The sequence below is a fragment of the Streptococcus sp. 151470009-6 genome (genome assembly GCF_053628175.1).
The window spans coordinates 115,344-344,630 of record NZ_JBSEZF010000001.1 but is presented as its reverse complement, the minus strand read 5'-3'; the positions used below and the strand labels follow the sequence as shown (position 1 = coordinate 344,630).

The window sequence follows — 229,287 nt, the reverse complement described above, 5'->3', positions numbered from 1 at the left end:
ACTGACCATTGGTGCTTTCAACAATGGTATCAACCGCTTCTACTACTGTGTCAACCGCATCATGATTTTGGGCGAGTTTGATATTGTCCTGAATCATGCGAAGTGTGATGAAGGGACGAACTGAGTCGTGGGTAATCACAATATCTTCTGGAGTAATTGGACGATAGGCATCAATGGCTTCTATAATCTTCTCGATACTAGTATTGCGATCAGCACCACCCTTGGTAATGATGATGCGGTCCTTGTGGAGAGAAAGATACTTGTCAACCAAGTCCTCAGCGTGTGACACCCAGTCTCCATGAACTCCAACCACAATTTTTTCAATACTTGGTTCTAAGACGAATTTTTCAATTGTGTGGATCAAAATAGGTCGATCACCCAACTCCAAGAATTGTTTTGGTAAATTACTGATTCCCATGCGCGTGCCAGTTCCTCCGGCTAAAATTCCTGCATAGATCATATATTTTCTCCTTTGTTTATTCTAAAAAACTCATTACCATCTATTATATCACAATCTATCTTTATCATGAAGAAAAGATAGAGCACCATTTAGTTGAACTAAGACACTATTTATCGTAAAAAGTGAACAATTTGTAACTAAATCTGAAAAGTTCATAACAAACTAAGAAATAAAAATAGATTATCCTCTATATTCTCCGTTTAACGTTCGGTTAACATAGAGTTCTTTAGAATATAATATAAACCTTAAAGAAAACTTAAACACATTTTTTTAAATACAAAAATAAGCTAGGAAACTGTTCAAATTTGTCTACACAGCTACAGTTCCTAACTTTCTTGTTTTTATCTATGATTATGGAATAGATTACTTTTCCTGATCTTGTTCACCAGATCCTTTAACTGCCTTTTTAAACTCAGACAGCATTTTACCAATTGATTCACCCAGTTCCGGTAAACGTTTTGGTCCAAAGATTAAGAGTGCACCTAGAACGATGATAATCAATCCTGGAGCACCGATATCACGTAAGATTCCCATTCTTTTCTCCTTTCATTTTTTTCTTTATTATCCTCTTGCTAATTACAATACTAAGCTCATAGAGCGAGATTAAAGGAATTGTCATGGCTAGATCACTAATAAAATCAGCTGGTGTCAAAATAACAGCGAGTACCAATAAAATAAAGTAGGCATAACGTCTATAGGTAACTAAGAGCCCTGGTCCAATCAAGCCAATCGTCGTTAAAAAAGCGATGATGACTGGCAATTCAAAGATGAAGGCCAAAGGGATAGTTGTTTGAAAAACAAAGTCTAAGTAGTTCTGCGCTGTTAATTGAGTTTCAAATAATCCTTCCCCGAGCCCTAAAAGCACTTGAAGTAAGGCAGGCGTTACAAAGTAGAAACCAAAGGCTAGGCCAAGTAGAAAGCAAATAAAACTAGCTGGAATATAGGCAAAGATTGCTCTTGCTTCTTCGATTTTCAACCCTGGTTTGACAAAACTCCATATCTGATAAACTGTAAAAGGAAGCGTAATAGTAAAGGACATTAGGCTCGCTAAGCGAAAATAAATCCACAAAATATCATTTGGACCTAATACAATCAACTTTTGATTAAAGGACTGAGTTAGATAGTAGTAAAGCTGATCTGCAAACAATAAAGCTCCACAGAAGACTATAAAAAAGCAGGCTATAACAACAATAAATCTCTTTCTAAATTCTACCAGATGTTCAATAATTGTCAATTCTTTTGTATCCATCTACTTTTCACCCTGTCTCAATGTGACCGCCAAAACAATTATCAAAAAGACTAGCTGACTTCCTAAACCTTCCCAACTTGGATAGATGCCCAATAGGTCGATAGTAGGGAAACCTGGTACTAAGTGGTTAGGTGCCATATTGGTCAGCTGGAGAGCATGTAGGCTAACACCTAGCATCTTGAAGGCAAGAGCATAAATCATCCACGTCAGTAGGAAGAAGACCTTATGAGGTAGGAAGAATTGACTCGCCTTGTTCATCAGAAATGCAATAATCAGCAAGACTAACAAAGCTAGAGAAATTCCTAGGATAAACTCAAAACGAGATATTCTCGGTAGAATTCCTACGTAAAAAAGAATGGTCTCTGCCCCTTCACGAAAAACAGCTAGAAAACTTAGAGCAAACATGGAAATGAATGAACCTGTCTTGGTCACCGTTTTCATCTGGGAATCCATAAAGTCATTCCATTTTTTGACCGAGGATTTACTGTGAAGCCAGATACCGATCAAAATCATCATCACTACCGCAAAAATCCCAACTGCCCCTTCGATGATTTCACGATTGGAGCCTGATGTCACTGCTGGAAAGGCAATTTGCAGGATAAAAGCAATAAGGAGACTAGCCATGATTCCAGTGATAGCACCACCATAAACCCACTTGAGCCCTTTACGCATCTTGGCTGCTTTCAAGGTCGTCACCAAGGCCATGACGATTAAGAGAGCCTCTACCCCTTCTCTCAGGAGAATGAGCATAGCATCAAAGGCATTGTAACGTGCGCTGGTATCAATTTGTGATAAATCTGCAATCAGTTTTTCTAATTTTTCTTGATATTCCTTCTCACTTCCCTTGACCATGATTACAGGAGTTTCACTTTCAACTCGTGTATAGAGGGAAGGATTGGTCGTGCTAACAGAACCCTCAATCGTTGGCCAGATAGTGATGAATTCCTTCATATTAGCTGCTCCTGATGCTTGGTCACCAGCTTGGAATTGTTCCAAAGCCTTCTTCAAAAGGGCAATACCGTCTTTGAGACTTAAATCAGAGGATGCTTCTGCGACTTCTTTTCCAGTTACAAAATCATTAATAGCCTTTTTTAAGTCCTCAAAGGAAGTCTGGATGGAGTTAAAATCAGTAGGCTCAGTTTCTATGCTACTACGCAAGAAGGAGATAGCTGTTTCAACACGTCCATAATGGGCCGTACTATTGTCACGAACCACACTTTCATTGATGGTCCAAGTGGAATTCATCTTTTTATAGGCTTCTCGAATTTGCTCTATGTCTTTGGAAGAAATTGCCTTATCCAAAGTCTCAAAACGTGGTTTTAGTCGACTAACAAGCTTTTCTTTTTCAGCAACAAGATCTACCGGATTTTGCTCTTTCTCAAATGCAAGAAGAGCAGATGAAATCTGTGTCAGATTTTCTTCACTGATCTCTCCTGACAGAGCAAGTTTCTCCTTGACAAGCTTTCCAGCTTCTGAATCAGCATGTTCTACTGTTTCAAAATCCGTCGCCATTTCTCTAACTAGAACCTTAGCTTGTGTCTGGTTTCCATTTTTTATAGCCTGAGAGGCATCCGTAATTTTTACAAAATAAGAACTCAGACTTTCCTTCGCACTAACAGGAAAGATAGCTAGCAAGAGAAAAGACAAAGCCAAAAAACAAATACTAGTCTTCCAATAATTTCTGACCAATATAGCCTCCTTTCTCTACTCCACCAAAGCAGGCAAAAAGACCACTACCGATGTGGGTTACATACTCATTCATCTTGTCTGTAGCTCCGAGGTTGGTTTGAACCTTAACAAAATGATCTGGATCCTTTTGGAAAGAGATAAAGAGTAAACCTGTGTCAAATTGTCCAGTCTTTTCATCAATGCCATCCGAGTATGAATAAGATCGTCGTAAGAGGGGTTTCTCTACCTCTTTGGCTAATCGAACATGCGAATCATCTGGTAAAAGACTCAAATCCACTTCATCAAACTCATTCTTCTTACCAAAGGGAGCCCCACTTTCCTTGTAGCGACCAAAGGTATTTTCTTGCTCTTCAAGATTGGTTCGATCCCAAGTATCGAGAAACATTTGGATGCGGCGAACGGCCATATAGGATCCATTTTCCATCCAGTCCTTGCTATCAGCCCAGACAACTCGGTCAAAATCCTTCTCTTTGGTCACATTAGCTGTTCCATCCTTGAAACCAAAAAGGTTACGTGGTGTCTCCAGACGATCTCCAATAGCAGCAAAACCAGATTGGCTCCAACGGAGGGTCACCGCATTTCTCCCTTTACGGATAAGGTTGCGAATAGCATGAAAAGCAACTTGCTCGTCATCTGCACAGGCTTGGATAACAATATCTCCCCCAGTATATTTTTCACGTAGTTGCTCTTTTGGGAAGGGAGGTAAATCCTTAAAAAGTTGAGGACGTTTTTGCTCTAATTTCATCTTTTTCAGGAAACTAGCAGATACACCAAAAGTCAGCGTTAAACGATGAGGATTTAGCCCCACGGTTTCTCCAGTGTCACTAGGTGGCAAGAGGGCATTCTGACCATCTTTTTTAACCAATTCCCCCTCGACCAACTTGGAACTATAATCCGTCCAATCCTTGAACAACTGGATAATCTTATCCTTATCCGTCGTATGCAAGTCCAAAACGACAAAATAGATATTTTTTTGCATGGGCGTACTAATCCCAGCTTGATGCTTGCCATAAAAGTCAATCTTTTCATTACCGTACGAGATTTTTTCCTGACTTCCTAGCTTAGGAGCGAAAAAAGCAGAAGCCCCAGAGAGTCCTAGCGCTAAACCAGCCCCTCCAATTCCTGCTTTTTTTAGAAATTCTCGACGGTCCATTTTCTTTTCAAAAAACTTTTCGTCTTTCTTTGTCATACTACTTATTCTCCATCAAGAAACTTGCCCATTTGTGATAGAGGTTCACCAAGTTTTGTCACGGCTTCAGCCAATTCCTTGGTGTCTTCTTTTGTCAAATCAGTATAGAGTTTGTAGTGTTCCTTGTCTGTCATGTGTTTATCCAGCAAACTATTAACAGACTTGAAATCTGCTTCCAATTCTTTAACTAAATCAGCATCTGATTTTTCTAGTAAAGGTTTAAAGAGTTGGAAAATCTTCTCAGCACCTTCAATATTGGCACGGAAGTCATACAAGTCTGTGTGAGAATAAATTTCTTCCTCACCTGTAATCTTGCTTGTCGCTACTTCATTGAGCAAGTCAACTGCTCCAGTCAACATAACCTTGTAGTCCACATCCACAGTTGCAATCTTAGCCTTCAATTCTTTGATATCATTGACTAATTGATCGCCATAACTTTCAGTTCCTTTAGTTGTATTTTCTTCCCAAAGGATACGCTCGATACGGTGGAAACCTGACCAACCTTCCTCTGTCTTGTTTTCGTCCATATAGTCTGCTAAACGGAAATCAATCTTGACATCTGACTCACCAAAACTTTCGGCAATCGGTTCTGAACGCTCATAAGACATACGAATCAGTGGATAAACCTTCTTAGCCTCTTCTAATTTGCCTTCTTTCAACAGTTTGACAAAGCCTTCCGTATCTGTCAACAGTTTATCAATTTGCTCTTGTACAAAAGTCTTATAGTCAGCAGTAGTCTTATCAAGCATTTTTTGCTTGTCTTCAGACAAGGCTGTTACCTTAGAGGAATCACTTGTGTTGCTTGGCTTAGATTGATTATTAGCACAAGCAGTCAATAGCAAGGCTGAAGATAAAAGAACGAAACCTAGTTTTTTCATTATTTACTCCTATCATTTCAGGGATCCTGAATTTATTTTACGTTTCATTATATCATGTCTTCTCTCATTTTTCAATAAATTGTCAGAAAATTTAATAATTCAAAAATTAACTATTATTAGACTTTTAATCCTAAAATTGTTAAAATAAAAAGGAAAATAATAGAAAAAGGAAACTGTAAACCGCTATGATGAATATGCAAAACATGATGCGTCAAGCACAAAAACTTCAAAAACAAATGGAACAAAGTCAAGCAGAACTTGCTGCTATGGAGTTTATTGGAAAATCTGCTCAAGACCTTGTCCAAGCAACCTTAACTGGTGATAAGAAAGTTGTAAGCATCAACTTTAACCCAGCCGTCGTTGACCCTGAAGACCTCGAAACTCTATCTGACATGACTGTTCAAGCTATCAATGCTGCGATAGACCAAATCGACGAAACGACTAAGAAGAAACTTGGTGCTTTCGCTGGAAAATTGCCTTTCTAATCCATAAAAAAAGAGAAACGAATGTTTCTCTTTTTTCTTAGAAGTCAAAAAATCCCATGGCTTTCTTTAGAATCAAATCAGTATATTCAGGGTCATCCTGAGCCATCAATACCTGTGACTGTACCATTTCTAGGTCATCTGTTATCATACCGTTGGCTCCTAGACGAATAGCTTTATCGAAAGCGTCAGAACCATTTACGGTCCAAACGTAGAGTCTCTGATCAGTTGTCCAGAGTTTATTGACAAAGTATTCATCCAAAGTTGAGTACTCCATAGTGTAACCAGTTGCCTTGGTTCTTGGGAAGATACTGTTATAAGGCATAATAAAGTAGGACGGAATCTCAGAATCATAATTCAAAACCTTATCAATCACTTGGTAATCAAGGGATTGAATCTGGTGCCCATATTTTTTGATGGTCGTCCCATATTTTTCAAGGAAATGTTCCATCATTTGAGGGCTATCTTTTCTACTGGTTTTAATCTCAATCAGTAATTTTTGGTTTAATGCATTGGCACGTTCCAGATAAGCGTCGAAACTTGAAATCTTTGTCTGATATCCATTTTCCGAGATTTGAATATTGGTTAATTCTTCGAGTGTTAAATCTTGAGGGGCAGCATTAATACCTGTTAAATTTTTGAGATTGGCATCGTGCATCATTACAAACTGACCATCCTTGGTTTCCTGGATATCCATTTCAATAAAATCTGGTTTTAGTTGAGCTGTTTTCTCTAACGACTCGACTGTATTCTGAACTCCATTTTTATTGGAAACTCCTCTGTGAGAAATAACCAAAGGGGTACTCGTGTCAGGAGACTCAAGATAGATATAACCCTCTAAAGCAAAAACGATACTAGCGCAGCCCATTACTCCCCATCTCATCAAATGGTCTTTCTTTCTTCTTGGCATGATTTCAAGTTCTTCACCAGTTAAAAATGAAACAAATTTAACGAGAAAATAAGTCAAGGTCATATAATGGAAGTTCTTAATCAAAACATAATTGATTACCCCTAGGACTAGGGATTCTTTATGAGTTAATTCATCCATTACAACTTGAGCAAACAATATGGGAATCAAGAGTAGAAAGAAAAAGAGGTAGGTTTTAATGATAATGAGGAGCAAGTTCCAAGCATAAAAGATAACGTGTTTTTTTGTCTTTTGCAGACTATATTTCACTCCCTCTCTCACTGTTTTCTTTTCAAAGAGAATCTTGGGAAGAGCAAACATGAGACGAACTGAAATATAGAGTAAAATCCAAGCAGAGGACAGAATCAGCAGACCAACTAGCCAATACTTATCTTCAAGGTAGGTAACGATAAAATCTGGAATAATAATCTTATTAAGGTAATAGATTTTTAAAATTTTCCTGATGAAAGGAAAAAGCATAGCGACGTAAAAGAAGACAAAGGCCATTTTACAGAAACTGAATCGTTTCATAAATAGAAAACTCTGTTGAAAGACTTTTCGACTATACTCAATCAAGGTTCTCTTTTCATGGTAGAGAAGGTGACGCGCCCCAATGAATAAAAGACAAATCTGAAAATAAGCAACCAAGAGATTGATTGCAATTAAGATGAGAAAGGCTAAACTGACAAAAGGTGAGCCTTGAATAATAGCAAGAAAGTTATTGTAAGAAATAAACAAATAGCCTGTTTGTCTGAGCAACATCCCTGCAATCCAAGAATTCAATGGCAACCAGACAAACTCTACCATCATAAATATCAAGAAAAATAGAAATAAAATCTTATCTAGGTTATAGTATATCTTCCTAAAACCTAGCTTCTTAGGTTTTTCAGGTTTCATAGGCACTCCTAGTCTAAAAATTGGGATAAATCTAAGCTACCGAAAGGATTATTCATAGAAAAACTACTCTGGTCTTCTATTAATAGCTTTCCTTTATCCGATTCCAAAAAGGCTTCGTAGACACGCGCTGTCATACGCGCATCTTCTAAACTATTATGCGATTGTCCTTTAAACCCTAAAAAATTCGCCACAGTTTGCAATTTGAGATTGGCTATGCCGTGTAGGTCAGAACTACGGCGTTCAAAAGCCTCATCATATAGGTCGACCTTATACTGGTCACGATAGTCCAAACCGTGCTCCAAGAGAATTGGTAAATCACTCTTAGCTGCATTGTAGCCAACGATAGGTGATTTGCCAACAAAGGCCTGAAAATCTTTTAAAACTTGCTCTACTTTCGGCGCATCTTTCAATGTTTCAGCTGTGATCCCAGTCAAACCATTGATAAAACTCTTCAATGGGGCTGTAGTATAAACATAAGAATCAAAAGCAGCACTTTCTTGTCCATCTTGAAAGCGGACTGCTGATACTTGAATTAAATAAGTAACTCCATCGTGTTGATTAAACTCTAAATCAAAGGCAATATAATCTCGTAATTTCTCCATTTTTCCCTCAATTTCGACTCGATTTTAACTATAAATAATAAAAGAAGCCATTAGGTTAGTGAATAACCCAAACAGCTTCTTTATTTTCCTCCAAACAGGCGAGCAAAAAAGCCTTTTTTAGTTGCTTGGACTTCTTCTTTTGCTTGGTCCAACTCTAATTTCAAGGTTTCTTGATCCTTCATGGCTTGAAGAGTTAACTGTTGCTGTTGATCCAACTGTTTGTCCTTCTCTGCAATCTGACGGTCTTTGATGCGCATCTGCTCATCTTTTTCTGCCAACTGCTGGTCCTTGGCCTTGAGTTGCTCGTACAATCGAAGAATTTCAGCATTCTTCTCATCGACCAAGATTTCCATCAGTTCGCGTTGCTTGACATCATCACTTACTGGTTCATCTTCAAAAATCGTTTTTTTGTAGATTTCTTCTAGCTTGATTAAGCCACTTCGAGTAACTACAGTTACACCTTTGTCATTTTTTTTCGTGTCCTCTTCTGGAAGTTCTTTGACACGATTGTTGATTGCTTGACGAGATAGACCTAAGACCTCTGCAATCTCACTGACGGTCATTTCAATACTCATAATATCCTCTAAAACGTTTTCTAGCTTTTCTTTATTTAAATCTTATCATAAGCTAGATAAACTGTCAAATTTCCGCTTAATCCAAAGCCTTTAAAAAGGCTAGTAAGACTTGGGCAGAACGACGTCCAGCTTCAATGATGAACTCATCAAATGAGATAGAGGCCTCGTGATTGGCATTGTCACTCATAGCTCGAATGACTAGGAAAGGTAGGTCAAGAGCCTGAGCTGCCTGAGCAATGGCTGCACCCTCCATCTCAACAGCTAGAACATCTGGGAAGTGGGATTTGATACTAGCAATCTTATCATCTCCAGCTATAAAACTGTCTCCTGTAGCAATCAAGCCTAGGTGCCAAGACTGCTCTAATTGAGATAAAATTGTTTGAATCCTAGTGATAAAGTTCTTATCGGATTCAAAGTAAAGAGGTTGACCAGCCATTTGGCCATAAGCATAGCCAAAAGCAGTCACATCCACATCATGATAGACAAGTTTATCCGCAATCACTACATCTCCAACAGCAATCCCTTCAGCAAGAGCACCTGCTGATCCAGTATTGATGATGGCTTCTACTTGAAAATGGTCAGCAAGAACAGCTACACTCATAGCCGACATGACCTTCCCAATCCCACTCTGAACTAGGACAACTTCTGTCTTGCCAATAGTGCCAGTATAGTAGGTATTTCCTAAGACTTGGACTTCTTGAGTTTTGTCCAAATTCTGAGTTAGATATACAAGCTCTTCTGGCATGGCAGCAATGATTCCAATTTTCATTTCATGTCCTTTCAATTACAAGAGTTTCATCGCCAAAATTAATAAAATCAAGAGTAGGATGACTGCAAATAAGATGCGATTGAGTTTCGAATTAAAAACATTTCTCTTCGTGTTCTCAATACGACGGCTCTTATGAATCGTCGGTTCTACTTCGATTGTAAGTGTATCTTGACTAAAACCGTGGTCTCTAGAACGTGAATAATCAAAATGTTGTGATGCAGTAGGCAGGATTTTGGTTTCCTCATCATCTTGAAGAGGTGGTCCTGAGATTTTCTCACCACGATTGGCACGTTCAATCATTTCATCTGTTAATAAAGGTTTTCCCATAGGTTGCTCCTCTATTTCTTTTGTAGTTCCCAGTACTGGATTGCCATGATAGTCTTAGCATCACAGATATGACCTGACTGGATCAGGTTCTTGGCCTCCTCTAGACTCACTTCTAGAACCTCCAAGGTTTCATCATCGTCTTGCGGACGAGGATTATCTACCTTAGTCAAATCACTTGCTAGGTAGAGTTTCAATTTTTCATTACAAAAACCAATCGCAGAATAGAAATCGTACAACAGTTCTAACTTTGCTGTGTAGGCAACTTCTTCTTCCAATTCACGAAGGGCCGCTGCCATTGGATCAGCATTTTCACCAGTTTCCAGTTTTCCTGCGGGAATCTCATAAGAAACAGCCTCGATGGCCTTTCGATATTGCTTAACGAGTACAATTTTATCCTCAGCTGTCACAGCTAGAACACAAACAGCTCCATTGTGAAAAATTAAATCACGTTGGGCAGTACCTTTGCCTTCTGGCAGTTCTACCTGATCTTGCACCAGTTTAAAGATAGGGCCTTGATAGATTTCTTTTCGACTAAGCGTTTTTTCTTCAAATTCCATAATCGACTCCTACTGGTTCTTAGGATGATGAGGCAAGCGCCTTGCGTACTCATCCTTGTTAACTTGTCGTCCACGTCCAACTGCGATAGCATCCGCAGGTACATTCTTGGTAATGGTTGAACCCGCTCCAACCAGAGAATTATCTCCAAGTTCTACAGGGGCGATGATGGTTGAATTTGATCCAACAAAGACATTGTTGCCAATCACGGTCTTATATTTGTTTTTACCGTCATAGTTTACTGTAATCGTACCAGCACCAAAGTTAACATGGCTGCCTACTTCACTGTTTCCGATATAGGTTAAATGACCTGCCTTGGTATTTTTACCGATTGAAGAACCTTTAACTTCTACGAAGTTTCCAATATGAACCTGAGAAGCTAGGCTTGAACCTGGTCGGATATGGGCATAAGGACCAACAGTCACGCCGTCTGCAACCGTACTTTCCTCAATCATGGAATTCGTTATCACAGCCCCAGCTCCAATATTACTATCCACAATATAAGTTCCATTTGTTAAAATAGTCTCCGCACCAATCTTCGTTTGACCTTTCAAGGTAACGTTGGCTTCGATTTGGACCTCAGGAGCAATCTCAACATCAATGTCGATGTAGGTTGCTTCTGGATTGACAAAGCTGACTCCGTTAACCATGTGAGTTTGATTGATACGGCGTCGCATCACTGCTTCTGCAGTCGCAAGAGCTACACGGTCATTTACCCCGAGACTTTCATCAAAGTCTTTCAGAGTATAGGCACCAACCTTCTCACCACCCTCACGGAAAATACCAATCACATCAGTAATATAGTATTCTCCTTGGGCATTGTTGGTGTTGATGTTTTTAAGGGCTTCAAAAAGACGTTGGTTATCAAAAACGTAAGTTCCTGTATTGATTTCTTTGATCTGTTTTTCAAAATCAGTCGCATCCTTCTGCTCAACAATACGAAGAACTTCTGCATTATCGTTTCGAACAATTCGACCGTATCCAAAAGGATTTGCCGCTTCAGCTGTCAAGATCGTCGCAACATTTTTGTGATTGATATGGAAATCCAAGAGATTTTTCAAGCTTTCACCCGTAATCAGAGGCGTATCCCCAGCGATAACCAAAGTATGACCAGAGCAATTTTTCAAAATTGGCTCTGCCATCATGACAGCATGCCCAGTTCCTAACTGTTCTGACTGAGTTACAAAGTCTGTCTGTCCAGTCAAGACTTGTTCAACTAACTCAGCCTTGTGACCCACTACAGTAACTGTTTTTTCAGGTTGAATAGCACCAACACTACGAAAAACGTGTTCTAACATTGAAATTCCTGCTACTTTATGAAGTACCTTTGGAAGATCTGATTTCATGCGAGTACCTTTACCCGCTGCTAAAATAATGGCATAATTTGACATAATCTTCTCTTTTCTCTAGAAATTCCCTTTTATTATACCATAATTTATTTTCTAAGGAGTAAACAAACAAGGAAATAGAGATAAGAGACTGTTATATTCATTTTTTACGATGTTTTCTTTGATTTTTTTATTTATTTACGTTAAACTAATTAAATATGAGAAAAAAGATTAATCCAGCTATTATTTTTACTTTATTTACTATATTTATAGCTATTTTGATCCTCAATAAACCAACTTATGAAGACCATCCCGTCAAGTCAAAACCAAATGCTGTCCAGGTTGAAAATCAGGCCTTGCATAATCTTGACAAACCTATTATTGATGTTTCTGGTTGGCAAAGACCTGAGGAAATCAACTACGATACCTTGTCTCAAAATATTTCAGGTGTTATTGTTCGCGTCCATAATGGTGCACAACATACTGAAAAAAATGATGCGGCTTATGCCAATGGTATCGATAAAGCCTATAAAAGTCATATTACAGAATTTCAAAAGCGTAATGTCCCAGTTGGAGTCTATGCCTATCTAGCTAGCCCCAGCAAGGAAGAAATGGAAAAAGCCGCTGAAGTTTTCTATAATGCTGCCTCTCCTTACAACCCTAGTTACTATTGGTTGGACGTGGAAGAAAAAACAATGTCTGATATGAACGAAGGGGTTGAAGTCTTTCGTGCTAAACTGGAATCTTTAGGTGCTAAAAACATCGGCATCTATATTGGAGTTTATTTCATGCAAGAGCATAGTATCAATACAGACAAGTTCTCTGCTGTCTGGATTCCATCCTATGGAACGGATTCAGGTTACTTTGAAACCACGCCTAATACTGATTTAGACTATGACCTCCATCAGTATACTTCAAAAGGAAGAATTGCTGGATTTGAACATCATTTAGATATTAACCTGATTTCTACTTTGAAGGAAAAAGAAGAAACCTTCAGAAAGCTATTTTTAAGACCATAAAACAAGTGAAAATCGTAACTTTTTCACTTGTTTTTTCATTTTTTTGCCGTCTGTGTTATAATTGTTAGAATAGAGAAGAATTTTATGAAATTGAGGATTTTATTATGTTTTCATGGATTACACGAGTTATTAAAGGAATTGTCATTGCCCTTGGATTTATCTTGCCCGGAATTTCTGGAGGAGTTCTGGCCGCAATTTTGGGTATCTACGAGCGAATGATTTCTTTTCTGGCTCATCCCTTTAAGGATTTTAAAGAGAATGTCCTATACTTTATCCCAGTAGCAATCGGGATGTTGCTAGGCATTGGTTTGTTTTCTTATCCAATAGAGTATTTGTTAGAAAATTACCAAGTCTATGTTTTGTGGAGTTTTGCAGGAGCTATTATTGGTACAGTACCTAGCCTCCTTAGAGAATCTACTCGAGAATCTAATCGCGATAAGATTGACCTAGTCTGGTTCTGGATCACCTTTATCCTTTCAGGAGTCGGGCTCTACGCGCTAAACTTTGTTGTTGGCTCACTCAATGCCAGTTTCGCTAGCTTCATCTTAGCGGGGGCTCTGTTGGCACTTGGTATCTTGGTACCTGGTTTAAGTCCGTCAAATCTACTCTTGATTTTGGGACTGTATGCTCCTATGCTAACTGGTTTTAAAACCTTTGATTTATTTGGAACCTTCCTTCCTATCGGAATTGGTGCAGGTGCAACCCTCATCATTTTTTCAAAATTAATGGATCACGCCTTGAACAACTACCACTCCCGTGTTTATCACTTTATCATCGGCATTGTTCTTTCAAGCACTCTTTTAATTTTGATTCCAAATGCTGGAAATGCTGAAAGTATCCAATACACTGGACTTTCCATTGTGAGCTATGTTCTCGTTGCCTTCTTCTTTGCGCTTGGTATCTGGCTTGGTATCTGGATGAGTCAATTGGAGGATAAGTATAAATAATGGCAAAAAAAGTCAAGATTAAAAAAACCTTGGTCGAACAAATCTTGACCAAGGCAGGTATTGACCATACTGGTATTCAAATCAATGCGCTTGAAGGAGAACTTCCTCCTGAATACGACCGAAACCAAATCTTTAAAACCTTGGCTCTTTTGGGAGATAAAACAGGACCGATTATTGGAATTGTTCCCATAACAGAACATCTCGCCGAGAAAAAACTAGCAAAAGTTTCTGGCAATAAAAAAGTGAGCATGATTCCGCAGAAAGACTTAGAAAAAACGACAGGCTACATTCATGGGGCAAATAATCCCGTCGGCATTCGCCAAAAACACAATTATCCAATTTTTATTGATCAGACTGCTTTGGATTTGGACCAAATGATCGTCTCTGCTGGGGAAGTCGGGCATAGTATCATCATACGCCCTCGAGACTTGGCCAGCTTTGTGAAAGCGGATTTTGCTGACATCTTGGAGGAAAACAACTGATGAAACTCTATTTTGTTCGTCATGGTCGCACCCTCTGGAATCTTGAAGGACGTTTTCAAGGCGCTAGTGGCGACTCGCCCCTTCTTCCGGAATCCATTGACGTCCTAAAACAACTGGGCCACTATCTCAAGGAAATACCTTTTGATACGATTTATTCAAGTGATTTACCCAGAGCAGTCAAATCTGCTGAAATTATCCAAAGTCAACTCCAGACCCCTTGTCCTTTAAAGAGCATTCCTGACCTACGTGAATGGCAACTTGGAAAACTAGAGGGATTAAAAATCGCTACGCTCAATGCCATCTACCCACAACAAATCAAGGCCTTTCGCTCCAATCTGGCTCAGTTTGATACGAAGATGTTTGAAGCAGAGTCCCTTTACAGTACTACCAAGCGGACTATTCAGTTTATCAAATCTCTGAAAGAGAGCAAGGCTGAAAGAATCATGATCGTGGGTCATGGCGCAAATCTCACTGCTAGCCTACGGACACTTCTAGGTTATAAAGAGGCTCACCTTCGCAAAGATGGGGGCTTGGCCAATGCTAGTTTGACAATTTTGGACACTGAGGATTTTGAATCCTTCACTCTCGAAAGATGGAATGATACTTCCTATCAAAGAAAATAATGAAACTTGATCCCAGCGGTCAAGTTCTTTTTAGTTTTCAAAGAATATCCGTGAATTTCTCTGCTATTTATGATAAAATGGGAGTATCGCAAAAAATGACTCATCGTATCAAATTTTGAGTAAAATTAGGAGGAACCCATGTCTACAGAACATATGGAAGAACTAAATGACCAGCAGATCGTTCGCCGTGAAAAAATGGCTGCGCTCCGTGAACAAGGAATCGATCCCTTCGGAAAACGTTTTGAACGTACTGCTAACTCTCAAGAACTAAAAGACAAATTCGCAGAACTCGATAAAGAACAATTACATGAATTAAACGAAACTGCTACAATCGCAGGTCGCTTGGTAACCAAACGTGGAAAAGGAAAAGTTGGCTTTGCCCATCTCCAAGACCGTGAAGGACAAATTCAGATTTACGTCCGTAAAGACGAAGTTGGTGAAGAAAACTACGAAATCTTTAAAAAGGCAGACCTTGGTGACTTCCTCGGTGTTGAAGGCGAAGTCATGCGTACGGATATGGGTGAACTCTCTATCAAGGCAACTCACATCACACACTTGTCTAAAGCACTTCGCCCGCTTCCAGAGAAATTCCACGGTTTGACTGACGTTGAAACAATTTACCGTAAACGTTACCTGGACTTGATTTCTAATCGTGAAAGCTTTGAACGCTTTGTCACTCGTTCAAAAATCATCTCTGAAATCCGTCGTTACCTTGACCAAAAAGGCTTCCTTGAAGTAGAAACACCTGTCCTCCATAACGAAGCTGGTGGTGCTGCTGCTCGTCCATTTATCACTCACCACAATGCACAGAACATTGACATGGTGCTTCGTATCGCGACGGAACTTCACTTGAAACGTCTTATCGTTGGTGGTATGGAACGTGTCTATGAAATTGGCCGTATCTTCCGTAACGAAGGAATGGATGCTACTCATAACCCTGAGTTTACTTCTATCGAGGTTTACCAAGCTTATGCAGATTTCCAAGATATCATGGACTTGACTGAAGGAATTATCCAACACACTGCAAAAGCTGTTAAAGGTGATGGCCCAGTCAACTACCAAGGTACTGAAATTAAAATCAACGAACCATTCAAACGTGTTCACATGGTGGATGCTATCAAGGAAATTACTGGTGTAGATTTCTGGCAAGACATGACTTTCGAAGAAGCTAAAGCTATCGCTGCTGACAAGAAAGTTCCAGTTGAGAAACACTATACTGAAGTCGGTCACATCATCAATGCCTTCTTTGAAGAATTTGTTGAAGAAACCTTGATCCAGCCAACCTTTGTCTACGGACATCCAGTAGCTGTATCTCCACTTGCTAAGAAAAATCCTGAAGACGAACGCTTTACTGACCGTTTCGAGCTCTTCATTATGACCAAGGAATACGGTAATGCCTTTACCGAGTTGAACGATCCAATCGACCAGCTTAGCCGTTTTGAAGCACAAGCAAAAGCTAAAGAACTTGGGGACGATGAAGCTACAGGTATCGACTACGACTACATTGAGGCTCTTGAATACGGTATGCCACCAACAGGTGGTTTGGGTATCGGTATCGACCGTCTCTGCATGCTCCTCACTGATACAACCACTATCCGTGATGTCTTGCTTTTCCCAACAATGAAATAGACTCTTATCCTCTGGTACTTGCCAGAGGATTTTTCGATACAAAAAGAGACTGAGGTAAACTCAATCTCTTTTCTTATTCTTGATTTTTAACTTGACTGGTTGCTACATCTTCTCCAAACCATTTTTTACTAATTTCCTGGAATTTTCCTTCTTGGTATAGCGAGATAAAGGCTTTGTTCAATGCAGCTAGCAAGGTTTTATCAGCAGGTCTCACACCAACTGCAAAAGACTCACTTTCAAATCCAGCTGAAAAGACATTGTAGTCATTTAATATTCCTTCAGACTGAAGGTAGTAATTGGCATAAACACGGTCAATCAACAAGGCATCAATCCGATCATTTTTCAAATCAATTAAGGCTTCATTGAAACTTTGGTATTGATTTGCCTTCTGGTCTTTTACTTGACTTTTTAACAAGTCTGGCTGCGCTTCAAAGTCTAAATAACCAGAAGAACCTGCCTGGGCCCCTAAAACTTTGTCAGTCATATCCTGAACTGAGTGAATATTTTGAGACTTTTTAGAGACCAAAACTTGTTGATTTTCCATGTAAGGAATGGTAAAGGCAACCTTCTCTTTCCGTTCATCTGTAGCTGTATAGCCATTCCAGATGGCATCAATGGTACCATTTTGTAGTTCGGTTTCTTTCATATCCCAGTCGATGGGTTGAAATTTAATCTGAATTCCTAGTTTTTCAGAGACAGCTTGGACTAGGTCAATATCAAAACCTGCATACTGGCCATTCTTTTCCTCAAATCCCATGGGAACAAAGGTATTATCAAAGCCAATAGTAATGCTACCCTGCTTTTGATATTTGGCCCAATTATCCTGCTTCGGATCACTGACCTTTTGCGTACAAGCAGTCATAAAGAAGCTAAAGAACAAGGTAATTACAAAGGCAATTTTCTTTTTCTTCATAGGCACCTCCTACTTCGGCTCAACCTTAAGGATCTGATCAGCAATGTTTTCCGCAAACTGAAGATCGTGGGTCACAACAATCTGGGTCATCCCACGCTCTTTATTTTGAAGGATAAGTTTTTCTACTTCTAAACGCAATTCTGGGTCTAAGGCTGATGTAGGCTCATCATATCCGATAATTTCAGGATCAATCATCATGGCACGCGCTAAGGCGACACGCTGTTTTTGCCCACCTGAGAGTGAGAATGGAAAGGCATCTGCGTGCCCAGCTAACCCAAGTTGTTCTAACAAGCCACGCGCCTTCTTCTCAGCAGCTTCCTTCTCCATACTCATCGTTTTTATGGGCGACAAGGTTAAGTTATCTAGAACTGACAAATGCGGAAAGAGTTGAAAATCTTGGAAAACAAATCCCAGAAGATTGCGCTTTTCTAGTTCATCTATAGCTAGCGATTCGCCGTTATAGTAGATTTCCCCAGAATCGATGGTTTCCAATCCAGCTAGCATACGTAACAAGGTGGTCTTTCCGCCTCCTGATGGACCTACGATTGCAAGGATTTGCTTTTCAGGAATTGATAGGCTGAAATTGGTTAAGATTTGTTTGCCACCAAAGGCCTTGTTAATGTTTCGTAATTCTAACATAGCAATCCTCCTATCTGTAATAACTGTACTTCTTCTCAAGTTTTTTCGCTACAATGGTTACAAGACCAATCATAATTAAATAAATCGCTCCAGCTAAAAACATAGGAACAAGACTGGCGTCCCGATTGGCTGCTGTCCGACTAGCCAAAATCAAATCTGAAATCCCCAAAGCATAGACCAAAGAAGTATCCTTGACCAAACTCATGATTTCATTAAAAACACTCGGTAAGACGATCTTTGTCACCTGAGGAAGTATGATATAGCGAACTGTCGCAACTGGACTAAACTTCAACACTTTTGCAGCCTCGTACTGTCCTTTCGGAATAGTCTCAATACCTCCACGAAAGATTTCTGCAAAGTAGGCAGCATAGTTGAGCACAAAGGCGATAACAGCTTCAGGAAGACGATCCAAACGAATGCCAATACTAGGCAACACATAGTAGATAAAGATTAATTGCAAGAGCAAGGGAGTGCCTCGCATCACCCATATATAGATATTAATCAGATAATGGAGGGGTTTACAATGGATTTGCAAGGCAAAAGCGATGATAATCCCTAAAGGAATTGAAAAGATTAAGACCAGAGCAAAGACTTGAAGAGTCATACTTGCACCGTTCAATAAACTTGGTAAAATCTCGAATATATAAGACATACTACACCTCCTAAAAAATAATTATTCTTATTATAGCATAAATAAACAATTTAGCAAGAGAAAATATGTGAAAAATTCTATTGTTTTCAGAAAATATAAAACTGTATCTATCCAAAGTGATGAGATACAGTTTTATATTATAGGGAATTTTTAAAGCGTTTCTATGAGTTCTTGCATCTGAACATCATCTGGAATCAGTTTTAAATATGCTTCTGCTTGCATCTTAGCTTCTTCGAAATAACCCAATTCACGCAAAAGATAAGTATATTGCTCCAGAAACTCTGGATTGTCCTTGAGGTCAGATGACAATTCTTGATAGAACTCATAAGCCTTATCTAAATCCTCGATTTCCTGGTAAGAACGAGCAATCATCCATTTGGTCAGAAGGTTTTCAGGTTCTTGGCTTTGAAGAGCGATAATATCCTCAAACCGCTCTTGTTCCATATAAATGGTTGCGAGTCGAAGGAAAATCTCCTCAAGATCTTCTGCATCTTCTTTTGCAGTAAGGAGAAAGTCCTCCGCTGCCTTAGCATCATGCAATTCATAAGAAAATTGAGAGACCGCTAGCAAGAGCCGAGTTTCAAATGGATTTTTCTCCAAACCCTGTTTAGCGATACGAAGGGCTTCTTCCACCTGATGTTCCTTGTGCAAGGCTTGACTATAACCATACTCATATCCTTCAAAATCAGGTGAAATGGTATCAATCTGCTTAAAGTAAAGAACAGATTTTTGATACTCTTCTTGATCAAAGTATAGACTGGCCAGTTCAAAAGCGGTTTGGTCATCGTATTCTAACTCTAGAGCCTTTTCTAAAAATTCTGTAGCTGCTTCAAACTTGCCTAACTGAGCATATGCGTAGCCGATTCGTTGATAGGTTGAGACACCCGTTTGTTCATAAATATAGCGGTTGTCCAACTGAGCGTAGCCTTGAATGGCTTCCTGATAATTTCCTAACTCGCTATCCAACTCAGCCAAACCAAAAACTAATAAGGGATCGTCTGAGTAGTTTAGGGCTTCCAGTAACTTTTCACGCGCTACATCTGTCAATCCTTCCAACTGATAGAGGTCAGCCTTCAAGGCCAAAGCCGATACATACCAGTCACTTTCGGGTGTGATTTCCTCAAGGTAAGCAAAGGCTTCTTCAACATTGCCATCCTCGCTAGCAATGCTTGCTAGGTTCAAATTCACTTCTGGAAATTCTGTCACAATTTTTAGATAGATTTCCTTGGCTTGTGGATAAAAGCCAATTCCCTCAAGATAATTTGCTAATTCATAGAGAACTTCGGTCGAATCAGTTTCAAGTGCTTTACGAAAATACTGATCTGTTTTACTTAAATCCTGTTCATCCAAAGCCTGGAGCATGCGTTGACTATTGTTCACTCTTGATTTCCTCCCCTTCTTCTTCATACAAACCGCTGACCTTTTTGTACCAGTTAAAGACAGCAGAAATAACTACCTTAGCGGAGGCATAGACAGGGATTCCCAGCAAGACTCCCCAAATACCAAACATAGAACCTGAAGTTAGGAGAACAAAGAGAACATTGATAGGATGAATATTGAGTTGACTTCCTAAAATAAGAGGTGAAACGAAGCGCCCTTCAATCGTTTGTTCTACGATAAAGACTATCACAACTTTCAATAGCATGACAGGTCCTGCAATCAAGCCCAAAACCAAAGCAGGCAACATCGCTAGAAAACTACCTAGATAAGGGACTAGATTTAGAATACCAGCCGTTACACCTAGAGTGACAGCGTAGCGTAGACCGATAATCTTAAAGAAGATAATAAACATGATGGCTACAATAATAGCTACTGTAACCTGTCCTCTAACATAATTTGACAGTTGTTTATTGACATCTGATAGGACTTCACCCACAGGTTCTTTTAACTTGTTTGGGATGAATTTAGTTAGGTAATCTCGCAAGCCTTTCCCATCTCTCAAAAGATAAAAGAGCATGAAGGGTACGATAATAATCGCTACAATAACCTGAGAAGCTCCGCTGATAAAAGAACTGACCCAGTTAACAGCTTGAGAAGAGATTTTGCTGGCCCACATGGTTGCTTCACTAGAAACATTTGCAAGTACTTGCTCTAACTGAGGTCTAAAATCATCTGGCAAGCGTTTGGTTATAAGATCATTGATAACACGGTCAGCATCTTCGAGATAGCTAGGCACATTCTTTGCAAAGTTTAAGACCTGGCGTTGGAGATTTGGAATAGCGACTGCCAGCCCCCAAATGATAAAAATTCCAATAATGACAAAAACAATACTGATTGCAAGCACACGATTGATTTTGTGGTTCTCCATCCAGTCCACAATCGGATTGAGGAGGTAATAAAGTAAACCAGATAAAATAACTGGCAACATGACAACCCCTAAAACGTCTAAAACGGGTAAAAAAATAAAACTAATCTTACTTAGAATGAAAATGTTTAACCCCAGTAACAAGGTTACTAAAAATACAGTGATAGCTTTGTTATCTAAAAACCACTTGAAGAACCAGGATAGGCTAAAATGTTTCTCTTTATGTTCCATAAATACATCCTTTCTGTCATTCTCTCATTATACCATTTTTAATCTAAAATAACTCTTTTTTAAAGTGCTTACATAAATAAGACTGATGCATCATGGCAGTTATTTTGTGGTATAATGAACTTATCATTATTAAGAGGTATGGACATGAAAGAAACTGTTTATTTTGGAACTTACACTCGTCGCTTATCTAAAGGGATTTACAAGGCAGATTTTGATACAGAAACAGGCCAGCTTGCAAACCTTGAACTTTTTGCTGCTGAACCCAGTCCGACCTACCTTGCCTTTGACCAGAAACAACACTTATACACCGTAGGAAGTCAGGATGGCTTAGGTGGAATCGCTGCTTACAAGACCGATGGCGCTTTGTTAAACCATGTAGTTGAAGATGGCGCTCCTCATTGTTATGTGGCAGTGGATGAAAAGCGTAGTCTCGTGTACGGTGCCAACTATCATAAAGGTCAAGTTCTAGTTTATAAACGTCAAGCGGATGGTAGCCTCATCCAAACGGATCTAGATCAGCATAGTGGACAAGGTCCTCATGAAAACCAAACTTCCCCACATGTACACTTTACGGATCTAACACCTGACCAGTATCTCGTCACCTGTGATCTAGGTACAGATGAAGTAACGACCTATGATGTTAGTCCAGAAGGCAAACTAAGTAAACTCAATACTTATCAAAGCCAGCCTGGAGCAGGTGCTCGTCACATCGTTTTTCATAACCACTATAAGATTGCCTATCTCATCTGCGAACTGAATAGCACCATAGAGGTCTTGATTTATGATGGTGTTGGTGAATTTGAACGCATGCAAGTTATTTCAACCTTGCCGGACGGGTATACGGGCTTTAACGGCACTGCTGCTATACGTCTTTCAAAAGATGGTAAATACCTCTATGCTTCCAACCGAGGCCATGATTCCATTGCAGTCTATACAATCCTCGCTGATGGTAGTTTGGAATTATTAGAGATTGTTCCAAGTCACGGTAAAACACCACGTGATTTTGATATCACACCTGATCAGGAATTTTTGATTGCTGTTCACCAAGATTCTGATAATGCAACGGTCTTTAAGCGCAATCCTGAAACTGGTCGTCTTGCAGAGCTTTCTAACGACTTCCATGTCCCAGAAGCAGTTTGCATCAGTTTTTCTAACTAAGATAAAAAAATGAACTTGAGTTTCAAGTTCATTTTTTATAGTTTATTTCTAACATTAATACGGTTAATGGCACGTTGAAGAGCAATCTTAGCACGTCGTTCTTGGTCTATTAAATGCTTTTCATGGGCTTCTTCGATTTCTCGTTCGGCGCGAAGTTTGGCACGTTCCGCACGACTGATATCGATATCACGAGCACGCTCTGCTGAGTCGGCTACAATGGTAATGATGTCATTGGCAATCTCGATAATCCCTCCGTTCACTGCAATCCAGTTTACATGAGTATCATCATCGATTCGCTTTACCTTTACTTCATCAACCGCTAAAACCGCAATCATATTTTCATGTCGTGGCAAGATCCCCATCTCACCATCCAGAGTTCGCACTGATACAAAGCTGGCATGGTGATCATAGACAAGGCCATCTGGTGTCACGATCTGGACAGTTAACTGAGCCATAGGTCACCTCTTAAAATCCCATTTTCTCTGCCTTAGCAATGACGTCTTCGATTGAACCGACACCACGGAAGGCATCTTCTGGTAGCTGGTCATATTTCCCTTCAAGGATTTCCTTAAAGCCACGAACCGTTTCCGCTACTGGTACATACGAACCAGGTTGGCCAGTAAATTGCTCCGCAACGTTGAAGTTTTGTGACAAGAAGAACTGGATGCGGCGGGCACGCGCAACCAAGGTTTTTTCTTCATCAGAGAGTTCATCCATACCAAGGATAGCAATGATGTCTTGCAATTCATGGTAACGTTGAAGAACACGTTTAACTTCCGCAGCTACAGCATAGTGCTCCTCACCAACAATCTCAGGTGCCAAGGCACGAGAGCTTGAAGCAAGTGGGTCAACGGCTGGGTAAATCCCCAACTGTACCAACTTACGTTCCAAGTTAGTCGTTGAATCCAAGTGAGCGAAGGCTGTTGCTGGCGCAGGGTCAGTATAGTCATCCGCAGGCACGTAGATAGCCTGGATTGAGGTTACAGAACCCTTCTTAGTTGACGTGATACGCTCTTGCAATTGACCCATCTCCGTTGCAAGTGTTGGTTGGTAACCAACGGCTGAAGGCATCCGACCCAAAAGGGCAGATACTTCTGAACCAGCCTGAGTGAAACGGAAAATATTGTCGATAAAGAGAAGCACATCTTGGCCTTCTACATCACGGAAGTATTCGGCGATGGTCAAACCAGTAAGGGCAACACGCATACGTGCTCCTGGTGGTTCATTCATCTGACCAAATACCATGGCTGTTTTCTCGATAACGCCTGATTCTTTCATTTCCCAGTAGAGGTCGTTCCCCTCACGGGTACGTTCCCCAACACCAGTAAATACGGATATACCACCATGTTCTTGGGCAATGTTGTGAATCAATTCTTGGATCAAGACGGTTTTACCAACTCCGGCACCACCGAAGAGTCCGACTTTCCCCCCTTTAAGGTATGGGGCAAGAAGGTCGATAACCTTAATACCAGTTTCAAGAATTTCAGAAGAGGTAGACAATTCATCAAAAGTTGGAGCTTTTTTATGAATTGGCTGACGCTCAGCGTCTTCAGCAAAAGGAGCATCCAAGTCAATGGTATCTCCCAAAACATTGAAGACACGTCCCAAAGTTTCTTTACCTACTGGAACCGAGATTGGACGGCCTGTGTCCAAAACTTCCATTCCACGAGTCAAACCATCTGTTGATTCCATGGCGATCGTACGGACCATACCATCACCCAACTCCAAGGCTACTTCAAGGACGATTTTTGTTTTTCTTTCGTCATTCTTGTAGACGACAAGTGCATTATTAATCTCAGGAAGTGGTTCCCCTGCTGCAAACAAGACGTCTACAACGGGTCCGATAACCTGAGCAATTTTACCTGAACTCATCTCCTTCTCCTATTCTATATAAGATACTGTCGGTTCCTAGCTCAACTAGGTCCTAATACTCTTCGAAAATCAAATTCAAACCACGTCAGCGTCGCCTTACCGTACTCAAGTACAGCCTACAGCTAGCTTCCTAGTTTGCTCTTTGATTTTCATTGAGTATAAGTTCATTTTCATACGAGCTGGACTAAAGCCTTATTCTAAGGCGCTAGCACCTGCTACAATTTCTGTAATTTCTTGTGTAATCGCCGCCTGTCTGGCACGGTTATACTGGATTGTCAAATCATTGATGACTTTCTTGGCATTATCAGTCGCTGTCTGCATAGCTGTCATACCTGCGGCATTTTCAGCTGTCTTGGCATCGATAATAGCCCCGTAAATCATACTTTCAGCATACTGTGGCAACAATTGCTCCAAAATTTCTTCTCGGCTTGTTTCCAACTCAAATGTCAAGCTATACTCCTCGTCTGCCTCGTTCGGATCGAGGTCTACAATCGGAAGCATTTGCTCCACACGCATTTGGCTGGTGAGCGTATTAACGTGGTGATTGTAGCAGACATAGAGTTCGTCAAAAAGTTCATTTTGATACATTTCAATCGTTTTTGAAATAATTTTACGAACTTCATCAAAACTAGGTTGGTCAGCTAAGCCTCGTAATTCATAGATTGGTTGAATGCCACGAGTCTTGAAAAAGTCAGCTCCCATACCACCAATACAAATGACTTCAAAGTCATCTCCATTTGGATGATATTCTTCTTTCAACTCCATAACAGTTTTAAGGATGGAAGCATTGTAGCCCCCAACCAAACCACGATCTGAAGTGATGACAATATAGCCTGTCTTTTTAACTGGACGACTAATCAACATAGGATTGTTTGAACCACCAGCTCCATTTCCGTGAAGGATATCTGTCAAGAGTTTACGAACCTTTTGAGAGTATATTTGAAAGTTTCGAGCTGCTTCTTCAGAGCGACCTAACTTAGCAGCTGATACCATTTGCATGGCATTGGTGATTTGACTAGTATTCTTGGTTGAGGCGATTTTTGTTTTAATATCATTTAGAGATACTGCCATCTGACACCTCTATTCTTATTGGAAGCTGGATTGATTGAGGAACTCGGTAATCGCAGCATCCAAGACTGCTTCTTCTGGCAAGTCTTTTGTTTTACGAATGGTTTCCAAAATCTCTGGATGTTGTGCATCAAAGAAGATATGGAACTCTTCCTCAAAGCGAACAATGTCATTTACAGGAACTGTATCCAAGAATCCGTGTGTCAAAGCATACAGGATTGTCACTTGTTTCTCAACAGGCAAAGGCTTGTGAACAGGTTGTTTCAATACTTCTACCGTACGACGACCACGATTCAACTTAGCTTGAGTAGCCGCATCCAAGTCAGAACCAAACTTAGTGAAGGCTTCCAACTCACGGTATGAAGCAAGGTCGATACGAAGAGTACCAGCAACCTTCTTCATGGCTTTAATCTGAGCGGAACCACCTACACGGGATACAGATGAACCCGCATCAATAGCTGGGCGAATACCTGCGTTAAAGAGACCATCTCCAAGGAAGATTTGTCCATCTGTAATTGAAATCACGTTGGTTGCGATATAGGCAGAGATATCTCCTGCTTGCGTCTCAATAAATGGTAGGGCTGTGATTGATCCACCACCAAGCTCGTCAGAAACTTTAGCTGAGCGCTCAAGCAAACGGCTGTGGAGGTAGAAAACATCCCCTGGGAAGGCTTCACGACCTGGTGGACGACGAAGCAAGAGAGAAAGTTCACGATAAGCTACCGCTTGTTTTGAAAGATCATCATATACAATCAAAACATGCTTCCCTTGGTACATGAATTCTTCTGCCATAGCGACCCCTGCATATGGAGCAAGGAAGAGTAATGGAGAAGGTTGTGAAGCTGAGGCTGTCACAACGATTGTGTAATCCAAGGCACCGTACTGACGAAGTGTTTCTACTTGTGTACGAACTGTTGATTCTTTTTGTCCAATCGCTACATAGATACAGATCATATCTTGACCTTTTTGGTTCAAGATAGTATCAATCGCAATGGTGGTTTTCCCTGTCTGACGGTCACCGATGATCAGCTCACGTTGGCCACGACCGATTGGAACAAGGGCGTCAATAGCTTTCAAACCTGTTTGCAATGGTTCTGATACAGACTTACGCTCCATAACACCAGGAGCTGGTGCTTCTACTGGACGAGTCTTGTCAGTATGGATTTCTCCGAGACCATCAACGGGACGACCAAGTGGGTCCACAACACGTCCAATCAAGTTATCACCGACAGGAACTTCCATAATTTTACCCGTACGACGGATAGTGTCTCCTTCACGGATATCCGTGAAGTCACCGAGAATGATAATCCCAACGTCTGTTGATTCCAAGTTTTGCGCCATACCATAAGAGCCGTTTTCAAAAATCAAGAGCTCTCCGCTCATGGCATTTTCAAGGCCGTGGGCACGCGCAATACCGTCCCCGATATAGGTTACAACACCAGTTTCAGTCACATCAAAATTGGGTTTGAAATTTTCAATTTGTTGCTTAATTAAAGCGCTGATTTCTTGTGCGTTAATTGCCAAAAGAACACCACTTTCTATTTCAAATTTTCTTTAACAACACGAAGTTGCTGTTTAATACTCACATCAATTGTCTTGTGATTGGCAATAATAACAAAACCACCGATTAAACTATCGTCAATTTTTTCCTTAATACTGCGAACCTTTAAAGACATCTTCTTCTCGATTAGAGGAAGGAGGCGTTCTTTCTGTTCGTCAGTCAAAGGATGTGCAGACAAAATAGTCACTTCAAAACGATTGGTTTCTTTTTCAAGACGATTCAAGCAATCTACAATCACATCATAAAAAAGATTGGATCGATGATTGTAGAGTAGAACCTCGATAAAGTTTTGCATTAAAGGTGACACAGAACCTTGGAAAAAACGAACTGTTTTTTCTTTATCCGACTCATCTACCTCCACTTGAGATAAAAAAGTAGGTAAGCCAGTTTCTTCAGCAACTTGCTTGATTTGAGTCAAGTCTGAAAAAATAGAGTCTTCTTCTCCTTTTTCAATCACCAATTGGACAAAAGGCATGCTGTATTTTTCAATTACCTTTAGAGTCTTTTTGTCCATTAAGCTTCTCCTAGCTGATCGATATACTGATCAATGAGTTCTTTATGGGCCTGACCGTCAAGGTTTTGAGAGATAATTTTTCCAGCTAGACTGATTGTCAAGTCTGCCACATCTCCCTTAACACTTTGTAAAGCTTCAGCTTTATTTTGAGCAATTTCTTGGTTGGCTTTTTCTTTTAAGCGCCCTGCTTCAAGTTTAGCTTCAGCCAAAATATCAGCTTTACTTTTCTCAGCTGTTTCCTTTGCATTCTCGATAATCATTTTAGCTTCGGTACGGCTACCTGCTAACTCAGCTTCGCGTTTGCTAGCAAGCTCCTCTGCCTTTTTACGGGCTTCCTCGGCACCATCAATATCTGAAGAAATCTTTTCAGCGCGTTCATCTAAGACACTGGTAATATTTCCCCAAGCATATTTCTTCACTAAAAAGATCAATAAAAGGAAGGAACCAGCGATCAGAATAAAGTCACCAATAATGGTACTAATAGTTAAATCCATCTTCTAATCCTCCTCTACTTACTCTTCCCCTTCATTTATTTTTTTACCAATGTACATAGATGACAACATGGTAAATACATAAGCTTGAATACATGAAATGAAAATCGAAAATGCTGTCCATAACATGTTTGCAATAAAGGCCAAAGGATACCAATACAAGGCATGTTGTGACAAGGCCAATAGCAATCCTGCTAAAACCTCACCGGCAAAAATATTTCCGTATATCCGAATCGCCAAAGAGGCAAAATTGGTGAACTCTTCTAAAATGTTCATCGGAGTCATAAAGCCAGGTGTAACAAATGCTCTCAAATATTCTTTAATGCCTCTACGACGAACTCCTTCTACATGAGCGATCAAAGTGATCAATAATGAGAGGGATAAATCGTATCCAAGGTTGGCTGTTGGAGAAGTCCACAAGTTATAACCGTTTGTTGTTTGTACTTTTGCCATTAAACCAATATTATTGGCAACCAAGATAAACAGAAATAGAGAAAATAGGAACAAGGAATAGTCCTTGATGTATGAATCTCCAATGTTTGGTTTGGCAAAACTAATCACAAAATCATAAATCATCTCAAGAGCATTTTGTTTGCCCTTTGGACGGATGGTCATTTTACGACTTGCCCAGTAGACAAAGGCAAAAACCATCAAAACAGTTACAAGAGACATGGCAAGCAGGGTCAAATCAAAGGATATTGGTCCAATATTAACGGTTGGATTCAAACTTTCTTCCATGGTTTGACACCTCCATTTCTAAATAGAGTTGTCTATTTAATGACAAATGCCATCGCTAGGGTTACAAAGAAGGTACCTTCTACAAAGGCAACACCAAGAATTAAAAGGCTACGTAATTGGTTGATAATTTCAGGTTGACGAGCGGCAGACTTGAAGAGATTACTCATAATCATTCCTTCAGCAATAGATACACCCATACAGGCAAGACAAAGTCCGAAAAATGTTAAATTCATGACGAATTCTCCTTTTTTAAATTAAATTTACATCCCTAGTTTAGTCCTAAAATTTGCTTTTGTCAACTGTTTGCTTGTAATGGAAGCGTTTCGAATCATTTATTTCCAATTTTACGATTTTCAAGACAATTATATAGAAAATTTTATTCTCTTTTCATACCACTTTCACTGCCTTTCCTTGTTTTCTGAAAACAAAAAAACCGAGTTTTACAACTCGGTTTTGTCAGTTCTTATCTGAAATAGATTGAGTAATGATTTTGACAAGCTGGATTAAATGCAGCATTACAAAATGGACAAGTGCCCGTCTCTGTATACTCCTCATAGGTTAGCGTATTCCCACAGGAGCCACATAAGATAGGTCTATCCTCTTTCAGATTTAAAGGATAGGGAGAAAATATGTGCGACTCCAGTTCATTATGACACTGATAACAGGCATAGTATTTCTGACACTCATAGCACTGTAAGGCTACGATATCCTTATCACCATGGTAATGAACACATCTGCTTTCATGATCTACTAGTAAGCCCTGAGCTTGAACCATTCTTTTTCCTTATCTAGGCACGAACTGTGACGCTTGTTCCATCTTCTTTGTAAAGATTGATGAGACCTTCTTTCAGGGCACGTACCATGTCACCAGCTTCTACTGGTTGAGGAACCTTGATAGTCAAAAGTTCCATTGGATTTGGGGCACGATCGATTTTATTTCCTTTAGCATCGTGAAGGTCTTCGATAAAAGTTTCAAAATGACGGAAGCCTGGACCGTAGAACTCAACTTGGTCGCCTTCGTTGATAACATTACGTTGACGAATAGTTGCTGTTTGTGTAGCCTCATCATAGGCTACTACTTCTGCAACAAACTTGTATTCAGGAATCTTACGACGAGCTCCGAACAGTTGTTCATTTTCAGATGGTGTTCCGTAGTAGAAACCTGTAGCCAACTCACGTTGGGCAACCTTCCACATTTCATCAATCAAGTCTTGCTTAATAGCTTCAAACTTTTCAGGGCTCTCAAGATAGGCATCAACAGCAGCCTTGTAGCAGTTTGTTACTGTTGAAACATAGTGGATAGACTTCATACGGCCCTCAATCTTAAGACTGTCCACACCATTTTCAATCATATCTGGGATATGATCAATCATAGACATATCAACCGCAGACATAGAGAATTCTTCAGGAATTTCTCCCTTGAGACTCTTACGTTCCTTACCGAAGGGCATATCGTAAAGGTCGTATTTCCAACGGCAAGATTGTGAACATCCACCACGGTTGGCGTCACGCATACTCATGTGGTTAGAAAGAGTACAACGACCAGAGTATGAAATACACATAGCTCCGTGAACGAAGGCTTCAATCTCAACATCTGTACGTTTGCGAATCTCTGCCAATTCTTCCATAGAAACCTCACGCGCCAAAACAACACGAGTCAAACCAAGTTCTTTCCAGAATTCTAGGGTTTCGTAGTTAGTCGCACTAGCCTGGGTTGAAAGGTGGATTTCAAGTCCTGGTGCTTCTGTTGCTGCAATCATGATCAAGGCTGGATCAGACACGATAACCGCTGCAATCCCAATATCACGTAATTTACGGAACCATTCTCCGGCCCCTTCTTCGTTTCCTTCGTGCATGACCATATTAGCAGCTACATAAACCTTAGCACCATACTTAGCAGCGAACTGTACTCCTTCTTCCATTTGTTCGAAAGTGAAGTTACCCGCGCGGCTACGAAGACCATAGGCCTGGCCACCGATGAAGACTGCGTCCGCACCATATTGAACAGCTACTTTCAGTTTTTCTAAAGTCCCAGCAGGTGAAAGAACCTCAGGACGTTTTAATGTTTTTGTCATTTTTTCTCCTATTTGCAATATAAAAGTTTGACGTTTTTCCTTCTCATTTTATAGTAAATAATGAATAAAATCAAGCCTAGACAAATTGTTTTGACAATTCTAATCTTCTTAGAAACTAAAAACTAGCCTTTCTAGACTAGTTGTTTTCAAGATAAAATTCAAAACGTTCACCCACATACTGACTCTTGACATATTCAAAAGCTGTCCCATCATCGAGATAAGAAACCTGAGTCAAGGCTAAAATTGCATGCCCCTTTTCAACTTCTAGATAGTGAGCAATCTTTTCCTTAGCCAATCTCGCATAAATGGTCTGTTGGGATTTTCCAATTCGGTAACCATGTTCTTGCAAGGTCTGAAAGAAATGACTGGTTACTTCTTCTTTTTTAAAATTCTTAATAAATTTTTCAGGAATGGATGCGACTTCATAGACTAGTGGAACTTGATCGGCATACCGAACTCGCTCCATACGGATGATATTCTCAGTTGGTGAAATACCTAGCTTTGCCACTTCCTGCTCATTGGGAATGGTTCTCCTATAGGAAATCAGCTGACTAGAAGGAACTTTCCCTTGGGATTTGACAATCTCCGTAAAACTAGTGGTGCCCCGCATTTTTTCTTGGACACGAGTGCTAGAGACAAAGGTCCCACTTCCTACACGACGCTCCAAAACTCCTTCCTCAACTAAGAGAGAGATAGCCTGGCGTAATGTCATCCGGCTCACTTGAAACTGTTCAGCTAAATCTCGCTCACTTGGAAGTCTCTCTCCGATTTTCCAATGATGCTCATCTATATCCTTCTTGATCTGATCGTGGATTTTCATATAAGCTGGTAACATGATTCTCACTTCTTTTCTTTATTTTCTCCATTGTACCGTATTTGCTAAGAAAAAGTCAAACTTTGCCTTGTTTAGTTGGTAATTCGCCCCTATTTGTGATAGAATATTGAAAAAGATATTTCTTTTGAGAAAGGAAAATGATGAGCAAGATTTCAACTGATTTGCAAGATGTCGAAAAAATCATCGTACTGGACTATGGTAGCCAATACAACCAGCTGATTTCACGCCGTATTCGTGAAATTGGTGTTTTTTCAGAGCTAAAAAGCCATAAAATTTCAGCTGCAGAGGTTCGTGCCATTAACCCTGTAGGGATCATTCTCTCAGGTGGACCAAATTCTGTTTATGAAGAGGGATCATTTGATATTGACCCAGAAATTTTTGAACTTGGTATTCCGATTTTAGGAATCTGCTATGGTATGCAACTTTTAACTCATAAACTTGGGGGAAAAGTTGTTCCTGCAGGTGATGCTGGTAACCGCGAGTATGGTCAATCCCCACTTACTCACACTCCTTCTGCCCTTTTTGAAGGTACACCAGAAGAACAGATTGTTTTGATGAGCCATGGCGATGCTGTAACAGAAATTCCTGCTGATTTTGTTCGTACTGGAACTTCTGCTGACTGTCCTTATGCAGCTATTGAAAATCCTGACAAACATATCTACGGTATCCAATTCCATCCAGAGGTTCGCCATTCAGTTCACGGCTATGATATCCTTCGTAACTTTGCCTTGAATATCTGTGGTGCCAAAGGTGATTGGACTATGGACAACTTTATCGAGATGCAAATCAAACAAATCCGTGAAAAGGTTGGAGACAAACGTGTTCTCCTTGGTCTTTCAGGTGGTGTTGACTCTTCTGTTGTTGGAGTTCTTCTCCAAAAAGCCATCGGCGATCAACTGATCTGTATCTTTGTAGACCACGGTCTTCTCCGTAAAGGGGAGGCTGACCAAGTTATGGATATGCTTGGTGGTAAGTTTGGTTTGAACATTGTCAAAGCAGACGCTGCCAAACGTTTCTTGGATAAATTGGCAGGTGTTTCTGATCCTGAACAAAAACGGAAGATTATCGGTAACGAGTTTGTCTATGTATTTGATGATGAAGCAAGCAAACTGAAAGATGTGAAATTCCTAGCACAAGGAACTCTTTATACAGACGTGATCGAGTCAGGTACGGATACTGCGCAAACCATCAAGTCTCACCACAACGTGGGTGGACTTCCAGAGGACATGCAGTTTGAATTGATTGAACCATTGAACACTCTTTATAAAGACGAAGTTCGTGCCCTTGGTACAGAGCTTGGTATGCCAGACCACATCGTATGGCGTCAACCATTCCCAGGGCCAGGACTTGCTATCCGTGTCATGGGCGAAATCACTGAAGAAAAACTAGAAACTGTCCGTGAGTCTGATGCTATCCTTCGTGAAGAAATCGCTAAAGCTGGTCTTGGCCGCGATATCTGGCAATATTTCACTGTCAACACAGGCGTTCGTTCAGTAGGTGTTATGGGTGACGGTCGTACATATGACTACACCATTGCCATCCGCGCTATCACTTCTATTGATGGTATGACAGCTGACTTTGCCAAAATTCCTTGGGATGTCCTTCAAAAGATTTCTGTACGTATCGTAAACGAAGTTGACCACGTCAACCGTATCGTCTACGACATCACAAGTAAACCACCTGCAACCGTTGAGTGGGAATAGAGTTAATAAGTTAAAAAGTCCTAGAAATGTTGATTTCTAGGACTTTTTTTCAATTTTGAAATTCAATGGTTTCAAGATTGTAGGAATTCCTACAACCCCCTACTTCTCTTTTTAAATCCTTAAAATCATGCTATAATATAATAAGTATAAGTCCAATAAACTGACCATAGAGGTCAGCGATAAAGATTTCTTACATCATCCGTAAGTGTTATTCTACTCTGATTCATACTATAATGAAAGTAGCAAAAGATGGAGGTGTTTCACATGGAAACCATTTTACGAGTAGAATCATTAAAAAAGCATTATGGAAAAGAGCCGAATATCACCAAGGCCTTGAACGGCATATCTTTTCAAGTTGTCAAAGGCGAGTTCTTAGGAATTATGGGGAGTAGCGGTTCTGGGAAAACAACCCTTCTTAACTGTCTCGCCACAATCATAAAGCCAACTGACGGCTCTATTCAAATGCAAGAAAAAGATTTAGGTCAATTAAAAGGTAGTCAGTTATCTGATTATCGTGGCAAGGAAATTGGCTATCTCTTTCAAAATTTTGAGCTTTTGGACAATCTGACAGCTAAAGAAAATATTTTACTCCCCTTGTCTTTGCACAAGGTCGATGCCAACGAAAGCAAAGTTCGGTTAGAATTGCTTTCCCAATATCTAGATATTTCTGAACTTCTGGATAAGTTCCCATCTCAATTATCAGGTGGTCAACGGCAAAGGGTAGCTGCTGCGCGTGCCTTGATTTTAGACCCTAAGATTGTATTTGCGGATGAGCCCACTGGGGCTTTGGACTCTAAAAATGCGACCATTTTGATGCAAAAATTATCCGAAATGAATCAAGTGGAAGAAACCACCATTCTCATGGTGACTCACGATTCAGTTGCAGCCAGCTTTTGCAACCGCATCTTGTTTATCCAAGACGGAAAACTCTTCCATGAAATCCGACGCGATTATCCAAGAGAAAGTCAAGAGGATTTTTACCACAGAATACTAAAGGTTATGGCAGCCCTAGCTGGAGGTGATGGCAATGTTTTCTAAATTAGTCTCAAGAAATAGCAAGAGAGATAGAAAAAATAATGGCTTGTACTTCAGTTCCATGGTTCTTTCTATTATCTCCTTTTACATCATCCTTTCTTTGTCCCATCAAGATGTGATGATCTTTCTCAAACACATAGAGAGTGACGCTGTAAATAAACTCTTTAGCATGATTCCGATTCTTTATGTAGCAACACTCTTTATCCTCTTTTTTCTAGTCTACTTCGCAAGCAGTATGCAGATGGAAAGGAGAAAACATGAATTTGGTGTTTATCTCACACTAGGCATGCGGAGAGGTAAACTGTTCTTACTGCTCCTACTCGAGAATTTGAGAAACAGCATCCTTGCTCTTGGAATAGGCCTTCCTATTGCCATCTTAATTTCGGAACTAATTAGTCTAATAACAGCCAAAATTGTTGGGTTGGGGATTATTGAACATCAATTTTCTCTATCTACTACAGCTCTAGTCTATACAGTCATCGGCTTCCTAGCTGTTAAATTAGTCGTCTTTGTTCTTTTAAGTGCAAAAACAGCCAATAAGGAAATCGGAGATCTTCTTGCCTATTCTCCTTCTGGTATGAAGAAACTACTTCCCAAGGGGGTATACCTTCTTGCTTCCGTCCTCGGAATCTTGCTTCTCGGAACAGCCTATTACTTGGGGATGAGTGGACGAGCGTGGGAAAGTGTTATAACCATGGGCTTCACTGTTCTCTTGGGAACTTTTGGAACTATCCTACTTTTCTTTGGTATGCGTTTATTTATAGACATTCTGGTCAATCTTGGTAGCAATCGAAAACTCCATACCTATAATTTTAGACAGATTCAGGAATTAGTTATCCAGCGCTCAACTATACTGGCCATCTGCTCCCTCTTAATCTTCTCTGCCTTGTGCCTCTTTGGAGCAGGTGTTGCCATTGCAAGCGGCAATTCAGGCAATCAAACCCACGTATTGGATTATACATTTAGAGATAGCAAGCAAGAATCAGATGAAAATCTTGATGTGAATACAGTTAAAAAAGAGCTTGAAGCAGAAGGACTAGCATCACAGTTCTCAAAGATTCTACAAATCAAAGTCGGGAAACCAAAAGAAAACGAGTCCGTGTCCTTCGAAGAGATCATCAATGAGTTGAAAAAGCAAAAAGGCAGCAAGAACAAGGAAATTTTGCTCCAAAGATTTAAACAGTCTACTACTTCCCACCTCATACCAGTTTCCGAATACAATGAACTTAGAAAGGCTGCCAATCTCCCTCCTCTAGAATTAACTAGCAAGGAAGCCTACTTGTATATGGGGAAAGATTTTCTCCCTGATGAGAACTTGGTTAACTCTGTCCTAAAGACAAATCCTCAAATCAACGTCATGGGAAATGATATAAAATTGATTGGCGAAGTACAGTCTTTACCGATTGTAACGGATCGTGAAATCACCCTCTCTGTTGCCCTCATAGTCACAGATGAAGTCTTTATGAACTATACAGACGGTCACTATTCGAACTATGTCAGCGGTATCTTGGCTCCTGAGCTAGTCAAGGAAAAAGGCCTGATGAGAGCTATCTCAGATACCAATGAAAAGCTGAATCAAACCTCTCTTGGCTATGAAAGTTATATACAAAACATGGGAAGACAATTATTTTACATTATCTCTGCTAGCTATATCACTATCTATCTGGCTATCATCTTCCTTGTTGTCGCTAATACAATCATTGGCGTTCAGTTTTTGATGGGACAAAGACAATCCTACAGACGATACCAAACCTTGATCCATCTCGGAGCCAACTACGAAACTCTTTGTAAATCGTCAGAAAAGCAAATCAACTGGTATTTTGGTCTACCAATAGCCATTGCACTTCTCAGTAGTAGCTTCGGAGTGAGCTCCCTCCTCACAGGAATAGTGCCCGCTAGCGCAAGAATGGTTATGGGGCAGAAATTTATCACAGCCATGCTGATAGTACTGCTCTTAGCTGGATTTGAAGTCGTCTATATCAGAATTGTAAAGAAAAATAGCAACAAGTACTTGTTGTCCTTAATGGAACCCAAAAGAGATGAATAAGGTAGAATAAAATAGGAAAAGGAGGAACCGATATGAAGCATATTCTGGTAATTGAAGATGAAGCCTTGATTCGAGATGAAATTGTTATCTTGTTAGAGAAAGCGGGTTATCAAGTTAATAAGTTGACTGACTTCAAAGATACAACCCAGCAAGTGCTGCAATACGATACGGATCTAATCATACTGGATTTGAATTTGCCGGGAGAAACAGGTTTTCAAATTTGTAAAAATCTCAAGTCCAAACGCTCTGTGCCCATACTGGTTCTCACCTCTCGTGAACAATTAAAGGATGAAATCTACGCCCTGAAATTAGGGGCAGACGAGTACTTAACAAAGCCTTTCAAGAAAGAAAGATTTTTGGCACGTATAGAAAATATCTTGAAACGCTATGAAGGCAGACAAAATCTACTTGAAAAAGATAATTTTCTGCTGGATAGACAGACCTATACCCTTTATATCAATGGACACTCGATTTTACTCCCCCAAAATCAAGGGAAATTGTTAGAAACCTTATTGGTTACTAATGCTCCTGTCGTCACAAAAGAAGAACTAAGTATGAAACTATGGAACACAACTGAGTTCATCGATGAAAATGCTCTTCAAGTAAACATTGCAAGGCTCAAAAAGGTGATGAAACAGGCTGGCATTGCCCTTCAAGTCAAGTCCGTCAGAGGCATCGGTTACAAATTGGAAGAGGAAAGGCAAGATGAAACAGAATCTTAAATATTTGGCTGCCTATCTGCCCTGGTTACTTGTTCTTTTAGCATTTGATCTATTTACAGCTGTCCTGCTTTGGCTTTCAGACGTGAGAAAGTTTCAAGTCCTCATCCTCCTCTATCTCTTAGCTTCAGTCCTGCTCTTTTTCATCCTATCATTTCTACTTATAAAAAAAGAAAGAAAAAAATCAGCTGCTTATAAGGCTTTCATAGACAATCCTAAGATGGATACGGAGCTGGAATTATTGCGTTTATCAAGTGCCTCAGAGAAAGAAAGCATCGAAGAAATCGCAAATGCGCTTTACCAAAGGCAAACGGAAATAGGAAAACTCAACTCATTACTAGCCGAGTACGAGGACTATGTTGAAAAATGGGCTCATGAAATCAAACTCCCTCTATCGCTTCTTTCCCTCCTTTTGGACAACCAAAGTGACCAGCTGCCAAAGGATACAGCTTTTAAGTTGGATTATGTAAAAAATCAAATCCAAGGAAATGTATCACAGATACTATTCTATTATAGGGTTAAAAGTGAAAAAAATGATTTTCTATTTGAAGATGTCGACCTCCAAGAGTGTATTCAGGATCTTTTGGAAAACTTTGCTCCCTTGCTTAAAGAAAAGAATTTTACGATTCAGCTAGAAAATATACAGGGAAACTACTACACCGATCAACGCAGTTTTGAATTTATCCTGTCTCAAATACTAGCCAACTCCATTAAATATAGCTCCGATAAGCCAGAACTCAAGATTTCTATGTCAAAGGATAAGGGGCGCACAAATCTGATTATTAGGGATAATGGCTGCGGAGTTAAAGCTTGCGACCTCCCTCATATCTTTGAAAAAGGATTTACAGGTGATTCAGGAGAGACAAGGAAAAAATCAACAGGCATGGGTCTCTATCTGGTCAAACAATTAGCAGATGCTTTAAAAATCGATATCACGGTAAAATCTGAATGGATGCATGGATTTGAAATCACTCTTTCTATTTAGTCATTTTTCGAGTAAAAAAATTGCCTAATCATAGAAAGCACATATTTTATATAAAAAGGAAAGCACTTCTGCTTTCCTTTTTTATTTACGCTTCTTCTTCGCTTTTTTCATTTTGTTGGCCATGCGTTTCATAGACTGTTTCATGGCAAATTCACCGATTTTACCCTTGAGTCCCCCACCAAACATCTGGCTCATATCTGGCATTCCTGCTCCTCCGAGAGCTGACAAGTCAGGCATACCTCCTTGTCCCATCATTCCTTCAAGGGCAGACATATCCATGCCACCCATATTTGGCATATTTTTAGGGAGGTTATTTGGATTGATCCCCATCTGCTTCATCATCTTGTTCATATCCCCAGACATGACACCTTGCATGAGCTGTTTGGCCTGATTAAAGTCTTTGATGAATTTATTGACTTCGACAAAGGTATTCCCAGAACCTGCAGCGATACGACGGCGACGACTTGGATTTAACAAATCAGGATTTTCACGCTCTTCAGGAGTCATAGAAGACACGATGGCACGTTTACGCGCAATCTGGCGCTCATCCACCTTCATATTTTGAAGGGCTGGATTGTTAGCCATCCCTGGAATCATCTTGAGCAAATCTTCCATTGGCCCCATGTTTTGCACCTGATCTAATTGATCAATGAAATCATTGAAATCAAAGGTGTTTTCACGCATCTTCTCAGCCATTTCAAGGGCTTTTTGCTCATCGTATTCCTGAGAAGCTTTCTCAATCAAAGTGAGCATATCCCCCATGCCAAGGATACGGCTAGACATACGATCTGGGTGGAAGGTTTCGATATCTGTAATCTTTTCACCCGTACCAGTGAACTTGATTGGTTTTCCAGTAATATGGCGAACAGATAGAGCCGCACCACCACGAGTATCCCCATCAATCTTGGTAAGAATAACCCCAGTTACTTCTAACTGAACATTAAACTCACGGGCGACATTGGCCGCTTCCTGACCGATCATGGCATCAATGACGAGCAGGATTTCGTTTGGTTGAGCCAAGGCCTTAACATCACGAAGCTCATTCATCAAGAGTTCATCAATCTGCAAACGACCCGCTGTATCAATCAAGACATAGTCATTGTGGTTGGCCTGAGCTTGTTCCAAACCTTGACGAACAATCTCAACAGCTGGTACTTCTGTTCCAAGAGCGAAAACTGGTACATCAATCTGTTGTCCAAGTGTTTTCAGCTGATCGATGGCAGCTGGGCGATAAATATCTGCAGCAATCATCAAAGGACGAGCATTTTCTTCCTTCTTGAGTTTGTTAGCCAGCTTACCAGCAAAGGTTGTTTTACCAGCCCCCTGCAAACCAACCATCATGATAATCGTAGGAATCTTTGGTGACTTGATAATTTCAGCTGTATCAGATCCTAAAATGGCTGTCAATTCCTCATCAACGATTTTGATAATCTGTTGTGCTGGATTAAGGGTATCAATGACCTCGTGTCCGATTGCACGTTCACGAACCTTCTTGATAAAGTCCTTTACAACAGGCAAAGCAACGTCGGCTTCCAGCAAGGCCAAACGAATCTCTTTGGTTGCTTCTTGGACATCAGTCTCAGAAATTTTTCCTTTTTTACGTAGATTTTTAAAGACGTTCTGTAAACGTTCTGTTAAATTTTCAAATGCCATTTTTCTTCCTCTTATTCTCTATTATCAATGCTTGTTAAAATTTCTATCTGCTCCTGTAAAAAATTATCCTTTGGATAACGTCCCAAGATCTGATCAAAAATCTGACTGCGGACAATGTAGTCTGAATACATGTGCAATTTCATCTCATAGTCTTCCAGAATCTTTTCTGTCCGCTTGATATTGTCATAAACAGCTTGGCGACTAACACCGAACTCTTCAGCAATCTCCGCAAGACTGTAGTCATCTGCATAGTAGAGTTCAATATAATTCATCTGCTTATCTGTCAAAAGCGCAGCATAAAATTCAAAAAGCGCATTCATGCGATTGGTTTTTTCGATTTCCATAACCTTTATTATACCAAAAAATCTATCATATCGCTATACTAGAAGACCTTCTAAGATCATTTGAATGAAAAAAAGAACCTTGCAAAGCAAGATTCTTTTAGTGTCTGACTTAAATAATTGTTCTTCTGGGAACTAAATCGAATTAAGCTTCGATTTCTGTAACCATACCTGAACCAACAGTACGTCCACCCTCACGGATAGAGAATGTAGTACCTTGTTCTACGGCGATTGGGTGGATCAACTCAACGTCGATAGTCACGTTATCACCAGGCATTACCATTTCAGTACCTGCTGGAAGTTCGATTGAACCTGTAACGTCAGTAGTACGGAAGTAGAATTGTGGGCGGTAGTTGTTGAAGAATGGAGTGTGACGTCCACCTTCTTCTTTAGTAAGGATGTAGACTTCACCTTTGAATTTAGTGTGTGGGTTGATTGAACCTGGTTTAGCGATAACTTGTCCACGTTCGATTTCGTCACGTTGAACACCACGAAGAAGGACACCTACGTTATCTCCAGCAAGACCTTCGTCAAGTTGTTTACGGAACATTTCAACACCAGTAACAACTGCTTTTGAAGTTTCTTCTTTGATACCAACGATTTCGATTTCGTCGTTGACACGAACAGTACCACGGTCGATACGTCCTGAAGCAACTGTACCACGTCCAGTGATTGAGAATACGTCCTCGACTGGAAGAAGCAATGGTTTATCAGTGTCACGTTCTGGTTCTGGAATGTACTCGTCAACAGTGTTCATCAATTCCATGATGATGTCTTCGTATTTAGAGTCACCTTCAAGAGCTTTAAGAGCTGAACCTTGGATAACTGGAAGATCGTCACCTGGGAAGTCGTATTCTGACAAGAGGTCACGGATTTCCATTTCAACCAATTCAAGCAATTCTTCGTCGTCAACCAAGTCGATCTTGTTCATGAAGACGATAAGGTGTTTAACACCAACCTGACGTGAAAGAAGGATGTGCTCACGAGTTTGTGGCATTGGTCCGTCAGTTGAAGCTACTACAAGGATAGCTCCGTCCATTTGAGCGGCACCAGTGATCATGTTTTTAACGTAGTCCGCGTGTCCTGGAGCGTCGATGTGAGCATAGTGACGTTTTTCAGTTTCGTACTCAACGTGCGCAGTGTTGATGGTGATACCGCGTTCGCGTTCTTCTGGAGCAGCATCGATAGACGCATAGTCTTTAGGTTGGTTAACTGATGAAGGCAAGCGACGTGCCAAAACAGTTGTGATAGCTGCAGTTAGGGTAGTTTTACCGTGGTCAACGTGTCCAATAGTACCAATGTTAACGTGTGGTTTACTACGATCGTATTTTTCTTTTGCCATTTGAGTAAAAGCCTCCAATAAAATATATTTTATAGATAGACAGTAGGCAATACAGTCTAACTTTCCTTACTATTTTATCAAATTTCAGCTAAATTGCAAGTGTTTTACACATATTTTGTTAATTAATCTAAATCTTATGGGATCCCTTTCTTCCGCTTCTTATCAAGATCCTCTTTTCTATGATATTTTAGTTTTAAAGCTTATTTATATAAGTAAAAAACCAGGTTTCCCTGATTTTTAAACTGATTCTGTTTTTTCTTGTTCTTTGGCTTCCTTATGATTTTCATACAATTTCGCCAAGAACTTAGTAATTTCTTTTAAGATAGAATAGCTAGGTACTGCTACTACCATACCAATCACACCATAGATATTACTTGATAGTAAGAGAAGGACTAAAATGGTGATTGGATGAACTTTCATAACCCCTCCAACGATACGAGGGTAGAGAATATTGCCATCAACCTGTTGAATAATCAGCATATAGACAACTGCAATTAACATTCGTTGAGGATCGGTGAATACATTTGCAATAATCATCGGAATCAAACCAATACTTGGACCAACATATGGAATCAGATTGGCAATGCCAGAAAAAATGGCAAAGACTAAGGCATACTTCAAACCAATAACACTGTAACCCACATAGGCCAAACATCCGATTATGACAGCATCAATCGCAATTCCACTGATATATCTTGCTACAGTTGCGTTCAAATTTTTCAAGAGACTAGTTAGGTTCAGCTTGTCATGTTTGAGAACTGTTCGTTCCAACATCGGTAAAAATTTGTTGCCATCCAGTAGGAAATAGATCAAGAAGACTGGTGTCATAATAAGAATAAGGATTGTACTAAATAAAGCAGAAAGGACACTTCCTAAGCTATTGCTAACGCTATTAAGGATATTTTGGAGAATATCGACATAGGATAGATTTAACTGTTGAATGGTTTTCTGGATATCAATATTTTGGAAAATAGGATTCATTGATAAATCAATAACCAAATCCTGCAGTCTGCTGTAGATATTTTGGCTAGAGATAATCAAACTTGTCAGCTGGTTGATTAAAATAGGTAAGAGATAAACTACACCAACCACGATGGCTCCAATCAAGGCGCAAAGAGTGACCAAGACACCAATCAAACGATTGATCTTACATCTTTTCTCCAAGAAGGTTACGATTGGATTTGTCAGGTAGTAGAAAAATCCCCCCAATAAGAATGGAATCATAATCGTATTGATAACTGTGACAAAGGGAGTAATGATGGCCCCCATCTCTCTCCAAAGATAAAAAATAATGGTCAATAGTAAGATTTCGGCTGTCCAAAAAAATAATTTGTTTCTACGGAACATAACTATCCTCCTTCTATCTATTTTACCATATTTCTAAAAAAAGATACGAAGGCTTCAGCATAAAAGCAAGAATATTTTTTCCCTTTATGATAAAATAAAGCTAATATGAAAAAAATAATTATATCCTTACTAACACTTCTTACTTTTGGCACTATCTCTACTGTTTCAGCTCAAAGTTTTGATGTTGCTGCTAAGCACGCTATTGCTGTTGAAGCAACAACAGGAAAAATCCTTTATGAAAAAGATGCGAGTCAGCCTGTCGAGATTGCTTCTATTACAAAACTTGTTACTGTCTATTTGGTTTATGAGGCCTTGGAACAAGGAACCATCAGCCTATCAACCCCTGTTGATATTTCAGACTATCCATACCAGCTCACCACCAATTCAGAAGCAAGTAACGTCCCTATGGAAGCTCGAAATTATACTGTTGAACAACTATTAGAGGCTACAATGGTATCCAGTGCAAACAGTGCTGCAATTGCGCTAGCAGAAAAGATTGCCGGTTCTGAGAAAGACTTCGTTGACAAAATGAGGGCGAAACTTTTGGAATGGGGAATCCAGGATGCAACTATTGTAAACACAACTGGATTAAACAACGAGACTCTTGGAGATAACATCTATCCAGGTTCTAAGAAAGACGAAGAAAATAAACTTAGTGCTTACGATGTTGCCATCGTTGCTCGTAACCTCATCCGAGATTATCCGCAGGTTTTAGAAATTACCAAAAAAGCATCTTCTACTTTTGCTGGGCTTGAAATCCACTCAACTAACTCTATGTTGGAGGGGATGCCAGCCTACCGAGGAGGAATTGACGGTTTAAAGACAGGAACAACTGATAAGGCAGGAGCTTCTTTCGTTGGAACCACTGTCGAAAAAGGGATGCGTATCATTACAGTTGTTTTAAATGCCGATCAACAAGACGGCAATCCTTATGCACGATTTACAGCTACTTCTGCACTTTTAGATTATATTTCTGCAAACTTTAGCCTACAAACTGTTGTTAAAAAAGGTGAAACTTACAAAGATAGTAAGGTTACTGTCCTTGATGGAAAAGAAGACAGCGTGCCTGCAGTTGCTAAATCAGATATTGCTGTTGTCCAACGAGTTGGAAGCGGAACTACATCAGCTCTTCAATTCACACCAAAATCAACATCAGAAACTGCTCCTTTGGAAGAAGGAAAGGTTGTCGGTACTCTAACCTTTGATGACCAAGATTTGATCGGACAAGGCTACCTCACTTCTGAAAAACCATCTTTTGAAATGGTTTCTGAAAAGAAAGTTGAAAAAGCCTTCTTCTTAAAAGTTTGGTGGAACCAATTCATCCGCTTTATCAATGAAAAATTATAAAAAAATCGCGATTCTTCGCGATTTTTTCGTATTCTTTAATTTATTTCATCTCTTTAAAAGCTGCTTCAGCATCTGCATTGCTAATAGCACCAAATTGGATTTTTCCAATTTTACCCTGACTGTCAATCAAGTATTCTGTTGGAATGCTACGAATTTGGTAGGCTTGGAAGGTAGCTGCTTTGGTATCATATAGAACTGGTATATCCTTGTAGCCTTGTTCTTGGTACCATTTTGGAAACTCTTCAACTGTTTTTTCACCTTGTAGTCCTGGTGCAACGACACTTAGTATTTCAAAGTCCCGATCTTGTTTTGCAGCTAATTCCATCAACTCTGGCATACTCTTTCGACAAGGACCACACCAAGAAGCCCAGAATTTCAAATAGACCTTTTTGCCCTTATAGTCTGATAACTTGACTTCTTTGCCATCCATAGACTGCAAGGTGAAGTCTGGTGCATCCTTTCCTACTGCGATTTGTTGTACAGCAGGCTGTTTTGGACTTTCCGTTTGTTTGGTTTCTTTTTCGCCACAGGCAATCAACAAGAATAGAGACATGAGGCTCAATCCCGCAAAAATAACTTTTTTCATCTTTTTCTCCTTTTATCCAAGAATTCCTGACAAGGCATTTAACTGCCCTAGCATTAATAACAAGCCCATCAAAATAATCAAAGCTCCCCCGATTTTCTTTAGTAGGATCATATGGGGTTTTAATTTACTAAAGTAGGGCATGATCCAGCCCGAAGCCAAGGCCAAAACGATGAAAGGTAGAGCCATTCCCAATGTATACACTAAGGTTAGTATAGCTCCTTGCCAAGCACCATTCCCTCCTGAAGCCGCAAGAGCCAAGACCGAACTTAAAACAGGTCCGATACAAGGGGTCCAACCAAAACTAAAGGTTATTCCAAGCAAGAAGGCTGACAGATAGTGATTCGACTGTGATTTTTTGAAGGTGACTGTTTTTTGAACTTCCAGTTTATTGAAATGCAAAATTTCCATCTGGTGAAGGCCCAAGAGGATAATGACTGCTCCCATAAGATAACGAAACCAGTCAGCATAGAGCATATATCCTAGGAAACCAGCTCCAAATCCCAAAATAAAGAAAATGAGGGAGATCCCAGCAATAAAGCACAAGGTCCGAATTAAACCTGACCATGCAACGTCTCTTCCAAAAAATCGAAAGCTTTTCGAATTCCCCTGATCATCCAGTAAAATACCAGCATAGACAGGTAGCAAAGGAAAGATGCAGGGTGAAAAGAAGGACAGAATACCTGCTAAAAAAACGGATACTAGAAATATAATCGACTCCAACGAATTACCTACTTTCTCAAAATTCTAATCCTATTTTACTACAAAAGAATAAATTTGTAAGAAGTCTGCTACGCTTATTTATTTTGACTAAATTTGACACAAAAAAAGGAGCTAAGCTCCTTTCGTTTTAATACGTTCCTTCTTCACCTTGACTTGTCAAGATAACAGGACCGTCTTTTGTAATCACAAACTGGTGTTCATATTGACAAGATAGGCCGCCATCGATGGTTTTATGAGCCCAGCCAGTCTTCATATCTGTATCAATTTCCCAATCCCCAGTATTGATCATGGGTTCAATGGTCAGCACCATTCCTTCACGGAGACGGAGACCACGACCTGCAACACCATAGTTAGGGACCATTGGCTCCTCGTGCATAGTTGGGCCGACACCATGACCAACCAAATCACGCACTACGCCATAACCGCGACTTTCAGCGTATTCTTGAATGGCCGCACCGATATCACCGATACGATTGCCGACAACTGCTTGCTCAATCCCTTTGTACATAGCTTCCTTGGTTACGTCCATCAAGTTCTTCACTTTTTCAGACGGTGTACCGACCGCATAAGCCCAACATGAGTCTGCTAAACCACCAGTATAACTTTGGGTGTATTTTTTCATTTGCTCAACATTATTAAAGTTGAGTTTTGACACATTGAGGTCGGATTTGGAAATCGGACCACCCAGTACCATGTCTACCTTGAGCAAGTCGCCATCTTTCAAGATGTAATGACGTGGAAAAGCGTGAGCTACTTCGTCGTTGAGAGAGCAACAGGTGGCATAGGGGTAATCCATGACTGCCCCATCCACGCCAATCTGTAAAGGAAGGAAATTCTCTTCTTTACAACGTCGACGAACATACTCTTCTACTTCCCACATATCCACGCCTGGCTTAATCAAATCACGTAAGCCTATATGGATACTAGCTAGGAAATCACCAGCCTTGTCCATAGCTTCGATTTCACGTGCTGATTTTAAAGTTATCATTTTTTCTCCTAGATTCTAATTGATTTTCACTGTAACATTTGCTTTTGATACAATCTGATGACCATGATAAATATCGTAATCAATAATAGCAGAGCGTCTTGTGTGATGAATAATGCGAGCCTGAATTCGCAGAGTATCATCAATCTGAACAGCCTGCAAGAAATAAATCAACATCTGCTCTATGATGAGATTGCGCCCACTATTGACAACAAGGTCTTGGGTCATATGATTGAGGATTTCAGCCAAGACACCATTAGCAAGTACACCATTTTTCTCCAACATGAAAGGCTCAACAGTAATGACGACTTCATCGTGATGATAGGATAGTTTTTGCCCAATTTGCTCTGAAAAAGTTGGCAATGCTGATACCTGAGAACGGCTCATTTTTTCCATGACATCTCTTCGTGTTACGACCCCAAGTAGAGTCTGGTTACTTCGAACAACGGGAACCATCTCAAAGTCTTCAGCTATCATTCGTTGGCTGACATTGGCAATATTAGTTGCCAAACCCGTTACGAAGATACTTCGCGTCATCACCTTGTCAATCGTTGTGCTGGGTGACTTATCTCCCGCGTCACGCATGGTAACAACTCCAACAACCACTTGGTGTTGGTTAATGACTGGGAAACGGCTACTTCTATTCTTACGTACCAAATCTAGATAGTCTTTGACTGTATCCGTTTCTCTCAAAAAGCCATACTCATGACTCGGACGATAGAGTTTTTCGACTGTTAAAATGTCAGTTTTAATCTGAACATTTGAGAGAGCTTTGTTAATCATGGTTGCAACTGTAAAGGTATCATGCTTACTTCTCAGAACAGGGATACCTTTTTTATTGGCAAGAGTCAATACATCATCTTGGACATGGAAACCACCAGTTACAAGGACTGCATTTTCATTTTCAAGCGCTAAAAGTTGAATTCGAGTACGGTCACCTACAATCAAAAGGCCTCCATCATGGAGATAAGAGAGGATATTCCGCTCAGTCATGGCGCCAATAGAAAATTTACTAAATTCTCTCTCTAACCCTTCCTGACCTGCTAAAACCTCAGAGCTAGTCACTTCTGCGATTTCTGCATAGGTTAGCCGTTCGATAGCTACTTTTTTTGACTTGACACGTATGGTTCCACTGCGGGGGCGAGTCTCAACAATTCCCCGATTTTCAGCTTCTTTGATAGCCCGATAGGCTGTTCCATCACTAACACCTAGGTGATTTGAAATACTACGAACACTAACTCTCTTCCCAATTGGTAACTCTTCCAGATAAGACAAAATTTCCTGGTGTTTACTCATTGAATTCTCCTTTTATGTATCGAAATTCAAGATAGTCCCTCATTTTTCGTGTATAGCGATCGCTCCCCTTAAACTGTCGTACGAGGCTAAAGCCCGATTTTAAGGCTACTTTTTGACTAGCTTGATTCTCCAAATGAGTGATGATGGATAATTGTTTTAAACCAAATTCTTCAAAGGAAAGTTGACAGAGTTTGCTAACAGCCTCTGTCATAAAACCTTGTGACCAAGAATCTTTCTTTAAGAAGTAACCAATTTCTGCTTCTTTTTTGATTTCGTCGATTTTTTCAAATTTGATGGAACCAATCATTTCCTGATTGTCTTGATTACAAATTGCCCAGACACCTAGAGGAGCCTTCATAAAATAGTTGGCAAGAGCATATTGACTCTCCTCTAAACTTGCTTGGCTGGGAAAAATAAATTGCAGATTTTCTGGATCAGAAGCAATCTCATAAAAGGCTTTACTGTCACTAAAAAAGAAAGGACGCAAATACAAGCGCTCCGTTTCAAAGAAAGAAAACATTGCTAATTTGGTCCAAATATTCATAATCACCTCAATGGTTTTAGTCTTCGACGAGTGTAATATCTGCTCCAAGACTACGTAATTTTTCAATGATATCTGAGTAGCCACGAAGGATAAACTCAATATTTGTAATTTCGGTCTGGCCTTGAGCCATCAAGCCAGCGATAACAAGTGCTGCACCAGCTCGTAAGTCTGTAGCTTTTACACTCGCCCCGTGTAAGTTACGACCACCTTTATAGATAATGTGATCATTCGTAGTCGTAATATCCGCATCCATTTTTGCTAACTCAAAGACATGGTTGACACGTTTTTCGTAAATGGTATCAATAATCGTCCCACGGCCTTGAGCTGTTAATAAAAGTGGCGTGATAGGTTGTTGCAAATCAGTTGCAAAACCAGGATAAGGAGCAGTTTTAATATTGATTGCCTTCAAGTCTGACTGCTCTTCAACGAAGATACTATCCTCAGAGACCGTCATACGAACGCCCATTTCCTCTAGTTTAGCGATAAAGCCTTCTAAGTGTTCATATAGAACGTTGTTAATACGAATTCCTTTACCAACCGCAGCAGCAAGTGAAATATAAGTCCCAGCTTCAATACGGTCTGGAATGACTTGGTGACGAGTCCCGTGAAGTGTCTCAACACCATCAATAATGATAATATCTGTCCCTGCACCACGAATGTGGGCCCCCATGTTGTTCAAAAGGGTAGCTACATCAATGATTTCTGGTTCACGGGCCGCATTTTCAATGACAGTACGTCCCTTTGCTTTGACCGCGGCAATCATGGTGTTAATCGTTGCACCAACGCTGACGGTGTCCATGTAAATACTTGCTCCATGAAGACCCTTACCTTGGGCAGATAAATTCATATTATCTCCCTCGTAGCTCACCTTAGCCCCCATAGCTTCAAAGGCTTTTAAGTGAAGGTCAATCGGGCGAGGACCCAAATCACATCCACCAGGAAGTCCTACCGTAGCTTCACCAAAGCGCCCTAAAAGACTTCCGTAAAAATAATAAGAAGCACGCAAGCTATTAATCTTGCCATACGGCATTGGAATGTTTTGAACGCCTCTTGGATCAATCTCCAAGACATCGTCATAACGCTTAACTGATGCCCCCATGATCTCCATGATTTCGACAAGACTAGCAACGTCTGAAATATCTGGAACACAATCTAAAGTGACAATATCATCTGCTAAGATAATAGCTGGAATAAGCGCAACGACACTATTTTTAGCACCACTAATGGTGATCTCACCTTGCAATGGACGTCCACCATTGATGACAATTTTTCTCATGTTATACTCTTTCAAAATTTACTAAAAAGGTCTTTTCATTCTATTATACCATAATTTTCAGTTTTTTCCCATTACTCTTGATTATTTCCTGCCTCTTTTTTTGTTTTTGTTCACAAAAAAAGACCCATCACACAAGCTTTGGAGCTTGATATGATAGGCTTTAAAAGTTAGATTAACGTACTGTACGGATACGCATTGTGTTTGTACGAGCAGCTTCTCCAAGTGGCACACCAGCAACGATAACGATATCGTCGCCAGATTCAACCAAGCCTTGTTCAACTGCAATCTTTTCAGCAAGATCAAACATATCGTCAGTATTTGAAGGACGTTCAGTTGTTACTGGAATAACACCCCAGTTCAACATCAATCCACGTTCAGTCAATTCATCGAAAGTGATTGCCAAAATGTCAGCATTTGGACGGTATTTAGAAATCAAACGTGCTGTGTGACCAGTCTTAGTAAGGGTAACAACCAATTTGATGTTCATTGAGTTCGTAGCATCTTTAACTGCTGAAGCCATAACTTCGGTCTTAGAGTTACGCTCGAATGTATCTGAGTTCAAACGACCATATTCATTAAGAAGAGTTTGAGCGTTCTTGTCGATTGTAGCCATTGTTGTTACTGATTCAAGTGGGTATTTACCGTTTGCAGACTCTCCTGAAAGCATTGTTGCATCAGTTCCGTCGATAACAGCGTTGAATACGTCTGATACTTCTGAACGAGTTGCACGTGGTTTCTCAGTCATTGTTTCAAGCATGTTTGTTGCAGTGATAACAACTTTACCAGCAGCATTCACTTTAGTAATGATCATTTTTTGGTAAACTGGAACCATTTCGAATGGTACTTCGATACCCATGTCACCACGAGCGATCATGATACCATCAGCAGCTTCGATGATCTCATCCAAGTTATCGATACCTTGTTGGTTTTCGATTTTCGCGAACAATTGAACATGTCCATTTCCAGTTTCTTCACAGATTGCACGAACTTCATTCACGTCTTTAGCAGTACGTACGAATGAGATCGCGATGAAGTTGATACCTTGTTCAAGACCGAAGCGGATATCAGCGTTATCACGTTCAGCAAGAGCTGGGAAAGGAATTTTAGTGTTAGGGATGTTTACACCTTTTTGTTTAGCGATAATTCCGTCATTTTCAACTTCAACGATGAATTCACGACTTGCGTCGTCTTTTTCTACAACGCGAAGACCAAGTTTACCATCGTCAACCAATACTTGACGACCAACTTCAACGTCATCATAGATATCAAGAGCACCAGCAACGTTCAATGCAATCACTTCACGAGTTGATTTGATTCCTTGTTTAGTTGCAACACGGATTTTTTCACCAGTTTTGTATGAGTACTCTTTAGCTTCACCTTCGAACAATTCAGTACGGATTTCAGGACCTTTTGTATCAAGAAGGAAACCTACTTTTTTACCTGCAAGTTTTTCAGCAAGTTTAACAGTTGCCATACGGTCACCTTGTTCTTGGTGGTCACCGTGTGAGAAGTTGAAACGGAAAGTGTTTGCTCCAGCTTCAATCAATTTCGCAATATTTTTTGCTGATGATTCAACGTCAAGTTTTTCTCCCCAGTATCCGTCATCACCGAATTTTTTACCACCACGGATTTCTACCGCAGGACCCAAGGTTGCAACGATTTTTACACGTTTGTTCATGATTTTTTGTGACTCCTTTATATAATTCGACCTTTTTGGTCATTTTACTAGATTAATAAAAGTTGATTAGGACAAGCTCTTGTTCAAAGCAGAAAGTTCAAGATCAGCTTTATGTGGGTTGTTAACAACGATCTTACCATCAGCTGTTAGGCTAAACAAAGCTCCTTCTTCTGCTGTTCCAAGAATTGGGTTTTCAACCATTTTCTCGTTACGGATACCAACAGCGACACCACCGATTCCTTGTTTAAGAAGTTTAACAGCGTGTGCACCCATGCGTGATGCTAATACACGGTCACGAGCGGTTGGTGATCCACCACGTTGGATGTGTCCAAGTTCAGTTACACGAAGGTCACTAGTGTCTCCAGCTTCCTTGAGTTTTTTACCAAACTCATCGGCAGACATAACTCCCTCAGCCAAAACAATGATGTTGTGTTTCTTACCACATTCATAACCAGCTTTGATGCTTGCAACGATATCTTCCATCTTGAAGTCTTCTTCAGGGATGATGATTTCATCCGCACCTGTAGCAATACCTGCCCAAAGAGCGATATCACCAGCGTTACGTCCCATTACCTCAACAACGAAAGTACGACGGTGACTTGATGATGTATCACGAATCTTATCAATCGCATCCATTGCAGTAGTAACTGCAGTATCAAATCCGATTGTGAAGTCCGTACCAACGATATCATTATCAATTGTTCCTGGAAGACCGATAGCAGGGAATCCATGCTCAGTCAAGCGCATAGCTCCGTGATAAGAACCGTCACCACCGATAACTACGACACCTTCGATACCGTGTTTTTTCAATTGCTCAATCCCTTTAAGTTGACCTTCGAGTTGTGCAAACTCAGGGTAACGAGCTGAGTGAAGGAAAGTACCACCACGTGAAATGATGTCTCCTACTGAAGCAGCATCAAGTGGATAAATTTCACCAGCAACCATACCAGCGTATCCATCATAGATACCAAAAACTTCCATTCCTTCTGAGATTGCTTGACGAACTACCGCACGGATGGCAGCATTCATACCAGGGGCGTCTCCACCACTGGTTAAAACAGCAATACGTTTCATTTGGTTATGCTCCTTTTTCTTTTAACATTCTTACTGATTATACCACATTTAATTGGAAAATTCTTCTATTTTCCGTATTTTTAGCGATAAATCGTTTTCATAACAATTCCCTCTAATTTTTCCTGTAAAACTGGGTCTTTTTTTACAAAATGTTGGGAGGAAACAATTGTCTTTTCTTCCTCAACATACCTGATAATAACAGGAATAGAGCCTTTATGTTGTTCTAAGATAGTTGAAATTTCTTTATCGTTGTCGTGATTTTTAACTTGAATCCAGAATCGTTCCGCCACTGCTTCTTTCAAATCTTGTGCAATCATTTGCAGACGACCATCTCGGGATTGAACTTTGCCATTGATGTAGTAGAATTTTCCTTCAGATAAAATGGAAGCGAATTTTCGATACTGATCTGAAAATACAGTCACATCCAGTTTAGACTTACTGTCGTGAACCTGTAGAAAAGCCATATTCTCGCCTTTCTTAGTTCGAATGACTTTTATTTTTTGCACTTCTACTAGAAGTGTTGCTTGACACCCCTCAGTGAGAGTAGCAATGGGCGTTGTCGGATAAAGGGCCTGTTTGGCAAGTGTTTGCAAGGGATGAGCGCTGATACCAACCCCGATTAGTTCCTGCTCCTTGTAAAATTTCTCTGCTTCCGTAAAATCATCCGCCTCAGTCCAGCTATAGCTTGCATCTGCAAAGAGACCACCCAACTCCTCAACAAAAACAAATAGGTTTGGTAGGTTCACTAGGATTTTCTGGCGATTTTTATCAAAGTCATCAAAGAGCCCCAGTTCAACCAAAGGAGACAAAAGCGATAGTTTCTTGTAATTCTTGGGAAGACGTGAGACAAAATCTTCAATGCTTGAGAAAGGACGATTTTCAATAATCCAGTAAGACAAATCTCTCGGCATCCCCTTAATGGTTTTCAAACCAAGATAGATTGTCTTCTGGGTGATTTTATCATGATAGGGAATACTATTAATGGCTAAAGGCGCTACATCAAATCCCATCTGCAGAGCATCTACAATGTAATCGCTACTGGAATAATTCAACATAACTTGGAAGAAAATAGCAGGATAATGTGTCTTGAAATAAGCTAGTTGGAATGCCAGTGCTGAGTAGGCATAAGCGTGGGATCGGTTGAATCCATAGCCTGCAAACTTTTCCATCACTGCAAAAACTTGGTTGGCCTTTTCTTCTGTATGCCCAAGTTTCATAGCTCCTATGATAAAATCTTCCCTCATCAAATGCATCTCTTTAGCATTTTTCTTACCCATGGCTCGTCTGAGAATGTCGGCTTTACCAAGACTGAAACCTCCAAAACGCTGAGCAACCTGCATGACTTGCTCTTGGTAGAGCATAATACCGTAGGTTGATGACAGAATGTCCTCCAAGGCAGGGTCTAACACCGTCACCTTTTCTTTGCCATGCTTACGAGCCACAAAATTATCAATATAATCACTAGCACCTGGTCTATTGAGGGATGTCGTTGCTACTACCTCTTCAAAGACTTGCGGCTGAACTCGTTTCAAGAGTCGAATGGCGCCAGGTTGTTCAAATTGGAAAATCCCCTTGGTATTTCCAGTAGCAAAGAGGGCCAGAGTTGCCTTGTCTTCCAAGTCAATCTCTTCGATTTTTAGATGAATACCTTCTGACTCAGCCAATAATTCCTGCATTTTTTGTACGAAAGTAAGGTTACGTAAACCGAGGAAATCCATTTTTAGAAGTCCATTGGCTTCAACACCATGAGCATCATACTGGGTGATCAGCATATCCTCACCGTATTTGAGTGGGATATAGTCTGTCAGGTCTTGGTCACTCATAACGACTCCAGCTGCATGGATAGAAGTCTGACGAGGATACCCTTCAATCTTTCGAGCAATCTCAAAAGCTTTTTGATATTCAATCTTGCTATTGATGACCTGTCTAAATTGCAAATTCTTTTCATAGGCCGTCGTTAGCGTATCTCGGAAACTGATTTTTTTCGTAATATTTGTTAATTCGTACTCTGGAACACCATAGCGTTTGAAAACATCACGAATTGCTTGTTTTGCTCCAAAGGTCGAATAAGTGACAATCTGTGCAACGTGTTGACTGCCATAGCGATCACGAACATAACGAATGAACTCTGGTCTATAAAGGTCTGGAATGTCAATATCAATATCAGGCATGGTGTACCGCTCACGATTTAAAAAGCGCTCGAAAATCAGGTTCTTCTCAACCGGATCAATCCCTGTAATATCAAGTGAGTAGGCCACCAAACTACCTACAGCAGATCCACGTCCCATTCCCATATAGTAACCTTGGGAACGTCCAAAACGCAACAAATCCCAAACAACTAGGAAATAGTCATCAAAGCCCATATCATGAATAACAGCCAATTCTTCATTTAGTCGCTTTTGATAAAGAACTGAGGTTAACCCCTTGGCTATCAAGCCTTGCTCAGCCCTCTCTCTAAGTTCTTCTACTGCCGGCCTTTCAGGATTAAAGCGAGGGAGTTTTAAACTTGGATCAAGTTGGTAGCTAACATTCTCTATCAAATCTTGAAGATTGGCAAGTGCCTGTGGAAAGCGATTTTTAAATCTTGCTTCTAAGTCTGAGGCTGGTAGAAAGATCCCCTGCTGTGAATGCAGATCCACTTCTCTCAGACTGACATTATCCTTGACCGCCGATAAGATTTGCAAAACCTGTATGTCTTCTTTCTCAAAGGAGTTGACCCGATAGAGGGGAAGAATGGGTTGGGTAAAGACTTCTTGGTGAGTATCGGGACTAACCCCAATAAAATAATCATGACCTAAATCCAGCTGATCGATTCCATCAAAATAAGGAACAATAACAGCAACATCCTCAAGGTGACTTGTAAAGTCAGACCAATTTTTTTGTCCAGTCATTTTTAAAGTAGATAACTTCATCAACTCTTGGTAACCTTTAGTAGATAGAGCTAGAAAACGAAAAGAGATCGCCTTTTCGTCTATAATCAAGGTCATTTCAAGACCAATTAAAGGTTGGATTCCATATTTTCGAGTCACTTCTAAAAAGTGATAGGCTCCATAGAGATTATCCACATCCATGATAGCAAGGTGAGAATAGCCATAATCTTTAGCTGTATGTACATATTTTTCAATCGAAACCACACTTTCCATAAAACTGTAAACAGTCTTGGTATCGAGTTGTGCAATCATTCCATCTCCTCCTTGCTTTAAATATAGTACTATTATACCATTTTAAGTTCCATAATGAACTGGCTCAGACTCTTTCTTTCAAAACCTTGTTGAAATTTTTTCAACTGTTCATCCATTATGTTTCTTGAAAATAAAAATTAAGAAGAATAAAATATCTATATCTTATAATATTTTTAATAGTAATTTTGGACATTTTTATGCTAAGTGACGAATATTGAAATAAAATCCCTTATGCAAATTTACATATAAATATCTTTAAGGTGGCTTTTAATTAGAAGATTTATTCAATATTTTATAATAACTTGCTTAAAGTTCATTCCTATTTTTAAAATTTATTTCATTTGAGTTTATTTATTCCATTTTTCCTCTTTTTTTGATATAATAAATTTATCACTTCAAAGGAGAGCGCCATGCGTTTTAATCAATTCAGCTACTTGCCCACTCCTCGTTCTCAACTATTAGATGAATTAGAGAGTCTTGGCTTGAAGCTATCATCTAAACTGCCTATAAAAAGACAGTTTGAAGACTTCATTCGTTGGAGTTTCTTCACCTATACTAATACCGATTACGCTCTATCTACCCTAGCTGCAGATAGAGAAACGGATCTACTGACCTTCTTTCAGTCTGATAAAGAGCTGACAGCTGATATTTTCTATACCGTAGTTTTTCAACTTTTAGGCTTCAATTATCTTATTGACTTTGAGGATGCTGAGAAATTTCGTAAAGAAACTAGATTTCCTGTTATTTATGGAGATTTGATTGAAAATCTCTACCATTTGCTCAATACTCGAACCAAAAAGGGAAATACGCTCATCGACCAACTTGTTAGTGATGGACTTATTGCAGAAGACAATCACTACCACTACTTTAACGGCAAGAGCTTGGCAACCTTCTCTAGTCATGATGTCATTCGTGAAGTTGTCTATGTAGAGAGTCGTGTGGATACTGATAAAGACGGTCTCCCTGATTTAGTCAAGGTCAGCATTATTCGTCCTCGCTATGATGGACAAATCCCTGCAGTTATGACAGCAAGTCCTTATCACCAAGGGACCAACGACAAAGCCAGCGACAAGGCTCTCTACAAGATGGAAGGAGACTTGGAGGTCAAACCTGCCCATATTATTGAACTTGAGAAGCCTGAGGTTGATTTTGTCGAGCCTCTTGGTCAAGCCGAACTCGTCTCTGAGTCTGAAGAAAAGCTAACTCACATCAATAGTTCTTACACTCTCAACGATTACTTCCTCCCAAGAGGATTTGCCAATCTCTATGTTTCGGGTGTTGGTACCAAGGATTCCCAAGGGCTCATGACCAATGGAGACTATCAGCAGATTGAAGCCTATAAAAATGTCATTGATTGGCTTAACGGTCGTTGTCGTGCCTTTACGGACCACACGCGCAAGCGTGAGGTCAAGGCTGATTGGTCCAATGGCAAAGTTGCCACAACTGGCCTTTCTTATCTAGGTACCATGTCCAATGGTCTTGCGACCACTGGAGTTGATGGCTTGGAAGTGATTATCGCAGAAGCAGGTATTTCCTCTTGGTACAACTACTATCGGGAAAATGGCCTGGTAACCAGCCCTGGAGGTTATCCTGGTGAGGATTTTGACTCACTTGCTGAATTGACCTACTCCCGCAATCTCTTAGCTGGGGACTATATCCGTTCTAATAAAGCCCACAAAGCGGATTTAGAAAAGGTAAAAGAACAATTAGATCGCAAGACTGGTGACTACAATCAGTTTTGGCATGACCGCAACTATCTACTCAATGCTCATAAGGTTCAAGCTGAGGTCGTCTTTACACATGGTTCCCAGGATTGGAATGTCAAACCACTTCATGTTTATCAAATGTTTCATGCTCTTCCAGATCATATCAACAAGCACCTCTTTTTTCATCATGGTGCCCATGTTTATATGAATAACTGGCAGTCGATTGACTTCCGCGAGTCCATGAATGCCTTGTTAAGTAAGAAATTGTTAGGACTTGCAACAGACTATCAGCTTCCTACTGTTATCTGGCAAGACAATACCGAACCTCAAACATGGCAGAGTCTTGATGACTTTGGTAAGCAAGATGAATTGCATACTTTCTCACTTGGAACTGAAGAAAAAGTGATTCAGAACCACTATGAACAAGAAGATTTTGAGCGTTATGGCAAGACTTACCAGACCTTCAACACAGAACTTTACCAAGGAAAAGCCAATCAGATCACCATTGACCTTCCAGTAAGTCAAGACATTCATTTAAATGGTCGAGTCAAGCTGAAACTTCGTCTCAAATCAAGTACAAACAAGGGGCTCTTATCAGCCCAACTGCTCGAACTTGGGCAAAAGAAATATCTACAGCCTTATCCAGCTGTTTTAAGTGCTAGAACCATTGACAACGGTCGCTACCACATGCTTGAAAATCTCTGTGAACTACCATTCAATCCAAGTGCCCAACGTGTCCTCACCAAAGGCTACCTCAATCTTCAAAATAGGAAAGATTTACTCCTAGTAGAGGATATTACTGTAGATGAATGGATGGATGTGCAATTTGAACTACAACCAACTATTTACAGGTTAAAAGAAGGAGACACTCTCCGTTTAGTCCTCTATACGACTGACTTTGAAATCACTATACGCGACAATACCGCTTACCAGCTTACTGTCGATCTTGAACAGTCTACTCTTAGTATACCTTGTCAAAAGGTATAATGTACCAGACTTTCAATATGGAAGTATTCCAAGAAAAAGGCAATCAAATTGTCTATTGAACTTCCTGTAACCAAAGATTTCCACTTGAACAGTCCAACTAAACATAAACTTCGTATCAAATCCAGTTCAAATAAGAGATTTTAATAAGCCTCTAGATAAATCTTGGACAAAAGATACTCCCCCCAATCAACATGTGTCACCATTTATCATACACGCTACTAGACCACATGTTGGAAAATCTCTGTGAATTGACATTTAGAGGAAATTCACAACAAGCCGTGACAGAATGCGACCCTAATTAGATGATTCACTGTCATTAAAGAACATCAATGGTGATGGACGGATCGATATATCATTCATCTGCCCCCAACTAGTGACAAGTTAAAAGAAGGAGATTCTCTCCGTCTAGTTCTTTATACTACTGACTTGGACATCATCATACGTGACAATACCGCCTACCACCCGACTGACGTTTTCGTTCAGTCCACGCTTACTGTACCTTTTAAAAGGAGTACTTACTTTATGAACAAATCAGAACATCGACACCAACTTATCCGCGCCCTCGTTTCAAAAAATAAAATTCATACCCAAGCAGAATTACAAGCCTTGCTAGCAGAGAATGATATCCAAGTCACACAAGCAACCTTATCTCGTGATATCAAGACTATGAACCTTTCAAAAGTTCGGGAAGAAGACCAGTCCTACTATGTTCTAAATACTGGTTCTATTTCTAAATGGGAGAAACGTTTGGAAAACTATATGGAAGATGCTCTTGTCATGTTACGTCCTGTCCAACACCAAGTTATTCTAAAGACTCTTCCAGGTTTGGCTCAGTCATTTGGAGCTGTCATTGATGCCCTTGATTTCAAAGATGTTGTTGCTACACTATGCGGAGACGATGTCTGCATGATCATCTGTGAAGATGCTACAAAAGCACAAGCATGTTTTGAAAATCTTAAAAAATATGCCCCGCCATTTTTCTTTAGCGAATAGAACAAATCCCGTGATTTAAAATCACGGGATTCTTTTATTCATTTGAAAGTGTTTCTTCTTTCTTCATACGTGCCAATCTAAGAGCACGTTTGGGATTGAGACGATTAAACAATTCTTCTAGTTTCTTTTCATTCCATACGTCTGCTGCAGAAACAAAATTTCCATCTGCGTCTCGGAATGATATCGGTTTATCTCCCATATCAATCTCCTAGTCTACAAATTCAAACTCAAATTTGCCGATTCGTACCAAATCTCCATCCTTGGCTCCACGTGTACGAAGGGCTTCGTCAACCCCCATACCACGTAACTGACGAGCAAACTTCATGACCGATTCGTCACGGTCAAAGTTGGTCATGTTAAAGAGTTTCATGAGTTTTTCACCAGAAAGTACCCATGTAGCATCATCGTCGCGACTAATTTCAAAGGCTTTTTCTTCCTCGTCAAAGCCGTAGTAAACCTCTTCTTCCATATCGGATTCATCATAGATTGGGAATTCTGGAGTCTTGTCTAACAATTCAGCTGTCGCATCCAAAAGGGTAGCCAAGCCTTGCTTGGTCAGACCAGAAATCGGGAAGATGGCTGGTAGTTCTTCAAACTCGTCGTAGTTAGCTGCCAATTTCTTCTTGAAGGCTTCCAGATTTTCCTGACTTTCGGGCATGTCCATCTTGTTAGCCACGATGATCTGCGGACGTTCCATCAGACGAAGGTTGTAGGATTCCAATTCTTTATTGATAGCAAGGTAATCTTCGTAAGGATCACGTCCTTCACTAGCTGACATATCAATGACATGGAGGATAACTCGAGTGCGTTCGATATGACGGAGAAACTGGGTTCCAAGACCAACACCTTGACTAGCCCCTTCAATCAAACCTGGAAGATCTGCAACAGCAAAGGACTCACCTGACTGCGTACGAACCATACCCAAATTAGGAACAATTGTCGTAAAGTGGTAGGCACCGATTTTTGGCTTAGCTGAAGTGATGACACTAAGTAAAGTTGACTTTCCGACAGATGGGAAACCAACTAAGCCGACATCCGCCAAGATTTTTAATTCCAGTTGCAACTCACGTTCCTGACCCGGCTCTCCATTCTCAGAGATTTCAGGTGCAGGATTTTTTGGTGTTGCAAAGCGGATATTTCCACGACCACCACGACCGCCATGTGCCACGATAAACTCTTGACCGTGCTCAATCAAGTCTGTAATGACTTTCCCTGTCTCAGCATCACGTACAGTCGTTCCTTGGGGTACGCGAACACGAAGGTCTTCTGCACCACGCCCATGCATTCCTTTGGTCATCCCTTTTTCACCGGATTCGGCCTTGAAATGACGGTTATAACGGAAATCCATCAAGGTACGCAAGCCTTCGTCTACTACGAAAACGACGTTACCACCACGTCCACCATCACCACCCCAAGGACCACCATTCGGGACATATTTTTCACGGCGAAAGGCAACCATGCCATCACCACCATTACCAGCCTTGACTTTAATCTTGGCTGTATCTAAAAACATACTCATATTTTTTCTCGCTTTAAAAAGGCTGGGAAATCCCAGTCATTAGTTATTGTTTCTATCTAAACAACTTGCTTAGAATCTGCTAAAAGCTCCAAGCGCTGTTGCAAAGATACCAGCAAGGGTTACAAACAACATGATAAGCACAACAACAAGTGTCACCTTTTCAAACATTGTTTTTTTACGGTTACCGTTATCTCCAAAAGCCATAGTTTCTCCTTTTCACTCTATAATTTTAATTTAATATTCTGTAGAAACAGGTGCAATTGCCCACAAAATCAAGTAAGCAAGAACCCCTGCTCCATAACAAAAGGCTAGAACTCCCCAAATCACACGGACAATCGTCGGATCAATATCAAAATAGTGGGCCACTCCTGCGCAAACGCCTCCAATTTTTTGATCTTTACCGCTTCTCATAAATTTTTTCGCCATCTTTTATTTCTCCTTTTTTACTTTTTGTTAATCTTTCCAGTAGTCTCGCATACTGGACAACTGTTTTTTAGATGCCTTCAGAATGCGTTTGGATTCTTTTACCGGGGCGATAACTGCTTGTTGAGGCAGATATAAAATGGTTTTTAGAAAACGTTGACTCATAGGTTCTCCATCGAGCAATTCTTGTTCAAAATTATTAGAAATAATGGCATCAAGGTAAAACTCATGAACTCGTTTCCCAAAATTCTCAGCTGAAATCTCATACAACTTGTCAGCCAACTTTTGCTCATCCATATCTGGAGTGGCAATCAAAGCCTCCAAGATGGCACCTGCAAGGTCCTGTTCTCCATAGTAGAGGGTTCCAAAAATCCTGTCACTGATCAGATTATCCAGATAAGGATTGCCATGAGCGATGACAGGTGTTCCACTGGCTAGACTCTCTAGATAAGTCAACCCTTGGGTTTCACTAGTGGATGCAGAGATAAAGAAGTCTGCCGCCTTATAGTACAAGGCCGTTTCACTTGGGGCGATCATACCAGTAAAAATCACCTGATCTTGAATTTGCAACTGGACGGCTTGTTCTTTCAGACTGTCCAAATAAGGACCGTCACCAGCAACAACCAGTTTCACCTTGTCTTCTTCTTTCAAAACCTGCGCAAAAGCGGCTAGAACCGCTTGGATATTCTTCTCATAGGAGATACGAGAAAGACTCAGTAACATTTTCTCGTCTTCTTTTATTCCAAGTTTAGATCGAAGGGAAGCTAAATTCTCTTCCTTAATCTCAGGGCGTTCAAATTTAGCTAACTCAATACCAGTTGGAATAACCCGCTTTTCAACCTTGACCTTGTACTTAGAGAGAAGGTCCCGAACGATCTCACTAGGACAAATCACTCCATCAACATCGTGAAGAAAGCCCCGTACCAGATATTTTACCATACTTGGACGAATCAGCATACCCTTCGCAATATAATGCACGTAATCTTCGTACTGGGTATGATAGGTATGGATAACAGGAATTTTTAACTCTCTCGCAATCCAAATCCCTAACAAACCTAGTGAAAACTCTGTTTGAGTATGAATGATATCTAGCTGATACTGTTTAGCAATTTCAAGCGCCTTTGTAAAGCCACGATAAGCAAAACGTCGATCCTTAAATGCAAAGAAGGGAACACTCGGTATTCGGATAATTTGCCAATCCTCGTAGCGATTCACATCTTTATCTGTTGTTGTAAAGATAAAAACTGCATGTCCTTGCTTCTCAAGCTCTGTCTTTAAGGTTCGAATACTGGTCGCAACCCCAGAAACCTGAGGAAAATAAGTGTCTGTAAATAAACCAATTCGCATAAATTACCTCACTTTTTGCCCAAAGCCGCCTGCTCCCGATAGAACTTCAACCAGATTTCCAGTAAATGTTCCTCGGAGTACTCTTTAGAAATTTTTCTAGCTTTTTCTTTCAAGTCTTTCAACTTTTCAGGACGATCTTTGTATTCGAGAATAGCTTTTCTCATCTCTGAAACATCACTTGTAGCACGATAATTCCCTTCGAGAATGACCTTGTATAAATCTAAATCCCTTAGCATTATCGGTGCTTCACAACTAGCTGCCTCTAAGATGGTCATAGGGAATAGTTCATTGTAACTTGGTAGCAAGAAGAGATCCGCTAAAGCATAGAGCTCTCGCATTCGCTCTGGAGGAACAATACCTGGAAAAATTAGATTTTTAGGTGGATTGTCCATGATTTTTTTATAGCGTTCATAACCATCTGTCATCCCGCCAAATGAAAAACCCCCAGCCCAGATAAAAGTAATTTCTGGCAATTCCTCAGCAAGACGGATAAAGTCATCAATCCCTTTACGTTTCTGAACCTGACCCGCACCAACAACAACAAACTGATCCTCAGCTAAATCCATTCCCTGACGAAGTTTTGCTACTTGGTCAGCTGGCAGTGGATGCCATTTTCCCTTATTTACAAAGTTTGGAATATAAGTTACTTTTTCACGTGGAATACCAGCTGCCACCAAATCCTCGATAAACATGGGATTAACCACCACCAAGTGTTCCATCCGGTTGTAAAATGAAAAAACATAACGTTTGATAATTCCCTTTAAGAAAAATGGAATTTTCAAACTCCCCTCAAGCGTATCAGGCAAAAAATGCACATAGCCAATTTTTCTCCCAGATCGCTTCTTTTGAAATGTAGATAAATAATAAGGGAAATCAATGGTATGAAAGTGAGTTACATCTGCCTCAACAGGAAGATTCTCCGTAACAATCAACTGGTCTTTGGCATCACGGTGAAGGAGACTAACCAATTCTCGATAAGCTCCTGATACTCCTTGACCAGCTACTTTTTCACTTGAACTTAGCATATTAATACGCAATTTTTCGTTTTCCATACCTTTCATTATACCATTTTATTTCTAGAAAATCAGCAAAAGAAAGAGAGACCAGAGGAAAAAGGAGGAATTTATCCTATTTTCCAATCGTCTCTCATATTTTTCTGCTGTTTATTTAATTCCTAGGGCGATACGCGCATAGCGACTCATTTTCTCAACAGTCCAAGCTGGATACCAGACCAATTTAACTTCGGTATTGGTTACCTCAGGAACATCTGTCATCGCATCGTGAATCTGGTCTGTCAAGAGATCTGCCAATGGGCAGCCCATAGTTGTCAAGGTCATATCAATTTCAGTGTGACCAGTCTCACCATCAAAACGAATTTCATAAATCAAACCTAAGTTGACAATATCAATTCCCAACTCAGGGTCAATTACTTCTTCCAAAGCATTTAAAATGCGGGTTTTGATAACCTCAATTTGCTCTTCTGTATAAGCCATGTTCATCCTCACTCTTAATCTTCAATAAAATCACGAAGCGGTTTGCTGCGACTTGGTTGACGTAGTTTTCTCAAAGCCTTGGCCTCGATCTGACGGATACGTTCACGAGTTACGTTAAAGACTTTACCAACATCTTCAAGGGTACGCATTTTCCCATCGTCCAAACCGAAACGAAGGCGCAGAACGTTTTCTTCACGGTCTGTGAGAGTATCCAAGACTTCATCCAACTGCTCACGCAAAACGATACGAGTTGTGTAGTCTACTGGATTTTCAATCACTTCGTCTTCGATAAAGTCCCCAAGATGGCTATCGTCCTCTTCACCAATCGGTGTTTCAAGTGACACTGGCTCTTGGGCGATTTTCAAGATTTCACGCACCTTGTCAGGTGTCATATCCATACGTTCAGCGATTTGTTCAGGAGTTGGATCTTGACCCAATTCTTGAAGGAGATTACGCTGTTCTCGGACAAGCTTATTAATGGTTTCAACCATGTGGACAGGGATACGAATAGTACGAGCCTGGTCAGCGATGGCACGGGTAATCGCCTGACGAATCCACCAAGTTGCATAAGTAGAAAACTTAAAACCTTTTGAATAGTCAAACTTGTCAACGGCCTTCATCAAGCCCATGTTTCCTTCTTGAATCAAGTCAAGAAACTGCATGCCACGCCCTACGTAGCGCTTAGCGATCGAAACCACCAAACGAAGGTTGGCTTCGGCAAGACGTTGTTTGGCTTCGATATCACCAGCCTCAACTGCTAAGGCCAATTCTTTTTCTTCTTCGTTGGTCAAGAGAGGAACAACCCCGATTTCCTTCAAATACATACGGACTGGGTCATTAACCTTGGCAGAGGTTGAGCCAATCAAGTCCTCATCACTGAGTTCTGGTTCTTCTTCTGCACTAAGAACACGCGCACTTGGATTTCCTTCGTTATCTGTGATAGAAATTCCAGCATCCTGAATCCGTTGCAAAAGGTCTTCAATGCCGTCTGCATCTAAAGTAAAAGGAATCACCAGACTTGAGTTGATTTCATCGTCTGTTGCTGTTCCTGTTTTTTTGTGGTTACGGATAAAGTCTGCTACTTGCACATCAAATGTGGTTACTTCTTTTTGTTTTTTTGCCATTATTACTCCATTCTTCTCTTTTGGGAAATCAATCTTTGCAATTCTTCCAAGGCTGTGTCTGTATCTCCTACATGACTAGCTTCCTGCACTTTCTTTTTAATCCTTAAATTATCCTTGCTGAGGAGAGCACGATTACGAGTCGCTTCGACTTCAGAAAGTTCTTGAGGCGACATCTCAGCTGGCAAATCTAGACCAAGAACATGGTACCAGGCATTTTCAACCTCAGGAGTCTGATGAGACAGTTCCTCTGATCCGATTTCTCCCTCTACACTTAATAATTCGTAAAGAATCTGAAATTCTGGGGTATCAAAGAAAAAATCTTCTCTTAATCGGTAGTCATTTAAAACAACTGGATTCTCAGCCATCCTATAAAGGAGATGAGCCTCCGCTCTCATAACTGCTGTCAGTTGCCGCGTCACAGGCAAACTAATCGCTACTGGCGTAGGATGCTCCTTGACCCTCTCCTGTCTTTGAACAATCCGACTTTCATTTACAATCTGTTCCACCTGCTGGTAATCAAAGGAAGGTAGGTTATCCGCCAGAATGTGGATGTAAGAATTCTGGGCAGTGATAGACTTTTCTTTGGCGATTAAGGGCGCAATCTTTTCAATGAACTCGATTTGCGCTTGCAAGTTGTCACTATTTTCTGGCTTGAGTTGGTGAATATAGAACTCTATAGGACTAATCCGAGTCTTGGTTAAAAGGTAAGCCAGGTCTTCAGCAGAATTCTTTTGCAAATACTCATCTGGGTCCATGGTATCAGGTACTCGAACAACTTCCACTGAGAAATCTTTTAATTCTTCCAGAGCTTTGGCTGTCGCTGCCTGTCCTGCCTTGTCACCATCATAGCTGAGAACTATCTTTTTGGTGAAGCGTTTAAGGTGATCAACATGCTCCTTGCTCAGCGCTGTCCCCATGGAAGCCACAGCATTTTCTATACCAGCACGGTAGGCCGCGATAACATCCATGAAACCTTCCATCAAGTAGAGTTCTGCTACCTTTCCAGTTGCTTTTTTAGCCTTGTCCAAATGATACAATTCGTAACTCTTGTTAAAAATTGCAGTCGAGCGACTATTTTTATACTTGGCAGTCTGATTATCCGTTTCTTGCCAGATACGACCTGAAAATGCAATAACCTGCCCCTTGTCATTGGTCAAAGGAAAGATGATCCGACCAAAAAAAGTATCATAAAATTGATTACTATCTGACAGATAAAACAAGCCCGAATCCAATAAATCCTTTTCCTCAAACTTGCCAGATAAACGTTGGTAGAGATAGTTTCTCTCGGCTGGAGCTAGTCCAATTTGGAAGTGCTTCAGGACATCGTCCGTCAATCCACGTTTGTAGAGATAAGCCCTTGCTTCTTCTCCCATCTTAGTCGTCATGAGGATTGCATGGTAAAAGCGTGCTGCTTCTTCATGCATATCATATAGAGCTTGATGAGGAGAAAGCTGTTGAGGACGAGACTGGATAGGCATAGCTAGTTGAATACCGACACGCTCACCTAAGAGCTGAACGGCTTCCATAAAGGATACACCTTGGTATTCTTCGATGAACTTAAAAACATCTCCTGAGCGCCCACAACCGAAACAATGGTAAAATTGCTTGTCTTCAACAACGTTGAAAGAGGGGGTCTTTTCACCATGAAAAGGACAGAGCCCTAAATAGTTCCGTCCAGCCTTTTGTAAAGAAATCACGTCACCTATGATTTCCACAATGTTGGCATTGTTTTTGATTTCTTCAATGACTTGTTTGTCAACCATACACAATACCTCCATCTTATCATAGTTTCACGTTATCTAGTATAGCTTATTTCTGAAAAAAAGTAAACCATTTCATACACTTTCCGTAATTCTCTTTGCCTTATTTTTCTTGATAGAATGGGAAGATAAAAAACTCAGAAACACTGACGTGTTTCTAAGTTTTTCTTCTCTATTTTTTGACGAGAAATTCTCTACTTTACTCAAATAATTGATAGTAGTCTGAAATCTTCATTTTTGCTTTTTCTTCTTTGTTCAAATCTTGGATGATACGACCTTCTTTCATGACAATCAGACGATTTCCATACTTCAGTGCATCTTCCATATGGTGGGTAATCATGAGGGCAGTCAGCTTATCTTTTGTGACAAATTCATCCGTTAATGCCATTAAAGCCACGCTGGTCTTGGGGTCAAGTGCTGCTGTGTGTTCATCCAACAAGAGCAACTCTGGTCGTTTCAAGGTTGCCATCAAGAGACTCAAGGCCTGACGTTGACCACCTGATAGAAATTCAATCGGAGTGTCGAGATGTTTTTCAAGGCCATTTCCCACTTTTTCAATGGTAGCCTGAAACTCTTCTCTATGACTTGATAGTCTTCTAGGCAGGAGCCCTCTCTTCTCACCACGAAACTTGGCAATCAAAAGGTTTTCTGCAACGGTCATACGAGGAGCCGTACCCATTTTAGGATCCTGAAAGACACGAGACAAGTACTTAGCTCGCTTTTCTGGTGAAAAATGCGTCACATCCTCGCCCATGATACGGATACTTCCACTTGTTAAAGGTAGGGTACCTGCAATAGTGTTAAAAAGCGTTGACTTTCCTGCTCCGTTTCCACCTAGTATTGTAATGAAATCATGTTCAAAAATCTCAAGAGAAACATCATTTAGAATGATTTTTTCCTCGTCAAAGCCATTCGTAATGACTTTGGTAGCATTTTTTAATTCTACAATTGCTGTCATTTGCTAAACTTGACTCCTTTCAGGTATTTGCTTTTGAAGGTTGGAATCATAAGACAAACTGCCAAAATCAAGGCGCTGTACAAACGCAGATAACTTGTATTAAATCCAAGAGCAATCACTCCCCATACGAGGAACTGATAAGAGATAGAACCTACAACAATGGTCATGAGTCGCTCCGCTAGGGTCAAACTCTTGAACAAAACCTCACCAATAATCAAGCTAGCAAGCCCTACGACAATCACTCCAATTCCTCGAGAAACATCTGCATATCCTTCTTGTTGAGCAATCAAGGCCCCTGCAAGCGCGATAATTCCATTTGAAAGAACCAAGCCCATGAGTTCCATACGACCTGTATTGATACCAAAGCTACGAGCCATATCAGGATTGTCACCTGTAGCGATGTAGGCCTGACCTAGTTTGGTATCTAGGAAAAAGAGCATGAGACCAATAACAAGGGCAACAAAGATAAAGCCAGTCAGGAGTTGATTGAGGTCTGAATCGAAAGGCAAGACATCCTGAATTTGCTTGGTTCCAAGAAGACCCAGATTGGCGCGTCCCATAATCATGAGCATGATGGAATGGCAAGAAGTCATGACCAAAATCCCTGATAAGAGAGTTGGTATTTTACCTTTGGTGTATAAGAGACCTGTTGCCATACCAGCTAGGCAGCCCGCTCCTACTGCAGCCAAGGTCGCTAAAAATGGATTGACGCCTTGTGTTATCAAGGTTACAGCTACTGCTCCCCCTAGTGGGAAAGAGCCCTCAGTCGTCATATCCGGGAAATTCAAAATTCGAAAAGTCATAAAGATTCCCAAACCTAAAATCGCCCAGACCATCCCCTGAGAAATAATGGATACTATCATAATCTTTCACTCATTTCTTTCTTTAGTAAAAATGGGAGGAGATGTCCCCAACTCCTCCTTTATCTTTATTCAATCACTTGTCCTGCTTCTTTTAGAACAGACTCAGGGATTGTGATACCAAGTTCTTGCGCTAGTTTTTTATTGATAACCGACTTACCAGTTGAGAAGACATTAACTGGCGTATCAGCTGGTTTTTCACCTTTCAAAACTTTAGCAATCATCTTACCAGTAGCCACTCCAAGATCGTGTTGGTCAACTACTACAGATGCTAATCCACCTGCTTCTACCATGGCAGTAGCACTTGGGTAGATCGGTTTTTTAGCTGTTTGGTTGCTTGATACAACTGTTGGGAAGGCTGATGCAATGGTGTTGTCAATTGGAACCCAGATTGCGTCGACCTTGCTGGTCATAACATTAACAGTTGAAGCAATTTCGTTAGTGGAAGGAACGGCAAAGGTTTCGACTTTCAAACCTGCTTTTTCAGCATAAGCCTTGAATTCCTCAACTTGTGATTTTGAGTTATCTTCGCTACTTGAGTAGAGAGCTCCGATTGTTTTGACATTTGGTGTCAAAGTTTTAATCAATTCCACTTGCTGTTCAGCTGGGTTATGATCTGACACCCCTGTGATGTTGCCACCTGGTTTTTTCAAATCTTTGACCAAGTTAGCACCGATTGGGTCTGTAATAGCAGCCATAATAACAGGTAGGTCTTTTGTAGCACTAGCAAGTCCTTGAGCAGCTGGTGTTGCAATCCCAACAACAACGTCATTTCCATTTGCTACCAATTGTTTACTCATGGTCGCAACCTTGCTCTGATCTCCTTCAGAGTTCATAAAGTCGATTTTTACCTGATCGTCCTTATAGCCTTCTTCAGCTAGTCCATCTTGAATCCCTTGGTAAATCAAGTCCAAGGATGGGTGACTAACAAACTGAAGAACACCAACCTTAGCGACCTTTTGCTCTTCCTTAGCTGCTGGCTTGTTCATTGATGAATAAATCAAGCTAGCCACTACCAATACTGCTAATCCAGCGATAATTCCAATCAAACGTTTATTTTTCATTTTTCTTTCTCCTTAATTCTTTTATCTTAACTTTTTAAATCACATCATCAAGCGATGCCATCGTTTAAATTCCATCATCATCCTCCTAATAGAAAAAGTCCTCACACAAAAAACTTGTGTGAGGACGTCGATGCGCGGTGCCACCTCAATTATAGGGACTATCCCTATCGCTCTTTCTCGCATTCACGAGTTGCACTGTAAGGTGTGCTCACCGAATTCTTATGATTTCAAATTCTTTATAACATTCAGCCCAATTTTCATCACTTTCATCTATCTGTTTCCACCAACCACAGACTCTCTAAAAAACTTCAATGATTACTTTCTGAACGTTTAAATTATATCATTTTTCAAATACTTGTCAAGACTATTTTTAGAATTTTTTAAACAATTCAAAAACTTCCCCTTGAAAAAGAGGAAGTTTAGAAAATATCAGCCTGAATTACGCAAACCTGTTGCAATACCGTTAATGGTTGTATGAATCAATCTTTCTTCATCTGCTGACAATTCACCACGACGTTGACGTTTAATCAACTCCAACTGGATGTAGTTAAGGATATTAAAGTAAGGCATACGATAGTTTAGACTGTCTTTTAGGTAAGAGTTTTCTGCCAAGAGTTCGTCATAACCTTCGATAGCTAAAATTACGTCCTTGGTCAATTGCCATTCATCTAAAATAGTGTAAAAGATAGCTTGCACTTCTTCATCTTCACAGAGTTTGGCATATTCAAAGGCAATGTTCATGTTAGACTTGGACAAGACCATATCCACATTGGAAAGCAAAGATTGGAAGAAAGGCCAGTTTTGGTACATATCACGAAGAAACTCGATATTCTTTGGATCTTGATCTATAAACTCTTTAAAGCTTGATCCCACACCATACCATCCAGGGAACATGACACGACTTTGTGACCATGAGAAGACCCAAGGAATGGCACGCAAACCGCCAATTTCAGTGATGGTCTTACGAGCGGCTGGGCGAGAACCGATATTAATGCTTGAAATAGCCTTAATCGGACTGGACTCAAAGAAATAGTCATAGAAATGTTCATTTCCAAAGACCAAATCACGGTAGATATCGTAGCTGCGATCCACTACTTGATCCATAATAGCTTCGTAACGGTTTGATGTGTTGGTATCACTCTTCTTCTTGGTAATCATACGGTTAATGGCTGCAGAAACCAACATCTCAAGGTTGTAATAAGCAGCGTCTTTGTTTCCGTATTTATTCCCAATCACTTCTCCTTGCTCAGTCAGACGGATACGGTCCTTGATAGACTTGAGTGGTTGAGATGTGATGGCTTCATAAGTTGGACCGCCACCTCGACCAACAGTACCTCCACGGCCATGGAAGAAAGTGACCTTAACGCCAAATTCATCACCGATAGCAGTAAGTTGTTGTTGGGCTTTATAGAGAGTCCAACACGATGACAGGTAACCACCGTCCTTGTTACTATCAGAGTAACCGAGCATGATTTCCTGATAGTTATCTTTTGAAGCAATCCATTTTTTAGCCAAAGGAAGAGAGAAATATCTTCTCATGGTTTCTTCCGAATGGTCTAAGTCCTCAATAGTTTCAAAGAGGGGAACAATCTGAACTCGTGCTTTTTGGGCATCCACCAAGCCTACTTCCTTGAGCATGATGGCTAGTTCTAGCATATCGGATACACTAGTTGCATGTGAGATAATGGTTTGACGAATGACATTTTCACCCAGTTTATCCTTCAACTTGCGGGCAGCTTTAAAGATAGACAGTTCCTTCTCAAGAAGTTCTGACTTTTCAGCATGAGTGGCTGAGAGGATACGAGGGTCTTCTTCCAACTCTTTTAAGAGAAGGGCGCATTTTTCGTCTTCAGAAAGGTCGCTATAATGGTCGTTGATACCTGCTGATGCTAATAATTCAGCCACACAGGCTTCGTGAACACTAGAATCCTGGCGCATATCGATAGAAGCAAGGTAGAAGCCAAAGATTTCAACAGCTTGCATCAATTCGACAAATTCTCCAGAAATCAGGTATTCCCCTTTGTTTTCAAGGAGAGAATCGCGAATCGCCAACAAGTCTTGATAGAATTCATCTGCGGTAGCATATCTTGGATGAACATCCTTATCTTCGATAAGATAGGTCTTGGTTGCCTGCATCTTAGCTTGGATGTCAAAGAGGGCACGACGATAGAGTTCTTTTTCGCGATAAATCGAGTTATCCTGTGACTTAAGAGCCATCTCACGAACCTTGTCGCTGACATTCACAATACTGGTTGAGAGTGAGAATTCACGATAGAGGTTATAAATCTTCTCATCGTAGTAATTCATGATGACTTCACACTGGGTCAAGGCAGATTTATTGAGGGTTTCAGCAGTTACGAAAGGATTGCCATCACGGTCTCCTCCAATCCACATTCCCATGGTAATCGGTTTTGGATGTTGGAGTTCGATACCTTGTTCCTTAGCTAGTTTCTTATACTCAGCCGTCAAACGTGGAACAGCATTCAAGAAAGAACTTTGATAGTACTCCATCACGTTGGTGATTTCGTTGGTTACTTTCAATTTCTTCTCACGAATCATGTCCGTTTGCATGATAATCTCAATATAACGACGGAGATCCGTGTGCCATTTTTCTTTGTTAATCAAACCTAGTTTGACATCACGGTACTTACGTAAAAGATTATGGATATGGTTGGTCAAATCCAGCATACTCTTACGTTGGACCTGAGTCGGATGGGCAGTCAAAACAGGAACGACATTTAACTTTTCTAAAATTTCAGCTGCATTTTCTTTTTCAGCTACCATCTTAATCGTTGTAGATAGTTTCCCTAGATAGTCTTGGTCCACATTGTTTTGGTGATTGATTTCATAGGCCAAATCCACATCCTCAGAGATATTAATCAAAAGTGGAAGGATAGAGAAATAGCGTGAAATGTAAATCATTTCTTCATTCGAAAGACTAGTCACTAGGTCATTGAGCCCTTGATAATTCTCGCTAGTTGATAATTCCATCAACTGGATAATCTTTTCAAAGGTTTCTGGCGCCAGCATATTTTTTGTGATATCTTCTAATAGTTCAGTCAGAATCAAGACTTCTTCTTGGACGACTGCTTTATTACTATAGTTTTCTAATTTTTGAAGAGACATATACTTTCCTTTCCATACAATCCTTACAGACTTTCATCGGTTTGATTCTCGTATTCTCTGATAAGTTTGGCACGTTTTTCACTTGCATCAATGTTCAGTACAAGCGCGATGGCTACGGATAATACCAGTAGACTGTTCCCACCTTGTGAAAGGAAGGGGAAGGTTACCCCTGTAGAAGGAATCAACCCAGAAATCCCACCGATATTGACAAAGACCTGAACAAGGATCATCCCTCCGACACCAATAGCAACCATGGAGTTAAAGGGATTCTTTGCTCGAATACCAACCAAGATGATTCGCAAAATCAAGAAGAAGAGTAAAGCCAAAATCATACTGGCTCCTACGAATCCAAACTCTTCGATGACAATCGAAAAGACAAAATCCGTATGGGCTTCTGGCAGATAACCACGCTTCTCGATAGAATTCCCCAGTCCCAGTCCGAACCAGCCTCCATTTACCATGGCATAGTAGGAATTTGCGAGCTGGTGTCCTGCACCTGCTAGGTCGTTAAAGGGATTAAAGAAGGCACTAAAACGTTTAGCAACGTAACCAAATACAGGAATTTGAGAGAACTTTTCAACCCCAACAAAGCGAATGACAGACAAGACTAACATTGAACTTCCTGCCAAGAGAGCTAGAATGGTCGAGAACCAACGATAGGCAATCCCACTAACCGTATACATGATGAGCGCCACTAAGACCAAGATGGTCGCATTTCCCAAGTCTGGGAAAATTCCCAAACTACCAATCAGAACTAGCAGAACAAAACGCCAGTCGTTAAAAGCTCGAGGCAGCCACTGATTCTGTGTCAAAACCTGGAAGTCATAAACCGCAATCTCATCTTGTTGTTTTGAAAATCGATGTGCTAGGTACCAGATGATGATAATCTTAAGGTATTCAGCTGGCTGAATCGTTACAGGTCCTACAGAAATCCATCCGTAAGCTCCATTGACAGGTGTACCAACCAAACGCGCCAGAGCTAAAAGAACCATCTCCACAATCATTACGATAAAAATGAGACGTCCATTTCTCAGGAAACCTAATTTTAATTTGTAGATTAAGGCAATCAGAATCAAACTAGCTATCCAGAAGATTCCCTGGTTACGAACCAATTGAAAGGCACTTTTCCCTTCTTCAATCAGGGTTGGACTCGTTGTCGAATAAACCACAATCAGACCCAAAATCGACAAAAGGAAGTAAGGAATCAAAATGGAATAGTTTAGTAGGTGCCTTTTACTAATTTTCATATTTCACCACTCTAATAGGAACAGACACTTCTGTTCCCAATTCCGTTTTATTTTCTAGTTTTGATTGCTATTATACCACTTTTTCAGAAAGAAAAAAACTCTTATCCTTTAATCCTTCGAATTTTACTCATTTTCTAGTATCAGGTATAAAAAAACAAATCTCAAAAGAGATTTGTTTTTTACTTTCTTAGTTAGATGAAGAGCTGCTGCTTGAGCTTGAGTCACCACCACCGATGTATTGGGTGAAGATGTTTTGGAAGGCTTGATCTTTAACCTTGATGTTTGCTGCTTGCAATTCTTTACCAATTACTCCTTGAACAAAGGCTGAATCATTTTGTTTCTGAGTCAAGATGATGGTCTTCAATTTTTCTTTGTAATCCTCTATATTAGAAGATTTTTCTGTTTTCTTCGTTACTTTGATGATGTAGAACTGACTGCTGTAGGCTTGTGTTCCAGTAGCTGTAATCACATCAGAAATTCCGTTCACATCCAAGGCAAAGGCTGCTTTCTTGACTTGTTCTGGAAGTTCTGTAGAAGCAGAGTCAAAAGTGATTTCTCCACCATTTTCTTTTGTTTTATCGTCGTTAGAGTATTCTTTAGCAAGCTGGGCAAAATCCGCTCCTTCTGCTTTAGCTTTCTCAAGCACTTCTTTTGCCTTATCTTCATTGTCCATACGGATGATTTGAGCTGTTACATCTGGTGTATAAGACTCAAAAGCTTTTTGGTAGGCTTCGTCTGTCAATTCGCTCTCAGCGGCCTTCTTAACAGCCAATTCAACCAATTTGCTAGTACGGATTTGAGCTTTACGAGTCTCAGGTGTCATACCTGCACGTTGAAGCACGCTGTTGTAGCTATCGCCGTATTTCTTTTGTTCTTCAGCAACGGCGTCATCCACATCTTTATCCGTTACCTCTGATCCATATTGTTGTTCAAATACTTTTTGGATGGTCATATTTAGCAAGACTTGTTGAGCAGTTGGATTGTTCTTTACTTCGTCAAAGAATTGATGTTCCGTTATCACATCGCCCTTCATACTGATCAAATCTTTTCCTTCAGAACTGTTTGAACAAGCTGCGAGTGTTGCTACTGATAAAAGTGTGATGGCTCCTGCCATAAGTTTTTTCTTCATGTTTACTCCTTTTACGGTAAGTGTTACCTTATTTATTTTACTATAATTTCTTAAATTTTTCTGAAAATCATTCGCTTTCAGGAAGCTCTACTTCTGCTAGATTCTTTCGTAGCATGAGAATGCCGTCTCCAAGTGGGACTAAAGTTGCTGTTAAACCTGGATTGTCCAAAGTTGCTTCGAAAAGTCTTTGTAAACCACGGTAAATGGTTCGTTGACCACGGCGGACTTCCATGATGTCCTTGGCAACATCTCCTCCTTGGAAAATATCATCCAAGACTACTACTCCACCAACTTCCAAATGCTTGAGGATTTCTGGTAGAAAGACGATGTACTTGGACTTAGCCGAATCCATAAAGACAAAATCATAAGTTTCAGTCAAGGTTGACAAGACATCGACTGCATCTCCCTCTACAAGAGTGATTTGCTTGCGACTATCAAACTGGGCAAAGTTTTCCTTGGCGAAGCCTATCATTTCAGGATTACGGTCGATGGTTATAATCTTAGCATCTGGCGCATGCTCCGCCATCAGGAGGGCAGAAAAGCCAATTGCCGTTCCAATCTCCAAAATATTCTTAGGTTGCATGGTTTCCATGAGAAAACGGAAATAAGCAACCGTTTCATGAGGAATGATCGGAATATTTTCCTTTCGAGCGAAGGTCTCCAATTCTTTCAAGGAACCTGTCAGCTGCTTTTGACGCTGGCGCATGAGTTCTACGATTTCTTCCTTGACGACGGGACGTCGCATATTGTGATTGGCATTTTTACTATAAGACTCTACCATCTTAAGCTAGTCCCAATTTTTCAACAAGGGCTTCAAACTCGTTCAAGCGACGTTCAAAGACTGCAAAGGCATCGTTGAGATAGTCTTCCTTCTCCATGTCCACTCCCGCTTTTCTCATGACATTGAGTGGATAGTCTGACTTCCCTGCCTTGAGGTAGTCGATATAGCGATTACGATCTTCTTGACTACCATGGACAATCTTCTCAGCCAAGGCTGAAGCAGCTGCAAAACCTGTTGAATACTGGTATACATAGTAGTTATAGTAGAAGTGTGGAATGCGTGCCCACTCGTATTGGATTTGAGGATTATCTTCCTTGCTGAGTCCATAGTACTCTTGATTCAAGTCAGCGTAGAGTTTATTGAGGAAATCACTTGTCAAGACTTCTCCATTTTGATCTGCTTGGTGGATGGCATGTTCAAACTCAGCGAATTGAGTTTGACGGAAGACCGTTCCACGGAAACCGTCCAAGAAGTTATTGAGGATAGCAAAGCGAGTTGCATCGTCTTCTACTTCTTCCAATAATTTCTCCGTCAAGATATTTTCATTGGTCGTTGAGGCAATCTCAGCCAAGAAGATAGAATAATCTCCGTAAACATAAGGTTGAGTTTCACGAGTATAGCTGGAGTGCATACTGTGACCTGTCTCATGGACAAGGGTAAAGAGATTATCTAAATTGTCCTGCCAGTTGAGAAGCATAAAGGCATTGGTATCATAAGAACCACCAGAGTAGGCACCAGAACGCTTGCCTTGGTTTTCATAGACATCAATCCAACGCTCGCTGAAGGCACGTTTGACACGGCTCAAGTAGTCGTCACCCAAGACTGCCAAGGCCTCTTCTGCCTTTTTCAAGGCTTCTTCGTAGGTAAAGCTGTATTCTACTGAAGATAGCGGTGTGTAGACATCGTACATCTTGAGATCAGAAATCCCCAAGATTTTAGAACGAAGCTCGAGGTAACGATGCAAAAGTGGCAAATGCTTGCGAACTGCTGCTACCAAATTGTCATAGACACTTTCTGGAACAAAGTTTGCTGCGAGGGCTGCATGGCGAGCGCTCTTATAGTTTCGAACTTTGGCACGGTAGTTTTGCACCTTAACATTTGTCTGCAAAGTCTTAGCATAAGTGTGTTGGAATTGCTCGTAAGTCGCATAGAGGGCTTCATAGGCACCACGACGCACTTCGCGGTTTTTAGACTCCATCAAACGGATGTAAGTACCGTGTGAGAGTTGCACTTCATTGCCTTCATCATCAAGGACATATGGGAAGCTAATATCCGCATTGTCCAAAATAGCAAAGGTTTCACTAGCTGCGCCAAAGATCTCTCCTGCTCCAGCCAACAATTCTTCTTCACGTTGCGAAAGAACATGGTCTTTCTTTTGCAAGAGCTTGTCAAAAAAGTGCTTGTAAACTTGGAGTTTTGGTTGAGCTTCTAGGAAGGCCGCATACTGCTCCTCACTAATCTCCATAAACTCAGGTTCATAGAATGAAAAGGCTTGTTCTAACTGACTGTATAGGGTCATTGCCTTAGCATAGTACTCTTGATACTTGGCTTCACGTGTGTCCTGGTCATTTTTCATATGTGCATAGACATAAAGCTTTTCAACTTGGCGTTCCAAGTCAAGTGAGAATTCTGTAATCTCAAGCAAACTGTCTGCGCTATCCAAGAGATGCCCCTCATATCGAGATGCTGTTTGTACTTTTTCAGTTAAATCTTTCAAGGCTTCTTCCCAAGCCTGGTCTGTTGGGTAGATTGTTGAAAGATCCCATGTATCTTTTTCATTTATTTCATGTCGTTGTAATACCATAAGATTCCTCCATCCTTTCTATTTTACCACATTTTTTGAGAAATATAAGTGATAAAAGGCTGGTGGATAGAGCTTTTGGCAATTATTTTTCGGTTTTTTTTGATAGTAAGCCTGAAAATTTCTATAATAGCTAGTCAAATCCGTTTCAATCTGCATAAAATCACCTGATTCTATCGGTCTGACCTGAGGATACCAGTCGTCCAGTTGACGGTTTAATAGATTATCTCCTCGTTGATAAGCCTCCTCCTGCTTCTTCATCCAGTAAGGCGTTTGGTAGTACAACTGCTGGCGAATGTAGTGACAGATAGTGGAGTCTTGCACAACTGCAAAACGAGGCAGTTTTTGTTTTTGATAAGGAAATCGTAGAATTTCCAAGAGATTTCCTTGGCCATAGGGAAATTCCTTGATCTGAAAATGAAGTTTGCCACGTAGGTCCTGATGCAAAAGGTATTTGAGTCTCAAAACTTGCTTTTTGAAATCTAGTTCCCAAGCATAGAATCCCATATTTTGACTAAAATAGAGAAATCCCCTTTGAAGTTGTGTTAATCTCTCCTTTAACCAGAGTTTTTCTCCCAGTAGCCAGATAACCTGATAGCCCTGGCTACGGTAGCCTTGACTTCTATGACCTAAAAGCTTTTGAGACAAGGGGCTGCACTGGACCTCCAGAGCTAGTTTCCCATTGACGAGAACATCTGCTATCTGCTGAATCTCGGGCAGACTATATTCTAAGGCGACCTGATTGTTCTTCTTGGACCAGTGATAAAGGGCCTCTTTGTTGCCTAAGTGTTCTGGACTTTCATTCTCAAAAATAGCCATACAATCCCTTAACCTTTCATGGGCAAAGTGCGTTCGAATACTCTGTCCCTGACGTAATCGTAGTCCGCCCCCACAGGCTGGACAAGTGTAGGGCTGCTTTGTTACGTCTTTTTCGAGGGCATTCACCAATTTTCCCTTGACATCTCTGGCTACAAACATGGTCTACCTCCTTTTCTTTTCTATTCGAAAAAGAAGCAAAAAAGACTGGAATTCCAGCCTTTTCGGTTAAAGCTGCAAGCGACTTTCTAAAGCCTGCGTCAATACTTCAGAATAGTTCACTTTTTCACGATCTGCCAATCTGACCAACCACTTTGAAACCGTGACATTCTTTCGAATCGCCTTATTATTTTTCACAAAAGGCAATGGATTTACTTGAATCAAAGTTACAAATCCATCAGGGACTTTCAACTTAGCAATGTCACTAGGAGCAGGCAAAGCCAGTCCTTCGTCAATATAAGAAGCTAACACACTTTCAAGCATTTCATGAGCATTTTTCATGGCAAGTTCAATAGTTGCCCCCTCTGTCCCGCCTCCAAATTCAGGGAATTCATCCCAATATCCTTTGCCTTCCCTATGAAAAATAGTAGGATAAGATTTTAGCATAACACACCTCCACTGTTCCAAATCTACTACAAGCCCAAATCTTTTAATATTTTTCTCTCTAAACCTTTTCCTAGATCCTCATTACCATGAACTGAAATAGTGACAAGATAGGGGATCCCTTCTTTCTTAAAATGATGATGACTTTCTCTCTTACGTACTTCAATCCATCCATTTGCAAGAGCTAATTTTACCATTTCCTTACCTATAATGGGCATTTATAGTCACCTTTCTAATTTAAATTATACTTATAATGCTTATATATGTAAATCCTTCTACCTTATCTATTCGGAAAAGTATGAATTTTCTTCAACTCACTACAGTTGACAAAGAGCTATTTTTTATATTAAAACAAGTGTCAAAATAAGACAGTAACCTTGAATAGTTACTGTCTTATCTCATTATTTTTTAAAGCCTTGATAGATTTGACAAATGATAGAAAAGAGACTTATAATCTGGTAACCTTAGAAATATAGTATGGCGTTTTATTTATTCCACCATCATACTTCTTATTATTTTTCTTCAATAGGTATTTCTGATAAGGTGTAGCAACCCCATCATTAAGATAAGTTTTTACTTCAATGCCATTATCAGACACTACCCATTTGTTACTTGGTTCAATATGTAGCGGAGAAGCATATCCTCCTCGCCCACCTTTGGCAACTTCATAGAAAGCTTTGTCTGCCTGTGAATAAAACCATTCTATCGGAAATTTTTTATCATTAGCCAATTTACGCCATTGTTTCTCAGTATAATCCTTCAAAGGTACACTTACTTTTTTAGCAGGCGCGTGTAAAGCCTTAATAACATCTTCCAGTTGATAGGTTTTATCCCCTTTATATGTATTGTAATAATCTATTAATTCACCTGGGTTAAACTGGCGCACATACAAAGAGTCAGCGTTCATAACAGCTTTAGATTTTACCAGTTTAGAAAATTGATAAACATGACCATTGTAAATAATTTCTTTAATAGCAAGTTCATCATCAACAGGCACTTTACTTATCGTCTCATTACTTTCTACAAATGCCCAACCTTTATCTTTATTAAAAATTACCGCTCTTGTTAACTTCTCCGGCATTCGTTTTTTGAAATCATAAATCCAGTCACCAACTTCTTTTGGTAAATCTTTAACTGGACGACCTGGTAAATAAAGAATAAATTCTTTTCCAGGAGATTTCGCATTTGCTATTCCATAAGGTTCAGTTGTATCAATTTTCACACCATTAACAATCTTTGTTTCTCCCGCCTTAGGATAGTCCAAATCAGCTAAAGTCATCTTGTATTCATAGTCATTAACTTTAACTAGATTTTTAAATTTACCTGTAAATTTAGAAAGATACATTTGACCATTTGGATAATTTGAACCAGTAACTCCACGATTCATATCAAGGAAAGTTCCTTTGACACTACCATCTTTGGAAATGGACATTCCTGTGTACCATCCTCCGGCACCACTAGTAAAGATGAATGGTTTAGTTAGTTTTTCAAATAATTCTTCTGGATTGCGAACTAGTTCAACCTTATAATCATTTCCTAAATCAAGCTCATATTTTTTATATATTAATTTACCATCAAATAAGGTTAATTCATAATTTAATTCCTTGAATCCTTCGAGATTAAATCCAAGAGTTTTAGCTTGCTTCAAAATTTCTAATTCAGCCTTTAAGGTTAGATAACCAAACTCTTCGATGGAAATTTTTTTATCATTTATAGAAATAGTTGATGTAATAAGTTTATCATTTTTTCCAGTAATTAGATCTTTCTTATCCTCCACTGAAAGGCTTGTTCTCGAATACGAAGATTCTATTCCTAACCCTGCATTAGCAGAAATAGAAACTGTATCTATTCCTAATATTTTGGGTTTTACTTTTATTTCTGGACCACTTTGGACTGTAGCTTTAGCTTTTACTTCTCCCACTTTCATTGTATGATGGACAGCACGCTTAAATTCAGGAACCCAATTTTGTAACTTTATTGAATTTTGAATTGAATATGTACTTGATACCGAAACAGTTAAACTCCCTTCAACAGTTGTTTTAAGACTTATAGGGATATGTACTGTCACTCCCGTAACCGGTGTAGGTAAAATCAATTCTCCCAATGGAATCTCTATTTCTTCTGATGCACTAAATTCTAAAGAACCTTCTGTGGTAAAACTCAATTCATTATTGATATCAAAATTCATAAAATCTAGTTTAGGAGTCCAGAAATTTAAATCAACAGCCTCTGACCAAACCTTACCTTCAATATTAAATGATAGCGTTCCTTTGATGCTTTTATCATCATTTCTCTTACCAGACAATGAGACTGATGATGAAAAAGATCCTTCAAGAGAGACACTTCTAAATAGACTTGTATCTGTATTTGATTCTTTTTTTACAGTGACTCCTTTAGCTGGAATAAAAGTAGCACTACTAATATTAGATGACCAAGCTTTTGTGTTGATATTTTGTACAACCTCGTACAATGATGGAACACTATATTCAATAACTGATTGATTATTAATAGTGCTAATTGATTTGATTTTGATAGCTTTTGAAGTCTCATAAATCTTAGATGGTGGGACCACAAGAATATCACCTGCTCTGGCATTAATTTCTTTAGACAGTACTAATTTTTTCCCATCGTCACTTTCGCTCTGATATTGACCGTCATTAACGTAAATTACCTTGCCTTTTAGATGATAGTCCACCATATCATCTGAATATTTTCTTCCTAATTCAAAACGTCCCTTTATATTTTCAATTATCGGATCACCATAAGATAGAGCAGTGACTTTAGCTTCGAAGTCTTTAGATTTTAAAGTATAAGATTGATTAGAGATTAAATGAGCAAACATATAGCCATCAAAATCAGTATTAACTTCAGTAATTAATTTATTATCTTTATAAACTGATATAGATTTTTCTTCAAGTGCATTATTGTTACTATCGTATGCGTGTCCTGAAACAACTACATCTTTCCTAGACAACCCATTTTTGGGGGTACCTATATGATAAACTTTAGTAATTAATGGTATATCTTTGCTAATTACTAATTCCGTTTGTTGTTCTTTGTTACTTAGAACCCGTTTTTTCTTAACATTTACCGTCACATAACTAGCTTGAATATCTCGTAATTGTCGCTGACCTTCAAGCATTGTATTATTATAGACTTCTATCGTCTTGATCTGAAGCAACTTTCCTTCATCTGGTGAAGCAAGATTTAGAAACGGTGTTCTATTTTTTACTAACTCACGAACTTTTTCACGGTCAGTGACGACTGTTTTATTTTCAGATTCAGTAACCTCGACTGTATAGTAACTTGGGTTAGGAATTTTTTGTGTTGTAGCTTTGGAATCAGTAGCAAGATTCTCAGCTGAGTTCGCACTTGGTGCTACTTCACTAATGTTTGGTTGAGTTCCTATTTTCTTCGTTCCAATCAGAAGAACTTTATTTTGAGGTTCTTCTCTTGTTTCTGAGATTGTTTCCTGTACAGTTTCTACATTATCCACTAGGGTAATCTTTTTAGTAGAAACTTTCTTCCCAAGTTTCCCTTCTGTTTCTACCTTAGTCACACCTTCAGCTAAAGTGCTATCCTTCTTAACAACCACTTCAAACGGAATGTCTTCTGTAGAGCGTATAGTACGAATAACTTTTTTGGCTTTAACTATTGTGGACTCTGCAATAGTTTCCAAGCTAGAGCTTGAAGTCTCAACTGGAGCTGGAATTTCTTCTTTTTTATCCTCTCTTACTGATGATTCTGTTGAAGGTACTGTTCCTAGATTTTCAATTTCTGAATTTTTTTCAACTGTTTGTTTAGCAGGGGTTGGGGTAGTTTTAGCTGGCGTCTCATCTTCCACAACTTCCTCAGACAATATTTCCACTAATGTAGATGGGATGACAACATTTGTTCCCTTAAGAATGTCAGCAGTTGTTTTTTCTTCATATACAGTATCTTTCTTGTAAACTTCAGTTACAGTTCGAATTATAACTGGCTGACCATTCTGAACTTCTCGTGTTTCAACAGGTTGACTCGTGCTAACTTTTATATAACCAGTGACATCTTCTAAAGTTTTCCCAGAATCATCCACTTTAATAATTTTATCAATAACTTTAGGGTCTACAGGCTTAACTGGTTCATCTTCTTTTGGTGGCATTATTGGTTTAATAGGCTCCACTTTACCACTACTACCATCATCAATAGCATCTTTCCCAGGATTATCCGTTGGAACAATAGTATCCTGAATTTTATTTTCCTTTGCTGGAAGTGAAGTTGCAGGTGTAGTTGGATTCATATCTAGATCTTTTCCATCAATGTAACCTACAAACCGATATCCAGAAATATTCACTTTACCATCTGGGAGAGTTGTACCTACTGTTATCATTTCGGTATGGTTATAGTTAGATAAAGTAGCAACAGTCAAAGCAGATACAGTTGTTACCGTCAAAGCTCCTCCAACCAAAGAGATTGACAAAATACTCTTGACAATCTTCTTATCTGAGTTACCAGATTTTTTTATGATATAAGCAACCAACAGTAGACCTGTTCCAATAATAGAAGCCAAGGACAATGCATTACTTCCAGTATCTGGTAAAATATCATTTGTAGTATCTCTACGATAGATAACAAACAAATCTGAACCATCTACAAGATCCTTTGGTAACTCGTTTACAATAAGTTTTTTCTCTATTTCTGTTAGCTCATCCATAGTAGCATATTTATAGTTTACTGTAATATCTGTTTCAGTAGCTGAAGCTGTTTCAAGAGGAAGTGAAGAAAAGCCAATAATCCCAATAACTGCAGACACTACCCCAATGCCTGAAACTTTTCTGAGACTAAACCTTCTTCTGCGTTCATATACATTTAACTTATCTTTTTGTTTCATATTTATCTCCTTTTATATCGATATTCCAGTTCCGTATATTTAAAACAAAAATTCTCACATCATTCATATTTTACAACCAATACAACTATTTTGTCAAGCGCTTTCATTTTTCGTTAGCAAATTAGGAACAAATCAAATTGTTCAGTTCAAGTTAGACAGCAAGAAGAATTTCTCTGAGCGACTTGTAGTACAATCATTTTTTAGGATAGTTGTTATTCCAATTTTCAATGAAAGCGACTTCTTTGGGAGTCGTTTTCTTAGTTCATTTATGTAACCATCTATGAATGAGCCTGTTGTGATTGTCATTAGTTCTTCTTTCCAAAGAGGAACAGGGATATGCATAGTAGATATGTTTCTTAGAAAACACATCAGACAAGTGGTTGAATCCTGTTCAATTATCTGTCGTGATGGAAAGAATTTAATGCTGTTTTAAGATGAATTTTAGAGCCTGATTGACAGAATCAGCGCTTTTATTTGAAATCAATAAGACTGTCTCACGTTTGATTTCAGTATGGACAGTTTAAAGAGCTCTTTTCCAAGTAAAGAAGCAATTTTTCTATTTGATTCCCCTTCTTTTTTCCCGACCTTCGTGTATGTTTATTTTACTTTTTTGGCTAACATAGTCGCAAAGCGTAGTTGAATGCGATTACCATTTTCATCACGACGGTGCAAGTGTCCTGGATTTTCATTGTACTTAATGAATTCCCAATCCTTGTAGTAGTCCGCCAACTCCCCTTCTTTAAAGGTGAATGGGAAGTTGACTGAGCAAGGATAATCCTCTGTATCCATGGCACAGACGATAAGGTTATAGCCACCGACCGTAGTGTGCTCCTGCATATTTTTGATAATAGCTGGAATGCGGTCCGCTTGTAGGAACATCAGAACAACTGTCGATACGATGAAATCATAGTCTTGGCTAATGCTGGCTGAATTGATATCGTATAGTCCGACAGGCATGTCTAGATCCTCTTGCTCTACGATGCTTTGCAAGATTTCAAGGGACAATTCATTTTGATCCACAGCTGTCACATCAAAACCATTCTGTGCGAGAAAGAGAGAGTTACGCCCCTGACCACAACCCAAATCCAAGGCTCTTCCTGGTTTCACCGTCTGCATAGCCTCTAGGACCTCTGAATGGACTGGATTGGTCTGGTATTTCTTAGGGAAATAATCCTTAGGTTTACAATAAAATTCCAAGTACCACTCTACATCGTCTGTTGCAGCCTCTACTTGGTGCCAGGCTTGCGGTTGCGCCATGGGATTGTCAGCCCCTGCCTCAAAGAGGTGCTCAGCTAGAACCTCACCATCTTCAGTCAATTCAATAAACTTGAGAGCCCCTTTCAACACAGTAATTTTTCCCCAAGTGCCGACTTTAGTATTGTGCTTTTGCTGGACAGCTTCAGGCATGGTTTGTTTATTCCACAAGGGCATCCGTTTATAGGCAATTAATTTTTCCATTTTACTTCCTCTTCTTAACGCTGGTTGACAGCTTTCATCACACGCGCGATGTCGCGGTTTTGTTCACGACGTTTGATTGACTCCCGTTTGTCATAGTCATGTTTCCCTTTAGCAAGTCCTAAAAGGAGTTTAGCATAACCATCTTTGATATAGACTTTAAGGGGAACAAGGGTCATTCCTGTCCCTTTGGTCTCCTGTTCCAATTTTTGAATTTGCTTCTTATGGAGCAGGAGTTTACGACGGCGTTCTGGTTCCTGGTTCCAGATATTGCCCTCTTCGTAAGGGGCGATATGAACATTGCTCAGCCAGACTTCCCCATTTTTTACTTGAGCAAAGCCGTCCTTGAGATTGATTCGAGCAGCTCGAACGCTCTTGATTTCCGTTCCGGTCAGGACCATTCCTGCCTCTAGCGTATCTACGATTGTATAGTCGTGGTGCGCCTTTTTATTTTGTGCGACGACCTTTCCCTCGCCCTTTGCCATGCTTGGCTCCTTTCTTAGCTACTTCCTTGTAAAAAGGTTTCTTGCCTTTTTTCTTTTTATCTTTTTGTGAATGCTTGTGCTTATCATTTGAGCGCCCTGATTTTCTCTTGTCTTCCTTCTTGTCTGAACGACGACTTGAACCACGACCTCTTTCTTTGCGACCAGCTTGTTTCAAGCCTTTTTCAATGACATCAAACTCACTTGGGATATAAGAGAAGTCAATCTCACCTGTCATCTTATCGGCTCTTTCAACTCGAATGCGAATCTGCTGTCCTACACGGAAGGTTGTGCCCGATTTCTCCCCACGGAGAGTCAAATCCCGCTCATTGAAATGATAAAATTCAGGCAAATTGGTAATGTGAATCAAGCCTTCGACTGTATTTGGCAATTCGACAAAAAGACCAAACTTAACGATGCTGGATACAACCGCATCATATTCTTCACCCACGTATTCTTCCATGTACTCAGCCTTTTTCATGGCTTCTACTTCACGCTCAGCCTCGATGGCACGACGCTCACGGTTGGAAGACTGGGTTGCAATCTCTGGAATCACTTGTTCAAAATGCTCTGCTATTTCCTTAGAACGCCCATAGTCGCGAATCATCCGATGGACTAGAAGGTCAGGATAACGGCGAATGGGGCTGGTGAAGTGAGTGTAATAGTCTGCAGCAAGACCATAGTGACCGTGGTTATGCTCTGAATAACGAGCCTGTTGCATGGAACGGAGAAGCATCATGGATAATACATCCGCATAAGGTTCTCCCTCAACCGCACGCATGATATCTTGAAGTGCCTCCTGGCTAATCTCACTGGCAGTCCCATAAATTCGCAAACCAAAGCTCGAAGCGTAATCAATAAACTTCTGAACTTTTTCAGCCTTAGGCTCCTCGTGAATCCGATAGATAAAAGGTAGGTCCAGCTTGCTGAAGTGCTCGGCAACCGTTTCGTTGGCTATCAACATGAAGGACTCGATCATCCGCTCGGCAATACCACGCTGACGAAGAACGATATCAACAGGCTTACCTTTTTTATCCACTAAAATCTTAGCTTCACTGGTATCAAAATTGAGAGCTCCACGTTTCACACGCATGCTTTCTAAAGTTTCATGAAGCTTGGCCATGAGTTCGATACTAGGAACAATTTTCTTAAACTCTTGTCTCTGTTCCTCATCGCCAGCTAGGATGTCATTGACAGCGCTATAGGTCATACGAAAACTAGTCTTGATAACCGTTTGTGTGATGGTGTAGTTGACTACACGACCATGTTTATCAATTTCCATAATGGCAGACTGGGTCAAGCGATCGACTTGAGGATTGAGAGAGCAGATGCCATTTGATAAACGCTCTGGAAGCATTGGAACCACTCGGTCTGTTACATAGACAGAAGTCGCGCGGTTAAGGGCTTCCTTGTCAAGTGCAGAACCCTCTGTCACATAGTAGGAAACATCCGCGATGTGAACCCCGAGTTCCATATTGCCATTTTTCAAAGGCTTGATGTGAACGGCGTCGTCCAAGTCCTTGGCATCCGCTCCGTCAATGGTAAAAGTAAGCTCATCTCTTAAATCAAGACGACCTTCCATATCCTTCTCTGATGGAGCATTCGGCACACTTTCAGCCTCCTTGAGAGCAGCTTCCGGGAATTCTGAGACAATATCCATGGATTCCAAAACTTCAAGGACATCAATCCCAGCATCAGTCGAGTGTCCCACCACGTCCAACACACTAGCAACAAAGAAATCATGTTTCTTACTTGGGTATTTGTCAATAAAGACCTTGAGAACTTCAGTACCTTCCAACTTGATAGCCGGTTTCTTCACATAGATCGGTTGGCTAATTTTTTGATTTTTGGAACGAATATAGCCAGCATACTTGGGCTTTTCCTGATCTAGAACGATTTGCCCGACAACGGTTGTCAAACTGTGTTCTAGGATATCAATAATTTTGGCTTCTGCTGCCGTTCCCTTATTACGATCAGCAACTTTCTTAATGACGACCTCAACGGTATCGCCATCAATGGCATAGTTGACATCGTTTTTTCCTACAAAAAGGTCGTCCTCTTCACCTTCCAGACTGACAAAGCCAAAGCCATTTTTATGGGCATGAAAAACCCCTTTGAGAGTGATTTCATGTTTCTTCTTCTGGTCCAAGGTGAGGCTACCATCTTCTCCAAATCGAATCTGGTGCTTTCTTTCCATCAGAGACAGGGTCTTAATCAACTCACGGAAATCCTTGGATCCATCCTTTCCGAGAGCCTGAGCTAGGTCATTTACCGTCACTCGCCCCTTCTCTTGCAAATATTCTTTAATTTTATCTTTCATGTTTTCTTTCTAGATTTTTATAATTTTTTGAGTGATAACTTTAGTAAACATCATTCAAAATAAAAATAGGCTAAGACCTAGTCTCGCCCATTTCTTATCTACTTGATAATACCGTCAATGCTAAGGCAATGGCTAGCCAGAAAAAGACTAAAATACCTGTCAAACGTTGCATCACAGCTTCAAAACCACGCGCTTTACTACGTTCAAACAAATCACCTGAGCTGGCATCAAATACATTGCTGGATTGGTTCTTGGTTGGTTGCATGAAAATCGCAATCACAATCACAACAGATAATACTAATAAAATGGTTAATAATAGGTTATACATATCAAACTCCTTAAAATCCCTATTATTTTACCATAAATTCTACTTAGATTCAAGATGTAAAGTTACTTTTCTTTCCTTTGGACAATATTTTAACACTTCAATCTTGTCTGGATGGGTTTTTGAGTTCTTACTAGTTAGATAATTCATGCTACCACAAGAGGAGCATTTGAGATTAATTTTTACTCGCACGAGATTTCCTTTACTTTTAATAATGATCTAAATTGAACTAAGTTACATAAACAACTGAAAGCCACACAAGCAGCCGTCGCATAAAAAACAGAGTGGTAGCCGTATTGCCCCGCGACTGCTGAACCAGTCATAGGGCCAACAACACCTCCAAGGTAGAAAAAGACTTGGTTAAAGGCAAAAATCCTTGAAATGCCAGCTTTGGGAGTCATTTTGCTAAGCAAGGCATTGATACCTGGTATCAGAGCACCCGTTCCTAAACCAAAGAGAAAACGATACAAACCGAGTTCAAGAGGACTGGTCGCACTGGCACACAGAATGTAGATGATGACTGAATACATCTGAGCCAGAATAAGAAGTCGATGATTCCCTAGCTTATCACCAAGCTTTCCCATCACTCCAGCGCTCATCATACTAGAAAATCCCATACTAGATACAATCAAGCCTGAGATGAAGAGGAGATTTTCGTTCTGCCCTAAGTCCCGCACATAGAGAGCCAAAATGGGACCAATGGATTGAGCTGAAAATTGTATGACAAAGGTAGTCAAAAATAAACTAATCAAAAGATGAGAGTGCTTGATTGAAGCGAACAATTCCTTTGTTGGTATTGCTTTCTCCTTAGCTATTGGCTGAAAATCCTCCTTGATAAAGAAAATGGTTAAGAGTGCAGCTAAAAACAAGAAGGCACCAATCAACAGAAAAACATTTCGAATACCAAAAATTTCAGCAACCAGGCCCCCAACAAAGGGACCCGTTAGGGTTCCAGCTACTACTCCCGTTGATAAAGTCCCCAAAGCATAGCCAGACTTATCCTTAGGAACTTGACTGGCTATTAAAGCCGTCGCATTTGGTACGAAACCTGTAAATACACCATTTAGTAATCTAAGAAAGATTAGCCAATAGATATTCGGCACGAAGGCCAAACCTCCCATAGTAATGGTCATGGCAAGGCCTGCTCGAATCATCATGGGTTTTCGACCGTACTTGTCAGCAAGAATGCCCCAGATTGGAGAAACTAAAGCTGCGGAAACAGCTGAAACTGAGATGGCTAATCCAGCATAGAAAGCAACTTGATCCTGCTCGATTCCCAACTGCTCCACAAAGATAGGCATGAAAGGGACGACTAAGGATATACTGGCCCCAGTTAGAAAACTACCAAACCAGGCGACACGAAGATTCTCTTTCCAACTAATCTCTTGCACAGCTATCGCCTCCTTCAAGTAACTTGACTACTTGACTTACAAGCTGATCACGACTGCCATTATTATCTAATATACGACTCGCTAGTTTTTTCTTTTCTTCTAAAGACCACTGGGCGGAAAGACGAGACTCGGCAACTTCCTTAGAAAGATGATCCCGTTTCATGAAACGTTCTAATTGGATATCATAGTCAACATAGACCAGCCACGTTTCATCAAACCAGTTGGCATATCCCTGTTCAAAAAGCAGGGGAATATCCATGAAAAAAATTGCTTCTGTCTGAGCTAACTGATCTCGCAATGCTTCCAGTTCCTCACGAATGATCTCTCCTTGTGTTTGCTTAGACCATTCCCGCTCTTCAGGATTTGAAAAGATAAGACTAGCTAGGAGAGGGCGATTGAGTTCTCCATTTTCTAAGATAATTTCCTGACCAAAATGCTGGACTAAGACCTGATATAGGCGACCCCCAGGTTTTTGTAGATCATGGACGACTGCGTCGGCATCCACCACTTGAAAACCTTTCTGTCTCAAAAAATTTGTCACAGTTGACTTACCCGAGGCAATTCCTCCTGTGGTTCCAATGATTTTCCCCATCAGTCCCTCCTTTGACACTGAGGACAAAAATGAGTTCCCCTTCCACCGAGCTGGAATTTCTCAATGATGGTGCCACAGCGTGAACATGCTTGACCAGTCTTATCATAGACCTGATGAAAATCCTGCATGGTTCCATCTTCCCCAAAGGCATTGGTATAGGTCCGAATGGTGGAACCACCCTTTTCGACTGCCTGTCCCAAAACAGCAATGGTCTGGTCATGAATAGCTGACGCTTCCTCTGCTGTCAAAGTCTGGGAAGATCTAGCTGGATGAACCTGAGCTCGCCAGAGAACCTCATCCACATAGATATTTCCAAGACCAGCGACCAAGGTCTGGTCTAGGAGGTGGGATTTTACAGGCTTTTTAGACTTGGCTAAGGTAGCTTGAAAGACCTGCAAATCAAAGTCCTGTTCTCTTGGCTCAGGACCTAGTTTCTTAGAAATAAAGTAGGTATCCAATAGGTCGGGTGCCAGCAGTTCCATAGTACCAAACTTGCGTACGTCCTCATATACAAGAGTGCCACCATCCTCAAAATGAAAGAAAACATGGGCGTGCTTGCGTTCAGGAACCTGGTCTGGATAGTAAAAATACTTGCCCTCCATCCGTAGATGCGAAATCAAGACTTTGTCTGTTAGGTAAAAAAGTAGATATTTGCCACGGCGCCCCATGGACTCAATTACTTGACCAGGCACTTCCTTTCGAAACTCGTCCAAATCCGTCTTGATCATCTTAGGATAAGTAATCTCTACACTCGAAATCTTCTTTCCCAAAATCAATTTTTCTAAGCCACGACGAATCGTTTCAACCTCAGGTAATTCAGGCATAACTCCTCCTTCTGTAAAAACAAGAAGCAGGCATGAGCCCACCTCTACTTAGTATTCTTTTTCATTGTAGCCAAAGTCAGCCAAATCTAGCTTTTTATCACGCCAGTTTTTCTTGACCTTGACCCAAGTTTCTAGGAAAACCTTGTCCCCTAGCATGAGTTCGATATCACGACGGGCCATGGTCCCAATTTTCTTAAGCATGGCGCCACCTTTACCGATGATAATACCTTTTTGACTATCACGCTCGACCATGATGGTTGCCCGGATATGAACCTTGTCGGTCTCCTCATCACGCTTCATAGAGTCCACCACAACTGCAACTGAGTGGGGAATCTCTTCTCTAGTTAGGTGTAGGACTTTCTCACGGATCATTTCAGAAACCAAGAAACGCTCTGGATGGTCTGTGATTTGATCAGCTGGGAAATACTGGAAACCTTCCTCAAGATTTTCACTGAGGATGTCAATTAGACGAGAAACGTTATTTCCTTGAAGGGCTGAGATAGGGACAATTTCCTTAAAGTCCATCTGGTTACGGAAGTCATCAATCTGAGCCAAAAGCTGATCTGGGTGAACCTTGTCAATCTTATTGACTACCAAAATAACTGGAACCTTGGCAGCCTTCAGACGCTCGATAATCATATCGTCGCCCTTACCACGTGGCTCATCAGCTGGCACCATGAATAGAACAGTATCCACTTCACGCAGAGTACTGTAGGCAGATTCCACCATGAAATCTCCAAGAGCCGTCTTAGGCTTGTGAATCCCAGGTGTGTCGATAAAGACGATTTGCTCCTTATCCGTGGTGTAAATCCCCATGATTTTATTGCGCGTTGTTTGCGCCTTGTCACTCATGATAGCAATCTTTTGCCCCATGACGTGATTCAAAAAAGTTGACTTCCCAACATTGGGACGTCCTAAAATGGCTACAAATCCTGATTTAAATGTCATAATTTCCTCTTAATCTTTAAAATAATAAATCCCAAATGCGTGGGAGAAAGATAAGTGCACCAATCACCGCGGCAAGAAGAGAAACCACCAGCACGGCTCCTGCCGCCATGTCCTTGGCTTTCTTTGCCAACATAGAAAAGTGATAGTGACTGGCTAGATCCACCACATTTTCGATAGCGGAGTTAATAATCTCAAAGGCCACTACCAAGAAAATGCTCATTAGGAGAAAGAGCCATTCGATTCGTGACACCTGAAAAACAAAACCTGCAAGGATGACTACTAGAGCCGTCACTGCATGCTTTCGCATATTGCGTTCTTCCTTGATAGCAGTCAGAATGCCTGTCAGGGCAAATTCTAAACTAGAAATCAGGTCACGATTTTTCCATTTTCGTTTATTGTCTTGTGAGTCCATAGGCTGTCAAAATTTCTTCTTGTAAACCGAACATCTCCGCTTCTTCTTCCGGAGTGTAGTGATCGTAGCCGTTGATATGTAAAAAGCCGTGTACTGCCAAGAAGCCCATCTCACGCTCAAAGCTGTGACCGTAATCCTCAGCCTGCTCATGCGCTTTATCGATAGAGATGAACAGTTCCCCAATATAGGCATCGAACTCAGACATCATTTCTGCTAATTCAGGATTTTCAAGCAGATCTTCCTCATCAAAGGAAATGTCCAATTCTGGTTTATATTCAAGGCTAATGACATCTGTCGGGCGATCTGTATCACGGTACTCGAGGTTGAGTTCATGGCTACGCTCATTGGTCACAAAAGTAACTGCCATCTCCTTGTCTTCTTTTCCTATTTTTTGGGCTGCGAATTCCAAAATTTCTTGGGTTTGGTGCAAGATTTCTTGTGAAACTTGACCAGTTTCATCTACCATTTCAATATACATGTACTTCTCGATTCTCTTTACTTGGCTTTATTATACCATATTTCCATGATTTTATTCTACCTTTTTGATATAATACTATGGAATACAATCACAAGGAGAGAACGATGTCATTTGACGGATTTTTTTTACACCACATGATTGAGGAATTGCGAAGAGAGTTAGTCAATGGTCGCATCCAGAAAATCAATCAACCTTTTGAACAAGAATTGGTCTTGCAAATCCGCAGTAATCGCCAAAGCCATCGCTTGCTCCTCTCTGCTCATCCCGTTTTTGGACGCATTCAGCTGACCCAAACGACTTTTGAAAATCCTGCCCAGCCTTCTACCTTTATCATGGTGTTGAGGAAATATTTACAAGGCGCCGTAATTGAGTCGATCGAGCAAGTGGAAAATGACCGTATTGTGGAAATCACGGTTTCCAATAAAAACGAGATTGGAGATCATATTCAAGCGACTCTCATTATCGAGATTATGGGCAAACACAGTAATATTCTCCTCGTGGATAAAAGTAGCCATAAAATCCTCGAAGTCATCAAACACGTCGGCTTTTCACAAAATAGCTACCGCACCTTGCTCCCAGGGTCAAGCTATATCGCTCCACCAAGCACCGAATCCCGCAACCCTTTTACTATCAAGGATGAAAAACTCTTTGAAATCTTGCAAACCCAAGAACTAACTGCAAAAAATCTTCAAAGTCTCTTTCAAGGTCTGGGACGCGATACAGCAAATGAATTGGAAAGGCTTTTGGTTCGTGATAAACTTTCTACCTTCCGTAACTTTTTCGGACAAAAAACTAAGCCTTACCTGACGGAGACTTCCTTCAGTCCAATTCCTTTTGCCAATCGTATAGGAGAGCCTTTTGCCAGTCTTTCGGATCTCTTAGATACCTATTATAAGGATAAAGCCGAGCGCGACCGCGTCAAACAGCAAGCTAGCGAACTCATTCGCCGTGTTGAAAATGAACTTCAGAAAAATCGCCACAAACTCAAAAAACAAAAAAAAGAATTACTGGCGACAGATAATGCTGAGGAATTTCGCCAAAAGGGGGAATTGTTGACAACCTTCCTTCACCAAGTACCTAATGACCAAGATCAGGTTACCTTGGATAACTACTACACCAATCAACCTATCACCATTGCTCTTGATAAGGCCCTGACTCCCAGTCAGAATGCTCAACGCTATTTTAAACGTTACCAGAAACTCAAAGAAGCTGTCAAATACCTTACTGAGCTGATTGAGGAAACCAAGGCAACCATTCTCTATCTAGAAAGTGTTGAGACTGTTCTCAATCAAGCTGGGCTGGAGGAAATCGCTGAAATCCGTGAAGAATTGATCCAAACAGGCTTTATTAGAAGACGCCAACGCGAAAAAATCCAGAAACGCAAAAAACCAGAACAGTATCTAGCGAGCGATGGCAAAACCATTATCTATGTTGGACGAAACAACCTGCAAAATGAGGAATTGACCTTTAAAATGGCCCGCAAAGAAGAACTCTGGTTCCATGCCAAGGACATCCCTGGAAGCCATGTCGTTATCTCAGGAAATCTCAATCCTTCTGACGAAGTCAAGACAGATGCGGCGGAACTGGCTGCCTATTTCTCCAAAGGGCGCTTGTCAAATCTCGTGCAGGTGGATATGATTGAAGTCAAGAAACTCAACAAACCAACTGGTGGAAAACCTGGCTTTGTAACCTACACAGGACAAAAGACCCTCCGCGTTACACCAGACCCAGAAAAAATCGTATCCATGAAAAAATCCTGATCTCACTTGAAATCAGGATTTTCTTTTACATTTTACTCTGCAATCAAGGTTTCCAAACCAACCTTCATCATATCGGTGAAGGTGTTTTGATTTTCCCAGCCAGTTTTTAATAACTCTCAAAGAGCAAGATTTTGGTCAATAAATGAAATAGTTTTCTCTTTCAAGTAACAAGGTTTTGTTGCTATCTTCTAAAATTCTTTTATAGTCTCAATTTCGAAAAGACTTCCCCAATCTTGCCTTCAATGACCAATGTAGCTTGGCTGTCTTGTGGAATACTGGTTTTATTGATAAGGACCAGATTTGTCCCAGAAAAATAGTTTACTAGGCTAGCTGCAGGATAAACAACCAAGGAAGTCCCACCAATAATCAGCAAGTCTGCTTGCCGAATAGCTTGTGCAGCTTGGCTAAAGACATCCATGTCAAGTGATTCTTCATACAAGGTCACGTCAGGCTTGACCACCTTGCCACAGTCTAAGCAGTGGGGAACAAGTCCCTCAAGGGCCAGAAAAGCAGTTAAGTCATAGAAACGTTGACAACCTAGGCAGTAATTCAGGTCCGCGCTCCCATGCAATTTAAAGACTTTTTGGGAGCCAGCCATTTCATGAAGACTATCGATATTTTGTGTCACAACAGCCTTTAGCTTACCTGTCTTTTCCAAAGCAGCTAGATAAGTATGAGCAGCATTAGGTTTGGCTTCTGGATAAATCAGGTACTTCTTATAAAAGTCAAAAAAATCTTCTGGATAGCGCTCAAACATGGTCCGAGAAACGAGTTGCTCTGCCGTAAAATGACGACCTAACTGATGACTATAAACACCATCTGAACTACGAAAATCTGGGATATTAGACTCTGTTGACACTCCTGCCCCTCCAAAGAAAACAATCCGTTGGCTTTGATCTATCAAGTCTTGTAATTGTTCAATTTTATCCATCACATTTCTCCTTAAGCTGGGTTCTAAAAAAGTTGAAAACCAATAGCTCCAGCAATCTGATTTTCAACTCTTTCTTTATCATTTCTGATATATTTGAGATTAAAGCATTTGAATCAATCTTAGAAATAACCTTATCTCAAAGTAATACGATGTTTACTCTGCAATCAAAGTTTCCAAACCAACCTTCATCATATCAGTGAAGGTGTTTTGGCGTTCTTCTGCAGTGGTGTCTTCATCTGGATTGACCAAGCTATCAGAAATGGTCATGATTGCAAGAGCATCAACGTGGTGTTGGGCAGCGAGATAGTAAAGGGCTGCTGCTTCCATTTCCACAGCCTTAACTCCCCATTTACCAAGCTCGATGTTCTTTTCAAAGTAGTTTGAGTAAAAGACATCTGATGACAAGACGTTCCCAACGTGGGTGGTCATACCGTGTTCTTTTGCAATATGGTAGGCCTTGTCTAGCAAATCAAAGCTAGCGATTTGTGGAAAATCATACTGTGGCCAGTCGTTGCGGATGATGTTTGAGTTAGTCGCAGCTGCTTGCGCCAAGACCAATTCACGAATGTGAACATCTTCATTTAATGAACCCGCAGTTCCCACACGGATCAATTTTTTCACACCGTAGTCCACAATCAACTCACGCGCATAAATCGAAATGGACGGCATCCCCATCCCAGTTCCCATGACAGATACACGGTGACCCTTATAAGTACCAGTGTAACCAAACATGTTACGTACTTCGTTAAAACAAACAGCATCTTCAAGGAAATTCTCCGCAATAAACTTAGCACGAAGAGGATCCCCAGGAAGAAGAATTTTATCAGCAATTTCACCCTGCTGAGCAGCAATATGGATAGACATAATTTATGATACAAAGAGCGACAAGAAAACGACTGAAAATTAGGAATCTGACGAGAAATCCTGATTTCTCAGTCAGATTATCTATTTTCCGAGTTTTCCGCTCGTGTTCAAATTAGAACACCTTGCTCTACCTTTCTTTATTTATTTTTATATTTCATAGCTTGGAAAAATCGTATTCAATCATGACTCCGATAAGCCTACTACATTTTTATTTAAAACAGTTATTGATAAACTGACAATAGTTTTTAATCTTTTAAGATAAATCCTTGATTAGAAGAAACGGGTATTTGCTACCTAATTACTTTATCCTTTGACATCTTACACAGTATACTAGCCCAAGGAAAACGGTCTAACACTTGTGCAAAACCATAAGCTAGGAAAGCCGTTACTAAGAGATACGGAAGAGAATCTAAACCTAGCCCAGTGAAACCTATAACTAATCCAGTTGCAGAAATGGGCGCCCTCAAAGTCACAGATAAAAAGCAAACCGATCCCAAAAGTAAAACGGTTGGCTGGCTGTCCAAACCTAGAATCATGCCCAAGAGAGCGGCTCCAGCCATCCCCAAGGCAAAAGATGGCGTAAGTGTACCACCATAAGCCCCTGCCCACAGAATAATAAGAACGACCACTGCTTTTAGGATAAACATGAGAAGCACTGTTTTGCCATCGCTACCATTTAAAACTTCCTGAGCCATCATGCGTCCATTGCCAAGTAGATGTGGAAAATAACTTGCCAATCCAGCAAGAAAAAGAAAAGCTGTAGGCAATGTGAGAAGTATTCGTTTATCTTTTATTCTGTTTGAAGACACTTCTTTACTTAAGCGACCAAAAAGCCAAGCTAGTGGGGTTAAGAAAAGAATTAATAAGGGAATAACCCACACTTCCTTTAATGACCATGCAATAGCTGGAATCTGGTAGAGAGCATGATCTGAAATAACCAATCCTGCTATATAGGTTGACACATAGGTAGTCAAACCGACAAAGACAAATCGCTTGATAGATAATGTAATTCCTAGAGTCTCAAAAACGAAGAAAACACTTGTTAATGGAACCTGATAGACAGCCGCTAAACCAGCACCAGCACCACAAGCAAGGAGAAAGATGCGATCCTTCATAGACAGTATACATATTTTTCCAATTGGCCCTGCAAATAGGGTTCCAATCTCTCGTGGCGCAGCTTCTTTGCCAATAGGCGCTCCCCCTCCAACTGCAATAATCTGCCAAATTGAATGAAATAGCTGTCTTAAAAAATGAAGCTTGTATTGTGAAGTCTCATCCTTCATCTGAGCTTTGATGGAATAAATCTTCGACCCTTTTTGCAAGAAGTACCAGACTAAGGACGAGCTAAGACCCACGATTATTAAACTTAGTCCTATCCGTGAGGAGGAAACTCCATCGGTCAAAAATCCATTATGATGCTCTGACTGACCAAAAGCTAGCCCCTCCACCATCTCTAAAAGATAATGGAGAAATATACCAGATAAACCCGAAACTATTCCTTGCAGAATTACTGCTATGAATAATCTAAAATTATAAGGGATTTTTCGAAAAATACTCCTCAATTCTATTAACATGATTACAATTCAGCAAGAATCGCTTTAAGCAAGCCTTTGAAGTCACCTTTAACACGCTCTGTCACTTCCACAACTTCCTCGTGGTTGAGTTCTTCTTGGAAACCAGCAGCATGGTTAGTGATACATGAAATACCGAGAACTTTCAAGCCTGAGTGAGCGGCCACAATAACTTCAGGAACAGTGGACATACCAACTGCATCTGCTCCCAGTGTCTTATAGGCGCGAATTTCTGCTGGGGTTTCATAAGTCGGACCTGTTACACCAATATAGACACCTTCATCAAGCTTGATACCAAGTTTCTTAGCCACTTCATGGGCAGTAGCATGATATTCTGGTGTGTAGGCTTTAGACATATCAGGGAAACGTGGACCAAAATCATCCAAGTTTTCACCCATCAATGGGTTCTGCCCCGTCATATTGATATGGTCTGAGATAGCCATCAAAGTACCAGGACCAAATCCAATACCTCCAGCTGCATTGGTTACAATGACACCTTCACATCCAAGAACTTTCATCACACGTACTGGGAAAGTCACGACTTCAAGAGGATTTCCTTCATAGAAATGGAACCGACCTTGAAGAGCCAAGACCTTGCGACCTGCAAGTTCTCCATATACCAATTTACCAGCGTGACCGACTACTGTCGAACGGCCCCAGTTTGGAATATCTGCATAGTCTACTACAACAGGATTTTCGATTTCTTCTGCCAATTCTCCCAGACCTGATCCAAGGATTAAACCAAACTCAGGCGCTTGGATACCCTTTTCTTTCAGGAAAGCAGCTGTTTCTTTGATCTTATCTAAAAATGTCATTCTGTGTCTCCTTTATTATTTTTTAGCATTTGACCGATTTTGTCAAAAGTTTTAGCATTGCGAATGGTGATGTTGCGATAAAAAGGCATCTTGAGCAAGTACTTATGATAGGCAGTTGCATAGTAGGATTCCTCAGAGAATTTCCCCCAGAAAATCCCAAGTCTTCCAAAATGAACCACTTCATCTTTCAGTTCCAAACTGTCCACTTTCTCGAGCACTTGATCCACATCCAAGCTCTCCGTGTAGAAGAGCACATCTTTTCGAGCTAGGTCTTTGGTCCACCAATCTGGCAGATTTTCCAGCTCTGCTTCATAGTCTTTCTGACTCAGCAAGGAAAAGTTCTGAATAAATGGATAATGAACTTCAAAGAAAGCCTCTAACTTTTCAACCAATCGGGCTTTGGGGTCTGTCGAAGTAAAGAAAATGTTGCCACTGTTGATGTAGGTTTCAACCTTTCCCAGTCCCAACTCTGTCAATTCTTGACGAAGTTGCGCCATGACAACCTTATTTTTCCCACCGACATTAATTCCCCGAACAAGTAAAGCATAGCGCGTCATCTTATACCAATTTATCTAAGAAACTTTCCCCAATCATGGCTGTTTCAACACCAAAGTTATCCGCAACTGTTGCTGAGATATCTGCAAAATGTCCGACAGGAATGAGACCATTTCCTTTAAAGGAAGGACTATAGGCCAACAATGGAATATATTCACGAGTGTGGTCTGTTCCTGCATAAGTTGGGTCATTTCCGTGGTCCGCAGTAATCAAGAGAAGGTCATTCTCTCTCATGGCAGCAATAATTTCAGGCAAGCGTTCATCAAACTCATGCAAGCAATCACGGTAACCATGAGCATTGCGGCGGTGGCCGTAAAGAGCATCAAAGTCTACCAAGTTAGTAAATGAGAATCCTTTTTCAAATTCAGCAAGTCCAATGGTCTTCAATAATGTATCAATTCCGTGGCTGTTTGACTTGTTGTGCCCCATGTCATGATTGATACCAGCTCCGTTAAAGATATCGTTGATTTTACCAACAGCGTAAGTATCGATACCAGCTTCATTGAGTTTATCGAGAACAGTCGGTGCAAATGGAGAAACGGCCAAGTCACGACGATTTGCTGTACGAGTGAAGTTACCTGGTTCACCAACATATGGACGGGCAATGATACGACCTAGTAGGGCAGGACGCTCAAGGGTAATCGAACGAGCGTATTCACAAATACGATACAATTCATCTAAAGGAATGATGTCTTCGTGGGCAGCAATCTGCAAAACAGGGTCAGCTGAAGTATAGATAATCAACTCGCCAGTTTCCATTTGACGTGGTCCAAAGTCATCTATAACAGCTGTTCCTGAATACGGTTTGTTAGCTTCACGAATGACCTTGCGTCCTGAGAATTCTTCAATTTTTGTCAAAATTTCTTCTGGGAATCCGTTCCAGAAAGTATCGAAAGGCTCTGTAATGTTAAGTCCCATGATTTCCCAGTGACCAGTCATGGTATCCTTACCAAGGGAAACTTCTTCCAATTTTGTTGCATAACCTGTTGGATTGCTTTCAGCTGGTACAGTCTTTAGAGGAGTTTCACGTGGAATATTTCCTAGGCCGATTTTAGCCATGTTTGGCACATTCAAACCAACTGTTTTTGAAATGTGTCCCAGTGTGTCAGAAGCTCCGTCTGGAACCCCTGCATTAACAAAGTTATTGGCATCTGGCGCAGCACCGATTCCCACGGAATCCAGTACCACCAAGTGAATCCGATTAAATTTTGACATAGTGTATCTCCTTATTATGTTGATTAGTTTGCTTTTGTTGAAGTTAAAATCTGAACCCCGTCTCGTCCAGCAACGATGACCTTATCCACCATTTGGTTGAACAAGCCGTGCTCTACGACACCAACGACATGGTCCAATTCTTGTCCGAAGGCAATTGGATCTTCAATGACATCCAAGGCTAGGTCAATGATAAAATTCTGCATATCAGTCACAAAACGTTGGCCGTCTTTTTCACGGAAACTTGGTTTGTAGCCAGCTCGCTCAAACCAACGAAAGACCTGTTCTGCACCATACTGAACCACTTCTACTGGCAATTTAAAAGCACCTAGTTTCTCCACCAGTTTGCTTTCGTCAACCACCCAAATGTATTCTTTTGAGGGCGTTGCGACAACCTTCTCCATCAGAAGGGCACCACCACCACCTTTGATCCCGTTGAACTGGCTATCTACTTCATCCGCTCCATCGACTGTCACATCGACAAAGTCCACTTGATCAATCGACTTGAGCGGGATATTAAGACCTTCGGCCTGTTTACTAGTAACACTGGAAGTCGTTACAGCAGTAATCTGCAAACCTTCTTCCTTAATCCGACGACCGATTTCTTCTACGAAATAGTAGGCAGTTGATCCAGTACCGAGTCCGACTACCATGCCATCCTTAACAAACTCAGCAGCCTTTATACCTGCCATTTTCTTCAGATTTTCCACTCAAACACCTCCATTAAAGAGCTATTTTTATTATAACATGTATCCGTTTTTATTTCATGGATACACTGGAAAAACCCGAACATTTTTATTTCGGGTTTTGGTGTCCTATTTAACCATATCAGGATCGTAATCATAGAATCCAGTATCGAGAAAACGGTTTTTAGGGTGTAACTTGCGCACTTCCTCATCTAACAAGAAGGCTTGGTCATGGCTGAATTTGCCCTCTTGGATCAAGCTACGTGCTTGGATAAAGAGTTTAGCAATCTCAACAAAGTTTTGACCTGGTGTGTAGAGTCCTTCTAGCTTCCAATGGGTAAAACCATGCTCCACCAATTCTGTCAATTTAGTCATCAAATCAAGGTCGTTATTTGCAAAGATGTGGGTACCATGATTGTCTTCAAAGATGGAATAATGGCTCTCTGGGTCACTTGGTTCTGCCAAGAAGAGGTCACGCTTACGTGTCTTTTCATCATCAATATGCGTAAAGTTATAGTAGTTTTGTAAGAGCGGACGCTTAGAATGGTGAATGACACTGGCGCCATAAACCAATACTTCAGCAGGAATTTCCAAAATCTCGGGCATCTTGAAGAGCTCAGCAGATGGAATTTCACGCGCCAAAACCGCCTCAGATGCGCCAGCCTTTTGGCCCCAGAAGTTAATCTGACGGCTGCTTGTCACCATGGTTGAAGCATCGTAGATGGTCTTAAAGGAATAACCATCACGGTTGACCACATAAAAGACACCTGCATCCCCAACTGTGATGTAGTCTGTCTTGATTTCTTCCAAGAAGTCTAGAAAAGGCTTGATTCGGTCCATCATATCTTGGTGCATGAGGGCGTTGACTGCAACGATCAACTCCTTACCCCCATCATGAACGAGCTTAGCGATGGTGCGCAACTCTTCATAGCTAAAGGTTGTTGGCAGACGAAGGCCAAAATCTTTCTCACCGACGTAGATACGGTCTACGCCAGCTTCTAGTAACTGTTCAACTTGTTCAATACTTTCAGCAGTTGCTGTAATGATAATCTTTTCCATAAGAAAAATTATACCACATTTCTCAAAAATCAGCTATGGGTACCGAGAGTTTCACAAAAAGTTAAACTTATTTCTATTTTTCCCAATCAAAAAGTGAACAGTAACTTGTACCATTCACTCTATTTTATGCATGTGTTTTTTCAACTAGGTGGCCATCATTCATAACATAAATACGGTCAACCTTATCAAGAAGGCGTGTATCATGTGTAATCATGACAACTCCTCTACCTTGTTCGTGGGCAATGGCAGCCAACATCTCTGTTACTTGATAGGCACGCTCGGTGTCCAGACTGGCTGTCGGCTCATCTGCAAGTACGATGCTTGGATTGTTATAGAGCGCTCTAGCTATTGCCGCACGCTGACGTTCGCCACCCGATAGGGCCTTGGGATACTGATCTTGTACTTTTTCCAAATCCAACAACTTAAAGAGCTCTTTTCGGTCACTTTTACTATTTTTTCCCTTATCCAGTCTGTCTATCAAGTCCAGCTGTTCCTTGACCGTTAGAAAAGGAATTAAGTTTGAAGCCTGGAGAATGAAGCCAAACTCTCTAAAACGGAGGTCTGTTTTTTCCTTCTCCGTCAAACTGCCTGTTTCCTTCCCCTTTACTAGAATCTTTCCACTCGATGCTTCCTGAAGTTGTCCAAGAGTTGTAAGAAAGGTCGTCTTTCCAGATCCCGAAGGTCCAACGATAGCCACGAACTCTCCAGCATTTAGCTGAAAATTCGTCTCATGCAGGGCTACGACTTTCATCTTTCCTTCCCCGTAAGTTTTTGTCACTTGAGTCATTTCAATCAATGCTGTCATACTATTCTCCTTATCACTCTGCAATTGCAGTAATCGGGTCCACCTTTAGCAAGCGTGGAAGTGAAATGACACCACCTAGAAGGGCCATCAAGGAAATTACCAAGCTTAGGACAGAGTAAGCTATCCAGCTTGGGTAGAAAAAGAAGGTAGCTGGTAAGACTAAAATCACTCCTCCGATTGCCAGCAAGGCTAAAGCAATCCCCATACCAGCTAGGAGGAAGATTTGACAGAATAGAGACCATACAATGGTTTTGATCTGTATCCCTTGAGCCCGCATTATTCCATAAAGTCCTAGTTTTTGGATGGTAATGATATAAACAAAAATACCCACAATCAAGCCTGTGATAACAATCATAGCAAGAATCATCCCTGAAAATACATTCACCTGTGGTGTGTAACCAGGAATTTTCGAAATCATTTTTGGAATGGAAATCTGTTTCAGTCCATCACCAGCCACTTCTATATCATTTTTCAATACCAAGGCAGAGATGGAACGATTGGCTTTCAAGGTTCCTTGTAAGGTCCAATAAGTTGTCAGACTCGTAAAGACAACAGGCTCAGTGAAAAATTTATTTCCTTGAGTCAAGCCTACGATCTTGTAACTTGAATCGCTTCCATTGAGCTGAATGGCATCACCTAGCTTCATCCCATAGTTCTCAAAAGACTGATCCACGACAACCTCATCATCTCCTTCAGGATAACGACCCTCCGTCAAACTAGGAGAGATAAAAGCGTCCCAGTCTTGAGCAAAGATGGAAACATTGACCTTTTCACTACCATCGACTAGATTGGTTACAGCAAACATATAGCCCAGTGGAGCAGCCTCTTCAGAACTCTTATCCTTGTAGTCCTTTTCAGGAATAAAAGATGCCGTCAAATTATCATTTGCGTAGTCAGATAAAACGACACCCGTTGCTTGCCAGTTATCAATAGCTGCTCGGTTGTTTCGCACAAGACCAAGAGCTAGACTGGTCATAAAAAAGACCATAAAAGCGATAAGAAAAATGGTAGTTAGAATCAAACTATATCGAAGTTTGTTTCGTACTATTTCTTTGATAGCAAGATACATGCTTATCTCCTTTAACATTTCCCAGAGGTAGTTTAAAAGCCACCCAGACCAATAGACAGAATCGCTGTCCTTCCATCCATTCAAAACAACTCCTACCAATACTCTTCAAAAGTATCCAGGTAGCAACTCAACAAATCATCTTAGGAAAAAGCCTCAGCTTGCTATCAATTTATATAAGTTATCCTTACCTTTCTCAGTATATTTATAAAAGAGAAAGTCAGGTCATCTGTTTTAAGTGTAACATCCATGCTACCATTTTCCCTTGTAGGTGTCAAGAAGAGTGACTTAGATAATGATAAGAGACTTTAGTTATTTTGTAACAATTCTGTAATAATTCTCTGCATAAAAAATGATAAAATAGTTATGTACTGTTAAGGAGAGAATCATGTCCGCAAGAAAACTAGAAGCTTATGAGTTTGAACAAGCTCCCGAATCGAATCAAACTCCGCTTTATCAAGATTATACACCAGAAGCCCCAGTCGGCCCTAACCTAAAAGAGATTTTATTTTTTGTAAATATTGCTTGTTTTTGTATTTTTATGGTGCTTTTTAGCTTTATCTTTTTAGCCTTAAAATTTAATACAGCTTTATCATTTATCGCTGCTATGGCAACAAGCTTCGCACTTTTACAACTTCAAAGAAAGATAATGAAACGAAAACTTTCAAAATAAAGGTTGGTACTACTACCAACCTCTTTTCTAGTTATCTAAAAAGACAGTTATCTAACTGTCTTTTTTATTTATTCTTTCGTTTTGAAGGAGATTGGATGGCAATCTTAACTTCAAAAATTGTTCCTCTAGGTTTGTTATCTTTTACGGTAATCGTTCCTCGTAAGGCATCTACGATTTGCTTGGCCAAAGATAGTCCCAGGCCGAAACCACCTTTCTGACGGGTTCTTGCCTTGTCTACACGATAAAAACGGTCAAAGATTTTCTTCTTATCGGCAGCTGAGATTCCAATTCCATTATCCGTCACTGTAAGATAGAGGTGGCGATCTGTAGCATGAACTACAAACTCAATCTTGCCATCTTCTTCAGTATACTTGATGGCATTATCAAACAAGATAGTCATGAGTTGTTTTAAGAGCAACTGATCGGTCATGAATGGACGGTAAATTCGATTTTCATAGTTGAAAACACGATCATTTTCATAAGCAATCAACTCATAGTTGGCAAAGGTTGTTTTAAAGAATTGTGGAGAAACTTCTGCTATTTCTGGTTTGATTCCATCATCTCGACGTGCTAAATTGAGAAGGTTGGTTGTAAGGAAACGCATGTTGCGAACTTCTTCAAGACTGGAAGCAATACTTTCGCTGGATTCCATGATTGTTGCCTCTGGTTTTCGAAAGAGATTCTCTAAACGATTTTGTAAAACGGCCAAAGGCGTTCTCAGTTCGTGACTCGCATTTTCAACAAAGGACTTCTGCTTTTGCATGCTTTCCAGTAGCGGTTTGACACTGACACGTGCCAGGTAAACACTGGCAATTAAAGACAGGAGCCAGAAACTAGCCATGACTACAACAATTAAATGCTCGTGATTTTGGCTGATTTGCTCAAGCTGGCTGGTATTGATTAGAACCGCTGCATATTTGACATTGCTTGATACGGAGGAAGAGTTGGTTTCCATCAAGACCATTCGATAGGTTTCTTCCTGACCATAGCTATTGACGACTTGGATTTGACGAATATGATTCAATTCTTTCTTGTCCAGCTTGATCTTATCCAAGCCTAAAAAGCGATTGCCCAGTAAGAGTTGGTTAAAATCCTTGTCAAAAAGCAAAACTTCTGTATTGGAGCTAACATTGGGCTTGATTTCAGCCTTGTTGGCATCCGCTGTTGCGGGTTGGATATCCTTGACTTCTTCGGTTGCCCGATTAAGGGCTAACTGGATAACCGCTTGGGGACTACTACTAAGAGCTTGGAGTTTTTCATCTACAGAGGTGTAGAGACTCGAATGCATGACCTGAAGGATAATCAAGGTCATAGCAGAGAAAATCAAGGTGAACACTCCAAAGTTTCGAATGAAATAGCTAAAATCATCCGCATACCATGTTTTTTTTAGTTTATTGAACATCTTTTAAAATATACCCGACACTACGCAAGGTTTGAAGATTTTCAGCAAAGGCTGTCCCCTTCAATTTCTTACGAACTTTTGAGACATAGACTTCTACAACGGAAATCGTCGTATCGCTATCAAATCCCCATAGACGGTCAAAAATTTGTGTCTTGGGAAGAATAACATTTTGATTTTGAAGGAAGTAAACCAACAACTCAAACTCTTTTCCGAGCAGTTCCACAGGCGTGTCTTCCACCTTCACTTCATTCGTTGAAAGGTTGACGACAACATCCCCATAGGTCAAGGTGTTTTCATTAAACTTACCTGAACGCTTGAGAAGGGCTTGAATCCGCATTTTGAGTTCTTCTAGGTAGAAAGGTTTGGTGAGATAGTCATCCGCTCCCAACTCAAAACCATGTCCCTTGTCATCCAAACTCTCTTTGGCAGTCATGATAAGGACTGGTGTCGTGATTCCTTTTTCTCGCAACTCTTTCAAGACTTGGAAACCATTTTTTTCCGGCAACATCAGGTCAAGCAAAATCAAGTCATAAACGCCACTTTCTGCTTCGTAGAGACCCTCTTCTCCATCAAAGACCTGCATGACATCTGCAAAATCATCTAAAAAGTCAAATACTGAGTTTGACAGACCTAGGTCATCTTCTACTAATAAGATTTTTATCATCAGAAACTCCTCCTTGTTATGATTATTATACCAAAATTGCCTTAAAAAAAACTCAACTCTCTCTTACTTTAAGGGAGAAAGTTGAGTTTTTTATTTACTTTTCGAATGAATTAAGCTTTAGCATATTGGGCTACAACAGCTTCGACTGCTGCTTTTTCACGATTAATCAAGTCAACACGCGCTGCAATTTCCTTGATTCCCATACCGATATTACGGCTAAGAGCGAGGTCAGAGAGTTGGGGCTCAAAGAAGGCCTTGTATTCCGCCAAGCGTTGCTCTGTCTTAAACACATGAGCAGGAAGGATAACAAAGCTATCAAAGCTCATGTCTCCACCAAGAGCCGCCTTAATCCAATCCCAGTTTTCACGCGCCCATACCCAAACAGTTTCTTGAGTTGTTTGATGAGCAAGGAACTGGTAATACCAAGCAGACAAGTCTTGTGGTTTCACTACAAATTTATCCTTCCATGAACGAATCGAGGTTTGGATATTGTCAGCATCTGTACTGTAGGCAAGAGCCGCTGACAGCTGACGTTTGAAGACAGCATCTGTGGCATGAGTGTAGAGGTCCAGATAAGTTGCGACCAAGTCCTTGGTCTCATGGTGTTTCATCTCATTGATGAGAACTTGAGCACGGATGGCTGCTGGAAGGCCTGCAAGATTCTCCTTATGAGCTACAAAGATTTGGCTAGCAACTTGACTAGCTTCTGCATCATTTGAGCGAATCATCATGGAAATAGTCAACTGACGAACCAATTCGTCTTCATCCGATTCCCCATCTTTGGCTTCAAAACCAAGACGGGCATAGTTGTGACGAGCTAATTTAGCAACCAGACTGTTAAAGGATTTCTCAGTTTCTGTTCCTTCATCGATAAAGCGCTCAAGGGCAGAAATCACTTGAGAAACAGCTGAAACTACAAGGTAAGACTCTTCCTTAGCAAGTTTATCAAGGACTGGGAGCAAGTCAGCGTAAGAAATGTGCCCTGCTTCAGCAAGCAAACGACGTTCTTGGACGATTTGCAGTTTGCTTGTGTTATCAAGTGTCTCTAGCTCAGCAAGAACAGCTTCTAACAAGTCTCCTTGATAGTCGGTAATGTAGTGGGCTGTATTTTCAGTGTTGAGACGAAGAGCTCCTTTATTTTCAGCAAGAAGAGCGGCGTAGCCAGGGATTTCAATACTTTCAGTTTCGAGTGTATCTGGCAAGCCTTTCCAGTTGCTGTTGAGTGGCACCACCCAGAGACGGTTCTTGTCCTCGTGCTCACCGATAAAGAATTGTTTTTGTGAAATCTTCAAGACATCATTTTCAACTTTGACAGTGAGAACTGGATAACCAGGTTGCTCCAACCAAGAATCCATGAAAGCTGCAACATCACGACCTGATGCTTGTCCAAGGGCATTCCAAAGGTCACGACCAATGGTATTTCCATATTGGTGCTTTTCAAAGTAGGCATGCAAGCCCTTAGCAAAATCAGCATCGCCGAGCCAACGACGAAGCATGTGCATGAGACGACTTCCTTTGGCATAGACGATAGCGCCATCAAATAGTGTATTGATTTCGTCTGGGTGTTTAACTTCAACATGAACAGACTGAACGCCATCCGTCGCATCACGTTCAAGAGCGAGAGGTACTCCACCTGTTTGGAAATCTTCAAAGATATTCCAACTTGGCTCGATGGCATCCACACAGACGTATTCCATCATGTTAGCGAAGCTTTCATTAAGCCAAAGGTCATCCCACCATTTCATAGTCACGAGATTCCCAAACCATTGGTGAGCCAACTCATGTGCTACAACTAGGGCAACTTGTTGACGGCTAGCAAAGGTTGAGTTCTCATCCACAACCAAGTAAACTTCACGGTAGGTTACCAGACCCCAGTTTTCCATAGCACCTGCTGAGAAGTCAGGGAGGGCGATATGAAGAGATTGAGGGATTGGGTACTTAACTCCGTAGTAATCTTCGTAAAACTCGATTGAGCGAACGGCAATGTCCAATGAGAAATCAAGGTTTGATAATGGGTGAGCTTTGGTTGAATAGACACCTACGAGGGTACCATTCTTAGTTTTAGCAGTAACCCCTTGCAAGTCACCAGCTACAAAGGCCAACAAGTAAGAAGACATACGAGGTGTTGTCTCAAACTTCCAAATACCTGTTTCCTTGCGGTTATCCACATCAATCTCAGGCATGTTTGACAAGGCCAACTCACCTGCTGCTTGGTCAAAGCGAAGAGCGAGATCAAAGGTTGCTTTGGCTTCTGGCTCATCCACACATGGGAAGGCTTCACGCGCAAAATGGCTTTCAAACTGCGTAGACAAGACTTCCTTCTTGACACCATCCACTGTGTAGTAAGAAGGGTAAATCCCTGTCATGTTGTCTGTGATTTTTCCTGAAAAGGCGATGACCACTTCAACTTGACCAGCCTCAGCCAATTCGATATGCAGGGCTTCATTTTCATGATCAACTGTAAATGGACGAGCTTGACCCGCAACTTCTACAGAAGCGATTTCCAAGTCCTTTTGGTGAAGGGAAATACGGTCAGTTTTGGCTTGACCAGTGATGGTCACCTTCCCAGAAAAGGTCTTGGTCTCACGACTCAAGTCCAAAAATAAATCATAGTGTTCAGGAACAAATTGGGTAATAAAATGTTCAACTGCTTGCATAGTTTTCTCCTATTCTAAGTTTAAGAGTTTTACTCTTCTTCAAACAAACTTATTATATCATGTTTTGCTTAAGAAAAAAGGATTGGACGGTGATTTCCAAAACTTTCTTCCTTCTGCAGTCTAGAGTGGGTAGACTTTGCGAAATTCTTCTAAAACAACCTTGCTGTCAGGGGTAAAAGTCAGTCCGGCTTCCCTCATCCACTCGGTGAAAAAGTCCTCATGAACCTGACGCCAATAGGCTAAAGATTTGTCTCCCTCCCCTTCCTTGTAGGCGTGGTCTGCAGAAACTTGATTGAAAGGCTGAACGGAGACCTTGGTAATTTCGACAATACAGACAGCCTGATTTTGACTGTCTAAAATAACATCGAAGGTCCCTTTTTGTGGAAGAGGTTCGTCTTCTAGTGCGTAGAGGTCGTAGGCTGAGGCGGTTGCTGTCTTTTCGCCTTTTAAAACCAAACCTGCCAAGGTATCGGCTTCCACTCCAAAAGCCCAGGCATCTATCTCATCTCCGATAGAGGGGTTAATTTGCTTGTATGCATTCCACATTTCTTGCGGCGTCATGGGTTGCTCCTTTGTAATTTTTTACTTAATTCTTTTACACGTTTGAGGTGGTCTGGATGGTCAATCTCTAAATCAAAAATCTCTGGAATAGAACTGTAGTGGATAATACACTTGATACCCGTCTGATTCATTTTTTGTATGAAAGAAGGATTCAGATAGCCTGCTACAGCAAAGTTAATCTTTTTCATCCTTGCTTTATCCTGCATATCTCTCAGCATATCTAACATTATTGGACTTTCCATATCATGCCATTGACTGTTTCTCACAGTCGCAAAAACAAAAGAAGTCAAATCATTCATTCCAACTATAATCTTTGAAATACCAGTTTCCAGTATCCTGTCCAAGTCAAAATAAGCTGACGGTAATTCAATCATTGTACCGACTTTTCCAGTAAAACCATGCTCACGCAATACTCTAATAGCTTGCTTTAACTGCTCAGAATTATTGACAAAAGGAAAAATAACAGACAAATTGGGATTTGTTTGATAAACTTCTGTAACGACATGTGCCTCAGCCTGAAATTCATCAGGACACGCCAGCAAACGCCTAGTTCCTCTATATCCAAACAAGGAATGATTTTCATCAAAATGCTCTTTAGTTCCCTCTAAACAATTAGCTTCTGTATTTGTTAACTCTGAAAAACGATACCAAACCTCTTCATCTGAGTACAAGGAGCAAATGGTGTCTAGATAATCTTTTACAAATTGCTGACAACTTGCTAATAGGATGTTTTGATTAAGCTCTCTCAACAAATATTCCCCACGAATCATACCAACATGATGCAATAATTGAGGGTAAACTTTTTCAACAATTTGTTCGCCACTAAGGACAAGTTGGTTTCTCATCATTCACCTTCCAATTCATATACAAGGTCTTGTCCAGCTCTGGAAATCCTAATAATTCAGACTTGACCTTCAAGACTAATGGTGATGCATTTTCTTCTGTGATTTTCTGAATATCCATCCAAATATATCCGAGTGAATCATTCGCACCATCAGAGACAGCTTCCGAAATCGTAACCTGAGGTTCCTTCTCGTTGACCTCAATATCATAAAATGCCATGATATGGTGAACCATAAAATTTTTTAACTCTTCCCTGACGAAAACATCGTAGATTCGAGGATTGAAGTAGCTTCTAACAGTAAATCCTGTCTCTTCCATAACTTCTCTAATCAGCGTTTCCGTCAATCCTTCACCAAGTTGCTGACTACCACCAGGTAGATCATAACGATGTTGATAAGGGCCTCTCATTTTTTCAATGCAGAGTAATTTCCCGTTTTCAAAGCAAACAGCATAGACTCCAAAGTGTTTTTTGATTTCCATCCAACTCCTCCTACTTCAACGACCAACCACCATCAATGGTCAGGATTTGTCCTTGCATGGAGCTCGCTTTTCCACTTGCTAAGAAAAGGCTAATCTCTGCTACTTCCTCTGGCTCAATCCAGCGCTTGATTGGCGTTTCACTAGCTACCCAGTCAGCTAAGCCACCTGGTTCAAAGTCCGCAGCGGTCATAGCTGTCTTGACTGCCCCTGGAGCAATTCCAAATACCTGAATCCCAGCCTCAGCATAGTCTAGAGCCAACTGCTTGGTAAAGCCAGCTAAGGCGTGCTTAGACGAGGTATAGGCGTGACCACCTCCGCCAGCTAGACTTGAAGCAATCGAACACATATTGATAATGATTCCTTTTTTATTTTCCAGCATTTGCGTCAAATAATAACGAGTCAACTCAACAGGAGTCATATAGTTGATTTCAAAAATCTCTTGAATTTCCTGGGCTGATTGTTCCAAAAGTGGTTTGTAATCATCCAAAACTCCTGCAGTATTGCACAAAACATCCACATAAGGACACCAATCAAAAATTGGCTCCAAGTCCAAGGTCAAATCTCTCTGTAAAAAGTGGAAATCACCCTGTAAGAGTGGATTTTCACCTTGGTCCACACCATAAACTTGATAACCCTTCTCTAAAAAGAGTCGAGCTTGAGCCAGACCAATCCCTGAACTTACTCCCGTAATCAATACACGTCTAGTCATACACTTCTACCCAATCCGTCGCCAAAACATCACAAGGTGTCGGGCTCCACATGGAAAAACCTTCTCCCTCCCCAGACACGTTGATGAGGAAATAAGGCGTCACTTCAAGTGCAACCCCGTTTTGTTCGATAGTGTCAAAGAGTTGGACATAGTTTTCAGCCCCTCCCCAACCAGTTCGTACATATTTTTTCTTAGCCTTTAATCCAGGCAGGATTTCTTCAAAAGTCATGATGTTCTCCTTCAATTCTACATTCTTCATTTAATTATAACAAAAAACCGTTTTCCAACGGCTTTTTGACTGTATCTTACTTCAATAAAACTAATAGCTATCCAATTTTTTATTATTTTAGTTCAATCAATTTATTGTAGATTTTCTCGGTCAGTTCTTTCTGTTGCGTTCCTGTTAAATGGTGAGAAGTGCGAATTAATACAGTTCCATAAACATAGTGTGATCCTGGATTTAAAGCAGTTCCATCAAAAGCACTGATATAAGTATTGCGTTTTTCTGCATCTTCTTTTGTCTTATAAACCTCTATATTTCCTCCAACATCATTGCCTTTCTGAACAATATCTGAGCCTTCTACAGATTCAGTCACTTGATTGTCAACAAAATATACAGACGCTGTATACCCACCTTGTTTATTCAATTTTTTATTAGGGTCATTATCCTCCGTAACAGATTGTACTCCAGTAATTGATTCAATTTCTTTGAGCCTTTCTTCAATAAAAGAACTTGAAGGATTTGTAATTTGTTTTAATTGAAGAATGCTATTTTGATAATGAGTCTGTTTGTCAGATAAATTCTTTTTTGTTTCACTATAATCTAATGGTTGACTTAATTCTTCAATTTGCTTTTCAATTTGCTCAGTTTGTTTTTCAATATCTGGTATTTTACGAAGTGAATCTTTGCTATCCTTTATAGTTGATTTCAATTCTTCCAATGTCTTAGAATCAAGAGGTTCTTCATTATTCTCAATAACCTTTTCAGCCTCAGCTATTTGATCTTCAACTTCTTTATTCTTTTCATTTAAATCCTTTACTACATCTTCAAACTTAGTTACAGCAGCTTGATGAGGCGCATAAGATAAGAAATAGTATCCTGTTGCCAAACCTAAAGCAATAAAAATGATAAGCCCGACCATCATTGATTTCTTCATTTTAAACTCCTTGAATTATAAATAATTTTTTTATATTTTAATATGTTATTTGATAAATTTCAAGTTTGTAAAGCTATTCAATCAACTCATTGTCTATTAAAAAAACGATAACCACTTTGCAGTAATTACCGTTGATTTTTTTGATTAGTCTTTCCCACCAAGTCTACTATTGATGGTCATCATGATGCTGGCTATTTTCTCACCCCAGTAAGGATCAGAAGCATAGCGAACATTCATTCCGGTCGCCTTGTTTCCAAGGTGGTCTCTGCCGTAGTCAATGTAATTCTCACGAATCCACTTGGCAGCTCCTAGAATTCCTTTATCCACATTATCAAAGCTCTTGGCTGAGAGATAAGGGCTCGTATCATAAGCCGCAATACCAAAGAAGTTGTTCTTATCTCTGGCAATTTGACTGCGACCCCAAGCACTTTCAAGGGCACTATGGGCCATCAAGTAAAGGGCATTGACACCGTAACGTTCCTCAGCTTCTTTGAAAGTCGCTCCTTTACCTGCTAGAGGACTATCCTGCAAGTTCATCATGGAGTAAATTTTATTCAACTCAGCTGCACTATAATTACTTGGCTCTCTCAAGTTTTTATAGAGGAAAGGATTTTTAACCGTAAAGCCATCAAAATGCTCACCATCAGTCGAGTAGTACTTCTTACCAATAACCATAGCAGATGTGTGTGGAGCTACTTTGATACTCGTGTAAGGAGAGAGTTCATGGTAGAGGAATTTCCCATCACTAGTATAATGTGGGATAAACTCGCTTCCTTCATCCACTGCTGTCAAATCACTTTGATTCATATAGCCAGACAAGCCAGAAATCGAAACTGCAAGTCTGCCTCCTTTGCGGGTCGAGCTATCCAGTGAAACGATGCTTCCTTGGTTAATGTAACTCAAAATTTCTCCAGATGCACTATAGACATAGGCAGTGATTGGTTTAACTTTGTAATACTTGGTTTTATCCGCAACATGCCACTTACCAGAGGCATCCAAGGTATGACCATCTACAGTTTCATTTTGTGCCATATAGCCGCCTGATTTGAGATAGTACCAAGCTTGGTTAACTGAATCATAAATCAGCTCTTTTTCTGCCATCTTCCCATTCGACTTGAGATAGAACCAGTTATTCTTGTACCAAACCCACTCATTTGAAGCCATATAGCCACCTGATTTGAGATAATAGTAGCCATTATCCCAGACCCATTCTTTGTTGGTGTAATTTCCATCAGCCTTGATGTAGAACCAAGAGTTATATTTCTTATCAAAGAGCCAGCCCTTTCCTGCTTTTGCTCCACTACTTGTCACGTAACTGCGGTCAATCCAAGTTTCTGTAGAAAGGTAGCCGCCTGATTTGAAATGGTAATCCTTGCCTTTAATAGTTTTCCAACCTTTTTCAGCATAGGTTCCGTCCTCTTTCAGGTAGAACCAAGACTGGTAATTTTTATCAAAGAACCACTCTGATTTTAGTTTGGCACCACTCTTAGCAACATAGAAGCGGTCAATCCAACTTTCTGTAGAAAGATAGCCACCTGATTTGAAATGGTAATCTTTTCCATCAATTGTTTGCCAGCCTTTTTCAACATAGTCGCCTTCGGCATTGAGATAGAACCATGATTCGTAGTTCTTATCGAAAATCCAGCTTGTTTTCGCCTTATGGCCACTTGAAGTTACATAAGATTTTCCAAGCCAGGTATTTGTAGCCAGATAACCACCCTGTTTGAAGTAATAATCTTTCCCTTTAACTGTTTGCCAACCGTTTTCTGCGTAGTTGCCATCCGCTTTCAGGTAGAACCAACTGCTATAATTAGCATCATAGATCCAAGCCTGTTTTACCTTATTTCCTTTATCAGATAGGTAGTGAGAGCCATGCCAGGTATTTTTTAAGATTTTCCCTTGAGAATTGACATAGTACTGGTCTTTACCTTGAGTGATCCACTCATCTTTGGCCATCTTGCCATCTTCTTTCAGGTAATATTTTTCCTGCCCTTGACTAATCCACTCGTTTTTGGCTCTCTGACCATCAGCCTTGAGGTAAAGCCAACTCTGTCCTTCTTGGTCAAAAAGCCACTGGTCCTTAACCTTGGCACCACTAGAATTGACATAATATTGGTTGACCCAAGTATTTGTAGCCAAAAATCCATTAGCATCAAAATAGTAGTCCTTGCCAGCAACAGTCAACCAACCGTTTTCCGCACGTTGACCATCATCTTTAAGATAAAACCACTTCTGATGCGTTTGGTCAAAAAGCCATTGCTTGGTTGCTAGTTTCCCATCTGCTTTGAGGTAGGTCTTTCCTTGCCACGTTCCCTCTTCTGCTTTTGCTGTCTCCACTACAGTAAAAAAACACCCCAATAAGCTAGCACTTACTAGGGCCACTTCCCATCGTTTCATTTAAATGCTCCAATAACGTTTTCTAATCCCTATTGTAACATAGTTAATAGACGGAAATATTACAAATTGATGAAGATTCTGTTTCTTGTTGACGATAAGGAAGACCTAGCTTATCTCAGACTGCCTTTGACTTCCTGACGGAGATCTTCCAAACTGCTAATGCCATATTTATCCATGACTTTTGGTAGATGTTCGATGATATCAGGACAGGCATAAGGATTGGTAAAGTTGGCTGTTCCAACTCCGATGGCAGAGGCACCAGCCAGATACATTTCTAACGCTGCGTCAGCAGAATCCACTCCCCCCATTCCAATGATGGGCAGGTCAGTTGTTTGGGCGACTTGTCGGATGAGTTTGAGGGCTACTGGAAAAACTGCTGGACCAGACATCCCACCCGTTCCATTGGCTAAGATTGGTTTGCGAGTTTTGAGGTCAAAGCGCATACCGACAAGGGTATTGATCATGGTTAAGCCACTTGCTCCTGCATCTTCTGCGGCTTTAGCAATAGTGACAACATCCGTTACACTAGGGGTTAACTTAACATAAACTGGTACATCAGAGGCTTCCACAGCCGCTTTTACCACTTCATAAGCTAGATCAGGGTCTTGCCCAATCAAAAGTCCGTGATTGCCGTGATCCACATTCGGACAAGAGATATTGAGCTCAATTGCTTTTACATTAGCTGCCTTGGAAATTCCACGAGAAACAGCAGCGTACTCTTGTTTTGAAAAGCCTGCAACATTTGCAATGATAGGAAGCGTAGGATACTCTCTTTCCAACCAAGGCAATTTCTCAGCTAAAACAGCTTCTAAACCAGGATTTTGCAAGCCGATTGCATTGAGCATACCAGCAGGTGTCTCAGCTACTCTGGGAGTTGGATTGCCAAAACGGGGTTCAAGTGTCGTCGCCTTGATCATAATGGAGCCTAAAAGATCTAAATCATAGTACTTGGCATACTCCTGACCAAAACCAAAACAGCCTGATGCTGGTATGATGGGGTTTTTCAAGTCCAAGCCTGGTAGAGAAACTTGTAAGCGATTTGTAGTCATGACTTTCTCCTTATAATACAACTGTTCCTGTGCGGAAAACAGGACCATCTTCACAGACGCGTTGGCTAACCGTCTCACTTTCTGGCACTTTTAGAACGCAGGCATAGCAGGCCCCCATCCCGCAAGCCATACGAGATTCTAGAGATAGATAGGCTCTTGGGTGGTCATGAAATCTTTGATTGATGTACTTCATCATTCCTGGAGCTCCACATGAGTAAACAGCATCAAATTGACTGTCTAAATCATTGATGACGACTGACACATTTCCCTTAATGCCATAAGAACCATCATCTGTCGTTACAAAGACCTGCCCATATTGGGCCAATTCGGTTTCGAGAATAACAGCATCCTTGTTGGCAAAACCGAGGACTGTCACTACTTTCACCCCACGCGCATGCAATTCCTTGGCTACTTCGAGCAAGGGTGGAACACCAATCCCACCACCAACGAGGAGAACTTTGCTCTGATCGTCAAGGTCAGACAAGTCAAAACCATTTCCCTGAGGTCCCATCACATCAAGTGTATCACCCTGACTTAATGTTGAAAAAATAGCGGTCCCAGCACCTTCAATCCGATAAATGAGGCGACACTGCTTGTTTGCCTTGTCAATAGATGAGATTGAAATAGGACGACGCAAGAGATGGGCATCGTCAGGCACGCGCAGATGGAGAAATTGGCCTGCTCGCATGGCTTCAACCATTTCTCCTTCTAGGACTAATTCAAAGATTGCTGGCGCAATTTCCTCCTGTGCAACCACTTTCATGGTTTCCAAACGAATCGCACCCATACGCTTCTTACATGTGGGATTCATGACTTTTCCTCCTTAAATTTTAAGGGGACCAGATAAAGAAAAGACCTTGCTATTGCAAGGTCTCAGTCGAGATAGGACAGAATTCATGCGCACACCTAAAAAGTCTCCACAGAGAGTTCCCTATTCCTTTTATCTGACACCTTGTGAGTCTCTCTGGACTCCCCTTAAAGGTTAAATTTGTATTAGTATACTCTTTCAAAGTAAAAAAGTCAAGTAGAAAACGAACATTCTACTTGACTGTACTGGATTATTTTTCACGAATCACTTCGACTTTGTAGCCATCAGGATCCTTGACAAAGTAATAGTTTGGTGGGATTCCAGGTAGGCCTTTTGGCTCTGTAACCTCATAGCCTTTCGCGCTATGTTCTTGATGAAGTGCCTCAAGATCAGGTGTACTGAGGGCGATATGGGCAAAGCCATCTCCTACCACATAGGGGCCGTGGTCATAGTTATAGGTCAATTCCAACTCGTAGTCATCACCATCAAGTCCTAGATAGACAATCGTGAAAGCATAATCTGGGAAATCCTTGCGACGCAACTCTTTAAAACCAAAAGCATCTTGATAGAATGCGATTGATTTTTCAAGGTTTTCTACTCGCAAGCAAGTGTGTAGCATTTTTGAAGCCATTTTCATTACCTCTTTCATTTGATTAGTTCCATTATACCTTTATTCAGAAAAATTTACTAGGAACTTGAACTAGAGTCCTCTTCTCTGTGATTTCATTCTATACAGAATTTTTCCGATTTTCCTTGCGTATATTGCCAATAAGGAAAAGCAGGATAAGGAAAAAGAGTCCCTCGAGGAAGTAGAAAGCAAATTCGCTATTCAAGATTAACAGGTCTTTTTCAAAATAAACTTTGCTAAAATCAGGTATAGGTGCAAATAGAATCCGGAACAGTCTTCTTAGGAAAATAAAGATTTGCAATCCATAAATCATAAAGACCTTCTTTACACCAATCATGAAGCCTTGTTCCTTTGTAAAATAAGACAAGGCAATTCCATTTAACAAGAGGACAACTGTTATGGTCAGAGTCTCATTTCGTAGAATATACGGATTAAAGATGTCTAAACGGTTATGAATGTAAGGCAACATTTGAAAGAGTAGAATTCCCAAGATTGCTGGAAGGAGAATTTTTTTCAATGATGGTGGAAACCCGGGACTAAATCTTGTAAATGACAAGCAAATCACAAGGATTGCAAAAATATGGAAGTACATCATTGCAACTCCGGAAATGATCTGGCTTCGATTTACCAAAGCGGATAAGAAGCCAGAAGAAAGAAAGATACCGATAGGAATCAGCTTATCCAAAGAATAATCCCACTTCAGCCCTTGACTCACCTGGAAGCCATCGATAAGACAGAAAAATGAAATGAAAATAAGGGCCCCAATAAGACCAAACGGTAAGAATGGAGTGACGAGGAGCAATAACAAGATGAATAGGAACCATGGATGGGGACTGTGGTAGAATTTTCGTTTTGAACCCCTAGCTGTCACTCCTTCCTCAATTGGTGTTTGCCTTAGTTTTAGCATATAGACGTAAAAGAGAGACAACATACCAGCATGGACCCAAGAATTATAACCAGGTTCCTCTAGAACACTGAGTATCAGACTCACAATCGTAAAGAGGCTAAAGAATATCTTAAGAAACTTATTTTTAAGGACCTGTCTTTTTTTCCAATCCGAATAAGATAACTTGGCCTTTGGATGACAAAGTTCATAGGCATAGGCTGTCATCTCTTCTAGTTTCTGGTCTGTCTCTTCCGTCATCATTTGGCTAGCCATTTTAGAGGTCGGAAAAGGAGTTAAAACATATCTCAAGAGCTCCCCGTCTGTAAACCGATGGTACTCCTTATAGATCTGTTGAAGCAAAACCGTTAGAATGCGTGGTCTTCCTTTAAAGTAGCTTTTCCACTTCTCCCAATCATTGATATCTTCATCACTCTTGGTGAGCTTATCAATATAGAGATAACCTTCATTGTACCAGTAGTCAAAATTTTCTTTTTTATCTAGTGCGTACTCCTCTACCACTGAAGGATAAGACTGGACACTCTTCCAGAAATGAAGCTTTTTCAGATATGGATTTGCTTCCTCATCACTGTAACGCTCTACAAATTGAAGAACGAGAGCTAACACTTTTCCATTGGTTAAAGGATAGACGTCCACCTTTTCTAACAAATCAAGTAGGAGCGTGTGATCTTTGACTGATTCAAAAAGATACTGCCAATCACGTAACAGTTTATACTCGTCTTCATAGTAGGCATGGAGCAACTCATAAAAGGCTGCCTCAACTTCATCTGGATTATCTAGAGCGTAGTGACTAAAGTCAACGTTTTCTCCCAGCTCCTCTTTTACTTGCTCTATGTAATCAGCTAAGTCATCCAAGAGTGGATAATCCTCTTCATACATGACTTGTCGGTTTTTTTCAAGGATATAGGTTAAAACAGGAACGCTTTTGATTATTTGACGATTCTGATTTACTTGATCCAAGACCATAAAGGCCAAATAGGGGTGCTTGAAAAACTCTATCCAAGAACTTAATTGATTTGCTTTGTTAGAATCTTGAAAAATTTCTTGGCAAAGTTGATAGGAATAAGAGAATTGTTCAGTGGCTTCTTGTGCGCTTTCAAGTGAACTTCCTTCCTCTTCTGCTATATCTCTTTTAACTTGCCAGTACTTGAGTTTATAGTAATATCCCCAGTATCGAAAGTCAGGTACATAGTATTCCAGCAAAGGAATGACGATAGAAAATTGCTCCGATTTGTTGAAAATATAAACATCCATTTCCTCTAAAACGGATTGAACAATATCCATATCATACTGATATTGACTAAAGAACTGACGCCATAGATGCTCTTGTTCCTCTTGGTTATAGTCATCATTCCCAACAATACTTTCAATCGCATTTCGAATTAAATAGGCTGCTTCATTATAACTACTAAAGTCAAGGGTGGAATTTGGCTCATCCTCTTCTGCTTTAAAAGTTTCAAAGTTAAAGGAATCGCTGGTTTTATCAGTTGATTGCTGATAATCACTGAAATCAAGACTTGATGTTTCAGACTCTTCGTTCTCAATTTTCGTTTCTTCAGTCAAGTTTTCAAAGTTGAGACTAGAGTTAGGCTTTCCATTTGCCTCTTCTTCCAGTTCAGTAGCTTTTTGAGAGTCACTCGCTTTTCTTAGACTATTTTCTAGTCTCGTTTTTCTAGACCTCGCATAAGTCAAGGCTTTTTGGTATGCTTCAACAATTTCTTGGTAAATTTCTGGTTGGTCTTCTGGGTGATAGAGCCGAACTAGTTCAGCATAACGCCTTCTAATAAGCTTGACATCAGTCGTTGGCTCTATCCCTAAAGTTTCCCATATATTCATAACGTCTCCTCTTTTACAGTCCTCGCTCTAGGAACTCTAGGTAGTTTGAAAATGATTGATAGAGTTTAGGTAGGTGGTACATAGAAGCTTGCTTTACTTCTTCTTCAAATTGTCTAGTTGATGCCATCAGTTCTTCCCTTCTTCTTCCTAAAAGCATACTGTAAAGACGATTTGCTTTCTCCATCAAGAATCGGTAAACCTCTGTTTCTTGAGCATTGATCTTATAGCGAGACAATTCTGCTTGCTTAACCTTGATTTCCTTTTCTGTCAGGGTAATGCTATCTTGGAGAATAACATGACTAAAGACTTCCTGTGTGGAATCAATTTTCACTTCGACATCCAAAATTCCATTTAAATCATAGGTAAAACGAACTGTTAAACTTTCTTTTTCGCGAGTATTCACAGGTACGGGAACTTCTAATTCACCTAGAAACAGGTTTTGTGATGCCTTCATCATCTCACCTTGATAGACCTTTATCTTGACTTGGCTCTGTCCCAATTCAGCAGTATAATACTGCTCAATGCGTGAAGCAGGTAGGGTGGAATTTCGCTCGATAATCGGCGAAAAACGATCTCCAACTATCTCAATCCCTAGTGTAAAAGGACAAATATCAGACAGCAACAAATCACGTATCTCACCCTTCCGTTCTTTTATTCCTGCTAAAAGGGCACAACCTCTCGCAATCATCCGATCAGGATCATCCGAAACCTGCACCACTTGATTGATACAGTAGGATATAAAGTCCTGAACCAAGCGGAGTTTCGAAGTCCCCCCAACAAGAACAAAGTTATCAGATGATACATAGCTATAACGTGCATCCATCAAGGCACGGTCCAAAACGGCCTTAACACGGGCTAGCAGAGGTTGACAAAGCTCATAAAAACGCTGGTAGCTCAAGTCTAGAGTGTATTCCTGATCTTGGTCCAGAACTGTCATCTTCACTTCTTCTTTATCATTAAGTTCCAGCTTAGTCTTTTCAGCCTGTACCAGAATTTTGCTATAAAATTCTCGGGAAATCGTATCCTTGGTTAATTGATTGGAGACTAAAAATTCCTCAGCAATAGCCGCAGTAAAATCTTCTCCTCCCAAACGATTGTCCCCTGCAATTGACATGATTTCGACAATGTTATCAAAAAGCTCTACAACTGAAATATCAAGAGTCCCACCGCCAAAATCGACCACAATAAAAGATTGATCTTCTTGGTTTACCATAGATCTTTTAGCAAGAGCCGCTGCAGAGGGTTCATTGATAATCCGATCAATCTGAACGCCTGCAAATTTCCCTGCTAGTTTGGTCGCATAGCGTTGAGCATCATTGAAATAGGCTGGTACACTGACAATCACTTCCTCGACCTTTTCTCCAAGATGGGTCTCTGCATCATCTACCAACTTTCGAATGATAAAAGAGCTTAATTCTTCAGCCTTATATGCTCGATTTCCTAACGTTAATTCATGCTTAGTCCCCATAAAACGCTTGAACTGAGAAATCGTCTTATCTGGGTGGGTCACCAAGCGTTCCTTGGCAATTTTTCCAACTATAATCTCATCATTGTCATCTAAAGCCACAACAGATGGAGTCAAATACTCACCAAAAGCATTGGGAATCAGCTTGACCTGGCCATCTTGATATACCCCTACTAATGAATTAGTCGTCCCTAAATCAATACCTACTATCATCTTCTTCTAACTCCAAATCTTTTTAGATATTCCTATTATACAAGAAATATCCTATTTTCTTTGAAAAAATCTGTGATTTACTCTTTAAAATAGAAAATCATTTATGGTAAATAAAAAAGTTTCACCCTACTCCTGCGATAAAAACTACGAGAGTAAGAATGAAACAGTTAATTATTATTTACCAAGTTTTGCTTTAGCTGCATCTGCAAGAGCTGTGAAAGCTGCTGCATCGTTAACAGCCAAGTCAGCAAGCATTTTACGGTTAACTTCGATTTCAGCCAATTTCAAACCATGCATCAATTGTGAGTATGAAAGTCCGTTCAAACGAGCTGCCGCATTGATACGAGTGATCCACAATTTACGGAAGTCACGTTTTTTCTGACGACGGTCACGGTATGCATAGTAGTAAGAGTTCATTACTTGTTCTTTTGCAGTACGGAACAAGATGTGTTTAGCTCCATAGTAACCTTTTGCTAATTTAAGAATACGTTTACGACGTTTGCGTGATACAACGCCACCTTTAACACGTGCCATGTTTTATTTCCTCCAAATATTTCCTAGAATTGTTTACTTACTGTTAGGCTATTATTTCAAGCGAGTAAGCATTGCTTTGATACGTTTGAAATCTCCTGAATGCACCATAGATGCTTTACGAAGATGACGACGTTGTTTCTTAGTTTTTCCGTGGAAACGGTGAGAAGTGTAAGCACGGAAACGTTTAAGTCCACCAGAACCTGTACGTTTGAAACGTTTAGCTGATGCGCGGTGTGTTTTTTGTTTTGGCATGATTTTTTCTCCTTTATTTAACTTTCTGACACTTATTTTTTGTCAGTTGCTGGCGCCAACTGCATGAACATTTGGCGTCCATCCATCTTAGCTCGTTGTTCGATGATCGCAATATCTTGTGTTGCTTCAGCAAACTCGGCTAAAACTTTTGCACCAATCTCTTTATGGGTGATCATACGCCCTTTAAAGCGAATGGATACCTTAACTTTATTTCCTTTTTCAAGGAACTTGCGTGCATTGCGAAGTTTTGTGTCAAAGTCACCCTTGTCAATCGTTGGACTCAGACGAACTTCTTTCACCGTAACAACACTTTGTTTTTTACGTTGTTCTTTTTGCTTTTTCTGATACTCAAATTTGAACTTACCGTAGTCCATAATTTTAGCAACAGGCGGTTTTGCTTGGGGTTGAATCAATACTAAGTCAACATTTGCACTATCAGCCAATGCTTGCGCTTCGCTGAGTGGCTTGATACCTAGCTGTTCTCCCTCAAGACCAATCAAGCGAACTTCACGTACACGAATTTCATCATTGATGAATAAGTCTTGCTTTGCTATGGTTTTCACCTCTTTTTTATTATTAGAGAAAAACAAGAGCGGGCCCGTAATGATACAAGCCCGCACGTTATGATAGCGTTTCTTAGAAACTTTTCATCCGTAGGGCCAGGCAACTTGATGTCACAAGGCGAGAAGCTCTCACTTCTGCTTTTCTCAACTTTTATATGATACCAAGTTTTCTATTCCTTGTCAAGATAAAAAGTTATTTTTTCAAAAAAGTTTATCTATTTTATCGCACTGTTTCCATTCGCCAACTATTCCATCCTTTAAAGCGAATGGCTCCTTGCTGGTCTGTTCGGTAAATCTTACTCTTGATAGTTTCTAATCGTGTCAAGGTTTCCTGATGGGGAAGTTTGGCACGATTTCTCTTTCCAACTGAAATGAGAGTAATGTGCGGTTTGAGCTTCTCTAAAAAAGCTTGACTAGATGAAGTCTTTGAACCATGTTGACCTGCTTTCAAGATATCCACCTCTAAATCAGGGTATTGCTTTAGAAGATCCTTCTCTCCCTTCTCTTTCAAGTTTCCAGTGAAGAGAAAGTGCTTATCCAAGAGTTTTCCATAAAGAAGGAGAGAATCATCACGATTCCCATCTCCAATCTTCCCTGGAGATAGGACTTCTAAGTAACTGCCAAAAATCGGAAAATTCTCCCCTGCTGTCACACTGCGTACCTTGGTTTGAGTAGCTTGTAGTTCTGCCACAAATTCTTTCTGTGTCAAACTTCCTTTTGATACTAAAATCTCCCCTACATGGAAAGCCTTGGTCAGCTCTAGCAAATCTCCGACATGTTCTTTATCAGTGTTGGTCAAAACCAGCTGATCAATCTTATCTACTCCTCGACTTTTAAGATAGGGAATCAAAGTCCTCTGGGCATTGCTGGTTGTCGACTTTTGCTGCCAAGCTTGGATTTTTTTGTCGGATTCTGCCTTTCCACCGACATCTATGAGAATGGTTTTACCAGTTACATCCCTTAGAAAAATGCTTTCTCCCTGCCCTACATCCAGCATGGTGATTTCATTTTCAAGTGGATGCTTGGTTATGAAAAAGAGCCCTACGATAAAGAGACTGAATCCTGCTAGTCTTTTGACATTTTTCCTAAAGTCATAGACCAAGGCCAATGAAACTAAGAGAAGAATCAAAAGCCATGCGTTGGGTTGTCCAAAGACCAAGGGTCTACTTGCCATCTGCGATACCAAGCGAATGATGCTCTCCAACCACTCAAAGATAAGGTTAAGCTGAGTGACTGGGTAAACAAAAGACAGAATGAATAAGATAGACAAAAGCGGTAAGAAAACCAAGTCAAACAAGAAAGAAAAGACAAAGGTCAAAAGGATGGACCAAGGCTGAAATTCTGCAAAATAAAAGGACAAAATGGGCAATATTCCCAAGGAAATGACCAGACTTTCTCTAGCAACAGCCTTGAGCCCCTCCCCTTCTTTACTAGTCATGGTCAAGATAAAGGCGTAAGCGCAGGACAAGACACCTCCTGCTGTCAGGAAAAAGTTGGGCATGATGATAAAGAGGACAAGAACCGTTAAGGCAAAATTATCCAAACCCTTAACACCATGTTGGGCCAGTAACTTTTGCAAGAGACTGCGAATGACCGAAGCTGAGAATCCTGTCAGACCTGCATAGATAAGGGAAAAAGGATAGGTCAGCCACTTCAACTTTTCTTGAGTCAAGCCCAATCGCAAAAGGAGCTTCTTAAACCCATCCATAAAAAATCCTACCTGCATACCTGACAAGGCAAAAAGGTGGATAATTCCTAGACTAGAATAGAGCTCATTCATCTCCTCGAAGTCCGTATCCAGATGTCCAAAAAGAAGCCCTGTCATATAGTTGCGCATAGGGTCTGGAAAGTGCGTCTTGATCCAAACTACAGCCTTTCGACGTAAAGCCGACAAATTTTCACCTATATCCCAACTGCTAACCTTTTTAAGTGACTGGATGCTCTTGATAGTCAGTGTCTGGTAAATCCCCTGAGTTTTCAGATAGGCTTGGTAGTCAAATCCACCAAAATTTCTCTGGCCTTCTGGCTCGGAAAGTTTTCCTTCTAGTTCTATCTCATAGAGCTCTGTCAAGGCTTGAAATTGCTCTTTCTCCTCCTCGGACTGGAGTTTATAGTAAACTTGGAAAGTGCGTCCGTCAGCCTTGCCACGAAAGGACAGACTATCTCCATTGACCTTAATAGTATCTGGTAAAATTCTCACCTTCTCTACAGACGCAACTAAGTCTTGACCAGCTTGTGTCTGTTGCCAGTTTTGAAACAGAAACCAAAAGCCAAAGGCTCCACAAATCGCTAGTACTTTACCAGCCGATTTCCAAGGAAATTGGATAAAGAGACAGACTAGCAAAAAAACAAAACCTAGCAGTGCGAGATAGGACGCTCCAAAAATGGCGTAGTAAAGCCAGAGTAACAGAAAACTCAGATAGATTAGGGGGATAGGGAAATTCTTAATCCACTGTGACATAATCTTTTAGCTTTTCTATGGTCTTAGCCCCAATGCCAGAGACTTTCTTTAATTCATCTACCGACTTGAATTTCCCATTTGCCTCGCGATGGTCGATAATATCCTGAGCTCGTTTTCCTCCCAAGCCTTTGACCTGCCTGAGTTCTTCCAGACTAGCTTTATTGAGGTTGACCTTCTTTTCTTTACTTGTCGAAGGAGACGTTCCAGAGGCAGCCTGCTGACTAGTTGCTTCTTCTCCCTTACTCGGGACGTAGACCAGAGCCTCGTCACTGACTTTCTGAGCGAGATTGAGCGACTTACTATCTGCCTCCTCTGTCAAGCCACCAGCCTTCTGAACCGCATCATGGACCCGACTTCCTACTGGCAAATCGTAAATCCCGGGCGATTTAACGGCACCTTTTACATCCACTGTAATCTGATCTTGTTCCAGAGCCTCTTCCTTTTCTTCCTTCTTCACTTCTTTTTCAGACGATGAATCCTTTGAAATAGCAGCAACTTCAGCCGGCAAATTTGTTTCTTTCACAGATGTTTGTGAACTTGGCTTTAGCAGGAAAAAACCGCCTAAGGCCAAACCCAAACAAGCACAGATGACAATGATTTTATACTCTTTGATTTTCTCGATAATTGCTTCCATATTTTCTCCTCTCTTAAGTTATTCGCAAGAGAAAGAAAAAAAGCAGTCGAAAATTTCTTTTCAACTGCTTATTTATTTGCAAAATAGTCTTCCTTGATCAAGACATAATGAACTCTTGTGATGATTCGTCCTTTTTCGTGCTGGTCCATACAAGCGTATGGTTCTGCATGGGAAAAGCGCATGCCTGATTTCTGCATGACCTTGCCAGATGCGGGATTTTCCTTATCGTGTAAAGCAACTAACTTATTCATTCCAATCTTCTCAAAAGCCAGCTCAATCACGGCTCGATTGGCTTCTGTTGTCAATCCTTGATTCCAATACTTTTTATTGATAATGTAACCAATAGCTGCCTTCTTAAGAACAGTATCAATCTTGTGCAAATCAATGGTACCGATAAACTGACCATTGCTTTTTAGTTCTATTCCCCACCGTCCTAAGGGATTGGCCAAGTAGAACTGAGCAATGTTATTCTTGGTTTCTTCCAAGCTTTGATTGGTTGGAAAAGTGTAGCGCGTATTTTCTCTGTCCGAGGCATACTCAAACATAGCTTCTGCATCATCCAAAGTTACAGGTCTAAGCACTAAACGCTCTGTCTCCACTATTGGATACTGGGCTAGTTTTAAAAAGATTGATTCCATACTTTCCCTCCTTAGAAAGGATTTTCAACCATTTTAGCAAAAAATAAAGGCCCTAGCAATCGGTTTTTCTTGATTTTTATCCATCTTTTATATAAAATTAGTACATCACAATAAATGATCTGGTTCTCTCTGTGATTGTTATGATTAGAATCCAGATATAGAATAAGGAGACAACCTTTATGTTAATCGGAATTCCAAAAGAAATTAAAAATAACGAAAACCGTGTCGCTCTCACACCTGCTGGTGTCCATAGCTTAGTTTCTCGTGGACATCGTGTCCTCATCGAAAAAAATGCTGGCCTTGGTTCAGGATTTACTGATGCTGACTATCAAAAGCAAGGAGCTGAGATTGTCGCTACTGCTAGTGAAACCTGGGCAGCAGAGTTAGTCGTTAAAGTAAAAGAACCACTAGCTTCTGAATACGGATACTTGCGCGACGATCTTCTCCTCTTCACTTACTTGCACATGGCCGCTGCTCCAGAATTAGCAGATGCTATGTTAGCAGCAAAAACAACAGGAATTGCCTATGAAACTGTTCGTGATAATCAAGGACAACTACCACTCCTCGTTCCTATGAGTGAGGTTGCAGGTCGTATGGCTGTTCAAATCGGAGCTCACTTCCTTACCAAACAAGCTGGTGGTTCTGGTGTCCTACTAGGTGGTGTACCAGGTGTTCCAAAAGGAAAAGTAACCATCATCGGTGGTGGTGTCGTCGGGACACATGCTGCCCGCATCGCCCTTGGACTCGGTGCTCAAGTGACTATTTTAGATATCAGTGCCAAACGACTCTCAGTGCTAGAGGAAGTCTTTGGGAACCAAATCCAAACTCTTATGTCCAATTCATTCAACATTGAAGCAAGTGTGAGAGATGCTGATGTGGTGATTGGAGCGGTTCTCATCCCTGGTGCCAAAGCTCCGAAATTGGTGACAGATGAGATGGTCAAACAAATGCGTCCAGGCTCTGTCATCGTTGACGTAGCTGTTGACCAAGGTGGCGTTATCGAGACAGCTGACCGTGTGACAACGCACGATGAGCCTATTTATGAAAAACACGGTGTTCTCCACTATGCCGTTGCCAATATCCCTGGTGCGGTTGCTCGCACTTCAACCATCGCCCTAACCAATGTCACTCTTCCTTATATCGAAGCATTGGCTGGCAAAGGATTCGCACAAGCAATCTCTGAAGACGAAGGCTTACGTCAAGGTGTGACCACTTATCAAGGTTACTTGACCAGCCTCCCAGTTGCCCAAGGACTCGATAAAGCTCACACGTCTATCGACGAACTTGTTTAAAGCTAGACACTCATTAAAAAGAAAAAGAGCAGTACAAATGGAACTGCTCTTCTTTTGTTATTCTGTCTCTTCCTTCTTTTCTTCAACCTTAACTGGAGCTGGTTCATAAGCTCGTATAATCTGAGCGACAACTGGATGGCGAACCACATCCTTGGCTGAAAAATGAACAAAGTCAATTTGGTGAATGTTCTTGAGCTTTTCTTGGGCATCAATCAAACCTGACTTGACGTTCCGTGGTAGGTCAATCTGGCTGATATCTCCATTGACAATCATCTTAGAATTAAAACCTAAACGCGTCAAGAACATCTTCATCTGCATGATGGTTGTATTTTGCGCCTCATCGAGAATGACAAAAGCATCATCCAAGGTTCGTCCACGCATATAGGCAAGGGGCGCGATTTCTATGATTTCACGCTCCATGAGACGGGTGGTCTGGTCTTTTCCTAAAATCTGATACAAGGCATCATAAACTGGTCGAAGGTAAGGATCCACCTTTTCCTTGAGATCACCCGGAAGAAAACCTAGACTCTCACCAGCTTCCACTGCTGGACGAGTTAGGATAATTCGCTTAACCTGCCCACGTTTAAGGGCCGTCACCGCCAAGGTCACTGCAAGAAAGGTCTTCCCTGTCCCTGCAGGTCCGATTCCAAAGGTCACATCATGCTGTTTAACACTGTCCACATAAAGTTTTTGACCCAGTGTTTTGACACGGATAGGCTTCCCAGTATTATCCTTGATGATTTCTTCTTCGTAAAGGGCGACAAACTTGTCGATCTCATCGTTTTTGACCATGCTAATCGCAGTCACCACATCTGGTGTGCCAACGGTCATTCCTCGATTTACCAAAACCATCAAGGCTTGGATAACCTGACGGGCTTCCTCACAGGCAGTCTCTTCTCCCAAAACCTGGACAATCTCCGTACGAGCATGAATCACTACATCGAGCTCTTCTTCCATCAAACGAAGATGGCGCTCGTTGGATCCAAAAAGATGAAACAGGTCATCTGGATGACTCAGTTGAATGTCTATTGAATGTTCCTTCAAATAAAGAACCTCTCTAATCCGTTTATTTCTTTTTATTATAGCAAAGAGAACAATAAAATACTAGCCTCATCTCATTGTCTCTAGTGTTCTAAGTATTCTTGCCAGATGGCGTCAAAGTCTCCTAAGTTAAAAGAGAAACTAGCATATTCCTCCAAAAAGCGACTCACCTCATCAAAATCATCCGTGTGTTTTGGGAAGGCTGACTCCTCAAAAGCGAGGTCTGCCAAAATGGCTTTTGGACTATTACTTTTCGGATTGCGCTCGGTCATGAGCCAAGTGTAAAATGATTTTCTCAATTCTTTCTCCTATCAAGACTTTTTTGATAAAACTTTTCTGATTCTTGAAAATTACTGGACTTAGCCTCTGAAACGTAGTGGTTTATAAAATCCGTTTTCGCATCAGTATAGGCGTCTCGATTGTGTTCAAATTTTTTCCATAAACTTAGTTTTAATTCCTGATACGCTTGGGCAATATCTGGATGCTGGCAGAGATAATCTCTAAAATAAATCTCGTCATGATCTCCCGTCATTCGCAAATGTAAATGAAAAACTTTCTCAGCAAATCCCTGCTCTGTATAGCCTTTATTTAGCGAAATCCTGTTATGACTCTCTGACATCACTAGCCAACTATTCTTCACCAATAAATCCCTAACTCTTGCTAAATCCTCTTTTCTACCTACTTCTAACAGAATATCAACGATATTTTTGGCCCAAATATTAGGGATAGCAGTGCTACCGATATGTTCTATTCTTTTAATAACATTTGCACCCAATATTTTTATTAGATTTGCTTTTTCTAATTCATACCAGTCTTTCCACTCTGACTTGTGCTCTACTAGAAAAATAGGAAAAAGTTGCCAGAGTTCCTCTAAACTCATTTCTTCAAGTTTCTTTATCATGTCTATAAGACCTAAATCAACTCTGTACCAAACTGGTCTTGTTTAATTTTACCAGCCTTCATCAAACCACCGAGCGCTTTTTTAAATTGACCTTTAGAAATACCAAAGGTTGCTTTGATGTCCTCAGGGGATGACTTATCATTCAAGGTCATAAATCCGCCATTGCTTTCCAAGTAGGTCAAAATCATCTGAGCATCATTTTCCAACATTTCAAAGGAACGTGGTTTGAGGGATAGGTTCAAGGTACGATCCACTTCACGGAAACCGATAACACGCGCATCTAACACTTGTCCTAAACGTGGCTCTGCGTAGCGCTCGCTGGGATGGATAAAACCAAGCATGTTATTCTCTGGCAGATAGACAAAGGTCCCTGACAGCTTGAGGCGGTAAACAATGGCTGGCCAGTTTTGGTTCTGCATGTTGTTGTAGGCAGGACGAGCCAGACGTTGGAAGTCTTCCTGATAAGCCAAGAGTCCCCAGATTCGATCTTTCTTGTCCACCTCAAGACGGATGTAAAGTTTATCACCTTTCTTAGGCCAGAGTTCCTTGAGCTCAGGGAGGATATCGAGTGACACAACGATTTCTTTATCAGGTAGACCGGTATCAACAAAAACACCCAAGTCCTTACGAACTTCCGTTACGGTTCCCCAACCAAATTGGTCCTGAGTTGCAGTCACTTCTATGGTTGTCAGGCGGAGTTTTTGCTTCATATCCGTGTAGGCAAAACCTTTGACCGTATCCCCTACTGTATGTTGACCTTCTTCCTTGGCAAGTGCATAGGTTTGACCATCCTTTTGCACAAAGTAAAAACGGTCATTTTCATCGATGATAAGTCCAACGATAAAACTTGCAAGATTTGTATTCATAGTTCCTTCTTTCGAATAAAACTCAGCCAGCAATGCCAACTGAGTTTTTCTGTTTATTTTTAGACTTCCAAAAGTTCCTTTTCTTTATTGGCAGTCATGTCGTCGATGTGTTTAACAGCATCGTCTGTTACTTTTTGAATATCTTTTTCAAGAGTTTTCAATTCGTCTTCAGTGATTTCTTTTGCTTTTTCTTGTTTCTTAGCTTCGTCCATAGCATCACGACGGATGTTACGAATAGCCACTTTAGCATTTTCACCGACCTTCTTCACTTCTTTAGCAAGGTCACGACGAGTTTCTTCTGTAAGAGCTGGAATAACCAAGCGGATCACAGAGCCGTCATTAGCTGGTGTAATACCAAGATCAGAAGCGTTCAAGGCACGTTCGATGTCTTTCAATGAAGACTTGTCAAATGGCGTTACCAACAAAACACGCGCTTCTGGAATAGTGATAGAAGCGATTTGATTAAGAGGAGTTTCTACCCCATAGTATTCTACATAGACACGGTCCAGCAAGCTTGCGTTGGCACGTCCTGCACGGATACCACCAAATTCACGAGCAAGTGATTGGTGAGACTGGGTCATTCTCTCTTTAGCTTTTTCTACAATTGCGTTAGCCATAATCTTTCCTATTCCTTTTCTTCGATATTGTTTGAAACTGTTGTTCCGATATTTTCACCAAATACGACACGTTTGATATTACCTGGTTGGTTCATATTGAAGACAACCAAGTCAATGTCGTTATCCATTGAGAGGGTTGAAGCTGTTGAGTCCATGATACGAAGACCTTTGTTGATAACATCACGGTGGGTCAATTCTTCAAACTTAACGGCTGTCTTGTCTTTCTTAGGATCGGCATTGTAAACACCATCGACACCGTTTTTAGCCATAAGAATGGCATCTGCTTCGATTTCAGCTGCACGAAGAGCCGCCGTTGTATCTGTTGAGAAGTAAGGTGAACCAATTCCGGCACCAAAGATAACGATACGGCCTTTTTCAAGATGACGAAGTGCACGTCCACGTACATAAGGTTCTGCAACTTGTTGCATAGCAATGGCTGTTTGCACACGCGTGTCTACGCCAACTTGTTGCAATGAATCTGCCATTACAAGAGCATTCATAACAGTCCCAAGCATTCCAGTGTAATCTGCCTGAACACGGTCCATTCCTGCTTCTGCAGCAGGTTCTCCACGCCAGAGATTTCCTCCACCAATAACAAGGGCAATTTCGATCCCTAGACTATGAACTTCTTGAATCTCTTTTGCAATTTTTTGAACTGTTTGGATATCAATCCCTACGCCACGTTCACCAGCAAGGGCTTCACCTGATAACTTGATTAAAATACGTTTATACTTGGGGTTCGCCATTTTTACTCTCCTTTTTTCATCCTACCTATTTTATCATAATTTCTAAGATTTTTATAGTATCATGAGCAATTCTTTGAAAAAAATTAGACAGTTAAAAATTCCTCTAAGTCAGCAAGAGCACGCTCTGCAATTTTTTCATAACGAGCCTTCTTATCACGGATACGCTCGCCTTCCAACTCCTTGATAATACCGAAGTTGACATTCATGGGCTGGAAGTGTTTGCTGTCCGCATGGGTGATGTAATGAGCCAGACTGCCAATCGCTGTTGTCTCTGGGAAAATAGCCTCGCTTTCTCCCTTGAAGAGACGAGCAGCGTTAATACCTGCAACCAAGCCTGATGCTGCTGACTCAACATAGCCTTCCACACCCGTCATTTGACCAGCAAAGAAAAGGTTTGGTTGTTTCTTAGAACGGTAAGTCTGTTCAAGAAGATTTGGTGAATCCATATAAGAATTGCGATGCATGACCCCATAACGAACAAACTCCGCATTTTCAAGACCTGGAATCATTTGGAAGACACGTTTTTGTTCTCCCCATTTGAGGTGGGTCTGGAAACCAACGATATTGTAGAGGCTACCAGCTGCATTGTCCTGACGAAGTTGGACAACTGCATAAGGAGTTTTAAATTCTCCATCACGAGGTCCTGTGTAATCGTCTGGATACTCCAGACCGACTGGCTTCATCGGACCATAAAGCATGGTTTTAATGCCACGCTTAGCCATGACTTCGATCGGCATACAACCTTCAAAGTACTTTTCTTTTTCAAACGAATTCAGCGGTGCTTCTTCCGCATTGACCAAGGCTTCATGGAAATCCATAAACTCTTGCTTGGTCATTGGAGCATTGAGGTAGGCCGCCTCTCCCTTGTCATAACGAGACTTGAGATAGACCTTGCTCATATCGATGGTATTGACATCGATAATCGGCGCCGCCGCGTCATAGAAATAGAATCCATCCCCATCATTAAGGGCATGAATCTTCTCAGCTAGGGCATCGCTGGTCAAAGGACCAGTAGCGACAACCGTAATAACGTCAGTTGGCAATTCTGTAATTTCATCACGAACCACTTCAATCAAGGGGTGATTGGCCACTTTTTCAGTCACCATTTGAGAGAAACCATCACGGTCCACCGCAAGGGCTCCGCCTGCAGGAACACGTGTAGCTTCTGCTGATTCCAAGATAACAGAACCCAAGCGACGCATTTCTTCCTTGAGAAGCCCAACGGCATTTGTCAAAGCATCCCCACGAAGAGAATTGGAACAAACTAACTCAGCAAAATTGTCTGTTTTGTGCTGAGGAGTTGATTTGACACCACGCATTTCATAGAGTTTAACTGGAATACCACGTTCTGCGATTTGGTAAGCTGCTTCAGACCCTGCCAAACCTGCTCCAATAACATTGATATAAGATTGAGACACGACACTAATACCTCTTTGGGTGGAACATCAGTCCATATCCAAACAAGCCCCTGGATTGTTTGACACCCACAAATCTTTCTAATTTTTCTTTTACTAGTATAACAAAAAAAGGGAAGAAGGCAAACTTCCCTGTTTAGTCATTTTCTTGATTTTCTTCCCAATCGTGGTAGGCAGCGTAGAGCTGGCTTTTATTCCACTGGTAGAGTTTTGCAACTTCCTTAATGGCTTGATTTTTCTTCATGCCTTGCTGGATACGGGCTTTGATTTCTAAGAACAGGTCTTCCTCGTCCTTCTCCTCCACATCCTGTCTGGCACCTTCAACGATGAGAAGGCATTCGCCCTTGAGTGGCGTTTCAGCCATGCTTTCTAGCAATTCAGAGATTTTTCCTCGTTGGTATTCTTCATAGATTTTGGTTAATTCTCTAACCAAGACTACCGAGCGATTGCCGTAGACTTCTAGCATATTTTCCAATGTATCTGCCACACGGTGGGGCGATTCATAGAAAATCTGAGTTTCTGGATAATCTTTTTTCAAGTCGAAAAATTGCTTTTGCTGGCCTGATTTTCTCGGTAAGAAACCGTAAAAGATATGTGGCTGTGGCGCCAATCCGCTAGCAATCAAGGCAGAAATCCCTGCAGAGGCACCTGGAACTGTGACAACAGCAATCTCTTCTTCGATGGCTGCCTTGACCAAATCATGACCAGGGTCCGAGATGCTAGGTAAACCCGCATCAGAAACCTGAGCAATACTCTGTCCTGCTTTCAGGAAACCAATCAAATCAGGAATCTTTTCCTTGGCATTGTGCTCGTGAAAACTGATCTGCTTGGTCGGAATGTCAAAATGCTTGAGCAAAAGACCCGTATTGCGCGTGTCCTCAGCAGCAATCCAGTCCACCTCTTTCAAGGTCTGGATGGCACGAAAGGTCATATCATCTAGATTGCCAATCGGCGTTGCCACTAGGTAAAGCTTGCCATAGGGAGATTGCCCCTTAAAACTTTTTTGAATCTGCATGCCTACTCCCTGTACAACAACTCGTCACAGAACATACATTCCTCGTCCTGTTCTCGGCGTTGTCCATAAAAATCATTACAAACGTGAAACCCGTCCTTATAGATTCGACGGACGCTTTCACGAACATGCTTGGCCTTGACGGGAGCATCTGCTTCCACCTCGCCTAAGCGTTCGCGCAACTTACTATTTTCCAAACGAAGAGCTGTATTTTCCTCTACCAAGCTCTTGAGATTTTTCTTAATGGCTTCCACATCGGCCAAAGTCACTAGTAACTGTTGGGAAAAATCGTCCAGCGCATCAAATAATTCTTTCTTATCCATAAACCAGCCCTTTCCTTTCTTTATCCTTCATTGAGTTTATATTTCTTTCAAAACCAGATATTCCATGGCATTTTGAAAGCTAACATTAGCCTGCCACATTTTTCTAGCTCCTAGCAAATCTTGTAAAATCTGTCGTATCCTTGCTTGCATGAGATCCTGACCACAGAGCACTTCGAGGATTCGCAAGACCTGATCTTGTTTCTCCTTGTCATCTGCCAAGCTAGCTAATTTAGCAACTTGGAGATAACTTTCTTTTTTCTTAGCTAATAACCAGGTCAGCAGGCGTTCACTCTCATCTACCAAGGTCCAAAAACTTGCCTGGTTTGCCAGTTTTTCTGCTTCAGCACGCGATTGACTAAACAGGGCTAAGAGAGTCGCTTTTTTCTTGACCAGACCTGTTTGTTCTAATTGATGGATGAGCTTTTCTTCTTGCTTTTTAAAGTTGAAAATCTGGGTTCGACTACGGATTGTCGGCAAAATTTTTTCCTCATCGCTAGTTAAGAAGAAAATGTAAACTTCACTCTGGGGTTCTTCGATAACCTTGAGCAGAGAATTAGCTGCGTTAGGATGCATTTTTTCCGCCTGCTCGATAATAAAGACCTGTTGCTGGCTTTCTATCCCTGCTTGGGAAAACTGAGCCACCAATTCTCGAATCCGTTCTGTCTTGATGATCTGATTGACCGGTTTAATCAAGGTGACATCAGGAAATTCTTCCTGTTCAATTAGCTTGCAGTTTCGGCAATTCTCACATGGTAAAATGCCTACCTTATCCCTACAAAAGAGGCTCTTAGCCAAAAATTGTGCCATTTCCAAGCTTCCAAAGAAACCTGAAAAAAGATAGGCGTGATTGAGCTGGTCTTGTTCTAGAATACGGACAAAGCGGTCAAACTGCTCTGGTTGCCAATCCTTTAGTTGTTCTTGTTTCATTTAGTCAAGCCCATTCTGTCAAATAAGACAGCCTTGGTCGTTTCCACAACTTGCTCCAAAGGAAGACTCGCATCAATCTTGACAATGCGATTTCCTTCTTTGTCCAGAAGAGAAAGGTAACCTTGACGAACTTTTTTGTGCAAGTCCAAGCCTTCCAAGTCCAAACGATTGACCTCGCGATCACTATTGGCAGCAATACGAGCCAGCCCTTCTTCCACTTCGATGTCAAAATAAAGTGTCAAGTCGGGTTTGAGGCCATCTGTCGCAAAGTGATTGAGCCAATCAATGGCATCAATATCCAAGCCACGGCCAAATCCCTGATAAGCAACGGAACTATCGATGAAGCGGTCCATAATGACCAACTTATCAGCTTCAAGAGCAGGCAGAACTTTTTCCACCAAGTGCTGTCTGCGACTGGCGATATAGAGAAGAAGCTCTGTTTTAGGATCCATCTGAGTATGGCTGGGGTCCAAAATCACTTGACGAATCTTCTCCCCAATCAAGACTCCACCTGGCTCACGGGTCGTCAGTACCTCTACTCCTTTTTCCTCTAAAATGGGGAGTAGAGCCTCTAAAACACTGGTCTTTCCTGCTCCCTCTGGTCCCTCAAGAGAGACTAAAAATCCTTTTGACATGTCTAACTCATTTCTTTTTTTCTACCTTCTATTCTATCAAAAAAATAGGTTTTTGTGACAATCTTTTTACGCCTTCTCTATTCAATCGACCATAAAAGAGGCTGGAAGTCATCCAACCTCTTATTTACCTAGTTCTTGTGTTCGTTTATAGGCTTGATGAACTGCATCCATGACAGTGCCTCTAAAGGCATGTTCTTCCAGGCTTGCTACACCAGCGATAGTCGAACCTCCTGGGCTACAAACTTTGTCTTTCAAAACTCCAGGATGTTGTTGGCTTTCGAGAACCATTTGTCCTGCACCGACTACTGTTTGGGCAGCCATTTTTAAAGCCGTTTCTCGTGGCAATCCTGTCTGTACACCCGCATCTGCCAAAGCCTCGATAAAGAGATAGACAAAAGCTGGTCCACAACCTGCAAGACCTGTCGCCGCATCGATTAAGCCATCTCCCAGCTCAACCAAGAGACCAGCCTTAGCTAAGAGCTGACGAAAGAGCTCACTATCCTCAGCCCTGCAATTAGGAGACAAGGCATAACTAATCACTCCTTGGCCGATAGCAACTGATGTATTGGGCATGATGCGAATGATACGATGTTGACTTGGGATAAGACTAGCTAGTTTTTCCAAGGTCAATCCAGCCGCCATGGAAATCAAAAGAAGGCTCTCTCTTTTTTCAAGGATAGACTGGTATTGAGCAAGGATTTCAGAAAACTGAGCAGGCTTAACTCCTAGAAAGATCACATCTGCTTCTGCAAAAATTTCTTCATTGCTGGAAGCCTGACCGCCAAAGTTGGCGATGAAAGCATCCACCTTAGCTTGACTACGATTGGCAAGGAGAAGGTCATCACCCGTCTTGGCCTGCCAGACAGCCTTGGCCAAGCTAGCTCCCATATTCCCCAAGCCGATAAATCCAATCTTCATCTCTTACTCCCTTATCTGTCCGTCACCAGTAACCACATACTTGTAGCTAGTTAATTCCTTCAAGCCCATTGGACCACGCGCGTGCAGTTTCTGAGTAGAAATTCCCATTTCGCATCCCAGACCAAACTGGCCTCCATCAGTGAAACGCGTTGAGGCATTGACATAAACTGCGGCAGAGTCCACTTGATCTGTAAAGTAAGCTGCAGCTTCAGCATTTTCTGTCACAATGGCATCCGAATGATGGGTGCTGTGGGCTTCAATATGCGCAACCGCTTCTTCTAAACTGCTCACAACCTTAACAGCTAGGACATAGTCCAAAAACTCGGTGTCAAAGTCTTGGGCCTCAGCTGCTTGACCTGAAAGAAAGTGACTTGCTTTGCTATCCAAACGGAATTGAATCGGTTCCAGCCCAGCTTCTTTCCGACTTGTAACCAGAACTTGCTCCAAACGAGGAAGGAAGCTTGCTGCCTTGTCTTCATGAACCAGCAGAACCTCCATAGCATTGCAGACAGAAGGACGACTGGTTTTAGCATTGTTGATGATGGCTAGAGCCTTGTCTTCGTCTGCATCCTTATCTACATAGACATGGACAATCCCAGTTCCTGTCTCAATAACAGGCACGATAGCATTTTCAACCACGGCATTGATCAAACCAGCTCCTCCTCGAGGAATGAGAAGGTCTAGATAGCCCTTGGCCTTCATCATAGCATAGCTACTTTCTCGACTGGTATCTTCTACTAGTTGAATCACATCTGGGTGAATAGTAGTCGTCTCCAAGCCCTTCTTCAAGGCTGTGACAATAGCATGGGCAGTTTGATAGGCATCTTTACCACTACGAAGAACGACCGCATTTCCACTCTTAAGAGCCAAGGCAGCCGCGTCAGACGTCACATTTGGACGACTTTCGTAGATAATCCCAATAACCCCCATGGCCACACGTTTCTTGGTAATAACCAAGCCATTTTCAAGCTGACTTGTTTCTAGGACCTCACCAATAGGATCTGGTAAAGCAACCACTTCACGAATCCCTCTTGCCATCGCTTCTATACGTCCCGCATCCAAATAAAGACGATCCAGCATGACATCTGAGATCTTCCCTTTGGCTGCTGCCATATCAAGGGCATTTGCCTCTAAAATCTCCTCAGTAGCTGCCAATAAGTGATCAGCCATAGCTAGCAAGGCTTCGTTTTTCACTGTTTCACTGGCAATGTTTATCGACTTTTTAACAGCCTGTACCTGTTCAAATTGTTCTTGTATCCTTACCATAGTTTACCTCTAAAATTCTGTAAAAAGTAGTTGGATTTCAGGAGTAATGGCAATCCAGTCATCACGGTGAATCAAGACTCCCTTAGCTTTTTGAGAACGGAGCATATCTTCTAGGGCTGAGACACCAAATTGGACACGTCCCTTTCCAAGAGATTGACCTGTTTCTTTATCTGCTACTGTGACAATATCATGGTAAGAGAAGTTTCCTTCAACCTCTACCACACCCGATAAAAGGAGACTTTTCCCATTTTTTGAAAGTGCTTCTGCAGCTCCACCATCTACCCAAATCGTTCCTTGACTTTGAGCATAAAAAGCCAACCATTGTTTCTGGGTACGAAGGCCTTTCTCTTGCGCAACAAAGAAAGAACCATCCTTGGTCTCGTCCGCTGCCTCAATCAGGGCATCTGATTTCAGGGACGAGCAGATATAGACTGGTACCCCTGACTCCGTCGCAATCGTAGCCGCCTTAATCTTAGTCAGCATACCCCCAGTACCATTTGACGAACCTGCTCCACCAGCCATATCAATAATCTCACGATTGATAGTCTCTATTTTCTCCAAACGCTTAGCTCTTGGATCTGAGTTGGGATTTCCAGTATAGAGACCGTCCACATCTGTCAAGAGAACCAAAAGGTCTGCTTGAACCATAGCCGCTACCTGGGCACTCAGAGTATCATTGTCCCCCACCTTGAGCTCATCAATAACGACACTATCGTTCTCATTGATGATAGGAATGGCACCACGATGAAGCAATACAGACAAGGCCTGATGGGCATTCTTATATCGACGTTTATCTACAAAATCATCCTGTGTCAGCAAGATTTGCGCAGAGACGATTTGGCGCATGAGGAGGTTGGTTGTGTATTCTTCTAGGAGCAATCCTTGTCCTACTGCAGCCGAAGCCTGCTTATCTGCAATCTTGGTCGGACGTTTTTTAAAACCCAAAGCTCCAAATCCAGCTGCAACTGCCCCAGATGACACCAAAATCAACTCATGTCCAGCTTCATGCAACATAGCTAATTGTTGGGTAATTGCCTTTACTTTACTTCTTGATAAACTCCCGTCTTCATTTGTCAAGGACGAAGTCCCCACCTTAAAGACGATTCGTTTGTACTTCATATTCTCACTCCGATTCTTCATATTTATCCATTATAACATGAATACTTTAAAATAGAAAAGACTTGAAATGAAAAAGGTTGAGACAGCAATCTCAACTCTTTTATCTATTCTCAGTTTTACGCAATCTTTCCAGCGTTTCTTTAAAAATTTCTGGAATATCTGCTGTGAACTCCAAGGTTTCACCTGTTCTCGGATGGGTAAATCCTAGAGTCTTAGCATGGAGAAATTGTCCATGTCCTTTCAAGGTTTTGCGTGGACCATAGACCTCATCACCAGCGACTGGATGGCCAATATAAGCCATATGAACACGGATTTGGTGGGTACGTCCTGTTTCCAGTTGCAACTCTAGCAAACTATAATCTCCAAAGCGTTCCAAGACCTGAAAACGCGTCACTGCCGGCTTTCCTTTAGCAGTCACTGCCTGTTTCTTACGGTCTTTTTCACTCCGACCAATCGGCGCTTCAATCACACCACGATCATTTGGCAGATTGCCGTGAACAATCGCCCAGTATTTACGTAGAGACTTCTTATCTTTTAGCTCTTGGGCAAGTGCTAAGTGGGCCTCATCATTTTTCGCAATCATGAGGAGACCAGACGTGTCCTTGTCAATGCGGTGAACGATTCCTGGGCGGAGAACCCCATTGATACCTGACAAGTCTTTTATATGGTACATGAGGGCATTGACCAAGGTTCCACTGGTATGACCGGCGCTGGGATGAACCACCATACCCTGTGGTTTGTTGACAACGGCGACGTCCTCATCTTGGTAGATAATTTCCAGAGGAAGGTCCTCGGCAACATACTCTAAAACCTCTGGTTCTGGCACATGGTAGGTGACGATATCCCCCTCTTGGACAGTGTATTTTGCTTTCTTGACTTGACCATTAACCAAAACTTGTCCAGCCTTGATTTGTTCATTAGCGAGACTGCGTGACAATTCTGTCAGGTCCGACAGGGCCTTGTCTAAGCGGAGTCCGCCTCTTTCAATTTTTATTTCCATTTACTTCCTCTTTAAGCATTGCAATCAATAAAACAATGACACCAACTGTCAAATAGCTGTCAGCCACATTGAAAATCGCAAAGTTGATAAAGTCTAGGTGAAACATATCCACCACAAAACCTTGACTCATTCTGTCGATAAAGTTGCCTAGACCTCCCGCGATTATCAAAGTCAGTCCAAAGACCTGCCAGAGAGAGTCCTCCATGTGCTTATGTAAATACCAAATGGCACCGACCATGACGACCAGTGTAATGACAGCAAATAACCACTGCTGGTCTTGCAACATAGAAAAAGCTGCCCCACGATTTTGCAGATAGGTCAAGCTAACGAGACTGGGTATCCAAGAGCGCACTTCACCCAGTGGTATCTGTTGGACAACATAATTTTTGACCAACTGATCCAGCCCAATCAAAAGCAATACAATGACTGCCACTATTCCTCTTTTTTTCATGATTTCCTCTTTTGATCAAAATATTCTTGCATAACCTCAACGAAAAGAGTCCCAGCTTGACTAAGCTCCACTTCTTCCCGTTTGACATAGACCATGCGGTTATCTAGATTATCCTTGAGACGAATGACTGTGATGCCATTAACACTGTCACTGTCTAAAAATCCAGATCCAGTCGCATATGCATCCGTTCGCTCTAAAATACCATTCAAAGTAGCACGGTCCGTCACATTAAACATTAGGGAGCTCGCGCTGGTGTCGACAAAGTTCTCTGAATAGTATAGGTACTCGTCCTTTTCCTGAGTAAAGCGAACGGTTGGCAAATCAGCCAAATCCTCCATGACCAATTCCTCTTTCTGTGCTAAAGGATGCCCTTCACGCAGATAGATGTGGGTTTGAAAAGGGATCAGCTCAATGACTTCGAGACCTAACTTTTCAATCCGTTGCATAATTCCCTTTTGATTTTGATTGTTGAGGTAGATAATCCCAATCTCACTGTGCCCCTGAGCTACTTCATCAAGGATTTGAACTGTAGTAGACTCAAAAATACGGAAATTTTTGTAGTCAGGATAGCGCTCTGAAAAAACCGTAATCGTTGGTGGCAAGAAGTCATAGTGCTGGCTAGCAATAGAGAATTCATCTTTTTCTTCTTCAGGATTGGCATATTGATTTTGAAAAACATCAAAGCCTTTGACCAACTCTTGCGCTTTCTCATAAAATTCCATACCACGACGGGTCAAAAACGTTCCCGAACTCGTCCGACGGAAAATTTTAAAGCCTAACTCTTTTTCCAAATCGCGCACAGAAATAGACAGACTCGGCTGACTGACATACATCTTTTCAGCAGCTTCACGAAAAGTACCACTGTTGGCAATAGCCACAACATAGCGTAATTGTTGAATATTCATCTTCTACCCCCAACTTCTCTATCTGTTCATTATACCATAATTCAGAAGTTTTCCACAAAGGAAAAAGAATATCCATGATAAAATCCAACTACACAAGACTTAAAAAATATGGGTATCAGCGTGGGTACCAAAACAAAAAAACAGGCTCTCCGAAAACTCGGAAAGCCTTATTTAATGCTACTTCTAGCTTCCTCGCCTTTTCATTTCAAGGCTCGGGATAAAAAGGTTCACTGGACCTTTTTATTTTGCGATTGGGTAAACAGAAACTTGTTTTTTATCGCGACCTTTACGTTCAAAGCGTACTACGCCTTCAACTTTAGCGAACAAAGTATCGTCTCCACCACGTCCAACGTTTACACCTGGATAGATGTGTGTACCACGTTGACGGTAAAGGATTGATCCACCTGTTACAGTTTGTCCGTCAGCTGCTTTAGCTCCAAGACGTTTCGCTTGTGAATCACGTCCGTTTGATGTAGAACCTCCACCCTTTTTGTGGGCGAAAAGTTGCAAGTTGTTAAGAGTCATTTTTAACATAATGTTTTCCTCCGTGTTAGTTTTCTGTGATAACTCTGGTTTGGACGAACTCAGAAGAGTCCTCCGATAAGTTTGCCATACCCAAGAAAAATGATTCGAAGAATAACTGCGTCATTTCTCTCTGGTGTGAAGGAAGATCTTTTGGTATTTCCACCATCAGATAGCCACCTTCATCTTCGTTTAATTCTAGGATTGGTTCATAGCCTGCAAATTTCTCAATGGAATTGATAAAGTTAATGGCAAGCGTAGAAACCGATGCACACACGACATCTAAGCCGTATTCGCCACTCTCGGCGTGTCCAGTAATTTCCGCACTCCTCAGCTCGCCATCTTCGGCTCTCTCAAAGACTGCCTGTATCATGTGTTCTCCTTAAAATTAAGCGTTGATTGCGTTGATGACAACTTTTGTATATGGTTGACGGTGACCTTGTTTACGGTGGCTACCTTTTTTAGGTTTGTACTTGTAAGTAACAACTTTCTTTTGTTTTCCTTGTTTTTCAACAGTTCCAACTACAGTAGCTCCAGCAACAAGTGGAGTTCCGACAACAGTGTTTTCACCACCAACAAGAACAACTTCGTTAAAAATAACTTCTTGACCAGCTTCAACGTTCAATTTTTCAACGTAAACTGCTTGACCAACTTCAACTTTAACTTGTTTTCCGCCAGTTTTGATAATTGCGTATGTGCTCATTATGCACCTCCTATGATTTTTAGGGTTTCCCCGTATTTTGTGAAGACTCGCCTAGCATCGTGGGACGAACCACTTAGTATATGAGCTCTATGTATAACAAAGTTTAAATTTTGTATACGACGAGCAACGATGTTCGTGCGGTTGCACAGGACTGTGCATAGTCAACTCTTCAAGTATAGCATATCTTCTTTTTTCTTACAAGCGAAATCAATCAAAATTAAGCTTTTTCTTTCTCTTTTTTCCTCCAAGAAGCAAAAAGCATACTAAGGTAAAAGATGCTCATCATCACTGGAACACCTAGAATCGTCTTTTCATGATAGAAAATCGTCAAGTAAGCTGAAAAGACAACCCCAAGAACAAAGCTGGTAAGTAGGCTAACGAAAATCAAGGCTTCTCGCAGGAAGGGCGTATGCTTGGTTCGGAAATAATCCCCAAAAGCCAACATGGTTCGTTTAATATTCCCAGTCATAAAGGCATTATTATAGGCGATACCCGACACTTCTCCAAAGGCTGTTGTCACCAAGCCCATACAAAAGGCTAAAGGTGGAACTAGATAGATATTATCAACTGTTTGCGGTACAAAGCCAATAATTAGGGACAGGACTGCAAGTGGTATCAGGGACAAAATTGGCTTTTTCACAATTCTCAATTTTTCCTTATAAACTGTTAGTAAAAAGACCCCCATCATGAAAGCTAGTAAAGTCAGAACCTTGTCCCTAACATCTGAAACATTATCTTGGATTAATTCAACTGATAGAAAAACCACATTCCCAGTTTGACCTGCTACTAGGGTATTCCCTCGCACGATAAAGGTATAGGCATCTACATATCCTGCACAAAAGGTCAAAAAAAGCGCTAGTCTTTTAGACTGACGAGATATTTTTCTTATTGGCAATAATCTCATTTTCACTCCCATTTCAGTTTCATTTACTCATTTCAATATTGTACCACTTTCTTTGAGAAAAGCGTAGTCCATTTGAAAATTTTTACCATCTGTTGGATAGTCCTTCTTTTCTATGTTATAATGAAGGAAAGATTTAAAGTCGGAAAAGGAGTATCTATGCTGAAATTAGGTGTTATCGGAACAGGCGCTATCAGCCATCATTTCATAGAAGCAGCCCATACCAGTGGCCAATACCAGCTGGTTGCTGTCTACTCTAGAAAGTTAGAAACTGCCGCAACCTTTGCTTCTCGTTATCAAGATATCCAACTCTTTGATCAATTAGAAGACTTCTTTAAGTCTTCCTTTGATGTGATTTATATCGCCAGTCCAAACTCCTTGCATTTTGTTCAAGCCAAGGCTGCCTTGTCTTTTGGCAAGCATGTCATTCTTGAAAAGCCAGCTGTCACCCAGCCACAAGAATGGCTAGATTTGAAACAAACAGCTGAGAAAAACCACTGTTTTATCTTTGAGGCAGCTCGTAATTACCACGAGGAAGCTTTTACTACTATCAAAAACTTTTTAGCAGACAAGCAAGTATTGGGAGCTGATTTCAACTATGCCAAGTATTCTTCCAAGATGCCGGACTTGTTGGCTGGGCAGACGCCAAATGTCTTTTCAGATCGTTTTGCTGGCGGAGCTCTTATGGACTTGGGGATTTATCCTCTCTACGCTGCCGTTCGCCTCTTTGGAAAAGCTCAGGACGCGACCTATCAGGCTCAACAGCTCGACAATAGCATTGACCTAAATGGAGACGGTATGCTCTTCTACCCTGACTTTCAAGTTCATATCAAGGCTGGAAAAAACATCACTTCCAATCTTCCTTGCGAGATCTACACAGAAGATGGAACCTTGACTCTCAACACGATTGAGCATGTCCACTCAGCTATTTTTACTGACCACAAAGGAAATCGAGTCCAGCTCCCTATCCAACAGGCTCCTCATACGATGACTGAGGAAGTCGCAACATTTGCACACATGATCCAGCAACCAGACAAGACACGTTACCAGAACTGGCTGGATGATGCAGGCTCTGTTCATGAGCTACTATATACTATGCGCCAGACTGCTGGCATTAGATTTGAGGCAGAAAAATGAAAACCAAACTACCCACTGAATGGCAGAAATTGAGCGACCAACTCGGTTTCCAAGAATTTACCCCCATTCAAACTCAACTATTTGAGCCAATACTTGCTGGAGAAAACCTCCTAGGAGTGAGCCCAACAGGAACTGGTAAGACCCTAGCTTACCTCCTGCCAAGTCTTCTCAGACTACGAAAGAAAAAAGCCCAACAACTCTTGATACTAGCACCAAATACAGAACTGGCTGGGCAGATTTTTGACGTATGTAAAACGTGGGCTGAAGCTATCGGCTTGACTGCTCAGCTCTTCTTATCAGGTTCCAGTCAGAAACGCCAGATTGAACGTCTAAAAAAAGGACCAGAAATTCTCATCGGAACTCCTGGCCGTATCTTTGAGTTGATTAAATTGAAAAAAATCAAGATGATGAATGTGGAAACCATCATTCTGGATGAATTCGACCAATTGCTCGATGATTCTCAGATTCACTTTGTCGAGAAAATCACTCACTACGCACCTCGTGACCATCAACTCATCTATATGAGTGCGACGACCAAGTTTGATCAAGAAAAGATTGCACCAAACACGCGCACCATTGATCTTTCTGACCAAAAGTTGGACAACATTCAACACTTCTACATGCAGGTGGACCAACGCCATCGTGTGGATATGCTACGGAAACTGGCTCATGTTGAGGATTTCCGTGGTCTGGTCTTCTTTAACAGCTTGTCAGATCTAGGAAGTGCAGAAGAAAAGCTACAGTATCGTGATATCTTGGCTGTTTCTCTTGCTAGTGATGTCAATGTCAAGTTTAGAAAAGTTATCTTGGAAAAGTTTAAGAACAAGCAACTAACTCTTCTTCTTGCAACAGACCTTCTGGCTCGTGGAATTGATATCGATAGTCTAGAATGTGTCGTAAACTTTGACGTCCCTAGAGATATGGAAACCTATACCCACCGTGCAGGACGTACAGGTCGCATGGGCAAAGAGGGCTATGTGATCACTCTCGTAACCCATCCTGAAGAGCTTAAAAAAATCAAGAAGTTTGCTACAGTTCGAGAAATTATCCTAAAAAACCAAGAACTCTATATCAAATAAGGTTGGCATTCGCCAACCTTTTTCTTATCCCCAAGTAATTTCTAATTGATAGCTGGCAAAGGGGTGTCCCTCTTTGTTTTGCAGTTGATAGTCTACGTGGATTTTTTGTCCTTCAACCTCGTAACGACTGGTCTGGATGATAAACTCCTGCATGCCCATGGGAGTCGGAATATAGGCTAAACTATCACTATCCTTTAGAAAACGCATGATGGTCTTGGGAGTGGAAAAACGGCTCATCACCAGTTCTTCTTGATGAAACTTGAGCACCACTTTTTCCTTTTCCTCATTATAGAAAAGCAAATAGCTATAATCCCCTTTTTCACGCACTTCCACGTCATAGAGTTGGTCGATGACTTCCAACTGTTCATCAAGCTGAATCCTATTTCGCATCCGAATCTTCACATCAAATCCTCTTTCTTGTCTCTTGTCCTACTATTTTACCAAAAAGAGCAGGATTTTGCTATAATGGTCATATGAACGAAAAAGTATTCCGTGACCCAGTTCACAACTATATCCATGTCAATAATCAGGTCATCTATGACTTGATCAATACAAAAGAATTTCAACGTCTGCGTCGTATCAAACAGCTAGGGACTTCCAGTTATACCTTCCACGGTGGGGAGCACAGTCGCTTTTCCCATTGTTTGGGTGTCTATGAGATCGCTCGTCGTATCACGGAGATTTTTGAAGAAAAATATCCTGAAGAATGGGATCCTGCTGAGTCTCTCTTGACCATGACTGCTGCACTCCTTCATGACCTCGGGCATGGTGCCTACTCCCATACTTTTGAAAATCTCTTTGATACAGATCATGAGGCCATTACTCAGGAAATCATCCAAAGTCCTGAGACAGAGATTCACCAAGTCCTGCTTCAAGTAGCGCCAGATTTCCCAGAAAAGGTAGCCAGTGTCATCGACCATACCTATCCTAACAAGCAGGTCGTGCAACTCATTTCTAGCCAAATTGATGCGGACCGTATGGACTATCTCTTGCGCGACTCCTATTTTACAGGAGCATCTTATGGGGAATTTGACCTGACACGCATCCTCCGAGTCATTCGTCCTATCGAAAATGGTATCGCCTTTCAGCGCAATGGTATGCATGCCATCGAAGACTATGTTCTCAGCCGCTACCAGATGTATATGCAGGTTTATTTCCACCCAGCAACACGAGCCATGGAAGTTCTCCTACAAAATCTCCTCAAACGCGCTAAGGAACTCTATCCTGAAGACAAAGATTTCTTTGCACGCACTTCTCCTCATTTGCTACCTTTTTTTGAAAAGAAAGTTACTCTATCTGACTATCTGGCTCTAGATGATGGCGTGATGAATACCTACTTCCAGCTCTGGATGACCAGTCCTGACAAGATTCTCGCTGACTTGTCGCAACGTTTTGTCAACCGCAAGGTCTTTAAATCCATCACCTTTTCACAAGAAGACCAAGACCAACTCGCAACCATGAGAAAACTGGTTGAAGAAATCGGTTTTGACCCCGACTACTACACTGCCATTCATAAGAATTTTGACCTCCCTTATGATATCTATCGTCCCGAATCTGAAAATCCACGGACACAGATTGAGATTCTACAGAAAAATGGTGAACTGGCAGAACTCTCTAGCCTGTCCCCTATCGTCCAATCCCTTGCTGGCAGTCGCCACGGAGATAATCGTTTCTATTTCCCAAAAGAAATGTTAGATCAAAACAGCATCTTCGCAAGCATTACCCAGCAATTTTTACACTTGATTGAGAACGATCATTTTACCCCAAATAAGAACGAATAGAGGAAATATATGAGTATTAAACTAATCGCCGTCGATATCGATGGTACCCTAGTCAACAGTAAGAAGGAAATCACTCCTCAAGTCTTTTCTGCCATCCAAGATGCCAAACAAGCCGGTGTCAAAGTCGTGATTGCAACGGGCCGTCCTATCGCAGGCGTTGCCAAACTTCTGGACGAATTGCAGTTAAGAGATGAGGGTGACTATGTGGTAACCTTCAACGGTGCCCTTGTCCAAGAAACTGCTACTGGCCATGAGATTATCAGCGAATCCTTGACCTATGAGGATTATCTGGATATGGAATTTCTAAGTCGCAAGCTCGGTGTTCACATGCACGCTATTACCAAGAACGGTATCTATACTGCCAATCGCAATATCGGAAAATACACGGTGCACGAATCAACCCTCGTCAGCATGCCCATCTTCTACCGTACTCCTGAAGAAATGGCTGGCAAGGAAATCATTAAGTGTATGTTTATCGATGAACCAGAAATTCTCGATGCTGCGATTGAAAAGATTCCAGCCGAATTTTACGAACGATACTCCATCAACAAATCTGCTCCTTTCTACCTCGAACTCCTTAAAAAGAATGTAGACAAGGGTTCAGCTATTACCCATCTAGCTGAAAAACTCGGATTGACCAAAGATGAAACTATGGCGATCGGGGACGAAGAGAATGACCGCGCCATGCTGGAAGTCGTTGGAAATCCCGTTGTTATGGAAAATGGAAATCCAGAACTCAAAAAAATCGCCAAATACATCACCAAATCAAATGATGAATCTGGCGTTGCCCATGCTATCCGTACGTGGGTATTGTAAAATGCTTAACTATAAAAAATAAACGACACCCCAAAAGGTAGAGATGAAACTCTAACTTCCGGGGTGTTCTTTTTGAATATTGAATTCGTCACGAACGAGTTACCTTTAGAAACTAGCAAAACAAATCACTCTTCCTCCTCAAACATCAGAGCATTTAATTCTTCTCTCTCAATAGCAATCTCTTCAAAGGTGGAAATAATATTATTTAGTATTTCTAAACTGATAATACCGGTCGAATCCTTAATGGTAACAATGGTTCCAATAGCAGTTAACTGAGCGATTAATTCTCTAACCTTTTTTAATTCATCCAGATCTAGAATATCCACTTCCATGACCGTATCGTGATTGTTTATTCTGGTTTGAATCAGAGAAAAAGGCAAGGATGAATAATTTCTTAACAACTTATAGGTCCCTGACTTGTCACCTATAGAATCAATACAAATAGCTAGCATGGTTTCGTCTCCTTTATTCTCTGATTGCTACTCAATGACATTATATCATACTGGGGAGCTAATCTATAAGAAATAAAAGAGGGCGTTTCCGTTCCGATTGCAGAGTTAGATCTAATTCAGCCCGTTGTACAGTTACTTAAATCTTGAGAGTACAAAAACATAATGATTCTTTCTCCTTCGTCGGGATTAGAAAGCCTAATCTTCGTTTGCGTACAATCGTTCAATGGTTGTACGCTTTTTCCATAAACAAAAGCACATTCCAAAAATATTGATTTGAATCCATGCTTCGGCGTAATCTTTTCCATTGCTTGCATAATGAGTTATATAATGATGAATCATATTTTTCCTTTCTAAATTTGGTATAATGAAATCAAAAACGAGGTAATTCTAATGAAATTAAATCCTGATTGCGTCCGTGATATCCTTTTTGTTGTTGAAGAGTATTCAACATACTCTAATGATGTCTCAGAGGATAAACTATATGAAAATCTTATTCCAAAATATTCACAAGAGGAAGTCCTCTACCATGTCAGACAATGCGAACATAGTGGCTTATTTCTCAATGTACAACATTTTTTTGGTGGTTTCTCAATTCAAGATTTATCTCCTTATGGTCATCAATTCATCAATGATATTCGCCAAGATAACAATTGGAATCGGACAAAAGATATAGCAAAGAATGTAGGTTCTTTTTCATTGGATGTCCTTAAAGATATTTCATCACAAGTTATTACCAATCTCATTTCAAATCAGCTTGGCAACAAGTTTTAAGAAGATAGTAGCATAGTTGTTTTCAGCCGTGCTTTTTGTTTTGATTGCTTGCACACCTTTTAATTTTTGATTGTTCAAGTAAATACCATCTTCTCTGATTTTTATTTCTTCCATTTCACTCCTCCTACTCTCCTAAATCAAACCAGCTTTCATCGATGCCTAGGACATCGCATACTCGGTTTTTTAATCTGTCGCTACCTTTACCATACTTCAGCAATTCTGAAATGGTAGGCTTCTTGACTCCACAAGCACGAGCAAGGTGTGTTTGTGTCATTCCTTCTAAATTCAATTTGTCTTTGACAAGTTGAATTCATTTTTGATGTTGTTGGCTCATATTCTCTCCTCTCTATCTCTCTCCTTTTTGCTATAATAAAAGCAGAAAGGAGGTGAATTTCATGTCGCCAATTACTAATGAAAATGTCCAAATCTGGACACTCTATGTCACAGTGATTGTTGCTATAATAGGTTTTATATTAAATACCATTTCACTCTGGCAAACGAAGAAAGCAACAGAGGATATGGCAAAGCCTTATATTAATGTCTACGTGGATGCCTATGCAGTTAAAAATCAACAACGTGCCTATGTTTTTAAAAACTTTGGCAAAACTCCAGCATATATCGATAATATTCAGATAGATGGAGAATTGGATTCATTGAACTCAATACACCGCTTCGGCTCACTCATCGGAAATATGATTGCTCCAGGACAAAAGTTTACATCGTCAATAGAACCAGGTTATAAAGAACGTATCACACTGACGATTACATACTCTGATAGCAAGAAACACAAATATACAGATAAGTTTGTACTTGATGCTAACTTGGCATCTACAATGTTCTACACTGTAAACGAGAGCGATAGTAGCGACTCTCCTGCAACAGCTATAAGACAATCGACCATGGCTTTATTACGCGATCTACGATAGCCCCATCTCCGAATGATTTTGCAGTTCATACATTACGTAAGAATTCAATTTTTATCTCAACAGTTTCATCGTCAAGTGTGTTGGCGATGATTTTATTTTTTGCATCGATTGCTTCGTTCAAGTCTTTGCAAATTAGTGAATAAGAGACTTTAACATTTGCATTTGCCATTTTCCCAACCTCCTTTTTAAAAAAATTACCTAAAAAGTTAGCGAATTTCTTGACATTGATAAATAAATTTATTAAAATCAAAGCATAGAGAAAAGACCTACTAAAAAGTAAGGTTTACCTATTCAAAACGGACGGCAATCGGTTTTTTAGGTTTTTATTTTTTTAGTTGTCTGTTTCGCTAACTCTTTAGCTTACAAAATATATTGTAGTAAATTTATTAAATATTTTTTGTCATGTCTTAGAAAGGTTGATGTATCAATGTTTTTCACGTTTGAAAAAATAAAAGAATTGGCTGACAAACAAGGTATTTCATTAAATAAACTTGAAGAAAAACTAGGTTTTAGCAGAAATACAATTTATAACATGAAGAAATCAACACCAAATGTTGAACGAGTTTCAATGATTGCTGACTACTTCAACGTATCCACTGATTATCTTCTAGGTCGTACTGACAATCCTGCAATTACTGGGAATTCGCACGTAAATGAACCAGATGACATCGATAAAATCATAGACCACGCTATGCTATTTGATGGAAAACCTCTGACTGACGAAGATCGTAGAGCTATTCGAGGAATCATCTCAGGGTATATGAATAGCAAGGAAGATTAAAATGTCTCACAAAAACCAAATTGAAATTTACCAGTTTAATAGTCGTGCGAAATATTGGTTAGTCCGAGCTGAAGGTGGAAAATATTACGATGATTTTAAATACAACCACTTCATCTCTATTCACCACAACCAGGTTATGCTATCGGATTTACAGACAAGTGACTTACTCCTTACGACAGAAAAAACTATAGAGCACTACAAGCAGCAGATAACAAGAGTATATCAAGACCAAAATCTGTCAAAACACCAAATCACGTTTACCGCTAAACGCCTCTATAGTTTTGTTGAAGATATGAGTATAGGGGATTACATCGTAGTTCCATCATTCAAATCAAACTACTTCTTGATTGGACAAATCACAAGTGATGTCTATGAAAAAGATATCCCGAAAGAGCAACTAACCCTAAATCATGGCTACGAACAGTCTACGGATATCAAACGTCGAGAAGTTAAGTGGATTAACGAAGTGCCACGAAGAAAAGTAAATCCAAAATTTCTATATAGCACGCTAACCGTCCATCATACCATCTTTAATATCACTGATTTATCAAAATATATCGATGGTCTCATATCTCCACTTTACTTCAAAGAAGGGAAATTGCACCTTCAGTTGAGAGTTAACACCAAACATCCAATTACATCCAGTATGTGGAAAAATCTCTATTCTATTATCGATGAATATAAAAATCCTGAAATTAATGAGGAAATCGTTGCTACTTCTAACGTAGAGAGCCCAGGAGATATAACTCTACAATCCATCAGTCAATTCATATCAGATAATCATTGGATGCTGAACTCAGGATTAATAGGTATTGGTCTCTTATTCGGAGATATTGATATCAAAGGCATCAAAGTAAAGGGACTCTTCCCATACTTGCAACAAAGAAAAACAGCCAGATTGGAAGAACGCAAACTGACTGTAGAAGTTGAAACTATGGAAAAAGACGCCACGCTGAAAGATGTACAGCGAGATGTTGAAATAGAAAAAGCTCGCAAAGAACTAGAATCATTAAGAAATGTGAGAGCATTTGAAATCACTGTTGACTCACCTAGTGTTTCTTACGAAAACGCACCCCAAACGCAAATGGATTCAAATGAGAATCAGGATGAGGGATAATTTTTACTACTAGAATAAAAATCAAAAAAGTAATGAAAATAATACCTCTGTCTAAAAAGAAAAGAGTGAGAGAAAAAATAGAATACGCCAGCAAATATCCCCAAAGGATTTGAACTAGTTTCATATGAATTCCTCCTCTCTATTTTTAATTTGATTTTAACAAAAACACGCTGATTAGTAAAGGAATTTAGCGAGAAAAATATGACAGAAAAAGAATTATTGGATCTCCATAAAGTTACTTTACGTGAATTTACCACTAAACAATGGCAAAGAAACGGATTCTACGACGAAATTAACCGAATTGTCTATATCAATGCTGATTTAAGTCCAGATGAAAGACGAAAAGTTCTTTTTCACGAACTCGGACATCTAGAACACTACCGCAGTTTGTACCAAAATGCTCCACTATTATGTGAGAATGAAGCTAACCGCTATATGATCCAAAATCTAGTTGCCGAAGAAATAGCCACATATGGAGCAGAAAGTTTTAATAGCATCCGATTTATGGAGCGATATCAATTGAAGACTATAACAGATGAAGTTATGGTCCGCACCGAATTTTATAAACAAGTTGAAAATTTTTAATTTTTAAAAGGAGTAAAATCTTATGGGATTTTTTGATAATGTTAAACAAGAAGCTAGTTTTTCTACTGCTTCTGGAACAAGTGGATTGAACTATGTTGTTCTTCAAGTAACTCTAAAAGAGAAGTTTTTTGGTACTGGCTCAGGTAATTTGACTGAGTTAGAAAATGTTATTAATAAGCAAGTAGCCAAAGGATATCGACTACACACAATAAGCACTGTAAATGGTGGAAGTAAGGGCCTAGGTGGTGGTGATCGTATACAAGCTACAATGGTCTTCGAAAAAATTATCTAAAATAAAAAATCCCCACACTCGCAAAGTTTGGCGACTCTGAGTGTGAGGAACTTGAATATAAGAAACAACCATTCAAAAGGTCGTTTTCTTGTACCCATTTTAGCAAAAAAGTGAGGTAAAATCAAATGGCATCATACAGAAAAAGAGAGAATGGTAAGTGGGAATACCGCATTTCTTATAAATCTCACGACGGAAAATATAAAAAGGCTGAAAAGGGTGGATTCCTGACTAAAAAGGCTGCACAGATAGCAGCAGCCGAAAGAGAGAAAGAACTACTTCTTCCCTCTTATGTTTCGGACGACATTACCCTTTACGACTACTTCACCCAGTGGTCTACCATCCATAAGAAACCAAATTTAGCACCAGTAACCTGGCAAGTCTATCAAACGACTGTTTGCAAATACAAAGCTAAGAAACATAACCAGTTCAATCTACCAGCAAGCCCTAAATACATTTGCTGAGACTCATTCTCAAGCAACAGTTGAAAGATTGAATATTCATATTAAGCAATGCGTTGCTATGACAGTTCATGAGGAAATCATTCAAAAGGATTTCACAACCTTTGCCAAAGCGGTATCCCAACATAAAGGGATTGAGAAAGAAACCAAATTTCTTGAAGTTGAAGAGTACAAGAAAGTTATAGCTGTTTCAAAGCGTAAAATGGACGTTCAATCTTATGCAGTGATCTATCTTATCGCAGTTACTGGAATGCGTTTCGCTGAATGCTTAGGGCTTACATGGGACAGTGTAGACTATGATAACAAGGTTCTTTCTGTAGATAAGACCTGGAATTACAAAACGAATCTTGATTTCAGCTCTACAAAAACAAAAAGCAGTATCCGAAAGATACCGCTTGACGACTCAACTCTTGAATTATTAAAAAAGTACAGACAAGATCATTGGCTGGAAAATAAAGATAATCGTATTTTTTCTAACATATCAAACAATGCAGTCAATAAGACCTTAAGATATATCGTTGGAAGAAATGTCCATGCTCACTCGCTTAGACACACATACGCTTCTTTCTTGATTTCAAAACACATTGAACTACTATCTATCTCTAAAATCCTTGGCCATGAGAATATGAACATCACTATTGAGGTGTACGCTCATCAGTTGAAGGAATTAGAGGACGAAAGCAACTCAGAAGTAAGAGAGATATTCGGAAATTTAGGGGCGAATTTGGGGCGAAACACCTCAAACACCCAGAAAAATCAATAGTTTCTATGCCCCCTGCAGGAATCGAACCTGCAACTACTCCTTAGGAGGGAGTTGTTATATCCATTGAACTAAGGGAGCTAGATAAAAACCCTGCTGGGTGAGCAGAGTTTTTTAGTCGAATTAACGACGGATTTCTTTGATACGAGCTGCTTTACCTTGAAGAGCACGCAAGTAGTACAATTTCGCACGACGTACTTTACCGTAACGAACAACTTCGATCTTTTCAACACGTGGAGTGTGGATTGGGAAGATACGCTCAACACCTACACCGTTAGAGATTTTACGAACTGTGTAGTTTTCTGAGATGCCAGCACCTTTACGTGCAATAACAACACCTTCAAAAATCTGGATACGTTCACGGTTACCTTCGACAACTTTCGCGTGTACACGAACAGTGTCACCAGGACGGAATGATGGGATATCTGTACGAAGTTGACCTTCAGTCAAGCTTTGGATTAATGGATTCATTTTATTCTCCTATCTTTGTCAATCTTGAGGAACCTTCCTCAGCGGATAAACTGTATTTTTGTGCGTCCATTACACACAAGATACAGTTTACCAAATTTCCACCTAAAAGTAAAGAAATTTATAGCAGAATTCCTAAAAAAATCGCTAGAAAACCGCCTATGTAAGTTAAGAGTAAATAGCTATAAAATACCTTCTTGTCACTTAATAGTTTTTGCAGTTCGTCATTCAAGGTTGAAAAGGTCGTTAACCCTCCACAAAAACCTGTCGCTAGGATAGCATAGATTTCCTTGGACTCCACATGGTTGTAGAGCAAGCCAATCAAAAAACAGCCGAGAAGATTGGCTATGAGAGTTCCTAGGGGCAATTTAGAAGCTTGATTATAGCGGGAAAAGAAATAACGAACCAAGGCTCCGAACCCGCAGGCGATTGCAAGATAAACGATTACCATTTCTTCCTCCCTAGAACATAAGCCAAGAGCAGACCTCCACCAATGCTCAAAAATAAGTAGATGCCTAAACTAAGATGACGCCCGGTATCAAGCAGTTTCACGGCATCAAGCATTAGACTAGAAAAGGTTGTTAACCCTCCACAAAATCCTGTACCCAACGCCAAAACCAAGCCTTTACTAGTTCCCTTATTGACCAGATAGCCTTTCACCAGACAGACCAGGCAGATAATGCCCAGATAATTGACGAGGAGGGTTCCCCAAGGAAAGTCAGGACTGGCTGGCAACTGAGAAGATAGAAAATAGCGGACAAGACCACCCAACATAGCAGCTAAAAATATCCCTAGCGGATAGAATTGTTCTTTTTTCATTTTATGTTTTGTTCCTGATAATCACGCGAACGTTTGAGAATATCTGAAAAAGTCGCAACAATGGTTTCTTGGTAACTCTTATTGGTTACACGACTCCTTACCTTTTCAAAAATGACTTCTTCTCGCTTACTATCTAAAATAGGTTTTCCTGAGGCCTTCTTATAGGCAACAACACCCTCAACCAAGTGCATTCGTTCTTCCAAGAGCTTAACAATTTGGTCGTCGATTTGATCAATTTCTTGGCGAATAATATCTAAGTTCATATAGTCTCCTCCTTTATTTGAATTATTGTATCAAAAAGCCTCTAAATAGGCTAGTAAAATCCCAAAAAAACTAATAAAAAAACGCACTGACTTCTTCCAGTCAGCGCAGTTTGATTCTTATCCTACTTTTGCAGCCAATTCTTCTGCGAATTGTTCCAAGCGTTCAATATCTTCTTCTTCGGCAGAAAGGTCTACTTTAACGCACTCTGAACCTTTTTCTGCTCCTGTCGCGACAAATACACGATCAAAGTCATCAACAGCCTTACAGAATTCGTCGTAGAAGGTATCTCCTGAACCGACCACTCCGTAGATTTTGCCATTCAAGTTGAGATCAGCTAGGTCTTCGTAGAAGTCCATCATCTCATCTGGCAATTCTCCATCGCCATAAGTATAAGTCGCAACAATTGCGATATCCGCTTCCAAGAAGTCTGAAGCGTCAACAGTCGTACATTCATCCACATCGACATCCAAACCCAAGTCTCGCAATTTATCTGCTACAATATCTGCAATTTCTTCGGTATTACCGGTCATACTGGCAAATACAATTTTTGCTAATGCCATATCGTCCTCCTCAATTTATCTTTCTCCATTATATCATATCTTTTTCATTTTAAAAATAAAAATTCTTGTGCTACAATGAAATGAGAAAGAATTGAGGTTATTTATGGAAATTTGCCAGCAAATTTTAGAGAAAATCAAAGAATACGATACCATTATCATTCATCGTCATATGAAACCAGACCCTGATGCCTTGGGAAGTCAGGTAGGCTTGAAAGCCTTGCTCAACCACCATTTTCCTGAAAAGACCATCAAAGCTGTCGGCTATAATGAACCGACTTTGACTTGGATGGCAGAAATGGATACTGTTCAAGATAGTGACTACCAAGGAGCTCTTGTCATTGTCTGCGATACAGCCAATACTGCTCGTATCGATGATAAACGCTATGAACAAGCTGATTTCACCATCAAAATTGATCACCATCCAAACGATGATATCTATGGTGACCTATCTTGGGTGGATACAAGTTCAAGCAGTGCTAGTGAGATGATTGCCCTATTTGCAGAAAATACTCAACTAACCTTGTCAGATCAAGCTGCTGAACTCCTTTTTGCTGGGATCATTGGGGATACAGGGCGTTTCCTTTATCCTTCTACCTCAGCCCGAACCCTTCGTATCGCTTCTTCCTTGAGAGAGTACAACTTTAACTTTGCTAGTTTGACACGCAAGATGGATACCATTAGCTATAAGATTGCAAAACTGCAAGGCTACATCTACGACCATCTAGAAGTTGATGAAAACGGAGCCGCTCGTGTTCTTCTCAGTCAAGAAATCTTGAAAGAGTATAATGTTACTGACGCTGAAACCGCAGCGATTGTCGGTGCACCAGGAAGAATCGACAGCGTCAGTCTCTGGGGAATTTTTGTCGAGCAAGCTGACGGACATTACCGCGTTCGTTTACGTAGTAAAATCCATCCAATCAATCAGGTTGCCAAAGAACACGACGGAGGAGGACATCCATTAGCAAGTGGAGCTAATTCTTATAGTTTAGAGGAAAATGAACAAATATACGGGAAGCTTCAAGAAGTCGCAAGAACAAATCAAGGCTAAGATTCATTCTTAGCCTTTTCCCATTCTTTTTTCTTGAAAATATACGGTTTCTTTGTAACTCACTTTATGATATAATAAACCAAAGAAAAGAAAAGGAGACTTATTATGGAAAAAAATCGTTTGTTTATTCTTATTTCTGCTGGAGTAGCTATTCTAGGTTCACTCTTACCCTGGGCTAGTTTGAATGCAGGTGCTTTTGGCTCCTATAGTGTGCACGGTTTTAACGGAGATGGCTGATTTGTTATCATCGCGGCTATCGTCTCTATTGTTCTGACATGCTTGAATAATGTCAATAAACCAATGCCTAAAGGTTTTGCCATTGGTGTCATTGTTGCAGGTGCAATTTCGACTCTCGTCACTCTTGTTAATTTATTCAGCATAAACAAGTATGTAACTCATATTGGTGGATACGGCGTTTCAATCGGTTTTGGTTTGATTCTTTCCCTTCTTGCTAGTATTGCCCTTGTAGTGACTGGTCTCTTGGCAATGTCAGGTGGTAAAATCACAAAAGACTCATTAGCTGAATTAGCTGAATCAGGAAAAGATTTTGCTCAAACAGTCGGACGCGTAACAAGTACTACCGTAAAAACTGCAGTAGAGGAAATCAAAAAAGAAACTCAAGAACATAAAAAAGAAGAAACTACAGCTGCAAAAACAGAGACAGTTAAAGAGGAAACCGAGCAAAAAGAAGAAGAAGCTACAGAACCAGCTCATGTCAAAGCTGAAACTGAAAATGAAGAACCTGTTAAAGAAGAACCAGTTGAAACTGAACTAGCTGAAGAAGAAACTACTGAAAATAAGACTGTTGAAGAAAGTGAAACAGTAAAAGAAACAGCTGAAGAAGAATCAACTGAATTTAAAAATGAAGAGAAAGAAGAACAAAAAGATCCAAGTCAGGCGGACCAATAATTCTTCTCCCTATCACCTCAGTATAAACTGGGGTGATTTTTATCGATATTTTTAATAAAATCAGGGAAAAGACTTGCCAAACTTACCAGAATCTGATAGACTAGTAAGGTAACAATCTATGGCTCGCAAAGAGACCATGGCAGAAAGGAAATATTGCAAAATGAAAAAAGATATCCATCCAGAATATCGCCCAGTTGTCTTCATGGACACAACTACTGGTTACAAATTCCTTAGCGGTTCAACAAAACGCTCTAACGAAACTGTTGAGTTCGAAGGCGAAACTTACCCATTGATCCGTGTGGAAATTTCATCAGACTCACACCCATTCTACACTGGACGTCAAAAGTTCACTCAAGCAGATGGACGCGTGGATCGTTTCAACAAAAAATACGGTCTCAAATAAGAATAAAAAGAACAGCTTCGACTGTTCTTTTTTCTTTCTTCAAATCAGGACTCAAGAACCACTGCTGTTCCACTACAGGTAACCATCAGCATACCATTCTCAGCACCTAAGGTTTCATAGTCCATCTTAACCCCAATGATAGCATTTGCGCCACGTTCACTCGCACGCGCCATCATTTCTGCTAGAGCTTCTTCTCTCGCTTGGGTTAATTCGCCTTCATAACTACTAGCACGACCACCAAGAATATTACGGAAACCAGCCGCCATATCTTTGAACATATTAACCCCAGCAACCACTTCGCCAAAGACAATTCCTTTGTATTCTAGGATTTTCTTTCCTTCGATCCCCGTAGTTGAAATAATCATCTTTAGGCCCTCCTTGCTTCTTTTAGAACATTGTAAACCCTTTCATTATCTTTGTCAAGAAATTCCCTATTGCTTTTATACTCCCCATCAAAAAAGAGAAGACTTGGAGTCTTCTCTTTTTCTTAGTTAAATCGCTTCTGTGACAAAGCTACGGCTTTCTAGCACCTTAAGCATGGCATTTGCTGTGTCTAGCGCTGTAAAGAGTGGCACACCGTGTTCAATGGCTGAACGGCGGATTTGCTCACCATCTTCATCAGCAGTTCGTTTGGTTCCGACAGTATTGATGATTGCTTGAATTTTTCCTTTGCGGACAAAGCTTGGGATATCCTTCTCATCATCACCAATCTTACCAACAGGCTGAGCATGCAGTCCATGGCTAGCAAAGAATGCTGCAGTTCCTTCTGTCGCGAGGATACCGTAACCGATATTTTGGAAACGGCGAGCCAAGTCCAAGGCTTCTTCTTTGGCATCATCTGCAATGGTGAAGACTACATTTCCGAAAGTTGGCAAATGGAGGTAAGAAGCTTCAAAGGCTTTATAGAGAGCTTTTTCTAGAGTAGCATCAGAGCCCATGACTTCCCCTGTTGACTTCATTTCAGGACCGAGCAAGCTATCTACCTTAGCTAACTTGGTGAAGGAGAAGACTGGGGCCTTGATATGAACGCGAGTACTTTCAGGGTAAAGTCCATCTTGGTAGCCAAGTTCTCCAAGGTTTTGACCAAGAATGAGCTTGGTCGCTACTTGAGCCATAGGGATATTGGTTACTTTTGAAAGGAATGGCACCGTACGGCTGGCACGTGGATTAACCTCAATAACGTAGACTTTTTCATCCTTGATAACAAACTGGATGTTCATCATACCAAGACAGTTGAGCCCAATCGCTAAACGTTTGGTATAGTCTGTAATGGTTTCTTGAACCTTTTGCGACAAGGTTTGCGGTGGGTAAACGGCCATTGAGTCACCTGAGTGGACACCAGCACGTTCGATATGCTCCATGATACCAGGGATAAGGACATTTTCTCCGTCTGAGATGGCATCCACTTCACACTCTTGCCCAACGATGTAAGAGTCAACAAGAACAGGGTGATCTGGACTAGCCTTAACAGCGGTACGCATGTAAGAACGGAGGTCTTCTTCGTTTTCCACGATTTCCATAGCACGTCCACCCAAAACATATGAAGGGCGAACGAGAACTGGGAAACCAATTTTACGTGCAGCAAGTACTGCTTCTTCTTCATTGGTTGCTGTTTGTCCAGGAGGTTGTGGAATATCCAAGTCTTTGAGGGCTTGTTCGAAGAGGTCACGGTCTTCTGCACGGTCCAAGTCAGCAACTTGCGTACCAAGGATAGTCACCCCTGCTTTTGCCAATGGCTCCGCAAGGTTGATAGCTGTTTGACCACCAAACTGAACGATAACCCCTTTTGGTTGCTCCAAGTCAATAACATTCATAACATCTTCAAAAGTTAATGGCTCAAAGTAGAGCTTGTCAGATACCGAGAAGTCTGTAGAAACGGTCTCTGGGTTTGAGTTCATAATGATGGCTTCGTAACCAGCTGCTTGGATGGCCTTAACAGAGTGAACGGTTGCGTAGTCAAACTCAACCCCTTGACCGATACGGATTGGACCTGAACCTAGGACTAGTACAGATTCCTTATCAGACTTGATAGACTCATTTTCCCATCCATAGGTTGAATAAAAATATGGGGTTTCAGAGTCGAACTCTGCCGCACAAGTATCGACCATCTTGTAGACTGGGACAATCTTGTTTTCCAAGCGAAGTTGACGAACTTGATCAGCTGTTGTTTTCCAGAGTTCAGCAATCTTACGGTCTGAGAATCCATTTAGCTTAGCTGTTTTCAAAACTTCTAGCTCTTGTGGATGAGCACCCAATTCCTGCTCTATTTCAAAGATGTGCAAGAGTTTATCAAGGTAGAAAATATCAATCTTGGTCAATTCAGCAATTTCTTCTGGTGTGTAGCCACGGCGAATAGCTTCTGATACGTAGAAGAGACGGTCATCTTGAGCCTTGACAACCTTTTCAATCAAGGCATCATCTGAAACATCTGCAAGCTCAGGCATTTCATTGTGATGGACACCAATTTCTAGAGAGCGACAAGCTTTAAGGAGAGATTCCTCGATGTTTCGACCGATGGCCATAACTTCTCCAGTTGCCTTCATCTGGGTACCAAGACGACGTTCCCCTTTTTCAAACTTGTCAAATGGGAAACGAGGAATCTTAGCAACCACATAGTCGAGGGCTGGCTCAAACATGGCATAGGTTGATCCTGTAACTGGGTTGATGACCTCATCCAAGGTCAAACCGACGGCAATCTTAGCTGCCAATTTAGCAATCGGATAACCTGTCGCCTTAGATGCAAGAGCAGAAGAACGTGATACACGAGGATTTACTTCGATAACATAGTACTTAAAGCTATGGGGATCAAGTGCTAGCTGAACATTACATCCACCTTCAATCTTGAGTGCACGAATGATGCTCAAGCTCGCGTCACGTAGCATTTGGTTTTCATAGTCTGACATGGTTTGCGCAGGTGCAAATACAATGGAGTCACCTGTGTGAATCCCAACCGGGTCAAAGTTTTCCATGTTACAAACAACGAGGGCATTGTCAGCCGAGTCACGCATGACTTCGTACTCGATTTCCTTGAAACCTGCAATGGAACGCTCAATCAAACATTGGGTAACAGGTGACAGTTTCAAACCATTTTCAGCGATTTCACGCAATTCTTCCTCGTTGGCACACATACCACCACCAGTACCACCTAGGGTAAAGGCTGGACGAACGATGACTGGGTAACCAATTGTCGCTGCAAAGGCAACTGCTTCTTCTACTGTATTGACAATTTCAGATTCAGGGATGGGTTGCTCAAGCTCTTCCATCAATTGTTTAAAGAGATCTCGGTCCTCCGCTTGGTCGATGGCAGACAGTTTAGTCCCGAGAAGTTCTACTCCGAGCTCATCTAAAATACCATTTTTAGACAATTCCATCGCCATATTGAGCCCTGTCTGACCTCCAAGAGTTGGGAGCAAGGCATCTGGACGTTCCTTACGGAGAATACGCGTCACAAACTCAAGTGTAATCGGTTCGATGTAGACCTTGTCAGCGATCTCCTTATCCGTCATGATGGTTGCAGGGTTTGAGTTCACCAAAACAACCTCATAGCCTTCCTCTTTCAAAGACAAGCAGGCCTGGGTCCCAGCGTAGTCAAACTCAGCAGCCTGACCAATAATAATCGGACCAGAACCAATCACCATAATTTTTTGAATATCAGTACGTTTAGGCATAGTTTATGATACAAAGCCCGTAAAGAACACAGTGAAAATAGGAAACTCGGTGCAGACGCCTTTAGCGTCAAGACGATGTTTATCTTTTTCACACAGTTCTTAGGGCGTGTTCACTTCCGCGAACAATGTATCTTCTCCTTTCTATTCGGCAACTCTCTGGTTGCCATTAAATAAATTCTCCGTCGATTTTTTAGAGAAACGATTATTTTCGATAAAAAATCTAGTGCAGGGAGTTTTTAGTTCGCCCAATAGCGACTAAAAGAAACGACCTGCCTTTCTATTCGTCGCCTCACAGAGCGACATTAAATAAGATACAAAGGACGATAAGAAAGCGACTGAATTTTGGAAACCAAGGATAGAAATTCTTCCTTGGTTTCTCTAAATTCCGAGCTTTCCGTCCGTGTTCAATTCCATGAATTCTCCGACGAGTCTTACTCGTTCTTAGTTGGCTTGTTTAAAAGCTTCCATCATCTCGATAAACTCGTCAAAGAGGTAGCTAGCGTCGTGTGGCCCAGGAGCTGCGTCTGGGTGGAATTGTACAGAGAAACCTGGTTGGTATCTGTGACGCACACCTTCAACTGACTTGTCATTGATTTCTTCATGGGTAATGATCAAGTGCTCTGGCAATTCTTCACGACTGACCGCATAACCATGGTTCTGGCTAGTAAAGTCTACTCGTCCTGTTGCAATTTCACGGACCGCGTGGTTAAATCCACGGTGACCAAACTTCATCTTATAGGTCTTAGCGCCATTTGCCATGGCAAAGAGTTGATGCCCCATACAGATACCAAAGATTGGAATCTTCCCTTGCACACCACGAATCATATCGAGGGCCTGGGGAACATCTTCTGGGTTTCCTGGACCGTTTGACAACATGACGCCGTCAGGGTTGAGATGGAGAATTTCTTCTGCTGTAGTTGTGTATGGAACCACAGTCACGTTACAGTTCCGTTTCGAAAGTTCGCGTAAAATGGAATGTTTGAGACCAAAGTCTACCAGAACGACACTCAATCCAACTCCAGGAGCAGGATAAGCTGTCTTAGTAGAGACTTGCTTGATATTATCTGTCGGCAAGACTGTTGCTTGGAGCTGGTCTGCGATATGGTCCATGGTATCACCAACATGCGTAAGGGTTGCCCTCATAGTACCATGCTTACGGATAATCTTTGTAAGCGCACGAGTATCAATTCCTGAGATACCAGGGATTTTCTTGGCTTTCAAGAATTCGTCCAAGGTCATTTGATTGCGCCAGTTGCTGGCTCTACGCGCTTCTTCAAAAACTACTACTCCCTTACAGGTAGGACTGATGGATTCGTAGTCATCACGGTTAATCCCATAGTTTCCCACCAACGGGTATGTGAAAGTCAAGATTTGTCCATTATAAGACTGGTCTGTAATGGATTCTTGATAGCCGGTCATCCCTGTATTAAAGACGATTTCACCTGTTACATCAATATCTGCTCCGAAGGCCTTGCCTTCAAAAACTGTGCCATCTTCTAATACTAGAAGTCGTTTTGTCATATAGTCACCTCTCGTGGACGCTCTCAGGCGTCTTTTAACGTCTTGTGTTTATTTTGCTTTTCTGTATGCCAGAACAGATTCTAAGATTGCCATTCTGACAAATACACCATTGGTCATTTGTTGGACAATGCGTGATTTTGGCGCTTCAACTAAATGGTCTGCGATTTCGACATCACGGTTGACTGGGGCAGGGTGCATGAGAATTGCTTTTTCTTTCAAGCGATCATAACGCTCTTGCGTCAAACCATGTTGCGCATGGTAGCCTTCTTTTGAAAAGACCACTCCACTTTCATGACGTTCATGCTGGACGCGAAGGAACATCATGACATCCACCTGATCGATGATCTCGTCAATACTTACAAACTGGCCATAGTCTGCGAATTCCTGACTTCTCCATTCCTCAGGACCTGCAAAGTAAAGCTCTGCGCCTAAACGTTTCAAAATTTGCATATTTGATTTGGCTACACGTGAGTGGTCCAGATCCCCAGCGATAGCGACCTTAAGCCCCTCAAAATGGCCAAATTCTTCGTATATTGTCATCAAATCAAGCAAGCTCTGACTTGGATGTTGCCCTGAACCATCTCCACCATTGATAATGGAAGTCGTAATGGTTGGACTGGCAATCAACTCTCTGTAGTAGTCGACTTCTGGGTGACGGATAACACAGGCATCCACTCCAAGTGCAGACAGTGTCAAGATCGTATCATAGAGTGTTTCACCCTTGTTAACTGAACTCGTCTTCACATCGAAATCGAGTAGATTCAGTCCCAACTTAATCTCTGCTACTTCAAAGGACTTGTGCGTACGAGTCGAACTTTCAAAGAAAAGGTTGGAAACGATATGCTGGTCCTCATAGGAAGCCTGCGCTCCATTCTTAAATTCGATTCCTCGTTTGATCAATTTCATGACCTGATCTACAGTAAGGTCTTCCATAGAGACCACATGTTGCAAAGCTTGTTGATTTTCTGACATGGTTAACTCCTTTTTGCTATCTAGGCTTCTTCGGTAATAAGAACTCTATCTTGTCCATCTAGTTCTGCCATCTCTACGATGATCTCTTCAGAGCGACTAGTTGGAATATTTTTCCCAACATAGTCTGGACGGATTGGAAGTTCTCTATGTCCGCGATCCACTAGAACTGCTAAACTCACACGAGCAGGGCGACCATGGCTGACGACGTTGTCAATAGCTGCACGAATGGTACGACCTGTATAGAGCACATCGTCCACTAAAATGACTTCCCGGTCTGTCACATCAACAGAGATTAAAGAAGTATCTTCACCACTTTTAACATCGTCACGGAAAGGTTTGGTGTCCAGTTCTACTACTGGAACTGAAAGAGATTCTAACTGTTCCAAACGTTCTTGAATACGACGAGCAATAAAGACACCTCGCGTTTTAATACCAGCCAAAACGATTTTGTTCAAATCTTTGTTTCGCTCAATAATCTCGTAAGTGATTCGAGTAATCGCGCGTTTGACGGTCAATTCGTCTACAACTTCTTTTGCCTTCATGACAAACCTCCAAAAAGAAAAGTCTCCTTAACAAGGAGACTTCAGAATGTATAGCCAAGCGAGCCCTACTGCAAACAGTATAGACTTCACCCTTCTACTTAATCCAGCTCCTTGTCTGCCTCACGGGACAGGTTTAAAGGAATATTTTATTGTCATTACTATATCACAAAGACCCGTTCAAATCAAGTAAAAACATTCATTATTTTCACTTATAACGAACTAAAATCATATAATTGAGGATAGTGATCGCATTCTGGATTTTTTGGATGACAGATAGCCCGTCCAAAGTATATCATGGCTTGGTGGGCTGCCAACCATTTCTCTGGTGGCAGAATGTCCATGACACGTTTTTCTACTTCGAGGGGTGTAGCCGATTTCTTGACAATATCATGATGCTTGCAGATACGCTCCACATGAGTGTCCACTGCAAAGGCTGGAATCCCAAAGCCAACACTCATGACGACATTTGCTGTTTTGCGACCAACACCTGCTAGGCTTTCTAATTCCTCGCGAGTCTGAGGTACTTGGCCGTCAAAATCGTCTAATAGTTGTTGGGCACATTTTTTAAGGAATTTAGCCTTATTTCGATACAGTCCCAGACGAGAAATGTGTGAAGCAATTTCACTTTCAGTTGCGACAGACATGGCTTGAGGCGTTGGAAAAGCAGCAAAGAGACCTGGTGTAGCCTTGTTGACTGCAGCATCTGTCGTCTGGGCTGACAGCATCACTGCAACCAATAGTTCAAAGTGATTGGTAAAATCAAGACTAGGCTTAGCATCTGGAAAGAGAGCTATGATTTCTTCTAGCACTTTACGTGCTCGTTTTTTTGACAAGACCATTATTCGTCTCCATCAAACAGTCCTTGCAAGCCAGCAAATGGACTGTTTTCTTCTTTCTTGACTGCTTGTTGAGCTTGGTACTCCTCCTCTGTCATGATTTGCCAGTCATTACCTGAAACAAATCCTTGACCAGCTTCTTCTTCAGCTGTCAAGACTTTGATTGGAATGTTTAGCAAGATATTATCTGACACACTCTCAGCAAGGTCGATTTCCCCATTTTCGATAGGCAAGACCAGGTCATCATCAAGAACTTCCTGATCTAGTTGGTTGGTTGCGCCTTCCATGAAAACCTCTGTCACTGGATAAGACTCTGACAACTCAACTGGCTCCATACTACGACTGGAAGCAAGGACAATGGTGTAAGATAGTTGATAATCTAAGAAATACATGCGGTCTTCGTATTGGACCTTCCCTACCGCAAGGATATCTTTGACATCTAAAATTTCTTGATTACGGGCACGCAAGTCTGATGCCAGGTCTAAAGCTTGTTCAAAATGTAGGCCTTCAGGCTGCTTACGAATTTCTTGAATATTTAACTTCATATTTCCTCCATAAAGATTTACTCACTTGATTATACCATGAAAAGGCTACAAGTCAGCCTTCCAAACTTTGATATTAAAATCTCCTTTTTAACATATTTACTATGACATATTTTCTGTTTAGTGCTATACTATAGGCAAGAATACATCAGAGCAAGGAGGATGCTCATATGGAAGACAAAGCACTAATCAACCAAGCTTACCAACTCCTATCCGAGTTAAATAAAAGCTACCAAAGTTGCAAACAGGGTACAGCCGATGATTTCCGTCTACAAGAACTGCTGAACAGCACTCTCAAGGAACTTAAAAAAGCGGAAAAGCTTGACAACAGTATCTTAATCGACCTTGAGAAATTTTACCAATGTACCAGTCTTTTGATCGGACTGGGGAGCCTAAAACTAAACGATCAAGCACGCACTGCTTGGCGCAACTATGACAAGTTTCATTACGAGCACGTCAAACACGTACTGACTCTTTATGGACCCGTTTTCGGATTTTAGAGTTTAAAATTTTGGATTTTCTATTGACAAAATTTCCTGAAAGGTATAGGATAGAGGTACTAATACTCGGAGGTAAGGGAGACATGAACAACTAAGTCTATCAAATAAAGAAACTTTATTTAGTAGATCTTGTTTTTGTCTCTTTTTGCATGCTCTTTTGGTACTAGATTTTCTGGTACTTTATCCTCTTTGAAAATCAAAAAAACTAGAAAGCTAACCATCTGCTCCTCTTGACTTGGATAGGGTTAGACGGACCTAGGTTGATGGGATTTTCGACATGGATAATGGCGTTTTTGACAGTGACTTTGGGCTCTACTAGATAAAGTAGAGCTTTTTGTTATGCACTATCGACATTCTAGAAAGGGCAATAATATGATAAAAATCAATCATCTGACCATCACACAAAACAAATATCTACGAAATCTTGTATCTGACCTAACCATGACTATCCAAGACGGAGAAAAGGTTGCTATTATTGGTGAAGAAGGAAATGGCAAATCAACTTTGCTGCGAGCTTTAATGGGGGAAGCATTGCCTGATTTCACTATCAAAGGAGAGATCCAGTCTGACCTTCAGTCACTGGCCTACATTCCCCAAAAGTTACCTGAGGAGCTAAAAAGTAGAACTCTACACGATTACTTCTTTTTGGATTCTGCTGATTTAGACTACAGCATTCTTTATCGTTTGGCGGAGGAGTTGCACTTTGATAGCGACCGTTTTGCTAGCGACCAAGAAATTGGCAGTCTATCAGGTGGCGAAGCTTTGAAAATTCAGCTCATCCATGAGTTGGCAAAACCTCTTGAGATTCTTTTTTTAGACGAACCTTCAAATGATCTGGATCTTGAGACAGTTGATTGGCTAAAAAGTCAGATACAAAAGATGAGGCAAACCGTTATTTTCATTTCCCATGATGAAGACTTTCTTTCTCAGACGGCAGATACTATTGTCCACTTACGACTGGTCAAGCACCGGAAAGAAGCGGAAACACTAGTAGAGCATTTAGACTACGATAGCTATAGTGACCAGAGAAAGGCTAATTTTGCCAGACAAAGCCAGCAAGCTGCTAACGACCAGAGAGCCTATGACAAAACCATGGAAAAGCATCGTCGAGTCAAGCAAAATGTAGAAACTGCACTTCGAGCTACCAAAGACAGTACTGCCGGTCGCCTATTGGCTAAAAAGATGAAAACTGTTCTCTCTCAAGAAAAACGCTTTGAGAAAACAGCTCAGTCCATGACACAAAAGCCACTTGAAGAGGAGCAAATCCAACTTTTCTTTTCAGACATCCAACCATTACCGGCTTCTAAAGTCTTAGTCCAACTGGAAAAGGAAAATTTGTCCATTGGCCAGCGCATTTTAGCTCAGGAGTTACAACTAACGGTCCGTGGCCAAGATAAAATCGGTATCATCGGGCCAAATGGTGTTGGGAAATCAACTCTGTTATGCAAGTTACAACAACTCCTAAGCAACAAAAGAGAAATTTCTCTTGGTTTTATGCCACAAGATTACCACAAAAAACTGCAATTGGATCTATCTCCAGTAGCCTATCTCAGCCAAACTGGGGAAAAAGAGGAATTACAGAAAATTCAATCTCACTTAGCCAGTCTCAATTTAAGTTATCCAGAGATGAACCACCAAATCCGCTCCTTATCTGGCGGTCAACAGGGTAAACTCCTACTTTTAGATTTAGTCTTGCGCAAATCAAACTTTCTCCTTCTGGATGAGCCTACACGAAACTTTTCTCCCACTTCTCAACCCGAAATCAGAAAACTCTTTGCCTCTTATTCCGGTGGTCTGATCACTGTTTCGCATGACAGACGCTTCTTAAAAGAGGTCTGTACGAGTATTTATCGTTTGACAGAAAATGGTTTGGAAGTTGTTGATTTACAAGATTTATAAATGTTGAACATAGCAAAAATCCAGAGACGATTTCTGGATTCTTTTTACATATTTTTCAAACGCTCAATTCGTTTTGAGATAGGTGGGTGAGTATAAAAGAGTTTTTGAAGTCCGCCACCTTTCTTGGGATCATTGATATAAAGTGCGCTGCTAGCATCGTCAACATTCTAATGCAGTATTATCTCATATACAAAAAGCAAAATGCAACCAGATTATTGAGGATATGCAAAAGAATGGAATTCCATAGGTTGTCAGAAGTCTTATACCTTATCCCAAATGCAAATCCCATACCTAAATAGGTGATAAAGCTAGGAATAGTATAGGGACCATGCAGATAAGCAAAAAGAAGCGATGTAGCAAACAATCCAAAATATGTATTCTTAAATACTATCCCCTGTAACATACCTCGCATAAAGATTTCTTCCGTGACAGGTGCCAAAACACAGAGATCCACAAAAAGTACAGACCATGAAAGTGAAAAACTTTGCACAGCTTGAGTTGTGTCTGATTGGGTAGGGCCTAAAAAATTGACCAAAATATAAAATAGGAAAAGCAAGGCGTATGATAGAAAACATTTTAAAATATCTTTTAGGCAGATTTTCCGAATGTGAAACAAGTCATACTTTTTTCCTACATATAAAAATAATGCAAGTTCAACAAGTGTAAAAAGGATTGATAACGTTAATGAATTTTCTCGCATGATTTTCTCTGCTATACTCAAATGAATCGGCATAAAAATCAAAATCAAGAAAAACGTCATCCAGCGCTTATACATCATTCACCTCAATTATATAGAATTACATATATTATACTATTTTTCTGTGAGATGACAAGTTAAAAGTGAGATGCTAAAAGCAAAAATCCAGAGAAACTTCTCTGGATTTTGTTTACATCTGTTTCAAACGCTCAATTCGTTCTGAGATAGGTGGGTGGGTGTAAAAGAGTTTTTGTAGTCCGCCACCTTTCTTGGGATCATTGATATAAAGAGCGCTGCTAGCATCGTCGACGTGGTGATGCATTGGCTCGCTATTGTCCAACTTGCGCAAGGCATTGATCATCCCTTGAGGATTGCGGGTCAGCTCCACACTGGATGCATCCGCTAGAAATTCTCGCTGACGAGAGATAGCTAGTTGTACCAAGGTTGCTGCAAGAGGTGCTAGAACAATGGCTAAGAGAGAGATAACAAGCATGATAATCTCTAGACCATTTCCATCGCGATCATTATCACTCCGTCTGCGGCCTGCACCACCCCACCACATCATCCGTCCTGCCATACTAGATAGCATGGTAATAGCACTAGCAAGGGCGACAGCAATGGTCGAAATGCGGATATCGTAGTTTCGAATATGACTGACTTCATGACCCATAACAGCTTCTAGCTCCTCACGATTCATGATAGCCAGAAGACCCGACGTTGCTGCGACTGCTGCATTCTGCGGATTCGAACCTGTTGCAAAGGCATTTAAAGAAGAATCCTCAATGATGAAAACACGTGGCATGGGAATCTGAGCGACCATGGCCATATCTTCCACTACATGGTAGAGGTCTGGTGCTGTTTGCTCATCAACCTCACGCGCACCATTCATAGACATGACAATCTCTGTCGATTGAAAGATCATGGTCAGAGCGTAGATAAGACCGATAATCAAGGCAATTATCATACCACCAAGACCTGAACGCATGAAGAGATAGCCAACCGCATAACCAACCAAGGCCAAGAGTAGGAAGAAAACCAGCAACAAAATCCAGGTTTTTCGTTTATTGCTCGCAATTTGATCAAACAACATTTTAGTCACCTAAACCGCTAAAGTCAACTTTAGGAACTGCCTTTTCCTCTTCAGGTGTTTGAAGGAAGTCTGCAGCTTTAAAGCCAAATAGTCCCGCGATAATGTTGCTTGGGAAACTTTCAAGTTTTACATTGTAGTTGCTGACAACACTGTTGTAGAGTTGGCGAGAGTAAGAAATTTTATTTTCTGTATTGGTCAACTCTTCTTGCAATTTGATAAAGTTAGCACTAGCTTTCAAGTCTGGGTAATTCTCTGCTACTGCAAAGATACCAGAAATCTGGCGTGTAAGAGCATCACTGGCCTTCATCGCTTCAGCTGGTGAGGTTGCTGCAGCTACTTGTCTACGAAGTTCTGTCACTTTTTCCAAGGTAGAACCTTCATATTTGGCATAGCCTTTGACTGTTTCAATCAAGTTTGGGAGGAGATCATTACGACGCTTCAACTGAACATCGATCTGACTCCAAGCCTCCTTGGTCTGCATACGATTTTTCACCAAACCGTTATAGCTAACAATCACAAAAATAACAATTAGAGCCAAAACTCCAAGAATAATCCAAGTCATAATCTTATTCCTTTCTGCTTTTAGATTACTACCAGTATATCAAAATTTTAACGAATATGGTAAAATAAGATGATACTAGAGAAGGAAACTATTATGAAACCAGAAACATTTTACAGCCTACTAGCTGAGCAAAATCTTCCACTTTCGGACCAGCAAAAAGAACAATTTGAACGCTATTTTGAACTCTTGGTCGAGTGGAATGAAAAGATTAACCTGACCGCTATTACAGACAAAGAAGAAGTTTATCTCAAACATTTTTATGATTCGATTGCACCCATCCTGCAAGGCTTGATTTCAAATGAAACTATCAAACTTCTTGATATCGGGGCTGGGGCAGGATTTCCTAGTCTTCCTATGAAAATCCTCTATCCTCAGTTAGATGTAACCATCATTGATTCGCTAAATAAACGCATCAACTTCCTCCAACTATTGGCCCAAGAGCTGAATTTGGACGGAGTTCACTTCTATCATGGACGTGCAGAAGACTTTGCCCAAGACAAGAACTTCCGTGCTCATTTTGATATGGTGACAGCTCGTGCTGTTGCACGTATGCAAGTCTTATCTGAATTGACCATTCCCTATCTTAAAGTTGGTGGAAAACTCTTGGCACTCAAGGCCAGCAATGCCCCCGAAGAATTGCTAGAAGCCAAGAATGCTCTCAATCTCCTTTTTAGCAAGGTCGAAAACAACCTCAGCTACACCCTACCAAATGGAGATCCACGATACATCACTGTGGTAGAAAAGAAAAAAGAAACCCCAAACAAATATCCACGTAAGGCTGGCATGCCCAATAAACGCCCGCTTTAATTTTTTTAGTAAAAAATTGTTTACAAAGTTCGTAATTTCTGCTATACTATCACAAGCAAAGGTTTTTAATGTCATCCCGTGAGGTGACGAAGACGCAGAAATATATGAAATTCTTTAATGAGATACCCCTCTCTTTAAAGAAGTCTTACTCTGAGAGCCTGTTGCTGTAAAATAATGGGCTCTTTTTTGATGCCCAAAAGTGAGGTTTATATGAAACAAGAATCAACTGTTGATTTGTTACTAGACGTTGATCAACGTCCTTCAGCTGGGAAAGGTATCCTCCTCAGCTTCCAGCACGTTTTTGCTATGTTTGGAGCGACCATCCTAGTTCCTTTGATTTTGGGAATGCCTGTATCCGTTGCCCTCTTTGCATCTGGTGTCGGAACCCTGATTTATATGGTTTCAACTGGCTTTAAAGTTCCAGTCTATCTCGGATCATCCTTCGCCTTTATCACAGCCATGTCCCTTGCTATGAAAGAAATGGGGGGCGACGTCTCTGCTGCTCAAACAGGGGTTATTCTAACTGGTTTGATTTATGTCATTGTCGCAACAAGTGTTCGCTTTGCTGGTACGAAATGGATTGACAAACTCTTGCCTCCTATCGTTATCGGACCTATGATTATCGTTATCGGTCTTGGTCTTGCAGGCTCAGCCGTGACCAATGCTGGTCTTGTAGCTGATGGAAACTGGAAAAATGCCCTTGTTGCTGTCGTAACCTTCCTCATTGCTGCCTTCATCAATACAAAAGGAAAAGGATTCCTTCGTATCATTCCTTTCCTCTTTGCCATTATCGGTGGATACATCTTCGCAGTTCTTCTTGGTCTTGTGGACTTCACCCCAGTCCTTCAAGCCAACTGGTTTGAAATCCCTGGTTTCTACTTGCCATTTAGTACAGGTGGAGCCTTCAAGCAATACAACCTATACTTCGGTCCTGAAACAATCGCTATCTTGCCTATCGCTATCGTAACCATCTCTGAACACATTGGAGACCACACAGTCTTGAGCCAAATCTGTGGCCGTCAGTTCTTGAAAGAACCAGGACTTCACCGTACGCTTCTTGGTGACGGTATCGCGACATCTGTATCTGCCTTCCTCGGTGGACCAGCCAATACTACCTACGGTGAGAACACTGGAGTTATCGGTATGACCCGTATCGCTTCTGTTTCCGTTATCCGTAACGCAGCCTTTATCGCCATTGCTCTTAGCTTCCTAGGTAAATTCACTGCCTTGATTTCAACCATTCCAAATGCTGTGCTTGGTGGCATGTCCATCCTTCTCTACGGAGTTATTGCAAGTAATGGTTTGAAAGTCTTAATCAAAGAACGTGTAGACTTCGGTCAAATGCGTAACCTCATCATCGCAAGTGCTATGCTGGTACTTGGACTTGGTGGAGCAATCCTTAAACTCGGTCCAGTAACCCTTTCAGGTACTGCCCTATCAGCCATGACAGGTATCATTTTGAATCTGATCTTGCCATACGAAAACAAAGACTAATCTTATAGATAGCAAAAATCCACTCAGTTGAGTGGATTTTTTATTTATGCTTACTTTCCAACAGTAAATCTTTCAAAGAAATAATGGTCACGGCTAGTAAAATCATGGCCATACCGACAAAATCAATCACATAAAACTGTTCCTTCATAATCAGAAAGGCAAAGAAAACAGCTGAAATTGGCTCTATGGAAGCTAATAAACTAGACTTAACAGGGCCTATCAGACTAGCTCCTTTTAGGAAAGCTGTGTAGGCAAATACTGTTCCAATGATGATAATGCCAGCAAATGCAAAGAGAAAATCCAAGCTGGTCGGTATACTGGCCCACAAAACTCCTGTGAATGGAATAGCCCCAACACCAGAAATAACCATGCCCACACCAATCACCAACATACTTCCCCACTTCTTAATCAAAGCGATAGGAAGGATAATATAGAGGGCGTAGGTCAAGGCAGAAAAGAGTCCCCAGAAAAGCCCCGCAGGTGTGACTGACAGCTGGTCAAGTTCCCCATGCGTAGCGATAAGAAAAGTTCCTCCAATTGCTAAACCAATTGAAATAATCTCAGCCAGAGTCGGTGCTACCTTGTCCTTGATACAAGTATAAATCAAGATTCCAACAGGACAAACATACTGGAGAACCGTCGCCGTTCCAGCATTGGTTTCCTGAATGGCAGAAAGATAGGCAAACTGGTTTAAGAAAAGTCCAAATAAGGCAAATAACAATAGAGAGTATAGGCTTTTCCTGTCTTTTAAAAAAGCGAGGAGTTTATCCTTTGCGGTCGCATAAGTTAAAAATACCAGAGCCAAGCCAGCAATAATGAGCCGCAGATTGGTCAAGACTAGAGCGGAAATCCCGTGTGCCATCAGGTATTGGCCACTGGTTCCAGACAAGCCCCAAGCAATCCCAGCAACTACTGTAAATAGAGTTCCTTTTACGGTTTTTGACATTCTTCCCCCTACTCCTCTTGGCGAATCATTTCCATGACTTGGTTTCGATCGACTATCCACTGAGCACGTTCATCCTTCTCATACGTTCGATTGGATAAAAAGATGGCGGCTTCTTGTTTCTTTCGATTCCACATGATGAAGGTACCTGTATAGCCCGTATGATCAAGCCAGTCTCCTTCCAGATTCCAGGCTAGCGAACGCTCTTTATCATCTAAGGGAGAGTAATTTCGACTTAGGTTTTCAGCAAAATCATCTTTCAAGTAATGTTCCAGAAAGATTTGTAAATCCTTAACAGTTGAAAATAAACCAGCACTCCCAGCATGTTTTCCCAGAAGACGAGCTTTGGGATCGTGGATACTACCTGCCGCTACTCCTCTAACTGTTGGTACAGCAAACTCAACGGGACCAAACATTGTTTCCTTCATCCCCCATGGGTTCAAAACTTGTTCTTCTAAAATCTGATCCAAGTCTTGGTTAAAGATTTTCTCCAAAAGAAAGCCCAAGAGTAAAAAGTGAACATCTGAGTATAGAAAAGCAGGCTGATTTCGTCTATTGAGGTGAAACATGGCTTCTCTTAATTCCTCATAACCTAACTGGTCCCTATTGGGAATAAAAGGGTCCAGATCTGTAGCATGGGTCAGAAGCTGCCGTATAGTGATATCAGGATAATCACACTCCGATAAAAAATCTGTCACTGGTCGATCAATGTCTAGTTTCCCCTGTTGCCACAAGAAGGTCAAGACTGTCCCGACTCCCACAACCTTACTCACACTGGCTAAGTCATAGACTAGCCCTGACTCTGTTTTCAAACCTTTCTCAGGATCACTCAAGCCTAGGTAGGATTCTCTCCATTCTCCATCCTTAAAATACGCAAAAGAGGCCCCGGGATAGACCCCTGCCTCGATTTGATCTTCTATTTTTTTTAGAATTTTTGTCCACTTCATGCTTCTTCAAACCATAATTCGATGTTATTGGTATCTTTACCAAGGAAGAATTTTTCAGACTTTGGAATAAAATAGTCTGTGCCTTCAAATTTCTGACGAAGACTAGTTAAATCTAGATTCTTTACCAAAAATTTCAGCATAGACAAGTCCCAAGTAACATTGTTTTCAACAGCCAAATCTGGCCCTTGCCCTTGAGTAAATGTGATAACTGTACCCACTTTTTCAGGAGCAAGTATACTCTCCGTCCCCTCAGGTAAGCGCAACTCCATAGAAATCTCAAATTGACTCAGGTGTTTTATACTTTTATTTGAATAAAATTCAGGAATCGTATCTAGCGGAACTAAGTCTTCAATATGATTTTCCGCATGAACAAGAATCACATCCTGTTCAGGAGAAACAATCTCAAAAGCATAACCACAGCTTCCTTTAAATAGGCGAGGAAGGGACTTCATCTGTGAAAGAATGCCCTCGATTTCAGAAGGATTCTCAACTTTTACCACGAGTCTAGCAAGTTTCTTAAGCCCTTCAACTCTGCGAGTTCGCATGCTCGGAGCTTCTTCTAAAATCAATCTTTCAGTAGCTGTCTGATCTCCCAAGGAGAGAAAGGCAGACTCTTCTAACAAGGGTTTCATCCCTAAGGTTTCAATGTAAAATTTTTCATTTAATTTTCGGTTATTAACTTTCACAGTCGGAATGATCCGAACTATCTCATTCACACTCATAAATTCCTCCAACTCTCTTATTTTAAAGGATTTTCGAATATTTTACAAGCCATATCTGTTTTATTTAAAAATTTTATAGCAAAAAAACTGGGTTCCCCCAGTTTCTTTTATTATAGATAAAGTAGTTTGAATACTGCTACTGCTGCAATAGCCGCTGCAATTGGAGCTACAACTGGGACCCATGCATACCACCATTTTGAATCACCCTTGTGTTGACCAAGAACTGATTTTGGAAGGAGTTCGTGAAGAAGACGTGGTCCGAAGTCACGAGCTGGGTTCAAAGCAGGCCCAGAAGGTCCACCGAGTGAAGTTACCAAGGCCATCACTAGGAAACCAAGTGCCAAGTGCGCAACTGAGATCCCAGCAGCTGTGTGAGGTGCTACTTGAGCTTTCACTGCCATTTCAGTTAAATCAACTGTTTGACCAGCCTGAGTAGCCATTTGTTTCATGTATTGAAGAACCTCAGCACCAAAGAAGTTTTTAGTCAAACCAAGTGCTGCAAAGAAAAGAACAAATGAACCTACAAACTCATTTAGGAAACCATTAACAGTAGCTGCAAAACGTGATTCTTTTGTTCCATGGTCCAAACTTGAGATAGTTGAGAAAGTTCCCAAGATGTTGTTTGGATTTTCTGTTTTCAAATAGTAAGGACGGTGAGTCGCTACAACCATAGCTTGACCAAAGATTGCTCCCAAAACTTGTGCTAGGATGTAAAATGGAACTTGATCCCAAGAGAAAAGACCACTAACTGCAAGTCCAAGAGTGAAAGCTGGGTTGATGTGGTTTCCTGATACATTACCAAACATCAAGGCTGGGATCATAACCCCCATACCGTAACCAACCGCGATAACGAGCCAGCCACTTTGGTGACCTTTCGTACCTTTAAGTTCAACGTTAGCAACTGCACCATTACCAAGAATGATCAAAATAGCAGTTCCCAAGAATTCTGTGGCATATTTAATAGCCCATGTAAAATCCATTTGATAGATTCTCCTTCAATTTTTTTAGACAATCCTTATTCTATCAATTTTTAGGCCTTTTAGCAACAGATTTTCTAAAAGAATCTCTGGAAAACGCTTTATTTAACTTATCTTTAAGAAAAGGACAAAAGAAGTCAAACTCCTTTCATCCTTTTCATTAGTCTTGACGTTTACCAAAGTCTGCAATCATCTGCTCCATCTCTTGACGGCTTGGAGTTGTCAGCATATAAAGGTAATCCCCTTGTAGCTCTGCAAAAGCCGCTGGCATGATTTTTTTGACCTTGAATTGTTGGCTATACTTGGCAAGCAAGTCTTCTTCTGAATAGACATAGTTGACATTGGCACGACGTGAAGTTGCCAAGCAATACTGGGGCTCAAACTCTGATCTTGGAAACTCTTCTCCTGCGACAATAGCCGCATAGCCACGATAGAGATCCAAGGAATGAGCAAAGTTATAAACATCTATGGTAAAACCACCTGCAGGACGGTTATTGTACTCAATGGCAATGTAGTCGTCCCCGTCACGGAAGAACTCGATATGGAAAAAGCGTTCTCTCATTCCAAATTCTTTGACAATGGCCTCACCATACTTGCGCAGTTTGGGATCCATATCCTTGAGGACATAGTAGGAATTGTCCATCTTATAAATCATCAGATCAAGTGGTGTATAGGCGTAGTCAAAGGTTGTTGAAAAGACAATCTGACCATCCTTGTCCACTAGTCCGTCAAAGGTACAGATTTCACTGGAAGTGACAAATTTTTCAAAGAAATAAACGGTTGAATGGTCCCATTCTTCCTTGAAGTGGTGGATATCGTCTTCTGTCTCAAGCTTAAAGGTTGCTGCGGCTCCCACTCCATTATCCGGTTTGGCAATCATTGGTAGGCCAATCGTCTCGACTGCTTGGTCTACATCTGCTTCTGTCTGGATAACAGCGCCTGGTACAACAGGTACGCCTGCCTTCTGGAAGAGTTTCTTCATCTCAGACTTAAACTTGGTTTTTTTAAGATCTTCAGGTTTGGCACCAAAGACATTGAATTGTTCTCTGAGTCTTGCGTCTAGCTCAAGCCAGTATTCATTGTGGGACTCGATGCGGTCGATAGGACCATGCTTGTAGAAAAGAAAGGCAACCGCACGCTTGACTTCATCTATATTTTCAAGATTGTCCACACGGAAATACTCGGTTAGGCTATTACGCAAAGGCTCATCTAGTTGTTCGTAAGGCTCCTGACCAATTCCCAAGACTGTGATGCCTTTATTAGCTAGTTCGATAGAAAACTGTTGGAAGTTTTGCGGATAGTAGGGAGAAATAACAAGGTAATTCATAGGCAACTCCTTTTATAGATACAAGTGTCCAAGAAAATAGGGCATTTGTTTACGCCACCATTCCCAGTCGTGGGCAACATCGTGCCCCCATTCAGCAAACCAGGCTGGAATTTGTTTCTGGTAAAAGGCTTCTTTGAGCTTGTAGAAAGATGGTAGACCGTCTTGTTCCCAGGCACCAAGTCCCGTACAAACGACGATTTCTGCCTGACGGTAACGATTAATAAACCAGCCGTCATTCTGATTCCAGATATAATCTACTGGCGAGTTTTGGTAAATGGCATCGTCATTGTAGTAATCACCAACGAAGAAACGTGCGTCATAAACACCGCTGAGAGCAATCACCTTGGTAAAGACATCTGGATGCTGGAGGAAGAAATTGAGTGCATGGTAGGCTCCCATCGAACACCCCGTCGTCATCATCCCATCAAACCAACCTGTCTTGTGCTTGATAAAAGGAATGGCCTCCTCAATCACATAGCGTTCGTAGGCACGATGCATCTCTGCCTGGTCATGACTATTTTTCCAAGTAGCCAGCCAGCTCTCACTGTCCACACTGGATAGGGTAAAGAATTGGACACGGCCTTCTTCGATAAAGGAAGCACAGGCATCAATCATGCCAAAATCATAGTATTCATTGTGACTGCCACCAGATGAAGCAAAAACCACAACTGGAATCCCAGCATGTCCATAACGGTTGAGGTACATTTCACGGTTGAGGTGGCCACTCCAGTGGCTAAGGTTTTCAATATGCATTGGCTTTCTCCTTTCCTAACTTACCATTTCTCTGCAAAAAATCGGAGACAGTCTGGCAGATTTTCCGACCATGGAATCTCACTATGGATAGCACCAGACTGAACTTTCAAGACAAGATTATCCAAGCCTACTCCACCAGCAATCAAATCATGATAATAGCGAAGCGATGAGTCGATATAGGCTTGCTTGATATTGCCAGCCATCAGAGTCTTGTCCGTATCATCCGCTTCTTCCGTTCCAACATAGATAAAAATACGTTGTTCAGGCGACAATTTCTTGCGTTCGATGTAGCGGTTAAAGGCTTCTTGATGAAGCCAGTTAGCAGATGAGAAGACACCTAGACAACCAATTCGGTCTTGGTATTCTAGTCCGATAAACTGGGTAATATTGCCTCCTAGTGAAGAGCCAATCATAGCCGTATGCTGGCGATCAGCTTTGGTACGATAGGTCTCATCGATAAAAGGCTTGACCACCTCCATGACAAACTCAGCATACTCCACGCCCTTACCGCCAAACTGCTGGCCTGGAATAGGAGATTCTTGGAACTTCCAAGCCGCGTACTCATGCATCCGACCCAAACCATCATTGTCGATAGCTACAACAATCATGCGACTGATATCAGGGTTTCGCTTAATGGCTGGAATAATTTTCCAAGAGTGTCCGATATAGGACTCCTTGCTGTAAAAGACATTTTGCCCGTCATGAAAGTAAACAACAGGGTAAAAACGGTCTGTATCTTTCTCATAATCCTTTGGCAGGAGAACACGCACACGACGCTCTTTTCCTGTATAAGGAACCTTGAGTTTGTGTTCTTTCATTTTTAAGTAAAAGTAGGAATGATTCATTGTCAGAAAACTCTCTATATTCAAAATTTTATCTCATTATACCATAAAAATAGAAAAAAAGTCAGTAATTGTCCATTTTAAGGATAAATAACTAACTTTTTTCATTTAATATTCTAAATTCTTCTGGATTTTCTGATTAGAGGAGATTATCAATTAACTCATCGACAGCATCTTTTTCAGCTTGAGGTGTGATCTTAGTGATCATAATCCCTGCCACTGCTCGCTCAACCAAACCTTCGACATCCATCCGTTTTTCATATTGCTCAGCATTCTCTATCTTAGGATTAGTCTTGGGACGGTCAGGCGCAAAAATAGTACAGCAGTCCTCAAAAGGCTGGATTGAAATTTCAAAGGTATCGATTTCCTGCGCAATGTCAATGATTTCCAACTTGTCCATCGTAACCACAGGACGAATGATTGGAGTGCTAGTCACAGCGTTGATAGTCTGCATGCTTTCCAAGGTTTGGCTGGCTACTTGACCAAGACTTTCCCCATTGATGATAACTAAACCATTTCGTACCTCACGGATACGATCGGTAATGCGCATCATAAAACGACGGGTCAAGGTCATGAGGTAGGCTTCTGGCGCCTTAGCCTTGATTTCTTCTTGAATCTCAGTGAAAGGCACTTCGATAAATTGGATATTTCCACCAAACTTGGTCAATTTTCGAGTCAAATCGTGGGCTTTTTTAAGGGCACCAGGACTAGTATATGGTGGGCTGGCAAAGTGAACGGCTTCAATATCAACCCCACGTTTGAGAGCTAGATAACCTGCCACAGGTGAATCAATTCCACCTGACAACATGAGCATGCCTTTACCAGAACTTCCCACAGGTAATCCTCCTGCTCCACGAAAGGTTTCATAGGATAGGTAGGCAGCCTCCTCACGAATCTCAACTTGAAGATTAATATCTGGATTTTTCATCTGAGCTTGCACGTTTGGAATAGCCTCGAAAACAGCACCGCCAAGAGTTTGATTGAGTTCACGACTATCCAATTCGAAGTTGTGGTCGCTTCGCTTACTAGTGATTTTAAAGGTCATGCCCTCCTTGTAGATAGCTTTCATAATCTCTTGGACAGCTGATTTAAGAACTTCTACAGACTTTTCAACCTTATAAACGGGAGAAAAGTTTTGAATTCCAAAGACTTGTTTGAGAGATTCTGCTACTGCTGTATAATCAGCTCCATTGAGATAAGCGTGGGCACGGTCTCGATCTGCGGTTACCTTAACTTGAGGATAGATGGACAAAACGTCCGAAATATTATTACGAAGTTTATTGATGAAACGCATACGATTTTTGTGCTTGGTTGACAATTCTCCATAGCGAATCATAATTTCTGAATACTGCATAAATGCTCCTATCTTACTTTTCTAGTTTGATTGTAAATTAATTTTAACTTGGTCAAGAACTGCTCGACCTGACTCATATCATTTTCTAGGTCTAGGCTAAGGCGTACTGCTGACTGGGCCTTATCCTTGTCCACTCCCATGGCAATCAAGGTCCCCGCAGGTTTTCCAGCCTTGGACGAACAAGCCGAGGTTGTAGAAATGAAAATATCATAGTCTTCAAAGGCATGAACGATGACTTCCCCACGAACACCCTTAATCCCAAAAGTCAGGATATGAGGGGCAAAGTCATCCTCATCTGAAAAGACAAAAATATCTGGATAAGCAAGAAGGGCTTGGCGAATGACTGCCTTCATCTGGCTTGTCTTAGCAGTAAATAAGTCTAGCTTTTCCATAGCCAAACGGAGAGCCTTGGCTGTCGCTGCTATTCCAGCAACATTTTCAGTTGTCGAACGATAGTCCCCCTCTTGACCACCACCAGTCAACAGAGGCGTAATCTTCTTACCAGACTTGATATAAACAAAGCCAACTCCTCGAACACCATGAAATTTATGACTCGAAAAGGTCGCAAAATCCACTCGATCAGTCAGATACTTTTCAGTCGGAATCTTAGCAAGTGCCTGAACCGCATCAACGTGGAAGGAAATGGTCGGCTTGTCTGCCAAAAGTTTTGATATAGCTTCAATAGGCTGAATAGAGCCAATCTCATTGTTAACTGCCATAATGGAGACGAGGGTCGTATCAGGTCGTATCAGGTCCTCTAGAGACTCAACATCTACAAATCCTCTGCTATCAACTGGGGCAATATCCACCTCAAAACCTTGACCTTTGAGCCAGAGGGCTGACTCCTTGACTGCTGGGTGCTCAATAGCTGATACGATGATGTGCTTGCCAAACTGGGCTTTTTCAAAGGCCACACCCTTGATGACCCAGTTATCCCCTTCTGTTCCACCAGAGGTAAAGAAGATTTCATCGCTCTTCTTGCCAATCAAATCTGCAATTTGCTGCCGGGAAGCATCTAAAATTCGTGTTGCTTGGTCGCCCAAACGATGGAGGCTAGACGGATTTCCTACAATTTTCGAAGCGACCTGCATGTAGGTCTCTAGTGCTTCAGGGTAAGGCTTAGTTGTCGCCGAATTATCAAAGTAGATCATGTTTTCTCACGCTTTCTAAAATCACTCCTTCTATTGTATCACGAAAAGAGACCTGCGACAAGAAAGGGAGTTTTCTCTTTTTTTAAGATTTTTTTAAAGAAATGAGGTATAATAAATCATAATCAAAGGAGAGTATCATGTCTAACTATCGTAGAACATCAAAACCAAAAACAGAACACATCAAAAAGGGCTTTACTGTCTTTCAAAAAACGATTGCTACCATCGGTAGTATCCTTGGTCTCATCACCGCTACTATCACCATCATGAACGCCATGGATAATAACAAAAACAACAAAAAAGAACCGACGACAACCCAAACAACTGTTGTCAAGGAAATTCAAAAGGAATCCCCTCAGGAAAATACTACACCTAACAAGGACAACACTTCTACTAAAGAAAATACCCCACAAGAAGAAACTTCTCAATCCAACAAGAAAGAGGAGAAAAAAGAAGAACAGAAAACAACAACTCAGGACTCTTCTACACCCGCTACAAATAAAGAAACAAGCGATAACGGAACACAGTCAAATACGACGAGTTCTGAAACTAAAACGAACCAGTAATCACAAAAATAACTTCTTTCCAAATTTGGAAAGAAGTTATTTTTTTATTGTTGCAATACTTTTCGTGGTTTGGTTCCCTCAGCTGGACCGATGACACCTGCCATTTCGAGCTCTTCCATCAGGCGGGTCGCACGGTTAAATCCAACCGACAAACGACGCTGAATCATAGAAGCACTAGCTTTCTGCGTCTCAATAACCAGAGCCTTAGCTTCCTCAAAAAGCGGATCGCCACCAGCTTCACCGTCAGAGAAATCTCCTTCATTATCTGGAACGTCTCCTGGGTCAAAGCTATCATCGTAGTCCGCATCTGCCTGAGCCTTGATGAAGTTTACGATGCGTTCGACATCATCATCTGAGATAAAGGATCCTTGTAGACGGACTGGGTGATTTTCATCAATTGGTTTAAAGAGCATATCTCCTCTACCAAGTAATTTTTCAGCTCCATTTTCATCCAAGATGGTTCGTGAATCTGTGCCTGATGAAACTGCGAATGCCACACGAGATGGGACATTGGCCTTGATAAGACCAGAGATAACATCAACCGATGGACGTTGCGTTGCGAGAATCATGTGAATCCCTGCAGCACGTGCCTTCTGTCCGAGACGAATGATAGCATCTTCCACTTCCTTGCTGGCCACCATCATAAGGTCAGCCAACTCGTCCACAATGACAACAATCAAAGGCAGGGGTACTTGTTTGTACTCAGATTGGCTATTAAATTCCTCGACCTTAGCATTGTAACCAGCGATATTTCGCACTCCAACCTTAGCAAAGAGTTCATAACGGTTTTCCATCTCATCCACAACCTTTTGGAGAGCCTTGCTAGCCTTGCGTGGATTGGTCACAACTGGGATCAAGAGATGAGGAATGTCATTGTAAACCGATAACTCAACCATCTTTGGATCCACCATCATAAACTTGACCTGGTCGGGTCTTGCTTTCATCAGAATGCTAGCAATAATACCATTAACTGCGACTGATTTCCCTGATCCCGTCGAACCTGCAACCAGTAGGTGGGGCATCTTGGAAAGATCAAAGGTTCGAGCAGTTCCATTGACAGCCTTACCCAGAGGAATTTCGAGGAGATTTTCTGGTTTAGTCTGAGACTGTTCCCAGAGTTCACGGAAGGAAACGGTCGCAATCTCAGAGTTGGGTACTTCAATTCCGACTAAGGATTTACCAGGAATAGGAGCCTCAATCCGAACATCCTTGGCTGCCAGAGCCAGCGCTAAGTCGTCTGCCAGATTGGAAATACGGTTAACCCGTACACCAACTGCTGGCTTGACTTCATACTTGGTAACTGATGGCCCAATTTCAGCCCGTTCTACCGTCACCTTGATACCAAAGCTGGCAAAGGTTTCTTCTAGGATTTTGATATTTTCTCGAACAATCTTCTTTTCCTTGGACTGATCTTTGGGTTTATCTGGCGCAAAGAGTTGCAAGCTTGGCAGTTTGTATTCGAGAGCTTCTTTGGTAGAAAAATCAACCTGCACCTCTTCATCCTCAAAATCTTCTTCCACATCTGGAACGTCAAAATCAGTTTGAGGGAGGATAATCTCCGGTTCGATCCACTCTTCCTCAGGAATTGGTGGGAAATCGTAGTCTGGTACTTCTGATAAGATTTCTCCCGTTTCAGGATCTACAGGAGGAAGCGGTAATGCATCCTGTTCTTCTTGTTCTCTCTGAATTCTGGCTGCTTCTTCAGCTTCTTGACGAGCCTTCTCTTCTTCTCTCTTGATGAAGCGTTCCTGTTTTCTCTGTTCCTGTTTTTCCATGAAAGATCTGAACTGAGTTCCAATAAAGGCTGCAACATCGTAAATAGACCAAGGACTAACCAAGAGTGCCCCAACTAGAATCAAAAGAACTCCAATAAAGTACGACCCGATATTTGAGAAAAGAAAGGCTATGGGAATATAAAGTCCGACACCAAGCAAGCCTCCACCAGCGAAGCTAGTCACCCGCATACCAGTCAGGTCCGTCATAACTTGAGACAGGGTCCCTTTTAAGACTGACTGCTCCAAGCCATATTTCCATACCAAGTAGGCCTCAAAAATTAAGAGTACGCCAGCGAAGATACAAAGAAATCCTGACAGAAGTCCCTCTTGCTTGCGGATCCATTTAAAAAGAAAAAGATAGATGAGGAGACCACCTATAGCCACATAGGCCAAACTTCCGACCACCAGTCGAATGAGATTGTAAAGAGTGACACCTGCTGCACCGAGTTTAAAGGCTGCAATAATCAATAACAAGGCGATCCCTAAGGAAATCAACATCCTCTGAATAGCTTGTTTTCTTTCAAGTTCTGCTTTAGACGGTCTCCGTCTTGTTTTTGTAGTATTCTTGTTTGCCATTCTTCTATTATACCATATTTCACAGCCATTTCGAATAGAGAAAAAGATTGCACCAAATGGTAACAATCTTTCTATTCTAATACTTTTTATGCTTGTGGTTTGCGTAGGGAACCATAAACCACACCACTTACAATTGCACCAACCAAAACAAAGGCAAGATAAAGAAGAGCATTTGAAGTTAGAGCAATGACGAAGATTCCTCCGTGTGGTGCCATGAGTTTGATACCTGCAAGACCAACGAGTCCTCCTGCTACTGCTGAACCAAGGATAAAGCTTGGGATCGCACGAGCTGGGTCAGCTGCACCAAATGGAATTGCTCCCTCAGTGATAAATGACAAGCCCATGATGATGTTTGTCAAACCAGAGTTACGTTCTTCTTTAGTAAATTTATCTTTGAAAAGAAGGGTTGCGACAAAGATAGCAAGTGGTGGCACCATTCCTCCCGCCATAACTGCTGCCATAGCTACAGAACCACCTGAAGAAACAGTCGCTGCAAGCGTACCTGTACCAAAGACATAGGCTGCTTTATTGACAGGTCCACCCATATCGACAGCCATCATACCACCAAGAACAATACCAAGAAGGACAGCTGATCCTCCTCCAAGACCGCCTAGGAAGTCATTCATAGCAGTGTTGATTGCTGCCATCGGGATGTTAACAGCCAACATAACAAATCCTGTCAAGATTGTTCCAAGAAGTGGCAAGAGAAGGATTGATTTAGCACCTTCAAGTGAACGAGGAACCTTAACGTATTTCTTGATAGCAAGAACCAAAGCACCTGCGATAAATCCACCAACAAGGGCACCGAGGAAACCAGATGAGACACCTACAAGAGTTGAAGTTGCTTCACCACCTGCGGCATAAGGGATTTTTCCAAAGGCAAAACCTTCTTTGGCAATTGCACCAGCCACAAAACCAGCTACCAAACCTGGTTTTTCAGCGATAGAATAAGCAACATAACCTGCAAAGACTGGAAGCATCAAGCCGAAGGCCGCGCCACCAATTTTCATGAACATAGAAGCCAATTCATGGTAGGAACCAAGATTTCCAAGGCTATCTTGTGGCACACCAAAAGCTCCGTCAATCAAGAAAGCAAGGGCAATCATGATACCACCACCTATAACGAATGGCAACATTTGAGACACACCACTCATCAAGTGTTTGTAGAAAGCACCACCGATACTTTGTTTTTCATTGCTTGCTGTTGCAGCTTTTGCTCCATTGGCAGCACGATAAACTTCAGCATCTCCTGAAAGAGCCAAGTTGATCAACTTTTCCGTCTTACGGATACCATCAGCAACCGGACGATTGATTAATGGTTTGCCATCGAAACGATCCATTTCAACGGCCTTATCTGCTGCGATGATAACTGCTTTAGCCTTACGGATATCTTCTGCAGTTAGTTGATTTCCAACACCGCTGGCACCGTTGGTTTCAACCTTTATCCCAACACCCATTTCAGCAGCCACTTTTTGAAGAGCTTCTTGGGCCATGTAAGTATGAGCAATCCCTGTCGTACAAGCTGTAACAGCTACGATAAAGTCGCCAGAGTCATTGGCAGGTGCTTGGATAGGCTCCTCAGCTTTTTCTGAAGCTTGGTCAAAAAGTTCGATAACTTGATCAGCTGATGTTACTTGACGAAGTTTGTCAGCAAATCCGTCTTTCATCAAGTATTGAGACAATTCTGCCAAGGCTGCCAAGTGAGTGTCATTGGCACCTTCTGGAGCTGCAATCATAAAGAAGAGGTCTGTTGGTTGCCCATCCAAGCTCTCATAGTCAACACCCTTGTTTGACTTAGCAAAGAGAACGGTTGCTTCTTTGACAGCAGAGTTTTTGCTGTGTGGCATAGCGATTCCGTCACCCAAACCAGTGGAAGTTAGAGCTTCACGCGCTAAGATTCCTTCTTTAAAGGTTTCAAAATCTGTCACATAACCGTGATCTACCAAACTTTTAATCATTTCTTCAATGACAGCTGTTTTTTCAGTTGCCTGCAAATCCAGCAACATAACATCTTTTCTCAATAAATCTTGAATTTTCATCTTTTTTCTACCTCAACTTTTTCATAAGTTTCTTTAATAAATGCTGCAGTTGCTAAATCATCTGAAAATGTAGTTGCTGTTCCACAAGCCACTCCCCATTTGAAGGCTTCTACTGCGTCTTTTGATTTGACAAACTCACCCGTAAATCCAGCAACCATCGAGTCACCAGCTCCAACTGAGTTTTTCACGGTTCCTTTAATCGGTTTAGCAAAGTAGGTTCCCGCTGATGTTACCAGAAGGGCACCATCACCAGCCATTGAGATAATAACGTTTTGAGCACCTTTAGCCAATAACTCTCGGGCATGTTTCTCTATCTCATCTAAACTTTCGAGCTTCACTCCAAAGATAGCACCAAGTTCATGATTGTTTGGTTTGACTAAAAGTGGTTGATAATCCAAACTATCAATCAAGGTCTGACCTTCAAAGTCACAAACCACTTGCGCACCAGTCTGGCGTGTCAAGGCAATCAAATCCTTATAGATAACATTGCCTAGGTTCTTAGCACTCGAACCTGCAAACACCACCGTATCATCTGCTGTCAGACTAGACAAAATAGCTTTCAATTCTTCTAACTGAGCTGGCTCAACATTAGGACCAGTCCCGTTGATTTCTGTTTCTTGGTCTGCTTTAATCTTGACATTGATTCGAGTATCTTCTGCTACTTGGACAAAACGTGTCTCGATTTCTTCCTCTGTAAGGGTATCTGTGATAAATTTACCAGTAAAGCCTCCAATAAATCCGGTCGCTGTATTGGGAATACCCAAGCGCTTCAAAACACGACTAACATTGATTCCTTTCCCACCAGCAAACTTATCATCACTGTCCATTCGATTGACACTACCGACTTCTACGTTGTCTAAGCGAACGATATAGTCAATGGATGGATTGAGCGTGACTGTATAAATCATACTTCTATTACCTCCGTTTTCTCCTTAATAGCCTGCAAGAGCTCATGCCCTTGACTTGTGATAACGATAGCGCGTTTGAGTGGTGCTACCTTGGCAAAGCAAGTTTGTCCAATTTTTGATGAATCCACCAAAACATAGGTCTGTTTGGCATTCTCTAAAATAGCCCGCTTAACAGCTCCCTCCTCCATGTCAGGAGTCGTATAATAACCATCGTCAACACCATTCATCCCGATAAAGGCACGGTCAAAGTGTAATTGGTTAATCTGGTTAAGAGCAACGCCCCCGATGCTAGCATCTGTCGTCATCTTGACGCTACCTCCAACCATGACAGTTGGAATCTGCTTTTCTACCAGCTGAACTGCATGGTGAATCGAATTGGTCACAACGGTGATCTCCTTATTAACCAATTCCTTGATCAAAAAAGCAGTTGTTGTTCCAGCATCGATAAAGATAACATCTTGTTCCTTGATAAGAGATGCTGCTTTCTGAGCGAGTAATTTCTTTTCCTGAAGGTTTTTGACAGATTTTTCTTGAATGGTTTCTTCTTCCTGCAAGGAGTGGGGCAATTCTGCTCCACCATGCACACGACGAAGCTTATTCTCTGCTTCCAACTCATCCAAATCCCTTCGAACCGTTGATTCTGACGTTTCTAACAAACTAACTAACTTTTCTAAAGAAACTACTTGATGCTGATTAAGTTGCTCTAAAATTAATTGTTTTCTCTCTGTTTTTAACACCAAAACACCTCCTGTTATCGTTTACACTATTCATTCTAACACAATCTCTATCAAAGTCAAGCAATTTTTGTCATTTTCTTTCAAATTCTATCATTTTTCTTGTTTCCAACATTTTTATTGCAAGATAAGTGGCTTTATGGTAGACTATTTGAGTAAGTATTGGAAGATTACTCAAGAGGCTTAAGAGGCCGTGTTGGAAACGCGGTAGGCGTGTAACAGCGTGCGTGGGTTCGAATCCCATGTCTTCCGTAGAAAAAGAAAAACTGCATTGAGGTGCAGTTTTTTTTACCGTTCTAAGAACAATATATAGAAATGAAAGGCTGAGTTACTTTAACTACCACACCACATTTTTCTGTATCCTGCCCTATCCTAATTCATAAAAAAACAAGTAGTTTATTAAGACTACTTGTTTTTCTTTTAAATCTAAAGATTAGATATTGCTTTTATCTTTCTTATCTGAAGATTTGTCTGTTGATTTATCAGTAGATTTGTCTGTAGACTTTTCTTTGTCATTCGACTTCGTAGAGTTTTTACGTACAATCTTATCATACCCTTCTGTGTTGTCAAGTAACTCAGATGCTAGAGTACGGTAATCTTCTTGAGAAATAAGCCAGTTCCCATCTTTGTCCTTGGTTAATTTGATTTCAGTATCAAAATCTCCAGTAGTAAATGGTGTGTGTGCTAAGTTAGGATCTACGTCAGTATAGACAGTAAAATCCTTCTTGAAAAGATGCTCGAAGATCCAGTAAGAGATCAAGGTTTGGTAACGTTTAATATCAACATCTGATCCAGCTTGATTGTACTTAGCTAGGTTGTCAACACCTCCAATTAGAGTGGTGAGAACTTCCCTTGTAGATGAAGCCAATCCTTTAGAGTGTAGTTTTTTAGAGTTAAAAGTAACAGTAGCTGTATTACCGGATTCATCTACTTTCACATCTTTAACTGAATAAGAACCAATGTCTTGGTATAATCTACGTCTCATTTTCAAGAAACCTGAAATTGTTTCTTCTGGAGTTTCAATAGGGAAATCATCATGCCATTTTACAGAGTATGTAGATGCAGGTGAAAGACCATCATCTTTAATTTTTTCACTTGTTTGAACTGCAATAACGGCATCAGTCCATTTTTCATAAGTTTCGCCATAAATCTTCTTGAATCGTACAGAGTCGCTAGTGAGAACAGAGTCTAGGAGAATTTCAGCATCTTTTGTAACTTTCTCTTTAACTTCCGCTGCTTCATCCTTCTTCTCAACTTGTTCCGTTTTCTCCTTGTCATCAGAAGAAGCTTCAGATGACTGATTAGAAAATGCGGAACATGCACCCAAGACAACTGTTGAGACTGCTAAGATACTTAGTAACTTAATCTTTTTCATGTTTCACCTCTTTATGAAAATTTACTCTTGGAGAACACCTCCAAGTAGATTAGTTTAGAAAAACACGGGGTTCATCTAACGGAGAATGGGGGATTCGAACCCCCGCGCCGGTTACCCGACCTAACGATTTAGCAAACCGTCCTCTTCAGCCTCTTGAGTAATTCTCCACTAGCAAACTAAAACAAATAGGATACAATAAAGGATACAATTTGACGAAATAATCCCAAAAATCCTATTGATGATGGAGCCGGTGGGAGTCGAACCCACGTCCAAACACCTGCCAACATATTTGTCTACAACCATAGGTTATGTATTGTTTTAACAGTCCCTCGACACATAACTCAAGCCTAGGAACTGCGAGTCTATCAATCTCTTATCAAACCACTAGACAAGGCTTGATCGTATCTCGCTAATCATAAGACCTGTCATTGAACACGAGCAATCCAAATCAGGTCACGCCTGCTGGTTTTTAGGCAGCTAGAGCGTAAGAAGTGTTATTTTTTGCAGTTATATTTAACTGAGCGTTTACGTCGCCACACGGGTTGCAAAATATGCCTCATAATGCCTGTCGAATCCGTAACGACCCCAGGATGTTAGAACTATTATAACCTATCTTCATAAAAATTGCAAAATCAAGCCAATTCTTTAGAAAAGATACGTTTTCAAAGCATCTGATAAGGCTTGATAACCAGCTACACTTAGATGGAGACCATCCGTTGTATAGGCTGATTGAAGTTGTCCTTCTGAATCTGTCAAACTATCATAAATTGGTAGAAAATCTACTTGCATATAGGCGGAGGCTAGAGCCTCATAGGCTTGATTCCATTCTCTGATTTTTTCATTGGTACGAATGTAAACTGTCTGCTTGTATTCTTCTCCTTCATTGACTGGCAGAATAGAAACTAGCTTTATTTGTGACAGCGGATAATCTCGGTTAAGCGATTGAATCACACCTTCAAGATTATCCAAGGCTTCATTCATGGGAATATCTTTTCCGATATCGTTTGTCCCAATTAAGAGAACAATTTGATCGACAGCATCACCATAAAGATGGGCATCAAGATTGTCTAGTAGAAGTCCCGTCTGGTAACCTCGGATGCCTCGATTAACAATCGTCTTGGTAGTCCCGAGTAACTCTTGCAAAGGGTAGTATTCTACAATCGAATCGCCGATAAAAATCATATCTGGCTCTAAAAGAGAAATCTGATTGAGTTCACGATACTTGGTTTGAATTTTTGCTTGCTCTTTTAGGAGCCAATTTTCTAATAACTGTACTGCCACCTTATCCCTCTTTCTCTAACCAATTTTCTAGGACCTGATAAACGCCCCCTTGGCTGTTAGCTGGAGCTAGGGCAGTTGCAACTGCCTTGGCCTCATCATCAGCATTTTCCATAGCATAGGCAATTCCAGCCATCTCCAACATCTCAACATCATTTTCGCTATCACCAAAAGCCATGATTTGTTCCGATGTCAAATCCCAGCGCTTGAGCAATTCTTCCAATCCCCAAGCCTTGTGAACCCCAGCTTGCAGGATATCGATACAGCCATAACCGCTAGAAACAGCTCTTACACGACCATCAAAGAGGTCATTGATTTCCTGCAAAACTGCACTAGAACGTTCTTCACCAACGACCATGCTCATCTTTAGGACTCCTCCAAAGAGGTCTGAGTTTAGCTCATCCACAAAATTGGTCCTTTGGTAAAGTTTTTCAATCATCTCTGGAGTCATAAATTTTTCCAGGTCTGTAAAAACAGTTCCTTCCTTGACAAAACTCCCATTCATGCTGGTGACGACGAACTGATCTCGACACTCCCTCCCTTTAAAATGAAGGAGAGCCTTGTCAACCATAGCATCATCCCAGGTCTGAGCCTGAAGTAATGTATCATACTCAAATATCCGCGCACCGTTAGCAACAACCAGGACTACTCGACTCGCCAAGTGTTCTAGTAGTTGCCTCATCCGATGGACTTCATTCCCCGTCGCAATGACAAAACGGATACCTCGTTCATCTAATTGGTCTAAAATTTTTTCTAAACGTGGCAAATCCAGTTGCCCTCTTGGATCCAGCAAGGTTCCATCCATATCTGTTGCAATTAATTTAATCGTCATCTCGTCTCCTTTAGGGCGAGTACCTACCACTTCAACCCTACATGTTCATTCATTTCTTTATAGGCTGTGTCAATTCGTTCCTTGGTCGCCTCATCCAACTGCTCACGGTAACGTCCTCCTTCAATGAAGTCCTCCAAGATATAGGTCTGATAGAGGAAGAGAGGATAGCCTTCTGGGGAGTAAGTCCCTTTGGGTGTTCGATTAACCCAAGTAGGATGCGCTTTGGCGGTTTCAATTCTTGTCTTTCCATCTTTTTTCTTAATGGTCACATCCATGAGAACACCGCGCTCTGTCCACTTGGCATTTTCCTCGTCTTGCATGGTTTCAATACGCTGGTTTGAAAGGAAATTCCCCATGGAATAGATAATCAGTTTTTTGTCACCATCTTTTTCGACCGTTTCGGCAGGTTCAACGACGTGAGGATGCCCTCCAAAGATAATATCGGCTCCCCAGTCCACCATCTTGTGATACAGTGTCTTTTGTTCTTCCGTTGGTTCCAACTGGTATTCAATTCCCATCTGAGGCATAACAACAGTGATATCCGCTTCTTTCTCGGCACGCTCGATTTCTGCCTTCATCTTTTCTTCGTTTAAGTCAGAAAGATAGCGATTATAGTCCTCTTGGGAAATAGATTGTTCAATGCCATTAAAGCCATAGGAATAAGCCAAGAGAGCTACCTTGATACCATTGACTTCCTTAATAACAAGTGGAGACTTGTCCCGTGGTTCCTTTGTGTAAACTCCGATAGGCGTCATTCCTGCCTTTTCAATAGCTTGAGCCGTTGAGACCACTCCCTCTATCTGAGAATCTAGGATGTGATTGTGGGCCAAGTCTAGAACTTGATAGCCTGCATCCTTGATCGCATTCATCACCTCACCAGGTGCATTAAAAAGAGGATAACCTGCCAAATAGTGGTCCTTGTTCACAGTTCCTTCAAAGTCACCAATCACCAAATCCGCTTGCTTGAGCCATGGTTTTACATACTCAAAATTTTCATGAAAATCATAAGTCCCATCTTCTTTTAGAGCTGTTCGGTAGATAGGGATATGATAAAGAAGATCACCGTTTGCCATGATACGGGCTGTCTTTTCGTCAGTATCATTTTCCTTGGACTGACCAGATGTACTTGTAGAATCAAGAGTTTGACTACTAGGGCTCGTTCCCTTGTTGCCTTGTACTGCTCGAACTAACAAGTTCCCTCCCATGGACAGGGCAACTGCAAGCAGTAACACAATAATAAACTGAGCATTGGTCCAGGATTTATAATTCCGAAAGAACCCAATACTTCTCTCCAACAATCCATTAATAGGTCCATGAGACCGTCTTTTTTGTCGCTTTTCCATCTGCATTCTCCCTTGCTTTCTTATGCAAGTCTTTTCTTTTATTATACCACAGACAAAAGAGGAATACCGTTTATTATATTATTTTTTAGTAACTTCTGCGACTTTCTTTCTGACCTATTTTGTGTTATCATGTAGAGGTAATGAAAGGAGAGAAAATGTCTGCTATAGAACGTATTACAAAAGCTGCTCATTTGATTGATATGAACGATATTATCCGTGAGGGAAACCCTACTCTACGTGCGGTTGCTGAGGAAGTGACCTTTCCATTGAGTGATCAAGATATCATCCTTGGCGAAAAAATGATGCAATTCCTCAAACATTCTCAGGATCCTGTTATGGCTGAGAAAATGGGACTTCGTGGTGGTGTTGGCCTTGCTGCTCCCCAGCTGGATATCTCAAAACGTATCATTGCTGTTTTAGTGCCAAATATTGTGGAAGAAGGTAAAACTCCAGAGGAAGCCTACGATTTGCAAGCCGTTATGTACAATCCGAAAATCGTATCCCACTCTGTTCAGGATGCTGCCCTTGGCGAAGGAGAAGGTTGCCTATCTGTTGACCGTAACGTACCAGGCTATGTTGTCCGCCATGCCCGTGTCACTGTTGATTACTTTGACAAGGACGGCGAAAAACACCGTATCAAGCTCAAAGGCTACAACTCTATCGTTGTCCAACATGAAATTGATCATATAAATGGAATCATGTTCTACGATCGTATCAATGAAAAAGATCCATTTGCTGTTAAAGATGGTTTACTGATTCTGGAATAAAGAAAATCCCGTTGCAAGACGGGGTTTTGTGTTATAATAGAGGCATGAAAACAAATGATATTGTCTATGGCGTCCATGCCGTTACTGAAGCCCTCCTTGCAAACACTGGAAACAAACTCTACCTCCAAGAAGATCTAAGGGGTAAGAATGTTGAGAAAGTCAAGGAACTGGCTGCTGAGAAAAAAGTCTCCATCTCTTGGACCTCAAAAAAATCCCTCTCTGAAATGACCGAAGGTGCTGTCCATCAAGGATTTGTCCTTCGAGTTTCCGAATTTGCCTATAGCGAGCTAGATCACATTCTTGCCAAAACGCGTCAAGAAGAAAATCCTTTGCTTCTGATTCTGGACGGATTAACTGATCCTCACAACTTAGGTTCTATCTTGAGAACTGCTGACGCGACCAATGTTTCAGGAGTCATTATCCCCAAACACCGCGCTGTCGGTGTAACTCCTGTTGTTGCCAAAACGGCTACTGGGGCTATTGAGCACGTACCGATTGCTCGAGTGACCAATCTCAGTCAAACTTTGGATAAACTCAAGGATGAAGGCTTCTGGACCTTCGGAACAGATATGAACGGTACCCCTTGCCACAAATGGAATACAAAAGGGAAAATCGCCCTCATCATCGGAAATGAAGGAAAAGGCATCTCGAGCAACATCAAAAAACAGGTCGATGAAATGATTACCATTCCTATGAATGGACATGTTCAAAGTCTCAATGCCAGTGTGGCTGCAGCCATTCTCATGTACGAAGTTTTCCGAAACCGACTATAAAAAAGTTTCCAGTCATCTGATTGGAAACTTTTTTATGATTATACTCAATGAAAATCAAAGAGCAAACTAGGAAGCTAGCTGTAGACAGCTCAAAGCACTGCTTTGAGGTTGTAGATAAGACTGACGAAGTCAGCTCAAAACACTGTTTTGAGGTTGTGGATAGAACTGACGAAGTCAGTACCCATACCTACGGCAAGGCGAAGCTGACGTGGTTTGAAGAGATTTTCGAAGTGTATTAACTATGTTCGGTGATAAACTTGTAGGCTTCTTGACCTGCGATAGCCCCATCTCCAACTGCTGTTGTCACTTGGCGAAGGTCTTTCTGGCGAACATCTCCAACTGCAAAGATGCCATCAACGCTAGTTTTCATGTGATTGTCTGTTACGATCCAGCCTGCCTGGTCTTGGATATTCAAATCCTTAACAAAATCACTAACAGGGTCCAGTCCAACATAGATAAAGACACCTCCGAAGGCTTGCTCTGTCACTTGACCAGTTTTTACATTTTCAAATACAACTGACTCTACTCGGTTTTCACCTTTGATTTCCTTAACTACAGAGTCCCAGATAAAGTTGACTTTTTCATTAGCAAAGGCACGGTCTTGCAAAACCTTTTGGGCACGAAGTTGGTCGCGACGGTGAACAATAGTGACAGACTTGGCAAAGCGTGTCAAGAAGAGAGCTTCTTCTACCGCTGAATCTCCACCACCGACTACGAGCAAGTCTTGGTCACGGAAGAAAGCTCCATCACAGACCGCACAATAGGAAACGCCTCGGCTATTTAATTCTTCTTCTCCAGGAACATCTAAAAGACGGTGTTTAGAGCCAGTTGCCACGATGACAGTACGGGTTTCATAAACTTGGTCATCAGTGATTACCTTCTTATAGTCAGCATGATCTTCAATCTTTTCAACAAACCCATAAAGGTGCTCCACTCCAAGATTTTCAAGTGGTTCAAACATTTTTTCAGCCAATTCAGGTCCACTGATATTGGCATAACCTGGATAGTTTTCAATATCAGATGTGTTGTTCATTTGCCCGCCTGGCAGACCACCTTCAATCAAAGCCACTTTCAGATTACTTCGAGCAGCATATAAGGCAGCTGTCATTCCCGCAGGTCCAGCACCAATAATAATCGTATCGTACATTTCGATTCCTTCTTTCTTGTTGTAACTATCTTTATTCTAACTGTTTGAAGTTTATTTAGCAAGTATTATGCTCTGAAAACTAAAATGAGACTCATGATGGCAAAGGATAATACTGGAATCACCAAAACCCCGATCATAATCATATCATAGAGATGGGCTTGACGGGCCTTGGCTGTCTTGTCCACACCAGACATAGCTCGCAATCCAATCCAAATTCCTAAAGAAATCACGACGAGAATGGTCGTTAAGATCAAACTCTCGAAATATAAAGAAAATAGTTGCAGTAGCATGATCTCTCTCATTTCTATCTTTTTTAAAGAGTAAACTCAGCTAGTCCAACTAACTGAGTTTTCCTTTTACTATTATATCAAATATAAGTCCGTTTGTAACTAGCGAAGAATTCTTTTGTTCGTTCTTCTTTCGGATGATTGATGATTTCATCCGGTGTGCCAGACTCGATGATTTTCCCTTTATCTAGGAACAAAATCTTATCTGCCACTTGGGCTACAAAAGACATATCGTGACTAACCAAGATCATGGTTTGACCAGACTTAGCGGCATCTGCAATAGATTTTTCCACTTCTCCGACCAATTCTGGATCAAGAGCTGATGTTGGTTCGTCCAAGAGCAAGACGTCTGGTTTCATAGCGAGGGCACGCGCTAGGGCAACCCGTTGCTTTTGCCCACCTGACAAATGGCGAGGGTAATGTTGCTCCTTATCAGAAAGACCGACCTTAGCCAACTCTTCCTTGGCGATTTTGGTTGCTTCCTCATCTGATAATTTCTTAACAACAACCAAGCCTTCCTTGACATTGTCAAGGGCTGTTCGGCGTTCAAATAAGTTGAACTGTTGGAAAACCATGGACAACTTGCGACGAAGGGTCAAAATTTCCTCTTGGCTAATCTGAGAAAAATCAACTTTAAAATTGTCAATCTGGATGGATCCGCTATCTGGAGTTTCAAGGTAGTTCAAACTACGAAGAAAGGTTGATTTCCCAGCTCCAGATGAACCAATCAAGGCTACAACTTCTCCCTTTTGGATATCCAAGTCCAGATGATCCAAGACAGTCTGACCTGAAAAGGATTTGCTTAAATTCGAAATCTTAATCATTAACGAAGGTCTCCTTTCACATCTGTAGTTACTGTATCCGGCGCAGAAATTTGCATTTTCTTCTCGATAAAACGACCGAGGCTTTCGATTCCGATATTGACTACCCAGTAAACAAGGGCTACGGAGATGAATCGCTCAAAGTAACGATAATCAGCTCCACCCAAAATCTGAGCCTGAGCAAAAACTTCGACAACACCCGCACTAAAGGCTAGAGAAGTTCCCTTGGTCAAACCAATGAGGGAATTGATCAAGGTTGGAGTAGCTACCACCGCTGCATTAGTAATAATGACACGACGATAAACTTGCGCACGGGTCATCCCCAGACTGCGTGCCGCTTCAATCTCACCAGGATTGACAGAAAGGATGGCTGCACGAATGGTTTCGCTGGCATAAGCTGCCTCATTAAAGGCAAAAGCTACAATAGCAAAGGTTGCTGCTGGAATCGCATTGATATTAAAGCTGGTTCCCCATTGTTGATTGAGGGCTTTCAGAGCAAGTGGAATCCCGTAGTAGGTCAACATAAGCTGAACCAAAATCGGTGTCCCTTTTAAAAAGCTGACAAAAAAGGCTTGTAAAGGATATAAAATCTTAACACGGTTGATTTTAACAATGGCAAAAACCAAGGCTAGCACCAAACCAAAAATCGCACCACTAAGCGTCAACATGATAGTTGTAGGAAGTTGTTGGACAATTCTTGGAATCCCATCAAAAACCGAACGCAAGCTAAAGAGCTTACCGTCTGGAATCAGCTGCATCAAGCTCTGGTACCAATCTGATGCTAAAAGTGTTGTAACAGTCATAAAAACATCCTCTCCTGATAATGATTCATTCTACCATACTTCTGCTCCCAAGCAAATTATTTGCTACGGGTAAAGCAGACTTTGTCTATCTTATAGTTTATCACACTTTAAAACAGGGAAGCTATATATTTTACCTATCAAGAAGATAGATAAAAACTATCTCAAACCTAAGTTCTCATAGGTTTTTCTATAGCCAATTTGTTTAACAGCACCATTCTCCACCAAAATTGGACGTTTCAATAACATGCCATCACTCGCTAGAAGCTTGGCTGCTTCTTGTTTTGACAAGCTTCCCACCTTATCTTTTAGGCCTAGTTCACGATATTTAATCCCGCTGGTATTGAAAAATTGTTTCACTTCAAAACCAGAAGTTTCTAGCCAGTTTAAAATAACTTCTTCACTTGGTGTTTCTTCTACAATATGAATATCTTGATAGTCAAGTCCGAGTTGGTCAAGTTCATTCTTTGCTTTCTTACAAGTTGAACATTTTGGGTATTCGATAAATTCTAACATCTTCTTTTCTTTCTATTTTTTATTTTCTTGAAATGCTGCACCTTCATGCTGCAAGAGCCAGGCTTTCTTTTCGACTCCAGAAGCATAGCCTGTCAGACGATTGCCTGCACCCAGCACTCGATGACAGGGGACGAGGATGGACCAGGGATTACGCCCCACTGCTCCGCCAATAGCTTGGGCAGAATTCACCTGCAAGTCTTGAGCTATTTGACCGTAAGTCACTGTTTGACCATAAGGAATGCCTTGCAAGTAGGTCCATACCCGCTTTTCAAAATCCGTTCCAATGGGAGCCAAAGGTAAGTCAGATAGATCCTGAACACTGCCTTCGAAATAGGTATCTAAATAGGAAATAACTTGCTCTAATACAGGATGGCTACCAACTTCTTCTATCGTTTCATCCCCTAATCCCCTCTCAAAATGAGTTTGGTCCTGCACCCAAATCCCAAACAAATATTGCTCATCAGCAACTAAGGACAAGGTTCCAATTGGCGATAAGTAGAGCATTTTTGAATACTTTTTCTGCGTCATTTTTTTAATTTCTGATAGGCCAAGCGTTCTCCATCAACTGGAACCTTACCGACCTGACTAAATCCAAGCTTTTCAAAGATATGCTGCATGGCCTTGTTTTCTACATGCGTATCTGAACGAAAATCTAGGTAATCAAATCCTTCAATCAAGCCTTCTAGGAAAGTCTGAGCAACTCCCTGCCCTTGGACATCTGCTGCCACAGCGATACGGTGAAAGACCAGATATTCTGATTCTTCCCCATGCCAACTTCCTTCATAAATGGCTTCATAGGCTTCCTCTGGGCTCTTGGTCACAGCAGCATAGGCTAACAGTTCTCCCTCTTCCAAGGCCACATAGGCTTGACCAGAGATGATATCATCAATAATGATGTCGGCATTTGGATAGTCATTTTGCCACTGGTCACTACCAGACTTGGCTAAACACTTTTTGGCATCCTCCATCACCTGCATAATCGCATCTACTTCGTTTGGAAAAGCTAAACGAATCTCCATCTCTTCCCCTCATTTCTAACTATTTTCTCTCATCATAGCATAATTTAAAGCTTTCTACAAGCAGTTGAAACTTGACTTTTGTTTGTTATTATTTTATAATCTAGTTATTAAAACTAGATATAAAGGAGTTGGAAATGAATTCTATCTTTTCCTACCCAAAATGGGAAGACATTCCAAACATTGACCTCTATCTGGATCAGGTTTTACTTTATGTCAATCAAGTCTGTGCTCCTATCTCTCCAGATAAAGACAAGGGGCTAACAGCATCCATGGTCAATAACTATGTTAAACATGGTTACCTGACAAAGCCTGACAAGAAAAAATACCAACGCAAACAGATTGCCCGTTTGATTGCCATCACCACTCTCAAGTCTGTCTTTTCGATCCAAGAAATCGCTCAGACACTGAATAGTCTACAAACTCAAGCTAGCTCAGACCAGCTCTACGACGCTTTTGTGGACTACATGAACCATGGGATTGATCCAGAAAATCCTATTATCCAAACCAGCTGTCAAACGGTTAAACTCTATCATCAAACTCTAGACTTAATCCTTAGCAAAGAAGAGGAGAAAATCCAATGAACACCAGCCTAAAGCTCAGTAAAAAACTTAGTTTTGGAGAGGAAATTGCTAATAGCGTGACCCATGCTGTGGGTGCCGTTATCATGCTCATCCTACTTCCTATTTCATCCACCTATAGTTATGAAGCACATGGATTTTTATCGTCTTTTGGCGTTTCTATCTTTGTTATCAGTCTCTTTCTCATGTTCCTCTCGTCAACCATTTACCACTCTATGGCCTATGGTTCGACCCACAAATACGTCTTGCGAATCATCGACCATTCTATGATTTATGTGGCTATCGCAGGCTCTTATACGCCAGTCGTCTTGACTTTGATGAATAACTGGTTTGGGTATCTGATTATTGCCATTCAATGGGGAACGACCATCTTTGGCATTCTCTATAAAATCTTTGCTAAAAAGGTTAATGAGAAATTCAGCCTTGCCCTTTACCTGATTATGGGCTGGTTGGTTCTAGCTATCATTCCTGCCATTATCAGTCAAACAACGCCAATTTTCTGGAGTCTCATGGTAACTGGCGGACTCTGTTATACAGTTGGAGCTGGATTTTACGCTAAGAAAAAACCTTATTTTCACATGATTTGGCATCTCTTTATCCTAGCAGCATCTGCACTCCAATACATCGCGATTGTTTATTACATGTAAAAAAGTTGAGAATCTTTTCTCAACTTTTTTCTTTACACATATTGATAAAGTACTGGTGCAAGCGAGCATCATCTGTTAACTCTGGATGAAAAGAGGTCACCAGCATATTTTTTTCTTGAGCTGCAACGATTTGGTCGTCTAGGGTTGCTAGGATTTCAACACCCTCTCCAAGACTACTGATAATTGGTCCGCGGATAAAGGTCATTGGAATCTTGCCAACTCCCTTACATTCTGCCTCTGTATAGAAGCTTCCCAGTTGGCGGCCATAGGCATTGCGTTCAACCACTATATCCATGGTTCCAAGATGACTTTCTTCCTGGGAAGTGATTTCCTTAGCCAGCAAAATCAAGCCTGCGCAAGTACCAAAAACGGGAAGACCAGATAAAATGGCTTCTCGGATTGGAACCAGCATCTGCTGGTCACGCAAGAGTTTGCCCATGGTTGTAGATTCCCCACCAGGCAAAATCAAACCGGACAAGTCACTCTGACGTTGTTGAAAATCATCTAAATTTCTGATTTCAACACTAACAACACCTAACTTTTCTAGCACTTTAGCATGCTCTTCAAAGGCACCTTGCAAGGCTAATATTCCGATTTTCATCTATTTTCCTCGCTCAGCCATGAGAATTTGGATTTCATTCTCATTGATACCAACCATGGCTTCCCCAAGATCTTCTGAAATTTGTGCTAAGATTTGTGGGTTTTGGTAATTGGTTACGGCTTTGACAATGGCACTTGCTCGTTTAACAGGGTCTCCTGATTTGAAAATACCTGAACCGACAAAGACGCCCTCTGCTCCCAATTGCATCATCAGCGCAGCATCTGCTGGCGTTGCAACGCCTCCAGCTGCAAAGTTTACAACTGGCAATTTTCCATGTTCATGGACATACTGAACCAATTCAATAGGGACTTGCAAGTCTTTGGCAGCAACATAGAGCTCGTCTTCACGTAGGTTTTGAATGCGGCGAATTTCCTGATTCATCATACGCATATGGCGAACGGCTTGAACAATGTCTCCTGTACCGGGTTCTCCTTTTGTACGAATCATGGAAGCTCCTTCAGCGATACGACGCAAGGCTTCACCCAAGTCCTTAGCTCCACAGACAAAAGGAACTTGGAATTCCTTCTTGTCCACATGGAAACGGTCGTCAGCTGGAGACAACACTTCACTCTCATCGATATAGTCAATCTCAATAGCCTCTAAAATCTGAGCTTCTACAAAATGTCCAATTCTAACTTTGGCCATCACTGGAATGCTCACTGCTTCTTGGATCTCCTTAATCATCTTTGGATCACTCATACGGGAAACACCACCAACTGCACGAATATCAGCCGGAATCCGCTCTAAGGCCATAACAGCTGCCGCACCAGCAGCCTCTGCGATACGAGCCTGTTCAGGGTTCTGCACATCCATGATAACACCGCCCTTAAGCATCTGCGCCAAGTTTTTATTTAGTTCATAACGATTTTCAGTCATTTCTTTATCCTCATCATTTGTATTGGTAGCTACCATTTCATTTTAAGCCAGAAAAGAATGAACCACAAGATAAAAAAACAATAATTGTATGGGTACAGATTAATTAAAAAACTATCTGACCTTAACTTAAGGCCAGATAGCTCAGCTATTGTTATTTTTCAGCTGTAAGTGCAGCCATTGTGATGTAGTTGTAAGGTTTGTTAAAGTGTGGCAAGAAGAATAGGTCTGTCAAAGCCAACTTGTCAATTGTCACATGTTCTTGGATAGCAAGTGAGAACATATGAATTCCCATGCTGATAGCAGAATCACGTGATACCATTTGAGCACCAAGAATTTCGCGACTGTCTTTATCAAAGACAATCTTGATGGCAACTTCATGGTTGTCGTGCTTCATAAATTCTGGTTTTTGAAGATCGTTAAAGCCTGTTTCAGTTGCGTTGTAACCAGCAGCTTTAGCTTTTTCAAGAGTCAAACCAGTTGAAACCATGTGCAGACCGTAGATTGAGATACCGTTTGATCCTTGTACACCGATTCCTTCAAGTTCGTGTCCACAAGCGTTGTAAGCACCAACGATACCAGTACGAACAGCGTTTGAAGCAAGCGCGATGTAGCTAGTGTCTTTACGAGCGTTGTCATAAACAGTCGCACAGTCACCTACTGCATAAACACCTGGAATTGATGTTTCTTGTTTCTTGTCTACAAGGAAGGCACCGTTACGGAAGAGTTCAATCTTACCATCAGCAAGAGCTGTGTTTGGACGGAAACCAACTGCAAGAACAACCATATCCACATCAAATGTTTCTTTGTCTGTTACCAAGCGTTCAACTTTACCATCACCTTGGATAGCTTTTACTGTTTGACCAAGTGCCAAGCGGATGTTGTTGTCTTCCAAGTTCTTCGCCATCATTTGAGTGAAGTCTTTGTCGTAGTAGCCGTTCAAAACAGTGTCTACGATATCAACAAGAACAACTTCTTTTCCAAGACGTTCGAAAGCTTCAGCAAGTTCAACACCGATATAACCACCACCAACAACTGCGATGCGCTCAAGGTGTTTGCTCTTGTCAGCAAGTTTTTCGATAACTTCTTCTGCGTTTTGGTACAACTTAACAAATTGAACATTTTCAAGTGTTGCTTTGAATTCGCGGTTGCCCTTAACGATTTCAACACCTTCGATTGGAGGCAAGATTGGAGTTGAACCAGTCGCAAAGATCAATTTGTCATAAGACTCTTTATGTTCTTGACCTTCAACTTCTGCTGTCACAACTTTATTGTCATAGTCGATTGAAAGAACAGGTGAGTTCATGTAAACTTTTGCACCCTTAGCTTCCAATTTTTCTTTATCAGAGTAGAACAAGCCTTCAGCTCCGTCGATTTGTTCCCCGATCCAAAGCGCCATTCCACAACCAAGGAATGAAATATTTGAGTTTTGGTCAAATACAACGATTTCATTTTCATGTCCAAAATTGTCCAACATAGTATTGATACATGCTGTACCAGCGTGGTTAGCACCAACTACAACGATTTTACTCATAGAAAATTTCCTACCTTTAATTTAAAATTTACCTTTCTAGTATAACATTTACTGTTAGCGTTTACAAGGTATTTGCTTAGAATTCTCTTATTTTAAGCAATTTTAAGTTTTATTATATTATTTTTTTTGAGTTTCTATCTTTTTTTATATTTTTTGAGCATATTTCTTGACTTTTTGTTAAAATTTATTTGTGAAAACGCTGACTTTATGTTATGCTAGAAACATGGAAATAAAATGTAAGGGGTTCAATTCTCGTAAATTTAACCTAGCTTGAATATTTCCTCTGAAGAAGAAAGGAGTTGGTAGCTTGCCTCTTCGTTCACGTTCTGAACGACTCATGGGAACAACTATCACGATTTCATTAGTAGATGAACAGGCAGATTGCCTGCTTCAAGGAGCCTTTGATTTACTCAGAGAGCTCGAGTACCGCTTCAACGCCAACAGTCAAGAATCCGAATTGATGGAGATCAATCACCAGGCTGGAATTGCTCCGGTCAAGGTCCATCCTGACTTATTTGAACTGATTGCTCTTGGGTTAGAACATAGTCTAGCTCCATCTAGCCATCTCAATATCAGTATTGGTCCCTTGATTCAAACCTGGCGAATCGGTTTTTCAGATGCTCGACTCCCCGAGCTAAACGAAATCGAAGCTGTCTTGCCTCTAGTTGACCCGCATTTTATCAAGTTAGATCCAGCTAGCTCTACTGTATTTTTAGAGAAAAAGGGAATGAAACTTGATTTAGGTTGCTTAGCTAAAGGCTATAGTGCAGATAAGGTTGCTCAGTATTTAAAAGTACACGGAGTCACTTCTGCCTTGATCAATCTCGGAGGAAATATCCTCACCATCGGGAACAATCAAGCCAAAGAAGGGAAAGACTGGCAAATCGGTATTCAAGATCCACGAAATCCTCGTGGCAATCATCTCCTAACCATTCCTGTTTCTAACAAATCCGTCGTCACTTCTGGTATCTATGAACGCCACATGACAATAGACGGAGAAGACTATCACCATATTTTTGATAGCGAGACAGGATTCCCTGTCGAAACAGAGCTCGCTAGCCTAACGATTATCTCAGATAAATCCGTCGATGGTGAGATTTGGACAACCCGCCTATTCGGAGAACGTAGCGCTTCTATCCTCTGGCAAGTCGAAAGTTTAGATGGCATCGAAGCCATTCTCATCGACAAAGAGGGGAACCTTACATGTTCTTCAGGCCTTTAAATTTGTATTATGTAAAAAGAGAAAGGAAATCTCATGCTAAAACTTATTGCCATTGTTGGAACGAACTCTAAACGTTCTACAAACCGCCAATTGCTCCAATACATGCAAAAACACTTCGCCGACAAGGCTGAGATTGAACTTGTTGAAATCAAGGATATCCCTGTTTTCAACAAACCAGCAGATAAACTTCTTCCTGCTGAAATTCTTGAAATTGCGGCTAAAATTGAAGCATCTGATGGTGTCATCATCGGTACCCCTGAGTACGACCACTCAATCCCTGCAGTTTTGATGAGCGCTCTTGCTTGGCTATCTTATGGTATCTACCCACTTTTGAACAAACCAATCATGATCACTGGTGCTTCTTACGGAACTCTTGGTTCATCTCGTGCTCAATTGCAACTTCGTCAAATCTTGAACGCTCCTGAAATTAAGGCAAATGTTCTTCCAGATGAATTCTTGCTTTCTCACTCTCTTCAAGCATTTAACCCAAGTGGTGACTTGGTTGACCTTGATGTCATCAAGAAATTGGATGCCATCTTTGATGACTTCCGTATCTTTGTGAAGATTACTGAGAAATTGCGCAATGCGCAAGAATTGCTTCGCAAAGATGCAGAAGAATTTGACTGGGAAAATTTGTAAGATAGGAGACCGAAAGAATGAAATTTGTTGGACTTGTTGGATCAAACTACGATCAATCATATAACCGCAAACTCTTGGAATTTATTCGTCGTAATTTCAAATTCAAATTTGAATTAGAAGTTCTTGAAATCGACGAAGTTCCAATGTTTAACCAAGACGAAAAATGGGACGAAAGCTTCCAATTGCGTTTCTTGTATAACAAGATTACACGTGCTGATGGTGTCATAATTGCGACTCCTGAGCACAACCACACTATCTCAGCTTCTCTCAAATCTGTACTTGAATGGCTTTCATACGAAGTTCATCCATTTGAAAACAAACCTGTTATGATTGTGGGAGCATCATACTACGACCAAGGGACTTCACGTGCCCAAGTTCACCTTCGTAAGATTCTTGACGCTCCTGGTGTCAATGCCTACACACTTCCAGGTAATGAATTCCTTCTTGGTAAAGCCAAAGAAGCTTTTGATAACAATGGAAACATCACCAACGAAGGCACTGTTAAATTCCTTGAAACTTGCTTAGATAACTTTGTAAAATACGTAGGAGTCGTTTCGAAATTGAAAAAACCAAAACCAATCGAACCAGAAGACTTGGATTGTGGAAAACCAATTGCTACAACCATTACAGAAGTTGACCCTGATGATCCAGAATGGGTAGAAAAAGTTGCAGCAATCACTGGGGCTGTTTCTGGTGATACCTATGTCAAATTGGACCACGGTATCCTGACAGTTAACCAAATCGATATGTTCTTGAAAGCTATGCCATTTGAATTGACATATGCTGATGATAACAACCAATTCCTCTACTACAACAACGCTCACCAAGATCCAGACACCATGTTTGCTAAACGTGTACCACCTCAATCAGGTAGCCGTATGTCAACTGTGCATGGTTCTCTTCCGCCAGCACGCATGAAAAATGTAGAGTGGGTTATCGGAACACTTCGCAACGGAAACCAAGAATACGTCCGTACGATCGTTCCAGGTTCTCCTGCAGGTGTCATCAACACACACAACTACCAAGCAATGTACTATCCTGATGGATCATACGCTGGAATCAATGAAATCGTCTTTAACTTCCAACCATGGCTTGACTGGTACCTAAAAGAAACGGGTCAACGTTTGGTGGGTGGTAGCGGATCATTTGCTCCTGCAGCTGGAGGTCATGGAGACGCCGATGCTACTTCTGGCGCTTCTGATTCAGGTGATGCTGGAGGCCACGGTGGTGACGCAGACGCTACTTCTGGTGCAAGCAACTAAGAAACCAAAAAGGAGCCAGGTGGCTCCTTTTTTATTACAACAGAAAAGGGGCTTGTAAATCATCTACAAACCCCTTTCGTTTTATGAGTTAGGATCATCTAAACTACGGCCGTGTAAACCTTTTTCACGTTGTACTTGGCGTAGTTTTTCTGGTGTGACGTCATTTCCTTCTTCGTCGACAATTTTGATTCCTTCAATGTGGTGGCGAACAGAACGACGATAGCCTTCAATATACTCCTCACGAAGTTTAGCTTGTTCCACTTTTTCAGCAGAAGTTAAGCCTTCTGTTTTTTTCTTTTTAGCAAGCTCGTTAATACGATCAATTTTTTTAGGATCCATGTTTCTCTCCTTTATGATAAGATTTAATCCGTTTACCAGATTTTATTTGGTATTGATTTGGTTGAAACGTGCAAGTTTAGCTGCTTTCTTGGTTAATTGTGACAAGATTGCCAAACGATTTTGACGGATAGACTGATCTTCAGTCATTACCATGGTATTCTCAAAGAAAGCATCAATAACTGGACTAAGCGCAAAGAGTTGTTCTAATTGCTGGCTTGCAGTTCCTGATAAAACTAATGATTCTACTGCCTCCGCCAAAGCTTTCTCTTCTTCATTCTCAAAGAGAGCAGGATCAACCGTGTCAGAACCTTCTGCCTTCTCAGCCAAGTTGAAGGCACGGGAGAGGGATTCAACAGACGATTTGAAATCTTCTTTCTTGCTTGCTTCGACAAGAGCACTTGCTGCTTCTAGCATATCTGCCACAACAAAGTTCGAACTTGCAAGAACTGCTTCCTTGATATCTTTTGGAGTAGAACCCATCATCTTATCAACACGAGCCTTGATAAAGTCCATGACCTCTGCTTTATTTGCATAAGTCAAGCTGTCAAATTTCAAACTGTAAAGGCTATCAATCAGCTCATCCATAGCAATATGCCAACCAAAAGCATCCAAGATACGAACCACACCTTGCGTCGCACGACGAAGGGCATAAGGGTCGTTAGAGCCTGATGGAATCAAGCCTACTGAGAAGAAACTCAAAATCGTATCCAATTTGTCTGCAATGGCTAGAATGGCTCCGACCTTACTCTCTGGAAGTTCGCCTTCGGCAGCTGTCGGCATATAGTGTTCACGAATAGCAGCTGCAACTGCTGGAGTTTCTCCAGCAAGAAGAGCATATTTCTCACCCATAATTCCTTGGAGTTCATCAAACTCACCAACCATACCCGTCAACAAGTCAAACTTGTAAATGGCTGCTGCACGCGCTAGGTCAACTGTTTCATCCACTGACAAACCAGCTTTTTCTGCCAAGAGAATGGCAATCTGACCTGTACGAATCATGTGTTCACGAAGAGAACCAATCTTTTCGTGGAAGGTGACGTTGTTTAATTTTTCAACAAGGTCAGAAATAACCAATTTTTGGTCTTCACGCCAGAAGAATTCTCCGTCTTCCAAACGGGCTACCAAGACTTTTTCATTTCCTTTGATGACATTTTCCAAATGCTCTGCGTTTCCGTTACGAACTGAAATGAAGTTTGGTAAGAGTTTACCGTCTTGATTACGAACAACAAAGTAGCGTTGGTGTTCCTTCATCGAAGTCACCAAAACTTCTTCTGGAACTTCAAGGTATTTGGCATCAAAACTACCCATAAAGGCAGTTGGGTATTCAACCAAGTTCAAGACTTCGTTCAGCAAGTCCGTATCAATTTCGATACCTACACCATGTTTTGCCTCAATTTCCTTGATTTGGTCAACAATCATTTGCTGACGTTCACGTGGATCCGTGATTACAAACTGTGCGCGAAGGTCTTCTTCGTAGCTCAAAGCTGACTGAATCTTAGTTTCTTGTCCCAAGAAACGATGGCCACGGCTTACACGACCGCCCTTGATATCAAGGAAATCCAAGTCAAACTCTTCTTCATCTAAAAGAACAGTTAAAGTGTGAACAGGACGGATGTATTCAAAGGTATTGTTAGCCCAGTGCATGCTGACAGGGAATGTCAGTGACTTCAAGACATCTACAACACCTGGAACAATTTTCTCAACTGGTTGACCCACTTCTTCCTTGGTAACATAGACATATTCTTCACCCTTGATTTCACGGAATTCGATGTCTTCAACTGTCAAGCCTTTTCCACGGACAAATCCTTGAGCTGCTTTGGTGAAGTTTCCATCACTATCCAAGGCAATTTTCTTTGCTGGACCCTTGAAATCTTCTGTCAAATCAGACTGTTTGTCTGCAAGACCAGTCACACGAACAGCCAAACGACGTGGCGTTGAGAAGGTTTGAATGTCTTCAAAGGACAGGCGGTTTTCCTTGAGGAAGGCTGCCATTTTTTCACCTAGTTGTTTTTCACTTGGAGTTACTACGTAGGCTGGTAACTCTTCAAGACCGAGTTCTACTAATAAGTTTTTTGTCATGTTTTTTCCTTTACATTTTCTTCAATCTTTTTTGATATGCACCTTAGGTACTGGGGACGCCGCTAACTAACTTTGTGAGTCTGTATGGAAATCTGATGCTAAATTGATTAAGATTTCCAACAGTCTCATCAAAGTGGATTTAGCTGACTGATTTTTGAACCTAAGGTTTCAAAAATCCCCACATAACAGTACAGCGGTGCATAACCATCTAGCAAGTCTTCGACTTGCCTCTAACGATTTTAGAGCACAGTATTACTCACTATTCTGCGTCTTCTGCTAAGAGTTTAGCTCGTGTTGCTTCATCTAAAAGTGGGTAGCCTAGGCGTTTGCGTTCTGCGACAAAGGTTTTGGCTACGACACGGGCCAAGTTACGGATACGAGCGATATAGCCCGCGCGCTCCGTTACAGATACGGCCCCACGCGCGTCCAGCAGGTTAAAGGTATGTGAACATTTGAGAACATAGTCATAGGCAGGGTGAACCAAGCCCTCTTCCAAGGCACGACCAGCTTCTTTTTCAAACTTATCAAAATTTTCTAGCAACATTTCTTGATCAGAAATTTCAAATGAATATTTTGAATGCTCATACTCAGGCTGGATGAAGATTTCTCCGTATTTAACACCATCAGCCCACTCGATATCATAAACAGAATCCACTTCTTGAATGTAAGAAGCCAAGCGTTCTAAACCATAGGTAACTTCCGCAGTCACAGGGCCAGTTGCCAATCCACCAACCTGTTGGAAATAAGTGAACTGCGTGATTTCCATACCATCAAGCCACACTTCCCATCCAAGACCAGCTGAACCAGTTGATGGATTTTCCCAGTTATCTTCAACGAAGCGAATATCATGTTCCAATGGATTGATACCCAATTTTTCCAAAGACTCAAGGTAAAGCTCTTGGATATTTGATGGAGAAGGTTTCATGACCACTTGGAATTGGTGATGTTGGTAAAGACGGTTAGGATTTTCCCCGTAACGACCGTCAGCGGGACGACGTGATGGCTCTACATAAGCCGCATTCCATGGCTCAGGTCCGATAGCACGAAGGAAGGTATAAGGACTCATTGTCCCCGCACCTTTTTCATTGTCATAAGCCTGCATAAGCATACAACCTTGGTCATTCCAAAATTGTTGCAAAGTCAAAATAATCTCTTGAAAGGTTAGTTTTTTGGACATGTTTTACTCCATTTTCTATAATTTCTTGCGACACGAGTCTGCCTTGTCAATTATACGAGGCAAGACGAGTTAGTACTGCGTCTAGCTCAGGCACTCTAGTGCTGAGCGTGGGGCAGTCCGACTGTAAGGAGGTCTCTGCCACTGACGCAGTGGAAAGTCAATTTTTTAGACATTGTTTACTCCTTGTTATTAATTCTTGAGACTTTGGATACAAAAAGAACCGTGTCTTTACTCCTAAGTCTGTGACCTAGGGGCGTCAGAAACGCGGTTCCACCCTAATTTATTACTTCATTGTTTTTAAAAATACGACAGAAAGCGCCAGTTTCTTAGTTTGTTCTACTTGGCTCCCACTGTCCCAAGCTCGCTTGAAGAACGCCATAAGACTTTCTTTCCTGTTGAATATTATATCAGAAAGGCAAGAAATTTACAATTCTTTTTCTTACTTTCTAAAAATCCATCTCATCCACACGAGGTGCGCCCGAAGTCACTGAAATTGTCTTTAAGACTTCTCGCTCGTCTTTGCTGAGTTCAATTTCAAAACAGTCAAGATTGCTCTGGATGCGAGAGGCTGTCACTGACTTAGGTAGGGGTAAAAATCCTTCTGCCAAGCTCCAAGCCAAGGCAATTTGAGCAACTGATTTCCCATGCTTAGCAGCAATTTCTTGGACTTCTGTCTTGTCAAACAACTCCCCTTGCCCAAATGGTCCCCATGCCTCTAAGAGGATTCCTTTCTCTTTACAGTAGTCAACCACTTCCTCCTGATAAACTCCTGGTGCCAAGCGTACCTGATTGACCGCTGGGATGATTCTTGCTGTCTCAAGTAAGTCATCCAAATGATGGGGAAGGAAATTACTAACGCCGATAGCACGAATTTTACCTTCTTGGTACAGGTCCTCCATCGCTCTCCAGACATCGGCATTGCGAGTTTTCCATTCGTCATTTTCTCTTAAAGGTTTTGGATTTGGCCAATGGATAAGGTACAAATCTAGATAATCCAATCCCAATTTTTCCATTGATTGCTCAAAAGCATGTCGAGCTTCATCATAGCTGTGATTGGTATTCCAGAGTTTGGTCGTTACAAAGATTTCTTGGCGAGGAATACCGCTATCTCGAATAGCGCGACCAACACTCTCCTCATTTTTGTAGATAGCTGCAGTATCGATATGACGATAACCAGCCTTCAAGGCTTCCAAAACAGCTTGGTAGGCTACTTCTCCATTTTCAGCTTTCCATGTTCCAAATCCTAGTACAGGAATTGAAACTCCATTATTAAGGGTGTAAGATTTCATCATTTTTCCTTTCTATGTGAAGAAAATCTAAAGAAACAAAGGCTGATTACCAGAACACTTGCTCCTTTAGATCTTGAAGATTATTGATCACGGTCATAATACATTTCGTGAGCCTTCAAGCGAGAGTTGAGCAATTCGGGAACGGTCACAAATGTATACCCTTCACCCTTTAAATACTCAATAACACTTGGTAGAGAATTAACAGAAGGACCATGGATATCATGCACGAGGATGATGGAACCATTGCGAACCTGACGTTGTATCTCTGTTAAAATAGCTGTTTCATTCTTACTCTTCCAGTCCAAACTATCCACATTCCACATGATAAAGCTCAAGTCCAGACTGTTACGGATATCATCTGTAATGGCACCATAAGGAGGGCGCATGAGTTTAGAACTCGAACCTAGAACTTGGGTTAACAAATCTTCTGTGTCAGCGATTTGCTTTTTAGCATCTTCGAGAGATAGTTGGGAAAGGACAGGATGACTCCAGCTGTGGTTGGCAACCACATGCCCCTCAGACTTCATCCGTTTAAGGATGTCTTCATTGCCAGCGATGTTTTTACCAAGTACAAAGAAGGTCGCCTTTACTTTGTACTTAGCTAATGTATCCAAAGCTTGTGTAGTTGTAGACGGATTTGGACCATCGTCAAAGGTCAAAGCCACAACTTTTTTGTCTTTTTGTGCAAAGTAAGCTTGATAGAGTTCAGCATCTTTTTCTAATAGATAAGAGGACTCCAAAACATCAAAGAAACTGGATATCGGTAGAGCAATTTCCTCCAAAGTCTCCCCTGGATTAGGAGGATAAAGGATGATTTGACTATCTTTATAATCAAAGCTCCATGATGCCAGATCTTGGTCTGTAAAGTTTTTTAGGACCTGATCAATTTTTGTCTGGTCGAGTTTCTTATCTTCTAGAGTTGATTTGATTTGACTCAATAGGAGTTCCTTAGCCTTACTAGCATCTTTGAAAAGTCTACTGAGATCAAAAGTTTTTCCATCTTCTGTCAAGAAAATTTTTCCTAAAGACGTCTTTTCTTTTTCTTCAACCTTTGCTGCAGACAAATCGTAAACTTGCTTACTAATATTACGCGCAAGAACTCCCTTTAGAACCTGATCCAACTGCTCCGTATAATAAAAGACCAAATCCTCTTTATCTTCTAACTTTTCCTTGATGTCTTGGTTGATTTTTTCTCTAACAGACGCAATGACTTCCTCTCCTTGAAGAGGATAGTAGGCAATCACCTCAGCTTGGCCTTTTCGGAAATGGTCTCTCTGACTACCTGAGTTGAATTGTTGGTCCTTTTCGCTTTTTAGCGCTTCAATTTTTTGTTCATAAGATTGCTTTTGTAGCAGCTTATAACCAATGGCGCACCCTAAAAGAATCATAGAGATTCCTAAAATCCCTACAAAAGCAAGAAGTATACTTCTCTTTTTATCGTGAGACACACGTTTTGCTCTATTTTTTTTCATATTTCCATCATAACAAATCAGGGCTATTATTTCAATGATAAACAAGAATTCTGACTTCTTTTTAGAAAAATAAAAAAGCTTAGAAGTATCTAAGCTTTTCATTTAGAAACGAATCGTTTCACGTGTTTTCTCATATGAGGTCACAAAACGGTTTGTAACTCCTGGTTCTGCAACTTCCAAGGCTTGCGAAATCTTTTCAAATGATGTTTTATAGTCAAAGTCTTTCTCAAAAATTTCAAGCGCTTCATTGAAAGCCTCTTGGATACGTTCATCAAATGAACGGTAACGGTTTGAGTATTGCAAGAGTTGCTCAGTCAAGGTTGCATATTGAACAATATCGTAGGTTTCTGTTTCAAGTGCTTCCATATCATTGGTTGCGACTTCAAGAATTCGTTTAACGGATTCAATATTCACTTGTGGTTGTTCTAACTCTGCCATCAAATCCTCTGTGTTGTGGCTTGCAGTAAAGAAGAGTTTCAAGAAACTTTGAGGAATACCTGGCAAGTTTCTCTTCTCCATGTATCGTTTAATAGTATGCAAACGATTCACAAATACATTTGCTTTTTGACGAGCGTTGAGGTCGTCTTTTTCGATTTGGGCAAGTCGTTCGCTCACAGAGATTTGCTCATCTTCAATATCTTTGAGGTTGCTTTGCAGCATTTCCAACTGTTCTTCAAGTACAGAGAAGGCTTGAGTTGGCTCACCTTGGTCCTCTGTTACCTCTAAGATAGCTGTATCAAGTGCTGCTAATTCTGCTTGAAGGCGGCGAACATGGTTTCCATCACTTTCTGGAAGAAGGTAGGCTTTGTTCAAACGTTCAAGATCTTGAACTAGAACTTGGTTGTTTTCTTTCAGGTGATTGAGGTAAGTTGGCAATGTTGAAAGAAGACTTTCAACTACTTTTTGAGCTGCAATTTCGCGAGTGAAGATATCATAAAGTGCATTGATTTCTTCTTGGATGCGATTATTTTCATACTCAGCATTATCCAACTCCAACTGGCGGATGTTTTCTTGATTTTCCTTTAAGGCTTCATACAAAAGTTGGAAACGTGACTCGATATCTGTTTCAGTAAAGTGGAAGTTGGCATCCAACAGCTTGCGATAGCCTTCTTCCAAATCTGACAACTGATCTGGTAAGTCTGTTGTCAATGTTTCAACTAGAGCCGGAATACGATCAACGATGTGAGTTAAAGCAAGAATATGGTTTTCCGTAGCATCTAGAATAGCTGCTGCTTCAACTGGGTCACCTGATGAGTTCAAGGTAACAAATTGAGAAAATTCTGATTGGATGTTTTCCAATTGTTTCTCAATCTCAGGAAGGGCTTTTCCATATTTTTCTGAGTTTTCTGCAACAGTGTGCTGAAGTGTTTCAAACAAGTCCAAAGCGTGCAAGACACGACCACTGTTTTTAGATTCTTGTTTTTCAAGTTCTGAGAGGGCATTGCGAATAGCTGCAATGTCTTCTTCGATCAAGTCGATTTGGCTCTCAATTTGATCAATTTTGTGTGTTGCCTTAAAGAAACGGAAAGAATTGTTGTAGCTTTCAGCTTCAAAGAGATGGTTTTCAATATCAGCAAATGAGTTCAGTGATAAATCGACCCATTTTTGATTCCATTCACGGAAGGTTACCTGACTTTGACCAATCAAGTGCATGTTTTTAACGGCTTCAACCTCGTCATTAACTGGGAGGTTGTAGAGTTCTTCTTTTCTTTCTTCAAGGGCCGTTAATCGACTTACATTACGCTTACGTAAAAAGATAACTGCTACATAAGCTAGGATCAAAATGACTGCAATCGCAACCATTAGATAAATTAATTGTCCATTAGACATATCAAACTCCTTTTATACTAGAAACAATCGTAATGATTATATCATATTTTTTAAACCAAGGGAACTATTTCCCACAATTTTTAGACGTCAAGTGTACTATAAACAGCGTTTTCTTCAATAAATTCGCGACGAGGTTCTACTCGATCCCCCATCAACATATCAAAGATCTTATCTGCTTCGGCAGCATCATCTACCGAAACACGCGCCATCAAGCGATGTTCTGGATCCATGGTTGTTTCCCACAATTGGTGGTCATCCATTTCTCCTAAACCTTTATAACGTTGGATGGTTGGTTTTGAACGCCCTTCACTATGACGTGCTAAGGCTTCTTGGAGTTTAATTTCCTGATCCGCACCTGGCTGGATGTATTCTTTTATTTCGCTTCCAACTTTTACTCCGTAGATTGGTGGTTGGGCAATGTAGACATATCCAGCTTCTAGGATTGGTTTCATGTAGCGGTAAATCAGAGTCAGTAAGAGGGTTCGAATGTGGGCTCCATCAACATCGGCATCGGTCATCAAAACGAGTTTTTGGTAACGAGCCTTAGTGACATCAAATTCTGCCCCAAAACCTGTTCCCATGGCTGTGAAAAGGCTCCGAATTTCTTCGTTGGCAAGAATTTTATCCATGCTGGCTTTTTCAACGTTCAAGATCTTACCACGAATTGGAAGGATAGCCTGGAACTCACGGTTACGACCAGATTTAGCTGATCCACCAGCTGAGTCTCCCTCAACGATGAAGAGTTCGGTTTCAGCAGGGTTATTTGAAGAACAGTCTGCTAATTTCCCTGGAAGATTAGAAATTTCCAAGCCAGATTTCTTGCGAGTGACTTCACGCGCACGCTTGGCAGCTACACGAGCCTTGGCAGCCAAAATCCCTTTTTCCACGATGCGCTTGGCAATCTGCGGATTCTCCATGAGGAAATCAGAAAAGGCATCGCTAAAGAGGCGGTTGGTAATCTTAACAACTTCGCTATTTCCCAGTTTGGTCTTGGTTTGTCCTTCAAACTGCGGATTTGGATGCTTGACAGAGATAACAGCTGTCAAACCTTCACGAACATCTTCCCCTGTCAGGTTGTCTTCATTGTCTTTTAGCAGTTTATTCTTGCGGGCATAATCGTTGATAACACGAGTCAGAGCCGTACGGAAACCTTGCTCATGTGTTCCACCTTCATGGGTATGAATGTTATTGGCGAAACTCATGACGTTTTCGTGGTAACCGGTTGTGTACTGCATGGCTACTTCAACTGTGATATCATCCATCTCACCGTCTGTGTAGATTGGTGTATCAAAGATAACATCCTTATTCTCGTTGATATACTCAACGTAGCTAGCAATTCCACCTTCATAGTGATAATGCTTGGTTTGTTCGAGACCTTCACGCTTGTCTGTAATTGAAATTCGAAGTCCTCGGTTCAAAAAGGCTAATTCTTGAACACGTTTGTTTAATTTTTCAAAGTCAAAAGTCGTTGTTTCTGTAAAAATCTCTGGGTCTGGTGTAAAGTGAACTGTTGTTCCTGTTTTATCTGTATCTCCAACGACCTCAAGATCAGCAACAACATGACCACGACGGTATTCTTGGTAATGAATTTTGCCGTTTTTGTGAACATGAACATCTAGTTGCGTTGAAAGAGCGTTTACTACTGATGAACCTACTCCGTGGAGTCCACCTGATACCTTATATCCGCCACCGCCGAATTTTCCTCCAGCGTGAAGAACCGTAAAGACTGTCTCAACAGCAGGACGTCCCGTCTTTTCTTGAATATCAACAGGAATTCCACGACCGTCATCCACAACGGTAATAGAATCATCTGGTTCGATAAAGACTTGGATATGACTAGCAAATCCGGCCAAGGCCTCGTCAATAGAATTATCAACGATTTCCCAGACTAGGTGGTGAAGACCTTCTTTAGCAGTCGATCCGATATACATACCTGGACGCATACGAACGGCTTCCAGACCTTCTAAAACTTGAATTTGACTGGCATCATAATCCTGTGCCTGTTGGTTTTTGATTTCTTCTGTCATTTTTTCCCTTTTCTTACATGTCTATTGCTTGTCTCAATGTCGCAACGTTATTAAAAAGATAGGCATCTAAGCCAGCAGCTATACCTGCTTCTACATCAATATTTCTGTCACCAATGACCAAACCAGATGTAATATGATATTTATCACGTAAATAAATCATGGACTCAGGATCTGGTTTTCGTTTAAAACCTGAACTGGCAGTCACTACTTCAGTGAAGTAGTTGGCTATCCGGGTCTTAGCAAGAAGTTCCAGAACTTGGTCATTTCGATGAGAAACTAAGAAATGGCGACCACCCTTGTCAGAGATGTCTTTGAGTAACTCTGGAATTCCCTCAAACAAAACTGGATGCTCTAACTCACGTGCTTCATTTTCTTTGTAGTTCTCTAAAAAATTCTCGATATCTGGAGCAAACTTCTCGATGGCAAAAGCTGTCGAAACCTTCAAGGCTTCGTAAACACAGTCGTGTTCTTGCTCTATTCCATATTGGGCCAAGATTTCTACAAAAGCTGCTGTAGAAGTCTCGTAATTATCCAATAGGGTACCACCTAAATCCCATATGTAGTCGTGATATTTCATACCCTTCATTATACCATTTTTTTATGAATAAAGCGATGATTTCCTAGATTTTTCCAAGTAAAAAACGAGAGTCTGCCTCTCGTTTTATTCTTGATTTCCAAAGACATCTCGATAGAGCATACCGACTCGTAAACTTTCGGCATCTCCTCCCAACTGATCCACCAATTCATAGGCAAAGGCAAGGGCTGTTGACGGTCCTCGGCTGGTTGTTAGATTGCCATCCACAACAACTGTTTCCTTTTGGTAAATCCCGTCAGTAATTTGCTCCTGCACACCGTCATAACAGGTAAAGTGCTTGTCTTTTAAAACACCTGCTTGATAGAGGGCAATAGGGGCTGCGCAGATAGCCGAAATCTTCTTTCCTTCTTGGTTAAAGGCTTGAATCTCAGAAATAAGGTCTTGATTATCCCGTAGATTTGCTGATCCAGGCATGCCACCTGGCAGAACGAGCAGGTCATAGTCGGATAAATCACCATCAAAGACACGATCGGCTGTTACCTGAATGTCATGTGATCCTGTCACCTGCTCCTCAAATCCTACCATATCACAGGAAATGTTTACTCGACGCAAGACATCGACTACTGTCAAGGCTTCGATTTCTTCAAAGCCATTTGCTAAGATAACTGCTACTTTTGCCATAGCGACCTCCTTATTTGATTTGTTTTAAGATAACTTTTTTTCGTTTGAACGGAACTTTCCCACTCTTTTCTTCTGCTAGATTGGTCTGGTAACTCATAGACAAGAGAAGACCGACTCCGATGAGGTTACTAATAATAGCGGAACCCCCTTGAGAGATGAAAGGTAAAGGTATCCCAGTCAGAGGAAGCAAGCCTGTCACAGCGCCAATATTTTCAAAGATATGGAAGAGCAGCATCATGATAAAGCCAGTCGAAATATAGGTATAGAACTGGTTATTTGATCTGAGCGTAATCTTCAACATCCGATAGATAAGAAGTAAGTACAAAGCAATGACAAAGACTGATCCTATGAAGCCAAAATCTTCCGCAATCACTGTGAAAATCATATCACTCTCACGTACTGGAATGAGGAGATTGGACACATTGAAACCTTGTCCAAACAAGCCACCACTTCCAATAGCAATTTGCCCTTGCGCCTGTTGGTAAGTTGTTGTTTGCGCGAAGTCAAAGGGCTTGAGCCAAGCTAAAATACGGTTAATCTGGTAGGTCGGCATCCCAATCTGGTGCAAGAAAGCACGTCCATCTTTACTGATAAAAATCGCTAGGAAGCCTCCTACTGCAGTCACTCCCGTAACAAAAACTGGAATGATAATCTTCCACGAAACGCCTGAAAGGAGCACCATTCCTGCAAAAATAGCTACAAAGACCAAGGCAGTCCCTAAGTCACTTTGTAGGGCTAAAAGAACCAGTACTGGAATAGTAAAGCCAATCATCCAAATAATCAGCAGGAAATCCAAAGGGATGGTTCGGCGCCACTCCTTGTGCTTTTGAGTGAATTGTACAATGACTCGAGCCAACATCAAGATATAGGAAATCTTCATGAACTCCGATGGCTGAAAGAGTGTCGTTCCACCGATTGATACCCAGTTCTTGGCACCTGTTGACGCTACAAGATTTGGGTTGTAGAAAACAAGAGGGAGGACCATCAAAGCTAGCCCTAGACCATAAAGATAGGGAGTCACCTTCCATAAAAACTCGGTATTGAATAACATGACGACAAAGCCAATAACAAGCCCTAAAGCAATCCAAGCGATTTGTTGACCTAGAATTGGAAGTACATTATTTGGATAGTCATGGCTAACTGCGATATAAATAGCCACTACTCCAATCACCAGTAGACAAAATACTGGTAGAAGGAGGCTATAGTCGACTCGAGAGTCGAAGGAACGTTTCATATTTTTTACCTTTTCTCTTTCTTGGATTTTTCTTTCATTCTATTGCGTCGGGATTGGAGAATATCTGCTACTGCAGACCCTAGCTGTTCTCTAGCAAGAACCCGAACTATTCTTTCTTTTGACAAGGTTTGGGCGATTTGTTTGCCATAGCGCTTGCTGACGACACGACTGTCTAGAATTACAGCAACCGAACCTTGGTCAGGCCGTCTAACAGTACGACCTAAGGCTTGTTTTAGCCGAATGATCGCCATTGGCAACTGATAATCATAGAAAGGATTTTTCCCTTCTTGGCGCAGTTCTTGGTTTAATTTTTTGGTTAACGGTTCTTGGGGATTTTGGAAAGGCAATCTCGGAATCACTTGGAGTACAAATGGATGGGTTGAAAAGTCAACTCCTTCCCAGAAACTCCCGGTTCCGAGCAAGATCTGGCGTTCGCCTTTTTCAAAACGTTTTTTCAGTTGGCTTGGTTCCCCATTTTTATACTGAGCTAGATGGGGTTGGTCGAGCAAATCTGAAACTGCCAGCAACATCTCTTTTGAGGTAAACAAAACTAATAAGGGTTCTTGAAAGGCTTGTAACCTTCGAATGACAGAAGCCACTTCACTCGCATAGTCAAAAGGCGAAACTTCGGTAACGAGAGGAAAGTCATCAATTAGATAGACTTCTTGTTGGTCCTGCTTTGCTACATCAAGCCTAACAAGTGGAGCATCTGGAAATCCCAGTAAATCTGCTAAGGAAACCCGATTGCTGATTTCAAGAGTGGCAGATACTCCTAGGAGCCTACAATCTTCTGGCAATAAATCTGCTAGTATAAAGCGACCGTTTTTGCTTGAACAAATCAAGACATCCTTGCTCGATTTCTCTGCTGGAGCAAGCCAAAATTCACGGTCCGACGTAAAAAAGTTTGCAATCTCTCTATACTCCGGGAGAGCTAACTCCGAAAAATGTTGGTGCAACTGTTCGAGAGAATCCAACCACTTTCCATTCTTAAGTCCTGACTGATACTGCTCCATCAAGTAACGACATTCAAAACCTATACTCTCAAGCAAACGTTTCTGAATCAGATCTTCCTCTGTCTCCAAGGACTTTTCAATTTGAGTTACAAGATCCTCAAGGCGATAAGCCTGCTGGGCTAGATTTTCAAGGGCTAGCAGCATTTTTTGAGCTTCATCCAAGATCACCAAACGGTTGTCGACAAACTCTGGATTGTCTTCCAAACGAGTGACCAGATAGGCATGATTGGTCAAGAGAACGCGACTGGTCTTGGCCTTTTCCTGCCCTCGTTTCCAAAAATCCTCTGTAGCAAATAAACTTTTCTTTGAAAGCTTGCCATCGTGGACTAGTTCTGGCAGAAAGTGCTGATAGCGATAAAGCTGCCCGATTTCGTCCAAGTCACCAGTCACTGTCTCCGTTAGCCAGATGAGCAGTTGCATTTTAAAGCGTGTGAAAAGACGATTGGACTCAGATCGATGGAGAACTCTGTGAAAGGCATCCAGTTTTAAATAATTTTGAGGCCCCTTGAGACTATGAATCTCCAGATGAAAAACCTCTTTTAAACGCTGACCTTCTTCTTGCATGATTTGATTTTGAAGAATTTTGGTCGGAACGCTCACTAAAATTCCAGCTTCACCCTCCAAATTCAAAGCTGGGAGGAGATAGCCGTATGTCTTACCCAATCCCGTTTGAGCTTGGATAAAAGAAGTCTGGTAATCTTCTAATAAGTGCTCAATCTTCTCCGCAAAATCCAGCTGTTGCGGACGCTCCTCCAAGCCCAATAAGGAAATGTTTTTAGCAAAATCTTTGGATAACTTTCGTGGTACTAAGGCTTGACTTTCCTTTCTGAGGAAAAGCCCATGTAGTTCTATCAATTCCGGAGAGGACAGGAGAGATTGTTGCTGATAGACCTCCTCAATCACCAGATAGCTTTCATAGAGAAGGTTATCTGAAAGGTTTAACAAGCTTTCTAAAAGCCCTTTAGGTAGCTCAAAAAGCTTTTGACGCATGTAAAGCAAGAGTTCAGCTGTTGCCTGAGCATCTGACAGGGCAGTATGGGCATGTTCCAGCTCAATGCCCAACTCTTGACAAAGGATACCTAAGTTATACTTTTCAAACTGAGGATACAAAACTTGGGCAAGCTCAACTGTATCCACCCGCGGTGTGCGCAATTCATAGCCTTCAAAAAAAAGAAATTCTGCAAGGAGGTTGGCATCAAATTGTACATTGTGCGCAACAAAAACACCGTCCTTAACCAATTCAAAAATTTTTCCAGCCACCTGAGAAAATTCTGGTGCTGCAGCCAAACGCTGATCGGTCAGACCTGTTAATTCTTTGATATGAGAATCCAAGGGTTCATGGGGATTGACGTCAGTCGCATACTGATCGACGATTTCGCCATTCTCAATCACCACAATGCCTACTTGAATAATTTTTGCCTTGCTTCCGGTGCTGGTCGCCTCTAAATCAACGACCACATACCGATTATTTCTCGCATTCATCATTAAAAATTATATCAAAAAAAGCATGATTTGACACCCCTCAACTTTGATAACAATCTTGTTTCACTTTCGAGTTCGATTAAAAATCAAGACCTTAAAAGTGAGAATTTCTCGCAAGTTCAGCAGTTGCTTGCTGGTTCTGAGGTATTTGAAAAACTTAACAGGATAGTTACATCAATACAAAAAGACAACCAAGGAATTAGCCGCCTTTTTGAGATATTTTTTTCATTTTTTTCGGAAGTGTCTTGCTAATTTCTGTTGGCAAGACAAGATAGTGTTCTTGAGCTAGTTCTTGGGCAATAGCTGAGTGCAGATGGGTCGCTACTACTACGCGTTCATAGAGATTGACATGTGGAAACTGACCTGCAAAACCTGCAATCATCCCAGCCAAAGTATCTCCCATCCCACCAGTTGCTTGATAGGGGCCTCCAACCTCCAGTTGATAGTATTCAGGTTTGCCAGCTTGCCAGATACGAGTCGCTGGACCCTTCTCGACTAGAATCGTTCCTTGAGGAAAAGATGAAAGAGCCCTAGCTGTCGTCTCAGTATTTTGATGGTCAAGAACTATACCAGACAGTCTTTCCCATTCCTTTTGGTGGGGAGTTAGGATGAGCTGACTAGATGGGAATGGCAAATGACCTTTTGCTAAGATACCCAAAGCACCACCATCAATAATCAAAATCTGGTCATTTCTGAGCTTATCAAAAACCCGTTTTACAAGTTCTTCTCCGAATGCATCCTCTCGCAAACCCGGACCTAACAAGACAACTTCTGCCTTTTCCAACTGTTCTTTTAGTAATGCTTTGTCCTTTAGAGAAAAAGCCATGGTCTCAGGTAAATGGCTGTGCAGGGCTGTGATATTCTCCTTATCCGTGCCAACAGTCACCAACCCTGCCCCACTTTTGACAGCTGCAATGGCTGACATGATGATAGCTCCCCCATAAGGATAGGTCCCTCCCAGCAAGAGCAGGCGCCCGTAATCTCCTTTATGGCTGTGACAAGGCCGTTCAATAATGACTTTTTCTAATAAAGTTTGATCAATCACTTTCATCGTTATTTTCCTCTCACTCCATTATACTATAAAAGGAGGGGCAAACCTCCTTTTACACTATTTTCTCTTAAATTCCGCAAAGGTCTGTAAGATTTTAGCTGCTACTGCTGGAGAAGGAGCTCCTTTTAGCTCTAACGTGTCATCTGCATATGGACTAAGACCAGCAAAATCTCCAATCTGGACAGAATAGAGCGACGTCTTAAACAATTCAATATCGTTTTGGTCATTGCCAAAAGCAATAAAGTTCTCTCCACACAACTTTTCAACAGTTGTCGCCTTATGAGTGTCTAAGGGATTGACATAAAGGCACTTTTCATGCGCATGATAGGACAGATGAGCCTGCCCCAGTCTTTCTAGCTGTCCAAGCAGGTCATCAAGCAAATCCTCATGGTCTCCCATATAAACGACTACCTTAATCGGAGTCCCCAAGTCCTCGAGTTTCTGATGACGAGCTACCTTTAGGGGATCCACACTAGAGATAAATGGAATCTTTTCCAAAATCTGACCACTATAGTCAAAGCAATCATCTGCAAAGAAAGGGAGATTATAGGTCTGGCAATAATCCACTAGCGCCTGATAAACTCTAGCATCGAGATTTTTCTCATAGATGACTTTCCCCAGATAATAGGCTACGCCTCCATTCAACCCTATGACCAAGCGCTGACTGAGTTCTGAACCTAATAAACCCAGGCAATCCCGATAAGATCGAGCTGAGGCAAACACAACCTCATGCCCATAATCTTCAGCCTTTAAAAGAACCTGCTGAATCTCCTCATCTATGGTCATATAGTCAAAAGACAGCGTCCCATCCAGATCAAATACGAATTTCATCTTCCTAATCCTTGTTCAGTGTACGAAGGGTTGCTTGATAGGTCTGCTCCATCAGCATGGTAATGGTCATTGGACCAACTCCACCAGGTACTGGCGTGATGTGGTTGGCAAGTGGTGCAACGGCATCATAGTCAACATCTCCACAAAGCTTGCCATTTTCATCTCGGTTCATCCCTACATCAATGACAACTGCACCTGGTTTGACAAAGTCAGCAGTCACAAACTTGGCGCGACCGATAGCTACGACAAGAATATCCGCTTGCGATGCTACTTGAGCTAGATCTTTTGTACGGGAATGAGTTAGAGTAACAGTCGCATTCTTGTCTAAAAGAAGCTGGGCCATCGGCTTTCCAACGATATTCGAACGACCAATCACGACCGCATTTTTTCCTTCCAGCTCAATCCCATACTCATGAAACATTTCCATAATCCCAGCAGGAGTTGAAGGAATCATAACTGGATGCCCTGACCATAGACGCCCCATGTTTAGCGGATGAAAACCATCCACATCCTTTTCTGGATCAATGGCAAACAAAACAGCCTCTTCGTCAATATGTTTAGGTAAAGGCAACTGGACCAAAATCCCATGCCAAGCTGGATCTTGATTGTATTTGGCAATCAAGTCTAACAATTCTTCTTGTGTAATGGTTTCAGGAACTCGCACTACTTCACTATGGAATCCTGCAGCAAGAGCTGACCGTTCCTTGTTGCGAACGTAGACTTGGCTGGCTGGATTGTCCCCAACCAAAATCACCACCAAGCCTGGAACTAAACCTGTTACTTCCTTTAGTTTGGCAGTCTTTTCAGCCAACTGTCCTTGTAACTTAGCGGCAAGAGCCTTTCCATCAATAATCTGTGTCATATCACTTCTCTTTTCTGTCAAATATCCTCTATTATATCAAAAAACACCTTGCCATTCTAACACTTCCTGACTAATAGACCTTATAGTTTGAAACTATAAGAAAAAGCTCTTGTCGAGCTTTTAGTGCCTATTGATATTAGGTAAATCTGTCATGCTTTCTTTTTAACTTTTGGAGCCGGTAAGACTTCATACATATCCCTGATCAGTCCCGCTAGAAATGACTTATCTTCAAGGTCTTCTAGTAAAATCATCTCTTTGGCTCCTTCATAAGGTCGTTCAAGCCTAGTTTGTTCCAATTGATCCATGACCACCTTCACAGGCTTCAGTAACAAACGATTATCATAGATTCCACCAATGATTTTCCCACGATAATAAATGATATACTCTCCCATCATTGGGCGATAACTTATCTCCTCTAGCTCTGATAGCTGTTCGAGAATAAAAGCTAAATATTCCTTACTGGAAGCCATGATTTTCACTCCACTTCTTCTAAAAATGAGGTCTTACAAAACCTTACTCAAAAAATCCTTGGTCCGTTGTTCTTGGGTTTGGTCAAAAACCTCCTCTGGCCTTCCATCTTCGACAACAACCCCATCCGCCATAAAGATAACACGGTCTGCTACCTCACGCGCAAAGCCCATTTCATGCGTCACAATCACCATGGTCATCCCTGACTTGGCAAGGTCTTGCATCACAGCTAGAACTTCTCCAACCATCTCAGGGTCTAGGGCTGAAGTCGGCTCATCAAAGAGCAAAACATCTGGTTCCATTGCCAGTCCACGTGCGATGGCAATCCGTTGTTGTTGCCCACCTGACAAACTCTGCGGATAGGCCTTTGCCTTATCTGGCAAGCCAACTTTTTCTAATAGTTCCAGTGCTCTCTTCTCCGCAACTTCCTTGCTTTCACCTTTGGTTTTAATTGGTGACAAAGTGATATTTTCCATCACTGTCATATTGGGAAAGAGGTTGAATTGTTGGAATACCATGCCCATCTTTTCACGCATAGCAAAAAGGTCATTTTTCTTATCTGTGATATCAACCCCTTCAAAGATAACCTTTCCCTTACTCGCTTCTTCGAGAAGATTCATCGAACGAAGGAGGGTTGATTTTCCGCTACCCGACGGACCAATAATCACCAC

234 protein-coding genes, 3 tRNA genes, 1 other RNA gene, 3 pseudogenes and 3 other annotated features (2 of these 244 running past the window's edge) are annotated in these 229,287 nt (G+C 41.1%); of the genes and pseudogenes, 47 read left to right on the top strand and 194 right to left on the bottom strand.

All coding sequences use genetic code 11. The features are described from left to right. From ACUW6H_RS01785 to efeO, 6 genes are all read right to left on the bottom strand, one after another. Positions 1–460 carry the 5' portion of an IspD/TarI family cytidylyltransferase gene (locus ACUW6H_RS01785; protein ID WP_000638514.1) on the bottom strand. The gene continues 248 nt to the left of window position 1, outside the view, so 460 of the gene's 708 nt are visible here — the first part of the coding sequence; the start codon lies at positions 458–460; the stop codon falls past the left edge of the window. A gap of 363 nt (positions 461–823) precedes the next feature. Next, complete coding sequence (locus ACUW6H_RS01780) at positions 824–994, bottom strand: twin-arginine translocase TatA/TatE family subunit (protein WP_096407356.1); 171 nt, start codon at positions 992–994, stop codon at positions 824–826. Next, complete coding sequence (gene tatC, locus ACUW6H_RS01775; protein ID WP_096407359.1) at positions 978–1,709, bottom strand: twin-arginine translocase subunit TatC; 732 nt, start codon at positions 1,707–1,709, stop codon at positions 978–980. The genes ACUW6H_RS01780 and tatC overlap by 17 nt, the downstream gene beginning before the upstream one ends. Beyond that, complete coding sequence (locus ACUW6H_RS01770) at positions 1,710–3,398, bottom strand: FTR1 family protein (RefSeq protein WP_454360381.1); 1,689 nt, start codon at positions 3,396–3,398, stop codon at positions 1,710–1,712. It lies immediately after the preceding gene. Continuing rightward, the gene (efeB, locus tag ACUW6H_RS01765; RefSeq protein ID WP_454360379.1) at positions 3,373–4,587 is read right to left on the bottom strand and encodes an iron uptake transporter deferrochelatase/peroxidase subunit; all 1,215 of its coding nucleotides are present in this window, start codon (positions 4,585–4,587) and stop codon (positions 3,373–3,375) included. The genes ACUW6H_RS01770 and efeB overlap by 26 nt, the downstream gene beginning before the upstream one ends. A gap of 5 nt (positions 4,588–4,592) precedes the next feature. Beyond that, complete coding sequence (gene efeO, locus ACUW6H_RS01760) at positions 4,593–5,465, bottom strand: iron uptake system protein EfeO (protein WP_096407366.1); 873 nt, start codon at positions 5,463–5,465, stop codon at positions 4,593–4,595. A gap of 185 nt (positions 5,466–5,650) precedes the next feature. Here efeO and ACUW6H_RS01755 point away from each other — a divergent pair, with 185 nt between their 5' ends. Beyond that, the gene (locus ACUW6H_RS01755; protein ID WP_454360376.1) at positions 5,651–5,950 is read left to right on the top strand and encodes a YbaB/EbfC family nucleoid-associated protein; all 300 of its coding nucleotides are present in this window, start codon (positions 5,651–5,653) and stop codon (positions 5,948–5,950) included. Positions 5,951–5,987: 37 nt separating this feature from the next. Here ACUW6H_RS01755 and ACUW6H_RS01750 read toward each other — a convergent pair whose 3' ends face one another. From ACUW6H_RS01750 to glmU, 7 genes are all read right to left on the bottom strand, one after another. Next, positions 5,988–7,751, bottom strand: a complete 1,764-nt coding sequence (locus ACUW6H_RS01750) for a glycerophosphoryl diester phosphodiesterase membrane domain-containing protein (RefSeq protein WP_454360374.1) — start codon at positions 7,749–7,751, stop codon at positions 5,988–5,990. A gap of 8 nt (positions 7,752–7,759) precedes the next feature. Continuing rightward, complete coding sequence (locus ACUW6H_RS01745; protein ID WP_454360372.1) at positions 7,760–8,353, bottom strand: 3'-5' exonuclease; 594 nt, start codon at positions 8,351–8,353, stop codon at positions 7,760–7,762. Positions 8,354–8,433: 80 nt separating this feature from the next. After that, entirely contained in the window at positions 8,434–8,928 is a 495-nt protein-coding gene (gene rocS, locus ACUW6H_RS01740) for a chromosome segregation protein RocS (RefSeq protein WP_000021248.1), read from the bottom strand. Between the two features lie 76 nt (positions 8,929–9,004). Continuing rightward, positions 9,005–9,697 carry a 5'-methylthioadenosine/adenosylhomocysteine nucleosidase gene (locus tag ACUW6H_RS01735; protein ID WP_454360370.1) on the bottom strand — a complete coding sequence of 231 codons (693 nt, stop codon included), beginning with the start codon at positions 9,695–9,697 and terminating at the stop codon, positions 9,005–9,007. Positions 9,698–9,712: 15 nt separating this feature from the next. Further along, a complete protein-coding gene (gene macP / locus ACUW6H_RS01730) occupies positions 9,713–10,024 on the bottom strand; it encodes a cell wall synthase accessory phosphoprotein MacP (RefSeq protein WP_454360368.1) in 312 nt (103 codons plus the stop codon). Positions 10,025–10,035: 11 nt separating this feature from the next. Beyond that, the gene (locus tag ACUW6H_RS01725) at positions 10,036–10,581 is read right to left on the bottom strand and encodes an NUDIX hydrolase (RefSeq protein WP_061427246.1); all 546 of its coding nucleotides are present in this window, start codon (positions 10,579–10,581) and stop codon (positions 10,036–10,038) included. Positions 10,582–10,590: 9 nt separating this feature from the next. Continuing rightward, a complete protein-coding gene (glmU, locus tag ACUW6H_RS01720) occupies positions 10,591–11,970 on the bottom strand; it encodes a bifunctional UDP-N-acetylglucosamine diphosphorylase/glucosamine-1-phosphate N-acetyltransferase GlmU (RefSeq protein ID WP_454360366.1) in 1,380 nt (459 codons plus the stop codon). A 155-nt stretch (positions 11,971–12,125) separates the two neighbouring features. On the opposite strand from glmU, the gene ACUW6H_RS01715 reads away from it, so the two are divergent. From ACUW6H_RS01715 to lysS, 5 genes are all read left to right on the top strand, one after another. Continuing rightward, on the top strand, positions 12,126–12,926 hold the full coding sequence (locus ACUW6H_RS01715) for a glycoside hydrolase family 25 protein (RefSeq protein ID WP_454360364.1): 801 nt from the start codon (positions 12,126–12,128) through the stop codon (positions 12,924–12,926). Positions 12,927–13,030: 104 nt separating this feature from the next. Continuing rightward, entirely contained in the window at positions 13,031–13,873 is an 843-nt protein-coding gene (locus ACUW6H_RS01710) for a DUF368 domain-containing protein (RefSeq protein WP_454360362.1), read from the top strand. Continuing rightward, positions 13,873–14,355, top strand: coding sequence for an aminoacyl-tRNA deacylase (locus tag ACUW6H_RS01705; protein WP_096407388.1), 483 nt, complete (start codon positions 13,873–13,875; stop codon positions 14,353–14,355). The genes ACUW6H_RS01710 and ACUW6H_RS01705 overlap by 1 nt, the downstream gene beginning before the upstream one ends. Then, positions 14,355–14,978: a histidine phosphatase family protein gene (locus ACUW6H_RS01700; RefSeq protein ID WP_096407390.1), complete on the top strand. Its 624-nt coding sequence runs from the start codon at positions 14,355–14,357 to the stop codon at positions 14,976–14,978. Before ACUW6H_RS01705 ends, ACUW6H_RS01700 begins: the two co-directional genes overlap by 1 nt. Positions 14,979–15,116: 138 nt before the next feature. Further along, positions 15,117–16,607 carry a lysine--tRNA ligase gene (gene lysS, locus ACUW6H_RS01695; protein WP_454360360.1) on the top strand — a complete coding sequence of 497 codons (1,491 nt, stop codon included), beginning with the start codon at positions 15,117–15,119 and terminating at the stop codon, positions 16,605–16,607. A gap of 73 nt (positions 16,608–16,680) precedes the next feature. Here lysS and ACUW6H_RS01690 read toward each other — a convergent pair whose 3' ends face one another. The 5 genes from ACUW6H_RS01690 to ACUW6H_RS01670 form a co-directional block, all read right to left on the bottom strand. Next, positions 16,681–17,520 (bottom strand): amino acid ABC transporter substrate-binding protein, encoded by an 840-nt coding sequence (locus ACUW6H_RS01690; RefSeq protein WP_454360358.1) that lies wholly within the window; start codon positions 17,518–17,520, stop codon positions 16,681–16,683. Between the two features lie 9 nt (positions 17,521–17,529). Beyond that, positions 17,530–18,159: an amino acid ABC transporter ATP-binding protein gene (locus tag ACUW6H_RS01685; protein ID WP_454360356.1), complete on the bottom strand. Its 630-nt coding sequence runs from the start codon at positions 18,157–18,159 to the stop codon at positions 17,530–17,532. A 10-nt stretch (positions 18,160–18,169) separates the two neighbouring features. Beyond that, positions 18,170–18,811: an amino acid ABC transporter permease gene (locus tag ACUW6H_RS01680; protein ID WP_454360354.1), complete on the bottom strand. Its 642-nt coding sequence runs from the start codon at positions 18,809–18,811 to the stop codon at positions 18,170–18,172. A 150-nt stretch (positions 18,812–18,961) separates the two neighbouring features. Next, the gene (locus ACUW6H_RS01675; RefSeq protein WP_454360352.1) at positions 18,962–20,191 is read right to left on the bottom strand and encodes a tetratricopeptide repeat protein; all 1,230 of its coding nucleotides are present in this window, start codon (positions 20,189–20,191) and stop codon (positions 18,962–18,964) included. After that, entirely contained in the window at positions 20,181–21,347 is a 1,167-nt protein-coding gene (locus ACUW6H_RS01670; RefSeq protein ID WP_454360350.1) for an AI-2E family transporter, read from the bottom strand. Before ACUW6H_RS01670 ends, ACUW6H_RS01675 begins: the two co-directional genes overlap by 11 nt. A gap of 144 nt (positions 21,348–21,491) precedes the next feature. Here ACUW6H_RS01670 and ACUW6H_RS01665 point away from each other — a divergent pair, with 144 nt between their 5' ends. Next, entirely contained in the window at positions 21,492–22,505 is a 1,014-nt protein-coding gene (locus tag ACUW6H_RS01665) for a lactonase family protein (protein WP_454360348.1), read from the top strand. 35 nt (positions 22,506–22,540) lie between these two features. Here ACUW6H_RS01665 and ACUW6H_RS01660 read toward each other — a convergent pair whose 3' ends face one another. The 11 genes from ACUW6H_RS01660 to ACUW6H_RS01610 all read right to left on the bottom strand — a co-directional run bounded on the left by ACUW6H_RS01660 (position 22,541) and on the right by ACUW6H_RS01610 (position 31,659). Next, positions 22,541–22,960 (bottom strand): F0F1 ATP synthase subunit epsilon, encoded by a 420-nt coding sequence (locus ACUW6H_RS01660; protein ID WP_000068035.1) that lies wholly within the window; start codon positions 22,958–22,960, stop codon positions 22,541–22,543. Between the two features lie 10 nt (positions 22,961–22,970). Beyond that, positions 22,971–24,377: a F0F1 ATP synthase subunit beta gene (atpD, locus tag ACUW6H_RS01655; protein ID WP_096407408.1), complete on the bottom strand. Its 1,407-nt coding sequence runs from the start codon at positions 24,375–24,377 to the stop codon at positions 22,971–22,973. Positions 24,378–24,569: 192 nt separating this feature from the next. Continuing rightward, positions 24,570–25,448, bottom strand: a complete 879-nt coding sequence (locus ACUW6H_RS01650) for a F0F1 ATP synthase subunit gamma (protein ID WP_454360346.1) — start codon at positions 25,446–25,448, stop codon at positions 24,570–24,572. A gap of 15 nt (positions 25,449–25,463) precedes the next feature. Further along, on the bottom strand, positions 25,464–26,969 hold the full coding sequence (gene atpA / locus ACUW6H_RS01645; protein WP_454360344.1) for a F0F1 ATP synthase subunit alpha: 1,506 nt from the start codon (positions 26,967–26,969) through the stop codon (positions 25,464–25,466). Positions 26,970–26,983: 14 nt separating this feature from the next. After that, entirely contained in the window at positions 26,984–27,520 is a 537-nt protein-coding gene (locus tag ACUW6H_RS01640) for a F0F1 ATP synthase subunit delta (RefSeq protein ID WP_454360342.1), read from the bottom strand. Next, a complete protein-coding gene (gene atpF, locus ACUW6H_RS01635; protein ID WP_454360340.1) occupies positions 27,520–28,014 on the bottom strand; it encodes a F0F1 ATP synthase subunit B in 495 nt (164 codons plus the stop codon). Before atpF ends, ACUW6H_RS01640 begins: the two co-directional genes overlap by 1 nt. Positions 28,015–28,032: 18 nt before the next feature. Then, positions 28,033–28,749 (bottom strand): F0F1 ATP synthase subunit A, encoded by a 717-nt coding sequence (atpB, locus tag ACUW6H_RS01630; RefSeq protein ID WP_454360338.1) that lies wholly within the window; start codon positions 28,747–28,749, stop codon positions 28,033–28,035. A gap of 32 nt (positions 28,750–28,781) precedes the next feature. Continuing rightward, on the bottom strand, positions 28,782–28,982 hold the full coding sequence (locus ACUW6H_RS01625) for a F0F1 ATP synthase subunit C (RefSeq protein ID WP_045591509.1): 201 nt from the start codon (positions 28,980–28,982) through the stop codon (positions 28,782–28,784). A gap of 230 nt (positions 28,983–29,212) precedes the next feature. After that, positions 29,213–29,524 (bottom strand): CHY zinc finger protein, encoded by a 312-nt coding sequence (locus ACUW6H_RS01620; protein WP_454360336.1) that lies wholly within the window; start codon positions 29,522–29,524, stop codon positions 29,213–29,215. Between the two features lie 13 nt (positions 29,525–29,537). Beyond that, entirely contained in the window at positions 29,538–30,824 is a 1,287-nt protein-coding gene (locus ACUW6H_RS01615; RefSeq protein WP_454360334.1) for a peptidase U32 family protein, read from the bottom strand. 136 nt (positions 30,825–30,960) lie between these two features. After that, positions 30,961–31,659, bottom strand: a complete 699-nt coding sequence (locus ACUW6H_RS01610; RefSeq protein WP_042769144.1) for a GntR family transcriptional regulator — start codon at positions 31,657–31,659, stop codon at positions 30,961–30,963. Positions 31,660–31,799: 140 nt separating this feature from the next. Here ACUW6H_RS01610 and guaA point away from each other — a divergent pair, with 140 nt between their 5' ends. The 5 genes from guaA to ACUW6H_RS01585 all read left to right on the top strand — a co-directional run bounded on the left by guaA (position 31,800) and on the right by ACUW6H_RS01585 (position 38,148). Beyond that, positions 31,800–33,362 carry a glutamine-hydrolyzing GMP synthase gene (guaA, locus tag ACUW6H_RS01605; protein WP_454360331.1) on the top strand — a complete coding sequence of 521 codons (1,563 nt, stop codon included), beginning with the start codon at positions 31,800–31,802 and terminating at the stop codon, positions 33,360–33,362. A gap of 264 nt (positions 33,363–33,626) precedes the next feature. After that, positions 33,627–34,400, top strand: coding sequence for an ABC transporter ATP-binding protein (locus tag ACUW6H_RS01600; protein ID WP_454360329.1), 774 nt, complete (start codon positions 33,627–33,629; stop codon positions 34,398–34,400). Next, a complete protein-coding gene (locus tag ACUW6H_RS01595) occupies positions 34,390–36,444 on the top strand; it encodes an FtsX-like permease family protein (RefSeq protein WP_454360327.1) in 2,055 nt (684 codons plus the stop codon). Before ACUW6H_RS01600 ends, ACUW6H_RS01595 begins: the two co-directional genes overlap by 11 nt. Positions 36,445–36,476: 32 nt before the next feature. Then, positions 36,477–37,166, top strand: coding sequence for a response regulator transcription factor (locus tag ACUW6H_RS01590; protein ID WP_454360325.1), 690 nt, complete (start codon positions 36,477–36,479; stop codon positions 37,164–37,166). After that, positions 37,150–38,148 (top strand): sensor histidine kinase, encoded by a 999-nt coding sequence (locus ACUW6H_RS01585; RefSeq protein WP_454360323.1) that lies wholly within the window; start codon positions 37,150–37,152, stop codon positions 38,146–38,148. Before ACUW6H_RS01590 ends, ACUW6H_RS01585 begins: the two co-directional genes overlap by 17 nt. An 81-nt stretch (positions 38,149–38,229) precedes the next feature. On the opposite strand, the gene ffh is transcribed toward ACUW6H_RS01585, so the two are convergent. The 4 genes from ffh to ACUW6H_RS01565 all read right to left on the bottom strand — a co-directional run bounded on the left by ffh (position 38,230) and on the right by ACUW6H_RS01565 (position 42,831). Next, positions 38,230–39,801 carry a signal recognition particle protein gene (gene ffh / locus ACUW6H_RS01580; protein WP_454360321.1) on the bottom strand — a complete coding sequence of 524 codons (1,572 nt, stop codon included), beginning with the start codon at positions 39,799–39,801 and terminating at the stop codon, positions 38,230–38,232. Positions 39,802–39,812: 11 nt separating this feature from the next. After that, entirely contained in the window at positions 39,813–40,145 is a 333-nt protein-coding gene (locus tag ACUW6H_RS01575; RefSeq protein ID WP_096407446.1) for a putative DNA-binding protein, read from the bottom strand. Between the two features lie 142 nt (positions 40,146–40,287). Next, positions 40,288–41,484, bottom strand: a complete 1,197-nt coding sequence (gene tuf / locus ACUW6H_RS01570) for an elongation factor Tu (protein ID WP_001040723.1) — start codon at positions 41,482–41,484, stop codon at positions 40,288–40,290. A gap of 237 nt (positions 41,485–41,721) precedes the next feature. Further along, positions 41,722–42,831 carry an AI-2E family transporter gene (locus ACUW6H_RS01565; RefSeq protein WP_454360318.1) on the bottom strand — a complete coding sequence of 370 codons (1,110 nt, stop codon included), beginning with the start codon at positions 42,829–42,831 and terminating at the stop codon, positions 41,722–41,724. A gap of 105 nt (positions 42,832–42,936) precedes the next feature. Between ACUW6H_RS01565 and pbp3 the strand changes: the two genes are divergently transcribed. Continuing rightward, complete coding sequence (pbp3, locus tag ACUW6H_RS01560) at positions 42,937–44,178, top strand: D-alanyl-D-alanine carboxypeptidase PBP3 (RefSeq protein ID WP_454360317.1); 1,242 nt, start codon at positions 42,937–42,939, stop codon at positions 44,176–44,178. A 40-nt stretch (positions 44,179–44,218) separates the two neighbouring features. On the opposite strand, the gene sdbB is transcribed toward pbp3, so the two are convergent. The 9 genes from sdbB to ACUW6H_RS01515 form a co-directional block, all read right to left on the bottom strand. Then, positions 44,219–44,764: a thiol-disulfide oxidoreductase-associated lipoprotein SdbB gene (gene sdbB / locus ACUW6H_RS01555; RefSeq protein WP_454360315.1), complete on the bottom strand. Its 546-nt coding sequence runs from the start codon at positions 44,762–44,764 to the stop codon at positions 44,219–44,221. Between the two features lie 12 nt (positions 44,765–44,776). Continuing rightward, on the bottom strand, positions 44,777–45,484 hold the full coding sequence (ccdA2, locus tag ACUW6H_RS01550; protein ID WP_454360313.1) for a thiol-disulfide oxidoreductase-associated membrane protein CcdA2: 708 nt from the start codon (positions 45,482–45,484) through the stop codon (positions 44,777–44,779). A gap of 127 nt (positions 45,485–45,611) precedes the next feature. Beyond that, complete coding sequence (locus tag ACUW6H_RS01545; RefSeq protein ID WP_247944249.1) at positions 45,612–46,472, bottom strand: methionyl aminopeptidase; 861 nt, start codon at positions 46,470–46,472, stop codon at positions 45,612–45,614. A gap of 15 nt (positions 46,473–46,487) precedes the next feature. Then, positions 46,488–47,765, bottom strand: a complete 1,278-nt coding sequence (gene spxR, locus ACUW6H_RS01540; RefSeq protein ID WP_454360311.1) for a CBS-HotDog domain-containing transcription factor SpxR — start codon at positions 47,763–47,765, stop codon at positions 46,488–46,490. Further along, positions 47,758–48,309, bottom strand: coding sequence for a GNAT family N-acetyltransferase (locus ACUW6H_RS01535; protein WP_454360309.1), 552 nt, complete (start codon positions 48,307–48,309; stop codon positions 47,758–47,760). Before ACUW6H_RS01535 ends, spxR begins: the two co-directional genes overlap by 8 nt. Positions 48,310–48,325: 16 nt before the next feature. Then, positions 48,326–49,585: a UDP-N-acetylglucosamine 1-carboxyvinyltransferase gene (locus tag ACUW6H_RS01530; RefSeq protein WP_454360307.1), complete on the bottom strand. Its 1,260-nt coding sequence runs from the start codon at positions 49,583–49,585 to the stop codon at positions 48,326–48,328. 172 nt (positions 49,586–49,757) lie between these two features. Next, positions 49,758–51,263 carry a pyruvate kinase gene (gene pyk, locus ACUW6H_RS01525; RefSeq protein WP_454360305.1) on the bottom strand — a complete coding sequence of 502 codons (1,506 nt, stop codon included), beginning with the start codon at positions 51,261–51,263 and terminating at the stop codon, positions 49,758–49,760. Between the two features lie 66 nt (positions 51,264–51,329). Next, positions 51,330–52,337 (bottom strand): 6-phosphofructokinase, encoded by a 1,008-nt coding sequence (gene pfkA / locus ACUW6H_RS01520; RefSeq protein WP_084860019.1) that lies wholly within the window; start codon positions 52,335–52,337, stop codon positions 51,330–51,332. An 80-nt stretch (positions 52,338–52,417) separates the two neighbouring features. Next, on the bottom strand, positions 52,418–55,519 hold the full coding sequence (locus ACUW6H_RS01515; RefSeq protein ID WP_454360302.1) for a DNA polymerase III subunit alpha: 3,102 nt from the start codon (positions 55,517–55,519) through the stop codon (positions 52,418–52,420). Between the two features lie 410 nt (positions 55,520–55,929). Here ACUW6H_RS01515 and ACUW6H_RS01510 point away from each other — a divergent pair, with 410 nt between their 5' ends. Next, entirely contained in the window at positions 55,930–58,212 is a 2,283-nt protein-coding gene (locus tag ACUW6H_RS01510) for a Xaa-Pro dipeptidyl-peptidase (protein WP_454360300.1), read from the top strand. Positions 58,213–58,734: 522 nt separating this feature from the next. Then, positions 58,735–59,205 carry an arginine repressor gene (locus ACUW6H_RS01505; protein WP_001043022.1) on the top strand — a complete coding sequence of 157 codons (471 nt, stop codon included), beginning with the start codon at positions 58,735–58,737 and terminating at the stop codon, positions 59,203–59,205. 34 nt (positions 59,206–59,239) lie between these two features. Here the strand turns inward: ACUW6H_RS01505 and ACUW6H_RS01500 are convergent, their stop codons facing one another. The 33 genes and pseudogenes from ACUW6H_RS01500 to ybeY form a co-directional block, all read right to left on the bottom strand. Beyond that, the gene (locus ACUW6H_RS01500; protein WP_000502575.1) at positions 59,240–59,404 is read right to left on the bottom strand and encodes a hypothetical protein; all 165 of its coding nucleotides are present in this window, start codon (positions 59,402–59,404) and stop codon (positions 59,240–59,242) included. 9 nt (positions 59,405–59,413) lie between these two features. Then, positions 59,414–60,724, bottom strand: coding sequence for a GTPase ObgE (gene obgE / locus ACUW6H_RS01495; protein WP_454360297.1), 1,311 nt, complete (start codon positions 60,722–60,724; stop codon positions 59,414–59,416). Positions 60,725–60,793: 69 nt separating this feature from the next. Beyond that, a complete protein-coding gene (locus tag ACUW6H_RS01490) occupies positions 60,794–60,928 on the bottom strand; it encodes a DUF4044 domain-containing protein (protein WP_000863864.1) in 135 nt (44 codons plus the stop codon). A gap of 30 nt (positions 60,929–60,958) precedes the next feature. Then, a complete protein-coding gene (locus tag ACUW6H_RS01485) occupies positions 60,959–61,150 on the bottom strand; it encodes a PspC domain-containing protein (RefSeq protein ID WP_162284807.1) in 192 nt (63 codons plus the stop codon). A gap of 27 nt (positions 61,151–61,177) precedes the next feature. Next, entirely contained in the window at positions 61,178–62,494 is a 1,317-nt protein-coding gene (locus ACUW6H_RS01480; RefSeq protein ID WP_454360294.1) for a glycosyltransferase family 4 protein, read from the bottom strand. A gap of 8 nt (positions 62,495–62,502) precedes the next feature. Continuing rightward, positions 62,503–63,555 (bottom strand): glycosyltransferase family 4 protein, encoded by a 1,053-nt coding sequence (locus tag ACUW6H_RS01475; RefSeq protein ID WP_454360292.1) that lies wholly within the window; start codon positions 63,553–63,555, stop codon positions 62,503–62,505. A 102-nt stretch (positions 63,556–63,657) separates the two neighbouring features. After that, positions 63,658–63,987 carry a metal-sulfur cluster assembly factor gene (locus ACUW6H_RS01470; RefSeq protein WP_025168449.1) on the bottom strand — a complete coding sequence of 110 codons (330 nt, stop codon included), beginning with the start codon at positions 63,985–63,987 and terminating at the stop codon, positions 63,658–63,660. A 14-nt stretch (positions 63,988–64,001) separates the two neighbouring features. Further along, positions 64,002–65,111, bottom strand: coding sequence for an RNA polymerase sigma factor RpoD (gene rpoD, locus ACUW6H_RS01465; protein WP_454360290.1), 1,110 nt, complete (start codon positions 65,109–65,111; stop codon positions 64,002–64,004). Positions 65,112–65,113: 2 nt separating this feature from the next. Next, the gene (gene dnaG / locus ACUW6H_RS01460) at positions 65,114–66,874 is read right to left on the bottom strand and encodes a DNA primase (RefSeq protein WP_454360288.1); all 1,761 of its coding nucleotides are present in this window, start codon (positions 66,872–66,874) and stop codon (positions 65,114–65,116) included. A gap of 196 nt (positions 66,875–67,070) precedes the next feature. Next, positions 67,071–67,829 (bottom strand): ABC transporter ATP-binding protein, encoded by a 759-nt coding sequence (locus ACUW6H_RS01455; RefSeq protein ID WP_045591564.1) that lies wholly within the window; start codon positions 67,827–67,829, stop codon positions 67,071–67,073. Next, the gene (locus tag ACUW6H_RS01450) at positions 67,826–68,692 is read right to left on the bottom strand and encodes an ABC transporter permease (RefSeq protein ID WP_454360285.1); all 867 of its coding nucleotides are present in this window, start codon (positions 68,690–68,692) and stop codon (positions 67,826–67,828) included. Before ACUW6H_RS01450 ends, ACUW6H_RS01455 begins: the two co-directional genes overlap by 4 nt. Positions 68,693–68,757: 65 nt before the next feature. Beyond that, positions 68,758–69,753, bottom strand: a complete 996-nt coding sequence (trpX, locus tag ACUW6H_RS01445; RefSeq protein WP_096407487.1) for a tryptophan ABC transporter substrate-binding protein — start codon at positions 69,751–69,753, stop codon at positions 68,758–68,760. Between the two features lie 117 nt (positions 69,754–69,870). After that, positions 69,871–70,087, bottom strand: a binding site (T-box leader). 95 nt (positions 70,088–70,182) lie between these two features. Then, positions 70,183–72,879: a phosphoenolpyruvate carboxylase gene (gene ppc, locus ACUW6H_RS01440; protein WP_454360283.1), complete on the bottom strand. Its 2,697-nt coding sequence runs from the start codon at positions 72,877–72,879 to the stop codon at positions 70,183–70,185. 23 nt (positions 72,880–72,902) lie between these two features. Continuing rightward, positions 72,903–74,126, bottom strand: a complete 1,224-nt coding sequence (ftsW, locus tag ACUW6H_RS01435; protein ID WP_454360281.1) for a cell division peptidoglycan polymerase FtsW — start codon at positions 74,124–74,126, stop codon at positions 72,903–72,905. 187 nt (positions 74,127–74,313) lie between these two features. Beyond that, positions 74,314–75,255, bottom strand: a complete 942-nt coding sequence (gene prsA, locus ACUW6H_RS01430) for a peptidylprolyl isomerase PrsA (protein WP_454360279.1) — start codon at positions 75,253–75,255, stop codon at positions 74,314–74,316. A 67-nt stretch (positions 75,256–75,322) separates the two neighbouring features. Continuing rightward, complete coding sequence (locus ACUW6H_RS01425; protein ID WP_454360277.1) at positions 75,323–76,036, bottom strand: O-methyltransferase; 714 nt, start codon at positions 76,034–76,036, stop codon at positions 75,323–75,325. A gap of 1 nt (position 76,037) precedes the next feature. Further along, the gene (gene pepF / locus ACUW6H_RS01420) at positions 76,038–77,840 is read right to left on the bottom strand and encodes an oligoendopeptidase F (RefSeq protein ID WP_454360275.1); all 1,803 of its coding nucleotides are present in this window, start codon (positions 77,838–77,840) and stop codon (positions 76,038–76,040) included. A gap of 18 nt (positions 77,841–77,858) precedes the next feature. After that, positions 77,859–78,815, bottom strand: coding sequence for a competence protein CoiA (locus ACUW6H_RS01415; RefSeq protein WP_454360273.1), 957 nt, complete (start codon positions 78,813–78,815; stop codon positions 77,859–77,861). 66 nt (positions 78,816–78,881) lie between these two features. Beyond that, positions 78,882–79,259 carry a type II toxin-antitoxin system HicB family antitoxin gene (locus tag ACUW6H_RS01410; protein WP_454360271.1) on the bottom strand — a complete coding sequence of 126 codons (378 nt, stop codon included), beginning with the start codon at positions 79,257–79,259 and terminating at the stop codon, positions 78,882–78,884. Between the two features lie 26 nt (positions 79,260–79,285). Next, positions 79,286–79,474 carry a type II toxin-antitoxin system HicA family toxin gene (locus ACUW6H_RS01405; RefSeq protein ID WP_096407508.1) on the bottom strand — a complete coding sequence of 63 codons (189 nt, stop codon included), beginning with the start codon at positions 79,472–79,474 and terminating at the stop codon, positions 79,286–79,288. A gap of 230 nt (positions 79,475–79,704) precedes the next feature. Next, complete coding sequence (locus ACUW6H_RS01400; RefSeq protein ID WP_454360269.1) at positions 79,705–84,126, bottom strand: G5 domain-containing protein; 4,422 nt, start codon at positions 84,124–84,126, stop codon at positions 79,705–79,707. 193 nt (positions 84,127–84,319) lie between these two features. Next, positions 84,320–84,610 (bottom strand): annotated as a pseudogene (locus tag ACUW6H_RS01395) (IS30 family transposase); the annotation flags it as partial. 113 nt (positions 84,611–84,723) lie between these two features. Beyond that, positions 84,724–85,584, bottom strand: a complete 861-nt coding sequence (gene tehB, locus ACUW6H_RS01390; protein ID WP_454360267.1) for an SAM-dependent methyltransferase TehB — start codon at positions 85,582–85,584, stop codon at positions 84,724–84,726. Positions 85,585–85,598: 14 nt separating this feature from the next. Beyond that, positions 85,599–86,066 carry an SsrA-binding protein SmpB gene (gene smpB / locus ACUW6H_RS01385; protein ID WP_001051742.1) on the bottom strand — a complete coding sequence of 156 codons (468 nt, stop codon included), beginning with the start codon at positions 86,064–86,066 and terminating at the stop codon, positions 85,599–85,601. Continuing rightward, complete coding sequence (gene rnr, locus ACUW6H_RS01380) at positions 86,029–88,383, bottom strand: ribonuclease R (protein ID WP_454360264.1); 2,355 nt, start codon at positions 88,381–88,383, stop codon at positions 86,029–86,031. The genes smpB and rnr overlap by 38 nt, the downstream gene beginning before the upstream one ends. Positions 88,384–88,477: 94 nt before the next feature. Next, positions 88,478–88,711 carry a preprotein translocase subunit SecG gene (secG, locus tag ACUW6H_RS01375; protein ID WP_000282517.1) on the bottom strand — a complete coding sequence of 78 codons (234 nt, stop codon included), beginning with the start codon at positions 88,709–88,711 and terminating at the stop codon, positions 88,478–88,480. A 39-nt stretch (positions 88,712–88,750) separates the two neighbouring features. Next, positions 88,751–88,900, bottom strand: coding sequence for a 50S ribosomal protein L33 (gene rpmG, locus ACUW6H_RS01370; protein WP_007519517.1), 150 nt, complete (start codon positions 88,898–88,900; stop codon positions 88,751–88,753). Continuing rightward, positions 88,891–90,099: a multidrug efflux MFS transporter gene (locus tag ACUW6H_RS01365; RefSeq protein ID WP_454360000.1), complete on the bottom strand. Its 1,209-nt coding sequence runs from the start codon at positions 90,097–90,099 to the stop codon at positions 88,891–88,893. Before ACUW6H_RS01365 ends, rpmG begins: the two co-directional genes overlap by 10 nt. After that, a complete protein-coding gene (gene coaE, locus ACUW6H_RS01360; protein ID WP_454359998.1) occupies positions 90,086–90,691 on the bottom strand; it encodes a dephospho-CoA kinase in 606 nt (201 codons plus the stop codon). Before coaE ends, ACUW6H_RS01365 begins: the two co-directional genes overlap by 14 nt. Continuing rightward, entirely contained in the window at positions 90,691–91,515 is an 825-nt protein-coding gene (gene mutM, locus ACUW6H_RS01355) for a DNA-formamidopyrimidine glycosylase (protein ID WP_454359996.1), read from the bottom strand. Before mutM ends, coaE begins: the two co-directional genes overlap by 1 nt. Positions 91,516–91,563: 48 nt before the next feature. Further along, a complete protein-coding gene (era, locus tag ACUW6H_RS01350; RefSeq protein ID WP_000143274.1) occupies positions 91,564–92,463 on the bottom strand; it encodes a GTPase Era in 900 nt (299 codons plus the stop codon). A gap of 16 nt (positions 92,464–92,479) precedes the next feature. Continuing rightward, positions 92,480–92,875: a diacylglycerol kinase family protein gene (locus tag ACUW6H_RS01345; RefSeq protein WP_061852190.1), complete on the bottom strand. Its 396-nt coding sequence runs from the start codon at positions 92,873–92,875 to the stop codon at positions 92,480–92,482. Then, complete coding sequence (ybeY, locus tag ACUW6H_RS01340) at positions 92,856–93,353, bottom strand: rRNA maturation RNase YbeY (protein WP_454359993.1); 498 nt, start codon at positions 93,351–93,353, stop codon at positions 92,856–92,858. Before ybeY ends, ACUW6H_RS01345 begins: the two co-directional genes overlap by 20 nt. A 104-nt stretch (positions 93,354–93,457) precedes the next feature. On the opposite strand from ybeY, the gene pavA reads away from it, so the two are divergent. Continuing rightward, positions 93,458–95,113 carry an Rqc2 family fibronectin-binding protein PavA gene (gene pavA, locus ACUW6H_RS01335; protein WP_129312695.1) on the top strand — a complete coding sequence of 552 codons (1,656 nt, stop codon included), beginning with the start codon at positions 93,458–93,460 and terminating at the stop codon, positions 95,111–95,113. A 199-nt stretch (positions 95,114–95,312) separates the two neighbouring features. Here the strand turns inward: pavA and ACUW6H_RS01330 are convergent, their stop codons facing one another. The 10 genes from ACUW6H_RS01330 to ACUW6H_RS01285 form a co-directional block, all read right to left on the bottom strand. After that, positions 95,313–96,044, bottom strand: coding sequence for an NAD-dependent protein deacylase (locus ACUW6H_RS01330; RefSeq protein WP_129312693.1), 732 nt, complete (start codon positions 96,042–96,044; stop codon positions 95,313–95,315). A gap of 153 nt (positions 96,045–96,197) precedes the next feature. Further along, a complete protein-coding gene (gene deoD / locus ACUW6H_RS01325; protein WP_454359990.1) occupies positions 96,198–96,908 on the bottom strand; it encodes a purine-nucleoside phosphorylase in 711 nt (236 codons plus the stop codon). A gap of 290 nt (positions 96,909–97,198) precedes the next feature. Further along, positions 97,199–98,482, bottom strand: coding sequence for a chloride channel protein (locus ACUW6H_RS01320; protein WP_454359988.1), 1,284 nt, complete (start codon positions 98,480–98,482; stop codon positions 97,199–97,201). Between the two features lie 2 nt (positions 98,483–98,484). Continuing rightward, entirely contained in the window at positions 98,485–99,294 is an 810-nt protein-coding gene (locus ACUW6H_RS01315) for a purine-nucleoside phosphorylase (protein WP_454359986.1), read from the bottom strand. Next, positions 99,291–99,851: a DUF1697 domain-containing protein gene (locus tag ACUW6H_RS01310; protein WP_454359984.1), complete on the bottom strand. Its 561-nt coding sequence runs from the start codon at positions 99,849–99,851 to the stop codon at positions 99,291–99,293. Before ACUW6H_RS01310 ends, ACUW6H_RS01315 begins: the two co-directional genes overlap by 4 nt. Before the next feature lies 1 nt (position 99,852). Further along, entirely contained in the window at positions 99,853–101,064 is a 1,212-nt protein-coding gene (locus tag ACUW6H_RS01305) for a phosphopentomutase (RefSeq protein ID WP_454359982.1), read from the bottom strand. A gap of 23 nt (positions 101,065–101,087) precedes the next feature. Next, positions 101,088–101,771, bottom strand: coding sequence for a ribose-5-phosphate isomerase RpiA (gene rpiA, locus ACUW6H_RS01300; RefSeq protein WP_454359980.1), 684 nt, complete (start codon positions 101,769–101,771; stop codon positions 101,088–101,090). 105 nt (positions 101,772–101,876) lie between these two features. After that, a complete protein-coding gene (locus ACUW6H_RS01295; RefSeq protein WP_454359978.1) occupies positions 101,877–102,806 on the bottom strand; it encodes a peptidase U32 family protein in 930 nt (309 codons plus the stop codon). Positions 102,807–102,930: 124 nt separating this feature from the next. Next, positions 102,931–103,611: an ABC transporter ATP-binding protein gene (locus ACUW6H_RS01290; protein WP_454359976.1), complete on the bottom strand. Its 681-nt coding sequence runs from the start codon at positions 103,609–103,611 to the stop codon at positions 102,931–102,933. Between the two features lie 13 nt (positions 103,612–103,624). Then, entirely contained in the window at positions 103,625–104,680 is a 1,056-nt protein-coding gene (locus ACUW6H_RS01285) for an ABC transporter permease (protein ID WP_454359974.1), read from the bottom strand. A gap of 385 nt (positions 104,681–105,065) precedes the next feature. Between ACUW6H_RS01285 and ACUW6H_RS01280 the strand changes: the two genes are divergently transcribed. Beyond that, a complete protein-coding gene (locus tag ACUW6H_RS01280; protein ID WP_447265998.1) occupies positions 105,066–105,350 on the top strand; it encodes a DUF3270 domain-containing protein in 285 nt (94 codons plus the stop codon). 64 nt (positions 105,351–105,414) lie between these two features. On the opposite strand, the gene ACUW6H_RS01275 is transcribed toward ACUW6H_RS01280, so the two are convergent. The 21 genes from ACUW6H_RS01275 to ACUW6H_RS01175 all read right to left on the bottom strand — a co-directional run bounded on the left by ACUW6H_RS01275 (position 105,415) and on the right by ACUW6H_RS01175 (position 128,205). Further along, positions 105,415–106,752, bottom strand: a complete 1,338-nt coding sequence (locus ACUW6H_RS01275; RefSeq protein WP_454359972.1) for a sensor histidine kinase — start codon at positions 106,750–106,752, stop codon at positions 105,415–105,417. Continuing rightward, positions 106,742–107,416, bottom strand: coding sequence for a two-component system response regulator CiaR (gene ciaR, locus ACUW6H_RS01270; protein ID WP_000590635.1), 675 nt, complete (start codon positions 107,414–107,416; stop codon positions 106,742–106,744). The genes ACUW6H_RS01275 and ciaR overlap by 11 nt, the downstream gene beginning before the upstream one ends. Positions 107,417–107,526: 110 nt before the next feature. Continuing rightward, positions 107,527–110,073, bottom strand: coding sequence for a M1 family metallopeptidase (locus tag ACUW6H_RS01265; protein ID WP_454359969.1), 2,547 nt, complete (start codon positions 110,071–110,073; stop codon positions 107,527–107,529). A gap of 120 nt (positions 110,074–110,193) precedes the next feature. Further along, positions 110,194–110,634 carry an ASCH domain-containing protein gene (locus ACUW6H_RS01260; RefSeq protein WP_454359967.1) on the bottom strand — a complete coding sequence of 147 codons (441 nt, stop codon included), beginning with the start codon at positions 110,632–110,634 and terminating at the stop codon, positions 110,194–110,196. Continuing rightward, positions 110,631–111,479 (bottom strand): putative PEP-binding protein, encoded by an 849-nt coding sequence (locus ACUW6H_RS01255; RefSeq protein ID WP_454359965.1) that lies wholly within the window; start codon positions 111,477–111,479, stop codon positions 110,631–110,633. The genes ACUW6H_RS01260 and ACUW6H_RS01255 overlap by 4 nt, the downstream gene beginning before the upstream one ends. Further along, on the bottom strand, positions 111,457–111,957 hold the full coding sequence (locus ACUW6H_RS01250) for an NUDIX hydrolase (protein ID WP_049485289.1): 501 nt from the start codon (positions 111,955–111,957) through the stop codon (positions 111,457–111,459). The genes ACUW6H_RS01255 and ACUW6H_RS01250 overlap by 23 nt, the downstream gene beginning before the upstream one ends. Before the next feature lie 10 nt (positions 111,958–111,967). Beyond that, positions 111,968–112,666: a 3-oxoacyl-ACP reductase gene (locus ACUW6H_RS01245; RefSeq protein WP_049485291.1), complete on the bottom strand. Its 699-nt coding sequence runs from the start codon at positions 112,664–112,666 to the stop codon at positions 111,968–111,970. Further along, on the bottom strand, positions 112,659–112,895 hold the full coding sequence (locus ACUW6H_RS01240) for a DUF2829 domain-containing protein (RefSeq protein WP_033684947.1): 237 nt from the start codon (positions 112,893–112,895) through the stop codon (positions 112,659–112,661). The genes ACUW6H_RS01245 and ACUW6H_RS01240 overlap by 8 nt, the downstream gene beginning before the upstream one ends. Before the next feature lie 112 nt (positions 112,896–113,007). Further along, the gene (locus ACUW6H_RS01235; protein ID WP_096407582.1) at positions 113,008–113,823 is read right to left on the bottom strand and encodes a kinetochore Spc7 family protein; all 816 of its coding nucleotides are present in this window, start codon (positions 113,821–113,823) and stop codon (positions 113,008–113,010) included. A 144-nt stretch (positions 113,824–113,967) separates the two neighbouring features. Then, positions 113,968–116,220, bottom strand: a complete 2,253-nt coding sequence (locus tag ACUW6H_RS01230) for a glucosaminidase domain-containing protein (protein ID WP_454359961.1) — start codon at positions 116,218–116,220, stop codon at positions 113,968–113,970. A 110-nt stretch (positions 116,221–116,330) separates the two neighbouring features. Then, entirely contained in the window at positions 116,331–117,317 is a 987-nt protein-coding gene (locus ACUW6H_RS01225) for a dihydroorotate dehydrogenase (protein WP_454359959.1), read from the bottom strand. Beyond that, entirely contained in the window at positions 117,280–118,080 is an 801-nt protein-coding gene (locus ACUW6H_RS01220) for a dihydroorotate dehydrogenase electron transfer subunit (protein WP_454359957.1), read from the bottom strand. Before ACUW6H_RS01220 ends, ACUW6H_RS01225 begins: the two co-directional genes overlap by 38 nt. A 247-nt stretch (positions 118,081–118,327) precedes the next feature. After that, positions 118,328–118,708 (bottom strand): lactoylglutathione lyase, encoded by a 381-nt coding sequence (gene gloA / locus ACUW6H_RS01215; protein WP_454359955.1) that lies wholly within the window; start codon positions 118,706–118,708, stop codon positions 118,328–118,330. Between the two features lie 97 nt (positions 118,709–118,805). After that, entirely contained in the window at positions 118,806–121,445 is a 2,640-nt protein-coding gene (locus ACUW6H_RS01210) for a J domain-containing protein (RefSeq protein ID WP_454359953.1), read from the bottom strand. 13 nt (positions 121,446–121,458) lie between these two features. Next, on the bottom strand, positions 121,459–123,123 hold the full coding sequence (locus ACUW6H_RS01205; RefSeq protein ID WP_454359951.1) for an Hsp70 family protein: 1,665 nt from the start codon (positions 123,121–123,123) through the stop codon (positions 121,459–121,461). A gap of 174 nt (positions 123,124–123,297) precedes the next feature. Then, positions 123,298–123,657, bottom strand: coding sequence for a 50S ribosomal protein L20 (gene rplT, locus ACUW6H_RS01200; RefSeq protein ID WP_000124830.1), 360 nt, complete (start codon positions 123,655–123,657; stop codon positions 123,298–123,300). A 51-nt stretch (positions 123,658–123,708) separates the two neighbouring features. Then, the gene (rpmI, locus tag ACUW6H_RS01195; RefSeq protein ID WP_001125942.1) at positions 123,709–123,909 is read right to left on the bottom strand and encodes a 50S ribosomal protein L35; all 201 of its coding nucleotides are present in this window, start codon (positions 123,907–123,909) and stop codon (positions 123,709–123,711) included. 32 nt (positions 123,910–123,941) lie between these two features. After that, the gene (gene infC, locus ACUW6H_RS01190) at positions 123,942–124,472 is read right to left on the bottom strand and encodes a translation initiation factor IF-3 (protein WP_000848184.1); all 531 of its coding nucleotides are present in this window, start codon (positions 124,470–124,472) and stop codon (positions 123,942–123,944) included. Between the two features lie 15 nt (positions 124,473–124,487). Continuing rightward, positions 124,488–124,619: a sequence feature (ribosomal protein L20 leader region), on the bottom strand. Between the two features lie 73 nt (positions 124,620–124,692). Further along, the gene (locus ACUW6H_RS01185) at positions 124,693–126,933 is read right to left on the bottom strand and encodes a DNA internalization-related competence protein ComEC/Rec2 (protein ID WP_454359944.1); all 2,241 of its coding nucleotides are present in this window, start codon (positions 126,931–126,933) and stop codon (positions 124,693–124,695) included. After that, complete coding sequence (locus ACUW6H_RS01180; protein ID WP_454359942.1) at positions 126,917–127,567, bottom strand: helix-hairpin-helix domain-containing protein; 651 nt, start codon at positions 127,565–127,567, stop codon at positions 126,917–126,919. The genes ACUW6H_RS01185 and ACUW6H_RS01180 overlap by 17 nt, the downstream gene beginning before the upstream one ends. A gap of 68 nt (positions 127,568–127,635) precedes the next feature. Further along, positions 127,636–128,205 carry a GNAT family N-acetyltransferase gene (locus tag ACUW6H_RS01175; protein WP_454359940.1) on the bottom strand — a complete coding sequence of 190 codons (570 nt, stop codon included), beginning with the start codon at positions 128,203–128,205 and terminating at the stop codon, positions 127,636–127,638. A gap of 179 nt (positions 128,206–128,384) precedes the next feature. Here ACUW6H_RS01175 and ald point away from each other — a divergent pair, with 179 nt between their 5' ends. Further along, positions 128,385–129,497, top strand: a complete 1,113-nt coding sequence (gene ald, locus ACUW6H_RS01170; protein WP_454359938.1) for an alanine dehydrogenase — start codon at positions 128,385–128,387, stop codon at positions 129,495–129,497. 57 nt (positions 129,498–129,554) lie between these two features. Here the strand turns inward: ald and ACUW6H_RS01165 are convergent, their stop codons facing one another. The 21 genes from ACUW6H_RS01165 to ACUW6H_RS01065 form a co-directional block, all read right to left on the bottom strand. Beyond that, positions 129,555–130,541: a PhoH family protein gene (locus ACUW6H_RS01165; protein WP_084854010.1), complete on the bottom strand. Its 987-nt coding sequence runs from the start codon at positions 130,539–130,541 to the stop codon at positions 129,555–129,557. A gap of 80 nt (positions 130,542–130,621) precedes the next feature. Then, positions 130,622–130,837: a YozE family protein gene (locus tag ACUW6H_RS01160; protein ID WP_004249158.1), complete on the bottom strand. Its 216-nt coding sequence runs from the start codon at positions 130,835–130,837 to the stop codon at positions 130,622–130,624. Next, positions 130,834–131,439: a GrpB family protein gene (locus ACUW6H_RS01155; protein ID WP_454359935.1), complete on the bottom strand. Its 606-nt coding sequence runs from the start codon at positions 131,437–131,439 to the stop codon at positions 130,834–130,836. Before ACUW6H_RS01155 ends, ACUW6H_RS01160 begins: the two co-directional genes overlap by 4 nt. 11 nt (positions 131,440–131,450) lie before the next feature. Continuing rightward, a complete protein-coding gene (gene cvfB / locus ACUW6H_RS01150; RefSeq protein ID WP_125414489.1) occupies positions 131,451–132,305 on the bottom strand; it encodes an RNA-binding virulence regulatory protein CvfB in 855 nt (284 codons plus the stop codon). Between the two features lie 59 nt (positions 132,306–132,364). Further along, on the bottom strand, positions 132,365–132,922 hold the full coding sequence (gene frr, locus ACUW6H_RS01145) for a ribosome recycling factor (RefSeq protein ID WP_268702476.1): 558 nt from the start codon (positions 132,920–132,922) through the stop codon (positions 132,365–132,367). Positions 132,923–132,930: 8 nt separating this feature from the next. Then, complete coding sequence (gene pyrH, locus ACUW6H_RS01140) at positions 132,931–133,668, bottom strand: UMP kinase (protein ID WP_000002989.1); 738 nt, start codon at positions 133,666–133,668, stop codon at positions 132,931–132,933. Between the two features lie 83 nt (positions 133,669–133,751). After that, positions 133,752–135,086 (bottom strand): methylenetetrahydrofolate--tRNA-(uracil(54)-C(5))-methyltransferase (FADH(2)-oxidizing) TrmFO, encoded by a 1,335-nt coding sequence (gene trmFO / locus ACUW6H_RS01135; RefSeq protein WP_042902397.1) that lies wholly within the window; start codon positions 135,084–135,086, stop codon positions 133,752–133,754. A gap of 133 nt (positions 135,087–135,219) precedes the next feature. Continuing rightward, a complete protein-coding gene (rsmI, locus tag ACUW6H_RS01130; RefSeq protein ID WP_454359932.1) occupies positions 135,220–136,098 on the bottom strand; it encodes a 16S rRNA (cytidine(1402)-2'-O)-methyltransferase in 879 nt (292 codons plus the stop codon). A gap of 2 nt (positions 136,099–136,100) precedes the next feature. After that, the gene (gene yabA / locus ACUW6H_RS01125) at positions 136,101–136,418 is read right to left on the bottom strand and encodes a DNA replication initiation control protein YabA (RefSeq protein ID WP_000358227.1); all 318 of its coding nucleotides are present in this window, start codon (positions 136,416–136,418) and stop codon (positions 136,101–136,103) included. A 36-nt stretch (positions 136,419–136,454) separates the two neighbouring features. Beyond that, the gene (locus tag ACUW6H_RS01120; protein WP_454359930.1) at positions 136,455–137,345 is read right to left on the bottom strand and encodes a DNA polymerase III subunit delta'; all 891 of its coding nucleotides are present in this window, start codon (positions 137,343–137,345) and stop codon (positions 136,455–136,457) included. Continuing rightward, a complete protein-coding gene (gene tmk / locus ACUW6H_RS01115; protein ID WP_454359928.1) occupies positions 137,342–137,980 on the bottom strand; it encodes a dTMP kinase in 639 nt (212 codons plus the stop codon). Before tmk ends, ACUW6H_RS01120 begins: the two co-directional genes overlap by 4 nt. Before the next feature lie 120 nt (positions 137,981–138,100). Further along, a complete protein-coding gene (gene proC, locus ACUW6H_RS01110) occupies positions 138,101–138,898 on the bottom strand; it encodes a pyrroline-5-carboxylate reductase (protein WP_454359926.1) in 798 nt (265 codons plus the stop codon). A gap of 3 nt (positions 138,899–138,901) precedes the next feature. Next, on the bottom strand, positions 138,902–140,164 hold the full coding sequence (locus tag ACUW6H_RS01105) for a glutamate-5-semialdehyde dehydrogenase (RefSeq protein ID WP_454359924.1): 1,263 nt from the start codon (positions 140,162–140,164) through the stop codon (positions 138,902–138,904). A gap of 9 nt (positions 140,165–140,173) precedes the next feature. Next, positions 140,174–141,283, bottom strand: a complete 1,110-nt coding sequence (gene proB / locus ACUW6H_RS01100) for a glutamate 5-kinase (RefSeq protein ID WP_454361263.1) — start codon at positions 141,281–141,283, stop codon at positions 140,174–140,176. Positions 141,284–141,383: 100 nt separating this feature from the next. Next, positions 141,384–142,283, bottom strand: a complete 900-nt coding sequence (locus ACUW6H_RS01095; protein ID WP_454359922.1) for an RluA family pseudouridine synthase — start codon at positions 142,281–142,283, stop codon at positions 141,384–141,386. Next, positions 142,267–142,734, bottom strand: coding sequence for a signal peptidase II (gene lspA, locus ACUW6H_RS01090; RefSeq protein WP_454359920.1), 468 nt, complete (start codon positions 142,732–142,734; stop codon positions 142,267–142,269). Before lspA ends, ACUW6H_RS01095 begins: the two co-directional genes overlap by 17 nt. Continuing rightward, complete coding sequence (locus ACUW6H_RS01085; RefSeq protein WP_454359918.1) at positions 142,731–143,639, bottom strand: LysR family transcriptional regulator; 909 nt, start codon at positions 143,637–143,639, stop codon at positions 142,731–142,733. The genes lspA and ACUW6H_RS01085 overlap by 4 nt, the downstream gene beginning before the upstream one ends. 240 nt (positions 143,640–143,879) lie before the next feature. Next, a complete protein-coding gene (gene rpmA / locus ACUW6H_RS01080; protein WP_000916509.1) occupies positions 143,880–144,173 on the bottom strand; it encodes a 50S ribosomal protein L27 in 294 nt (97 codons plus the stop codon). A gap of 16 nt (positions 144,174–144,189) precedes the next feature. Then, complete coding sequence (locus ACUW6H_RS01075; protein WP_000613698.1) at positions 144,190–144,534, bottom strand: ribosomal-processing cysteine protease Prp; 345 nt, start codon at positions 144,532–144,534, stop codon at positions 144,190–144,192. A gap of 15 nt (positions 144,535–144,549) precedes the next feature. Further along, positions 144,550–144,864, bottom strand: a complete 315-nt coding sequence (rplU, locus tag ACUW6H_RS01070; protein ID WP_138704378.1) for a 50S ribosomal protein L21 — start codon at positions 144,862–144,864, stop codon at positions 144,550–144,552. 33 nt (positions 144,865–144,897) lie between these two features. Further along, positions 144,898–145,017: a sequence feature (ribosomal protein L21 leader region), on the bottom strand. A 64-nt stretch (positions 145,018–145,081) separates the two neighbouring features. Then, positions 145,082–145,768, bottom strand: a complete 687-nt coding sequence (locus ACUW6H_RS01065; RefSeq protein ID WP_454359630.1) for a YoaK family protein — start codon at positions 145,766–145,768, stop codon at positions 145,082–145,084. Positions 145,769–145,924: 156 nt separating this feature from the next. Between ACUW6H_RS01065 and ACUW6H_RS01060 the strand changes: the two genes are divergently transcribed. Further along, entirely contained in the window at positions 145,925–146,902 is a 978-nt protein-coding gene (locus tag ACUW6H_RS01060) for a Gfo/Idh/MocA family protein (RefSeq protein ID WP_454359628.1), read from the top strand. Continuing rightward, a complete protein-coding gene (locus ACUW6H_RS01055; RefSeq protein ID WP_454359626.1) occupies positions 146,899–147,981 on the top strand; it encodes a DEAD/DEAH box helicase in 1,083 nt (360 codons plus the stop codon). Before ACUW6H_RS01060 ends, ACUW6H_RS01055 begins: the two co-directional genes overlap by 4 nt. Before the next feature lie 24 nt (positions 147,982–148,005). Here ACUW6H_RS01055 and ACUW6H_RS01050 read toward each other — a convergent pair whose 3' ends face one another. Next, positions 148,006–148,383 carry a DUF1934 domain-containing protein gene (locus ACUW6H_RS01050; protein ID WP_454359624.1) on the bottom strand — a complete coding sequence of 126 codons (378 nt, stop codon included), beginning with the start codon at positions 148,381–148,383 and terminating at the stop codon, positions 148,006–148,008. Between the two features lie 71 nt (positions 148,384–148,454). Here ACUW6H_RS01050 and ACUW6H_RS01045 point away from each other — a divergent pair, with 71 nt between their 5' ends. Further along, complete coding sequence (locus ACUW6H_RS01045; protein ID WP_454359622.1) at positions 148,455–149,762, top strand: HD domain-containing protein; 1,308 nt, start codon at positions 148,455–148,457, stop codon at positions 149,760–149,762. Positions 149,763–149,771: 9 nt separating this feature from the next. Then, entirely contained in the window at positions 149,772–150,578 is an 807-nt protein-coding gene (gene yidA / locus ACUW6H_RS01040; protein ID WP_454359620.1) for a sugar-phosphatase, read from the top strand. A gap of 125 nt (positions 150,579–150,703) precedes the next feature. On the opposite strand, the gene ACUW6H_RS01035 is transcribed toward yidA, so the two are convergent. Continuing rightward, positions 150,704–151,030 carry a 50S ribosomal protein L7/L12 gene (locus ACUW6H_RS01035; RefSeq protein WP_454359618.1) on the bottom strand — a complete coding sequence of 109 codons (327 nt, stop codon included), beginning with the start codon at positions 151,028–151,030 and terminating at the stop codon, positions 150,704–150,706. Between the two features lie 390 nt (positions 151,031–151,420). Between ACUW6H_RS01035 and ACUW6H_RS01030 the strand changes: the two genes are divergently transcribed. After that, positions 151,421–151,801: a DUF2513 domain-containing protein gene (locus ACUW6H_RS01030; protein WP_454359616.1), complete on the top strand. Its 381-nt coding sequence runs from the start codon at positions 151,421–151,423 to the stop codon at positions 151,799–151,801. Here the strand turns inward: ACUW6H_RS01030 and ACUW6H_RS01025 are convergent. Together ACUW6H_RS01025 and ACUW6H_RS01020 are read right to left on the bottom strand one after the other, a co-directional pair. Next, on the bottom strand, positions 151,775–151,915 hold the full coding sequence (locus ACUW6H_RS01025) for a hypothetical protein (protein WP_454359614.1): 141 nt from the start codon (positions 151,913–151,915) through the stop codon (positions 151,775–151,777). The two genes, ACUW6H_RS01030 and ACUW6H_RS01025, sit on opposite strands and share 27 nt — an antisense overlap. A gap of 10 nt (positions 151,916–151,925) precedes the next feature. After that, the gene (locus ACUW6H_RS01020; RefSeq protein ID WP_454361261.1) at positions 151,926–152,111 is read right to left on the bottom strand and encodes a helix-turn-helix domain-containing protein; all 186 of its coding nucleotides are present in this window, start codon (positions 152,109–152,111) and stop codon (positions 151,926–151,928) included. Positions 152,112–152,196: 85 nt separating this feature from the next. On the opposite strand from ACUW6H_RS01020, the gene ACUW6H_RS01015 reads away from it, so the two are divergent. Further along, positions 152,197–152,727 (top strand): hypothetical protein, encoded by a 531-nt coding sequence (locus ACUW6H_RS01015; protein WP_454359612.1) that lies wholly within the window; start codon positions 152,197–152,199, stop codon positions 152,725–152,727. A 25-nt stretch (positions 152,728–152,752) separates the two neighbouring features. Here the strand turns inward: ACUW6H_RS01015 and ACUW6H_RS01010 are convergent, their stop codons facing one another. Next, complete coding sequence (locus tag ACUW6H_RS01010) at positions 152,753–152,896, bottom strand: hypothetical protein (protein WP_454359610.1); 144 nt, start codon at positions 152,894–152,896, stop codon at positions 152,753–152,755. A gap of 258 nt (positions 152,897–153,154) precedes the next feature. Between ACUW6H_RS01010 and ACUW6H_RS01005 the strand changes: the two genes are divergently transcribed. The 6 genes from ACUW6H_RS01005 (at position 153,155) to ACUW6H_RS00980 (ending at position 156,723) form a co-directional block, all read left to right on the top strand. Continuing rightward, positions 153,155–153,508 carry a helix-turn-helix domain-containing protein gene (locus ACUW6H_RS01005; protein WP_454359608.1) on the top strand — a complete coding sequence of 118 codons (354 nt, stop codon included), beginning with the start codon at positions 153,155–153,157 and terminating at the stop codon, positions 153,506–153,508. 1 nt (position 153,509) lies between these two features. After that, positions 153,510–154,625 (top strand): hypothetical protein, encoded by a 1,116-nt coding sequence (locus tag ACUW6H_RS01000; RefSeq protein ID WP_454359606.1) that lies wholly within the window; start codon positions 153,510–153,512, stop codon positions 154,623–154,625. A gap of 201 nt (positions 154,626–154,826) precedes the next feature. Then, positions 154,827–155,210, top strand: a complete 384-nt coding sequence (locus ACUW6H_RS00995; protein WP_414357133.1) for an ImmA/IrrE family metallo-endopeptidase — start codon at positions 154,827–154,829, stop codon at positions 155,208–155,210. Positions 155,211–155,232: 22 nt separating this feature from the next. Beyond that, complete coding sequence (locus tag ACUW6H_RS00990; protein WP_454359604.1) at positions 155,233–155,502, top strand: DUF4177 domain-containing protein; 270 nt, start codon at positions 155,233–155,235, stop codon at positions 155,500–155,502. 125 nt (positions 155,503–155,627) lie between these two features. After that, complete coding sequence (locus ACUW6H_RS00985; RefSeq protein ID WP_454359602.1) at positions 155,628–155,963, top strand: Arm DNA-binding domain-containing protein; 336 nt, start codon at positions 155,628–155,630, stop codon at positions 155,961–155,963. Between the two features lie 58 nt (positions 155,964–156,021). After that, positions 156,022–156,723, top strand: coding sequence for a site-specific integrase (locus ACUW6H_RS00980; protein WP_454359600.1), 702 nt, complete (start codon positions 156,022–156,024; stop codon positions 156,721–156,723). Positions 156,724–156,729: 6 nt separating this feature from the next. Here the strand turns inward: ACUW6H_RS00980 and ACUW6H_RS00975 are convergent. The 6 genes from ACUW6H_RS00975 to ACUW6H_RS00950 form a co-directional block, all read right to left on the bottom strand. After that, positions 156,730–156,801, bottom strand: a tRNA-Arg gene (locus tag ACUW6H_RS00975). Between the two features lie 42 nt (positions 156,802–156,843). Beyond that, positions 156,844–157,191, bottom strand: a complete 348-nt coding sequence (rplS, locus tag ACUW6H_RS00970) for a 50S ribosomal protein L19 (RefSeq protein ID WP_001068669.1) — start codon at positions 157,189–157,191, stop codon at positions 156,844–156,846. Between the two features lie 118 nt (positions 157,192–157,309). After that, complete coding sequence (gene crcB, locus ACUW6H_RS00965; RefSeq protein WP_454359335.1) at positions 157,310–157,639, bottom strand: fluoride efflux transporter CrcB; 330 nt, start codon at positions 157,637–157,639, stop codon at positions 157,310–157,312. Further along, a complete protein-coding gene (gene crcB / locus ACUW6H_RS00960) occupies positions 157,633–158,007 on the bottom strand; it encodes a fluoride efflux transporter CrcB (RefSeq protein WP_454359333.1) in 375 nt (124 codons plus the stop codon). Before crcB (ACUW6H_RS00960) ends, crcB (ACUW6H_RS00965) begins: the two co-directional genes overlap by 7 nt. Continuing rightward, positions 158,004–158,270 (bottom strand): chorismate mutase, encoded by a 267-nt coding sequence (locus tag ACUW6H_RS00955; RefSeq protein WP_454359331.1) that lies wholly within the window; start codon positions 158,268–158,270, stop codon positions 158,004–158,006. The genes crcB (ACUW6H_RS00960) and ACUW6H_RS00955 overlap by 4 nt, the downstream gene beginning before the upstream one ends. Before the next feature lie 117 nt (positions 158,271–158,387). Then, positions 158,388–158,831 carry a flavodoxin gene (locus ACUW6H_RS00950; protein ID WP_001162125.1) on the bottom strand — a complete coding sequence of 148 codons (444 nt, stop codon included), beginning with the start codon at positions 158,829–158,831 and terminating at the stop codon, positions 158,388–158,390. 103 nt (positions 158,832–158,934) lie between these two features. Between ACUW6H_RS00950 and ACUW6H_RS00945 the strand changes: the two genes are divergently transcribed. From ACUW6H_RS00945 to ACUW6H_RS00935, 3 genes and pseudogenes are all read left to right on the top strand, one after another. Continuing rightward, the gene (locus tag ACUW6H_RS00945) at positions 158,935–159,879 is read left to right on the top strand and encodes a DHH family phosphoesterase (protein WP_454359325.1); all 945 of its coding nucleotides are present in this window, start codon (positions 158,935–158,937) and stop codon (positions 159,877–159,879) included. Between the two features lie 105 nt (positions 159,880–159,984). Further along, positions 159,985–160,788, top strand: a pseudogene (locus ACUW6H_RS00940) (lantibiotic ABC transporter permease). A gap of 160 nt (positions 160,789–160,948) precedes the next feature. After that, positions 160,949–161,191, top strand: coding sequence for a type B 50S ribosomal protein L31 (locus tag ACUW6H_RS00935; protein WP_000710762.1), 243 nt, complete (start codon positions 160,949–160,951; stop codon positions 161,189–161,191). A 44-nt stretch (positions 161,192–161,235) separates the two neighbouring features. Here the strand turns inward: ACUW6H_RS00935 and ACUW6H_RS00930 are convergent, their stop codons facing one another. From ACUW6H_RS00930 to pyrR, 5 genes are all read right to left on the bottom strand, one after another. Further along, complete coding sequence (locus tag ACUW6H_RS00930) at positions 161,236–161,556, bottom strand: heavy metal-binding domain-containing protein (RefSeq protein ID WP_409002511.1); 321 nt, start codon at positions 161,554–161,556, stop codon at positions 161,236–161,238. 126 nt (positions 161,557–161,682) lie between these two features. Continuing rightward, positions 161,683–164,859: a carbamoyl-phosphate synthase large subunit gene (carB, locus tag ACUW6H_RS00925; RefSeq protein ID WP_454359321.1), complete on the bottom strand. Its 3,177-nt coding sequence runs from the start codon at positions 164,857–164,859 to the stop codon at positions 161,683–161,685. A 441-nt stretch (positions 164,860–165,300) separates the two neighbouring features. Further along, on the bottom strand, positions 165,301–166,380 hold the full coding sequence (locus ACUW6H_RS00920; protein ID WP_409002509.1) for a carbamoyl phosphate synthase small subunit: 1,080 nt from the start codon (positions 166,378–166,380) through the stop codon (positions 165,301–165,303). Between the two features lie 48 nt (positions 166,381–166,428). Further along, a complete protein-coding gene (locus ACUW6H_RS00915) occupies positions 166,429–167,352 on the bottom strand; it encodes an aspartate carbamoyltransferase catalytic subunit (RefSeq protein ID WP_096407681.1) in 924 nt (307 codons plus the stop codon). 20 nt (positions 167,353–167,372) lie between these two features. Next, positions 167,373–167,894, bottom strand: coding sequence for a bifunctional pyr operon transcriptional regulator/uracil phosphoribosyltransferase PyrR (pyrR, locus tag ACUW6H_RS00910; RefSeq protein ID WP_000644748.1), 522 nt, complete (start codon positions 167,892–167,894; stop codon positions 167,373–167,375). 46 nt (positions 167,895–167,940) lie between these two features. Here pyrR and ACUW6H_RS00905 point away from each other — a divergent pair, with 46 nt between their 5' ends. Then, positions 167,941–168,084, top strand: coding sequence for a hypothetical protein (locus ACUW6H_RS00905; RefSeq protein ID WP_454359318.1), 144 nt, complete (start codon positions 167,941–167,943; stop codon positions 168,082–168,084). 19 nt (positions 168,085–168,103) lie between these two features. On the opposite strand, the gene nth is transcribed toward ACUW6H_RS00905, so the two are convergent. Continuing rightward, positions 168,104–168,733: an endonuclease III gene (gene nth / locus ACUW6H_RS00900; RefSeq protein ID WP_454359316.1), complete on the bottom strand. Its 630-nt coding sequence runs from the start codon at positions 168,731–168,733 to the stop codon at positions 168,104–168,106. Next, complete coding sequence (locus ACUW6H_RS00895) at positions 168,733–169,275, bottom strand: YceD family protein (protein WP_061408918.1); 543 nt, start codon at positions 169,273–169,275, stop codon at positions 168,733–168,735. The genes nth and ACUW6H_RS00895 overlap by 1 nt, the downstream gene beginning before the upstream one ends. Before the next feature lie 167 nt (positions 169,276–169,442). Between ACUW6H_RS00895 and ACUW6H_RS00890 the strand changes: the two genes are divergently transcribed. Beyond that, a complete protein-coding gene (locus ACUW6H_RS00890; RefSeq protein ID WP_316717255.1) occupies positions 169,443–169,772 on the top strand; it encodes a helicase BlpT in 330 nt (109 codons plus the stop codon). A 339-nt stretch (positions 169,773–170,111) separates the two neighbouring features. Next, the gene (locus tag ACUW6H_RS00885; RefSeq protein WP_454359313.1) at positions 170,112–171,671 is read left to right on the top strand and encodes an ATP-binding cassette domain-containing protein; all 1,560 of its coding nucleotides are present in this window, start codon (positions 170,112–170,114) and stop codon (positions 171,669–171,671) included. 44 nt (positions 171,672–171,715) lie between these two features. Here ACUW6H_RS00885 and ACUW6H_RS00880 read toward each other — a convergent pair. From ACUW6H_RS00880 to ACUW6H_RS00865, 4 genes and pseudogenes are all read right to left on the bottom strand, one after another. Next, positions 171,716–171,838, bottom strand: a pseudogene (locus ACUW6H_RS00880) (zinc metalloprotease HtpX); the annotation flags it as partial. Between the two features lie 11 nt (positions 171,839–171,849). Then, on the bottom strand, positions 171,850–172,449 hold the full coding sequence (locus tag ACUW6H_RS00875; protein ID WP_454359311.1) for a CPBP family intramembrane glutamic endopeptidase: 600 nt from the start codon (positions 172,447–172,449) through the stop codon (positions 171,850–171,852). A 109-nt stretch (positions 172,450–172,558) separates the two neighbouring features. Further along, positions 172,559–173,458 carry a zinc metalloprotease HtpX gene (htpX, locus tag ACUW6H_RS00870; RefSeq protein ID WP_454359309.1) on the bottom strand — a complete coding sequence of 300 codons (900 nt, stop codon included), beginning with the start codon at positions 173,456–173,458 and terminating at the stop codon, positions 172,559–172,561. Between the two features lies 1 nt (position 173,459). Further along, on the bottom strand, positions 173,460–174,020 hold the full coding sequence (locus tag ACUW6H_RS00865) for a LemA family protein (RefSeq protein ID WP_000219838.1): 561 nt from the start codon (positions 174,018–174,020) through the stop codon (positions 173,460–173,462). A 93-nt stretch (positions 174,021–174,113) separates the two neighbouring features. Between ACUW6H_RS00865 and rsmG the strand changes: the two genes are divergently transcribed. Beyond that, complete coding sequence (gene rsmG / locus ACUW6H_RS00860; RefSeq protein ID WP_454359306.1) at positions 174,114–174,827, top strand: 16S rRNA (guanine(527)-N(7))-methyltransferase RsmG; 714 nt, start codon at positions 174,114–174,116, stop codon at positions 174,825–174,827. 210 nt (positions 174,828–175,037) lie between these two features. Next, positions 175,038–176,321 (top strand): uracil-xanthine permease family protein, encoded by a 1,284-nt coding sequence (locus tag ACUW6H_RS00855; RefSeq protein WP_454359304.1) that lies wholly within the window; start codon positions 175,038–175,040, stop codon positions 176,319–176,321. A gap of 40 nt (positions 176,322–176,361) precedes the next feature. Here the strand turns inward: ACUW6H_RS00855 and ACUW6H_RS00850 are convergent, their stop codons facing one another. From ACUW6H_RS00850 to ACUW6H_RS00810, 9 genes are all read right to left on the bottom strand, one after another. After that, positions 176,362–177,267, bottom strand: coding sequence for a DMT family transporter (locus ACUW6H_RS00850; protein ID WP_454359302.1), 906 nt, complete (start codon positions 177,265–177,267; stop codon positions 176,362–176,364). Between the two features lie 8 nt (positions 177,268–177,275). Beyond that, the gene (locus ACUW6H_RS00845; protein ID WP_454359300.1) at positions 177,276–178,211 is read right to left on the bottom strand and encodes a serine hydrolase domain-containing protein; all 936 of its coding nucleotides are present in this window, start codon (positions 178,209–178,211) and stop codon (positions 177,276–177,278) included. Beyond that, positions 178,208–178,933, bottom strand: a complete 726-nt coding sequence (locus tag ACUW6H_RS00840) for a CppA N-terminal domain-containing protein (RefSeq protein ID WP_454359298.1) — start codon at positions 178,931–178,933, stop codon at positions 178,208–178,210. Before ACUW6H_RS00840 ends, ACUW6H_RS00845 begins: the two co-directional genes overlap by 4 nt. Positions 178,934–179,043: 110 nt before the next feature. Further along, positions 179,044–179,913 carry an aquaglyceroporin Gla gene (gene gla / locus ACUW6H_RS00835; RefSeq protein WP_268705416.1) on the bottom strand — a complete coding sequence of 290 codons (870 nt, stop codon included), beginning with the start codon at positions 179,911–179,913 and terminating at the stop codon, positions 179,044–179,046. Positions 179,914–180,070: 157 nt separating this feature from the next. Beyond that, positions 180,071–181,237: an ATP-grasp domain-containing protein gene (locus ACUW6H_RS00830; protein ID WP_454359296.1), complete on the bottom strand. Its 1,167-nt coding sequence runs from the start codon at positions 181,235–181,237 to the stop codon at positions 180,071–180,073. A gap of 12 nt (positions 181,238–181,249) precedes the next feature. Then, on the bottom strand, positions 181,250–181,990 hold the full coding sequence (locus ACUW6H_RS00825) for an esterase family protein (RefSeq protein WP_454359294.1): 741 nt from the start codon (positions 181,988–181,990) through the stop codon (positions 181,250–181,252). Positions 181,991–182,010: 20 nt separating this feature from the next. Next, positions 182,011–182,835: an alpha/beta hydrolase gene (locus ACUW6H_RS00820; RefSeq protein ID WP_049537346.1), complete on the bottom strand. Its 825-nt coding sequence runs from the start codon at positions 182,833–182,835 to the stop codon at positions 182,011–182,013. A 136-nt stretch (positions 182,836–182,971) separates the two neighbouring features. After that, positions 182,972–184,186 (bottom strand): tRNA uracil 4-sulfurtransferase ThiI, encoded by a 1,215-nt coding sequence (gene thiI / locus ACUW6H_RS00815; RefSeq protein WP_454359291.1) that lies wholly within the window; start codon positions 184,184–184,186, stop codon positions 182,972–182,974. An 8-nt stretch (positions 184,187–184,194) separates the two neighbouring features. Continuing rightward, entirely contained in the window at positions 184,195–185,337 is a 1,143-nt protein-coding gene (locus tag ACUW6H_RS00810) for a cysteine desulfurase family protein (RefSeq protein WP_454359289.1), read from the bottom strand. Between the two features lie 137 nt (positions 185,338–185,474). Between ACUW6H_RS00810 and ACUW6H_RS00805 the strand changes: the two genes are divergently transcribed. Further along, positions 185,475–185,900: a DUF6556 family protein gene (locus ACUW6H_RS00805; RefSeq protein ID WP_045592089.1), complete on the top strand. Its 426-nt coding sequence runs from the start codon at positions 185,475–185,477 to the stop codon at positions 185,898–185,900. Between the two features lie 44 nt (positions 185,901–185,944). On the opposite strand, the gene ACUW6H_RS00800 is transcribed toward ACUW6H_RS00805, so the two are convergent. The 4 genes from ACUW6H_RS00800 to ACUW6H_RS00785 all read right to left on the bottom strand — a co-directional run bounded on the left by ACUW6H_RS00800 (position 185,945) and on the right by ACUW6H_RS00785 (position 191,935). Then, on the bottom strand, positions 185,945–188,251 hold the full coding sequence (locus ACUW6H_RS00800) for a DNA translocase FtsK (RefSeq protein WP_454359287.1): 2,307 nt from the start codon (positions 188,249–188,251) through the stop codon (positions 185,945–185,947). A gap of 86 nt (positions 188,252–188,337) precedes the next feature. Continuing rightward, positions 188,338–190,290 carry a PTS fructose transporter subunit IIABC gene (locus tag ACUW6H_RS00795; protein ID WP_096407729.1) on the bottom strand — a complete coding sequence of 651 codons (1,953 nt, stop codon included), beginning with the start codon at positions 190,288–190,290 and terminating at the stop codon, positions 188,338–188,340. Continuing rightward, on the bottom strand, positions 190,287–191,198 hold the full coding sequence (gene pfkB, locus ACUW6H_RS00790; protein WP_096407731.1) for a 1-phosphofructokinase: 912 nt from the start codon (positions 191,196–191,198) through the stop codon (positions 190,287–190,289). Before pfkB ends, ACUW6H_RS00795 begins: the two co-directional genes overlap by 4 nt. Further along, positions 191,195–191,935, bottom strand: a complete 741-nt coding sequence (locus ACUW6H_RS00785) for a DeoR/GlpR family DNA-binding transcription regulator (protein ID WP_096407734.1) — start codon at positions 191,933–191,935, stop codon at positions 191,195–191,197. Before ACUW6H_RS00785 ends, pfkB begins: the two co-directional genes overlap by 4 nt. 161 nt (positions 191,936–192,096) lie before the next feature. On the opposite strand from ACUW6H_RS00785, the gene ACUW6H_RS00780 reads away from it, so the two are divergent. Further along, positions 192,097–192,184 (top strand) — tRNA-Ser (locus tag ACUW6H_RS00780). Positions 192,185–192,365: 181 nt separating this feature from the next. Here ACUW6H_RS00780 and ACUW6H_RS00775 read toward each other — a convergent pair. The 6 genes from ACUW6H_RS00775 to ACUW6H_RS00750 all read right to left on the bottom strand — a co-directional run bounded on the left by ACUW6H_RS00775 (position 192,366) and on the right by ACUW6H_RS00750 (position 196,760). Then, positions 192,366–193,307, bottom strand: a complete 942-nt coding sequence (locus ACUW6H_RS00775; RefSeq protein ID WP_096407736.1) for a hypothetical protein — start codon at positions 193,305–193,307, stop codon at positions 192,366–192,368. Between the two features lie 79 nt (positions 193,308–193,386). Next, positions 193,387–193,474: transfer RNA gene (locus ACUW6H_RS00770), tRNA-Ser, on the bottom strand. 72 nt (positions 193,475–193,546) lie between these two features. Further along, positions 193,547–193,894, bottom strand: a transfer-messenger RNA (tmRNA) gene (gene ssrA, locus ACUW6H_RS00765). Between the two features lie 58 nt (positions 193,895–193,952). After that, complete coding sequence (locus ACUW6H_RS00760) at positions 193,953–194,588, bottom strand: SGNH/GDSL hydrolase family protein (protein WP_096407739.1); 636 nt, start codon at positions 194,586–194,588, stop codon at positions 193,953–193,955. 1 nt (position 194,589) lies between these two features. Then, positions 194,590–195,417, bottom strand: a complete 828-nt coding sequence (locus ACUW6H_RS00755; protein WP_096407741.1) for an HAD family hydrolase — start codon at positions 195,415–195,417, stop codon at positions 194,590–194,592. A 23-nt stretch (positions 195,418–195,440) separates the two neighbouring features. Continuing rightward, positions 195,441–196,760 (bottom strand): CapA family protein, encoded by a 1,320-nt coding sequence (locus ACUW6H_RS00750; protein ID WP_454359284.1) that lies wholly within the window; start codon positions 196,758–196,760, stop codon positions 195,441–195,443. A gap of 155 nt (positions 196,761–196,915) precedes the next feature. Between ACUW6H_RS00750 and def the strand changes: the two genes are divergently transcribed. Both def and rlmB read left to right on the top strand, forming a co-directional pair. Beyond that, positions 196,916–197,527 carry a peptide deformylase gene (gene def / locus ACUW6H_RS00745; protein WP_247929557.1) on the top strand — a complete coding sequence of 204 codons (612 nt, stop codon included), beginning with the start codon at positions 196,916–196,918 and terminating at the stop codon, positions 197,525–197,527. Positions 197,528–197,571: 44 nt separating this feature from the next. Then, the gene (rlmB, locus tag ACUW6H_RS00740) at positions 197,572–198,300 is read left to right on the top strand and encodes a 23S rRNA (guanosine(2251)-2'-O)-methyltransferase RlmB (RefSeq protein ID WP_000855729.1); all 729 of its coding nucleotides are present in this window, start codon (positions 197,572–197,574) and stop codon (positions 198,298–198,300) included. Between the two features lie 235 nt (positions 198,301–198,535). Here rlmB and trxB read toward each other — a convergent pair whose 3' ends face one another. From trxB to ACUW6H_RS00705, 7 genes are all read right to left on the bottom strand, one after another. Then, a complete protein-coding gene (trxB, locus tag ACUW6H_RS00735) occupies positions 198,536–199,447 on the bottom strand; it encodes a thioredoxin-disulfide reductase (RefSeq protein ID WP_096407749.1) in 912 nt (303 codons plus the stop codon). Positions 199,448–199,512: 65 nt separating this feature from the next. Continuing rightward, a complete protein-coding gene (locus ACUW6H_RS00730) occupies positions 199,513–199,737 on the bottom strand; it encodes a DUF4059 family protein (protein ID WP_247929554.1) in 225 nt (74 codons plus the stop codon). A gap of 77 nt (positions 199,738–199,814) precedes the next feature. Further along, on the bottom strand, positions 199,815–200,558 hold the full coding sequence (locus tag ACUW6H_RS00725) for an amino acid ABC transporter ATP-binding protein (RefSeq protein ID WP_268705429.1): 744 nt from the start codon (positions 200,556–200,558) through the stop codon (positions 199,815–199,817). Next, positions 200,558–201,358 (bottom strand): amino acid ABC transporter permease, encoded by an 801-nt coding sequence (locus tag ACUW6H_RS00720; RefSeq protein ID WP_454359280.1) that lies wholly within the window; start codon positions 201,356–201,358, stop codon positions 200,558–200,560. Before ACUW6H_RS00720 ends, ACUW6H_RS00725 begins: the two co-directional genes overlap by 1 nt. Before the next feature lie 156 nt (positions 201,359–201,514). Next, complete coding sequence (locus tag ACUW6H_RS00715) at positions 201,515–201,871, bottom strand: arsenate reductase family protein (RefSeq protein WP_268705430.1); 357 nt, start codon at positions 201,869–201,871, stop codon at positions 201,515–201,517. Positions 201,872–201,883: 12 nt separating this feature from the next. Further along, entirely contained in the window at positions 201,884–202,399 is a 516-nt protein-coding gene (locus ACUW6H_RS00710; protein ID WP_268705431.1) for a methylated-DNA--[protein]-cysteine S-methyltransferase, read from the bottom strand. Next, a complete protein-coding gene (locus ACUW6H_RS00705) occupies positions 202,396–202,890 on the bottom strand; it encodes a GNAT family N-acetyltransferase (protein WP_268705432.1) in 495 nt (164 codons plus the stop codon). Before ACUW6H_RS00705 ends, ACUW6H_RS00710 begins: the two co-directional genes overlap by 4 nt. Before the next feature lie 134 nt (positions 202,891–203,024). Between ACUW6H_RS00705 and ACUW6H_RS00700 the strand changes: the two genes are divergently transcribed. Both ACUW6H_RS00700 and trhA read left to right on the top strand, forming a co-directional pair. Next, on the top strand, positions 203,025–203,471 hold the full coding sequence (locus ACUW6H_RS00700) for a DUF1836 domain-containing protein (protein WP_454359276.1): 447 nt from the start codon (positions 203,025–203,027) through the stop codon (positions 203,469–203,471). Next, positions 203,468–204,115, top strand: a complete 648-nt coding sequence (gene trhA, locus ACUW6H_RS00695) for a PAQR family membrane homeostasis protein TrhA (protein ID WP_001097972.1) — start codon at positions 203,468–203,470, stop codon at positions 204,113–204,115. Before ACUW6H_RS00700 ends, trhA begins: the two co-directional genes overlap by 4 nt. A 19-nt stretch (positions 204,116–204,134) precedes the next feature. Here the strand turns inward: trhA and pdxT are convergent, their stop codons facing one another. From pdxT to nox, 3 genes are all read right to left on the bottom strand, one after another. After that, the gene (pdxT, locus tag ACUW6H_RS00690) at positions 204,135–204,716 is read right to left on the bottom strand and encodes a pyridoxal 5'-phosphate synthase glutaminase subunit PdxT (protein WP_454359273.1); all 582 of its coding nucleotides are present in this window, start codon (positions 204,714–204,716) and stop codon (positions 204,135–204,137) included. Next, positions 204,717–205,592 carry a pyridoxal 5'-phosphate synthase lyase subunit PdxS gene (gene pdxS / locus ACUW6H_RS00685; protein WP_096408872.1) on the bottom strand — a complete coding sequence of 292 codons (876 nt, stop codon included), beginning with the start codon at positions 205,590–205,592 and terminating at the stop codon, positions 204,717–204,719. It lies immediately after the preceding gene. 151 nt (positions 205,593–205,743) lie between these two features. After that, positions 205,744–207,123, bottom strand: coding sequence for a H2O-forming NADH oxidase (gene nox, locus ACUW6H_RS00680; protein WP_096407767.1), 1,380 nt, complete (start codon positions 207,121–207,123; stop codon positions 205,744–205,746). 307 nt (positions 207,124–207,430) lie between these two features. On the opposite strand from nox, the gene ACUW6H_RS00675 reads away from it, so the two are divergent. The 3 genes from ACUW6H_RS00675 to ACUW6H_RS00665 are packed head-to-tail and all read left to right on the top strand — an operon-like array spanning position 207,431 to position 210,246. Further along, complete coding sequence (locus ACUW6H_RS00675; RefSeq protein WP_454359271.1) at positions 207,431–208,345, top strand: FAD:protein FMN transferase; 915 nt, start codon at positions 207,431–207,433, stop codon at positions 208,343–208,345. Between the two features lie 33 nt (positions 208,346–208,378). Next, positions 208,379–208,984, top strand: coding sequence for an NADPH-dependent FMN reductase (locus ACUW6H_RS00670; RefSeq protein WP_000915929.1), 606 nt, complete (start codon positions 208,379–208,381; stop codon positions 208,982–208,984). A gap of 17 nt (positions 208,985–209,001) precedes the next feature. Continuing rightward, positions 209,002–210,246 (top strand): NAD(P)H-dependent oxidoreductase, encoded by a 1,245-nt coding sequence (locus ACUW6H_RS00665; protein WP_096407772.1) that lies wholly within the window; start codon positions 209,002–209,004, stop codon positions 210,244–210,246. A gap of 81 nt (positions 210,247–210,327) precedes the next feature. Here the strand turns inward: ACUW6H_RS00665 and ACUW6H_RS00660 are convergent, their stop codons facing one another. The 16 genes from ACUW6H_RS00660 to ACUW6H_RS00585 all read right to left on the bottom strand — a co-directional run. Next, on the bottom strand, positions 210,328–210,585 hold the full coding sequence (locus ACUW6H_RS00660) for a DUF896 family protein (RefSeq protein ID WP_000371301.1): 258 nt from the start codon (positions 210,583–210,585) through the stop codon (positions 210,328–210,330). Between the two features lie 42 nt (positions 210,586–210,627). Beyond that, positions 210,628–212,664, bottom strand: coding sequence for a glycine--tRNA ligase subunit beta (gene glyS, locus ACUW6H_RS00655; RefSeq protein ID WP_096407775.1), 2,037 nt, complete (start codon positions 212,662–212,664; stop codon positions 210,628–210,630). 259 nt (positions 212,665–212,923) lie between these two features. Further along, a complete protein-coding gene (gene glyQ, locus ACUW6H_RS00650; RefSeq protein WP_000038733.1) occupies positions 212,924–213,841 on the bottom strand; it encodes a glycine--tRNA ligase subunit alpha in 918 nt (305 codons plus the stop codon). A gap of 446 nt (positions 213,842–214,287) precedes the next feature. Further along, the gene (locus tag ACUW6H_RS00645) at positions 214,288–215,130 is read right to left on the bottom strand and encodes an aldo/keto reductase (RefSeq protein ID WP_096407777.1); all 843 of its coding nucleotides are present in this window, start codon (positions 215,128–215,130) and stop codon (positions 214,288–214,290) included. Positions 215,131–215,210: 80 nt separating this feature from the next. Beyond that, positions 215,211–216,602: a peptidoglycan-N-acetylglucosamine deacetylase PgdA gene (gene pgdA / locus ACUW6H_RS00640; protein ID WP_454359266.1), complete on the bottom strand. Its 1,392-nt coding sequence runs from the start codon at positions 216,600–216,602 to the stop codon at positions 215,211–215,213. A 102-nt stretch (positions 216,603–216,704) separates the two neighbouring features. Further along, positions 216,705–218,432 (bottom strand): septation ring formation regulator EzrA, encoded by a 1,728-nt coding sequence (ezrA, locus tag ACUW6H_RS00635; RefSeq protein WP_454359264.1) that lies wholly within the window; start codon positions 218,430–218,432, stop codon positions 216,705–216,707. An 80-nt stretch (positions 218,433–218,512) separates the two neighbouring features. Beyond that, positions 218,513–220,459: a DNA topoisomerase (ATP-hydrolyzing) subunit B gene (gene gyrB / locus ACUW6H_RS00630; RefSeq protein ID WP_061408805.1), complete on the bottom strand. Its 1,947-nt coding sequence runs from the start codon at positions 220,457–220,459 to the stop codon at positions 218,513–218,515. Between the two features lie 13 nt (positions 220,460–220,472). Beyond that, on the bottom strand, positions 220,473–221,036 hold the full coding sequence (locus ACUW6H_RS00625) for an HAD-IA family hydrolase (protein ID WP_454361259.1): 564 nt from the start codon (positions 221,034–221,036) through the stop codon (positions 220,473–220,475). Positions 221,037–221,120: 84 nt separating this feature from the next. Next, complete coding sequence (locus ACUW6H_RS00620) at positions 221,121–221,675, bottom strand: DJ-1 family glyoxalase III (RefSeq protein ID WP_454359262.1); 555 nt, start codon at positions 221,673–221,675, stop codon at positions 221,121–221,123. A gap of 10 nt (positions 221,676–221,685) precedes the next feature. After that, on the bottom strand, positions 221,686–222,909 hold the full coding sequence (locus ACUW6H_RS00615) for an FtsW/RodA/SpoVE family cell cycle protein (RefSeq protein WP_454359260.1): 1,224 nt from the start codon (positions 222,907–222,909) through the stop codon (positions 221,686–221,688). A 5-nt stretch (positions 222,910–222,914) separates the two neighbouring features. After that, the gene (locus tag ACUW6H_RS00610; RefSeq protein WP_454361257.1) at positions 222,915–225,404 is read right to left on the bottom strand and encodes a bifunctional DnaQ family exonuclease/ATP-dependent helicase; all 2,490 of its coding nucleotides are present in this window, start codon (positions 225,402–225,404) and stop codon (positions 222,915–222,917) included. Positions 225,405–225,603: 199 nt separating this feature from the next. Continuing rightward, on the bottom strand, positions 225,604–226,455 hold the full coding sequence (locus ACUW6H_RS00605) for an NAD(P)H-hydrate dehydratase (RefSeq protein ID WP_096407795.1): 852 nt from the start codon (positions 226,453–226,455) through the stop codon (positions 225,604–225,606). 57 nt (positions 226,456–226,512) lie between these two features. Beyond that, on the bottom strand, positions 226,513–227,286 hold the full coding sequence (locus ACUW6H_RS00600) for an HAD hydrolase family protein (RefSeq protein ID WP_454359257.1): 774 nt from the start codon (positions 227,284–227,286) through the stop codon (positions 226,513–226,515). Positions 227,287–227,290: 4 nt separating this feature from the next. Next, positions 227,291–228,148, bottom strand: coding sequence for a bifunctional methylenetetrahydrofolate dehydrogenase/methenyltetrahydrofolate cyclohydrolase (locus ACUW6H_RS00595; RefSeq protein ID WP_454359255.1), 858 nt, complete (start codon positions 228,146–228,148; stop codon positions 227,291–227,293). Positions 228,149–228,297: 149 nt separating this feature from the next. Beyond that, complete coding sequence (locus ACUW6H_RS00590) at positions 228,298–228,618, bottom strand: TfoX/Sxy family protein (protein ID WP_454359253.1); 321 nt, start codon at positions 228,616–228,618, stop codon at positions 228,298–228,300. Between the two features lie 33 nt (positions 228,619–228,651). Beyond that, positions 228,652–229,287 carry the 3' portion of an amino acid ABC transporter ATP-binding protein gene (locus ACUW6H_RS00585; protein ID WP_454359251.1) on the bottom strand. The gene runs 99 nt beyond the window's last position, so the window shows 636 of its 735 coding nt (coding positions 100–735); the start codon falls outside the window, past its right edge; the stop codon is at positions 228,652–228,654.

Excerpts from the sequence above, each read along its gene's own strand:
- guaA (WP_454360331.1), top strand. The coding sequence starts at position 31,800 with ATGAGCAAGATTTCAACTGATTTGCAAGATGTCGAAAAAATCATCGTA.
- htpX (WP_454359309.1), bottom strand. The coding sequence starts at position 173,458 with ATGTTGTTTGATCAAATTGCGAGCAATAAACGAAAAACCTGGATTTTG.
- ACUW6H_RS01615 (WP_454360334.1), bottom strand. The coding sequence starts at position 30,824 with ATGACAAAAACATTAAAACGTCCTGAGGTTCTTTCACCTGCTGGGACT.
- nox (WP_096407767.1), bottom strand. The coding sequence starts at position 207,123 with ATGAGTAAAATCGTTGTAGTTGGTGCTAACCACGCTGGTACAGCATGT.
- rsmI (WP_454359932.1), bottom strand. The coding sequence starts at position 136,098 with ATGCAGATTCAAAAAAGTTTTAAGGGGCAATCTCCCTATGGCAAGCTT.
- ACUW6H_RS01595 (WP_454360327.1), top strand. The coding sequence starts at position 34,390 with ATGTTTTCTAAATTAGTCTCAAGAAATAGCAAGAGAGATAGAAAAAAT.
- ACUW6H_RS01755 (WP_454360376.1), top strand. The coding sequence starts at position 5,651 with ATGATGAATATGCAAAACATGATGCGTCAAGCACAAAAACTTCAAAAA.
- rnr (WP_454360264.1), bottom strand. The coding sequence starts at position 88,383 with ATGAAAGATAAAATTAAAGAATATTTGCAAGAGAAGGGGCGAGTGACG.
- ACUW6H_RS00665 (WP_096407772.1), top strand. The coding sequence starts at position 209,002 with ATGAAATTTGTTGGACTTGTTGGATCAAACTACGATCAATCATATAAC.
- rplT (WP_000124830.1), bottom strand. The coding sequence starts at position 123,657 with ATGGCACGTGTTAAAGGTGGCGTTGTATCACGCAAACGTCGTAAACGT.
- ACUW6H_RS01230 (WP_454359961.1), bottom strand. The coding sequence starts at position 116,220 with ATGAAACGATGGGAAGTGGCCCTAGTAAGTGCTAGCTTATTGGGGTGT.
- lysS (WP_454360360.1), top strand. The coding sequence starts at position 15,117 with ATGTCTACAGAACATATGGAAGAACTAAATGACCAGCAGATCGTTCGC.
- pdxS (WP_096408872.1), bottom strand. The coding sequence starts at position 205,592 with ATGACTGAAAATCGTTATGAACTAAATAAAAACTTGGCGCAGATGCTT.
- nth (WP_454359316.1), bottom strand. The coding sequence starts at position 168,733 with ATGGTCTTGTCAAAAAAACGAGCACGTAAAGTGCTAGAAGAAATCATA.
- ACUW6H_RS01250 (WP_049485289.1), bottom strand. The coding sequence starts at position 111,957 with ATGGAAATCAAAAAACACTTTGGAGTCTATGCTGTTTGCTTTGAAAAC.
- obgE (WP_454360297.1), bottom strand. The coding sequence starts at position 60,724 with ATGAGTATGTTTTTAGATACAGCCAAGATTAAAGTCAAGGCTGGTAAT.
- rsmG (WP_454359306.1), top strand. The coding sequence starts at position 174,114 with ATGAAACCAGAAACATTTTACAGCCTACTAGCTGAGCAAAATCTTCCA.
- trxB (WP_096407749.1), bottom strand. The coding sequence starts at position 199,447 with ATGTACGATACGATTATTATTGGTGCTGGACCTGCGGGAATGACAGCT.
- ACUW6H_RS01000 (WP_454359606.1), top strand. The coding sequence starts at position 153,510 with ATGTCTCACAAAAACCAAATTGAAATTTACCAGTTTAATAGTCGTGCG.
- ACUW6H_RS01330 (WP_129312693.1), bottom strand. The coding sequence starts at position 96,044 with ATGGATAAAATTGAACAATTACAAGACTTGATAGATCAAAGCCAACGG.
- ACUW6H_RS00825 (WP_454359294.1), bottom strand. The coding sequence starts at position 181,990 with ATGCATATTGAAAACCTTAGCCACTGGAGTGGCCACCTCAACCGTGAA.
- ACUW6H_RS01690 (WP_454360358.1), bottom strand. The coding sequence starts at position 17,520 with ATGAAGAAAAAGAAAATTGCCTTTGTAATTACCTTGTTCTTTAGCTTC.
- ACUW6H_RS00830 (WP_454359296.1), bottom strand. The coding sequence starts at position 181,237 with ATGAATTACCTTGTTATTTCTCCCTACTATCCGCAAAACTTCCAACAG.
- ezrA (WP_454359264.1), bottom strand. The coding sequence starts at position 218,432 with ATGTCTAATGGACAATTAATTTATCTAATGGTTGCGATTGCAGTCATT.
- deoD (WP_454359990.1), bottom strand. The coding sequence starts at position 96,908 with ATGTCTATCCATATTGCTGCTCAGCAGGGTGAAATTGCTGATAAAATT.
- tuf (WP_001040723.1), bottom strand. The coding sequence starts at position 41,484 with ATGGCAAAAGAAAAATACGATCGTAGTAAACCACACGTTAACATTGGT.
- efeO (WP_096407366.1), bottom strand. The coding sequence starts at position 5,465 with ATGAAAAAACTAGGTTTCGTTCTTTTATCTTCAGCCTTGCTATTGACT.
- pdxT (WP_454359273.1), bottom strand. The coding sequence starts at position 204,716 with ATGAAAATCGGAATATTAGCCTTGCAAGGTGCCTTTGAAGAGCATGCT.
- ACUW6H_RS01025 (WP_454359614.1), bottom strand. The coding sequence starts at position 151,915 with ATGGAAGAAATAAAAATCAGAGAAGATGGTATTTACTTGAACAATCAA.
- ald (WP_454359938.1), top strand. The coding sequence starts at position 128,385 with ATGTTAATCGGAATTCCAAAAGAAATTAAAAATAACGAAAACCGTGTC.
- ACUW6H_RS01105 (WP_454359924.1), bottom strand. The coding sequence starts at position 140,164 with ATGGTAAGGATACAAGAACAATTTGAACAGGTACAGGCTGTTAAAAAG.
- era (WP_000143274.1), bottom strand. The coding sequence starts at position 92,463 with ATGACATTTAAATCAGGATTTGTAGCCATTTTAGGACGTCCCAATGTT.
- thiI (WP_454359291.1), bottom strand. The coding sequence starts at position 184,186 with ATGCAGTATTCAGAAATTATGATTCGCTATGGAGAATTGTCAACCAAG.
- lspA (WP_454359920.1), bottom strand. The coding sequence starts at position 142,734 with ATGAAAAAAAGAGGAATAGTGGCAGTCATTGTATTGCTTTTGATTGGG.
- ACUW6H_RS01315 (WP_454359986.1), bottom strand. The coding sequence starts at position 99,294 with ATGACATTTTTAGATAAGATCAAAGAAACAGCTGCTTTCCTGAAAGAA.
- ACUW6H_RS01240 (WP_033684947.1), bottom strand. The coding sequence starts at position 112,895 with ATGACTTTTGAAGAAATCCTGCCTGGATTAAAGGCTAAGAAAAAATAT.
- ACUW6H_RS01600 (WP_454360329.1), top strand. The coding sequence starts at position 33,627 with ATGGAAACCATTTTACGAGTAGAATCATTAAAAAAGCATTATGGAAAA.
- cvfB (WP_125414489.1), bottom strand. The coding sequence starts at position 132,305 with ATGAATACAAATCTTGCAAGTTTTATCGTTGGACTTATCATCGATGAA.
- ACUW6H_RS01585 (WP_454360323.1), top strand. The coding sequence starts at position 37,150 with ATGAAACAGAATCTTAAATATTTGGCTGCCTATCTGCCCTGGTTACTT.
- ACUW6H_RS00850 (WP_454359302.1), bottom strand. The coding sequence starts at position 177,267 with ATGTCAAAAACCGTAAAAGGAACTCTATTTACAGTAGTTGCTGGGATT.
- ACUW6H_RS01085 (WP_454359918.1), bottom strand. The coding sequence starts at position 143,639 with ATGAATATTCAACAATTACGCTATGTTGTGGCTATTGCCAACAGTGGT.
- spxR (WP_454360311.1), bottom strand. The coding sequence starts at position 47,765 with ATGAGTAAACACCAGGAAATTTTGTCTTATCTGGAAGAGTTACCAATT.
- ACUW6H_RS01505 (WP_001043022.1), top strand. The coding sequence starts at position 58,735 with ATGAACAAATCAGAACATCGACACCAACTTATCCGCGCCCTCGTTTCA.
- ACUW6H_RS01610 (WP_042769144.1), bottom strand. The coding sequence starts at position 31,659 with ATGTTACCAGCTTATATGAAAATCCACGATCAGATCAAGAAGGATATA.
- ACUW6H_RS01120 (WP_454359930.1), bottom strand. The coding sequence starts at position 137,345 with ATGAAACAAGAACAACTAAAGGATTGGCAACCAGAGCAGTTTGACCGC.
- ACUW6H_RS01210 (WP_454359953.1), bottom strand. The coding sequence starts at position 121,445 with ATGAATATATGGGAAACTTTAGGGATAGAGCCAACGACTGATGTCAAG.
- ACUW6H_RS01535 (WP_454360309.1), bottom strand. The coding sequence starts at position 48,309 with ATGAATATTTGGACCAAATTAGCAATGTTTTCTTTCTTTGAAACGGAG.
- ACUW6H_RS01245 (WP_049485291.1), bottom strand. The coding sequence starts at position 112,666 with ATGACTAGACGTGTATTGATTACGGGAGTAAGTTCAGGGATTGGTCTG.
- ACUW6H_RS01455 (WP_045591564.1), bottom strand. The coding sequence starts at position 67,829 with ATGACAGCAATTGTAGAATTAAAAAATGCTACCAAAGTCATTACGAAT.
- tehB (WP_454360267.1), bottom strand. The coding sequence starts at position 85,584 with ATGGAAAAATTAATTGCCTATAAACGGATGCCCTTGTGGAATAAACAA.
- crcB (WP_454359335.1), bottom strand. The coding sequence starts at position 157,639 with ATGGTAATCGTTTATCTTGCAATCGCCTGCGGGTTCGGAGCCTTGGTT.
- ACUW6H_RS00855 (WP_454359304.1), top strand. The coding sequence starts at position 175,038 with ATGAAACAAGAATCAACTGTTGATTTGTTACTAGACGTTGATCAACGT.
- ffh (WP_454360321.1), bottom strand. The coding sequence starts at position 39,801 with ATGGCATTTGAAAATTTAACAGAACGTTTACAGAACGTCTTTAAAAAT.
- ACUW6H_RS01470 (WP_025168449.1), bottom strand. The coding sequence starts at position 63,987 with ATGGCTTATACAGAAGAGCAAATTGAGGTTATCAAAACCCGCATTTTA.
- ACUW6H_RS01345 (WP_061852190.1), bottom strand. The coding sequence starts at position 92,875 with ATGGACTCACAAGACAATAAACGAAAATGGAAAAATCGTGACCTGATT.
- ACUW6H_RS01510 (WP_454360300.1), top strand. The coding sequence starts at position 55,930 with ATGCGTTTTAATCAATTCAGCTACTTGCCCACTCCTCGTTCTCAACTA.
- ACUW6H_RS00595 (WP_454359255.1), bottom strand. The coding sequence starts at position 228,148 with ATGACACAGATTATTGATGGAAAGGCTCTTGCCGCTAAGTTACAAGGA.
- def (WP_247929557.1), top strand. The coding sequence starts at position 196,916 with ATGTCTGCTATAGAACGTATTACAAAAGCTGCTCATTTGATTGATATG.
- ACUW6H_RS01485 (WP_162284807.1), bottom strand. The coding sequence starts at position 61,150 with ATGGCGAAAAAATTTATGAGAAGCGGTAAAGATCAAAAAATTGGAGGC.
- ACUW6H_RS00905 (WP_454359318.1), top strand. The coding sequence starts at position 167,941 with ATGTATAGCCAAGCGAGCCCTACTGCAAACAGTATAGACTTCACCCTT.
- ACUW6H_RS01220 (WP_454359957.1), bottom strand. The coding sequence starts at position 118,080 with ATGAATCCCACATGTAAGAAGCGTATGGGTGCGATTCGTTTGGAAACC.
- ACUW6H_RS01665 (WP_454360348.1), top strand. The coding sequence starts at position 21,492 with ATGAAAGAAACTGTTTATTTTGGAACTTACACTCGTCGCTTATCTAAA.
- pyrH (WP_000002989.1), bottom strand. The coding sequence starts at position 133,668 with ATGGCGAACCCCAAGTATAAACGTATTTTAATCAAGTTATCAGGTGAA.
- tatC (WP_096407359.1), bottom strand. The coding sequence starts at position 1,709 with ATGGATACAAAAGAATTGACAATTATTGAACATCTGGTAGAATTTAGA.
- rlmB (WP_000855729.1), top strand. The coding sequence starts at position 197,572 with ATGAAAACAAATGATATTGTCTATGGCGTCCATGCCGTTACTGAAGCC.
- pgdA (WP_454359266.1), bottom strand. The coding sequence starts at position 216,602 with ATGAAAAAAAATAGAGCAAAACGTGTGTCTCACGATAAAAAGAGAAGT.
- ACUW6H_RS01500 (WP_000502575.1), bottom strand. The coding sequence starts at position 59,404 with ATGGGAGATAAACCGATATCATTCCGAGACGCAGATGGAAATTTTGTT.
- ACUW6H_RS00990 (WP_454359604.1), top strand. The coding sequence starts at position 155,233 with ATGGGATTTTTTGATAATGTTAAACAAGAAGCTAGTTTTTCTACTGCT.
- glyS (WP_096407775.1), bottom strand. The coding sequence starts at position 212,664 with ATGACAAAAAACTTATTAGTAGAACTCGGTCTTGAAGAGTTACCAGCC.
- ACUW6H_RS01275 (WP_454359972.1), bottom strand. The coding sequence starts at position 106,752 with ATGTTCAATAAACTAAAAAAAACATGGTATGCGGATGATTTTAGCTAT.
- atpB (WP_454360338.1), bottom strand. The coding sequence starts at position 28,749 with ATGGAAGAAAGTTTGAATCCAACCGTTAATATTGGACCAATATCCTTT.
- dnaG (WP_454360288.1), bottom strand. The coding sequence starts at position 66,874 with ATGGTTGACAAACAAGTCATTGAAGAAATCAAAAACAATGCCAACATT.
- ACUW6H_RS01725 (WP_061427246.1), bottom strand. The coding sequence starts at position 10,581 with ATGGAATTTGAAGAAAAAACGCTTAGTCGAAAAGAAATCTATCAAGGC.
- ACUW6H_RS00615 (WP_454359260.1), bottom strand. The coding sequence starts at position 222,909 with ATGAAACGTTCCTTCGACTCTCGAGTCGACTATAGCCTCCTTCTACCA.
- ACUW6H_RS00950 (WP_001162125.1), bottom strand. The coding sequence starts at position 158,831 with ATGGCATTAGCAAAAATTGTATTTGCCAGTATGACCGGTAATACCGAA.
- pbp3 (WP_454360317.1), top strand. The coding sequence starts at position 42,937 with ATGAAAAAAATAATTATATCCTTACTAACACTTCTTACTTTTGGCACT.
- ACUW6H_RS01255 (WP_454359965.1), bottom strand. The coding sequence starts at position 111,479 with ATGAGAAACCAACTTGTCCTTAGTGGCGAACAAATTGTTGAAAAAGTT.
- crcB (WP_454359333.1), bottom strand. The coding sequence starts at position 158,007 with ATGAAAAAAGAACAATTCTATCCGCTAGGGATATTTTTAGCTGCTATG.
- ACUW6H_RS01175 (WP_454359940.1), bottom strand. The coding sequence starts at position 128,205 with ATGGAATCAATCTTTTTAAAACTAGCCCAGTATCCAATAGTGGAGACA.
- ACUW6H_RS01625 (WP_045591509.1), bottom strand. The coding sequence starts at position 28,982 with ATGAATTTAACATTTTTCGGACTTTGTCTTGCCTGTATGGGTGTATCT.
- ACUW6H_RS00620 (WP_454359262.1), bottom strand. The coding sequence starts at position 221,675 with ATGGCAAAAGTAGCAGTTATCTTAGCAAATGGCTTTGAAGAAATCGAA.
- ACUW6H_RS01310 (WP_454359984.1), bottom strand. The coding sequence starts at position 99,851 with ATGACGCGCTATGCTTTACTTGTTCGGGGAATTAATGTCGGTGGGAAA.
- ACUW6H_RS01410 (WP_454360271.1), bottom strand. The coding sequence starts at position 79,259 with ATGCTAAAATCTTATCCTACTATTTTTCATAGGGAAGGCAAAGGATAT.
- smpB (WP_001051742.1), bottom strand. The coding sequence starts at position 86,066 with ATGGCAAAGGGCGAGGGAAAGGTCGTCGCACAAAATAAAAAGGCGCAC.
- glmU (WP_454360366.1), bottom strand. The coding sequence starts at position 11,970 with ATGTCAAATTATGCCATTATTTTAGCAGCGGGTAAAGGTACTCGCATG.
- ACUW6H_RS00945 (WP_454359325.1), top strand. The coding sequence starts at position 158,935 with ATGGAAATTTGCCAGCAAATTTTAGAGAAAATCAAAGAATACGATACC.
- atpF (WP_454360340.1), bottom strand. The coding sequence starts at position 28,014 with ATGGATTTAACTATTAGTACCATTATTGGTGACTTTATTCTGATCGCT.
- ACUW6H_RS00710 (WP_268705431.1), bottom strand. The coding sequence starts at position 202,399 with ATGACGCAGAAAAAGTATTCAAAAATGCTCTACTTATCGCCAATTGGA.
- ACUW6H_RS00725 (WP_268705429.1), bottom strand. The coding sequence starts at position 200,558 with ATGATTAAGATTTCGAATTTAAGCAAATCCTTTTCAGGTCAGACTGTC.
- pavA (WP_129312695.1), top strand. The coding sequence starts at position 93,458 with ATGTCATTTGACGGATTTTTTTTACACCACATGATTGAGGAATTGCGA.
- atpD (WP_096407408.1), bottom strand. The coding sequence starts at position 24,377 with ATGAGTTCAGGTAAAATTGCTCAGGTTATCGGACCCGTTGTAGACGTC.
- trpX (WP_096407487.1), bottom strand. The coding sequence starts at position 69,753 with ATGAAAAATAAACGTTTGATTGGAATTATCGCTGGATTAGCAGTATTG.
- ACUW6H_RS01780 (WP_096407356.1), bottom strand. The coding sequence starts at position 994 with ATGGGAATCTTACGTGATATCGGTGCTCCAGGATTGATTATCATCGTT.
- ACUW6H_RS00995 (WP_414357133.1), top strand. The coding sequence starts at position 154,827 with ATGACAGAAAAAGAATTATTGGATCTCCATAAAGTTACTTTACGTGAA.
- ACUW6H_RS00755 (WP_096407741.1), bottom strand. The coding sequence starts at position 195,417 with ATGACGATTAAATTAATTGCAACAGATATGGATGGAACCTTGCTGGAT.
- ACUW6H_RS00720 (WP_454359280.1), bottom strand. The coding sequence starts at position 201,358 with ATGACTGTTACAACACTTTTAGCATCAGATTGGTACCAGAGCTTGATG.
- ACUW6H_RS01660 (WP_000068035.1), bottom strand. The coding sequence starts at position 22,960 with ATGGCTCAGTTAACTGTCCAGATCGTGACACCAGATGGCCTTGTCTAT.
- ybeY (WP_454359993.1), bottom strand. The coding sequence starts at position 93,353 with ATGTATATTGAAATGGTAGATGAAACTGGTCAAGTTTCACAAGAAATC.
- ACUW6H_RS01045 (WP_454359622.1), top strand. The coding sequence starts at position 148,455 with ATGAACGAAAAAGTATTCCGTGACCCAGTTCACAACTATATCCATGTC.
- ACUW6H_RS01400 (WP_454360269.1), bottom strand. The coding sequence starts at position 84,126 with ATGAAACAAAAAGATAAGTTAAATGTATATGAACGCAGAAGAAGGTTT.
- ACUW6H_RS00750 (WP_454359284.1), bottom strand. The coding sequence starts at position 196,760 with ATGGAAAAGCGACAAAAAAGACGGTCTCATGGACCTATTAATGGATTG.
- ACUW6H_RS00730 (WP_247929554.1), bottom strand. The coding sequence starts at position 199,737 with ATGCTACTGCAACTATTTTCTTTATATTTCGAGAGTTTGATCTTAACG.
- ACUW6H_RS00915 (WP_096407681.1), bottom strand. The coding sequence starts at position 167,352 with ATGTCAGAAAATCAACAAGCTTTGCAACATGTGGTCTCTATGGAAGAC.
- ACUW6H_RS00865 (WP_000219838.1), bottom strand. The coding sequence starts at position 174,020 with ATGACTTGGATTATTCTTGGAGTTTTGGCTCTAATTGTTATTTTTGTG.
- ACUW6H_RS01075 (WP_000613698.1), bottom strand. The coding sequence starts at position 144,534 with ATGATACAGGCAGTCTTTGAGAGAGCCGAAGATGGCGAGCTGAGGAGT.
- proC (WP_454359926.1), bottom strand. The coding sequence starts at position 138,898 with ATGAAGATTGGATTTATCGGCTTGGGGAATATGGGAGCTAGCTTGGCC.
- ACUW6H_RS01515 (WP_454360302.1), bottom strand. The coding sequence starts at position 55,519 with ATGATTGCACAACTCGATACCAAGACTGTTTACAGTTTTATGGAAAGT.
- rpmA (WP_000916509.1), bottom strand. The coding sequence starts at position 144,173 with ATGTTAAAAATGACTCTTAACAACTTGCAACTTTTCGCCCACAAAAAG.
- ACUW6H_RS01260 (WP_454359967.1), bottom strand. The coding sequence starts at position 110,634 with ATGACGCCGCAAGAAATGTGGAATGCATACAAGCAAATTAACCCCTCT.
- ACUW6H_RS00645 (WP_096407777.1), bottom strand. The coding sequence starts at position 215,130 with ATGAAATCTTACACCCTTAATAATGGAGTTTCAATTCCTGTACTAGGA.
- macP (WP_454360368.1), bottom strand. The coding sequence starts at position 10,024 with ATGGGAAAACCTTTATTAACAGATGAAATGATTGAACGTGCCAATCGT.
- carB (WP_454359321.1), bottom strand. The coding sequence starts at position 164,859 with ATGCCTAAACGTACTGATATTCAAAAAATTATGGTGATTGGTTCTGGT.
- ftsW (WP_454360281.1), bottom strand. The coding sequence starts at position 74,126 with ATGAAAATTAGTAAAAGGCACCTACTAAACTATTCCATTTTGATTCCT.
- rplS (WP_001068669.1), bottom strand. The coding sequence starts at position 157,191 with ATGAATCCATTAATCCAAAGCTTGACTGAAGGTCAACTTCGTACAGAT.
- pyrR (WP_000644748.1), bottom strand. The coding sequence starts at position 167,894 with ATGAAGGCAAAAGAAGTTGTAGACGAATTGACCGTCAAACGCGCGATT.
- pfkA (WP_084860019.1), bottom strand. The coding sequence starts at position 52,337 with ATGAAACGTATTGCTGTTTTAACCAGTGGTGGAGACGCCCCTGGTATG.
- ACUW6H_RS01575 (WP_096407446.1), bottom strand. The coding sequence starts at position 40,145 with ATGGAAATCGAAAAAACCAATCGCATGAATGCGCTTTTTGAATTTTAT.
- ACUW6H_RS01065 (WP_454359630.1), bottom strand. The coding sequence starts at position 145,768 with ATGAGATTATTGCCAATAAGAAAAATATCTCGTCAGTCTAAAAGACTA.
- ACUW6H_RS01745 (WP_454360372.1), bottom strand. The coding sequence starts at position 8,353 with ATGGAGAAATTACGAGATTATATTGCCTTTGATTTAGAGTTTAATCAA.
- ACUW6H_RS00600 (WP_454359257.1), bottom strand. The coding sequence starts at position 227,286 with ATGAAATTCGTATTTGATCTGGATGGGACGCTGTCTTTTGACTATATG.
- ACUW6H_RS01010 (WP_454359610.1), bottom strand. The coding sequence starts at position 152,896 with ATGGCAAATGCAAATGTTAAAGTCTCTTATTCACTAATTTGCAAAGAC.
- ppc (WP_454360283.1), bottom strand. The coding sequence starts at position 72,879 with ATGTCTCTTCAAAAATTAGAAAACTATAGTAATAAAGCAGTCGTCCAA.
- ACUW6H_RS01095 (WP_454359922.1), bottom strand. The coding sequence starts at position 142,283 with ATGGAAATAAAAATTGAAAGAGGCGGACTCCGCTTAGACAAGGCCCTG.
- yabA (WP_000358227.1), bottom strand. The coding sequence starts at position 136,418 with ATGGATAAGAAAGAATTATTTGATGCGCTGGACGATTTTTCCCAACAG.
- ACUW6H_RS01280 (WP_447265998.1), top strand. The coding sequence starts at position 105,066 with ATGTCCGCAAGAAAACTAGAAGCTTATGAGTTTGAACAAGCTCCCGAA.
- ACUW6H_RS01155 (WP_454359935.1), bottom strand. The coding sequence starts at position 131,439 with ATGATAAAGAAACTTGAAGAAATGAGTTTAGAGGAACTCTGGCAACTT.
- frr (WP_268702476.1), bottom strand. The coding sequence starts at position 132,922 with ATGGCTAACGCAATTGTAGAAAAAGCTAAAGAGAGAATGACCCAGTCT.
- glyQ (WP_000038733.1), bottom strand. The coding sequence starts at position 213,841 with ATGTCCAAAAAACTAACCTTTCAAGAGATTATTTTGACTTTGCAACAA.
- ACUW6H_RS00700 (WP_454359276.1), top strand. The coding sequence starts at position 203,025 with ATGAATTCTATCTTTTCCTACCCAAAATGGGAAGACATTCCAAACATT.
- coaE (WP_454359998.1), bottom strand. The coding sequence starts at position 90,691 with ATGGGGAAAATCATTGGAACCACAGGAGGAATTGCCTCGGGTAAGTCA.
- ACUW6H_RS01060 (WP_454359628.1), top strand. The coding sequence starts at position 145,925 with ATGCTGAAATTAGGTGTTATCGGAACAGGCGCTATCAGCCATCATTTC.
- rocS (WP_000021248.1), bottom strand. The coding sequence starts at position 8,928 with ATGAGTATTGAAATGACCGTCAGTGAGATTGCAGAGGTCTTAGGTCTA.
- ACUW6H_RS00985 (WP_454359602.1), top strand. The coding sequence starts at position 155,628 with ATGGCATCATACAGAAAAAGAGAGAATGGTAAGTGGGAATACCGCATT.
- ACUW6H_RS01265 (WP_454359969.1), bottom strand. The coding sequence starts at position 110,073 with ATGCAAGCAGTTGAACATTTTATTACCCAATTTGTTCCTGAACACTAT.
- ACUW6H_RS00820 (WP_049537346.1), bottom strand. The coding sequence starts at position 182,835 with ATGAATCATTCCTACTTTTACTTAAAAATGAAAGAACACAAACTCAAG.
- ACUW6H_RS00670 (WP_000915929.1), top strand. The coding sequence starts at position 208,379 with ATGCTAAAACTTATTGCCATTGTTGGAACGAACTCTAAACGTTCTACA.
- ACUW6H_RS00930 (WP_409002511.1), bottom strand. The coding sequence starts at position 161,556 with ATGATTATTTCAACTACGGGGATCGAAGGAAAGAAAATCCTAGAATAC.
- ciaR (WP_000590635.1), bottom strand. The coding sequence starts at position 107,416 with ATGATAAAAATCTTATTAGTAGAAGATGACCTAGGTCTGTCAAACTCA.
- ACUW6H_RS01590 (WP_454360325.1), top strand. The coding sequence starts at position 36,477 with ATGAAGCATATTCTGGTAATTGAAGATGAAGCCTTGATTCGAGATGAA.
- ACUW6H_RS01715 (WP_454360364.1), top strand. The coding sequence starts at position 12,126 with ATGAGAAAAAAGATTAATCCAGCTATTATTTTTACTTTATTTACTATA.
- ACUW6H_RS01225 (WP_454359959.1), bottom strand. The coding sequence starts at position 117,317 with ATGGTCCTGTTTTCCGCACAGGAACAGTTGTATTATAAGGAGAAAGTC.
- ACUW6H_RS00890 (WP_316717255.1), top strand. The coding sequence starts at position 169,443 with ATGGAAGACAAAGCACTAATCAACCAAGCTTACCAACTCCTATCCGAG.
- rpmI (WP_001125942.1), bottom strand. The coding sequence starts at position 123,909 with ATGCCAAAACAAAAAACACACCGCGCATCAGCTAAACGTTTCAAACGT.
- ACUW6H_RS00715 (WP_268705430.1), bottom strand. The coding sequence starts at position 201,871 with ATGTTAGAATTTATCGAATACCCAAAATGTTCAACTTGTAAGAAAGCA.
- ACUW6H_RS00895 (WP_061408918.1), bottom strand. The coding sequence starts at position 169,275 with ATGAAGTTAAATATTCAAGAAATTCGTAAGCAGCCTGAAGGCCTACAT.
- mutM (WP_454359996.1), bottom strand. The coding sequence starts at position 91,515 with ATGCCTGAATTACCTGAGGTTGAAACGATTCGTCGTGGCTTAGAAAAA.
- ACUW6H_RS01680 (WP_454360354.1), bottom strand. The coding sequence starts at position 18,811 with ATGTCTTATATATTCGAGATTTTACCAAGTTTATTGAACGGTGCAAGT.
- ACUW6H_RS00775 (WP_096407736.1), bottom strand. The coding sequence starts at position 193,307 with ATGAAAAAGATTAAGTTACTAAGTATCTTAGCAGTCTCAACAGTTGTC.
- ACUW6H_RS00705 (WP_268705432.1), bottom strand. The coding sequence starts at position 202,890 with ATGGAGATTCGTTTAGCTTTTCCAAACGAAGTAGATGCGATTATGCAG.
- efeB (WP_454360379.1), bottom strand. The coding sequence starts at position 4,587 with ATGACAAAGAAAGACGAAAAGTTTTTTGAAAAGAAAATGGACCGTCGA.
- ACUW6H_RS00885 (WP_454359313.1), top strand. The coding sequence starts at position 170,112 with ATGCACTATCGACATTCTAGAAAGGGCAATAATATGATAAAAATCAAT.
- ACUW6H_RS00590 (WP_454359253.1), bottom strand. The coding sequence starts at position 228,618 with ATGGCTTCCAGTAAGGAATATTTAGCTTTTATTCTCGAACAGCTATCA.
- rpoD (WP_454360290.1), bottom strand. The coding sequence starts at position 65,111 with ATGGCAAAAAAACAAAAAGAAGTAACCACATTTGATGTGCAAGTAGCA.
- ACUW6H_RS00810 (WP_454359289.1), bottom strand. The coding sequence starts at position 185,337 with ATGATCTACTTTGATAATTCGGCGACAACTAAGCCTTACCCTGAAGCA.
- ACUW6H_RS00605 (WP_096407795.1), bottom strand. The coding sequence starts at position 226,455 with ATGAAAGTGATTGATCAAACTTTATTAGAAAAAGTCATTATTGAACGG.
- ACUW6H_RS00625 (WP_454361259.1), bottom strand. The coding sequence starts at position 221,036 with ATGAAATATCACGACTACATATGGGATTTAGGTGGTACCCTATTGGAT.
- ACUW6H_RS01640 (WP_454360342.1), bottom strand. The coding sequence starts at position 27,520 with ATGGACAAAAAGACTCTAAAGGTAATTGAAAAATACAGCATGCCTTTT.
- ACUW6H_RS01530 (WP_454360307.1), bottom strand. The coding sequence starts at position 49,585 with ATGAGAAAAATTGTCATCAATGGTGGACGTCCATTGCAAGGTGAGATC.
- prsA (WP_454360279.1), bottom strand. The coding sequence starts at position 75,255 with ATGAAGAAAAAACTTATGGCAGGAGCCATCACACTTTTATCAGTAGCA.
- ACUW6H_RS01180 (WP_454359942.1), bottom strand. The coding sequence starts at position 127,567 with ATGGAAGCAATTATCGAGAAAATCAAAGAGTATAAAATCATTGTCATC.
- ACUW6H_RS01030 (WP_454359616.1), top strand. The coding sequence starts at position 151,421 with ATGAAATTAAATCCTGATTGCGTCCGTGATATCCTTTTTGTTGTTGAA.
- ACUW6H_RS00840 (WP_454359298.1), bottom strand. The coding sequence starts at position 178,933 with ATGAGTGTGAATGAGATAGTTCGGATCATTCCGACTGTGAAAGTTAAT.
- ACUW6H_RS00980 (WP_454359600.1), top strand. The coding sequence starts at position 156,022 with ATGACAGTTCATGAGGAAATCATTCAAAAGGATTTCACAACCTTTGCC.
- ACUW6H_RS01415 (WP_454360273.1), bottom strand. The coding sequence starts at position 78,815 with ATGTTTGTAGCCAGAGATGTCAAGGGAAAATTGGTGAATGCCCTCGAA.
- ACUW6H_RS00845 (WP_454359300.1), bottom strand. The coding sequence starts at position 178,211 with ATGAAGTGGACAAAAATTCTAAAAAAAATAGAAGATCAAATCGAGGCA.
- ACUW6H_RS01285 (WP_454359974.1), bottom strand. The coding sequence starts at position 104,680 with ATGTATCTTGCTATCAAAGAAATAGTACGAAACAAACTTCGATATAGT.
- ACUW6H_RS01035 (WP_454359618.1), bottom strand. The coding sequence starts at position 151,030 with ATGCTAGCTATTTGTATTGATTCTATAGGTGACAAGTCAGGGACCTAT.
- ACUW6H_RS01235 (WP_096407582.1), bottom strand. The coding sequence starts at position 113,823 with ATGAAGAAATCAATGATGGTCGGGCTTATCATTTTTATTGCTTTAGGT.
- trhA (WP_001097972.1), top strand. The coding sequence starts at position 203,468 with ATGAACACCAGCCTAAAGCTCAGTAAAAAACTTAGTTTTGGAGAGGAA.
- ACUW6H_RS01005 (WP_454359608.1), top strand. The coding sequence starts at position 153,155 with ATGTTTTTCACGTTTGAAAAAATAAAAGAATTGGCTGACAAACAAGGT.
- sdbB (WP_454360315.1), bottom strand. The coding sequence starts at position 44,764 with ATGAAAAAAGTTATTTTTGCGGGATTGAGCCTCATGTCTCTATTCTTG.
- ACUW6H_RS00660 (WP_000371301.1), bottom strand. The coding sequence starts at position 210,585 with ATGGATCCTAAAAAAATTGATCGTATTAACGAGCTTGCTAAAAAGAAA.
- gloA (WP_454359955.1), bottom strand. The coding sequence starts at position 118,708 with ATGGCTTCAAAAATGCTACACACTTGCTTGCGAGTAGAAAACCTTGAA.
- ACUW6H_RS01185 (WP_454359944.1), bottom strand. The coding sequence starts at position 126,933 with ATGTCACAGTGGATTAAGAATTTCCCTATCCCCCTAATCTATCTGAGT.
- pyk (WP_454360305.1), bottom strand. The coding sequence starts at position 51,263 with ATGAACAAACGTGTAAAAATCGTTGCAACCTTGGGTCCTGCGGTAGAA.
- ACUW6H_RS01670 (WP_454360350.1), bottom strand. The coding sequence starts at position 21,347 with ATGGAACATAAAGAGAAACATTTTAGCCTATCCTGGTTCTTCAAGTGG.
- pfkB (WP_096407731.1), bottom strand. The coding sequence starts at position 191,198 with ATGATTTATACAGTCACGCTCAATCCATCCATTGACTATATCGTTCGC.
- ACUW6H_RS00955 (WP_454359331.1), bottom strand. The coding sequence starts at position 158,270 with ATGAACTTAGATATTATTCGCCAAGAAATTGATCAAATCGACGACCAA.
- ACUW6H_RS01750 (WP_454360374.1), bottom strand. The coding sequence starts at position 7,751 with ATGAAACCTGAAAAACCTAAGAAGCTAGGTTTTAGGAAGATATACTAT.
- ACUW6H_RS00935 (WP_000710762.1), top strand. The coding sequence starts at position 160,949 with ATGAAAAAAGATATCCATCCAGAATATCGCCCAGTTGTCTTCATGGAC.
- ACUW6H_RS01405 (WP_096407508.1), bottom strand. The coding sequence starts at position 79,474 with ATGCCCATTATAGGTAAGGAAATGGTAAAATTAGCTCTTGCAAATGGA.
- ACUW6H_RS01685 (WP_454360356.1), bottom strand. The coding sequence starts at position 18,159 with ATGTTAGAATTACGAAACATTAACAAGGCCTTTGGTGGCAAACAAATC.
- ACUW6H_RS00875 (WP_454359311.1), bottom strand. The coding sequence starts at position 172,449 with ATGATGTATAAGCGCTGGATGACGTTTTTCTTGATTTTGATTTTTATG.
- ACUW6H_RS00610 (WP_454361257.1), bottom strand. The coding sequence starts at position 225,404 with ATGAATGCGAGAAATAATCGGTATGTGGTCGTTGATTTAGAGGCGACC.
- gla (WP_268705416.1), bottom strand. The coding sequence starts at position 179,913 with ATGGATTTTACATGGGCTATTAAATATGCCACAGAATTCTTGGGAACT.
- ACUW6H_RS00805 (WP_045592089.1), top strand. The coding sequence starts at position 185,475 with ATGTCTAACTATCGTAGAACATCAAAACCAAAAACAGAACACATCAAA.
- ACUW6H_RS01565 (WP_454360318.1), bottom strand. The coding sequence starts at position 42,831 with ATGTTCCGTAGAAACAAATTATTTTTTTGGACAGCCGAAATCTTACTA.
- ACUW6H_RS01295 (WP_454359978.1), bottom strand. The coding sequence starts at position 102,806 with ATGGAAAAGATTATCATTACAGCAACTGCTGAAAGTATTGAACAAGTT.
- ACUW6H_RS01450 (WP_454360285.1), bottom strand. The coding sequence starts at position 68,692 with ATGATAGTATCCATTATTTCTCAGGGGATGGTCTGGGCGATTTTAGGT.
- ACUW6H_RS01735 (WP_454360370.1), bottom strand. The coding sequence starts at position 9,697 with ATGAAAATTGGAATCATTGCTGCCATGCCAGAAGAGCTTGTATATCTA.
- ACUW6H_RS01425 (WP_454360277.1), bottom strand. The coding sequence starts at position 76,036 with ATGGTAGAGTCTTATAGTAAAAATGCCAATCACAATATGCGACGTCCC.
- ACUW6H_RS01480 (WP_454360294.1), bottom strand. The coding sequence starts at position 62,494 with ATGCGAATTGGTTTATTTACAGACACTTATTTTCCTCAGGTTTCTGGG.
- ACUW6H_RS01620 (WP_454360336.1), bottom strand. The coding sequence starts at position 29,524 with ATGGTTCAAGCTCAGGGCTTACTAGTAGATCATGAAAGCAGATGTGTT.
- ACUW6H_RS00800 (WP_454359287.1), bottom strand. The coding sequence starts at position 188,251 with ATGGCAAACAAGAATACTACAAAAACAAGACGGAGACCGTCTAAAGCA.
- proB (WP_454361263.1), bottom strand. The coding sequence starts at position 141,283 with ATGAAGTACAAACGAATCGTCTTTAAGGTGGGGACTTCGTCCTTGACA.
- ACUW6H_RS00920 (WP_409002509.1), bottom strand. The coding sequence starts at position 166,380 with ATGACAAAACGACTTCTAGTATTAGAAGATGGCACAGTTTTTGAAGGC.
- ACUW6H_RS01490 (WP_000863864.1), bottom strand. The coding sequence starts at position 60,928 with ATGGCTTTTGGAGATAACGGTAACCGTAAAAAAACAATGTTTGAAAAG.
- gyrB (WP_061408805.1), bottom strand. The coding sequence starts at position 220,459 with ATGACAGAAGAAATCAAAAACCAACAGGCACAGGATTATGATGCCAGT.
- yidA (WP_454359620.1), top strand. The coding sequence starts at position 149,772 with ATGAGTATTAAACTAATCGCCGTCGATATCGATGGTACCCTAGTCAAC.
- rplU (WP_138704378.1), bottom strand. The coding sequence starts at position 144,864 with ATGAGCACATACGCAATTATCAAAACTGGCGGAAAACAAGTTAAAGTT.
- ACUW6H_RS01015 (WP_454359612.1), top strand. The coding sequence starts at position 152,197 with ATGTCGCCAATTACTAATGAAAATGTCCAAATCTGGACACTCTATGTC.
- ACUW6H_RS01475 (WP_454360292.1), bottom strand. The coding sequence starts at position 63,555 with ATGAAAGGTATGGAAAACGAAAAATTGCGTATTAATATGCTAAGTTCA.
- ACUW6H_RS01320 (WP_454359988.1), bottom strand. The coding sequence starts at position 98,482 with ATGTTAATAGAATTGAGGAGTATTTTTCGAAAAATCCCTTATAATTTT.
- ACUW6H_RS01650 (WP_454360346.1), bottom strand. The coding sequence starts at position 25,448 with ATGGCAGTATCTCTAAATGATATTAAAACAAAAATCGCCTCAACCAAG.
- ACUW6H_RS01545 (WP_247944249.1), bottom strand. The coding sequence starts at position 46,472 with ATGATAACTTTAAAATCAGCACGTGAAATCGAAGCTATGGACAAGGCT.
- ACUW6H_RS01205 (WP_454359951.1), bottom strand. The coding sequence starts at position 123,123 with ATGATAGTAGGTATTGATTTAGGGACGACTAATTCATTAGTAGGGGTA.
- ACUW6H_RS01705 (WP_096407388.1), top strand. The coding sequence starts at position 13,873 with ATGGCAAAAAAAGTCAAGATTAAAAAAACCTTGGTCGAACAAATCTTG.
- ACUW6H_RS01290 (WP_454359976.1), bottom strand. The coding sequence starts at position 103,611 with ATGACAGCATTGATTGAAATGACTCAAGTGACAAAAACTTACGGGGAA.
- tmk (WP_454359928.1), bottom strand. The coding sequence starts at position 137,980 with ATGTCAAAAGGATTTTTAGTCTCTCTTGAGGGACCAGAGGGAGCAGGA.
- ACUW6H_RS00795 (WP_096407729.1), bottom strand. The coding sequence starts at position 190,290 with ATGAAAATTCAAGATTTATTGAGAAAAGATGTTATGTTGCTGGATTTG.
- ACUW6H_RS01055 (WP_454359626.1), top strand. The coding sequence starts at position 146,899 with ATGAAAACCAAACTACCCACTGAATGGCAGAAATTGAGCGACCAACTC.
- ACUW6H_RS01700 (WP_096407390.1), top strand. The coding sequence starts at position 14,355 with ATGAAACTCTATTTTGTTCGTCATGGTCGCACCCTCTGGAATCTTGAA.
- ACUW6H_RS01305 (WP_454359982.1), bottom strand. The coding sequence starts at position 101,064 with ATGTCAAAATTTAATCGGATTCACTTGGTGGTACTGGATTCCGTGGGA.
- ACUW6H_RS01710 (WP_454360362.1), top strand. The coding sequence starts at position 13,031 with ATGTTTTCATGGATTACACGAGTTATTAAAGGAATTGTCATTGCCCTT.
- secG (WP_000282517.1), bottom strand. The coding sequence starts at position 88,711 with ATGTATAACCTATTATTAACCATTTTATTAGTATTATCTGTTGTGATT.
- pepF (WP_454360275.1), bottom strand. The coding sequence starts at position 77,840 with ATGGTATTACAACGACATGAAATAAATGAAAAAGATACATGGGATCTT.